Origin of the sequence: Colwellia psychrerythraea 34H (genome assembly GCF_000012325.1) — a bacterium.
Classification (GTDB): Bacteria; Pseudomonadota; Gammaproteobacteria; order Enterobacterales; family Alteromonadaceae; genus Colwellia; species Colwellia psychrerythraea_A.
This window is the reverse complement of sequence record NC_003910.7, coordinates 3,806,317-4,037,002: the sequence shown is the minus strand read 5'-3', so window position 1 is coordinate 4,037,002 and position 230,686 is coordinate 3,806,317. Positions and strand designations below refer to the sequence as shown.

The 230,686-nt window shown below is 37.9% G+C and carries 179 protein-coding genes, 4 tRNA genes, 2 other RNA genes and 2 pseudogenes (2 of these 187 running past the window's edge); 115 read left to right on the top strand and 72 right to left on the bottom strand.

Going from position 1 to position 230,686, the window contains the following annotated elements; all coding sequences use genetic code 11:
• On the bottom strand, window positions 1-348 hold the 5' end (the start) of the coding sequence (locus tag CPS_RS17305) for a DUF3726 domain-containing protein (protein ID WP_041737116.1). It extends 390 nt beyond the left edge of the window; only the first 348 of its 738 coding nucleotides appear in the window; the start codon lies at window positions 346-348; the stop codon falls past the left edge of the window.
• A 9-nt stretch (window positions 349-357) separates the two neighbouring features.
• Window positions 358-2,067 (bottom strand): hypothetical protein, encoded by a 1,710-nt coding sequence (locus CPS_RS17300; protein WP_011044615.1) that lies wholly within the window; start codon window positions 2,065-2,067, stop codon window positions 358-360.
• Window positions 2,068-2,592: 525 nt separating this feature from the next.
• On the opposite strand from CPS_RS17300, the gene CPS_RS17295 reads away from it, so the two are divergent.
• Window positions 2,593-2,775 (top strand): hypothetical protein, encoded by a 183-nt coding sequence (locus CPS_RS17295; RefSeq protein WP_011044614.1) that lies wholly within the window; start codon window positions 2,593-2,595, stop codon window positions 2,773-2,775.
• A gap of 280 nt (window positions 2,776-3,055) precedes the next feature.
• Here the strand turns inward: CPS_RS17295 and CPS_RS17290 are convergent, their stop codons facing one another.
• Window positions 3,056-4,762, bottom strand: a complete 1,707-nt coding sequence (locus tag CPS_RS17290; protein WP_011044612.1) for a methyl-accepting chemotaxis protein — start codon at window positions 4,760-4,762, stop codon at window positions 3,056-3,058.
• Window positions 4,763-5,074: 312 nt separating this feature from the next.
• On the bottom strand, window positions 5,075-5,998 hold the full coding sequence (locus CPS_RS17285) for a LysR family transcriptional regulator (RefSeq protein ID WP_011044611.1): 924 nt from the start codon (window positions 5,996-5,998) through the stop codon (window positions 5,075-5,077).
• Between the two features lie 90 nt (window positions 5,999-6,088).
• On the opposite strand from CPS_RS17285, the gene CPS_RS17280 reads away from it, so the two are divergent.
• The 4 genes from CPS_RS17280 (at window position 6,089) to CPS_RS17265 (ending at window position 10,778) form a co-directional block, all read left to right on the top strand.
• Window positions 6,089-7,531 (top strand): aldehyde dehydrogenase family protein, encoded by a 1,443-nt coding sequence (locus tag CPS_RS17280; RefSeq protein ID WP_011044610.1) that lies wholly within the window; start codon window positions 6,089-6,091, stop codon window positions 7,529-7,531.
• A gap of 14 nt (window positions 7,532-7,545) precedes the next feature.
• A complete protein-coding gene (locus CPS_RS17275) occupies window positions 7,546-8,544 on the top strand; it encodes a dipeptidase (RefSeq protein WP_011044609.1) in 999 nt (332 codons plus the stop codon).
• 142 nt (window positions 8,545-8,686) lie between these two features.
• On the top strand, window positions 8,687-10,246 hold the full coding sequence (locus CPS_RS17270) for a BCCT family transporter (RefSeq protein WP_011044608.1): 1,560 nt from the start codon (window positions 8,687-8,689) through the stop codon (window positions 10,244-10,246).
• 154 nt (window positions 10,247-10,400) lie between these two features.
• Window positions 10,401-10,778: a RidA family protein gene (locus tag CPS_RS17265; protein ID WP_011044606.1), complete on the top strand. Its 378-nt coding sequence runs from the start codon at window positions 10,401-10,403 to the stop codon at window positions 10,776-10,778.
• Between the two features lie 572 nt (window positions 10,779-11,350).
• Here the strand turns inward: CPS_RS17265 and CPS_RS17260 are convergent.
• Window positions 11,351-12,076, bottom strand: coding sequence for a sulfite exporter TauE/SafE family protein (locus tag CPS_RS17260; RefSeq protein WP_011044604.1), 726 nt, complete (start codon window positions 12,074-12,076; stop codon window positions 11,351-11,353).
• A 952-nt stretch (window positions 12,077-13,028) separates the two neighbouring features.
• Here CPS_RS17260 and CPS_RS17255 point away from each other — a divergent pair.
• The 5 genes from CPS_RS17255 (at window position 13,029) to CPS_RS17235 (ending at window position 18,361) form a co-directional block, all read left to right on the top strand.
• On the top strand, window positions 13,029-14,255 hold the full coding sequence (locus tag CPS_RS17255; protein ID WP_011044602.1) for a porin: 1,227 nt from the start codon (window positions 13,029-13,031) through the stop codon (window positions 14,253-14,255).
• A 429-nt stretch (window positions 14,256-14,684) separates the two neighbouring features.
• On the top strand, window positions 14,685-15,695 hold the full coding sequence (adhP, locus tag CPS_RS17250; protein WP_011044601.1) for an alcohol dehydrogenase AdhP: 1,011 nt from the start codon (window positions 14,685-14,687) through the stop codon (window positions 15,693-15,695).
• 295 nt (window positions 15,696-15,990) lie between these two features.
• Complete coding sequence (locus CPS_RS17245; protein ID WP_011044600.1) at window positions 15,991-16,560, top strand: RNA polymerase sigma factor; 570 nt, start codon at window positions 15,991-15,993, stop codon at window positions 16,558-16,560.
• Window positions 16,553-17,263 carry a hypothetical protein gene (locus CPS_RS17240; protein ID WP_011044599.1) on the top strand — a complete coding sequence of 237 codons (711 nt, stop codon included), beginning with the start codon at window positions 16,553-16,555 and terminating at the stop codon, window positions 17,261-17,263. Before CPS_RS17245 ends, CPS_RS17240 begins: the two co-directional genes overlap by 8 nt.
• Before the next feature lie 105 nt (window positions 17,264-17,368).
• Window positions 17,369-18,361: a hypothetical protein gene (locus CPS_RS17235; RefSeq protein WP_011044598.1), complete on the top strand. Its 993-nt coding sequence runs from the start codon at window positions 17,369-17,371 to the stop codon at window positions 18,359-18,361.
• Between the two features lie 81 nt (window positions 18,362-18,442).
• Here the strand turns inward: CPS_RS17235 and CPS_RS17230 are convergent, their stop codons facing one another.
• Window positions 18,443-18,787: a hypothetical protein gene (locus CPS_RS17230; RefSeq protein WP_011044597.1), complete on the bottom strand. Its 345-nt coding sequence runs from the start codon at window positions 18,785-18,787 to the stop codon at window positions 18,443-18,445.
• 214 nt (window positions 18,788-19,001) lie between these two features.
• Here CPS_RS17230 and CPS_RS17225 point away from each other — a divergent pair, with 214 nt between their 5' ends.
• Complete coding sequence (locus CPS_RS17225; RefSeq protein ID WP_011044596.1) at window positions 19,002-19,475, top strand: FKBP-type peptidyl-prolyl cis-trans isomerase; 474 nt, start codon at window positions 19,002-19,004, stop codon at window positions 19,473-19,475.
• Between the two features lie 207 nt (window positions 19,476-19,682).
• Here CPS_RS17225 and CPS_RS17220 read toward each other — a convergent pair whose 3' ends face one another.
• From CPS_RS17220 to CPS_RS17205, 4 genes are all read right to left on the bottom strand, one after another.
• Window positions 19,683-20,747: a porin gene (locus CPS_RS17220; RefSeq protein WP_011044595.1), complete on the bottom strand. Its 1,065-nt coding sequence runs from the start codon at window positions 20,745-20,747 to the stop codon at window positions 19,683-19,685.
• Window positions 20,748-20,838: 91 nt separating this feature from the next.
• The gene (gene gcvP / locus CPS_RS17215; protein ID WP_011044594.1) at window positions 20,839-23,709 is read right to left on the bottom strand and encodes an aminomethyl-transferring glycine dehydrogenase; all 2,871 of its coding nucleotides are present in this window, start codon (window positions 23,707-23,709) and stop codon (window positions 20,839-20,841) included.
• A 51-nt stretch (window positions 23,710-23,760) separates the two neighbouring features.
• Complete coding sequence (gene gcvH, locus CPS_RS17210; protein WP_011044593.1) at window positions 23,761-24,147, bottom strand: glycine cleavage system protein GcvH; 387 nt, start codon at window positions 24,145-24,147, stop codon at window positions 23,761-23,763.
• Between the two features lie 51 nt (window positions 24,148-24,198).
• Window positions 24,199-25,494 (bottom strand): serine hydroxymethyltransferase, encoded by a 1,296-nt coding sequence (locus CPS_RS17205; protein WP_011044592.1) that lies wholly within the window; start codon window positions 25,492-25,494, stop codon window positions 24,199-24,201.
• A 453-nt stretch (window positions 25,495-25,947) separates the two neighbouring features.
• Between CPS_RS17205 and CPS_RS17200 the strand changes: the two genes are divergently transcribed.
• The 5 genes from CPS_RS17200 to CPS_RS17180 all read left to right on the top strand — a co-directional run bounded on the left by CPS_RS17200 (window position 25,948) and on the right by CPS_RS17180 (window position 32,649).
• Window positions 25,948-26,577, top strand: a complete 630-nt coding sequence (locus CPS_RS17200) for a helix-turn-helix domain-containing protein (protein WP_011044591.1) — start codon at window positions 25,948-25,950, stop codon at window positions 26,575-26,577.
• Between the two features lie 331 nt (window positions 26,578-26,908).
• Complete coding sequence (locus CPS_RS17195) at window positions 26,909-28,291, top strand: alanine/glycine:cation symporter family protein (RefSeq protein ID WP_011044590.1); 1,383 nt, start codon at window positions 26,909-26,911, stop codon at window positions 28,289-28,291.
• Window positions 28,292-28,351: 60 nt separating this feature from the next.
• Window positions 28,352-29,479, top strand: coding sequence for a glycine cleavage system aminomethyltransferase GcvT (gene gcvT, locus CPS_RS17190; RefSeq protein ID WP_011044589.1), 1,128 nt, complete (start codon window positions 28,352-28,354; stop codon window positions 29,477-29,479).
• Between the two features lie 428 nt (window positions 29,480-29,907).
• On the top strand, window positions 29,908-30,675 hold the full coding sequence (locus CPS_RS17185; RefSeq protein WP_011044588.1) for a substrate-binding periplasmic protein: 768 nt from the start codon (window positions 29,908-29,910) through the stop codon (window positions 30,673-30,675).
• A 63-nt stretch (window positions 30,676-30,738) separates the two neighbouring features.
• The gene (locus CPS_RS17180; protein WP_011044587.1) at window positions 30,739-32,649 is read left to right on the top strand and encodes a methyl-accepting chemotaxis protein; all 1,911 of its coding nucleotides are present in this window, start codon (window positions 30,739-30,741) and stop codon (window positions 32,647-32,649) included.
• Window positions 32,650-32,874: 225 nt separating this feature from the next.
• Here the strand turns inward: CPS_RS17180 and cydB are convergent, their stop codons facing one another.
• The 4 genes from cydB to CPS_RS17160 all read right to left on the bottom strand — a co-directional run bounded on the left by cydB (window position 32,875) and on the right by CPS_RS17160 (window position 36,754).
• Entirely contained in the window at window positions 32,875-33,873 is a 999-nt protein-coding gene (cydB, locus tag CPS_RS17175; RefSeq protein ID WP_011044586.1) for a cytochrome d ubiquinol oxidase subunit II, read from the bottom strand.
• Window positions 33,866-35,239: a cytochrome ubiquinol oxidase subunit I gene (locus CPS_RS17170; protein WP_011044585.1), complete on the bottom strand. Its 1,374-nt coding sequence runs from the start codon at window positions 35,237-35,239 to the stop codon at window positions 33,866-33,868. The genes cydB and CPS_RS17170 overlap by 8 nt, the downstream gene beginning before the upstream one ends.
• Before the next feature lie 96 nt (window positions 35,240-35,335).
• Window positions 35,336-35,881: a GbsR/MarR family transcriptional regulator gene (locus CPS_RS17165; protein WP_011044584.1), complete on the bottom strand. Its 546-nt coding sequence runs from the start codon at window positions 35,879-35,881 to the stop codon at window positions 35,336-35,338.
• 315 nt (window positions 35,882-36,196) lie between these two features.
• A complete protein-coding gene (locus CPS_RS17160) occupies window positions 36,197-36,754 on the bottom strand; it encodes a phosphoribosyltransferase (RefSeq protein WP_011044582.1) in 558 nt (185 codons plus the stop codon).
• Between the two features lie 426 nt (window positions 36,755-37,180).
• Between CPS_RS17160 and CPS_RS17155 the strand changes: the two genes are divergently transcribed.
• A complete protein-coding gene (locus CPS_RS17155; protein WP_011044581.1) occupies window positions 37,181-37,861 on the top strand; it encodes an NAD(P)H-binding protein in 681 nt (226 codons plus the stop codon).
• Between the two features lie 570 nt (window positions 37,862-38,431).
• Complete coding sequence (locus CPS_RS17145) at window positions 38,432-39,556, top strand: DUF3083 family protein (RefSeq protein WP_011044579.1); 1,125 nt, start codon at window positions 38,432-38,434, stop codon at window positions 39,554-39,556.
• 373 nt (window positions 39,557-39,929) lie between these two features.
• Here the strand turns inward: CPS_RS17145 and ssrA are convergent.
• Window positions 39,930-40,279: a transfer-messenger RNA gene (ssrA, locus tag CPS_RS23040) on the bottom strand.
• 138 nt (window positions 40,280-40,417) lie between these two features.
• Entirely contained in the window at window positions 40,418-40,906 is a 489-nt protein-coding gene (gene smpB / locus CPS_RS17140) for an SsrA-binding protein SmpB (RefSeq protein ID WP_011044578.1), read from the bottom strand.
• Window positions 40,907-41,404: 498 nt separating this feature from the next.
• On the opposite strand from smpB, the gene CPS_RS17135 reads away from it, so the two are divergent.
• Together CPS_RS17135 and CPS_RS17130 are read left to right on the top strand one after the other, a co-directional pair.
• The gene (locus CPS_RS17135) at window positions 41,405-41,845 is read left to right on the top strand and encodes an SRPBCC family protein (RefSeq protein ID WP_011044577.1); all 441 of its coding nucleotides are present in this window, start codon (window positions 41,405-41,407) and stop codon (window positions 41,843-41,845) included.
• A 2-nt stretch (window positions 41,846-41,847) separates the two neighbouring features.
• The gene (locus tag CPS_RS17130; RefSeq protein ID WP_011044576.1) at window positions 41,848-42,243 is read left to right on the top strand and encodes an RnfH family protein; all 396 of its coding nucleotides are present in this window, start codon (window positions 41,848-41,850) and stop codon (window positions 42,241-42,243) included.
• 105 nt (window positions 42,244-42,348) lie between these two features.
• Here CPS_RS17130 and CPS_RS17125 read toward each other — a convergent pair whose 3' ends face one another.
• From CPS_RS17125 to nadK, 3 genes are all read right to left on the bottom strand, one after another.
• Window positions 42,349-42,783, bottom strand: coding sequence for an outer membrane protein assembly factor BamE (locus CPS_RS17125; protein WP_011044575.1), 435 nt, complete (start codon window positions 42,781-42,783; stop codon window positions 42,349-42,351).
• 193 nt (window positions 42,784-42,976) lie between these two features.
• Complete coding sequence (gene recN / locus CPS_RS17120; RefSeq protein ID WP_011044574.1) at window positions 42,977-44,662, bottom strand: DNA repair protein RecN; 1,686 nt, start codon at window positions 44,660-44,662, stop codon at window positions 42,977-42,979.
• A gap of 148 nt (window positions 44,663-44,810) precedes the next feature.
• Window positions 44,811-45,692, bottom strand: coding sequence for an NAD(+) kinase (nadK, locus tag CPS_RS17115; RefSeq protein WP_011044573.1), 882 nt, complete (start codon window positions 45,690-45,692; stop codon window positions 44,811-44,813).
• Between the two features lie 157 nt (window positions 45,693-45,849).
• On the opposite strand from nadK, the gene grpE reads away from it, so the two are divergent.
• The 4 genes from grpE to dnaJ all read left to right on the top strand — a co-directional run bounded on the left by grpE (window position 45,850) and on the right by dnaJ (window position 50,634).
• Window positions 45,850-46,479, top strand: coding sequence for a nucleotide exchange factor GrpE (grpE, locus tag CPS_RS17110; protein WP_011044572.1), 630 nt, complete (start codon window positions 45,850-45,852; stop codon window positions 46,477-46,479).
• Window positions 46,480-46,647: 168 nt separating this feature from the next.
• Window positions 46,648-47,142 carry a TlpA disulfide reductase family protein gene (locus CPS_RS17105; protein WP_011044571.1) on the top strand — a complete coding sequence of 165 codons (495 nt, stop codon included), beginning with the start codon at window positions 46,648-46,650 and terminating at the stop codon, window positions 47,140-47,142.
• Between the two features lie 217 nt (window positions 47,143-47,359).
• Entirely contained in the window at window positions 47,360-49,276 is a 1,917-nt protein-coding gene (gene dnaK / locus CPS_RS17100; RefSeq protein ID WP_011044570.1) for a molecular chaperone DnaK, read from the top strand.
• Between the two features lie 221 nt (window positions 49,277-49,497).
• Window positions 49,498-50,634 (top strand): molecular chaperone DnaJ, encoded by a 1,137-nt coding sequence (gene dnaJ / locus CPS_RS17095; RefSeq protein ID WP_011044569.1) that lies wholly within the window; start codon window positions 49,498-49,500, stop codon window positions 50,632-50,634.
• A gap of 100 nt (window positions 50,635-50,734) precedes the next feature.
• Here dnaJ and CPS_RS17090 read toward each other — a convergent pair whose 3' ends face one another.
• Window positions 50,735-51,202 carry an Lrp/AsnC family transcriptional regulator gene (locus tag CPS_RS17090; protein WP_011044568.1) on the bottom strand — a complete coding sequence of 156 codons (468 nt, stop codon included), beginning with the start codon at window positions 51,200-51,202 and terminating at the stop codon, window positions 50,735-50,737.
• A gap of 281 nt (window positions 51,203-51,483) precedes the next feature.
• Here CPS_RS17090 and CPS_RS17085 point away from each other — a divergent pair, with 281 nt between their 5' ends.
• From CPS_RS17085 to CPS_RS17045, 9 genes are all read left to right on the top strand, one after another.
• Window positions 51,484-54,276, top strand: a complete 2,793-nt coding sequence (locus tag CPS_RS17085) for a monovalent cation/H+ antiporter subunit A (protein ID WP_011044567.1) — start codon at window positions 51,484-51,486, stop codon at window positions 54,274-54,276.
• Complete coding sequence (locus CPS_RS17080; protein ID WP_011044566.1) at window positions 54,276-54,647, top strand: Na+/H+ antiporter subunit C; 372 nt, start codon at window positions 54,276-54,278, stop codon at window positions 54,645-54,647. The genes CPS_RS17085 and CPS_RS17080 overlap by 1 nt, the downstream gene beginning before the upstream one ends.
• Window positions 54,644-56,161 (top strand): monovalent cation/H+ antiporter subunit D, encoded by a 1,518-nt coding sequence (locus CPS_RS17075; protein WP_011044565.1) that lies wholly within the window; start codon window positions 54,644-54,646, stop codon window positions 56,159-56,161. Before CPS_RS17080 ends, CPS_RS17075 begins: the two co-directional genes overlap by 4 nt.
• The gene (locus CPS_RS17070) at window positions 56,161-56,697 is read left to right on the top strand and encodes a Na+/H+ antiporter subunit E (RefSeq protein ID WP_011044564.1); all 537 of its coding nucleotides are present in this window, start codon (window positions 56,161-56,163) and stop codon (window positions 56,695-56,697) included. Before CPS_RS17075 ends, CPS_RS17070 begins: the two co-directional genes overlap by 1 nt.
• Complete coding sequence (locus CPS_RS17065; RefSeq protein WP_011044563.1) at window positions 56,691-56,960, top strand: K+/H+ antiporter subunit F; 270 nt, start codon at window positions 56,691-56,693, stop codon at window positions 56,958-56,960. The genes CPS_RS17070 and CPS_RS17065 overlap by 7 nt, the downstream gene beginning before the upstream one ends.
• A gap of 10 nt (window positions 56,961-56,970) precedes the next feature.
• Window positions 56,971-57,303: a Na+/H+ antiporter subunit G gene (locus CPS_RS17060; RefSeq protein ID WP_011044562.1), complete on the top strand. Its 333-nt coding sequence runs from the start codon at window positions 56,971-56,973 to the stop codon at window positions 57,301-57,303.
• A 245-nt stretch (window positions 57,304-57,548) separates the two neighbouring features.
• The gene (locus tag CPS_RS17055; protein WP_011044561.1) at window positions 57,549-58,118 is read left to right on the top strand and encodes an elongation factor P hydroxylase; all 570 of its coding nucleotides are present in this window, start codon (window positions 57,549-57,551) and stop codon (window positions 58,116-58,118) included.
• The gene (locus CPS_RS17050) at window positions 58,105-59,268 is read left to right on the top strand and encodes an ATP-NAD kinase family protein (RefSeq protein ID WP_011044560.1); all 1,164 of its coding nucleotides are present in this window, start codon (window positions 58,105-58,107) and stop codon (window positions 59,266-59,268) included. Before CPS_RS17055 ends, CPS_RS17050 begins: the two co-directional genes overlap by 14 nt.
• Before the next feature lie 199 nt (window positions 59,269-59,467).
• On the top strand, window positions 59,468-59,764 hold the full coding sequence (locus CPS_RS17045; protein ID WP_011044559.1) for a YfcL family protein: 297 nt from the start codon (window positions 59,468-59,470) through the stop codon (window positions 59,762-59,764).
• Between the two features lie 60 nt (window positions 59,765-59,824).
• Here CPS_RS17045 and CPS_RS17040 read toward each other — a convergent pair whose 3' ends face one another.
• Window positions 59,825-60,655, bottom strand: a complete 831-nt coding sequence (locus tag CPS_RS17040; protein ID WP_011044558.1) for a type IV pili methyl-accepting chemotaxis transducer N-terminal domain-containing protein — start codon at window positions 60,653-60,655, stop codon at window positions 59,825-59,827.
• A 159-nt stretch (window positions 60,656-60,814) separates the two neighbouring features.
• Window positions 60,815-62,863 carry a bifunctional tRNA (5-methylaminomethyl-2-thiouridine)(34)-methyltransferase MnmD/FAD-dependent 5-carboxymethylaminomethyl-2-thiouridine(34) oxidoreductase MnmC gene (gene mnmC, locus CPS_RS17035; RefSeq protein ID WP_011044557.1) on the bottom strand — a complete coding sequence of 683 codons (2,049 nt, stop codon included), beginning with the start codon at window positions 62,861-62,863 and terminating at the stop codon, window positions 60,815-60,817.
• 257 nt (window positions 62,864-63,120) lie between these two features.
• Here mnmC and fabB point away from each other — a divergent pair, with 257 nt between their 5' ends.
• The 10 genes from fabB to purF all read left to right on the top strand — a co-directional run bounded on the left by fabB (window position 63,121) and on the right by purF (window position 77,093).
• Window positions 63,121-64,332, top strand: coding sequence for a beta-ketoacyl-ACP synthase I (fabB, locus tag CPS_RS17030; protein ID WP_011044556.1), 1,212 nt, complete (start codon window positions 63,121-63,123; stop codon window positions 64,330-64,332).
• A gap of 195 nt (window positions 64,333-64,527) precedes the next feature.
• Entirely contained in the window at window positions 64,528-65,709 is a 1,182-nt protein-coding gene (locus CPS_RS17025) for a 4-phosphoerythronate dehydrogenase (protein ID WP_011044555.1), read from the top strand.
• A 58-nt stretch (window positions 65,710-65,767) separates the two neighbouring features.
• On the top strand, window positions 65,768-66,787 hold the full coding sequence (locus CPS_RS17020) for an aspartate-semialdehyde dehydrogenase (RefSeq protein ID WP_011044554.1): 1,020 nt from the start codon (window positions 65,768-65,770) through the stop codon (window positions 66,785-66,787).
• Between the two features lie 383 nt (window positions 66,788-67,170).
• Window positions 67,171-70,659 carry a FimV/HubP family polar landmark protein gene (locus CPS_RS17015; protein WP_011044553.1) on the top strand — a complete coding sequence of 1,163 codons (3,489 nt, stop codon included), beginning with the start codon at window positions 67,171-67,173 and terminating at the stop codon, window positions 70,657-70,659.
• A 357-nt stretch (window positions 70,660-71,016) separates the two neighbouring features.
• Window positions 71,017-71,796 (top strand): tRNA pseudouridine(38-40) synthase TruA, encoded by a 780-nt coding sequence (truA, locus tag CPS_RS17010; RefSeq protein ID WP_011044552.1) that lies wholly within the window; start codon window positions 71,017-71,019, stop codon window positions 71,794-71,796.
• Between the two features lie 163 nt (window positions 71,797-71,959).
• Window positions 71,960-72,817, top strand: a complete 858-nt coding sequence (accD, locus tag CPS_RS17005; RefSeq protein WP_011044551.1) for an acetyl-CoA carboxylase, carboxyltransferase subunit beta — start codon at window positions 71,960-71,962, stop codon at window positions 72,815-72,817.
• 59 nt (window positions 72,818-72,876) lie between these two features.
• A complete protein-coding gene (folC, locus tag CPS_RS17000) occupies window positions 72,877-74,190 on the top strand; it encodes a bifunctional tetrahydrofolate synthase/dihydrofolate synthase (RefSeq protein ID WP_011044550.1) in 1,314 nt (437 codons plus the stop codon).
• 27 nt (window positions 74,191-74,217) lie between these two features.
• Complete coding sequence (locus tag CPS_RS16995; RefSeq protein ID WP_011044549.1) at window positions 74,218-74,832, top strand: SPOR domain-containing protein; 615 nt, start codon at window positions 74,218-74,220, stop codon at window positions 74,830-74,832.
• A gap of 90 nt (window positions 74,833-74,922) precedes the next feature.
• Window positions 74,923-75,405 (top strand): CvpA family protein, encoded by a 483-nt coding sequence (locus CPS_RS16990; RefSeq protein ID WP_011044548.1) that lies wholly within the window; start codon window positions 74,923-74,925, stop codon window positions 75,403-75,405.
• Between the two features lie 170 nt (window positions 75,406-75,575).
• Complete coding sequence (gene purF, locus CPS_RS16985; protein WP_011044547.1) at window positions 75,576-77,093, top strand: amidophosphoribosyltransferase; 1,518 nt, start codon at window positions 75,576-75,578, stop codon at window positions 77,091-77,093.
• 138 nt (window positions 77,094-77,231) lie between these two features.
• On the opposite strand, the gene CPS_RS16980 is transcribed toward purF, so the two are convergent.
• Window positions 77,232-77,831 carry a Yip1 family protein gene (locus CPS_RS16980; RefSeq protein WP_011044546.1) on the bottom strand — a complete coding sequence of 200 codons (600 nt, stop codon included), beginning with the start codon at window positions 77,829-77,831 and terminating at the stop codon, window positions 77,232-77,234.
• 216 nt (window positions 77,832-78,047) lie between these two features.
• On the bottom strand, window positions 78,048-78,263 hold the full coding sequence (locus CPS_RS16975; protein WP_238383555.1) for a hypothetical protein: 216 nt from the start codon (window positions 78,261-78,263) through the stop codon (window positions 78,048-78,050).
• Window positions 78,264-78,484: 221 nt separating this feature from the next.
• On the opposite strand from CPS_RS16975, the gene miaE reads away from it, so the two are divergent.
• Window positions 78,485-79,261, top strand: coding sequence for a tRNA isopentenyl-2-thiomethyl-A-37 hydroxylase MiaE (gene miaE / locus CPS_RS16970; protein WP_011044544.1), 777 nt, complete (start codon window positions 78,485-78,487; stop codon window positions 79,259-79,261).
• Between the two features lie 98 nt (window positions 79,262-79,359).
• Here miaE and CPS_RS16965 read toward each other — a convergent pair whose 3' ends face one another.
• Window positions 79,360-80,106 (bottom strand): UDP-2,3-diacylglucosamine diphosphatase, encoded by a 747-nt coding sequence (locus CPS_RS16965; protein WP_011044543.1) that lies wholly within the window; start codon window positions 80,104-80,106, stop codon window positions 79,360-79,362.
• A 15-nt stretch (window positions 80,107-80,121) separates the two neighbouring features.
• Complete coding sequence (locus CPS_RS16960) at window positions 80,122-80,613, bottom strand: peptidylprolyl isomerase (protein WP_011044542.1); 492 nt, start codon at window positions 80,611-80,613, stop codon at window positions 80,122-80,124.
• Window positions 80,614-80,778: 165 nt separating this feature from the next.
• On the opposite strand from CPS_RS16960, the gene cysS reads away from it, so the two are divergent.
• The gene (gene cysS / locus CPS_RS16955; protein WP_011044541.1) at window positions 80,779-82,188 is read left to right on the top strand and encodes a cysteine--tRNA ligase; all 1,410 of its coding nucleotides are present in this window, start codon (window positions 80,779-80,781) and stop codon (window positions 82,186-82,188) included.
• Between the two features lie 118 nt (window positions 82,189-82,306).
• Here the strand turns inward: cysS and folD are convergent, their stop codons facing one another.
• Complete coding sequence (gene folD / locus CPS_RS16950; RefSeq protein ID WP_011044540.1) at window positions 82,307-83,161, bottom strand: bifunctional methylenetetrahydrofolate dehydrogenase/methenyltetrahydrofolate cyclohydrolase FolD; 855 nt, start codon at window positions 83,159-83,161, stop codon at window positions 82,307-82,309.
• Window positions 83,162-83,473: 312 nt separating this feature from the next.
• On the opposite strand from folD, the gene CPS_RS16945 reads away from it, so the two are divergent.
• The 10 genes from CPS_RS16945 to CPS_RS16900 all read left to right on the top strand — a co-directional run bounded on the left by CPS_RS16945 (window position 83,474) and on the right by CPS_RS16900 (window position 93,064).
• Window positions 83,474-83,550, top strand: a tRNA-Pro gene (locus CPS_RS16945).
• Between the two features lie 44 nt (window positions 83,551-83,594).
• Window positions 83,595-83,671, top strand: a tRNA-Arg gene (locus CPS_RS16940).
• Between the two features lie 31 nt (window positions 83,672-83,702).
• Window positions 83,703-83,778 (top strand) — tRNA-His (locus CPS_RS16935).
• Window positions 83,779-83,827: 49 nt separating this feature from the next.
• Window positions 83,828-83,904 (top strand) — tRNA-Pro (locus tag CPS_RS16930).
• Window positions 83,905-84,341: 437 nt separating this feature from the next.
• The gene (gene tig / locus CPS_RS16925) at window positions 84,342-85,649 is read left to right on the top strand and encodes a trigger factor (RefSeq protein WP_011044539.1); all 1,308 of its coding nucleotides are present in this window, start codon (window positions 84,342-84,344) and stop codon (window positions 85,647-85,649) included.
• Between the two features lie 126 nt (window positions 85,650-85,775).
• Entirely contained in the window at window positions 85,776-86,423 is a 648-nt protein-coding gene (clpP, locus tag CPS_RS16920) for an ATP-dependent Clp endopeptidase proteolytic subunit ClpP (RefSeq protein WP_269801472.1), read from the top strand.
• Window positions 86,424-86,498: 75 nt separating this feature from the next.
• Window positions 86,499-87,773, top strand: coding sequence for an ATP-dependent protease ATP-binding subunit ClpX (gene clpX, locus CPS_RS16915; RefSeq protein ID WP_011044537.1), 1,275 nt, complete (start codon window positions 86,499-86,501; stop codon window positions 87,771-87,773).
• A gap of 243 nt (window positions 87,774-88,016) precedes the next feature.
• Window positions 88,017-90,365, top strand: coding sequence for an endopeptidase La (gene lon, locus CPS_RS16910; RefSeq protein WP_011044536.1), 2,349 nt, complete (start codon window positions 88,017-88,019; stop codon window positions 90,363-90,365).
• 294 nt (window positions 90,366-90,659) lie between these two features.
• A complete protein-coding gene (gene hupB, locus CPS_RS16905) occupies window positions 90,660-90,932 on the top strand; it encodes a nucleoid-associated protein HU-beta (RefSeq protein WP_011044534.1) in 273 nt (90 codons plus the stop codon).
• 215 nt (window positions 90,933-91,147) lie between these two features.
• On the top strand, window positions 91,148-93,064 hold the full coding sequence (locus CPS_RS16900) for a SurA N-terminal domain-containing protein (RefSeq protein WP_011044533.1): 1,917 nt from the start codon (window positions 91,148-91,150) through the stop codon (window positions 93,062-93,064).
• Between the two features lie 183 nt (window positions 93,065-93,247).
• On the opposite strand, the gene CPS_RS16895 is transcribed toward CPS_RS16900, so the two are convergent.
• The 6 genes from CPS_RS16895 to pspF form a co-directional block, all read right to left on the bottom strand.
• Window positions 93,248-94,024 (bottom strand): peptide ABC transporter ATP-binding protein, encoded by a 777-nt coding sequence (locus CPS_RS16895; RefSeq protein WP_011044532.1) that lies wholly within the window; start codon window positions 94,022-94,024, stop codon window positions 93,248-93,250.
• A gap of 1 nt (window position 94,025) precedes the next feature.
• A complete protein-coding gene (locus CPS_RS16890) occupies window positions 94,026-95,039 on the bottom strand; it encodes a peptide ABC transporter ATP-binding protein (RefSeq protein WP_011044531.1) in 1,014 nt (337 codons plus the stop codon).
• A gap of 94 nt (window positions 95,040-95,133) precedes the next feature.
• Window positions 95,134-96,027: an ABC transporter permease subunit gene (locus CPS_RS16885; RefSeq protein ID WP_041737114.1), complete on the bottom strand. Its 894-nt coding sequence runs from the start codon at window positions 96,025-96,027 to the stop codon at window positions 95,134-95,136.
• The gene (locus CPS_RS16880; protein ID WP_011044529.1) at window positions 96,017-97,045 is read right to left on the bottom strand and encodes an ABC transporter permease; all 1,029 of its coding nucleotides are present in this window, start codon (window positions 97,043-97,045) and stop codon (window positions 96,017-96,019) included. The genes CPS_RS16885 and CPS_RS16880 overlap by 11 nt, the downstream gene beginning before the upstream one ends.
• Before the next feature lies 1 nt (window position 97,046).
• The gene (locus tag CPS_RS16875; protein ID WP_011044528.1) at window positions 97,047-98,717 is read right to left on the bottom strand and encodes an ABC transporter substrate-binding protein; all 1,671 of its coding nucleotides are present in this window, start codon (window positions 98,715-98,717) and stop codon (window positions 97,047-97,049) included.
• Entirely contained in the window at window positions 98,707-99,825 is a 1,119-nt protein-coding gene (pspF, locus tag CPS_RS16870; protein ID WP_011044527.1) for a phage shock protein operon transcriptional activator, read from the bottom strand. Before pspF ends, CPS_RS16875 begins: the two co-directional genes overlap by 11 nt.
• Window positions 99,826-100,061: 236 nt before the next feature.
• On the opposite strand from pspF, the gene pspA reads away from it, so the two are divergent.
• The 13 genes and pseudogenes from pspA to CPS_RS16810 all read left to right on the top strand — a co-directional run bounded on the left by pspA (window position 100,062) and on the right by CPS_RS16810 (window position 115,217).
• A complete protein-coding gene (pspA, locus tag CPS_RS16865; RefSeq protein WP_011044525.1) occupies window positions 100,062-100,727 on the top strand; it encodes a phage shock protein PspA in 666 nt (221 codons plus the stop codon).
• A gap of 62 nt (window positions 100,728-100,789) precedes the next feature.
• Window positions 100,790-101,017: an envelope stress response membrane protein PspB gene (gene pspB / locus CPS_RS16860; protein ID WP_011044524.1), complete on the top strand. Its 228-nt coding sequence runs from the start codon at window positions 100,790-100,792 to the stop codon at window positions 101,015-101,017.
• Entirely contained in the window at window positions 101,014-101,466 is a 453-nt protein-coding gene (gene pspC, locus CPS_RS16855) for an envelope stress response membrane protein PspC (RefSeq protein WP_011044523.1), read from the top strand. Before pspB ends, pspC begins: the two co-directional genes overlap by 4 nt.
• Before the next feature lie 444 nt (window positions 101,467-101,910).
• A complete protein-coding gene (locus CPS_RS16850; RefSeq protein ID WP_011044522.1) occupies window positions 101,911-103,386 on the top strand; it encodes a YcjX family protein in 1,476 nt (491 codons plus the stop codon).
• Window positions 103,383-104,510 carry a YcjF family protein gene (locus CPS_RS16845; RefSeq protein WP_011044521.1) on the top strand — a complete coding sequence of 376 codons (1,128 nt, stop codon included), beginning with the start codon at window positions 103,383-103,385 and terminating at the stop codon, window positions 104,508-104,510. Before CPS_RS16850 ends, CPS_RS16845 begins: the two co-directional genes overlap by 4 nt.
• A gap of 219 nt (window positions 104,511-104,729) precedes the next feature.
• Window positions 104,730-105,548 (top strand): annotated as a pseudogene (gene phhA, locus CPS_RS16840) (phenylalanine 4-monooxygenase); the annotation flags it as partial.
• Between the two features lie 357 nt (window positions 105,549-105,905).
• Window positions 105,906-106,259: a 4a-hydroxytetrahydrobiopterin dehydratase gene (locus CPS_RS16835; RefSeq protein ID WP_011044518.1), complete on the top strand. Its 354-nt coding sequence runs from the start codon at window positions 105,906-105,908 to the stop codon at window positions 106,257-106,259.
• Window positions 106,260-106,436: 177 nt separating this feature from the next.
• Window positions 106,437-107,987 carry a transcriptional regulator TyrR gene (tyrR, locus tag CPS_RS16830; protein WP_011044517.1) on the top strand — a complete coding sequence of 517 codons (1,551 nt, stop codon included), beginning with the start codon at window positions 106,437-106,439 and terminating at the stop codon, window positions 107,985-107,987.
• 195 nt (window positions 107,988-108,182) lie between these two features.
• Complete coding sequence (locus CPS_RS16825; RefSeq protein WP_011044516.1) at window positions 108,183-109,172, top strand: fumarylacetoacetate hydrolase family protein; 990 nt, start codon at window positions 108,183-108,185, stop codon at window positions 109,170-109,172.
• Between the two features lie 160 nt (window positions 109,173-109,332).
• A complete protein-coding gene (gene maiA, locus CPS_RS16820) occupies window positions 109,333-109,971 on the top strand; it encodes a maleylacetoacetate isomerase (protein WP_011044515.1) in 639 nt (212 codons plus the stop codon).
• Between the two features lie 215 nt (window positions 109,972-110,186).
• On the top strand, window positions 110,187-111,098 hold the full coding sequence (locus CPS_RS16815; protein ID WP_138140307.1) for a DUF3014 domain-containing protein: 912 nt from the start codon (window positions 110,187-110,189) through the stop codon (window positions 111,096-111,098).
• Window positions 111,099-111,229: 131 nt separating this feature from the next.
• An RNA gene (gene ffs / locus CPS_RS23495) (signal recognition particle sRNA small type) lies at window positions 111,230-111,326 on the top strand.
• A gap of 987 nt (window positions 111,327-112,313) precedes the next feature.
• Window positions 112,314-115,217, top strand: coding sequence for a TonB-dependent receptor plug domain-containing protein (locus CPS_RS16810; protein ID WP_011044513.1), 2,904 nt, complete (start codon window positions 112,314-112,316; stop codon window positions 115,215-115,217).
• A 475-nt stretch (window positions 115,218-115,692) separates the two neighbouring features.
• On the opposite strand, the gene CPS_RS16805 is transcribed toward CPS_RS16810, so the two are convergent.
• Both CPS_RS16805 and priC read right to left on the bottom strand, forming a co-directional pair.
• On the bottom strand, window positions 115,693-115,962 hold the full coding sequence (locus CPS_RS16805) for a late competence development ComFB family protein (protein WP_011044512.1): 270 nt from the start codon (window positions 115,960-115,962) through the stop codon (window positions 115,693-115,695).
• Window positions 115,963-116,070: 108 nt separating this feature from the next.
• Window positions 116,071-116,754 (bottom strand): primosomal replication protein PriC, encoded by a 684-nt coding sequence (priC, locus tag CPS_RS22980; protein WP_011044511.1) that lies wholly within the window; start codon window positions 116,752-116,754, stop codon window positions 116,071-116,073.
• A 663-nt stretch (window positions 116,755-117,417) separates the two neighbouring features.
• On the opposite strand from priC, the gene CPS_RS16795 reads away from it, so the two are divergent.
• The 13 genes from CPS_RS16795 (at window position 117,418) to CPS_RS16735 (ending at window position 131,106) form a co-directional block, all read left to right on the top strand.
• Window positions 117,418-120,192, top strand: a complete 2,775-nt coding sequence (locus tag CPS_RS16795) for a TonB-dependent receptor plug domain-containing protein (RefSeq protein ID WP_011044510.1) — start codon at window positions 117,418-117,420, stop codon at window positions 120,190-120,192.
• 546 nt (window positions 120,193-120,738) lie between these two features.
• Window positions 120,739-121,518 carry a DUF3450 domain-containing protein gene (locus CPS_RS16790; protein WP_011044509.1) on the top strand — a complete coding sequence of 260 codons (780 nt, stop codon included), beginning with the start codon at window positions 120,739-120,741 and terminating at the stop codon, window positions 121,516-121,518.
• Entirely contained in the window at window positions 121,518-122,867 is a 1,350-nt protein-coding gene (locus tag CPS_RS16785; protein ID WP_011044508.1) for a MotA/TolQ/ExbB proton channel family protein, read from the top strand. The genes CPS_RS16790 and CPS_RS16785 overlap by 1 nt, the downstream gene beginning before the upstream one ends.
• On the top strand, window positions 122,867-123,391 hold the full coding sequence (locus tag CPS_RS16780) for a MotA/TolQ/ExbB proton channel family protein (RefSeq protein WP_011044507.1): 525 nt from the start codon (window positions 122,867-122,869) through the stop codon (window positions 123,389-123,391). The genes CPS_RS16785 and CPS_RS16780 overlap by 1 nt, the downstream gene beginning before the upstream one ends.
• Before the next feature lie 12 nt (window positions 123,392-123,403).
• Entirely contained in the window at window positions 123,404-123,805 is a 402-nt protein-coding gene (locus tag CPS_RS16775; RefSeq protein WP_011044506.1) for an ExbD/TolR family protein, read from the top strand.
• 3 nt (window positions 123,806-123,808) lie between these two features.
• Window positions 123,809-124,420, top strand: coding sequence for an energy transducer TonB (locus CPS_RS16770; RefSeq protein WP_011044505.1), 612 nt, complete (start codon window positions 123,809-123,811; stop codon window positions 124,418-124,420).
• Between the two features lie 5 nt (window positions 124,421-124,425).
• The gene (locus CPS_RS16765) at window positions 124,426-125,721 is read left to right on the top strand and encodes a tetratricopeptide repeat protein (protein WP_011044504.1); all 1,296 of its coding nucleotides are present in this window, start codon (window positions 124,426-124,428) and stop codon (window positions 125,719-125,721) included.
• Window positions 125,722-125,916: 195 nt separating this feature from the next.
• Window positions 125,917-126,342, top strand: a complete 426-nt coding sequence (locus tag CPS_RS16760; RefSeq protein ID WP_041737113.1) for an HvfA family oxazolone/thioamide-modified RiPP metallophore — start codon at window positions 125,917-125,919, stop codon at window positions 126,340-126,342.
• 211 nt (window positions 126,343-126,553) lie between these two features.
• On the top strand, window positions 126,554-127,237 hold the full coding sequence (locus CPS_RS16755; protein WP_011044502.1) for a DUF1456 family protein: 684 nt from the start codon (window positions 126,554-126,556) through the stop codon (window positions 127,235-127,237).
• A 154-nt stretch (window positions 127,238-127,391) separates the two neighbouring features.
• Window positions 127,392-127,787: a response regulator gene (locus tag CPS_RS16750; protein WP_011044500.1), complete on the top strand. Its 396-nt coding sequence runs from the start codon at window positions 127,392-127,394 to the stop codon at window positions 127,785-127,787.
• A 116-nt stretch (window positions 127,788-127,903) separates the two neighbouring features.
• Entirely contained in the window at window positions 127,904-128,449 is a 546-nt protein-coding gene (gene apt, locus CPS_RS16745) for an adenine phosphoribosyltransferase (RefSeq protein WP_011044498.1), read from the top strand.
• 29 nt (window positions 128,450-128,478) lie between these two features.
• On the top strand, window positions 128,479-130,626 hold the full coding sequence (gene dnaX / locus CPS_RS16740; RefSeq protein ID WP_011044497.1) for a DNA polymerase III subunit gamma/tau: 2,148 nt from the start codon (window positions 128,479-128,481) through the stop codon (window positions 130,624-130,626).
• Window positions 130,627-130,779: 153 nt separating this feature from the next.
• Entirely contained in the window at window positions 130,780-131,106 is a 327-nt protein-coding gene (locus CPS_RS16735) for a YbaB/EbfC family nucleoid-associated protein (protein ID WP_011044496.1), read from the top strand.
• A 301-nt stretch (window positions 131,107-131,407) separates the two neighbouring features.
• Here CPS_RS16735 and CPS_RS16730 read toward each other — a convergent pair whose 3' ends face one another.
• The 3 genes from CPS_RS16730 to bglX all read right to left on the bottom strand — a co-directional run bounded on the left by CPS_RS16730 (window position 131,408) and on the right by bglX (window position 135,908).
• On the bottom strand, window positions 131,408-131,695 hold the full coding sequence (locus CPS_RS16730; RefSeq protein WP_011044494.1) for a hypothetical protein: 288 nt from the start codon (window positions 131,693-131,695) through the stop codon (window positions 131,408-131,410).
• Window positions 131,696-131,861: 166 nt separating this feature from the next.
• Window positions 131,862-133,610: a glycoside hydrolase family 3 protein gene (locus tag CPS_RS16725; protein WP_238383554.1), complete on the bottom strand. Its 1,749-nt coding sequence runs from the start codon at window positions 133,608-133,610 to the stop codon at window positions 131,862-131,864.
• Window positions 133,611-133,685: 75 nt separating this feature from the next.
• Window positions 133,686-135,908, bottom strand: a complete 2,223-nt coding sequence (gene bglX, locus CPS_RS16720) for a beta-glucosidase BglX (protein WP_011044492.1) — start codon at window positions 135,906-135,908, stop codon at window positions 133,686-133,688.
• A 381-nt stretch (window positions 135,909-136,289) separates the two neighbouring features.
• Here bglX and CPS_RS16715 point away from each other — a divergent pair, with 381 nt between their 5' ends.
• The 6 genes from CPS_RS16715 to CPS_RS16690 all read left to right on the top strand — a co-directional run bounded on the left by CPS_RS16715 (window position 136,290) and on the right by CPS_RS16690 (window position 146,506).
• The gene (locus tag CPS_RS16715; protein ID WP_041737112.1) at window positions 136,290-137,804 is read left to right on the top strand and encodes an MFS transporter; all 1,515 of its coding nucleotides are present in this window, start codon (window positions 136,290-136,292) and stop codon (window positions 137,802-137,804) included.
• Window positions 137,805-138,536: 732 nt separating this feature from the next.
• Window positions 138,537-141,521, top strand: coding sequence for a TonB-dependent receptor (locus tag CPS_RS16710; RefSeq protein WP_011044490.1), 2,985 nt, complete (start codon window positions 138,537-138,539; stop codon window positions 141,519-141,521).
• Between the two features lie 128 nt (window positions 141,522-141,649).
• On the top strand, window positions 141,650-142,381 hold the full coding sequence (locus tag CPS_RS16705) for a SapC family protein (RefSeq protein WP_011044489.1): 732 nt from the start codon (window positions 141,650-141,652) through the stop codon (window positions 142,379-142,381).
• 9 nt (window positions 142,382-142,390) lie between these two features.
• Entirely contained in the window at window positions 142,391-143,398 is a 1,008-nt protein-coding gene (locus CPS_RS16700; protein ID WP_011044488.1) for a cupin-like domain-containing protein, read from the top strand.
• Between the two features lie 13 nt (window positions 143,399-143,411).
• A complete protein-coding gene (locus CPS_RS16695; protein WP_011044487.1) occupies window positions 143,412-144,902 on the top strand; it encodes a tryptophan halogenase family protein in 1,491 nt (496 codons plus the stop codon).
• A 272-nt stretch (window positions 144,903-145,174) separates the two neighbouring features.
• Complete coding sequence (locus tag CPS_RS16690) at window positions 145,175-146,506, top strand: glycoside-pentoside-hexuronide (GPH):cation symporter (RefSeq protein ID WP_011044485.1); 1,332 nt, start codon at window positions 145,175-145,177, stop codon at window positions 146,504-146,506.
• A gap of 666 nt (window positions 146,507-147,172) precedes the next feature.
• Here CPS_RS16690 and CPS_RS16685 read toward each other — a convergent pair.
• The 5 genes from CPS_RS16685 to CPS_RS16665 all read right to left on the bottom strand — a co-directional run bounded on the left by CPS_RS16685 (window position 147,173) and on the right by CPS_RS16665 (window position 152,452).
• Window positions 147,173-147,952: a polysaccharide deacetylase family protein gene (locus CPS_RS16685; RefSeq protein ID WP_011044482.1), complete on the bottom strand. Its 780-nt coding sequence runs from the start codon at window positions 147,950-147,952 to the stop codon at window positions 147,173-147,175.
• Between the two features lie 117 nt (window positions 147,953-148,069).
• Complete coding sequence (locus tag CPS_RS16680; RefSeq protein ID WP_011044481.1) at window positions 148,070-148,498, bottom strand: VOC family protein; 429 nt, start codon at window positions 148,496-148,498, stop codon at window positions 148,070-148,072.
• A 114-nt stretch (window positions 148,499-148,612) separates the two neighbouring features.
• On the bottom strand, window positions 148,613-149,452 hold the full coding sequence (locus tag CPS_RS16675; RefSeq protein ID WP_011044480.1) for an SDR family NAD(P)-dependent oxidoreductase: 840 nt from the start codon (window positions 149,450-149,452) through the stop codon (window positions 148,613-148,615).
• Between the two features lie 242 nt (window positions 149,453-149,694).
• On the bottom strand, window positions 149,695-150,558 hold the full coding sequence (locus CPS_RS16670) for a glycoside hydrolase family 16 protein (RefSeq protein WP_011044479.1): 864 nt from the start codon (window positions 150,556-150,558) through the stop codon (window positions 149,695-149,697).
• A gap of 76 nt (window positions 150,559-150,634) precedes the next feature.
• Complete coding sequence (locus tag CPS_RS16665) at window positions 150,635-152,452, bottom strand: glycoside hydrolase family 3 protein (protein ID WP_011044478.1); 1,818 nt, start codon at window positions 152,450-152,452, stop codon at window positions 150,635-150,637.
• Between the two features lie 901 nt (window positions 152,453-153,353).
• On the opposite strand from CPS_RS16665, the gene CPS_RS16660 reads away from it, so the two are divergent.
• The 10 genes from CPS_RS16660 (at window position 153,354) to CPS_RS16615 (ending at window position 172,200) form a co-directional block, all read left to right on the top strand.
• Window positions 153,354-154,790 (top strand): malectin domain-containing carbohydrate-binding protein, encoded by a 1,437-nt coding sequence (locus CPS_RS16660; protein WP_049757915.1) that lies wholly within the window; start codon window positions 153,354-153,356, stop codon window positions 154,788-154,790.
• A 121-nt stretch (window positions 154,791-154,911) separates the two neighbouring features.
• Window positions 154,912-158,361 (top strand): hypothetical protein, encoded by a 3,450-nt coding sequence (locus tag CPS_RS16655; RefSeq protein WP_011044475.1) that lies wholly within the window; start codon window positions 154,912-154,914, stop codon window positions 158,359-158,361.
• A 68-nt stretch (window positions 158,362-158,429) separates the two neighbouring features.
• Window positions 158,430-159,317, top strand: a complete 888-nt coding sequence (locus tag CPS_RS16650; protein WP_011044474.1) for a glycosyl hydrolase family 17 protein — start codon at window positions 158,430-158,432, stop codon at window positions 159,315-159,317.
• Entirely contained in the window at window positions 159,310-160,320 is a 1,011-nt protein-coding gene (locus CPS_RS16645) for a glycosyl hydrolase (protein WP_011044473.1), read from the top strand. Before CPS_RS16650 ends, CPS_RS16645 begins: the two co-directional genes overlap by 8 nt.
• A 207-nt stretch (window positions 160,321-160,527) precedes the next feature.
• Complete coding sequence (locus CPS_RS16640; RefSeq protein WP_011044472.1) at window positions 160,528-161,706, top strand: sensor histidine kinase; 1,179 nt, start codon at window positions 160,528-160,530, stop codon at window positions 161,704-161,706.
• 4 nt (window positions 161,707-161,710) lie between these two features.
• Window positions 161,711-162,538, top strand: a complete 828-nt coding sequence (locus CPS_RS16635) for a LytR/AlgR family response regulator transcription factor (RefSeq protein WP_011044471.1) — start codon at window positions 161,711-161,713, stop codon at window positions 162,536-162,538.
• A gap of 536 nt (window positions 162,539-163,074) precedes the next feature.
• A complete protein-coding gene (locus tag CPS_RS16630) occupies window positions 163,075-168,867 on the top strand; it encodes a carbohydrate binding domain-containing protein (protein WP_049757913.1) in 5,793 nt (1,930 codons plus the stop codon).
• Window positions 168,868-169,091: 224 nt separating this feature from the next.
• Window positions 169,092-169,871: a sugar-binding protein gene (locus CPS_RS16625; protein WP_011044468.1), complete on the top strand. Its 780-nt coding sequence runs from the start codon at window positions 169,092-169,094 to the stop codon at window positions 169,869-169,871.
• A 134-nt stretch (window positions 169,872-170,005) separates the two neighbouring features.
• Window positions 170,006-171,628 (top strand): glycoside hydrolase family 30 protein, encoded by a 1,623-nt coding sequence (locus CPS_RS16620; protein ID WP_238383553.1) that lies wholly within the window; start codon window positions 170,006-170,008, stop codon window positions 171,626-171,628.
• Window positions 171,629-171,687: 59 nt separating this feature from the next.
• Window positions 171,688-172,200: a tyrosine-protein phosphatase gene (locus tag CPS_RS16615; protein WP_011044466.1), complete on the top strand. Its 513-nt coding sequence runs from the start codon at window positions 171,688-171,690 to the stop codon at window positions 172,198-172,200.
• Between the two features lie 68 nt (window positions 172,201-172,268).
• Here the strand turns inward: CPS_RS16615 and CPS_RS16610 are convergent, their stop codons facing one another.
• Entirely contained in the window at window positions 172,269-173,633 is a 1,365-nt protein-coding gene (locus CPS_RS16610; RefSeq protein ID WP_011044465.1) for an MATE family efflux transporter, read from the bottom strand.
• A 117-nt stretch (window positions 173,634-173,750) separates the two neighbouring features.
• Here CPS_RS16610 and CPS_RS16605 point away from each other — a divergent pair, with 117 nt between their 5' ends.
• Window positions 173,751-174,668, top strand: a complete 918-nt coding sequence (locus tag CPS_RS16605; protein ID WP_011044464.1) for a helix-turn-helix domain-containing protein — start codon at window positions 173,751-173,753, stop codon at window positions 174,666-174,668.
• An 897-nt stretch (window positions 174,669-175,565) separates the two neighbouring features.
• On the opposite strand, the gene CPS_RS16600 is transcribed toward CPS_RS16605, so the two are convergent.
• From CPS_RS16600 to CPS_RS16580, 5 genes are all read right to left on the bottom strand, one after another.
• Window positions 175,566-176,558: a glucokinase gene (locus CPS_RS16600; RefSeq protein ID WP_011044463.1), complete on the bottom strand. Its 993-nt coding sequence runs from the start codon at window positions 176,556-176,558 to the stop codon at window positions 175,566-175,568.
• Between the two features lie 57 nt (window positions 176,559-176,615).
• The gene (locus tag CPS_RS16595) at window positions 176,616-177,617 is read right to left on the bottom strand and encodes a LacI family DNA-binding transcriptional regulator (protein ID WP_011044462.1); all 1,002 of its coding nucleotides are present in this window, start codon (window positions 177,615-177,617) and stop codon (window positions 176,616-176,618) included.
• Window positions 177,618-177,694: 77 nt separating this feature from the next.
• Entirely contained in the window at window positions 177,695-179,023 is a 1,329-nt protein-coding gene (locus tag CPS_RS16590) for a glycoside-pentoside-hexuronide (GPH):cation symporter (protein WP_011044461.1), read from the bottom strand.
• Window positions 179,024-179,089: 66 nt separating this feature from the next.
• Entirely contained in the window at window positions 179,090-180,625 is a 1,536-nt protein-coding gene (locus CPS_RS16585) for an MFS transporter (protein ID WP_011044460.1), read from the bottom strand.
• Window positions 180,626-180,670: 45 nt separating this feature from the next.
• A complete protein-coding gene (locus CPS_RS16580) occupies window positions 180,671-182,002 on the bottom strand; it encodes a GH1 family beta-glucosidase (RefSeq protein WP_011044459.1) in 1,332 nt (443 codons plus the stop codon).
• 277 nt (window positions 182,003-182,279) lie between these two features.
• On the opposite strand from CPS_RS16580, the gene CPS_RS16575 reads away from it, so the two are divergent.
• Together CPS_RS16575 and CPS_RS23490 are read left to right on the top strand one after the other, a co-directional pair.
• Window positions 182,280-183,548, top strand: coding sequence for a sugar MFS transporter (locus CPS_RS16575; protein ID WP_041737111.1), 1,269 nt, complete (start codon window positions 182,280-182,282; stop codon window positions 183,546-183,548).
• A gap of 169 nt (window positions 183,549-183,717) precedes the next feature.
• A pseudogene (locus CPS_RS23490) lies at window positions 183,718-184,625 on the top strand (glycoside hydrolase family 3 N-terminal domain-containing protein); the annotation flags it as partial.
• Window positions 184,626-184,737: 112 nt separating this feature from the next.
• Here the strand turns inward: CPS_RS23490 and CPS_RS16560 are convergent.
• From CPS_RS16560 to CPS_RS16545, 4 genes are all read right to left on the bottom strand, one after another.
• Window positions 184,738-185,517 (bottom strand): sugar phosphate isomerase/epimerase family protein, encoded by a 780-nt coding sequence (locus CPS_RS16560; protein ID WP_011044455.1) that lies wholly within the window; start codon window positions 185,515-185,517, stop codon window positions 184,738-184,740.
• Between the two features lie 87 nt (window positions 185,518-185,604).
• On the bottom strand, window positions 185,605-187,089 hold the full coding sequence (locus CPS_RS16555; protein ID WP_011044454.1) for a tryptophan halogenase family protein: 1,485 nt from the start codon (window positions 187,087-187,089) through the stop codon (window positions 185,605-185,607).
• Between the two features lie 30 nt (window positions 187,090-187,119).
• Window positions 187,120-188,664, bottom strand: coding sequence for a tryptophan halogenase family protein (locus CPS_RS16550; protein WP_011044453.1), 1,545 nt, complete (start codon window positions 188,662-188,664; stop codon window positions 187,120-187,122).
• A gap of 100 nt (window positions 188,665-188,764) precedes the next feature.
• On the bottom strand, window positions 188,765-191,749 hold the full coding sequence (locus CPS_RS16545) for a TonB-dependent receptor (RefSeq protein WP_041737108.1): 2,985 nt from the start codon (window positions 191,747-191,749) through the stop codon (window positions 188,765-188,767).
• Between the two features lie 438 nt (window positions 191,750-192,187).
• On the opposite strand from CPS_RS16545, the gene CPS_RS16540 reads away from it, so the two are divergent.
• The 6 genes from CPS_RS16540 to recR all read left to right on the top strand — a co-directional run bounded on the left by CPS_RS16540 (window position 192,188) and on the right by recR (window position 201,154).
• Window positions 192,188-193,591 (top strand): MFS transporter, encoded by a 1,404-nt coding sequence (locus CPS_RS16540; RefSeq protein WP_011044451.1) that lies wholly within the window; start codon window positions 192,188-192,190, stop codon window positions 193,589-193,591.
• Window positions 193,584-195,992 carry a GH36-type glycosyl hydrolase domain-containing protein gene (locus tag CPS_RS16535; protein ID WP_011044450.1) on the top strand — a complete coding sequence of 803 codons (2,409 nt, stop codon included), beginning with the start codon at window positions 193,584-193,586 and terminating at the stop codon, window positions 195,990-195,992. Before CPS_RS16540 ends, CPS_RS16535 begins: the two co-directional genes overlap by 8 nt.
• Entirely contained in the window at window positions 195,989-196,546 is a 558-nt protein-coding gene (locus CPS_RS16530; protein WP_041737107.1) for a gluconokinase, read from the top strand. Before CPS_RS16535 ends, CPS_RS16530 begins: the two co-directional genes overlap by 4 nt.
• Window positions 196,530-197,297 carry a sugar-binding protein gene (locus CPS_RS16525; RefSeq protein ID WP_041737106.1) on the top strand — a complete coding sequence of 256 codons (768 nt, stop codon included), beginning with the start codon at window positions 196,530-196,532 and terminating at the stop codon, window positions 197,295-197,297. The genes CPS_RS16530 and CPS_RS16525 overlap by 17 nt, the downstream gene beginning before the upstream one ends.
• 104 nt (window positions 197,298-197,401) lie before the next feature.
• A complete protein-coding gene (locus tag CPS_RS16520; protein ID WP_238383552.1) occupies window positions 197,402-200,059 on the top strand; it encodes a beta-glucosidase in 2,658 nt (885 codons plus the stop codon).
• A gap of 489 nt (window positions 200,060-200,548) precedes the next feature.
• The gene (gene recR / locus CPS_RS16515; protein WP_011044444.1) at window positions 200,549-201,154 is read left to right on the top strand and encodes a recombination mediator RecR; all 606 of its coding nucleotides are present in this window, start codon (window positions 200,549-200,551) and stop codon (window positions 201,152-201,154) included.
• Between the two features lie 47 nt (window positions 201,155-201,201).
• On the opposite strand, the gene CPS_RS16510 is transcribed toward recR, so the two are convergent.
• The 3 genes from CPS_RS16510 to CPS_RS16500 all read right to left on the bottom strand — a co-directional run bounded on the left by CPS_RS16510 (window position 201,202) and on the right by CPS_RS16500 (window position 203,443).
• Window positions 201,202-201,600 carry a stress response translation initiation inhibitor YciH gene (locus tag CPS_RS16510; RefSeq protein WP_337998949.1) on the bottom strand — a complete coding sequence of 133 codons (399 nt, stop codon included), beginning with the start codon at window positions 201,598-201,600 and terminating at the stop codon, window positions 201,202-201,204.
• Window positions 201,601-201,767: 167 nt separating this feature from the next.
• Window positions 201,768-202,694 carry an electron transfer flavoprotein subunit alpha/FixB family protein gene (locus tag CPS_RS16505; protein ID WP_011044442.1) on the bottom strand — a complete coding sequence of 309 codons (927 nt, stop codon included), beginning with the start codon at window positions 202,692-202,694 and terminating at the stop codon, window positions 201,768-201,770.
• On the bottom strand, window positions 202,691-203,443 hold the full coding sequence (locus CPS_RS16500) for an electron transfer flavoprotein subunit beta/FixA family protein (RefSeq protein ID WP_011044441.1): 753 nt from the start codon (window positions 203,441-203,443) through the stop codon (window positions 202,691-202,693). Before CPS_RS16500 ends, CPS_RS16505 begins: the two co-directional genes overlap by 4 nt.
• Window positions 203,444-203,705: 262 nt before the next feature.
• Here CPS_RS16500 and CPS_RS16495 point away from each other — a divergent pair, with 262 nt between their 5' ends.
• Window positions 203,706-205,367 (top strand): electron transfer flavoprotein-ubiquinone oxidoreductase, encoded by a 1,662-nt coding sequence (locus CPS_RS16495; RefSeq protein ID WP_011044440.1) that lies wholly within the window; start codon window positions 203,706-203,708, stop codon window positions 205,365-205,367.
• 205 nt (window positions 205,368-205,572) lie between these two features.
• Here the strand turns inward: CPS_RS16495 and CPS_RS16490 are convergent, their stop codons facing one another.
• The 4 genes from CPS_RS16490 to CPS_RS16475 form a co-directional block, all read right to left on the bottom strand.
• Window positions 205,573-206,373 carry a YggN family protein gene (locus tag CPS_RS16490; RefSeq protein ID WP_138140306.1) on the bottom strand — a complete coding sequence of 267 codons (801 nt, stop codon included), beginning with the start codon at window positions 206,371-206,373 and terminating at the stop codon, window positions 205,573-205,575.
• Window positions 206,374-206,378: 5 nt separating this feature from the next.
• Window positions 206,379-208,067 carry a DUF342 domain-containing protein gene (locus tag CPS_RS16485; protein WP_011044438.1) on the bottom strand — a complete coding sequence of 563 codons (1,689 nt, stop codon included), beginning with the start codon at window positions 208,065-208,067 and terminating at the stop codon, window positions 206,379-206,381.
• Between the two features lie 103 nt (window positions 208,068-208,170).
• Complete coding sequence (locus CPS_RS16480; protein WP_011044437.1) at window positions 208,171-208,497, bottom strand: hypothetical protein; 327 nt, start codon at window positions 208,495-208,497, stop codon at window positions 208,171-208,173.
• Window positions 208,498-208,653: 156 nt separating this feature from the next.
• On the bottom strand, window positions 208,654-209,952 hold the full coding sequence (locus tag CPS_RS16475) for a CinA family nicotinamide mononucleotide deamidase-related protein (RefSeq protein WP_011044436.1): 1,299 nt from the start codon (window positions 209,950-209,952) through the stop codon (window positions 208,654-208,656).
• A gap of 411 nt (window positions 209,953-210,363) precedes the next feature.
• Here CPS_RS16475 and CPS_RS16470 point away from each other — a divergent pair, with 411 nt between their 5' ends.
• Complete coding sequence (locus tag CPS_RS16470) at window positions 210,364-210,753, top strand: hypothetical protein (protein ID WP_011044435.1); 390 nt, start codon at window positions 210,364-210,366, stop codon at window positions 210,751-210,753.
• A gap of 331 nt (window positions 210,754-211,084) precedes the next feature.
• Window positions 211,085-212,005, top strand: a complete 921-nt coding sequence (gene dapA, locus CPS_RS16465) for a 4-hydroxy-tetrahydrodipicolinate synthase (RefSeq protein ID WP_011044434.1) — start codon at window positions 211,085-211,087, stop codon at window positions 212,003-212,005.
• A 48-nt stretch (window positions 212,006-212,053) separates the two neighbouring features.
• Here dapA and CPS_RS16460 read toward each other — a convergent pair whose 3' ends face one another.
• A complete protein-coding gene (locus CPS_RS16460; protein WP_011044433.1) occupies window positions 212,054-213,010 on the bottom strand; it encodes a pseudouridine synthase family protein in 957 nt (318 codons plus the stop codon).
• Window positions 213,011-213,134: 124 nt separating this feature from the next.
• Here CPS_RS16460 and CPS_RS16455 point away from each other — a divergent pair, with 124 nt between their 5' ends.
• Together CPS_RS16455 and CPS_RS16450 are read left to right on the top strand one after the other, a co-directional pair.
• Window positions 213,135-213,470, top strand: coding sequence for a ribonuclease E inhibitor RraB (locus CPS_RS16455; RefSeq protein WP_011044432.1), 336 nt, complete (start codon window positions 213,135-213,137; stop codon window positions 213,468-213,470).
• Window positions 213,471-213,576: 106 nt separating this feature from the next.
• Window positions 213,577-213,792 (top strand): hypothetical protein, encoded by a 216-nt coding sequence (locus CPS_RS16450; protein WP_011044431.1) that lies wholly within the window; start codon window positions 213,577-213,579, stop codon window positions 213,790-213,792.
• Between the two features lie 14 nt (window positions 213,793-213,806).
• Here CPS_RS16450 and CPS_RS16445 read toward each other — a convergent pair whose 3' ends face one another.
• Entirely contained in the window at window positions 213,807-214,481 is a 675-nt protein-coding gene (locus CPS_RS16445) for a nitroreductase family protein (protein ID WP_041737105.1), read from the bottom strand.
• Window positions 214,482-214,722: 241 nt separating this feature from the next.
• Window positions 214,723-218,694, bottom strand: coding sequence for a phosphoribosylformylglycinamidine synthase (gene purL / locus CPS_RS16440; protein WP_011044429.1), 3,972 nt, complete (start codon window positions 218,692-218,694; stop codon window positions 214,723-214,725).
• 201 nt (window positions 218,695-218,895) lie between these two features.
• On the opposite strand from purL, the gene mltF reads away from it, so the two are divergent.
• Together mltF and CPS_RS23950 are read left to right on the top strand one after the other, a co-directional pair.
• Window positions 218,896-220,452, top strand: a complete 1,557-nt coding sequence (mltF, locus tag CPS_RS16435) for a membrane-bound lytic murein transglycosylase MltF (protein ID WP_011044428.1) — start codon at window positions 218,896-218,898, stop codon at window positions 220,450-220,452.
• Between the two features lie 104 nt (window positions 220,453-220,556).
• Window positions 220,557-220,697, top strand: a complete 141-nt coding sequence (locus CPS_RS23950; RefSeq protein ID WP_187148278.1) for a hypothetical protein — start codon at window positions 220,557-220,559, stop codon at window positions 220,695-220,697.
• Window positions 220,698-220,932: 235 nt separating this feature from the next.
• Here the strand turns inward: CPS_RS23950 and CPS_RS16430 are convergent, their stop codons facing one another.
• The 9 genes from CPS_RS16430 to CPS_RS16390 all read right to left on the bottom strand — a co-directional run bounded on the left by CPS_RS16430 (window position 220,933) and on the right by CPS_RS16390 (window position 229,465).
• Window positions 220,933-221,673 carry a PP2C family protein-serine/threonine phosphatase gene (locus CPS_RS16430; RefSeq protein ID WP_011044425.1) on the bottom strand — a complete coding sequence of 247 codons (741 nt, stop codon included), beginning with the start codon at window positions 221,671-221,673 and terminating at the stop codon, window positions 220,933-220,935.
• 65 nt (window positions 221,674-221,738) lie between these two features.
• Window positions 221,739-224,084 (bottom strand): serine/threonine-protein kinase, encoded by a 2,346-nt coding sequence (locus CPS_RS22975; protein WP_011044424.1) that lies wholly within the window; start codon window positions 224,082-224,084, stop codon window positions 221,739-221,741.
• Window positions 224,085-224,234: 150 nt separating this feature from the next.
• Window positions 224,235-224,783 (bottom strand): tRNA adenosine(34) deaminase TadA, encoded by a 549-nt coding sequence (gene tadA / locus CPS_RS16420; RefSeq protein WP_011044423.1) that lies wholly within the window; start codon window positions 224,781-224,783, stop codon window positions 224,235-224,237.
• On the bottom strand, window positions 224,780-225,946 hold the full coding sequence (hemW, locus tag CPS_RS16415) for a radical SAM family heme chaperone HemW (protein WP_011044422.1): 1,167 nt from the start codon (window positions 225,944-225,946) through the stop codon (window positions 224,780-224,782). The genes tadA and hemW overlap by 4 nt, the downstream gene beginning before the upstream one ends.
• Window positions 225,947-225,963: 17 nt before the next feature.
• Window positions 225,964-226,584 (bottom strand): RdgB/HAM1 family non-canonical purine NTP pyrophosphatase, encoded by a 621-nt coding sequence (rdgB, locus tag CPS_RS16410; protein ID WP_198560075.1) that lies wholly within the window; start codon window positions 226,582-226,584, stop codon window positions 225,964-225,966.
• A gap of 180 nt (window positions 226,585-226,764) precedes the next feature.
• Window positions 226,765-227,205, bottom strand: a complete 441-nt coding sequence (locus CPS_RS16405; protein WP_011044420.1) for a DUF4426 domain-containing protein — start codon at window positions 227,203-227,205, stop codon at window positions 226,765-226,767.
• 86 nt (window positions 227,206-227,291) lie between these two features.
• On the bottom strand, window positions 227,292-227,837 hold the full coding sequence (locus CPS_RS16400) for a YggT family protein (protein ID WP_011044419.1): 546 nt from the start codon (window positions 227,835-227,837) through the stop codon (window positions 227,292-227,294).
• 60 nt (window positions 227,838-227,897) lie between these two features.
• Complete coding sequence (gene proC, locus CPS_RS16395; protein ID WP_011044418.1) at window positions 227,898-228,719, bottom strand: pyrroline-5-carboxylate reductase; 822 nt, start codon at window positions 228,717-228,719, stop codon at window positions 227,898-227,900.
• Window positions 228,720-228,745: 26 nt separating this feature from the next.
• Window positions 228,746-229,465, bottom strand: coding sequence for a YggS family pyridoxal phosphate-dependent enzyme (locus CPS_RS16390; protein WP_011044417.1), 720 nt, complete (start codon window positions 229,463-229,465; stop codon window positions 228,746-228,748).
• 115 nt (window positions 229,466-229,580) lie between these two features.
• Between CPS_RS16390 and CPS_RS16385 the strand changes: the two genes are divergently transcribed.
• Together CPS_RS16385 and CPS_RS16380 are read left to right on the top strand one after the other, a co-directional pair.
• Complete coding sequence (locus tag CPS_RS16385) at window positions 229,581-230,624, top strand: type IV pilus twitching motility protein PilT (RefSeq protein WP_011044416.1); 1,044 nt, start codon at window positions 229,581-229,583, stop codon at window positions 230,622-230,624.
• A 46-nt stretch (window positions 230,625-230,670) separates the two neighbouring features.
• A protein-coding gene (locus CPS_RS16380; protein WP_011044415.1) for a PilT/PilU family type 4a pilus ATPase crosses the window boundary here: on the top strand, window positions 230,671-230,686 show its start. It continues 1,112 nt past the right edge of the window; the window shows 16 of its 1,128 coding nt (coding positions 1-16); it begins with the start codon at window positions 230,671-230,673; its stop codon lies off the right edge, out of view.

Genomic DNA, 230,686 nt, shown 5'->3' with positions numbered 1-230,686 from the left:
AATAAAAATTCTGTTGTGGCAATTATGCACTGTGACTGTGGCTATACCACTTTCTAATGCTTTAGCGTGTGCTAGGTCTACCGCTGCAGCAATGCAATTAAGGGCGCTACGATGGTGAGCATCAATAATTGCTGAAGTGCTATCTTCATAAATTACATTACTTAATGGTTTGTTTTTATCTTCACCAATATAAGGCAAGGCTAATTTGAACTCACTCAAGCCATTTAAGCCATGCTTTTCTAACCAAAGCACCATGTTGGCTGCATCTTCATAATTACCGACAAAGTAATCACTTGCTTCAAAGCATCTGCGTAGAGCTGCTTTTAATTCATTCATTGAAATATTCACGGAACTCTCCTATTGCTTTGGTGCTAGTGGCATAAACCAGTCGTCATTAAATGATTGGCCAATTTCTTCTAATAGTGGCGCGCCCTGGAACATGGTATTACGTACCCATAAACGAGAACGAGGATCAAACTTACTTACACCAAAAAAAGCTAACTTGGCGCGCAATAAGTGCATCGGTAATACTTCGCGATCTAATAGATTTGCTTGGATATCACCATAAACACAGCGGTTCATGCCCTGAATGCGTCGTACAATCCCACGTAATTTTGGATGTGAAACCATAAATCGAGCCGTGGTGTCATCGGGGTTTTGCGCGATATAATCAATTAATTGGTTATAACATTTACGTACGGCATAACCGACACCCAGTGCCATTTGCTTCTTCTTACCTTCAATATCAGCAACACTGCCTAGACGAGGTTCCATTTTTTCTTCTGAACGGTACCAGTAAGTTTCTCGAGCGCCTTCTGCGTCAAAATCTATTGCTAATGCCCAGTCATAACGTTTTTCGATGATATCTCTAAGTTGTCCAGCAGGCATGAGTGGGTCAAGGTCTAAAAACTCCTCTGCACTGTGAAAATCCTCTAATTCGTCGACAAGTTCGGGGTATATTTCTAACATGCAAGACACCAACATTTCTTGGCCCTGCAACGAGCAATGTTGTTCACTGTACTCAACTAGCTCGTTCCATGAGTCAAAGCCACCTTCAATACGACTTTTCAGGCAGGCCATATCTTCAATAACCGCTTTATTATTATTGGTTTGCCATTCATCTTCGGTCTGTGTTTCAAGGGTGTGTTGTGCACTGCGGTCAATTAGTTGACTAATGGTTTCACGTACTTGATCATTAACGCTGCCTAGTGCACGAACGCGTGCTAGAGCCAGTTCACGCATTTCTATCCATTGGTTGATAAGAAGCGGATGATTGACCAAATAGGGCGCCATGCCAAGGCCCGTTGAATTACCGATGCCAAAGTAGCGTTTTATCTCAGGCTTCATTGGATTGAATGTGTCGGGTTTTTTATGACGAGCAATATGTTCGACTTGTAATAAACTAAAGTTCCGTAGCATCAGACAAACAAACATTTCACCAGCAAATGGTCGGGCAAAATCTTTATGTTTTTCTCTGACTTTTTCCCAATCAGCCATACCGAGTTTACCACTGCCATAAACTGCTGTGGTGCGATACAAATAACCTACTTCAACAATCTTAGCCACATCAGGTTGTTCACCTGCAGCAAGTTGATTGACCACATAATCAAAGTTACGTGCACTGCGGTTGGCTCGAGATAAAACAAAAACACGGGCATCTACGCGTCCGGCTTCTTGTTTAGGGACGTTTTCACGTAATTGTTCAATATAAGCTTGGTCAACCTTACCTTCAACCAGGGCCATAGTAAGGTCCCATTTGGTGGCAATAACACGGTCATTACGTTCATCTGGTGAAAGGTAATCAGAAAATAAAACAAAGCTGAACAAACCATGTGGGGCTTGGACTTCATAGACAACCGTGCCGTAGCCATCATCATCGAGATTAAAAACGGAAGGTTCAATCTTCCAGCGTTCACGAAATATTCGACGTACCAAAGTACGCATAAAACTTAGGCGACTTTGATGGTAAGCGCCAAGGCGTTCCAATTTCATCACCTGACTTGCAGGGCGAAGAGGTAAAGAATTTTCACCCCAAAGCGATGAGTGGATAGCTGCATTAGTTGTCATTTACTGATCCTCATTTGCTATACAAAATATGTTATCTGAATTGACTTCGATTTTCTTGTTGTTCTTGTTCTGGTATAGAAGCAAATTCAAGCATTAACTCGTTGAAGCTTTAATAAATCAACGCGGATATTAATGAAGTCTAAAAAATGACCTCACTGAATGTGATGTTATTTTTCGCCCATTAAGTCACTTTATACAAGGCAATAAGGTCTATCGTCTGATAAGAAAAACTTATATACCTTGTCTAGTTAATTGAATAGTATAGTTATTATTTTATTTTACTTAAAGGTAGTCATATTGTTTGTTTGAAGAATGTTAAGTTTAATGAAAAGGCAATAGCAGGAGTAGTTGGTGAATTGGTGGGCTAAAACTTCAATGAAGCTTTTTAACTTTAAATAGAGGTAATAAGTTTTTTTTATCATTGTATATTATTTATTAATTTTTATTATCGAAAAAGGCTTACTATAATCATTGCATATCCAACAGCGGTAAATATTTAACCGCATAAATTGATTGAGGTGCACAATGAATTCACTAACCCATGACGAAAGTAATTATTTAAACGCTACAGGTTTAGAGCATAAAGAAGTGGCTGTTAGCGAGAATAAACACCCGGCTAATACCAATACACAACAGCATGTAAGTAAGCATGAGCAAACATTTTGTAATGATGTTAGTACGGAAAGTTATGTGCGTGGTTACAATTGATTTAGTCATTATAAGTCAAGTGAGTATTGTGCAGTTAATCAACTTTTGACAAGTTTTCGAAAGGGCCACTACCTAATAGGAAGTTAAAGCCTTAACTAAGCAGCGTTATTGGTCTCTGCATAGGTGCTACAGGAAGGTAGGCTATTAGACATGCAGGATAAGTTATCCTCACTAATGCTTGCAGTAAACCTGTTAACTGTCGCTGAGTGGCAAATAGTTTTATAGACTTGATATGTTCAATGAGTTGGCTGTCAATTAAAAAATCAACAGCCCTTAGGTATTATTCTGTTTTAAAACGCTCAATTAATAGCTGCATTTGACTGGTAAGTTGAGTGGTATAGTCACTTTTATTGGCTGTTTCTTGAGAGCCTTTAGCTGTGCGTTCTACATGTTGATTGATGTTATCCACAGTACGACGTATTTCCTCTATGCTGGCATTTAACTCTTCAGTCGCTGCGGCTATTTGGCTATTAATATCGGTAATTTCTCCTACAGATGAGGTGATTTTAGATAGGGAATGACCTGCTTGACCGGTATTTTCTACACAATCAGTCGTACGGTTTTTACTTTGTACCATCACCTTAACAGCATCCTTAGCACCAACTTGTAGTTTCTCAATCATTTGTTGAATTTCAGACGTTGAGTCTTGTGTACGCTGAGCTAAAGTCCGAACCTCATCAGCTACCACAGCAAAACCTCGTCCTTGTTCTCCGGCCCGCGCTGCTTCAATTGCAGCATTTAAGGCCAATAAATTGGTTTGGTCGGCAATGCCACGGATAACATCTAATACCGAGCCGATATTGTTAGTATCTTGTGCAAGTTTATTGATTACTCCAGAAGCATTATCAATATCTACTTCTAATAAGTTGATATTATTATTTGCTTGGTCCACCACTTGTAAACCTTCTTTTGCTGCTTCGTCAGAAAGCTTTGCTTGTTCAAGTCCTTGCGATGCATTAACGGCAACTTCCTGCACTGCGGGAATCATTTGCTCTATAGCAATAAGTACCTGTTCAATGCCAACTTTCTGTTCGATAACTGATTGCTCGGTTAAATTTGCCGTGGTATTTAATTGTGCTGAAGAGCTAGAAATTTCACCAATTGCGCTACGTAGTTCAATCACGACTGTTTGAATATAGCTGGCAAATAGATTAAAACCTTTACCTAAAGAAGATAATTCATCCTTGCCGTGTTCATGTAAACGTTGACTTAAATCACCATCGCCGCCACCAATATTATTCATGGCATTAATGACATGTTCTAAGGGTTTAAATAGGGTGACTTTCATAAAAAACATTAGAGAAAGTAATATTATGGCGACGATTACTTGCACGATTAAACTATTGCTTAACCAAAAGTTTGCATCTTGTTGTGAACGAAGTAAATCATCTGCGGTGCGTTTATCTAACGCATTAAAAAACGCGTTTACAGGCGTCATTATTTTCTTAACATCTTGCTGATACGCATCACTGAAGACTAAACGTAAAGCAAAGTCATTGATGCTTTCATTAGGGGATTTTTGGAATGGACCTTGCGCTACTTCTCCGTTTTTAATAGTTTGCATTGCTTGCTCTTCTGTAGCAATCAAGGTGTTAGAGTAACTGTTGGCTTTTTCTAATAAAGTGAACTCGTTCGCTGAGAAATTTAACTCTTTCATGATCTTACTTTGCTTAATGCGCTGATCTGGATATAAATTATTATCAACATTATTAGGACGCTCAACCTCGCCATTACGCCAATTAACAATGAGCCAATAAGCATCCCAATATTTTTGTTCTCCAGTAGCAACAAATAATCGGCAAAGACGGGTTAAGTCTATTGAGCTTTGTCTAAATTCATCGGCGATCAAGTAAGAAAGATAACGCGTATCACTACTTAGGGTTTGATGTTTGTTTTTGTTGGTGGCTATTTTTTGTGAGGTTATTGCGGTAGCGAGTAAAATAATCATTACAATTAATATGGCAGTTAGTCTAACTTTAATAGTCATTTGATAGTCCTTTAAATAATACTATTACTCTTAACAGAAGTACTGCTAAAACTATAATGTAGCAGTAATTTTGAGAGTTGCACGTTTGTAAATGTAAAGTTTAGTGAATTGCTATCTGTTTTAACTAAGAGTTAACTGATTGTTGAGTAAGGTGACTTATCCCAAGTTGAGACTATCTAACATACCGATGAGAGTCAGTAAGGTCAAAAGCTATCCTTGCTTTTGATAGTAACGGGTATGATTGTTTCAGCAGGCGTTATTGTGAAATTTTTCCTTGTAGTAAGTCGCTGTCAGAGTGATCGTTTCCAGCACTTATTCAGGGTTAAGGTCACTAGTCTTTTTTTGGTTAGTATTTTTTAAAATGAAGTTTGCTAAGGCTTCTGCTGCTGGGGATAACGATTTGTTTTTGAGTTGAACTATGCCGATATGACGGACAATTTTAGGCGTTGTCAGTGGGATAAAACGAAGTTTGCTATTATTTTTAGGAAAAGCAAACCAGGGTAACGTGGTGATGCCAAGACCTTCTTCAAGCATAGCGATTAATGACAACATATTAGAAATAAGAAATTGCGAGTCGCTCAATAACGGCTCTGCTTCAGTATCTTCGAGCAAGCGAGAAGTCCCATTTCTGATCAGTCGTTGTTTACGTAATTCTTTCCAATGCAGTTCAGTCATTTCCGCAAAAGGGTGATCTTCACGACAAACCACACCAAGCTGATCTTCCCAAATAGGCGTAAAAGTAATATCGGCATGTTCATGTCCATGAGGCAAACTAGCGATACCAATATCTACTTGTTGTTTTTCAACCTTTCTTAAGACCGCCTCGGAGTTATCATCATAAAAACTGATATGAAGCTCTGGCACATCAGCGATAAATTTTGACAATAATTCGGGCAACATCCTACACGCAATAGAAGGTACTGAGGCGAGGCGTAAATGACCTGTTTTATGTTCACTCATCAAGGCCATATCCTGAGCAACGTTGTCATGGTGGGCAATAAGCTCTTTCGCTTTAGGTAGAAAATATTGACCAAAAGGCGTTAGTTCAGTATTTGAGGTTTTCGCATTGCGCTTTTCAAATAATATCGTACTGAGTTTATTTTCTAGATCTCGAATTGATAAAGATATTGCCGGTTGAGTTCGACAAGCTTTTTCTGCTGCCGTATGAAACCCCTTTAATTCTGCTACCCAGACGAAGTGACGTAACTGGGCTATTTTAAATTCAGGTAGTGCCATAAGGAATCCTTATCAATAGATATTTTTTATTAATTTTTATTATTAAAACATACTGCCTATAATAAATTCAATTATTTTATGGAGGTATTTATGTCTGAATCAATTTTTTGCAATTACATCAATGGCACATGGGTAGAAGGCGAAAGCTCACTTGCTAACATCAGTCCAGCGGACATCAGTGATGTTATTGGTCACTATGCACAAGCTAACCAAGAACAAGCCGAAGCTGCTTTAGATGCAGCAATAAAAGGCCAACTTGAATGGCAAGAAAGTGGCTTAGAACAACGCTATTCAGTATTGATGGCCATCGGTGATGAGCTGATTGCACGTAAAGATGAATTAGGTAAGTTGTTAGCCCGAGAAGAAGGTAAAACGTTACCTGAAGGCGCTGGCGAGATTTATCGTTCTGGTCAGTTTTTTCATTATTATGCCGCTGAAGTATTGCGTCAAATGGGTGAAACAGCTGATTCAGTTCGCCCAGGTATTGAGATTGAAACCCGCAGAGAGCCAGTTGGCGTTGTCGGTATTATTACACCGTGGAATTTCCCTGTAGCAACCGCTGCTTGGAAAATAGCACCAGCATTGGCGTTTGGTAATTCGGTTGTTTTAAAACCAGCGAATCAAGTGCCAGCGAGTGCTTGGGCATTAACTGAAATCATCTCACGTCAAGGTTTGCCTGCAGGTACGTTTAACCTGGTAATGGGCCCTGGTGCAGAAGTAGGTGATTTGTTAATTAACTCTAAAAAGATTAACGCACTAACTTTTACTGGCTCTTTAGAAACAGGTCGTAAAGTTGCAATAGCAACGGCAACAAACTTAGTAAAATGCCAATTAGAAATGGGCAGCAAAAATGCACTAATCGTACTAGATGACGCTGATTTGGATAACGCTGTTGAGTGTGCTGTTGGCGGTGCTTTCTTTGGTACAGGTCAAAAATGTACTGCTTCATCACGTTTAATCGTGACTGAAGGTATTCATGATCGTTTTGTTGACGCGGTTGTTGCAAGAATGAAGCAACTTGTTGTCGGTCATCCATTACGTGAAGGCGTTCATATTGGCGCGGTAGCAGATGCTCGTCAAATGAAGCAAAACCTTAACTACCTTGAAATAGCCAAAAAAGAAGGTGGCAAGTTAGTCAGTGGCGGTGATGTTATCACTGAAGAAACTGAGGGTTATTACTTAACGCCAGCTTTATTCACTGAAACTACCAATGCCATGACGATTAACCGTGACGAAGCTTTTGCGCCTATCGCTTGTGTGATTAAAGTGAAAGATTACGACGAAGCGTTAGCCACACTGAACGACACCAATTATGGTTTGGTTGGCGGTATTTGTACGCAATCTCTTAAATATGCAACGCACTTCAAACGCAATGCTCAAACAGGTTGTGCAATGGTTAACTTGCCAACAGCAGGTACTGATTATCACGTACCTTTTGGTGGCCGTAAAGATTCTAGTTTTGGCTCACGTGAAATGGGTAGCTACGCAAAAGAATTTTACACTATCGTAAAAACCACTTATATCCGTTCATAAATCGAGTAGTCATTATGCATAACGATCTTATTGTCATTGACGGCCTGCAGTACTCAAATTGGAACCGGGCTATTTTTCAGCAGCTTAAAGAAGGTGGTGTAACTATGGTGCATGTCACCGTTGTTTACCACGAACAAATTAGAGAAACATTATTGCGAATAGGTGAATGGAATCGCCAGTTTGAGATCCATCATGATTTGATCATGCCGGTGAAAAGCGCGGCGGATATTCGTCTTGCCAAACAATTAGGTAAGGTCGGCATCATGTTTGGTGCGCAGAACTGTTCACCCATTGAAGATGATATTGGCATGGTTGAGATCATGCGTGAACTCAACTTGATGATTATGCAGCTTACTTATAACAATCAAAGCTTATTGGCTTGTGGTTGTTATGAAGCAGAAGATAGTGGCGTTACTCGCTTTGGTAAACAAGTAATCAAGGAAATGAACCGTGTTGGTATGGTGGTAGATATGAGCCACAGTGCAGAGCGCAGTACTTTAGAGGCGATAGATATATCAGAGCGTCCTATTGTGATCTCACATGCCAACCCGAACAGTTTTCATGAAGCCAAGCGCAATAAGTCGGACACAGTGCTAAAAGCATTGGGAGAATCAGGTGGGTTATTAGGTTTTAGCCTTTACCCGTTTCATCTTAAAAATGGCCCTGATTGTAGCTTGGATGATTTTTGCGACATGGTGGCTAATACCGCAGATTTAATGGGCATTGATCATATTGGAATCGGTACAGATTTGTGTCAAGAACAACCCTTATCTGTACTTGAATGGATGCGTAATGGACGTTGGTCAAAGGAAATGGATTATGGAGAAGGCTCAAAAGCAAATGCTGATTGGCCTCGTCCGTTATCCTGGTTTCGTGATAGCCGTGACTTTCCAAATATTACAAAAGGTTTACAAAACCGAGGCTTTAGGACGGAAGATATCGCCAAAGTCATGGGCATGAACTGGTTGAACTTACTCGATGAGGGTTTAAAACCACAAGTGTTAAAGCGCTAGTTTGTATTGAGCAATACCAAATAGATTGAATGATTGATCATGTAAAGTTGATCAAAAAAGTTAGTTTGTTTGGTATGAAATCAATATAGGGATAGTGACATATAAATTATAACGATAAGAGATCTATCAGGAGACTATAATAATGAATACTTCTAAAGCTATTGCGGAAGAGAGCGAGGTTAAAATGCCTAAAATCAAATTCCTAGAAGGGGTAGATATACCCGTATTTTTGATCAGTGGTGGCGCGCTTGTGCTATTTTGTATCCTCGCATTGTACGATATCAAAATGGTGTCTAACTGGGTTAATTCAACCTTTGCAGCATCAACTAAAATCTTTGGCGCTTACTGGCAAGTACTCCTGCTCCTGACTTTTGTTATTGGGATCTTTATGGCGGTAAGTCGAACTGGTGGCGTTGTGTTAGGGGGACTAAAGTCGCCTGAGATGTCGACCTTTAAATGGATTTCTATCATCATGTGTACGCTACTTGCGGGTGGCGGTGTCTTTTGGGCTGCTGCTGAGCCAATGGCGCATTTTACTTCCCCATCTCCTTATTTTGGTGGGGAAACAGGAACAACTGAAGCGGCTTATAATGCGTTAGCACAAAGCTTTATGCATTGGGGCTTTTTAGCTTGGGCCATTCTAGGTAGTTTGACTGGCGTAGTGCTTATGTATTTGCATTATGAAAAGGGCTTACCGTTAAAACCGCGTACTTTACTTTATCCTGTTTTTGGTGACAAGGTAATGAAAGGTGCTTTTGGTACTCTGGTTGACTCTTGTTGTGTACTCGCTGTAGTGGCAGGTACGGTTGGACCTATTGGTTTCCTTGGTTTACAGGTAAGCTTTGGCTTAGAAAAACTGTTTGGTATTCCTGATACCTACGTAACACAAGTATCCATATTAGTTGGTCTTATTTGTATCTATACTATTTCTGCTGTGAGTGGTGTTACTAAAGGCATCCAACTTTTAAGTAGTATCAATATTATTTTAGCAATTTTCTTAATGGCATTTATTTTAATATTTGGCCCTACTGCTTTTATCTTTGACAGTTACTTGCACTCTTTTGGTCTTTACCTAAATAACTTTATTCCAATGGCGACTTATCGTGCAAATACTGCATGGCTTGACTGGTGGACTGTGTTCTTTTGGGGATGGTTCTTAGGTTACGGTCCGTTAATGGCGATGTTTGTTGCGCGTATCTCTCGCGGTCGTACTATCCGTCAGATGATCTTAACTATTTCAGTGGTTGCGCCGGTTATCACCTGTTTTTGGTTCACTATTGTAGGTGGCAGTGGTTTAGCGTTTGAGTTAGCGACACCAGGTGTTATTTCAGAACCTTTCACTGGTTTTAATTTACCAGCAGCATTACTGGCTATTACAGAGCAGTTGCCATTTGGTTGGATAATATCATTCTTGTTCTTGATATTAACGACTATCTTTGTAGCGACTACGGGCGATTCAATGACATTCTCAGTATCTATGGTAATGACTGGTACTGATTCACCACAGAGTTCTTTACGTGTGTTCTGGGGCGTTATGATGGGGGTTATGGCAGCTTTGCTTATCTCTATTGGCTCAGGTGGTATATCGGCATTGCAATCCTTTATTGTAGTAACGGCAGTACCTGTATCCCTGGTCTTATTACCGTCCTTATGGAATGCACCGCAAATTGCTCGCAAGATGGCTGACGAGCAAGGGTTATAAGTCAAATTAATTAATCATGGTAGGTACCTTAATTTAAGGGGGCTTATCATGATGGTTAATCCCCGCATTATGAAGACAAACGCTTCCTACGCTAATAAGCTATTTATTGTTAAAGCGTTACGTTATCGATTAAATTTAATTACAGAGTAAAATTATGAAAACACCAGTAAAAACAGAACTATTTGCTTCGAAAGCACCGTTAGAATGGGCAATTATTGCTAATAACACTTTATCAACAGCTCAGATCCCAATTAATGCAGAAGGGCAGGTAGTTGAAGGTGGTATTGAAGCGCAAGCACGTCAAACAATGGAAAACTTTAAGCACACTATTGAAGCTGCCAATTTGACTATGGACGATGTGACGCAAGTACTTATTTATGTCACTGCGCGCGACCAATTACCGGTGTTTAACAAAGTGTATGCTGAGTACTTTCAAGCACCATATCCTAACCGAGCCGCAATGATTGTTGCCGGTTTGGCACGTGAAGAAATGTTGTGTGAAGTTGTTGCTTATGCGGCAGTACCACAATAAGTATCTTTAAAAAGTGTGATTAATATTTTGAATCGCACTTAGATTAAAATAAAAAGCCGGCACTTTGCCGGTTTTTTATTATTAAAAATCGTAATACTTTGGAAGGACGTCTTCAGAGCGTCGAACTTGTTATACCTCTGTTCTGTTCTGTTCTGTTCCCTTCTATTTGGTGCTGCTTGTTTTTAACCGATTAACACTCTGTGTTCCTCAACTATTATATTGTTGCTAAATTTCTCACTTTAGTGGATACAACCCATTCAATTTTATATTGCCAGTGGCACAAGTTTGGATGGTGTTAGTGGTGTTATTAGTGGGATTGATGGTAAATAACAGTGAGCAAACGATGGGAAGCTAAGTGCAAAAGTACTCAATGCCTCAATGACCACACCTTAATATTTGTCGCACTAACATAATGAGGAACATGTTAATTTGGAGCACTTTATTTAGGAAAATGATATTCAGGGGGAGAGCTCAAACATAGTAGCCTTGATGTTAATTGATGCATCTTTTAGTCATTTATTTCATAACAATACTCTTTAGTGTTTCATTTATTAAAACCTTTAGTAAATGCTTCAATAAAGGAAGGCTTTTAGCAAAATAATGCCACAGGACGTCAGCGAAAGCGTAGCAATTAATGGTTTTAAATAACGCTGCCCTAAGTACTTATCCAAATAAAATGAAGAAGCAAACCCGACAAATAACGCAGGGATCAAAGGCAAGGTCAGTTGCAGTTGAGCATAATTTATATTGCCTGATACCAGTAACATAGCCAGAGATACCAGTGTTCCAATAAGAAAAAAAAGCCCAAGTTCTGCTCTTAACGTATTGAGATTACTATTTTGGTAAACCAACGCAATAGGGGGGCCACCGACTGACGTTGTGGTGCCCATGAGTCCTGAAAAAAATCCCGCTAATACTAAGTTTCTCGGACAATGGTGGATATCTACACGCCGATAAGTCAGGAACACTGAGAGTATTATAAGGAAGGAGAAACCGACGGAAAAAAATATTGACGGTAATAAAGCTAACAATACAATTCCCAGTACTGAACCAGGAATTCGCGCCAAAAGCGCTAGTTTTATATTGCTAAAATGTAATTGCTGCCGATAACGAATGCAATTTAACAGTGATAAAATACAACCTAATGCCAGTATAGGCGCAGGTAAGAATTCAGGATTAATGATGACTAAAATAGGTGAGGCGATAACCGCTAATCCAAAGCCTGACATACTTTGAAGAGCAGAGCCTGCTATAACTGCAATTAAAGCTACTACTAATAAGGATGGTTCAATGAGCATGGTGGTATTTTAGAGGGTAAGTATTACTGTTAGGCATGATGCAAGTATAAATCCGATAATAAAGGAAGGTATCAAAGGGACCTTCCAATCAAGAACCCTATGGAAAATCTAGTTATACCAAGTCCATTAAGTTATTTCCCACTCAGCGAGAATTAAAAGGTTTAAAGGCAAGGCATTGATTGAAGAGAATGGTTATTCAGGAGATATGCTCCTGCATTCTCTAATAAGCTGCATCCATACAGCGTCCTTATCAAAATCAATAATACAGCATTTAAGCCTTTACTTTTTATTAGGTACTCGCCCTTGGGAGCTTTTCAGAAAAGAAATAACTGCACAAATTTGTGAGATATAGAATGACTATACCAGCAAAAATCTTGTTTGTTATGACTCTTCTGACATAGCTCTGAGGTGGGAATAAATTTAATGGAATTGGTTTTAGTATTAATTATTGGATCATCGCAGTCTAATGAAAATATATTACTGGTTGATAAGTATTTTAAATTGTCTAATTAATCCACTAGTAGCTTGCCCAATAATCTGAACTGTGAGTATTTTAAAATTAGTGCTAATAGATCATCTTAAGATCCTGCTACAAATAATTCACGGACGAAATAGGGGTGCTTTAGCGGATGTTTTTGTTTGAATATAATTTATTTTTCTCATTGTTTAATTACTTATGATGTAATGATTTTGTAACTATATTGTTTAATAACAATGTGTTAATCGGTAGTTTAACGTTTGTTTTTTTTCTTGATATAAGATTCTCTTATTAAGTGATTAAGTTAATTGACTACAATGTTAGTTGATATCTCCTTAGTATTATTTTGGAAGTTAACAAGAACATATTGAAGCAGCTTTAACGCTGTTAAGCATTCTGAATATGTTCTAAGAAATAAAAATATAAAAATAATAATATAAAAACAAATGCAAATTATCTTTTGGAGAATAACAAATGAAAACATCCATCCCATTACTTGGTTTATTGTTAGCAAGCTCAACAACGGCTTGGGCGGCAACAGAAAACACTAAAATTGAGCGACTAGAACAACTTGAGAAACAAGTTGCTGAGCTTAAAAAAGAAGTTAATACCAATACAAAAACTACTACAGATTTAACGCCTAAAATCAAAATTGGCGGTGCTGTACGTTTTCAGTATAGCTATGAAGACTATGATGATGATAATAAAGATCGTGGTGGAGATTTTGATTTTGACGTCTTTCGTCTAGATGTAAACGGCAGTATTGGTGATGTTAAATTGTCAGCTCAATATCGCTGGTATCAATACATGAATGTAATTCACCACGCCGATGTAGGCTACCAGTTCAGTGATAACTGGGAAGGAAAAGTGGGTATTACTCAAGTTCCTTTTGGTAACTTAAATTATAACTCTAACAACTTCTTCTTTAGCTCTGGTTATTATGCTGGATTAGAAGATGACTATGACGCAGGTTTATCATTTACAGGTAAGTATGACAAACATGATATCCGTGTTGCCTATTTTTTAAATGACGAAAAAGGTGGTGTTGACGGTTATTCAGGTGACAAAACTCACCGCTATTCTTATGATGTAGTTGGTATCCGCGACTTTGCTGCTGGTGAAGGTATTTACAGTGCTCCTGCTCAACAAATGGGCGAGAGTAATACGATAAACTTAAGATATACTTATAATTTCTTCTCTAATACTGAAGTGGGTGTCTCATTATTATCAGGTGATCTTGAAGGTGGCTCAGGTGTTGGCTCTGTAGGTGATCACACAGCATACGCTTTTCATGTAAAAAGCAAAATTGAAAACATCGGTATTATGTTCCAAGCTTCAGAGTATGAATATGACCTAGACAACGGCTCTGATGCTGTTGCTGTAGGCGCTTGGGCATTCTATGACACAATTCCAACGGAAGCTACGGCATATAACCTTAACCTATCTTATAGCCAGTCAGTGTCTCTTGGGCCTATCACTAACCTGACTTACTATAACGATTACAACTTAATAACTGATAAATCAGCCGGATTAGACGATACAACAATGAATGCAACGGGCGTTGCAATTAGTGCTGGTGGCGTCTACGCTTATGTTGACTTTGTTATTGCTAAAAACCAGCCATTTCTCGGTGGTACTTTAGTTGGCAATGCTGATGATTGGAATAAGCGATTGAACATTAATATCGGCTATTACTTCTAAGCCGTTTCTAAGCCTAAACTTGGCACCTTCTATATTAAATAAAGTGCTTGAGGCGATGAAGGAGAAGCAGTATATGCAGCATCTGATAAAGTCGCATTAGGTTACAAACTTAATTTCTAAGACAATGTAATGTCAGTACTTTGCTATAAAAGAACTGACATTACAAAATACGCTGTAAAATATTTAAGCCATGGATGGCGACTTTAATAACCTCTGCTTTACCCCCCCCCCCCCCATAATATCGATTAACTTCATTATTTAAAACACTATATCTTCTGGATAGAAACAATACTCCTTCGCTAATCTAAATACACAATAGATAGTTAATTTTCATGCGCTTTTATTGATCTATATCCTTGTCTTATTGAGCAGGGGTTTTACAATGAATTAGAAGCTAAATCCCATCATTACTGAAAAAGGAGTTCAACTATGAAAGCAGCAGTTAATCATCAATTTAAGGGTAAACTTGAAATTGAGCAACTAGACAAGCCAACAATTTCAAGTCATGAAGTATTAGTTAAGATCCATGCCTGTGGAGTGTGCCATACCGATTTACATGCGTGTCACGGAGACTGGCCGGTAAAACCTAAAATGCCATTAGTGCCGGGCCATGAAGGCGTTGGCGAAATAGTTGAAGTAGGCGATCAGGTCAGTCATTGTAAATTAGGCGACCGCGTAGGCATTCCTTGGCTTTATAGTGCGTGTGGTCATTGTGATTACTGTTTAACAGGTGATGAAAACTTATGTTTATCGCAACAAAATGCTGGTTATTCAGTGGACGGCAGTTATGCCGAATACTGTAAAGCAGATGGCAATTATGTGGTAAAAATTCCAGATGGTATTAGTTATGTTGATGCCGCTCCCTTATTTTGCGCAGGTGTTACTACGTATAAAGCACTTAAAGTTTCTACCGCAAAACCGGGTGAATGGGTCGCTATTTTTGGTATCGGTGGTTTAGGGCATTTAGCCGTACAGTATGCCGTTGCCATGGGGTTAAATGTTATTGCGGTTGATACAGGTGAGGCCAAGTTAGACCTTGCTAAAAAATTGGGTGCTTCACTTTGTTTAGACTTTAAACGAGATGATGTTGTTGCTAAGGTCCTCGCTGAAACCGGAGGCGTTCATGCCAGTATTTGCACTGCGGTAAGTAAAAGCGGTTTTGAACAAAGCTATAAAGTTATTCGTCGCGGTGGTAAGTGTGTGTTAGTTGGCTTACCCCCTGAAGATATGCCATTACCTATTTTTGATACTGTGCTTAATGGCGTTAGTGTTGTTGGCTCTATTGTTGGCACACGTAAAGATTTGATTGAATGTTTAGACTTTGCTGCCCGCGGAAAAGTAAAAGCTATTACTATTGAAAAGTCCCTTGAAGATATTAATGATATTTTTGAAGAGATGATAAATGGTGAAATTACTGGTCGTGTGGTAATGAAGTTCTAATTTCCAAATGTTATGACTGTCAGTGTTAACAGTGAGTTATAAAGCCCTTTATCGATAATGTCGGTAAAGGGCTTTTTTATGTGCAGATTTTCATGCCACAGTCTTTATAGAGAGGTGTTTGATATCTGCAATAAAATGAACAATATAAAAAGCATGATTAAAAAAACATTAAATTTTTTCAAACTATTTTGCTAACCAACACTACTTTATAGTTGAACCCAAGTAACAATGAAGCTTATGTTGTTAACAATGGCATAATCAAAATATTACTAATAATTATAAAAAAGGAGCCTTTGTGTTTGAAAGAAGCGATGAAACGCTCATAGCGCAAGCGCTAAAAGGTAAAAAATCTGCATGGTTAACGCTGGTAAAGCGTTATGAGAAAAATCTCTATAACTACGCTTTACGCATGGTGAATAATCCAGCAGATGCCATGGATTTGATGCAAGATATTTTCATCGCATTATTTCGAAATTTATCTAAATTTCGCGGTGAATGTCCTTTTAAGAATTGGCTATTTAAAATTGCTCATTATCGTTGTCTCGAATATTACCGACGAAAACGGCCGATGCAATCACTTGATGATGTGCCAGAGCAAGAGGATGAAGAGTCAGTCTGTCTAGAGAAAAACTTACAAATTCAGCAACAAAGTAGTGCTTTGTTAGAGGCTATGCAGCATTTACCCGTTAAACAGAAATTAGTCGTTGAGTTAAAGTTTTTTCAACAATGCACTTTCGAAGATATTAGCCAGCAGTTAGGTATTTCAACCAATACAGCAAAGTCACAACTGTATAGCGCACTCGACAAATTAAAGCTGCACTTAGTCGATGATCAAATTATCAAGGTAGGGGTGGAGTATGTCTAAGCCAAAATCAACGAATGCTCAAATGAGTGAAGATGAACGAGCATTATTTAGTGAAAGTCTTGCCCATCAAGCAAGTGTTGAAGCTGAGCAAGAAGTGCCTGATTGGCATAGAGCACAAGCATTTGAACAGCATTTTGAGACGGAAAATAACAAGACTAAAGGTCACTCCATTAATTGGGGACTGTGGTTAGGTGTTCCCTCGTTATCAATGGTGTGCTCAGCAGTTGCTATCACCATTGTAATGACCTTTATGCAGGATAAAGGCTTTGATCAACAAGCATTTGATCAGCAAGTAACAGCGATGATTGATCAACAAGTTCAGCAAAAAGTAGCTGCCCAGTTAACCAGCACTTTAGCAAACAAAGACAACAGTGACATCGAAAGATTAGTAAATTTAAAATTACGTGAATTTGCGGCGGAGCAACAAGTTATTTTAGCTAATTACCGTACTGATATTAGCGAGCAACAACAAAGTAATAACCTTGCTTTGGTCGGTTACGTGATTGGCGCGTCTAGAAAAGAACGTAAAGAAGATATGAGTGACTTCATCAGCTTTTTTAATGCACAGCGGCAAGATGAACAATTAGCACAGAAAATTAAATTTAAACAACTTGAACGAGAAATTAGTTTTCAAAATATCAGCCTAGAGCAAAACGGCAAAATAGATAGCAGCACAACTCAACCCGTTAACACTAAAGGTTAGGTATAAAGTCTTGGTTTAGAAAATCATCACCAATTAGAACTAAGTTAGCTTTGGCTAACTCAGGCATATAAACAGATATCAGTACTATCTATAAAGAGGAAATTTATGAAAACATCAGCAACATTTTTACCAACGACAAATTTTCGAAGCAACGTAGCTAACCTAAAAGCAAAAGTTGCCGTGGTAAGCGCCACATTACTACTCGCGTTTAGCGCTCAAAGCGCAGATAAAAACTATGACCATTTGCACAAGCAACTATCGATTATGAATGACATTATATTGTCATCGGCCAAAGCGACACAAAACTCGCATCAATCATTGATTCGTTCAATTGATAGCGTTTATTTACAAGGGCAAGGGGCTATTTTTACAATAAATTCTGCTCATAGAGGGTCTTCGCATCGTCAGTTTTTTCAAACGGTGGCGCCATTAGAGTCACTAGCACCTTTAGCGGCATTAGAAGCATTAGCACCAGTGAGTGGTGCAGATAGAATTATAATTTCAAATGATGAAGAAATGGTTATTGATTTTGGCGATGTTGATTTTGAAGAGCATGAAGATGAAATCGAACGAGTCATTGAAGTTTTTGAGCAACAACGAGAAGGGGCTAGAGAGATACGTAGTGAGCAACGAGAAATTGCTTACGAAATGCGTGATATTGACCGACAACGTAAAGATATTGAGTATCAATTACAACGTGCTGAGAAAAAGACTCAAAATGAGTTAAAGGCTGAACTTAAAAATCTTGAAGTAAACCGTGTAGCTCTAAATAAAAATAAAATTAAGCTTGAGCAAAAAGTCACTAAATTAAATAAGCAACGAGAAGCGCAACAAATTGCTCAAACCAAAGCTAGAAAAGAACATTTTTCGGCACTGAATAATGCGCTAGTTGAAACTCTATGTTTATACGGTAATGGCTTACGAGAAGTACCGAGTAAAGAGTACGTTAGTTTCATCATTAAAGGTGCAGGTAAGCAGCAGGACCGAGGTTTCAAAGATCAAATTTTGGTGTTTAATAAAAAAGATATTAATGCATGTGCTAACAGTAAGTTGACCGCTAAAAAATTATTAGCCGCAGCAGAGCAATATCAATTTTAATTAAGTTAGCTAACCACTAGTTAACTTTAACGCCATAAATAGCCTAGATAACATCTGCTATTTATGGCTTTTTCTTTACTACTATTTCACCTTCCAGTGGGCAAGTTTTTGATTGATAAAATAAAAGCGTAATGTTTGAGTATAGGTTTTTGTTTCATCATTATTATTTGCGGCTAAAAGATATTGCTGCTGGTAAGTAAATTCATAAATCGTATTTTTCATATTGTCTGAAGCGACGACCATCTCGGGAAATTGTTTAGCAACATAATCGATATAGTCACCAATGTGTATATTAGCTAATTCATCTGCGTACTGTTTTTGGATACTGGTTAACTCAACATTAGGGTCATCTATCGTGGGGAAATCAGAGGTGCTGGTACAGCTAACCAGTAGCATTACGGTCAGCGCTATAACTATATACTTCATGTTTTTTAATCCATTAAAATCTTACCTTTAAGCTCATTAATTTAGGCTATCTTGATGTATTAAGCAATCTAATAAGGTTGACCTTAATCAATAGAAAGGCAAACAAGTTAATAAGCTAATTTGAAGCTTTTGAACTAGTAAATTAGTGAAGAATTAAGTAGCATGCATTTTTACATAAGCGACTCTACAAAGGAGTTAATAAAGGTGTTATTAAATGAGTAAATTTATATTATTAGCGATTGTTATTGCTATTGTTGTGTTCAGCTTGATGCGATCAAATAACAACAAAAAAGCGGCCCAGTTAAATGCAACTTTAGGCAGTGATTTTCTTGTGTCTAATAAGAGTGAAGAAGGGGTATTAGAAACAGCTTCTGGCTTGCAATACAAAGTGCTAACTGAAGGCAGTGGCACTGAGCACCCAAGTGCTTCTTCAAAAGTTACAGTGCATTATCACGGGACTTTACTCAATGGAAAAGTATTTGATAGCTCGGTAGATAGAGGTGAGCCAATTGGCTTTGGTTTACAGCAAGTCATCAAAGGTTGGACTGAAGGTGTTCAGTTGATGGTTGTTGGTGAAAAAACACGTTTTTATATTCCATCAAATTTAGCTTATGGCGATAGTGCGGCAGGAAAAATAGCGCCAGGTTCATTATTAATTTTTGATGTTGAATTGTTAGCGATAAACTAAGAACTATTGTTTCCGTTCTGTTTTATCACTATTTCAGCGCTCGCGTGATATCAGTGATAAAGATCAAAAAAGTCATTGTTAAATATAGCTTAACAATGACTTTTTTATTACAAAACTTATTTATTCGATATGTTACCTAGACCACATTGGTAACATATCTAACTTTCTTTAAGTTTAAACAATCCTGATAGGACTGCTTAAACTATCTTAAAAGCTATAATCGAAGTTGTAACGCATACCTACGATAAATTGATTGCTGTCTTCTTTATTACCTGCAACTTCATCATCATAGCTATTGTTTTGAACTTCAGCAAATAAGTAGAAATCTGGGCTACCGTGCCATTCTACTGTGGCATTGATGCGAGTGATTTCTTTACTAGCTACAGGTACTAAATCGTCTGAAAATATAGAATAGCCCATTTTAACTTTGTAGATTTCATTAATTTTGTATGCACCAACTAAATCAATAGTCGTTCTATCTTGACCATTACCACCACGGTCAATGTCTTGATAAGCTGCGGCAATATATAAGTCACCAAATGATTTTGAACCAGATACACCTACTGTGTTTTCATCAGTACCAGGCATGTCTCTAGTTAGGTAAGCAGCAGCTAAAGTAAAGCTATCACCAGAATATTTAAAACCACCGTTAACTAAATCACTACCTTCAATATCTGTTTCGCCTTTGAATTGACCTTCAATGCGAAATTCTAAGTTACCAAAGTTCTTTCTGTAGCTAACCATTTCTTGTTGACGGAATGGGCTAGCGTCATCATAGGCAAGTGGTGTTGATGCACGGTTGAAAATATCAACTGGGTCACCAATGATTGCGTATTGAGTTGTATCCTGTTTACCAATGGCAACACGACCAAAATCACCCTTTATACCAACATATGCTTTACGTGCATCGCCAAAACTCGCATCACCTTGAATTTGAACTTTAAACTCACCTTTTGCAAAACCAGTCATACCATTGCTTAATTTATGCTCTGCTGCGATACCGATACGTGATAATGCATCACCAACATCCCAGCTATCAGCAGAATCAGTGCTTGTTAGACCAAAAGTAGGACGTAAAGAACCGTAAAAATTAATAGAGGTATTGTCTGAAGTAGCCGCTGGCTCTTTAGACTCTTCTAATTGTGCTAAACGCGTTTGAATTTCAGTAAGCTGTTTTTTCAAGTTTTCTTCAGACGTTTCTGCATAAGAAGCAAAGGCTGGTAAAACAAGTGCTAAAGCGATTAATGATTTTTTGATTTTAAAGTTATTCATGGTTTTCCCCGTATTCATGTTGTAGTTGTAGTTATTTATTCAAGCGAATAACTTATATTAGCTAAGTTACGCGCTAGTTTATTATAGATACTTATGTATCAGTTGATTGGTAGCTCTCAATCGGAGGACAGCTACAAATTAGGTTTCGATCCCCGTAGACATTGTCAATACGGTTAGTTGTTGGCCAAAATTTTGGTTGGCTCGGACAACTACTCGGATAACAAGCGGTTAAGCGTGAATAAGCACGAGGCCAGTCACTACCGGTCAGATCGTTTAATGTGTGAGGTGCATTGACTAGTGGGTTATCGGCAAGTGTCCAAGTTCCCTCTTCAACTTTCGCTATTTCATGGCGAATCGTAATCAGTGCATCAATAAATTTATCTAATTCTTCTAAAGACTCACTCTCAGTTGGTTCAATCATCAAGGTGCCAGCGACAGGAAATGACATGGTTGGTGCATGAAAGCCAAAATCCATTAAACGTTTCGCAACATCTTCTTCACTGATACCGGAAGACTCTTTCAATGGTCTGAGGTCAATAATACATTCATGAGCAACACGTCCTTGCTTACCTCTGAATAATATAGGGTAGTGCGGGCTGAGTTTTTCCATAATGTAGTTAGCATTTAAAATAGCGAGCTCAGTGGCTGATTTTAGTCCTTCAGCGCCCATTAAAGCAATGTAGGCCCAAGAAATAGGTAAAATAGAAGCACTACCTAGTGCGGTTGCTGATACTGCGCCTACTGTATTAGTAACACTGTGCCCTGGCAAAAAGTCGGCTAAGTGTGATTTAACACCTATAGGTCCCATACCTGGGCCACCGCCGCCGTGCGGAATACAAAATGTTTTATGTAGGTTGAGATGAGAGACATCAGCGCCAATGAAACCAGGCGAAGTTAACCCTACTTGAGCATTCATATTGGCACCATCAAGATAAACTTGACCACCAGCTTCGTGAATAAGCTCGCAAATTTCTTTGATGCTTTCTTCATAAACGCCATGTGTTGAAGGATAAGTGATCATCATTGCAGAGAGTTGATCACGATGAAGGTTTATTTTTTCCTTCAAATCATCTAGGTCAACATTGCCTTCTTTATCACAATTAACCAGCACAATACGCATTGATACCATGGAAGCACTGGCAGGGTTAGTACCGTGTGCAGAGCTAGGAATTAAGCAGATATTTCGATAATCTTCACCGCGAGAGGCGTGGTAACGTTGAATGGCGATAAGTCCGGCATATTCACCTTGCGCACCAGAGTTTGGCTGTAATGAAAAAGCGTCATATCCAGTGATTTCTATTAGCATGTCGCTAAAGCTTTCAGCTAAGGTTTCATATCCTGTACATTGATCGCTTGGTGCAAAAGGGTGCATGCGTGAAAATTCAGGCCAGGTAACAGGGATCATTTGCGCGGTAGCATTGAGTTTCATTGTACAAGAGCCCAGCGGTATCATGCCGTGAGTTAATGAAAAGTCTTTATTTTCAAGACTTTTTAAATAACGCAACATACGTGTTTCACTGTGATAACTATTAAACACTGGGTGACTTAAATACTCACTAGTACGCTGACAATCTGCAGGTATGTTACAAAACTCTGCACTTAGTGTTTGTTCAATATCATCGACGTTAAAAGATTGTTCAGTAATGGCTAACCATAATGCTTCAACGTCAGCAGACGTTGTGGTTTCATCTAAACTGATACCAAGTTGATCAGGTAATAAGCGCAAATTAAGGTCTGCAGCTAATGCGCGTTGATAAATAGCATCAGTTTTTTCATTTGTTTGTAGGGTAATCGTATCGAAGAAATCATTATGGACCAGTTCAATACCTGCTTTTTGCAAACCTGCAGCGAGCACTGATGTTAAACGATTCACGCGTCGACCCATTTTTCGCAACCCTTGCGGGCCATGATATACGGCATAAAATGATGCCATATTGGCAAGTAATGCTTGCGCGGTACAAATATTCGAATTGGCTTTTTCTCGCCTAATATGTTGTTCTCGAGTTTGCATCGCCATACGTAAAGCAGGTTTACCCTTTGAGTCAATTGAAACACCAATAACTCGACCAGGGATGGTACGTTTATACTTTTCTTTAGTGGCCATGAATGCAGCATGTGGACCACCGTAACCCATTGGAACGCCAAAGCGTTGAGCACTACCTATAACAACATCCGCGCCCATTTCGCCAGGGGCTTTAAGTACGGTTAACGCCAGTAAGTCAGCGGCAACTGCAACTAAGGTTTTTTTGCTATGGGCTTGTTCTATGATTTTTTCTAAATTATGTACTTGTCCTGTTGTGCCGGGATATTGCAACAAAGCGCCAAACACATCATGATTTTCTAGTTCTGAGCAGGGGGCTACCACAACCTCAAAAGAGAAATACTTTGCTCGGGTATTGATGACGTCTAATGTTTGCGGGTGAACATCGTCACTAACAAAAAAGACATTACTTTTATTTTTACTGGCACGCTTACATAAGCTCATTGCTTCTGCAGCTGCAGTGGCTTCATCTAGCAAAGACGCATTGGATAATTCCATTGCGGTAAGATCTGTGATCATTTGTTGAAAATTAAGCAGTGCTTCTAAACGACCTTGTGAAATTTCTGGCTGATAAGGCGTATAAGCGGTATACCAGCCAGGGTTTTCGAAGACATTACGTAAAATAACGTGAGGGACATGGGTATCATAATACCCTTGTCCAATATAACTTCTGTTTACTTTGTTTTTTGACGCTATACCTTTGAGTGTAGCTAACATTTCAATTTCGCTTTGCGGTTTTGCTAATGCCATTGGCTGCAAAAGGCGAATATTATCGGGTACTGTTTTATCGATCATTTGTTCGATAGAGTCTACTTTCAGCGTGTCTAACATATGCTGTTGTTGGGTTCGATCAGGGCCATTATGTCGACTGATAAAATCTAAGTTATCATTCAGTTGTGCTAATAAATTATTGTTAGTCATGAAAGCTCCAGTATAACGTCTAGTAAATGTTAAGCATGTGCAGATATCTAATTATTCTTCGATACCGGCATTATATGCCTCATAACTGAGTAAGTTTTCTAACTGCTCAGGCTCTGAAAGCTTAACTTTTACAATCCAGCCTTCAACAAATGCCGATTGGTTAATTGACTCTGGTGAGTCTTCTAGTGCTTCATTAATTTCAATGATTTCACCCGAAACAGGCGCATATACGTCTGAAGCGGCTTTTACTGATTCTACGAGGGTAAATTGTTCGCCTGCCGTTATTTCATCGCCTTGTTCTGGTAATTCAATGAAAACAACATCACCTAGCAATTCTTGCGCGTGGTTTGAAATACCGATAGTAACAGTACCGTCGTTGTTATTTTTAACCCACTCGTGACTTGGGGCAAATTGATAATCTTTTTCTACTGTGCTCATGGTAATAATCCTATTTTTATAGTTGAACTTATTGTGGAATTAATTAGTTGCTTAGCTATATAAAGGGAATCTCAAGCACAGTTGTTGAACTTGCTGTAAAACTTTTTGTTCTGCTACGCTATTGTCCTCGGGATTTGCAACTAAACCATCAAGAACATCACCAATCCACTGTCCAATTAATTCAAACTCATCATTACCAAAACCACGGCTAGTACCTGCTGGTGTACCTAAGCGAATACCAGAAGTTACCATAGGTTTTTCTGAATCGAATGGGATACCATTTTTGTTACAGGTAATACCTGCTCGTTCTAAACTTTCTTCTGTGGTATTTCCTTTCAATCCTTTAGGACGTAAGTCAACCAGCATTAAATGGGTGTCAGTACCATCGGTAACTATGTCACAACCTCGTTGTTGCAATGTGCTAGCTAGGACTCTAGCGTTACTTAATACTTGTTTAATATAGGCACCAAAAGAAGGCTCTAGTACTTCGCCTAAAGCGACTGCTTTTGCCGCAATAACGTGCATTAATGGGCCACCTTGCAAACCAGGGAATACGGCCGAATTAATTTTCTTCGCGACATCTGGGTTGTTGGTTAAAATTAAGCCGCCACGAGGGCCTCTTAATGTTTTATGCGTTGTTGTAGTAACTACATCGGCGAAAGGGAGTGGATTTTGATGTGCACCCGCAGCGACTAAACCAGCAATATGGGCCATATCAACCATTAAGATGGCACCAACTTGATCGGCAATTTCACGGAACTTAGCAAAATCTATTTGACGAGGAATTGCTGAGCCACCAGCAATGATCATTTTTGGCTGATGTTCTATAGCCAGGGCTAATACTTGGTCATAATCGATACGCATATCATCTTTGCGCACGCCGTAATGAATAGCATTGAACCACTTGCCTGATTGGGCAGGTTTAGCGCCATGGGTTAAATGGCCGCCAGCATCAAGTGACATGCCTAAAATTGTATCGCCCGGCTTAACTAAAGCAAGCATTACTGCGCCATTAGCTTGTGCGCCTGAATGAGGTTGTACGTTAACGAAATCAGCTTTAAAAATAAGTTTGGCTCTATCAATCGCCAATGTTTCAACTAGATCAACATGCTCACAACCACCATAGTAACGACGGCCAGGGTAACCTTCAGCGTATTTATTTGTTAATACCGTGCCTTGAGCTTCCATAACTGCTTTTGAAACAATGTTCTCTGAAGCGATTAATTCTATTTGTTGATTTTGACGCGCTTCTTCAAGGTCTATAGCCACTTGAACTGCGCCATCAGTAGAAGATAGATCGCTTGAAAAAAATTGTTCTAGTTCACCAGATGTGTAAGTGTTTTTCATTGTTGTATTCCTCAATAGTTAAGCGTTATGAATATGCATTCAGTAACCTAATGATTATGTTTGATAGTCTTTATTTACAGGTTACTGCGTTTATTGCTAAACCACCCTGAGACTTTTCGTTATATTTATTTATCATATCTATGCCTGTTTGATGCATCGTAAGACTGCTTTATCAAAGGCGGAGATATTGTCGGTGCTATACCTTTTATCTATTAGTGTTCACGAATCAACTACCTTTCTAGTACTGATTTTTCTATTGATTGAATTTCGAACACGTATAAAACATAACAGGCAATATTTATAAATGCAAATAAAAGTTTCCTATAGGAAACTTTTTTTCAATAAAGTCTAGTCAATGTCGCACTATCCCCTTGATAGTTTCCTAAAAGAGTTCTGTATAGGATATTAATGTGCCACTATTGTTGAAACAAAATATTATAGCTAGGTGGTACGATGAGCGAGCAAGATAAGGTTGATAAGTATCCTTCAATGACTATTGGAGACCATGAGAACAATAAGCGAGTAGTAGAGAAAGCTACTATAGGCGTGCAGCTTAAAGCTATTCGTACTGAAAACAAATTGACGCTTGAAGAAGCAAGCAAGCGTACGGGATTGGCGCGCTCTACCTTGTCTAAGATTGAAAATGAGCAAATTTCACCAACCTTTAGTGTCATGCAAAAGTTGGCTTCAGGGCTTAATATTGAATTACCTCAGCTATTTACCAAACCCAAAGAAACGAAAGTTACTGGTAGACGAGACGTAACTTTAGGCGGGCAAGGCAGACCTCATGCCACGTTAACTTATGAGCACGAGCTGTTGTCTACACAGCTTAGAAACAAGAAGATGATGCCCTACAAGAGTAGGGTGCATGCGAGAAACTTTGAACACTTCGGAGAGTGGGTTCGTCATGAAGGTGAAGAATTCCTGCTGGTTTTAGAAGGTGAAGTTCAGCTATTGACCGAGTTTTATGAGCCTGCAGCCTTAGTGGTGGGAGATAGCGCCTATTACGATGCGACCATGGGACATCTAGTCATATCTACTAGCAAAGAGGATGCACTGATATTGTGGATTACTGCAGAATAACTCTTGCCCGCCAGATTAAGTCAATTGTCTTTAGTCTCTGCTAAAGTCAATTGAACCCCACAAAGACACATCTCGTAATGCCTTGTATTCAAAGTTATTAATGCTTTTTTTAGAACAAGTGTTTTATTTTGTAATCACTATAATTACAAAAAATAAAGCTCAACTATTCCAATTTAAAACTTGCAATTCCTCATATTTTTAGCTAGCTTGTTTCCTATTGGAAACTTTTGTTCATCTTCTTTGAAAGTCTTCGATTATTTACTAAATAATAAAATCAACACTAGGTTGATACATAAATATAAACAAAATATTACAACAGAGAGAAATTATTATGGAATTTTTAACGGGTTTAATTTCCAGTCTCAATAGCTTGGTTTGGGGCGTCCCAATGCTAGTTATGATACTTGGTGTTGGTTTATTCTTAATGGTCGGTTTACGATTTATGCCAATCCTTAAGTTAGGTACAGGCTTTAGATTACTTTGGACTGGCCGTATCCCAGATGAAGATAAAAGTGCAAAAGGTGAAATAAGCCCTTTTAATGCATTAATGACCTCACTATCTGCAACTATCGGTACTGGTAATATCGCAGGTGTTGCAACTGCTATATTCCTAGGTGGCCCAGGTGCTCTATTTTGGATGTGGTGTACTGCCTTAGTAGGTATGGCAACTAAATTCGCTGAAGCGGTACTTGCTGTACGCTATCGTGAAGTAGATGCTAACGGAAACCACATTGGTGGTCCGATGTACTACATCAAAAATGGTTTATCAAGCAGATGGGGTTGGTTAGGTGGTGCATTCGCACTCTTCGGTTCTATCGCCGCTTTTGGTATTGGTAACACAGTACAATCAAACTCAGTTGCCAATGCACTTGAAAGTAGCTTTGGTGTTCCGCCTGTTGCTACCGGTATTATCTTAATGGTACTTGTAGGTTTAGTGCTTATGGGTGGTATTAAACGTATTGGTGATGTTGCTGGTAAACTTGTTCCTCTAATGGCAATCTTCTACATCAGTTGTGGTATTGTTGTGTTGATGGTACATGCCGCTGAACTTCCTGCTGCTATCGCTCTAATTTTTGAAAGTGCATTTACAGAAACTGCTGCTGAAGGTGGATTCGCCGGTGCTGCTGTTTGGGCTGCTATTCGTTTCGGTGTGGCTCGTGGTGTATTCTCAAATGAAGCTGGTCTAGGTAGTGCTCCTATCGCTCATGCCGCGGCTAAAACTAATAACCCTGTAGCTCAAGGCCTTGTTGGCATGTTAGGTACGTTCATTGATACATTAGTTGTTTGTTCAATTACTGGTTTAGCTATTGTAGTTTCTGGTGAGTGGACATCTGGTTCAACGGGTGCTGAATTAACATCCAATGCTTTCGCCACAGCGATCCCATATGGTAACTACATTGTAGCTATTGCTCTTACTGTTTTTGCATTTACAACTATCCTAGGTTGGAGTGTATACGGTGAGAAATGTGTACAGTACTTCTTTGGTGTTAAAGCGATTATGCCTTTCCGTATTCTTTGGATTTTAGTAGTACCTGTTGGCGCTATTGGTTCATTAGAATTCATCTGGTTACTTGCTGATACAATGAACGCGTTAATGGCAATTCCTAACTTAATCGCACTAGTATTACTAAGTCCGATAGTGATTAAATTAACCCGCGAATATTTTGTTAGCGGCGGCAAAGCTCCTGCTGAAATGACAAAACAAGCAGACTAATTACCTGCTATTTCAAACTATACTTTGGACCGCCCTTTATGGGCGGTTTACGGAGATCTTATGACTGAATCAAATCAAGAACTGCTCAAAACTCCATGTTATGACCTTCATATTGAAGCTGGTGGTAAAATGGTACCATTTGCTGGTTATGATATGCCGGTACAGTACGAAATGGGCGTTAAGAAAGAGCATTTACATACACGTGCTCAAGCAGGGTTGTTCGATGTCTCTCATATGGGGCAATTAAAACTAGTTGGAAAAAATGCTGCCGCCGCATTAGAAACATTAGTGCCGGTTGATATTATCGATTTACCTCAGGGTAAACAGCGTTATGCACTATTTACCAATGATCAAGGTGGTTTGCTTGATGATTTAATGGTGAGCAACTTTGGTGACCATTTATTTGTTGTCGTCAATGCCGCCTGTAAAGCGCAAGATATTGCGCACATGCAAAAACACCTACCTGCAGATGTTGAAATAGAAATACTAGAAGGCCGCGCTTTATTGGCTTTACAGGGACCAAAAGCGGGTGAAGTATTAAAACGCTTATTACCTGAGTCTGCTGATATGGTATTCATGGATTCTCGTGTGGTAGATTTCGCTGGCGCTCAATGTATTATCGGCCGAGCTGGTTATACCGGTGAAGATGGTTTTGAAATCTCAATTCCTGGTGAACATGCAGAGCGTATTACTCGCTTAATGTTAGCTGAGGAAGAAATTGAGTGGATTGGTTTAGGTGCACGTGATTCTCTTCGTTTAGAGTCAGGTTTATGTTTATATGGCCATGATATTGACCAAACAACAACGCCAGTAGAAGCAAGTTTGTTATGGGCAATTAGCAAGATAAGACGCACTGATGGTGCACGTGCTGGTGGTTTCCCAGGCGCAGATATCATTCTTGATCAAATCGCAACAAAAGACGTTGCGCGTAAACGCATCGGTATGGTTGGTTTAGGAAAAGCCCCTGTACGAGAAGGCATCAAGTTATTCAATGCCCAAGGCGACGAAATTGGCGTAGTAACTAGTGGTACAGCAGGGCCAACTAAAGGCTCTCCTATTGCCATGGGTTATGTTCAAACTCAATATGCAGTATTAGATACGGAAATTTTTGCCGAAGTTCGTGGTAAAAAACTACCAATGCTAATTCAAAAAATGCCATTTGTTGAGCAGCGCTATTTTAGAGGCTGAAGTTAGTGATATAAGATAACGTCCACAGTTAGCCTATCTTAATTCAAGTTCTAAACAGGATTGAACGATATTCATCGTTTAATCCTGTCAATTTTTATCATCATACCTGTTAAACCAATCAAGTTTTAAGCACCTATAATATTCGTTAACTTCTCAAGCTTCAGAGCAAATAATACAGCACTGATGGCCAGTAAGAGAATAGAGATGAAATTATACTTAACTATAGGTAATCTTTGACTATACTTAATTTTTGAAATATCAATTCAATTGTTTTTACCTCGTATACTAGGATGTTTTTATAAAGCAAAGGAAGCAAATTAAAAATGACAATTGATTGTTTGGTTAGGGCACTTAATGAGCCTACAAATAACTTATACCGAATGGATCAATAAAGACGTCCGACTGGTATTACACTCAGGCAATTTTAAATGATAAAATTTTTAACTGGTTTAATACTATTATTATTCGCTTCATCAACCTTTGCGTGTACAGAAAGTAAAAGTAAGTTATTTTTATCTAAACTTCATTGGGTAACAGAAGATTATCCTCCTTATAACTATCTTGATGAATCAGGTCGTTTAGTGGGAGCTGTACCTGAAATTTTAGCTATGATCTACAATGAACTTAGCATAAAAAAAAGAGGTAATAATATCATTGTTTTACCCTGGGCTAGGTTGATAATGTATATGGAACGTTATTCTGATTATGGTGCTTTTTCTATGGTGACAACACCAGAGCGAGCAAATAAGTTTCAACTTGTGCCTCTACCTATCACTACAAAAATATCTGTTTTGGCTTTAACGTCAAATATTGACACCTTGAAAAACAAAACTTTTGATGAATTAACTATTGCTGTTGTAAGAGGAGATATCGGTCAAAAATTACTAAATATTCAAAAAAATCCAGCGAAGCAGGTTGAAACAATATCTGCTGTCAGCATGTTGGAAATGTTACTACGCAAACGTGTAGATGCCATTGCTTACTCAGAAGATGTAACGTATTACCAACTGAAAAAATTAGGGGTTGAAAAAAGTACTATTACGTCTCTTCATTTATTAAAAGATGATTCAGATGTTAACTTCGTCTTTCACAAAGATACATCAAACTGTGTCATTGAACTATTTACAAAAGAGCTTGCAACACTGAACAAAAATGGAAAATTGCAACCCGTATGGAAAAAGTACATTCAGGACTAAATTATTTTGCGTTGTCCTAAACCTGAATGTCGTTTATAAAAAAAATTAATCGAGAGTTATAATATGAAAAAAATGCTTGGATTTAGAAGTGCTCTGATTGTATCAATGAGTGGCTTAATCGTCTTTTGTTTATTAGTCTCCAATTGGATGTCTTATAATGAAATTCGAAATAATACGGTTGAAAACGTGAATGAAACATCCCAAGGCATGATTCGTTATGAAGCCGATAAAGTTGAAACATGGTTTCAGTCTAAAGCTAAATTAATTGATGAATTGGCTAATAATTATGTTAATGGCTCTTATCAAGATAATTTTGTTGGTATTGCTAAATTAGCGCAAACTGCAGGTGATGTTACTGCAATATATATTGGTTTTGATGATGGTAGAGCATATTCAACATCGGTTGGTGATGCGTGGGTTGATGGTGTTGCAAAACCTGAATTATATGACCCAACAAAGCGTCCTTGGTACAGTCAAGCTAAAGCCAGTAATGTATTGGATATAACAGCAGTTTACCCTGATGCAACTACAGGGAATGATGTTGTTTCAATTATTAAAGTGATGAATGATGGTGTCGCTTTAGCAGATATTGAACTTACTATTTTAGGTGATACTGTCAAAGGCATTAACCAGCCGGGTGCGATATCAGTTATTACTGATGAAGAAGGAAATGTACTGGCTTCGACTTCTAAGATTGTGGTCGTGGGAACACCTTTTCGTAATGCGGGCATGGCAGAGCTTGAAAGAGAAATGCTGTCACAAGATGAAATGATGAAAGACTATACCTTGAATGGTGTAGATAAAATTGCCTTTACTAAATCAATAGAGCTGGTTAATGGTAAAAAATGGTACTTGTTCGTTGGTATTGATAAATCGGTTGCTTATGCTTCTTTAGACACCGCGCTTAATCAAGCCGTGATCTCTTCTATTGTAATGATTATTATTGGAATTGCAGTACTGCTACTGGTTTTACAAGCGCTGTACCGACCTATTTTATTGCTTAAAGAAATGGTTCATGACTTGTCTAAAGGTAATGGTGACTTAACGTCTCGCTTACCTGTGAAGAATAATGATGACCTAGGTCTTATTTCTGAAAATATAAATTTATTTATTGAAAAACTACAACGACTAATGCTTGATGTTTCGCAATCGAGTACAGAAATTGACGTTAGTATAAAAAAACTTAGAGATGAAGTTGATTCAAATGGCACCATTCTCAATGCACACATGATTGAAACTGATCAAATCGTTTCCGCTATCGAAGAGATGAGTGTTACCGCAAAAGATGTTGCTCAAAATAGTAATGATACAGCAGCGTTTACGCAAACAACCAATACTCAGGCATTGAAATCTAAAGAATCGGTTGGAGAAGCCACAGCAATCGTTGCAAGGTTAGTTAACGAAGTTGAAAATACGGCTAACAGCATTTCAGAAATTGAACGAAATACCTCTGATATCAATAATGTATTGAAAGTCATTGGAGATATTGCTGATCAAACAAATTTATTAGCGTTAAATGCAGCCATTGAAGCCGCGCGAGCGGGTGAATATGGCAGAGGTTTTGCAGTGGTTGCTGATGAGGTTAGAGCTCTTGCTGCTAAGACTCAAGACAGTACAACAGAAATTGAGCATACCCTTTTACAATTGCGAGAAGGCTCTAGTTCTGCCATTTCTACCATGGGCTCAACTAAATCCACCTGTTTAGAAGTTGCTAAATCAACAGAAGTGGTTGCGGGGGATTTAGGCTCAATTAATGAATCTGTAAGCCAAATAAACGATTTAAATCTACAAATTGCTACGGCGGCGGAAGAGCAAAGTTGTGTCTCTGATGAAATAGCCCGAAATATGACGGCAATTAGTGATATGGCAAATGAACTCGTGGTAAATGGTAATAATAGTCTTGATCAAACGATAGAGTTAGCCAATGCCAATGTTAACTTGAAAGCGTTAGTTGCTCAGTTTAAATTAAGCTAACGTGACGTAAGCATTAATAGTCGTTGAGCGTACAACCAAGTAATTTTTTTGCTTGGTTGTACCTATTGTTCAAAAGTATTTTTGCTCTCAATTACTTAGCTACTTAGCTACTTAGCTATTTAGGTAATCTTACCCCTCTCTTGCTAGCCATTCTCTTATACTACTTCACTACCAGAGATACGCTGTCAGAACAGCTGCTCAATGAACGTCATTTTTAATCGTGACTTAATGATATCTCAACTCCTGCACCTTTCCCCAAAATACACGATATGAAAATACGGTATAACTGATGATCACAGGGACTACTATGATTGCTCCCCAAAGAATAAAGCTTAGTGACTCGGGCGCTGCTGCAGATTGCCAAATGGTTAACTTACCCGGCACAATGTAAGGGAAGAAGCTAAAAGCTAAGCCAAAAAAGCATAAGGCAAAAATAATGACAGCGGCAACAAACGGTCGCCAGCAACCTTTATCATTTTGAGCTGGTAAGAGTTTTAGCTGCTGTTGACTATAAACAAATAAGGCAAAGCACAGTATTGGCAAAGGTAAAATATATAAGGTTGTGGGCCAAGCAAACCATTTCGCGTAGACATCAGGGTTAATTAATGGGTTTACTGCAGAAACCGCTACTACGCCAATAAAACATAGAATCCCAGTCCTTTTGGCCCAGTTAACTGCTTGAACTTGTAACGCGCCCTCTGTTTTCATGATTAACCAACAGGCACCAATATAAGCATATGCTGCAGCGACACCAAAAGCACTCAGTAAACTAAAAACATAAGCAGCTAGTGTGTCTTCAAAGCCCATCACATACATACCAAGCATATAACCTTGGCTCATGGCAGCAAGTAATGAGCCCACCTTAAATACTTTGTTCCAGGTAGGTTTGTGGCTAAATGCCGCCTTAGCTCTAAAATCAAATGCCACGCCGCGCAATACTAAGCTAATTAATAAAACCGCGGTTGGTAAATAGAGTTCTTTAAATATATGACTATGGGCTGCAGGAAAAGCAATTAATAACAAACCAATTGCTAGTACTAGCCAAGTTTCGTTAGCATCCCAAAAAGGCCCTATTGAGGCGATCATAGTATCGCTATCATCTTTTTGTGTTAGTGGCAGCAGTATACCAACACCTAGGTCATAACCATCTAAAATGGCGTATAACAAGATAGAAAATCCCATCAGTGAAACAAAAATTACCGCCAGTGAATTAGCTTCAAACATAATTATTCTCCTTTGCTGTCATTGAGATAATCACAGGTTTAACTTTTTCGTCATCTGTTATTTCTTCAATTTCAACCGCACGATTTGCCATGGTAAATAGTGTGTGTAAATAAGCGGTCATTAACACCACATATAAAATGAGATATAGGGAGAGTGATAAAGCAACATTACCTGGTGCTATATCGGTGGCGGCATCTTTCACTGTTAAAATGCCCGTCACTAGCCAAGGCTGTCTTCCTATTTCGGTTACATACCAGCCAGCTAACGTCGCTAACCATCCCGAGAAACTCATGGCCACTAAAACTTTTAATAACCACCGTGGCAAAGGTTTATTCCGCCAAAGTTGTATGCGACCCGCCCACGAAATTATTAGCATTAACATGCCAACACCAACCATAACTCGAAAGGCATAAAATAGTGGTGCCACCGGTGGGTGATTACCTTCAAACTCATTTAAGCCTTTAATTTCTCCTTGAAGATCATGGGTTAAAATGAAACTTGCCATGTTGGGTATTGCTAGCTCGAAATGATTAGTTTTTTCCTGTTCATCTGGAATAGCGAAAAGTAATAGCGGAGCCCCTTTTTCGGTATGCCACACGCCTTCCATCGCTGCAATTTTTTGTGGCTGATGCTCAAGTGTATTTAACCCGTGCATATCACCAATAAAAATTTGTAGGGGCGTTAAAAACATTGCCACTGTTAAAGCTATTTTTAGTGTCAGTTTTGGCGCTTGTTTATCGTCACCTTTAAGTAATCTATAAGCACTGATGCCGGCGACTAGAAAGGCTGCAGTTAAGCCTGATGCAACAACCATATGCGATAATCGATAAGGAAATGATGGGTTAAAAATAATAGCCAACCAATCGACAGGAAAAGCAACACCATCGCGCATTTCATGACCTTGAGGGGTTTGCATCCAAGAGTTAAGGGCCAAAATCCAAAAGGCAGACAAGGTTGTCCCTATGGCAACAATAAGGGTCGCTAAAGTGTGTACTCTTGCTGAAACCCTATTCATACCAAATAACATAATACCGAGAAAACCAGCTTCGAGGAAAAATGCGGTTAATACTTCATAACCTAATAACGGGCCAGCAATATTCCCAACCGTTTCCATGAATTTAGGCCAGTTAGTACCAAACTGGAACGACATAGTAATGCCCGTAACGACACCAATGGCAAAAGTGATGGCGAATATTTTCACCCAAAATCGATAGGCGCGCATCCAAACCGGCTCACCAGTTTGAACAAAACGTAATTTGAAAAAAAATAGAAACCAACTTAACGCTATAGTGATTGTTGGAAAGAGAATATGAAAACTTATATTGGCGGCAAACTGAATGCGTGACAGCATTAGCGTTTCAAGCATAACGGACTCCATTAGCCCACCACTTATATGTTTATAAGTATCGGACTGTAAATTGAAAATGTTCTTTGAATGGTGACAATAAAGTTAAACGGACACTTAACTTTTATTAATTAATTTGTCTTTAAGGTTGATGACTTTACTTACCCCAGCACCTAATTTCATCAGGGTATTAAGCTTCTCTGGACTCATGCTTTGTAACTCACCAGCCCAATGGGTGACGGTCTCTAGTAAGTCATGAATTTCATGCATCTTCTCTTGTGCGTACACTTCTTTTTGATTGGCAGGCTCATCCAATAAATTATCGCGTAAGAGTGAAAGGGTAGGGTCAATTTCGCGTTTACGACGTTCTTCAAATACTCGGGTAGCCATCTCCCAAATTGTTCCTGCTGGAGAGTAATACTCTTTTCTATCTTTAGGCTTATGCTGAACTTGCACTAAACGCCATGATTGCAGTTCTTTGATTCCCATGCTGACATTGCCGCGAGATATATTAAGTGCTTCAGAAATATCTACAGCGGTTAATGGCTCTTGATGAATAATAAGCAAGCCATACATTTGACCGACAGTACGGTTAAAGCCCCAACGGCTGCCCATTTCGCCACAATGCATTACAAAGGATTCAATTTTTGAAGTAAGTATCATAATAGTGTTCTGAGGTTTCAGTAATTTCTGAAAGTTTAAACTTATATTGATATAGATCAAGTTTTAATTATATTTATTTTTGTTCAGCATCAATTTATTGAGTGATAATTAGGGAAGTCTGAAAAAAGTTACCTTGCGGGTTTTTATCATTTTCGATGATAAAGAGCGAATAAAGCAACATGATTGCAGAAATTCAAGTGATAAGGATGTATTGAAAGAAGGTGGTTATTGACCAGGGGAACTTTTATTGGCCAAAAAAAAGCATGTCATCAAGACATGCTTTTAATCATTTATCTAGAGCTAGATAAGTCGCCGTTAAACTAATAAATCCTGAATATTGGCTAAATCTTTTTTACCGTTGATGATTTCATCAGGTGTTAACCCTGATAATTCATGCGGGAAAACTAACCATTCATCAGAAGTATGAATGTAGTAATCAGGAGCAAAATCAACTCTTGAGTTTTGAGGCTTATACCAAGGACAAGCAACACGAACATCAAGAGGCATATTGTTACGCATGTTTTGCTTTAACTGTTTAATTAAGGCATCAATACTGCGACCAGAATCAAAAACATCATCAACGATTAATAAACCATCGCCTGAATTAGCATTTTCAATAATGTAATGTAGGCCGTGAACTTTGATCTCTTTACTTTGCTGGTTAATGCCGTAATAAGATGAAGTACGAACAGCAATGTGATCCGTTTCTATTTTTTTGAAATCGAAATACTCTTGAACAGCGATACCAATTGGTGCACCGCCACGCCAAATACCTACAATAAACTGAGGGCGAAAGCCATCTTCAAATACTTTAGCGGCTACACGAAAAGAATCTTCTAATAATTCTTGCGCAGTAATAAAACGTTTTTCCATTGCCGAGGAAACCTTGTTAACAAATTATAAATTAAGGACTGATTATAACCCGACAATTAAAAATAGTGTACTGCTTGAGTGCTTATAAATAACAAGGGTATCGATTATATCAAACTGAAGCGCTTTAAAAGGGAAGTACTGAGCTAGTTTTTTAAGCTGTAGGCGTAGAGGAGGATGCTCTGAACATAATTTTATTCGTGCTTAATAGTTTGTGAAAAAGGAATAAAAACTCCCGTTTATTCTTCGGGATTAAATGATATCCCAACCCTCATAAAGTTCATTAATCAATTATTAGCTAATGCATTCAAGATCCTTCAGGGTTACAAATGATCACAATGCATAACTAGACTGACTGATTTATTTTGGATGTAGTGTTATTGTTCTTTTAGGGAATTTAAGCAAATAACTATTTATTTAAGGGATATTATGCCTAACCGTTTATCAATCGTACTAGCTGGCGCGACTGGGCTCATCGGTAAATCAACTGTAGAGATAGCACTAGCCAATGATAGTGTTGAACACATCTACTCTCTATCACGTCGCCCTATAACAATAGCGCATAGCAAGCTGACTCAATGGTTGAGTCCTGATTTATCAATACCCTCTGAAGGTGATGTAACTAACTCGCCAATTATCGGTGTGATCACATTAGGAACAACTTTGAAAAAAGCAGGAAGCAAAGAAAAACTTAGAGTGATTGATGTCGATTTAGTGGTTAAAGTCGCCAAAGACATGTACTCGTTCGGGGTGAAACATATTATTGTTGTCTCTTGTTTAGGTGCCTCTGTTAGCTCTCGTTCGCACTACCTTCGTTGCAAAGGTGAAATGGAGGCAGAGTTACAACAACTTGAGTTTGAAAAAATCACATTTATGCACCCTGGCTCATTAGTCGGCTCTCGTGAAGAAACAAGAAAAGATGAGAAAGTACTTCAATGTGTTTTGAATATGGTAAGTCCTTTAATGATTGGTGTGTTGGCTGATTTTAAACCAGTAAAAGCACATGATGTCGCAGAGGCTATTATTCAGTTAGCGACTCAACGAAGTAATAATATTAGCAAACGGATAGAACACATAAGAACACCTCAAATACTTAATTTATGCATGTAATTAGATCCCACTTCATACTTTCAACAAGAAGTTGAAAGAATAACAAGCGTTGACCAAAATTGGGCTCTTTATAAAAGAAGGAGCTTTTAGTTATTGCGGCCTCTCTAATTGCTACCATGATATTTCCAGATAAGTCTGCTCTTTTGGGGTTGGCTTTGACGCCAATTTTGATCGGTCTTCCTCTCGGAATTTTAATTGCGGTACGCCTAGGCACTACCAAGCTTAAGGTCGCAGTGACCGTCTTGTTTATATCACTTTGTTGGTCAAGTTTATCTTACATTGTGACGTTAAATGGAGTAGATCAACTAGGCATATAAATGATCAGAGCGTAAGGCTATGGTTTATCTCTTGTCTTTTTTATACATGTGATCAAATTGCTTTTATTAAAGGTTATGTCACTGTGATTTTTTTTGGAGGCTTTATGTCTAGAAACTCTGATTATGAAAATATGAAATTTAAAATATATCTATAATTACTTATAGATAGTACGAAATCTTTCGTTTTTGTATGCTATAAAAGGTAATAGCATTATTTCAGATACTTAATTTACCATAAGGTTAAAAAGGAAATATGAGACGAACTTCATCAATTTTAAAAAAACATAGATCAGGGGAGCGAGTATATGTACCAAGTGACTCGCGTGATAATCAATATATTTTAGCTGAGATCCCGCTAACGGATAATTTAATAGACTTAGTCTGCGGTGGTATTGATAAAACGGCAGACAAACCCTATCAAAAATTCTATCAATCCTTGTCTCATAAAGTTTTTGATATCGTCGAGGAACATGGACTTTCACACGTAAACTTTGTTGCGAATAACCGTTTAGTTAGAGTGCGTTATAGTGGTGAACAACAAGTTTTACATACAGAACAGCAGTCATTTTTCTTTTACTGCCCTGAGCATAATAGTACTTTTAAAGGGTATTTTGATGGCGCTGTTCGCGCTAGAAAAGTTAAAATACTTTTCTTAGCCACAGGACAAGAATTAAGAGTAAACTCCGGTAAATTCCATTTTAAAGTTTCTCAAGCAATCAAAGATATCTCGAAAAAAATTGGTTTAGCTGAAAATGAAATTAAGCTGCGAGATCACCAACATTTAACCTTTGACGTTTTTGCCAAAGAAAAAGGCGATACTAACTCTATTAGCCATACCTTTAGAGAAATAGCTGACAGGTATGAAAGTCAAAACCAGAGTATTTCCAAGGATCATACTTCGATAACTTATGTAGTTGCGAGTATACCTATGGCACGTCGTTTATTAAAAGGCGCAGACATTGATTATTTGTCGGATGAACCATTTAGCAAGCTTTATCAAAAAATTGAAAGTGCTTTTAATAACTCCTGTAATGCCAATCAAATTAACCAAGCTGCGATGATAGCTAACGGTGTATCACCCTTTGTTCGTTATGATGAAGATGAGACAACAAACGTTGCCGGTGAGCTAATATCGATAGGGGTTAATCCAAACAATGCTGAAAGACGTTTTTGTGTGCATTGGGAAGCTGATCGGTTAGTTGATACCTTACGCTTTGTATTTTTTGCTGATAAAAGTGATGAAACTCACCATAATTATGGCAAGTTCGTCAATCAAGCTATTACGGCAGTAAGAGCGTTTTCTGATGAAGTAAATTGGAAAAAAGAAAGTGATGATATTATTGTTCGAGTACACCAACATATTATGTTGAATGTTTAATTCATCTCAGCTCGGAATAAGCAAGGTTACTCAATAAGTAACATAGTGCCTGCTTAAGTTGGCTCTGTTAATGAATAAATAGCTAACAAACAAAAATCCAATACAAGTGTTGGATTTTTTATTTTTAGAGCTCGAATAGTCTTAAATCAGGGGTGTTTTATGGGTATTCTTTGCTTTACCCTTTAGATAACCCCAATCAAAACCTTTTAAAATAAAGGCCTGTACGGCATATTTCAGACAATAAAAAAGAATGCCGAAGCATCCTTTTCTTTTTATTCTCTATTTTTTTATGTATTCCCATATACGCTAGGGACGTAAATGGGACATCGATAAAATATTCTTTTGCAATCTATTGATTTTCAAAAGGTTTCTTTGGTGGAGCGGGGGGGAATCGAACCCCCGTCCAAAAAGCCTACGTTCTCGGTACTACATGCTTAGTCGCTCATTTATTTAACCAATTAGACGCCAAGCGACAGGCTTCGTCATGGTGAGCTTGATACTATTTCGCGGTTCAGCCTCAAGCGTGCTTCCCTCGCTATCCTATTTGGGGTGACCATCGATCCTCTAACCAATAGGAGAGATTTCAAGGCGATGGCTAGCCTAAGCGGCTAGTGCGAACGTATCGTCGTTAGCAATTATAGTTTTGCGGCTTTTTACCAGGCAAACCGCCCCTGGGCATGCACCTTGAGTTTCATGAATCTTGTCGAATCCTAGATCCGCCCCAAAGTTTAACATTTCTACATTTTCTATTATTTTTACAATTATAGGTTCGATATACCTATGGATCGCATTATACAACGCTTAAGTTAAATAGACAACGTGGTATTTTTTAACCACTTACCTAACAAACAGCCTAACAAATTATCGATCTAAGTTTTTATTCTTCATTAAACGACCTTTATCAACAGCCCATTCTCTGTCTTTAATATCGGAACGTTTGTCGTGATCTTTCTTACCTTTACCCAAGTAAAACTCGAGTTTCACCCAACAGGCTTTCCAGTACATAGCCGTTGCAATCAAAGAGTAACCATCACGTTCAACAGCTGCAATGATTTTATCTAGCTCTCTTCGGTTAAGTAATAATTTTCTATCACGGTTTGGATCACATACAACGTGACTAGAAGCAGCATTCAGAGGAGATATTTCAGCTCCTAATAAATAAGCTTCACGGTCTTTAATATGTACGTAACAGTCAGAAATATTTACTTTGCCACTTCTAATACTCTTAATTTCCCAACCTTGTAAGCTCATTCCGCCTTCAAACTTGTCCGTTAAGCTATAGTTGTGCCTCGCTTTTTTATTTAAAGCGATAGTATTACTGTTAGAGCTTTTTGATTTTTTCTTAGCCATCTTTATCATCCATTCCTTTGCCGCAATAAGCAGCAAACGCGGTGATTATACTGAGAATAAATTTCTTTTGCATGAGAAAATCCTATTTAGGATGAAAATTTATGGATTTAGACCAAATCTATTAAGATATCTCTCACTCAGCGAGAATTAAAAGTCTTAGAGGCAAGGCATTGATTGAAGAGAATGGTTGTTCAGGATAATTGCTCCTGCATTATCTAATAAGCTTCATCCACGCAGCGTCCTTGTCGAAATTAATAACACCGCATGTAAGCCTTTACTCTTGATTAGGTACTCGCCCTTCGGGAACTCATTAGTAAACTGATAACATCACAAAATGAATGAAATATAGAATAACTATGTTTAAATAATTTTTCTTGTTTTAAGCTCACTACTGTAGTTCTGAGTTATGAATATATTTAATAGAATTGGTCTGATGCGCTTTTTGTGAGGTTTTGCTATCATGTCGGGCATTGAATGGGGGCAACATGCGGAGTAGTAATGCCAACCATAAGTCGTAGTGCTTTAGTTATGTACAGTGTTGATCAGATGTACCAGTTAATAAACGATATCCCAGCCTATCCTAAGTTCTTACCAGATTGTAATGACAGTAAGGTTATAGACCAAGATGAGCAGTCAGTAACAGCAGCGTTACTTGTCTCTAAAGGTGGGTTAAGTAAGTGGTTCACAACTAAAAACACCTTGATATCTAATGAAAAAATTCATTTGTCACTTGTTGATGGCCCTTTTAAAAAACTTGAAGGTTATTGGTTACTCACGCCTTTATCAGATGAAGCTTGTAAGGTTAGTTTAGAGTTAGAGTATGAGTTTTCTAATAAACTTGTTTCTTTGGCTTTTGGTAAAGTATTTGGCCATTTTAGTAATAGCTTAGTGCAAGTTTTTACCCAGCGAGCAAAAGAAATTTACGGAGTTAATGTGTAATTATGACTTTCGAAAACAGCGAGTTAAGTAGTCTTGATGATTCAGTGAACAATGACAGGGTAACCATAGAAGTTGTTTATGGTGTTCCACACAAACAAAAAATATTAACCTTATTGGTTGCAGAAGGTTCTACTGTAGAGCAAGCCATTCTCGATTCGGGCGTTATCACTTTATTTCCTGAAATTGACCTTAAAGTTAACAAAGTAGGTGTTTGGAATAGGGCAGTAAAACTATCTGAAGTCGTTAACGATCTCGATAGAATTGAAGTCTATCGTCCATTGATAGCTGATCCTAAGGATGTTAGAAAGCGTCGAGCGGAAAAAGCGAAATTAGAAGGGCGAGCTGATAAAACAACAGGTGGTCGTGTAAACCCTTTGAGAGTTGACGCCAATAAATAGCTCTACAAATATTTAGTTTGTAATAGGCATAAAAAAAACGGCATTCATGCCGTTTTTTTGTACCCAAGTTTTACCAAGGTAAAGAGCTCATTAACTGTTTGTTATCTATTTACCGTTAATAGTCTTACTTTTAACAACAGCCTTTGCTTCTTCATTGAGCTCAGTGTCATTTGCCGCTTCAGTTTCTACTACAGGCGCATTGAAAGGGGTATTAAAATTATCAGATACCTCAAAGTCTCCTGAAGCTGAGACTAACTTGTCATTAGAAAAGTTAATAATAAATTGCTTTTTCATATCGAAATCTTTGCTTCGGCCAGACTTCAACTTGTAGACATAATTCCAAGTATCATTATTGAAAGCATCTACAACAACAGGGCTACCCAAAATAAATTTAACCTGTTCCTTGGTCATACCTACTTGTAATTTATCAATGCTCTTTTGTTCAAGGTAATTACCTTGGGGAACATCGTAACGAAAAACCCAACTAGAACAGGCTGATAAGGTTAGGGCAGTAATAACAATGGCAACGCGAAAATACATAAAATCTATTTACCTTTAAGTAGCTCAAAAAAACAGGCTAAAAGTGTGAGCAGGGATAATACCCAAGCCCAGCACGGATTCAAAGCTATTTATTACATCAGTTAAAAAAACTCTATTTGCATCACGACAATGAAAGTAGGTAGTTCACCTGTTATCGGATCCCTTTTTACTAAAACGGTGTGTGTAAATGAGCTTAGCTGGCTAATAGCTCTTGCGCATTTGCTAAACTGTGTTGAGATATTTTATCTCCTGCAAGCAAACGAGCAATTTCTTTGACCCGATTTGATTCACTTAGTTCACTTACTTTAGTTTCAGTGAGTTCGCCATCAGTCAATTTGCTCACAAAGAGTTGTTGATGTCCCTTACATGCCACTTGGGGTAAATGGGTAACACAAATTACTTGAGTATTTTTAGATAGCTGCTTTAACTTTTTACCTACCATAGCCGCTGTTGGGCCACTAATTCCGACATCAACTTCATCAAATATTAGTGTTGGCGTGATCACTTTATCGGCCAAAATAACCTGCATAGCTAAACTGATGCGAGATAGTTCACCACCGGAGGCAACCTTATGCATAGCCTCAAGCGCTTGCCCTGGGTTAATGCTAACTTGAAAGCTAATAGTATCACTACCATTGGTATTGATAGTTTCTTTGCCATTTTCTTGTTTTTTATTATTCTCAACGGCAATAAAGAATTGTCCGTGGGGCATGTTCAGTTCTTGCATGCTTTTACTGATCAGCTTGCTCAGGCTTTTACCTGATTTTTCTCTTGATGCTGATAACAGTTCAGCGCTTTCATTATAATGAATTCTAGTCTGCTCTAATTCTTCAATAATTGTATCAATGCGGGTTTCATCATTAGATATTGAAGCGAGCTGTTGTTTTAATTCACTATGGAAGTTAACTAGATTTTCTGGTGACAGTTGGTGTTTTTTGGCCAACTGCACTGCGGTAGAGTAACGCTCTTCAATGATCGCATAATTTTGAGGGTCTAGTTCTAATTGCTGATAATAGTGCGTTAAATCGTTATTTGCTTCATCTAATTGAATTAAGGTATCTGATAATATAGTGGCTACATCAGTTAATTGATTATCAACGCGTGCGATTGAATTGATATTTTCGCTACACTCTCTAAGTGCATCTAAGATATTGAAATTATCATTTTCGGATAGGCTTTGTAATGTGCTTAGCGTTGAGTCCAATAAATCTTGCGCATTACTATGGCGTTTATAATCTTTTTCTAGTGTTGAAAACTCATCAGGTTGTAATGAAAATTCGTCCAGTTCAGTTACTTGGTACTGGATGAGTTGTTGTTCAGCTTCACGTTGTTGTTTGCTTTGCTGCAGCATTTCTAATTCTTTATTAAGCTTATTCCACTGCTGGGCATAATGTTTTACTGCACTTAACAAAGGTGTGTGGTTGGCATAATTATCAAGCAAACGACACTGTTGATTCGCTTTAACGATAAGCTGGTGATCATGTTGACCATGGATATTAATTAACAGCTGTCCAATTTCTTTTAATTGCACTAAAGGCACTTGGCTGCCATTGATATATGATTTTGAGCGGCCTTCAGCGGAGATAACACGGCGAAGAATACATTCGCTATCATGCTCAGAAACGAGTTCATGTTGTTTTAGCCAAGCGCGCGCCATTTTATTTTTCTTTATTTCAAATGTGGCGGCTAAATCAGCCTTTTTGCAGTTTGGTCTAACCACATTAGTGGTTGCTCTATCACCTAAACATAAGCCCAGCGCATCAATAGCAATTGATTTTCCCGCGCCAGTCTCACCGGTAATTGTCGTCATACCTGATTGCCAATCAATATCTAATGAACGGACAATGGCAAAATTTTGAATGTTAAGTTGCAGCAGCATAGTTAACCTTTGGCAATAAGCATGAATAAAAAACCAGTAACTGTTAATTTATACAGTAAATGGCTTTTATTCAAGTTTATTTGAAACTATTTGCTTATTTTTTGATAGTAATGCTGGCTACTACTCATAGTTAAGTAGCAACAGGAGGTTAATAAAGTTTGTTACCCCAGCTTAATTTATTTCGTAATACGTTAAAGTATTCATGATCTAATGGGTGGATTAAACGAATGCTGCACTCACTCTTTTTGATGATAACTTCGTCACCAGGCATTACCGTTAAAATAACATGACCATCACAACTCACTTGCAAGTTTTCATGGTTATCGTTGGCTAGTATCAATTTGATTTCACTATTTCCATCAACAACAATTGGTCTACTTGTTAAGGTATGAGGAAACATAGGTACGAGCGATAGTGCATTTAAGTTGGGCGTTAAAATAGGTCCACCAGCAGACATCGAATAGGCCGTTGAGCCAGTAGGTGTGGAAATAATTAACCCGTCTGAACGCTGGCTAAACATAAAGGTGCCATCAATATAAACTTCAAACTCAATCATGCTGGCAACTTTACCGGCATGGAGTACCGCTTCATTAACCGCGCTATTTGAACTTTTTAGTTTTCCGTGACGATAAACTTCAGCCTCTATAATAAAGCGTTGTTCACTACGTGACTTGCCTGATAATATTTGCTCTAAAGGTTTTATGATTTCAGAAGGAGAAAGATCGGTTAAAAAGCCTAGGTTACCGCGGTTTACACCAATGACGCCAATATCGAAACAGGCGAGTACGCGCGCTGCGCCAAGCATGTAACCATCACCACCAATAACAATGGCGAGATCTGCTTGTTCGCCAATATCAGTTAATGTGCCGGTTTTCATCTTTTTGATATCGAGAGATTGCGCTACTGAAACTTCGACAATAACTTTATACTCATTCGCTAATAAGTATTTGTGCAATGTTTGTATGGTGGCACTGGCGCCATCATGATTAGGTTTGCCAATAAGGCCAATAGTTTTATAGTGTTGAGCCATAACGGTAATTTACTTATTTTGCTAGGGTTAAGAGCAGTTTCGCTGGATTTTGCTCACTTGTAAAGTTCACTTTTTACAAAATGTTTTTAAATCAAGCTTGAATCATTTTAGAGAGTCCCCATAATGTCACCAAGAGTTATAAAATTGAGGTTTTTCCATGACAACAGAATCAACAAGTAATAAAGAAGAGTTAAGTGCTGAGCAATTAGCAGATGACATAGTACAACAAGCTGAAGAGCAGGTAGAAGATCAACATGATCATGCCCATGAAGTGATTAGTGCTGAACAAGAAAAAATTAACGAGTTAGAGCTAGCATTAGCTACAGCTCAATCTACCGTTGCGGATCAAAAAGATTCAGTTATTCGCGCTAAAGCAGAAGTAGACAACATTCGTCGTCGGGCTGCTCAAGATGTAGAAAAAGCACGTAAGTTTGCTTTAGAAAAATTTGCTGGTGAAATGCTAACAAGCGTTGATAACTTGGAGCGAGCGCTTCAAAATATTGATAAAGAAGATGAAAGTAATAAAGGTGTTATTGAAGGCGTTGAATTAACGTTACAAGGCTTAATTACTTCTTTAGATAAATTTGGTGTAAAGGCTGTTGATCCACAAGATCAACCTTTTAACCCTGAACTTCATCAAGCAATGTCAATGCAAGAAGTACCTGGAGTAGCGCCAAATACTGTTATTGCAGTAATGCAAAAAGGTTATGAGTTAAATGGTCGTTTAATTCGACCTGCGATGGTGATGGTATCTAAAGCTGCACCAACTGTTGATGCTACCGCGTAGTAAATAAATCAAACTGACAATGATTGAATAAAAAAGTAAAGAGCTTAGCTCTTTACTTTTTTTTTGCCTGAATTTTGGTCTTTTTGAAAAAAAGTTTCTATTTTTGAAATAACTTCGGGGAAACAAGGTCTTTTACAATACCATTCTTTTATTTATCCCCTGTTTATTATGAATCATATTTTTAGAACGATGTTTTTTGTTTTTGTTAGCCTTATTATTGGGGCAAGTTTTACGGTAAACGCAAATGAAACAGCTAAACCTTGGCAATTAAAAACTCAAAATGGCGAAGTGATTAGTTTAGAGCAGTATAAAAACAAGCCAGTCATTTTACATTTTTGGGCAACTTGGTGTCCTTATTGTAAAAAACTACAACCGACGTTAGTTGCCTTGCAGAAAAAATATCAAGCACAAGGTGTAGAACTCATCTCAATTAGCTTTAATGAAGACGAGGGTGCAAAGCCTCAAGATGAAATTAATCGCAGAGGTTACTCTTTTTTAACAGGAGTAATGGGGGAAGAGGTTGCTAAACTTTATGGCGTTAGAGGAACACCAACAACATTTTTCATTAATCGTAAAAATGAAATAATTTGGAAAACATCAAGTTCAGACAAAGCTGATCCTCGTTTTGATCTAGCGCTACAAGAAATAATTAAAAATAATTGATAATGTAAATTTCGAGTCAAAACTCCACTAAAGGTAATGTTCTCTAGTAACATTGCCTGTTTCCCTTCATTTTTTGCTTAAATCTTAACAAAAAGCCATTTTTTTTAAATTTATCTATTGAAAAGCATTTTGCTGACCCCACTTATTATTCAACAAACAATTTAATCAAAATTACTTTATCTATGTAGATAAAGTTAAATGAATAGGAGCTCCCAAGATGGGCAAAATTATTGGTATTGACCTAGGAACAACTAACTCATGTGTTGCTGTTTTAGATGGCGACAGTGTACGTGTTATTGAAAATGCAGAAGGCGATCGTACAACTCCTTCTATTATTGGTTATACAGCCGAAGGCGAAACATTAGTAGGTCAACCTGCTAAGCGTCAATCTGTAACTAACCCAGAAAACACTTTATATGCAATTAAACGCTTAATCGGTCGTCGTTTCGAAGATAAAGAAACACAACGTGACATCGATATTATGCCATTTGGTATTGTTAAAGCGGATAACGGTGATGCTTGGGTTCAAGTAAAAGGCGAGAAAATTGCTCCGCCACAAGTTTCAGCTGAAGTTCTTAAGAAAATGAAAAAGACTGCTGAAGACTTCTTAGGTGAAACCGTAACTGAAGCTGTTATTACTGTACCTGCTTACTTTAACGATTCACAACGCCAAGCAACGAAAGATGCTGGTCGTATTGCTGGTCTTGAAGTCAAACGTATTATCAACGAACCTACTGCTGCTGCCCTTGCTTACGGCATGGACAAACAAGAAGGTGACAAAGTTGTTGCAGTTTACGATTTAGGTGGTGGTACATTCGATATTTCAATCATTGAAATTGATGAAATGGATGGCGAACACACTTTTGAAGTATTAGCGACTAACGGTGATACTCACTTAGGTGGTGAAGATTTTGATAACCGTTTAATCAACTACCTTGTAGCTGAATTCAAAAAAGACCAAGGCATGGACTTAACGTCTGATCCTTTAGCAATGCAGCGTTTAAAAGAAGCAGCAGAAAAAGCTAAATGTGAACTTTCTTCAGCACAACAAACAGATGTAAACTTACCTTACATCACTGCTGATGGTTCAGGTCCTAAGCACATGAACATCAAAGTGACTCGTGCTAAGTTAGAATCACTAGTTGAAGATATGGTTAAAGCAACATTAGAGCCGCTTAAACAAGCGCTTAAAGATGCAGACTTATCAGTAAGCAAGATTGATGATGTTATTTTAGTTGGTGGTCAATCTCGTATGCCACTAGTTCAAAAAACTGTTACTGATTTCTTCGGTAAAGAGCCACGTAAAGATGTTAACCCTGATGAAGCAGTAGCTTCTGGTGCGGCGATTCAAGCGGGTGTTCTTTCTGGTGATGTGACTGACGTTCTTTTATTAGACGTTACACCACTATCATTAGGTATCGAAACTATGGGCGGTGTGATGACTAAGGTTATCGACAAAAACACTACTATCCCAACTAAGCAATCACAAACTTTCTCTACAGCTGATGATAACCAAGCTGCAGTAACTGTTCATGTTTGTCAGGGTGAGCGTAAGCAAGCTTCAGCAAACAAATCTTTAGGTCAATTTAACCTTGAAGGTATTGAACCAGCACAACGTGGTACACCACAAATCGAAGTAACTTTTGATATTGATGCTGATGGTATCTTGCACGTTACGGCTAAAGATAAGAATACTGGTAAAGAGCAAAAAATCACTATCAAAGCCTCTTCTGGTTTATCTGATGAAGAAGTAGAGCAGATGGTACGTGATGCAGAAGCTAACGCTGATGCTGATGCTAAATTTGAAGAGCTAGTAACTGCACGTAATCAAGCTGATGGCATGATTCACGCGACTCGCAAGCAAGTTGAAGAAGCAGGCGAAGAGTTACCAAGCGAAGATAAAGAAAAAATTGAAGCAGCATTAACTGAGCTTGAAGAAGCAGTTAAAGGTGATGATAAAGAAGTAATTGAAGCTAAAACTCAAGCACTTATGGAAGCATCAGCTAAGTTAATGGAAATTGCTCAAGCTAAAGAACAAGCTCAAAGCGCTCCTGAAGGTGCTCAAGAAGCTGACGCAGCTCCTGCAGACGATGTTGTTGATGCTGAGTTTGAAGAAGTTAAAGACGACAAGTAATTTTTGATTCGCTAAGGTTAGGTTTTATTACTTAATCTTAGCAAGCAAAAGAGTTAGACTATGTCATCAAAATAAAGCGTCGATATTTCTCGACGCTTTTTGTATGTAAAGTATTCGAACATAATTTTAACTTGGTGCTAATTTTCTTGATTTTTATTGTGTAGCTCACCAAAAAATGAAGAAAATTAGTCTCAATCAACTTGAAGTAAAGAAACCGATTTATGTCAAAACGTGATTATTATGAAACATTAGGGGTTAGCCAAGACGCCTCTGAGAAAGAAGTTAAAAAAGCCTATAAAAAATTAGCAATGAAATATCACCCAGACCGTACTCAAGGTGATAAGTCTAAAGAAGAAACGTTTAAAGAAGTTAAAGAGGCCTATGAAATCCTCAATGACGACCAAAAGCGTGCTGCTTACGACCAGTATGGTCATGCTGCTTTTGAACAAGGTGGTAACGGTGGCGGCGGCGGTGGTCATGGTGGTGGATTTGGTCAAGACTTCGGCGATATTTTTGGTGATATTTTTGGAGGCGGCGGCGGTGGTCGTGGACGTCAGCGTCAGCAACGTGGTTCAGATTTACGTTATAACGTAGATTTATCACTTGAAGATGCGGTTAAGGGTAAAAGCTTAGAAATTAAAGTACCGACGTATGTTAGCTGTGAACCTTGTGATGGCTCTGGAGCTAAGAAAGGCACTTCAGCTAAAACATGTAGCACTTGTCATGGCCACGGCCAAGTACAAATGCGTCAAGGGTTATTTGCTGTTCAGCAAACGTGTCCTACTTGTAGTGGCAAGGGTAAAGTTATTGCTGATAAGTGTACTTCATGTCGTGGTCAAGGGCGTGTGGAGAAAACGAAAACGTTATCAGTTAAAATTCCAGCGGGCGTTGATACTGGCGATAGAATTCGTTTATCAGGTGAAGGTGAAGCCGGAGAACATGGCGCACCAGCAGGCGATTTATATGTACAAGTAAATGTACGAGACCACGAAATATTTGTTCGTGATGAAAATCACTTATATTGTGAAGTGCCTATTAGCTTTGTTACTGCTGCCTTAGGTGGTGATATTGAAGTACCGACGCTTGGTGGTAAAGTTAAGCTGAAAGTGCCTAAAGAAACACAAACAGGTAAGATGTTCCGTTTGCGTGGTAAAGGCGTTAAGTCTGTACGTAGTTCTACTACCGGTGATTTGATGTGTAAAGTCGTTATTGAAACGCCTGTTAACTTATCAGGTGATCAGGCTGACTTATTACGTCAATTAGAAGAAAAAATGGCGAGTAGCAGCAAGAAACACAGTCCAAAAGAAACCGGTTTTTTTGACGGTGTTAAGAAATTTTTTGATGATCTTAAAAGCTAGTACTTATAGCTAATTAGAGCGTCAAAATAAAAATCCCGCAGTTATTGTTAAATAACGCGGGATTTTTTATGAGGCACTTTTAACAATTATGGGTTAATAGTTACTCGTCAAAATTGGGTAAAATACCACTGCGACTGTGTTCAAAGACTAATGATGTTTCTACGGTCGTCACTTCATCACGAGAAGTAATATTTTTAAAAACAAACTGACGTAAATGCTCACTATCTTTTACTGACATATGAATGTAGTAATCATAACTACCACCCATGTGGTATAAATTGAGTATCTCAGGGTGCATTAATAAATCGTCACGCAGTCCATTAACAATCTGCTCAGAATAGGGTTGTAAACGAATTGCTGCAATTGCTTCTATATTACCGCCGATAGTTTTTAAATTAACATCGATAAACGCACCTTTAATTACACCACTTAGTTTTAAGCGCTTAACACGCTCTAAACATGTAGATGGGGCAATACCTATTTTGGCTGCAAGTTCTTTATTCGTAATATCTGCATCATCATATAGTATGGTCAATACTTGTAAATCGATGCTATCGAGCTTCTTCATTTATCACCTATAAGTTTATTACTGCTTCATTAAAGTAAATACTACACTTAATGCAGGTAGTGCGACTAGTGAAATAAGTGTATTATTTGAATTATTGACGTAAATAATTAAATTATCCGAATTATTTTTAGACTTAAGTCTAAAATCTTGTGTTATGTCGTGATAAAGTCGTTACAAAATTTCACATTTATAATGTTTGCCACTGCTATGTAATTTGACATATTATGGCTACATCTCTCGATACGATTACTTCTCATTATAAAAACTATAAGGTTTACTCTATGACTTTGCTTTGGATACCCTTGCTATCCTTACTTGGCAGTATTATTTCTTCAATGACGGGTAAATTAACGCGTAATCAATCGACTGGTTTGACCATGTTAATGCCGATCATCGCATTATTAATGACGATTAGCTTAGCGCCAGCAGTTTTTTCTGGTGAAGTTATTCGTCGAACTATTTCGTGGATCCCTTTACTGGGTATAGACATCGCCTTTCGTTTAGATGGCTTAGCGCTGTTGTTTGTTTTTATGATATTAGGCATAGGCATATTAGTTATCTTTTATGCTCGTTATTACCTAAGCAGTAAAGACTCTATGCCCAAGCTTTATGCTTATCTGATGCTGTTTATGACCGCGATGCTTGGTATTGTCATGTCAAACAATATCATACAGCTGTGGTTTTTTTGGGAACTTACCAGTATTAGCTCGTTTTTGTTAATTAGTTATTGGTGGCATAAAGCTGAAGCACGTAAAGGTGCAATAATGGCCTTAGCCATAACTGGTGGTGGCGGTTTGGCATTACTCGCTGGTTTGCTTTTATTGGGTAATATCGTTGGTAGTTATAATTTAGATATTATTTTAGAGAGTAAAGACATTATTCAAGCACATGCTTGGTATGAAGTAACCTTGATATTAGTACTGCTAGGTGCTTTTACTAAGTCAGCACAATTTCCTTTTCATTTTTGGTTGCCACATGCGATGGCCGCGCCAACTCCGGTAAGTGCTTACCTGCATTCGGCCACCATGGTTAAAGCGGGTATCTTCTTATTAGCACGTTTTTATCCTGCTTTAGCTGGTACAGACCTATGGTTTATTCTTGTCAGTTTAACCGGACTAACCACCTTATTATTTGGCGCTTATGTAGCGTTATTTAAACATGATTTAAAAGGTTTATTAGCCTATTCGACCATCAGTCATTTAGGTTTAATCACATTATTATTAGGATTGGATACTCAGCTTGCAGCAGTAGCCGCTATATTCCATATAATTAATCATGCAACATTTAAAGCCTCTTTGTTTATGGCGACCGGTATTATTGACCATGAAACAGGTACGCGTGACATGCGAAAACTCAACGGTATGTGGCGATTTATGCCTTATACTGCAACGTTGGCAATGGTGGCAGCGGCGGCGATGGCTGGTGTGCCATTATTAAACGGCTTCTTATCTAAAGAAATGTTTTTTGCTGAAACGCTACATCAACAATTACTTGGGTCTATGTCTTGGCTTATTCCAGTTCTTGCTACTGTTGCAGGTGCTTTAGCGGTGGCTTATTCGGCACGCTTTATTCACGATGTTTTCTTCAATGGTGACCCGATTGATCTACCAAGACAACCCAGTGAACCGCCTCGTTATATGAGAGTGCCAATTGAGATACTGGTTGCTTTATGTTTAGTCGTGGGGATATTTCCAAATTTTATTGTTGACGATATTTTAAAAGCAGCGTCCTTTGCTGTAATCGGTGGATATGTACCTGAGTTTAAAGTTGCTCTATGGCACGGTTTTAACTTACCACTCTTGATGAGCGCCATCGCAGTAACCGGTGGTGTATTACTGTATACACAGCGCCGTTATTTATATCAATATCATGCTTCATTGCCTAATTTGGACGCTAAAAAAGCCTTCGATAGCAGCATTTATGTCGTGACAAAGTGGTGCCAACGTAAAATATGCGCCATTGAAAACGGTTCTTTACAACGCTATTTAATCTTAATGTTTGTTGTTGTCTTGTTTTTCGCTGGTTGGCCATTATTTGAAATGAGCCAGTTAGGCGGACAAAAACAACTTACTCCAATTGATGTTCATAACGCAATTGGTGCTTCATTGTTAATGATTGGTGCTATTAGTACTGTGATTTGGTATCGCACTCGTATGATATCGCTGTTGATGATTTCGGTTGTTGGTTTAATGGTGTCTGTCGCGTTTACTCGTTTCTCAGCACCTGATTTAGCATTGACCCAATTAACAGTTGAAGTAGTCACCATTGTTTTACTGATGCTGGCATTATTTTTCTTACCGCAACGCTCGCCAAAAGAGTCTAGCTCGATTCGTGTATTACGCGATTTAGGCATCTCAGCCGGTTTGGGTATCGTGGTTAGTAGTATTTGTTATGCCTTAATTACCCGTCCTCTCGAATCTATCTCTGATTTCTTTTTAGCGAATGCTAAAACAGGTGGCGGTGGAACTAACGTTGTTAATGTTATTTTGGTCGATTTTCGTGGCTTTGATACTTTAGGTGAGATCTGTGTACTAGGTATTGCAGCATTAGGTATTTCAAAACTGTTAGTCAACTTACCATTAATTATGCCAAGTCATGATAGTGAAGGGCGGCCTTGGGCGAAAGAACGCTACCCTATTTTATTAGCGAGTATTTCTCAGTCATTACTGCCGTTGGCATTAATGGTGTCGTTTTATATTTTCCTACGCGGACATAATCTGCCCGGTGGTGGATTTATCGCAGGTTTAGTGACGGCAATCGCTTTTATCTTGCAGTATATAGCGCATGGTTCAAACTGGATTGCAGAGCGCTTAACCATTAATTACCGCAAGATTATTGCATCAGGGATTATTATTGCGTTATTTACCGGGGTTGGCAGTTGGTTCTTTGGAAGACCTTTCATGACAACGTGGTTTGATTACTTTGATATTCCTTTTATTGGGGAAATAGAACTCGCTAGTGCTTTGATATTTGATGTAGGTGTTTATTTTACGGTCGTTGGTGCGACATTAATGATTTTAGCAAGTCTAGGTCAATTAACAACAAATGCGCCTAAAGAAGGGGTGAAGATTTAATGGAGTTACTTTACGCATCTTGCGTTGGGATTTTAGTGTCTTGTGGCGTATTTTTAATATTACGTTCTAGAACTTTCCCTGTTGTATTAGGGCTAACTATGCTCTCTTACGCGGTTAATTTATTCTTGTTTTCTTCAGGGCGACTTAGCCTTAATAAAGCTGCTGTACTAGGAACTAGTCCTCAATATGCTGATCCACTGCCACAAGCTTTAGTGTTAACTGCGATTGTTATTGGTTTTGCTATGACGGCCTTTGTGGTTATTTTAGCCATCAGAGGGCGAGCAGATTTAGGAAGTGATCATGTAGATGGTCTGGTGCTCGATAAGAATAGTGATAAAAATAACGATAAAAATAAAAAGGGTAAAGTATGATCCAGCATTTGACATCTTTCCCCGTATTATTGCCGATGTTGGCAGCGGTTATTTTATTAATGCCGCCCTGCGGTAAAAGTATAGCTATCAGAAGAGTTGCCTCGGTCGTATTAAGTATAATTACCTTTTTAGCATCGTTGGCTTTGTTATTAAAAGTTCAAGTTGACGGTACGCAAGTTTATGCAATCGGCGATTGGAGTGCCCCTTTTGGTATTGTTTTAGTAGCCGACCCTTTATCTACTTTGTTAGCTTGCTTAACCGCACTACTTGGTATTGTATGTGTTTTATATGCATGTGCAGGAGATGATGATAAAGGCAGTTTCTTCCATCCACTGGTACATTTTCTAGTTTTAGGGGTAAATGGCGCATTTTTAACGGGTGATGCTTTTAATCTATTTGTATTTTTTGAAGTATTGCTCATTGCCTCGTATTCATTACTAATGCACGGTGGAGATAAAAAGAATACCCGTGCGGCTTTACAATATGTGATTATGAACCTTGTTGGCTCGGCGGTTTTCTTGATTGCGCTGGGTATTCTATATGGGGTCTTAGGGACTCTGAACATGGCTGACATGGCTCAGAAAGTTGCACTTTTACAAGGTGATGATGTTTACCTAGCTAAAATAGGTGGCTTGTTGCTGTTGGTGGTTTTTGCTTTAAAAGGCGCCTTGTTACCGCTACATTTATGGCTACCGAATACTTACGCTACAGCGATGCCTATTGTCGCTGCATTATTTGCAATAATGACAAAAGTTGGCGTGTACTCAATGATGCGTGTTTATACGTTAATCTTTGGCGATGAAGCCGGTGAATTGAGTCATATGGCGCAAAGTTGGTTGTGGTGGTTAGCACTCGCTACTATTGCTATGGGTACCATAGGGGTTATAGCAAGTAAGGATTTAAGGAAATTAGCCGCCAATTTAGTGATTGTGTCGGTGGGAACCTTAGTCGCTTTAGTTGCTGTTCAAACCGTTGAGGCCAGCTCTGCAGCTATTTATTACTTAGTCCACTCAACGTTGGTCACTGCAGCACTATTCATCTTAGCTGACTTAATTGGTCGTCAAAGGGGGAACGTTGCTGATCGCATTACTGCTGGTCCTCCACTCACTCAACCAAGGCTTCTTGGTGTTTGCTTTTTGATTGCCGGTATTGCGGTGATAGGCATGCCACCATTGTCTGGTTTCATTGGTAAAGTATGGCTGCTTAAAGCTACATTAAATGCTGAATATACCTTTGTATTTTGGCCACTTTATTTACTGGCAAGTCTTGCGATTCTGATTGGTGTGTCTAAAGCAGGCAGCACTGTGTTTTGGCATCATCAAGTTCAAGCGACAGAGAATATAGGGCAAGAGCGCGTTCATCCAGCGCAGCTAGTAGCATTGATTATTCTTATTTCGGGAGCACCATTGATGAGCTTTTTTGCTGGACCTTTAAGTGAGTATGCAATTGATGCAGCTACCCAGTTACATGATTTTAATCACAACATTAAAGTTATCCTTTCAGGAGGTCAGTAATGCGGTTAGATACACGGTTTAAATGGCTACCCGCTCCAATATTGAGCATTTTACTATTTCTTGTCTGGTTATTATTAAATAACAGTGTATCGGCTGGGCATATTGTATTAGCTGTTATCTTAGCCATAGTGATTCCATTGGCGACTAGCCCATTTAGAACTAAGCAGCCATTAATTATCAAGCCAGGTTTAGCGATACGTCATCTACTGTTGGTTTTATATGACATCGTTACTGCGAATGTACAGGTTGCTATTTTGATCTTAGGTCCGACCAAAAAACTGACTCCTGGCTTCATCAAGGTGCCGTTAGACTTAACACACAGTATGCCAATTACCATTTTAGCTAGTACTGTGTCATTAACACCGGGCACAGTCAGCGCAGAGGTGCTGCCTTGGACAGAGACTTTCATCGAAGGACAGGATTCGGAACAACGATTTTTACTGATACACGTTTTAGATCTTAAAGACGAACAAGCCTTAATAAACACAATTAAGCAACGTTATGAAGCCCCTCTTATGGAGATATTTCAATGCTAGAAACTGTGATTTTAATTGTGTTCGCTATGATAGGTTTGTCATTATTACTAAATATATGGCGTTTATTGGTAGGGCCCTCTGTACCTGATAGGATACTTGCGCTAGATACTATGTATATAAATAGTATCGCATTGATTATTTTGTATGGCATGAGTATGGGCACAGCATTGTATTATGAAGCTGCACTGCTAATCGCTATGTTGGGCTTTGTTAGTACAGTGGCAGTATGTAAATACCTGCTACGCGGCGATATTATAGAATAAGGGTTAAGTTATGACTGAATGGATTATTTCAATATTATTATTAGTTGGCGGTTCTTTTGTACTCGTTGGCTCTATTGGTTTAGTGAAAATGCCTGATTTTTTTATGCGTCTTCATGGGCCAACTAAAGCGACAACACTCGGTATGGCAGCCTTGTTAACTGCTGCCATGATCTTTTTTAGCACTACGCAAGCAGGATTAAGTGTAAAAGAAATACTCATTTCTCTGTTTCTATTACTAACGGCACCGATTAGTGCCTATATGATGATTAAATCTGCCATTCATCATAAGCTTGAAAGTATAGAGAGAACCTCGGGTAAAGATAACATCGAAGATGATATTTAATCCTTTACCGTTTTTTGTTTTATCATGAGCCATTTATCGGCTCATGGCCTTTGAGAAAAACTCTAGTTCAATAGTTTTCCATTACGGATTAGATTAAGTATCTCAGGTTACTTTGTAATTAAGAGCGTGCGAATAAAACGATAAATACGACTATCAACCTGAGTAATTAATTAAGAATGGCAATGTAACAATCGCTATTTTTCGTTATAATAGCCGACAATAATTCCAGCTAATTAGCTTAGTTTATGCAGCACCACTATCAAGATCTTATTTCCCTGTTCGATGATGTCTTTTTTAAGCAATACAATACTCGTTTAATCAAAGGGGGTGATGAACCCTTGTATGCACCTGCCGATGATAACTGTACTTTCCATCAAATAATTTTTGCTCATGGTTATTACGCCAGTGCCTTTCATGAAATAGCGCATTGGTGTCAAGCGGGTGAGAAAAGACGTCTGTTAGAAGATTTTGGTTATTGGTATATTCCAGATGGTCGCAATGAGAAACAACAAAAGAAATTTGAGCAGGTTGAAGTTATTCCCCAAGCGATTGAATGGGCCTTTAATGTTGCAGCACAGAGAAAATTCCATACCTCAGCTGATAATCTCAATGGATATCAAGGTGACCTGAGTGGATTCAAAGCTAAGGTTCATCAACAAGTATTAATTTTTATCGAGAATGGCTTTCCATCTCGAGCACAGCAGTTTATTGAAGCACTAACTAACTTTTATCAAACACCTTACCCTTTAACGGCATTGCAGTTTGGTGAGAATGTAGGAAATAGTGAAAAGGAACATGAATATGAAACATTTTAAACTGGGGTTTATCATCAATCCTATTGCAGGCATCGGTGGTAGTGTTGCACTTAAGGGAAGTGACGGCATGGCAATGCACGCATTAGCCCTAGGAGCGAAACCTCAAGCAAACGCGAGGGCTACATTAGCGCTTGAGGTATTATTACCTTACAAAGATGACATCGTTATTTATACCGCCAATGATCTTATGGGTGAGCAATGCGCCCGTGATTTGGGTTTTAAAGTAGAAGTACTTTATCAAGCAAAGCAAAAGCATACCGAGAGTAACGATAGCCAATTAACGGTAGAAGCGTTATTAGAACATGGCGTGGACATTATTTTATTCGCCGGTGGTGATGGTACTGCTCGAGATATTGCTAATGTAGTGGCTAGTGATGATGATTACCAGCAAGTACCCGTTTTAGGTATACCTGCAGGTTGTAAAATTCACTCTGGTGTTTATGCTATTACGCCAAAAGCTGCAGGCCGTATTATTGAATTGATGGTTACCAAGGAATTAGTCACCTTAACTACTGGTGATGTGATGGATATAGACGAAAGTTTATTTAGACAAGGCATCGTCAAAGCAAAGCGATATAGTGAGATGAAAATTCCAAGTGAGCTGCGATACGTGCAAGCAGTTAAATCAGGCGGAAAAGAAAGTGACGAATTGGTGCTACAAGATATTGCTGCCAATGTTATTGAAGAAATGAATGAGTATGATGATCGACAGTTTATCATTGGATCTGGCTCTACCACTGCTTTTTTAATGAGTGAACTAGCCTTAGAAAATACTTTGCTAGGTGTTGATATTGTGAGTGAACAATCACTTGCTGCCTCTGATGTAACTGAAGCTGAACTCTATAAAGCTATTACAGATTATGACGGTTTAAGCAAACTTGTCATAACCCTCATTGGTGGACAGGGACATGTTTTTGGTCGCGGTAATCAGCAACTAAGTCCTCGTATTATTCGTACTATTTTAGCTCAATCCGGTGGTAGTGATAATATTACTATTCTGGCGACTAAGGCTAAATTAGAAGCTTTGAATAATAAGCCATTAATTAGTGATACTGGTGATATTGAACTCGATCAAGAGCTTTCTGGGTTTATGCCCATAACGACCGGTTATAAAGACCAAGTGCTTTATCCCCTTGCTAGTCCTCAATAATAATTAAATTATGAATCACTGTGCAGGTAAAAAGCTTCAAGACTGCGTTGCTCTCAACTCCAATAGCAAGCTATTGTAATATCGAGCAGCTTGCCCTGATTTTTATCGGTACAACTACTTCACAAACCTAAGGAAAGTGGTATAAGTCCACTTTAAGATTATGGTAAGTGATATATATTAATATCTAGGATAAAACTTTATGTCAGATAGTTCAGACAATACCTTAACGACAGTTGAGCAGTTATATAAATATTTGGATAGTTTATTTGAACAGGATATCGATAGTGATACTCTGTTTGCTAGCGGTTACTTACGTGGTTTAATTGCTTTGACAGCTACAGATTTTGGTGATGAACAACAATCACTAACGACAGAACTAATACAAGCGATTAATCATAAAATAGCGGCTGCTAAAGCAGAGTTATCTCCACAGGATAGCGTAATTGTCAGTAATTTTTGGTTGAAATTACAAGAGAAATTAGCCATTAATACCTAAATAAAAAAGCGATTAACAGTGCTGTTCATCGCTTTTATTTTTTATACGAACTAACTTACTTTATTTATTAGCTGGTTTTATCCAAGAAGCGTATTTGTTTTCACTTGTGCTAACTATCTCATAAAGTTTAGTGATGTCGTTCATTGCTTTTAACAAAGACTCGCTCACTACTTTAATCGTCTTAGGTGAAAATCTTCCTTTATCTGAACCATCAAAACGGGTTTTGTAAAAGCTCCATTGATTAGCAATATCTTGTAATGACTCTTTGATTTCTGGAGTATTCTCTCTCGATTTGATTAGTTTAGTTAAGGCTTGGTCAAATTGTCTTGCTGTTTTATGCATTTCTTGTTGAAATAATTTTTCCGTATAACCTGAGTTGCTTGCGTAATAAAGCATAGCTAAGCGCTGAGATAACATTCGTTGCCTACCAGATAAGTTAACTAAATGATCGCTATGAGATCTTGATGTAAATTCGATGCTTAACACTAATTCGTGTGCAGTTTTCAATAAAGAAGTGCTTTTCTTTACGACTCGTTCAGTGTTTTCTGTCTTAGCATTCTCTAAAGCAAACACACGAAAACCATACCATTCTCTTTTAAGTCTTTGCAGCGCAGTTTTCGATTTTTTATCTTTAATCGAACTCGTTAAGCTGAATAAGTTTTCTTCGAAAAGTGCTGCACTTTCATCTAATTCATCGGCAGCAGCATTCGCATCAATATTTTGGCTTAAGAGTATATAATTTTTAGCCATGCGTTGAGATAACATACGTTGTAAACCAGCTTGGTTAATGGCTTGTGATGTATTTAGCTGTTGGGCATCAACGGGATGAAAAGCGATGCTTAATAGCAATGCAATGATAATGATAGGCCATTGAGGCAAGCTGACTTTCATGTCTGGAACTCCTAAATATAATAAACCATTTTTTATCGACAGAAGTACCGTAAATTATTTTGCTGGTAAGGAGGTTGATTTAGCACAAGTTTTTTTGTTTATTTACGCTTTTATTTACTCCTTCTTTGATGTCTTAATTATTTAGTAGGTCGATTATACTTATGACTTTATTTTTCGTTTTATAATATCCCTGATGATAAAGCGGTTAGGACTTAAGTTGAATAACATTTGGCTATCTACAGGGTAAGGGGTATTACATAACTCTGCTGTTAAAATATCAGCAGCCAAAGGTGCGGAACACAAGCCACGGGCACCAAGCCCAAGTAGGACATAGAGGTTATCAATACACGGTGCTGCTTGGCTATATTTCCAATTTTTATCTTTGGCTAAATGAGAGTAAGTTGCTACATGTTCTTTAATATCAGGTACTGCGCCAACAAGAGGTAAGTGATCTTGTGACATACAACGTAGTCTTGCTTTACTTGATGAAATATCTTGTTCTTGCCAATCAATAGTTGACGATAACTCTGGTAAGCACTTAGTTAACATCGTTAAATTATAGTCATCATCAGCTTTGTTCGTGGTGATATTAGTATCATTTTTCTGGAACGTTGCCCCAATGCAATGGATGCCGTTATTCTCAGGGGTTAAATAACCCTTATGGCAAATAACGGTAGAAAGTTTATTTATCTTCTTATTACTCTTCATACTTGTTACTTGGCCACGAGTAGCCGTAAGCGGCAACGATTTTAGCTGTTCGATTTCAATCGCATCAGCACCTCCGCATATTACCAATACACTGGCGTTAAATTCACCTTGGTTACTCGTTAAAGACCAAGACGTGCCATTTTCATTTGAGCTGGGGTTAGCAACTTGTTGTATTTTAGTGATATGAGTGTCGGTCATTATTTTTAAACGGGTAGTTGATTTGGCCGCATTAAAAATTTGTTTGACTAAGTCTCGAGGTGACATCCAACCAGCGTTAGGCATAAAAAGACCACCATAAGGTAAATCTATATTTGCAAGTTCGCTGGCTTGCTTTGCATTGACTCCATGGATGAGCTCATTAGGCCAAGTATTCAAGCTTTCAAATGCCTGTTGTCTCTTAATCAATGCTTCCTTGTAGGATACTTCTAATAATCCACACCATTGGTGTGCGAATGAAAAACCTTGCTCGGCAATCTCTGTATATAACGCTTTAGCACGCCAGAAAGCTTGCTGGTAAAAAGAGCTTATATCATCTTCCTGTTGGTGTAATAAAGGATATAAAGCGCCAATCGCATTGCTAGACCCACCTTGCGCAAGAGAAGTATCTTTACAGTATAAAGTTACTTTTACTCCTTGCTTAGTTAATGCATAAGCAGCACAAGCAGAAGCGATACCACCCCCAATAATACTTACGTGTTGGGGTTTTGTAATAAGAGGTCTTAAATAGTAGCCTTTATTCGTTATCGGGTTACTTTGCATGACAGCAGACAGCATTTCTTTCTTTTTACCTTTCGCTAATAGTTTTTCAAGTCGAAAGCCGATATCACGCAATTGTCTTTTTACAAAGCCAGCAACAGTAAATGTGGTCAGTGTGGCTTGATCTTTAGAAAGTCTGCCAATTTGAGAGAATAAATCCTTACTCCACATGTCAGGGTTTTTTGCTGGAGTAAATCCATCTAAATACCAAGCATCGACTAAACCTTCTTTTGAACAGTTTAATGAAGAGAAACCTTGGGCGGCATCATCAAAGATAAGAGTTAACCGTACTTGGCCATTGAAAAAGGTTGTTTTAAATTCTTGACCAAACTCTTCGACAGGGCAATCAGGGTAACTATTAATGAATGTTAAGGCTAACGATTGTAGTTGCGGTAAAATAGACAAAGACTGGACTAGTTGCTCTTTTGTTAGTGGGTACTTTTCCACGCTGATGAAATGCAAAGGTGCTAGCTGGAACGATGAAACTTGTTGTGCTTTTTGGTACGCCTGTAAGGTTAATAAAAAATTTAACCCAGTGCCAAAACCTGTTTCTGCCACGGTAAATGTTTGTTTAGCAATTTGTAAACGTAATCCTATTTTATTTTTTTGAATAAAAACAAAATCACTTTGCTGATAACCTGACTCACTTTCAAAATAAATATCATCAAAGCGCTGGCAATAAGGGGTTCCATCTTTTTGGTAGGATAATTTATTGCTATTATTTGTTTTATCGAGTTTTTTCATGAAAAATTCTTTAGGTGAAGTGACAGTGTTAGAGGATAGTTCTATTCGCTTACCTTGCCTATTTTACGCGAAATATAGGTTTTGATCAGAAATAAAGGTAGATAAATTAAAATGTCATAGATATATTAGAATGGATATCATATTATAGTGTACAAGTGTACGCTGGTTTTTTGTTGTGATAAGCAACTAGTAATACCAGTTCAATCGCTATTACTTGTATAATAGCGCAAAATTTCATAATTATAGATGGTAGTTAAATGAAACGTGTCGTAATAACAGGCTTAGGTATAGTCTCAAGTATTGGTAACAATGCGGATGAAGTATTAGCCTCATTAAAAGCTGGTAAGTCAGGTATCTCTCATTCTGAAAGTTTTGCAGAGCAAGGTCTACGTAGTCAAGTTTGGGGTAAACCTGATATTGAAACTAAAGATCACATTGATCGTAAAGCCATCCGTTTCATGGGTGATGCTGCAGGTTATGCTTATATTGCTATGGATCAAGCTGTTAAAGATGCAAAATTAACTGAAGATCAAGTCTCAAATTTCCGTACTGGTATTGTTGCTGGATCTGGTGGAGCTTCATCTGAAAACATCGTTGCTTCAACTGATACGCTTCGTAACCGTGGTATTCGTCGTGTTGGTCCTTATGCCGTACCAAAAACTATGGGCAGCACAGTATCAGCTTGTTTAGCAACGCCTTTTAAAATTAAAGGCGTTAACTACTCAATTAGTTCAGCTTGTGCAACAAGTGCTCATTGTATTGGTAATGCGATGGAGCTTATTCAATTAGGCAAACAAGATATCGTTTTTGCTGGTGGTGGTGAAGAAGTTCATTGGTCACTTGCTATGATGTTTGATGGTATGGGGGCTTTATCAGCGGGTCGTAATGATACACCTGAATTAGCTTCTCGTACCTATGATGCAGACCGTGATGGTTTTGTTATTTCTGGCGGCGGCGGTATGGTTGTTGTTGAAGAATTAGAACATGCCCTTGCACGTGGCGCACATATTTACGCTGAACTTGTTGGCTATGGCGCAACCTCTGATGGTTATGACATGGTAGCTCCAAGTGGTGAAGGCGCAGTTCGTTGTATGCAACAAGCCATGCAAGGTGTTGAAGGTAAACTTGATTACTTAAATACTCACGGAACTTCTACACCGGTTGGCGATGTTAAAGAATTAGGCGCAATTCAAGAATTATTTGGTGAAGATTCACCAGCTATTAGTGCTACTAAAGCAATGACAGGTCATGCACTTGGTGCTGCTGGCGTTCACGAAGCTATTTACTCAATATTAATGATGGAAAACAACTTTGTTGCTCCTTCAATTAACATTGATAATTTAGATGAAAAAGCACAAGGCTTAGATATTGTTACTGAAAAGCGTGATGTTGAGCTAAACCTTGTTATGTCGAATAGCTTTGGTTTTGGTGGAACTAATGCCACCTTGGTAATGAAAAAATATAAATAAGCTTAAGTTCTGGAGTTAAGCTCCGACTTAATGCGCATTTTCTAACTAATAATAAACCACGCTAAATAATATTTAGCGTGGTTTTTTTATAAATAGTGACAAAATTTTAGCTCTGCTGGGTTAAATTTAGTACTTATGCTCTAAATGAGCGTATAATTGAGCACTTTAATGTCTTTAGTCAAATAGTTAGAATTTATGAAAATATATTTTGATGAAAATATGCCATTTGCCAAGGAGTTTTTTAGTGAACTCTGCCACCTTAATAACGGTATCGATGGCGAAGAGCAGGGAGAGTTAGTTCCTTTTTCAGGTCGGACGTTAACCGCAGCACAAGTTGCTGATGCAGATGTTTTATTAGTACGTTCAATTACTCAGGTTAATGAACAACTACTTCACTTGAACGATAAAATTTCTTTTGTTGGTAGTGCCACTATAGGTACTGATCATATCGACTTAAGTTATCTCGCCAAACGAAACATCACCTTCCAATCAGCGCCAGGTTGTAATGCCATTTCAGTTGCTGAGTATGTACTCAGCGCATTAGTCGTTTTAGCTGAGCGGTATTTACTCACTTTATCTTCATTAACCGTCGGTATTGTTGGCGGCGGCAATACAGGTACTCGTTTAAGTGAAAAACTCACTGCATTAGGTATTCAACATAAAATCTGTGATCCGTTACTAGCCGAAAAGCAAAAACAAGATAAAAGTCATCCCCCTACTGACCAACGACATTATGTACCCTTGGTGGATGTTTTAGCGTGTGATGTTATTTCTTTGCATGTGCCTAAAGTTGTTGGCGGTGAACATCCTACAAACAAATTGATAAATGCAGAGAACCTTGCCTTATTGCGTGAGGATCAAATATTAATCAGCGCTTGCCGTGGTGATGTTATTGATAACCACGCCTTATTAGCATTAAAAACGGCTGGTCATGGCGTAAAAATTGTACTCGATGTTTGGCAAGGAGAACCTGATGTTCTTGAAGCCTTAATTCCTTATACTGAAATAGCCACAGCACATATAGCAGGTTATAGCTTAGAAGGAAAAGCTCGTGGTAGTGAAATGCTCTATCAGGCATTATGTCAACAGTTAGCAATAACGCCTAAATATCAGTTGGCAAACTTTTTACCGTCGGCCAGTATCCCTGCAATTGAAATTAATCAAGATTTTAATCAAATATTACTAAACCAGTTAGTTAAAATGGTTTACGATGTTAGGCGGGACGATGCAATATTTCGTCAACAATTATTTGTACAAGGTTTCGACAGTTTAAGGAAAAATTATCCCGTTCGAAGGGAGTTTTCTGCTGTAACGGTCAACTTATCATCTACTACTTATAGCGATGTACCGCATCGTTTAGGTTTTAATAAAAATTAATTTAAACTATCGAGACGACTCATTTTTTTGAGAAAGTCTAATGAAGAGAGAGAGGAACATGGCACAAAAATTTGATGTATGCATACTTGGCGCAACAGGGTTAGTTGGCAAAACTATTATGGAGATTCTTGAAGAACGAAAATTTCCAATTAATAAATTATATCCCTTAGCCAGTGCTCGCTCTGCAGGTGAAATTATTGAATTTAATGGTCAGAGCATTGAAGTATTAAATGCAGATGATTTTGATTTTAGCCAAGTACAAATTGGTTTCTTTTCTGCCGGTGGTTCTACTTCAGCTAAATTTGCTCCAATAGCTGCTGAAGCTGGCTGTATTGTTATTGATAATACCTCTGAATTTCGCTATGACGCTGATATTCCTCTTGTTGTGCCTGAAGTTAATCCTGAAGCGCTGGCTGATTACCGTAATCGCAATATAATAGCTAACCCTAATTGCTCTACCATTCAAATGTTGGTAGCGTTAAAACCAATTTATGATGCTGTTGGTATTAGTCGTGTAAATGTTAGTACTTACCAATCGGTTTCTGGCGGTGGTAAAGAAGCGATGGATGAATTAGCGAAACAAACTGCTAATCTATTAAGTGGTAAGCCAGTAGAGAGTAAAAAGTTTTCACGTCAAATAGCATTTAATGTTATCCCACAAATTGATGATTTCTTAGAAAATGGTTACACCAAAGAAGAAATGAAAATGGTTTGGGAAACTAAAAAGATTTTAGGCGATGAAAACGTACTTGTTAACCCAACAGCTGTTCGTGTTCCTGTGTTTTTTGGACATGGCGAAGCCTTGCATATTGAAACGAATTCACCTATTTCAGCTGATGAAGTTAAAGATTTATTAGAGCAAGCTCCTGGTATTGTTGTTTGTCGTAATGATGAAGACTTCCCAACTCAAATTGGAGATGCGAGCGGAAAAGATGATACTTATGTTGGTCGTATTCGTGAAGATATTAGCCATAGTTGCGGCATTAATATGTGGATCGTTGCGGATAATGTTCGCAAGGGTGCGGCAACGAATAGCGTACAAATTGCTGAACTATTGGTAAAAGATCATTTAAGCTAACTTTTACTACAATAGTTAGTATATAAAAACTCGTCAATGATGGTAAATATACCGTTGTTGACGAGTTTTTTAGTTTTTAACTTTTAATTTTACTGTATCAGTCCTTTAAAAGCCCAATTGACTTTATAACAGGAATAAAGTTAATTAGTAGTATATTCCCCCTCAAAACAAAGTATAGATTTACACAAGAGTTACAATAAGAGGAGACTTATTGATTGAATTTGCTATTATCTTGTTAGTTAATGGTTTTTTGGAATAATTATTGCATTTTATCTTCCTGATAAGCTTTATCTCTTAGTCAGGTAAAGTAATGCGGTATTTTTTTGGCGCTATAAATATAATGAACAGTGCCATAACTTAAATTAGTTTATTAGGACATCCTTATGCAACATTTATTGCGCCTGTGCCTATGGCAGGCGGTTATTATTGGCATACTTACGGCTCACTTCCCCGTTAATGCAGAGGAAGAACGCGGCATTCGCATGCGAGGACCTAAAAGTAGTGATGTTTTTCCTTATGATAAATACGGCCCAATCACCTCTAAAGATACTTTATGGAACATCGCTACTCGAGTTCGCCCTGATAATCGCTTGAGCGTTTATCAAGTCATGCAGGCGTTATATCAAGAGAATCCACAAGCGTTTGTCGATAGCAACATCAATTATTTGGTTGAAGGGCAATATTTAAAAATACCATCGTTTAATAACATGATGGCAATAAATACTAACAGTGCGAAGAAAAAGTCTGAAAGTGATAGTAAAGCTTGGAAGAAAGCACAGCCAAAAACACCTAAGATACCAGTATTTATAGAGCCTAGCGTTAAGAAAAAAGACTTAGAGACGGTAAAAACTGAGATTAATGACCAATTGCAAAAAATTGATGGTCAGCAGCAGGAACGATTAGAACATATTCAAAATGATATCTCAGACTCAATTGATGGTTTACAAGCTATTTTAAAAGAAAATGATGATTTACGTCAGCAACTTACTTCCTTTAATGACAAGCTTGGCATCATGCAGGATGAGGTAGCGAAAGGTAAAGAAATCAAGCTGCAAATGGACGATATGATCAAGTTGCAGCAAGCCCTATTAGCAAAAGCTGAAGCCAGAGAAAAAGAACTTTTATTAGAGAGACAGCAGGCTGCACTTGCGGAACAAGATATCATGTCAAGCTTGTGGTTCAAAATTGCCATGGGCACTCTGCCAGCAATCCTGATACTACTTTTACTGGCTCTTTTGTTTAAACGCCGAAAACAGGCCTCGGATGAAGTTTTCTTCAACGAATTAGACAGTAAAAAACAAGAACCTGTCGCCAAAAAGGAGAGCACATCTGAAGAGTTATCACTTGATGATGAGTTAAACTTGGACGATGAGCTTGATTTATCACTTGATGGTGAGTTGAACTTGGACGATGAGCTTGATTTATCCCTTGATGATGAATTGAATTTAGACGATGAGCTTGATTTATCACTTGATGATGAATTGAATTTGGATGATGACCTGTCTATAGATTTAATAGAAAGTGATGATGACGTTATCCATTTGGATGAAGACGATAGCTTAGATGATCTTGAAGACATCCTACTAGATGATGAAAGTGACGTTGATATTCTTGATGGTGGTGAGTTGGATCAAGATGACTTAGATTCATTATTATCAGGTTTAGATGATGAAGCAGAAAATACAGAAAGTGAAGAACTTGAAGGGGGAGAGTTAAGTCAAGATGATCTAAATGATTTACTTGGTGGCTTAGACGATTTCGATGATGAAGACCTCGTACTTGAAGAATCTTCCGAAGAAAAGAACGAACCAGCAGAGGTAACGGACCCAGATGATATTGATGCGCTGCTTGATTCACTAAGTGATTCAGACAATGAGCCAGCAGAGGTAACGGACCCAGATGATATTGATGCGCTGCTTGATTCGGTAAGTGAACCAGACAATGAGACTGCAGAGGTAACAGACCCAGATGATATCGATGCGCTGCTTGATTCGGTAAGTGAATCAGTGAATGAGCCAGTTGATGTAACAGACCCAGATGATATTGATGCATTACTTGATTCTATAAATGATACCGCAGAGGTAACAGATCCAGATGATATCGATGCGCTGCTTGATTCGGTAAGTGAATCAGTGAATGAGCCAGTTGATGTAACAGACCCAGATGATATTGATGCATTACTTGATTCTATAAATGATACCGCAGAGGTAACAGATCCAGATGATATCGATGCGCTGCTTGATTCGGTAAGTGAATCAGTGGATGAGTCAGTCGATGTAACAGACCCAGATGATATCGATGCATTACTTGATTCTATAAATGATACCGCAGAGGTAACAGATCCAGATGATATTGATGCGCTGCTTGATTTAGTAAGTGAATCAGTGAATGAGCCAGTTGATGTAACAGACCCAGATGATATCGATGCATTACTTGATTCTATAAATGATACCGCAGAGGTAACAGATCCAGATGATATTGATGCGCTGCTTGATTCGGTAAATGAATCAGTGAATGAGCCAGTTGATGTAACAGACCCTGATGTTATCGATGCATTACTTGATTCTATCAATGATACCGCAGAGGTAACAGATCCAGATGATATTGATGCGCTGCTTGATTCGGTAAATGAATCAGTGAATGAGCCAGTTGATGTAACAGACCCTGATGATATCGATGCATTACTTGATTCTATCAATGATACCGCAGAGGTAACTGACCCAGATGATATTGATGCACTACTTGAATCAATGTCGGGTAATGCTCCAACACCTCAACACGTTGTAAAACAAGATTCATCAGAAGCAATGAATCCGTTGGAACTTGATGTGGGAATGGATGAAGAAAGTACTATTGATAAGGTAACTGATAGTACATTAAGTCCAGAAGACCATAAAATTCAAAATGAAAAAGCAGAGAATGAAGCTAAAATATCCGCATTTACCGCTGAATATGTAACACCATTTCTTACCGCTGACTTTACCGATATTATTGCTAAAGAAAGTGACGCTGAGTTAGCTTCAGAAACACTAATAAGTAATGAAAGTCATGAGTTGGATGATGAACTAGATATTGATGCACTTATTGCTGATACCATCAGTAAAGATGAAGCAACGAGAGACTTTCAAGAAGATAAAAGAGACGACGTTGGTGATGAGTTAACTGATTCATCAATTGATGAAACGTTCAATACTCAAATCGATGGTGGTTTTACTGAGGCTGAATTAAGTCAATTATTAGCAGATGATTCAATGGAAGATGATACTGAGCAAGCGGAAGATATTTCACCTGAGTCGATAGTTCTATCACCTGACTTTACCGATGAAGATGTGCTAGCTGGTTTGTTATCTGAAATGGCTGACGAAGAACCACTTGAAGAAGCTGATGAATTAGACGTTATAGATGAGTTAGCTAATGTTGATTTTGATGAGCTATTAGCCAATATTGAAGAGGAATCAGCGACTACGCCAACGAAACACGATGAGATTGAACTGATCTTTGAAGGTGATGACATAGGTGATGATTTAATTGATGATAGCCTTGGCGAAGAAAGTGTTCAAAACTCCCAGAAAACAGAGCCAACAGAAGATTATGTCTCTGTCGATGAGCTCATCTCTGATAGTTTAGATGAGGGTGATGCGTCAGAGCCTTATGAGAAAACCAATATTGACGTTGGTTTAGGTAAATTTTCTCAAAATGATAGTGGTGTGGATGTTGATGAAGATGGCTCAATGTCGAGTAAATTAGATTTAGCGAAAATGTATATAGAAATGAATGATGAAGAAAATGCCCAAGTAATCTTGCAAGAGGTAATCTCCAAGGGAGATAAAACTCAGCGAGCAGAGGCACAAGCATTATTAGATTCATTGTAAGGCGTTGATATATTCCCGTGACCATTCAAAATGCATATTTCAGTGGGAGAAAAAACGATTTAGGCAAGGCATTGATTGTAGGGAATGGTTGTTCCATTCTCAAAATCAATAACGATGTATAAATCGTTTTTAGCCCCATGGTAGAAGCGCTTGATCAATCCCATTTTATTGTTGCGTCAAAGAAATAGGGAATAACCCTAATTTAATTGACGCGCCTCAAACTGAAATTGCTCAAGCACTCTGAATCGAGCATTTTGAATGATTACGGGTATAAACTAACAAGCAATAGCCTAACGCTATAAAATAAAGGATAATGCGCAGCGAAAATAATCTCCTCATTAGAAAAGGTAGACTTGTATGCGTTATGCGTTAGGCATTGAGTATGATGGTAAAAACTATTGTGGCTGGCAACGCCAAAATAATGTTATCACTGTACAAGAAAAGTTAGAAAAAGCATTATCTAAAATTGCGGATGAAAAAATTGAAGTGGTTTGTGCCGGGAGAACCGATACAGGGGTTAATGCAACCAATCAAGTGATCCACTTTGACACCGAAAAAAAACGCAAAGATACCGCTTGGACGTTAGGCGTAAACACTCACTTACCTTCTGATGTAGCTGTTGCTTGGGTAAAGAAAGTTGATGATGACTTTCATGCTCGCTTTAGTGCCACAGCTAGAAATTATCGTTATATTATTTACAATAAACCCCTTCGTTCAGCAATATTGAGTCATGGTATTAGTCATTGTCATTTCGCTTTAGATGAAAATCTTATGCAACAAGGCGCTGATTATCTTCTCGGTAAACATGACTTTACCTCGTTTAGAACGGTGCATTGTCAATCTCATTCTGCGGTTCGGACTATAAAACATTGTCGGGTGACACGACAGGGTGATTATCTTGTAGTTGATATCAAAGCCAATGCTTTTTTACACCATATGGTGCGAAACGTTGTTGGTAGCTTAATGCGAGTTGGTCAATCACAAGAAACACCACACTGGATGAAAGAAGTTTTATTGGCTAAAAATCGTTGTGTTGCAGGTGTTACGGCACCACCAGAGGGGCTATATTTTGTCGATGTAGATTACCCTGAGAACTTTGAGTTACCTAAAAGCCGTTTAGGGCCATTGTTTTTATAGATAGAAAGTTTAATCAAATCACAATTATTTACTGAGCAGACCAGTTTTTTCTATATTCTATAGGTTATACTATGGTCTAATGTGCGGTTTAGAATAGAGTTTGATGGAGTGTCTCCATCAATAAACCGACAGATATTTCGTTGCAACAGGCCAAAATAAAATTATGAGCTGGATAGAAAAAATTCTCCCGAAAGCAAAAACGACTCAAAAAAGTAGCATTCCTGAAGGTGTATGGAGCAAATGTTCTTCATGTAATGCCGTGCTTTATAAAGCTGAATTAGAGCGTCAAATTTCAGTATGTCCTAAGTGTGATCACCATATGCGTATCAGTGCTCGTAAACGTATTGATAGCTTTCTTGACCATGATAATCGCATGGAGTTAGGTGAAGAGTTTGAAGCACAAGATATCTTGAAATTTAAAGATTCTAAACGATATAAAGATCGTCTTAGTGCTGCGCAAAAAAATACCGGTGAGAAAGATGCTCTCGTTGTAATGAAAGGTGAATTACACGGCATGCCAGTTGTTGTTGCTGCGTTTGAATTTGCATTCCTTGGCGGTTCAATGGCTTCTGTAGTCGGTGCTCGTTTTGTTAAGGGTGTAGAGTATTGTTTAGAGCATAATCTACCCTTTATATGTTTCTCTGCTAGTGGCGGTGCCCGTATGCAAGAAGCACTTTTCTCTTTAATGCAAATGGCAAAGACTAGTGCTGCGCTTGCTAAAATGAGTGAAAAAGGTCTTCCTTACGTTTCTGTATTAACCGATCCAACGATGGGCGGTGTATCAGCAAGTTTAGCTATGTTAGGTGACATCAATGTTGCTGAGCCAAAAGCGCTAATTGGTTTTGCTGGACCACGTGTTATTGAGCAAACCGTTAGAGAAAAATTACCTGAAGGTTTCCAACGCAGTGAATTTTTATTAGAAAAAGGCGCAATTGATATGATTATTGATCGCCGAGAAATGAAAATTACTTTAGCGCGTATGTTAGGTAAGTTTATGGGCCAAACTAGCGTTGTTTCGTAATTAGTATCAACGAATAATCGCTATTGTCTATTTAACTCAAATCACTTGTTGATGAATAAATGTCAAAATACAATTCAAGCCACTATCAAGATTTAACTAATCTCGATCAGTGGCTTTATTATTTAGAAAACTTACATAGTACTGAGATAGATCTTGGTTTATCTCGTGTTGGCAAAGTTGCAGAACGCTTAGCTATAAACTTGAATTTTGCTAAGGTTATTACTGTTGCGGGCACTAATGGTAAAGGTACCACCTGTGCTTTTATTGAAAACGCCTTACTCAATAGTAAAGAACTTGCTTCACCGCGAGGTGTTGCCGTTTACTCATCTCCTCATATTGAGCGCTTTAATGAACGTCTGCGGATAAATAAGCAAGATGTAGAAGATCAGGCCCTAATCAATGCTTTTAAACGTATTGAAGTTGCTCGAGAAGATATTTCGCTTAGTTACTATGAGTATACAACCTTAGCTGCATTACTCGTGTTAATGGAAGCTATGCCAAGCTTTATTATTCTTGAGGTTGGCCTGGGTGGTCGGTTAGATGCAACTAATATTATCGATGCTGATATAGCTGTCATCACAACAATAGATCTCGATCATCAAAGCTTTCTAGGCAATGATAGAGAAAGTATTGGTTTTGAAAAAGCAGGAATCATGCGACAAGAGCAAGACATTGTTATTGGTGATACTAATGCTCCCAAGTCAGTGATAAATCATGCTAACGAGTTACATAAAAACCAAGTTAATAGGATATTTTTACGAGACCAAGATTTTATCGTTCAAAATACTCAACCTCATTGGAACTGGAAAACTAAACAAACGCAGTTAACAGAACTAAAAGCTCCCCATATTCCACGCGACAATGTCGCAACAGCACTCATGGTATTAGAAAAGCTTAATTTGACGCTGACACCTGATTTTGTCAATGAAGTTATTGCTAAGACTAAGGTTGCAGGGCGGACTGAGTTAATCAAGCAGAAGGGCCTATGTGATGTTATTCTTGATGTCGGTCATAATCCACAAGCTACTCGTTATCTCGCTGGATATCTTAAGCAGATAAAAGAGCAAGCTAACTATCAAAATATTTATGCTGTGGTTGCTATGCTGGGCGATAAAGATATTAGTGCAAGTTTAGAATCACTAAAAGATGATATCGATTTTTGGTATACCGGTGCGTTAAGTGTGCCAAGAGCTGCTACAAAAGAAACAATGGCAAGTAAGTTAGCGTTATTTACAAATTCAGTTAATTGTTTTGACAATGTGGATGAGGCCTTTAGAATGGCGAATAAGCAGGCTAATTCGTCTGACTTAATTCTAGTCTTTGGTTCATTTTTTACTGTTTCGAAAATCAGAGCACAGTTAACTATTAGTTAGCTGAGTAGTATTAATTAGGAGTGTCTCTTGTCTACACCTTTTCAAAATCGCCTTGTCGGGACTATTATTGTTGCAGCCGTGGTTATTATTTTCTTACCAGATCTACTTGATGGAGAGAAAAAATCACACCAAGATGATTTTGAAGCTATCCCAAAGGCAGAGGTGTTTTCGGGTAAATTGACCAATAAACCATTCCCTGAAGATAAGCTCATACGACAAAAAGTGACACCCATCTCTAATGAACAAGCAATTGATGAACCTGGTATTGATAACTCTGCTTCAAAGCCAACTAAACAAGTTGATCAAGTAACAAAGAAAGTATCAAAGCCAGCAGTAAAGCCCCCAGTAAAAGTAGTTAGCAAACCAAAGAAGACGTTGCCTGAAAAAGCAGTAGCTAAAGAGGCCTGGGTTATCCATTTAGGTAGCTTTAAAAATAAAGACAATGTTGCCCAGTTATTAAAAAAATTAAAAGCTAAAGGTTATATCGCCTTCACCAAACCAATCAAAACTAAGCAAGGCACATTAACTAAGGTGATCATAGGACCGGAATTAATAAAGACCAGTATGGTTAAAAAGTTACCCGCTTTAAAAACGCTTACTGGCATCCAAGGTAAAGTTGCGTATTTTGAACCAAATAAGTAGCCGGCTTTTATAAAGTGCTAGGCATTATTTGGCTAATTCTGATAGAATGCGCGCCTCTAATTTAGATAAACTCAACGAGACATTCAAGTTATGGTTTGGATAGATTACGCCATTTTGGCCGTTATAGGCGTTTCAACACTAGTCAGTTTAATACGAGGTTTTGTAAAAGAAGCAGTATCTCTAGTTATTTGGATCAGTGCCTTCTTTATTGCCAGCACTTTTTACGCAAACCTTGCCAATCTTTTAACAAATATTTCTGATCCATTTTTGCGTAATGCCGCAGCCGTCGCCATTCTTTTCATATCAACCTTAGTGCTTGGTGCTTTGGTTAATTATCTTATTGGGCAATTGGTTAGCAAAACAGGACTATCTGGGACAGATCGTGTTTTAGGGCTTGTTTTTGGAGCACTTCGAGGTGTACTCATTATCAGTGCAGTGATATTTTTTGTTGATGCTTTTACCGGAGCAGAAAATACACAGTGGTGGAAAAGCTCAGAATTGATCCCTGAGTTTAAATTGGTAGTTGAATGGTTTTTTGAATACCTTAAAGGGTCATCAAGTTATATAACTTAGTTGTTACTAATAACGACTAAGCCCATGCGGAGTCAATCCGTATACGATAATTTATAAGATATTATTTCGATATCTTATAATTCAATATTTATTAGATGGCTCACACCATCCTAAGTTAATAATTTAGTGAAAATAAGTATTGTAAATATTTTTTTTGTGGAGAGAATTTCATGTGTGGTATTGTTGGTATTGTCGGTAAAACTCCTGTTAGTCAGCATATATATGATGGACTAACTGTACTTCAGCATCGTGGTCAAGATGCTGCTGGTATTGTAACAATTCATAATAATACTTTCAGGCTAAGAAAAGGTAATGGGTTAGTGAAAGATGTTTTTCATACCCGCCATATGCTTCGCCTACAAGGTAATATTGGTATTGGTCACATTCGCTATCCAACAGCGGGCACTTCTAGCTCTTCAGAAGCACAACCTTTTTATGCCAACTCACCTTTTGGTTTGTCATTGGCACATAATGGTAACTTAACCAACGCTGAAGAATTAAGAACATGGTTATTTGATGAAGCTCGTCGCCATGTGAACACAACTTCAGATTCTGAGGTTCTGTTAAATATCCTAGCGCATGAATTACAGCAAAGTGAAAACATTGCGCTAACACCGGAAGATATTTTCACTGCAGTTGCTAAAGTCCATAAACGTGTTCGTGGCGCATATGCTACTGTAGCGCTTATTGTTGGTCACGGTATGATTGCTTTTCGTGACCCTAACGGAATTCGTCCTTTAGTTTTTGGTAAAAGAGAAACTGAATTGGGCGTTGAGTATATGGTTGCGTCTGAATCAGTTGCGCTAGATGCATGTTCTTTTGAATTTGTACGTGATGTTGCTCCAGGTGAAACTATATTTTTCTCTGAAGATGGCCTAATTCACAGTCTGCAATGTGCTGAAAATCCTGTTTATAGCCCATGTATATTTGAATTTGTATACTTTGCTCGCCCTGATTCAACCATGGATAAAATGTCTGTTTATGCCTCTCGTGTAGAAATGGGAACTAAGTTAGGCGAGAAAATTGCCGAGGAATGGCAAGATATTGATATTGATGTTGTTATTCCTATCCCTGAAACATCTTGCGATATTGCCTTACAAATAGCAAAGCAGCTTAACTTACCTTACCGACAAGGTTTTGTTAAAAACCGATACATCGGTCGTACTTTTATTATGCCGGGTCAAGAGCAACGTAAAAAATCAGTTCGTCAAAAGCTTAACGCTATTGCAACGGAATTTAAGGGTAAAAATGTTTTACTAGTTGACGATTCTGTTGTTCGAGGCACTACCTCGGAGCAGATAATTGATATGGCGCGTGCCTCAGGTGCAAAAAATGTCTATTTTGCTTCAGCAGCACCTGAAGTAAGATTCCCTAATGTCTATGGTATAGATATGCCAAGTGCTAATGAACTCATTGCACATGGTCGTGAATTGGATGATATTTGTAGTTTAATTGGTGCAGATAAATTAATATTTCAATCTCTTGAGGACTTAATCTCTGCAGTTAGCGTTGGCAATCCAGACATCAAAACTTTTGATACTTCTGTATTTGATGGTAACTATGTCACCAATGATATCGACCAAGCATATTTAGAAAGATTAGATGCATTGCGTAATAATACGAGTAAAGAAGAATCAGACAAAAATGCTGATTCTATTATTGATATGCATAATGAAGGTGCAGAGTAGTACTTATACTTATTAGGTAACTATTGAGTTACTTATACCTGTTTCAAAATATAAAACACAAAAAAGCCTTATTTCTATTTTAGAAATAAGGCTTTTTATTTAACTATAAATTAATTCAGTTGTTATATTTTAGGTAAGTTATGCAACAAACTCAGGACCAAATCCCATAGTCCACATTACGGCGGTAAATGCCATTAAGCCAACTAACAAGACTAATCCGCAGGTCACTACTGAGCTTGAGTAGATAAAGCCTTTTTCCTCAGGGATATTCATCATAATAGGAACACCTGAATATAACAGATAGATAGAGTAAGCTACCGCAGCAATCCCCGCTAAAGCAACAAACCATAATACTGGAAATAATGCGGTAATACCTACCATAAGTAATGGTGTCGCAGTATATGCAGCAAGCTCAAGTGCTTGAACAAAGTCAGGTTTTGAGTCAAATGTTTTTGCCATCCACTGAATCAAGTAAGCTAAGGCGAATACGCCAAAAATAAGAGCGAAATACATGCTAACAGCCATGATTTGAGCACTTTCTACACTTATTTTAATTGGGTTACCTACACCAATAGTCCAGCCAATATGGGCAGCTGCATAGTAAGAACATATTGTCGGAATGAGCGCTATGGTCAAAATATGCATCAAACTATAACTTAAACTTTCATGGCGTTTTTCAATAACATGCCATTCTTCTTTAGGGTGAGCGTACAGCCCCCATATGTGATTTAGTATCATAATCAATCCTCTCGCACGTTAGTATTCGGAAAGTACTTTTTAGTCTAAAACAACAACAATAAATGATTAAGTCATTAGTACTCTTATTATTACACCCTTATTTATGCGAGATATAAGATGATTCGTCAAGTGTTGGTGGAAAAATAAACAATAAAGCTCTATAGAAAGTGTTTTTAATATTTTTATGCGATAAGGAGCTTGTTTATCTTTAGATTTCTAGCTGACTTTGACTCGTACCACTGACATAACTTCAATACTAAAGCCGGCAATAGTTTCAACTTCAGGATAATAAGTAAGGTTAATTCTTTGCCCTTGTAAACTTTGGTAAAGCTTCTTACGTTTGTATTTAAAGGGAACGTCGAGGTTATCAAGTATCAGTGTATTAATTATCCAGTCATCACATTCTCGTTGTACATGAGAAACCACTTTCATGTTTTCGCTATGCACCAGCTTATCGTGTTTTTTAACCAGTTTTTGGGCTGCATTTTTACTTGTAAGGTTTTTTTTATTATAGAAGGCATAAATTTGATCTATGTATGGTAAAAAACAGATTATGCTAGTATCTCAAGAAATAGACTTTTAAAATAGCGCAATAATTTAAATTACAATTCACTTAAAAGAATTTACTCGCTATTTAGCACTGAGATAAACAGATGACAGAAGCAGAGACGTTACTCATACCTATATTAAAATTTTTATCCTGTGAAACGCCTGATGCGTGGGTAAATAAAGCAAAGAAAAAAGAAAACTTACCGATAATTTTACGAGACCATTTAGCCTGCGAGCTTAAAGCAGGGCAAACCGCTATGTATCTCATTCGAAAATATGCCGTTGATAAAGACAGTACTAACGTATTACTTGAATGGTTTGAACCCTATGAAGATTTTTTATATCGAAAGAAGGGCGATTTAGCGTCACTTGCTAATAAAAACAATCTATCTAAAGCAATTTTACCTAAAAGCAGTAAGTCTCAGGGAACGTCGCCATTTAGCCAAAATCTTATTGATAAAATGGTGCTTTTAATAAAAGAAGAGTTACATCATTTTTATCAAGTATTAGAGATTATGGTTAAGCGAGATATTCCTTTTGATGGGATCACCGCGGGTCGTTATGCCAAAGGTATGCTAAAACATGTTAAAACTTTTGAACCTGATGCCTTGGTAGATAAGTTAATTATTGGTGCTTACATTGAGGCACGATCGTGTGAGCGATTTGCTAAGTTGGCACCGCATTTAGATGATGATTTGAATAAATTTTATGTGTCTCTACTTCGCTCAGAGGCTCGTCATTATCAAGATTATTTGACACTAGCTGGGCAAGTTGCGGGGAAGGACATTAGTGAACGGGTCGCTTACTTTGCTAACGTTGAAGCTGAGTTAATTTTATCACCCGATGAAGATTTCAAATTTCACTCTGGAACGCCAGTTTAATCTATTGGAATAGCTATAATTTTTTTAATAGTAACGGGCAACTTATGTTGTCCGTTATATTTTAGATAGGAAATAATAGTAAGGCATACAAACGTATATTAGGTTAACGATTGGTTGAGTAATTGAATAGAGTTAGCAGTTACTTTTAACCAAGCACCTTGCTCATACCAATCGCCTAAGACGATACGTTGAGCATTATCACCATTTACAGAAATTTCATGGATAGCTGGTCTGTGTGTATGACCATGAATTAACAGTTGGCTTCGATATTTTTGTAGACACTCAATTACCTCGCTTTCGGTAACATCCATGATCGCTTGTGATTTCACTGCCGTTGCAGTAGCACTTTTCTTTCTATAGTCAGCAGCTATCTTTTTGCGTATAAATAACGGTAGACTTTTAATTGCTGCTTGCCACCACCAAGAACGAGACTTTTTTCTAAACACTTGGTAGTCGACATCGCGAGTACATAAGGTATCACCATGCATAATGACTACATGTCGACCATAAAGGTCAATAGTCTCCACTTCAGGGAGAAGCTGCATACTTGCTTGTTTCGCATAACGCTTACCAATTAGAAAATCTCTATTACCATGAATGTAATAAATCATTGTCCCTGATTTGCTTAGCTTAGTGAGTGCATCAGCGATAGTTTTAAGGAAGGGACTATCATCATCATCACCAACCCAAGCTTCAAATAAGTCACCTAGGATATAAAGCTTTTCAGCTTGTACGGCATCACTTTCTAAAAATCGTAAAAAACAGGCACTGATATCAGGCCTGTTTTCGCTAAGGTGTAAATCAGCAATAAAATAAGTTATTGCTGTTTTATTATCTTCAATCATTACTGGCCGCTAAGGTTATTCAACAATCGCAGATTCAATTAAAATGTCGTCTTTTGGAACGTCACCATGACCATACATGTTGCCCGTTTCAACTAAAGCCATTTTATCGACTATATCCATACCTTCAACTACGTTACCAAAAACACAATAACCCCAACCTTGCATAGACTCACTAGTGAAATCTAAGAAGTTATTATCAGTTAGATTAATGAAGAACTGCGCAGAAGCTGAATGAGGCTCTTGAGTTCGTGCCATGGCTAAAGAGCCTAGTTTATTACTTAAGCCATTGTTTGCTTCATTCTTAATGCTTGCGCGAGTTTCTTTTTCTTCTAAGCCTGGAGCAAAGCCGCCGCCTTGTGCCATAAAACCTTTAATCACGCGATGAAAAATAGTGCCATTGTAATGTCCATCTTCAACATATTGTTGGAAATTTTTTGCTGTAACAGGAGCATTTTCAAAGTCTAATTCAATTTTAATATCGCCAAGGCTGGTTTTTAGTATGATCATAATTGTCTCTATTTAAGTTCTGATAAATTAATTGGCATAATTGTACGCTAACTTGCTATAAAGTGCATCAGTATTGATGATCCTTTAGATTTGTTCAGGTACAATCTACTCTTATTCAATCGAAACTATTCAATAAAAACTACTCAGTAGGAGTCATAAAATATCATGTTGCAGATTTACAACACGTTAAGTCGTCAAAAAGAAACCTTTACACCAATTAATGCAGGTAAAGTAGGCTTATATGTTTGTGGTTGCACGGTTTATGACTTATGCCATATAGGCCACGGTCGCACTTATATTAGCTTCGATAATATTGCTCGTTATCTTCGGTTTTCTGGCTACGATGTTAACTACGTCCGTAACATCACTGATGTTGAAGATAAGATAATCAATAGAGCCAATGAAAATAATGAAACGACTGAAGCGTTAACTGAACGAACAATTGCCGCAATGCATCAAGACTTCGATTCACTTAATATGGCTAGGCCTGATTTAGAGCCGAGAGTCACCACACATATGAATGAAATCATCGCGATGATTGAAACCTTAGTGACCAAGGAACATGCTTATGTAGCGGGTGCTAACGCAGCATCTACAGGGCAGGGTGATGTACTGTTTGATGTTTCTAGCTACAATGACTACGGTAAGCTTAGTGGGCAAAATCTGGAACAATTACAATCGGGTTCGCGCGTTGAAGTTGACCAGAATAAAAATAATCCGCTTGATTTTGTACTGTGGAAGTCAGCAAAACCGGGTGAACCAAGTTGGTCATCTCCTTGGGGAGAAGGCCGTCCGGGTTGGCATATTGAATGTTCAGCCATGAACGCTAAAGAGCTAGGTCATCATTTTGACATCCACGGTGGTGGTTCTGACTTAACTTTTCCTCATCATGAAAATGAAATAGCACAAAGCTGCTGTGCCCTTAATACTCCTTATGTTAACTACTGGATGCACACAGGTATGGTGCAAGTCGATCAAGAAAAAATGTCTAAATCCTTAGGTAATTTTTTTACGATACGTGATGTATTAGCGCAGTATGATGCTGAAACAGTAAGATTCTTCTTAACAACAGGTCACTATCGTAGTCAGTTAAATTATTCTACTGATAACTTAACGCAAGCAAGAGCGTCTGTAGAGCGTATTTATACTTCACTACGTGATGTGAACATCGAAAGTGATTATGTCATCAATAAAGACTCAAGCTTTGTTAAACAATTTTGCCAAGCAATGGATGATGACTTTAATACGCCACAAGCATTGGCGGTATTATTTGAAATATCGAAAGAGTTAAATGTGGCTAAGGCTGCAGCTAACAATGCCTTAGCGATTGATTTAGCTTCAACATTAGTTGCTCTGGGGGAGATTGTTGGTTTATTACAACTTGACCCCGCCGCTTTCTTACAAGGTGATAATGATAATGATGAAGTTGCAATAATTGAAGCACTTATTGTACAACGAAATCAAGCTCGTATTGATAAAGATTGGGCGATGGCTGACGATGCACGTGACAAACTTAATGCCATGAATATCGTTTTAGAAGATAGTGCGGGTAAAACTACGTGGCGTAAAGCTTAAAATATGGTTTAAGTACTTTTAACAAGTCATGATAATAAAAAGGGTGAGCACTAAGTGCTCACCCTTTTTATTGTTTAGCTCTAAATTTGATTAAGCTCTAAATTCTTTAATAGTGCTATTATTGAGATGATTGCTGACAAGCAATTAGCGTATTCTCAATTAGGCTTGCTACTGTCATTGGACCAACACCTCCGGGAACAGGAGTGATGAATGAAGCTCTTTCTTTAGCCGCACCGAAGTCAACGTCACCAACTAACTTGCCATTGTCTAAACGGTTAATGCCTACATCAATTACTATAGCGCCTTCTTTAATCCATTCTCCTGGTATAAAACCAGGCTTGCCAACGGCTACTACAAGAAGGTCTGCATTTCGCACTTTACCTTCTAAATCTTTAGTAAAGCGATGTGTTGTCGTTACAGTACACTTAGCTAATAACAGCTCTAAACCCATAGGTCGACCGACAATATTTGATGCACCGATAACAAGTGCATCTAAGCCTTTAGGGTCTATACCGGTTGATTCAATTAGTGTAACAATGCCTTTTGGTGTGCAAGGTCTCAAACCTGGCTGTCTTAACACTAATTTGCCAACATTTGATGGATGAAAGCCGTCAACATCTTTAAGTGGATTAATGTGTTCAATAATTAGATCAGCATTTAAATTTTTTGGTAAAGGTAGCTGTACTAGGATACCGTCTATAGAGTCATCATTATTTAATTCACTTACCAAAGCTAATAGTTCTTGCTCAGACGTAGTGTGGGGTAAATCATAAGAGCGAGAAATAAACCCAACTTCTTCACATGCTTTACGTTTACTTCCAACATAGACTTGAGAAGCAGGATCGCAACCCACTAAAATAACAGCTAAGCCAGGTACTCTTTGGCCATTACTAATACGTAAATTAACTTCTTCTTTAACTGAATCTCTAAGCTTTTTGGCAATTGCTTTGCCATCGATCAATGATGCTCTCATAACTCTACTGCTGACCTTGGTTTTAAGTGATAAAAAAAACACCGCTATTTTGCCATAAACGACACTCGTATTGTAGGTTTACTTTATTTAAAGGCTAAATGCTTTTTTATATAGATAAAATAGTAATAAAACTTGGTTTGCTTAAATAAACTACAGACATTACTGTGACTAGAAGAAGAATGCAGCTACTTGTGTTAAAAATGACCGAACAGTTATTTATTTAAAAAAAAGGTTTGACTGAAGTTAAGCAACTCGGTAATATCCGCATCCGTTGAAACGAGGCAGTTTACTGTTAGTTGAAACAGCATAAATCGGTGATTAGCGCAGCTTGGTAGCGCACTTGGTTTGGGTCCAAGGGGTCGCAAGTTCGAATCTTGCATCACCGACCACTTTTATTTTTTAGTTTAAGTGGATATGCTTTGTAGGAAAATGCGCGCCCTTAGCTCAGCTGGATAGAGCAACGCCCTTCTAAGGCGTGGGTCGTAGGTTCGAATCCTACAGGGCGCACCATACTTAGGTATGGAAAAAGAAAAGTGTTATGGTGGCTATAGCTCAGTTGGTAGAGCCCCGGATTGTGATTCCGGTTGTCGAGGGTTCAAGTCCCTTTAGCCACCCCATCTTTACTTTATTAATATCTCTTATTAATAAAATATTGAGAGAATATGTCGGTGATTAGCGCAGCTTGGTAGCGCACTTGGTTTGGGTCCAAGGGGTCGCAAGTTCGAATCTTGCATCACCGACCACTTTCTCTTCAATTAGTTATAACTTCAAAAATCTTCAGTTATTATTACAACAATCTTCATCTGCAATAAATTATCCATCTAAATCTATATTTATTTTTGCGATCTATTCTTTATTGTAAAATTTTATTTATAGCATCTTGTTTATTATGTGAAATTTTCCGTGCATAAATTCATTATCTATGTAAAACAATCCTAATAACCACTACCAAATCAAAGCTAAATTTACTCAAATGTTGTCAATGCAACTGAATAACGAAATAAATTATTCACAGGTTAAACTTACACCTTGCAACTTTTTTTTTGTCTCGCTATAATTCGTCGTCATAATTTTTGTAACAGGGCATCATATTGTCACCAATTTGGTAAGTTTTATCAAAAGTGTTGACTGTTAATTGATGCGTAAAAAGCGTAATACGCTAAGTTTTTGAGGTATTTAAATGCAAGTTTCAGTTGAGACTACACAAGGTTTGGAACGTCGTCTGACTATTTCTGTTCCGGCCGAAAAAGTAGATGTAGAAGTAAAGAATCGTCTTCGTCAAATCAGTAAAACACAGCGTATTAACGGTTTCCGTCCAGGTAAAGTACCACCGTCAGTAGTTCAAAAACGCTTCGGCAAATCAGTACGTCAAGAAGTTGCTGGTGAAATCATGCAGCGTAATTTCGTTGATGCTATTGTTGCAGAAAAAATCAATCCAGCTGGTCGTCCTTCATTTGTTGCTAAAAGCAATGAAGATGGTAAAGCATTAGAGTTTGAAGCAACTTTTGAAATTTACCCTGTAGTTGAATTAAAAGATTTAGAAAAGATCGCTATCGAACGTCCAGAAGTTGACGTGACTGATGCCGATTTAGATGAAATGTTTGTTACGCTACAAAAGCAACATCAAACATGGAAAGAAAACAAACGTAAAACTAAATCAGGCGATAAATTAACACTTGATTTCACTGGTCGTGTAGACGGTGAAGAGTTTGAAGGTGGTAAAGCCGAAGGTTTTGAATTAGAACTAGGCGCTGGTCGTATGATCCCTGGTTTTGAGAAAGAAGTTACTGGCATGAAAGCTGGTGATGAGGCAACTATCAAAGTTACTTTCCCTGAAGATTATCATGCTGAAAATCTTAAAGGTAAAGATGCTGAGTTTGATATTGTTATTCATAAAACTGAAGGTCCAATTTTACCTGAAATTGATGAAGAGTTTGCAAAACTTTTTGGCATTGAAGAAGGTGGTGTTGAAGCTTTACGTGTTGAAGTAAGTAAAAATATGGCACGTGAATTAACTCAAGCCGTTAAAGCTAAAGTTAAAACACAAGTTATTGATGGCTTATTAGCTGGACATGAAGTTGATTTACCTTCGGCACTTGTTACGCAAGAAGTTGATGTTTTACGTCAACAAGCTATGCAACGTTTCCAAGGCCAAATGGATCCTAAGAACTTACCACAATTACCTGCTGAAATGTTTACAGAGCAAGCAGAACGTCGTGTTAAAATCGGTTTGCTTTTAGGTGAAGTAATTAAAGTAAATGAACTTAAAGTTGATGAAACTAAAGTGAATGAACTAATTGCTTCTGCGGCTTCAGCTTATGAAGATCCTAAAGAAGTTATTGAATACTATGCTAACAACAACGAGCTTATGCAGCAGATGCAAAATGTTGCTTTAGAAGAGCAAGCTGTTGAGCTTTTAGTTGAAAAAGCTAAAGTTTCTGATAAAAAAGCTAGTTTCAATGAAATAATGAACCCAGAAGCTAAGTAAAGCTTACTTTTCATTAGTTTTACATTGACAACTAACTAAGCAATCGCTTAAATTTAATGGCTTGTATGGCAACATACAGGCCATTATTATTTATTAAGGGAAGGTATACTCTTGTTTAATTCTCAAATTACATCACAAAGATCATCTCAAGTTTCATCACAAAGCAGTGCGACAGGTATTGAAAGCGCGTTAGTGCCTATGGTTGTTGAACAAACAGCTAAAGGTGAACGTTCGTATGATATATACTCAAGGCTGTTAAAAGAGCGTGTAATCTTCCTTTGTGGTCAAGTTGAAGATCATATGGCTAATCTTATCATAGCGCAGTTATTATTCTTAGAATCTGAAAGCCCTGATAAAGACATATATTTATACATAAACTCACCAGGCGGTTCAGTAACTGCGGGTATGGCAATATACGATACCATGAAGTTTATCAAACCTAACATTAGCACTGTGTGTATTGGCCAAGCGGCAAGTATGGGCGCATTCCTATTGTCAGGTGGTGAAAAAGGCAAACGTTATTGTTTACCAAATGCTCGAGTCATGATTCATCAACCTTTAGGCGGTTTTCAAGGGCAAGCGTCAGATTTTGAAATTCATGCGAAAGAAATATTATTCATAAAAGACAAACTTAATAAATTAATGGCTGAACACACAGGTCAAACATTGGATAAAGTTTCTCAAGATACAGACAGAGATAATTTTTTAAGTGCAGAAGCAGCAGTTGAATATGGATTAGTTGACTCCATATTAGAACAACGTAACGATAAATAGGATTTCGGTGTATACTTAACGGTGTAGATTGAGTAATAAATGGATTTACTGGTATTAAAAGTTTAGAGGTAGGGCATGACCGATATTAAAAGTGGTGGCGATAATGGTAAATTACTTTACTGCTCATTTTGTGGCAAAAGCCAACATGAAGTACGTAAATTAATTGCTGGCCCATCAGTCTTTGTTTGTGATGAATGTGTAGAGTTATGTAATGACATTATTCGCGAAGAAATTTCTGAAATTTCGCCAAAAGAAAGTAAAGAAGCATTGCCTTCTCCTATCGAGATCCGTGAGAGCCTCGATGAATACGTTATTGGTCAAGACCATGCGAAAAAAGTTTTAGCAGTTGCTGTTTATAATCATTATAAGCGATTACGTAATGGTGATAATCATAATGGTATTGAACTTGGTAAAAGTAATATCTTGCTTATTGGGCCTACAGGTAGTGGTAAAACATTATTAGCGCAGACCCTTGCACGATTATTAGATGTTCCATTTACAATGGCAGATGCAACCACGTTAACTGAAGCTGGCTATGTTGGTGAAGACGTAGAGAACATCATTCAAAAATTATTACAGAAATGTGATTACGATGTTGAGAAAGCTCAACGTGGTATCGTTTACATTGATGAAATCGATAAGATCTCACGTAAGTCAGACAATCCATCTATAACCCGTGATGTTTCAGGTGAAGGTGTTCAACAAGCTTTGTTAAAGCTTATTGAAGGTACCGTCGCTTCTGTGCCGCCTCAAGGTGGACGCAAGCATCCGCAGCAAGAGTTTTTACAAGTAGATACGTCCAAAATACTCTTTATTTGTGGTGGAGCGTTTGCAGGTTTAGACAAAGTTGTTGAGCAGAGAAATCATACTGGTACTGGTATCGGTTTTGGCGCTGAAGTTCGTGGTAAAGATCAAGAGATATCATTGACGGATCGTTTAGCTGATGTTGAGCCACAAGATTTAGTTAAATATGGTTTGATTCCAGAATTTATTGGACGCTTACCTGTTTTAGCAACATTACGTGAACTAGATGAAGCTGCCCTTATTCAAATATTACAAGAGCCTAAAAATGCGCTAACTAAGCAATTTACGGCATTATTTGATATGGAAAATGTCGAATTGGAATTCAGAAGTGATGCGTTACATGCTATAGCCCGTAAAGCGATGGACCGAAAAACAGGTGCTCGTGGTTTACGCTCTATTGTTGAAGCTGTATTGCTTGACACCATGTATGAATTACCATCGATGGAAAATGTTAGCAAAATCGTTGTTGATGAAAATACAATCAAAGGTGAGAGCAAGCCGATTGTTATTTATGATAGTAAACAAGAACAAGCTGCTTCCGAGTAATTTCATCATATTGATGTAAAGCTTAGTTTTAATTATATTAGCCTCAAACAGTCAGTAATTATTAAGTACAATAATTACTGACTGTTTGAGGCTTTTTTGATCCTTAGATACAATTAATTACTTAATAATTAGTGAGTTTAGCGCTTTATTTATTATCTAATGTTGAAAGTTAACAGCCTAGCCCCATATAGATTCTATAGCTTTATTTTTTTCAATTAACACAATTCCCAAGAAGAGAAGCCAATGAGTAAAGAATTATCTGGTGTCGTTGAGATCCCCGTTTTAGCCTTAAGAGATGTTGTTGTTTACCCGCAAATGGTTATTCCACTTTTTGTTGGTCGTGAAAAATCAATTCGCTGTCTAGATTTAGCCATGGAAAACGATAAGCAAGTATTTCTTGTTGCACAAAAAGATGCTGCTATCGATGATCCTACTGCTGAAGACGTATACAGTACAGGTACCGTCGCCACTATTTTACAGATGCTAAAACTTCCCGATGGGACCGTAAAAGTATTGGTGGAAGGTGCCCAGCGTGCAACGATAAACAAGTTTGTTGAAACAGAAGAATACTTCAGCGCAGAAATTGAATATGTTGGTCCAACTGCTGAAGTTAATGACGATATTGAAGTATTAATTCGTTCGGCTATTTCTCAGTTTGAAGGATACGTAAAACTTAATAAAAAAATCCCACCTGAAGTACTGACTTCTGTTTCGGGCATTGATGACGCTGAGCAACTTGCTGATACGATGGCTGCTCATATGCCTTTAAAACTAGCAGACAAGCAAAAAATATTAGAAATTATTGATGTTAATGTGCGTTTAGAGCATTTGATGGCTCTAATGGAAGGTGAGATAGACTTACTGCAAATTGAAAAGAAAATTCGTACACGTGTTAAAAAGCAAATGGAAAAAAGTCAACGCGATTATTATTTGAATGAGCAAATGAAAGCCATTCAAAAAGAGCTGAATGAAGGTGAAGACACCCCCGATGAGCTTGAACAAATGGCTAAGCGTATTGAAGAAGCGCAAATGCCTGAAGAAGCTAAAGATAAAACTTTAGCTGAGTTTCAAAAGCTTAAAATGATGTCACCTATGTCTGCTGAAGCAACAGTAGTTCGTAGCTATATTGATTGCATGATAAATGTACCTTGGAAGAAGCGTAGTAAATTAAAACGTAATCTTGCGCTTGCTCAGGAAGTACTAGATAAAGATCATTATGGTTTAGATAAAGTTAAAGAGCGTATTTTAGAGTATTTAGCCGTACAGCAACGAGTAAGCCAGTTAAAAGGTCCTATTCTCTGTTTAGTTGGACCTCCAGGGGTTGGTAAAACCTCACTTGGCCAGTCAATTGCTAAATCTACCGGACGTAAATATGTTCGCATGGCCTTAGGTGGTGTTCGTGATGAAGCTGAAATTCGTGGGCATAGACGTACTTATATTGGCTCACTCCCAGGTAAACTCATTCAAAAAATATCGAAAGTAGGCGTTAAAAACCCACTTTTCTTATTGGATGAAATCGATAAAATGGCGTCTGATATGCGCGGCGATCCTGCATCAGCTTTGCTTGAGGTATTGGATCCAGAGCAAAATACGACGTTTAATGATCATTACCTTGAAGTTGATTATGATTTATCGGATGTGATGTTTGTTGCCACCTCTAATAGTATGGATATTCCAGGTCCCTTGTTAGATCGGATGGAAGTCATTCGTTTGTCAGGTTATACCGAAGATGAAAAGTTAAATATTGCGAAAAGCCACCTTCTTGACAAACAAATCGAACGTAATGGCTTAAAAGCCAAAGAAATTCAAATAGAAGATAGTGCTATTGTTGGTATTATTCGTTATTACACACGTGAAGCGGGTGTACGTAGTTTAGAGCGAGAAATATCTAAATTATGTCGTAAAGCGGTGAAGTCTATTTTACTTGATAAAAAACTAAGTAAAGTGACAATTAACCAAGAGAATCTTAATGAATTTTTAGGTGTACAACGTTTTGATTACGGTAAGGCAGATGATAAGAACCGAGTTGGCTTAGTAACTGGTTTGGCTTGGACGCAAGTGGGTGGAGAATTACTTACTATAGAAACAGCTTCTGTACCAGGTAAAGGAAAATTGACTTATACCGGTTCTCTAGGCGATGTCATGCAAGAGTCAATTCAAGCTGCGATGACCGTGGTGAGAAGTCGTACTGAGAAGCTTCGTATTAATGAAGATTTCTATGAGAAGCGTGATATTCATGTTCATGTACCTGAAGGTGCAACACCAAAAGATGGTCCTAGCGCAGGGGTTGGTATGTGTACCGCGTTAGTGTCAAGTTTAACTGGTAATCCGGTCAAAGCAGATGTTGCCATGACAGGTGAAATAACGCTTCGAGGTGAAGTATTAGCTATAGGTGGTTTGAAAGAGAAGTTACTTGCAGCACATCGCGGCGGTATAAAAACAGTCATAATACCGCATGAAAATGAACGTGATTTACAAGAAATTCCTGAAAATGTGAAAGCTGAATTGTCTATCCACCCAGTGAAATGGATAGATGAGGTATTGGCTCTAGCGCTTGAACAGCCTGTAGAACAATGGAAAGTAGAAAAATAATTTGCTTAAAGCTTGGCCTATTTTGATGATTTATATCAAAAAAGGTCAAAAAAGCTAAAAATATTGCAAAAAAAAGCAATTTTCGCTTTTCAAACGCTGAAACTATGGTAAGTTAACTACGCTTATATCGCTAGACCCCTTACTCTCTATGTTATATAGATGAATTGGTGGGAACTAGGGAGCATAATATTTTCTAAACTCAACGCTTCAAGTATTCAATCAAAATTTAATTTAGATTGAATACATTATTAAAAAGGATAGCGTTGCATAATAACAATTGAAGGGGTATACACTGTGAATAAATCTCAACTAATCGAGAAAATTGCTGCTGGTGCAGACATTTCAAAAGCTGCTGCGGGTCGTGCATTAGATTCATTTATTGGCGCTGTAACTGATGAATTAAAAGATGGCGAGCAAGTTGCTCTTGTTGGTTTTGGTACTTTCTCTGTACGTGACCGTGCTGCTCGTACTGGTCGTAACCCACAAACGGGTGCTACTATCCAAATCGCTGCTGCAAAAATTCCATCTTTCAAAGCTGGTAAAGCATTAAAAGACGCATGTAACTAGGCTCCAATTTGGGCTAAGTTATACCGCGTATTAGAAACCACCTTTTAGGTGGTTTTTTACTTTTATCTCCCAAGTAAAAATAAAAACATCATAATAAATTTGCATTTAGCTCATGTTGTGCTTCAAGCAATGCTTATCATCTGCTAAAATCGCGAGCAACTTTACTTTAAAGACACTTAAGTCTAGAACTTTTAGGCATAAAAAAAGAGAAATAAATGTTAGAAGATATTCGTGAAAAATCGCAGGGATTAACTGCCAAAATTATTCTTGGTTTGATTATCCTAACCTTCGCTGTTGCAGGTGTTGGAAGTTATACCAACTCAGTTGATACTTCAGTAGCAACGGTAAATGGTGAACCAATTAGCCAACAAGCATTTAATAAAGCTTATCAAGCACAGCGTGGTCGTATGGCGCAACAGTTTGGTGAAATGTTTGATACCTTATCAAATGATGCTAATTATATGGCTAACTTTCGTCAGGGCGTTTTAGATAACCTAATTAATGAAAAATTAATTGATCAAAACAGTGAAGCGCTTGCTATTCGTGTTTCTGATCTTCGTTTGAAAGAAACTATCCGCAAGATGCCTGAATTCCAAGTTGACGGTACTTTTGATAACAATCGCTATTTAGCCATTATTAATCAAGCTGGTTTCTTCCAATCATCAGACTTTCGTGATTATTTACGCGTTGAAATGACTCGTCGTCAGTTAAGCCAGGCATTAATTGCTACTGAGTTTAACTTGCCTTATCAAGAGAAATTACAACTTGCGTTGCAAAACCAAACGCGTGATATCCGATTCGCTACAATTTCTGCAGAGCAGTTTAAAGCAACTGTTGAATTAACGGATGAAGAAGTGAACAGCTACTACCTAGCTAATCAAGCTCGCTTTCAAAACAAAGAACAAGTTAAAGTTGACTATATCAGTTTAAATGTTGCTAACATTGCCAAAGGTATTAATGTTACTGATGAAGAAGTCGCTAAGTATTATCAAGAAAATTCAGCGAGTTTTACTGAATCTGCTCAGCGTCGAATCTCTCATATCCTTATTGAATTTAATGACGGCAATGCTGATGATGAAGCAGCGAAAATACAAGCACAAGCAGTACTAGCTCGTCTTGAACAAGGTGAAGATTTTGCCGTACTTGCCAAAGAAGTATCTAATGATACCTTTAGCGGTGAAAATGGTGGTGATCTAGAGTGGTTAGAACCAGGTGTAATGGAAGAAACTTTTGATGAAGCAGCGTTAGCCTTGGTTAATGTTGGTGATACTAGCCAATTAGTTAAAACTAGCTTTGGTTATCACGTACTGAAATTAACTGATTATAAAGAAGAAGTGGTAAAAGCTTTAATTGATGTACAGACTGAATTACGTAGTAAATTAAGTAATGATCAAGCACAAGAAAAATTCTTTACTTTACAGCAAGAAATGGCCCGTATTAGCTTTGAATTTCCTGATAGCCTAGAAGATGCTGCAGCAGAGGTAAATGTTACTATACAAACGTCTCCTTGGTTATTACGTGGTGGTAACAGTGCTCCTTTTGATCAAGCTAAAGCTGTTGAAGCCGCTTTTTCAGATATAGTTTTACAAGACAACATGAACTCTGATCTAATTGAAGTTAATGATGATGTTGCCCTTGTTCTACGCCTTAATACTTTCCAAGAAGCTAACGTTAAGCCTTTATCTGAAGTTGAAGCACAAATTAAAGATATTATAGTTAACCAAAAAGCGACTGAAAAGGCTCAACAGACAGTTGATTCATTACTCGCTGATTTTAATGCAGGCACCGATATTTCTACGCAACTAACAGCACTAAACACAAGTTTTGTTAGCAAAGAGAAAGTTGCCCGTTATAGCCCTGAAATTGACCAAAGTATTAGTCGTGCAGCCTTTGTTTTACCACACCCAGTTAGTGGTGTTATATCGGCGTCAACAGTTGCGTTGAGTAATGGTGACCTTGCTCTTATTGAAGTTACAGCAGTGGATGTGAACGACGTTGCGGCTACTCCTAACTTAGCTCAGCAACAAACTTCCCAGCTAGCGCAGTCAGCTTATCAAAGCTTTGTAAACTCATTAAAAGTGGGTGCTAAAATTACACGTAAGCAAGTTGCTGAGCCAGTAACTGCTTATTAATAATTCGTTATAGAAATTGAAGTAATGAATTGACTAATTTATAACTTCAGTAGAATTTTCGACTAAAAAAGCCAATCGTAGTAACCTGCGATTGGCTTTTTTGTGTTTTATATCTTATGGAAACTTAAGCTGATTAAATTAGTAAGCTGGAAAAATATAGCGGCTTAAAAGAAAAGTTGCAGTTTATTTTAACTTAAAGTTCTGGCTCATCATTAATTTCTGAGTCACTTTATGCTGAGGGTTACGCATTACCTCAATGGTTTTTCCTGATTCAACTACCTCACCTTGCGACATTATCATTACATCATCACTAAAGTGACGAACAATGCCTAAGTTGTGAGAAATCAATATATACGCTAATCCCATCTGCTGTTGCAAGTCGAGTAATAAGTTAATCATTTGCGAACGTAATGAAGGGTCTAACGCTGCTAAAGCTTCATCTAGGATGATAACCTGAGGTTGCAATATAATTGCTCTAGCTAGTGATATTCTTTGCTTCTGGCCACCAGAGAACATATGAGGATAAAAATTCATGTGATCTCCCAGCAGGCCAACTTTTTGTAGGGTAGTACGGATAAGCTGTTTACGCTGTTTTTCATTTAATACCGTATTAAGTATTAATGGCTCATCGAGTAACTCTTGAATGGTTAAACTAGGGTTCAAGGTCGTGCCAGAATCTTGGAATATCATCCTAATATGCTGGCATCTTTGTTTAAAATGCTGGTTCTGTAACAACTGGCCATTTAAATATATTTTCCCTGTGCTGGGCGTTTCTGCACCGACTAATATTTTTGCCAAAGTTGACTTACCTGAGCCTGTTTCGCCAACAATTGCTAGGGTCTTCTTTGCTTCAATGGCAAAAGATAACGGTGACAGGGCATTAAACTTACGTTTATGGTACCAGTGTCCTTTGAGTTTGTATGATTTTGCTATGTCCTTAACGTCTAATAAAACACTCATCTTAATTAGAACCCTTTATTTTTTTTCCTGTATCCCTAAGTAAAGGGAAATGACAACTTACTTTATGACCATGGTAATTACTCACTGTAGGGGCAGCTACACAAGTTTTTTGTGCTCTAGGGCATCGAGGCCCGAGTCTACAACCTATAGGTAAATGTTGAAGAACGGGAATACTACCAGGTAAGGTCATCAGTCGAGATTTTGTCGGTAGCTGTAAATTGGCCTTGGTACTGCTATCGACTAAAGCGCGAGTATAAGGATGCATAGGTTTATTAAATATTTGCTCAGTGCTACCAGCCTCGACAAACTGACCGCTATACATAACGGTAATGGTGTTGGTCCAATGGGTAAGGTTTTCTAAGTCATGGCTAATTAATAGGATAGACATGTTCTTTAATTGGTTTAGATTAGCAAGTAACCTAAATATTTGTCCTTGGGTTGTACTTTCCATTGCTGCAGTAGGTTCATCGGCAATTAATAGAATAGGTCTACCCGCAAGCGCAATTGCTATCATAACACGTTGACAAATTGCTTCAGTCAGTTGATGAGGGTAGCTATTAATGCATTGAACATGCTTCTTAATACCTACTTTGTGCAGTAACTTTATTACCGCTTCTTTACGTTGTTTCTTGCGTTGCCAAAAGAAGCCAGACAATTGCGAGGTATCAATGGCTTCACTTAACTGCTCACCTATCAACGTTGTGGGATCAAGGCAGCTCATCGGTTCTTGGAAGATCATCGCGATATCACGACATAATAAGGCCCTACGCTCACCTATGGATAGGCGCAATAAATCGATTCCTCGCCAATGGAATCGATCAGCATGAACATGCCACTTATCTTCTAAAACACCTATAATAGCTTGCGCTAACAGTGACTTTCCTGAGCCAGATTCTCCGACTAATCCGCGTACTTCACCTTCTTTTATCGATAAACTGACCCTATCTACTGCTAATACACGTCCGCTGGGTGTATCAAGCTCAATGGATAAATTTCGAATGTCGAGTAAATTCATAAGCTCTACTTACGCGCTCTTTTTAGGGGGATAGTTAATGTTAAAAAAGATAAATCAACATTCTCTGTTACTACCGAAATGGTTAATAATACCATTAATTTTCCTTGCGCACCTTGAGTGCATGGCGAATACCTTCACCCACTAAATTTGTCGCAACAACTGCAAATAAAATGGCTAAGCCAGGTAAGTAAACTGTCCAGGGCGCTATGTAAAAACGCTCAAGACCATTGGCTAAAATAGCGCCCCATTCAGGTAAGGGGATTTGTGCCCCTAAGCCTAAAAAGCCTAATGTCGCTATATCTAATATTGCAGCAGACTGTGCAAGAGTAGCTTGGCTCATTAAACGTTCAACAATATTAGGAAATACTGAGTAGTACAAAATACGGAAATTACTGGCCCCATCGAGACGTGATGCTAGCACATAGTCTTTTCTAAACTCTTCTTTTACCGCATACCGGGTAATGTGAATAAATTGCGGGATAAATACAATCGCTATTGCCCAGACGGTATTACTAATACCAGGCCCTAGAATAGCAACAATAATAATCGCGAGTAATAGTGAAGGAATAGATAGCACTACATCGAGAAAGTGATTCAAAAAGCTCGATTTAATACCCCTAGTTAACGCAGATAATGAACCGATAACCACGCCAATTACTAGAGAGAAAATGACGACTATAAAGCTTAAGCCAAAGGTTAGCGATGTACCGTACATTAGCCTAGATAACATATCACGGCCAAGTTCGTCAGTACCTAATAGATAACTAACATTGCCATCTGAATGCCACGCTGGTGGTAATAAAATCATGTCCAAATTACCATCTACTGGGGTGTAGGGGGCTAATATTGGCGCGAACATAGCTAATAAAATTAAAAATATGAAACAACAAAAACCAATCATGGCGACAGGCGTTTTACGAAAAATGCCCCATAATTGCATGAAAGGGGAGGGAAATACCTCCTCAAGGTATATTTTTTCACGAGCCATGATTATTACCTCGCGCTAATGGATTGAGAGCGGCATAAATAAAATCTGTTAAAATATGAACAATAAATATAAAACAAGAAAGCACTAACAAGCCACTTTGAATAGCAGTGTAATCACGCTGGTAAATACTATCTATAAGCCAACGACCAATGCCGGGCCAGCTAAAAATAACCTCAGTTACCATAGCAATAGTGACCAAATTGGCAAACTGTAAACCTACGTGGCGTATTATTTGTATTAGTGCATTTCGTATAGCGTGTCGAAATATGATCTGTTGAAAGCTTAAACCTTTAGCGCGAGCTGCTCTGATATAACTGGCGGCTAATACTTCAATCATAGATGCCCGTGATAAGCGGATGAAAATAGTTGCAGGTGCTAAGGCGATAACACAAGCGGGTAAAATCATATGGGCGCTAGCATCCCTAAATGCTTGCCATTTATAAGGACTATCGCTAAGTAAAATATCAAAAAATTGAATACCCGTGACAAACTCTATTTCAAACAGAAGACTGATTTGACCTGCTGATGGCAACCAACCAAGTCCTATTGAAAATACCAGAATTGCTAGTAGACCCAGCCAAAAAACCGGAATGGAATACCCAAGCATGGCGAGTGATAAAATGACATTGTCGCTGGTTTTATTATGCTTAATTGCTGCAATAAATCCTAAAGGAATACCCACTAACATGGCGATAAGCAAAGCGACTAGGCTTAGCTCTATGGTCGCAGGCAATAATTTTATTATTTCATTACTAATCGGTGATTGACTCGCCATAGATTGACCAAAATCACCATTAAGAATATGTGTTAAATATGCACCGTATTGATTAAATATACTTTTATCCATCTGGTAAACTTGATTCAGATGAGCTAGTTCTGTTGCTGATGCATTGATCTGGCCTGAGTGATTAATGACAGTATCACCGGGGAATAAAAAGCTTAAACTGAATGATAAAAGGGTTAATACCAACATGGTAAAAATGAATAAACTTAAGCGGCGTAAGGTAAAGGTAAGCATATTAGTTACTCGCCTTATCAGCTATCTCTGGCTGAACTTCGCTTTTAGCTTCATTATTTATCGCCTTTTTAGCCGCACTATAAAAACTGATACCGCCAAAGTTTGACAATATATCACCTTCGACATCTATTCCGCGGGCTTGAAAGCGTTTTGAATGGGCAATAGGCAATAAAGGCATTTCTTCATTAATTATTGCCATAGCTTTAGCATAATAGCTTTTTCTTTTACTCATATTCGTTGTTTTAAGCGCTTGTTGTAGTAGTTGGTCATATTCTTTATTACACCAAAATGTACGATTATTGCCGAGATCGCTCGCAGAGCAACTGAGTATCGGAGTAAAAAAATTATCAGGATCGGGATGATCTGCAGTCCAGCCGAGTAAAAAGCTTTGATGCTCACCCTGTGACAAACGACGTAAAAAGGTGCTCCATTCATAGCTAATTATCTTCACTGTTACGCCAATTTTCTTTAGGTCAGCTTGGATTAGTTTTGCCATCGTTACGGCATTTGGATTGTATGGTCTCTGCACAGGCATTGCCCATATATCCATCGTGAATCCTTGGGGATAACCAGCCACTTCTAATAAAGACTTTGCACGAACAGGATCATAACCTAATTCAGGTGTGTTTTTGTCATAAGCCCATGATGTTTCGGGTAATATAGATTTTGCCCATGCGGCTTGCCCTTGGTAGACTGTTTCAATTAATGCCTGCTTGTTAATCGCTAAACTGATGGCTTGGCGAACGATTTTATTATTGAATGGTTCTTTTTGAGTATTAAAACCAAAGTATCCGACATTTAATGAGGTAATCGACTCTAATTGTAAATCAGTTCTTTCTGCTATTTTTGCATGTGCTATAGGATAACTACTGACGTCACACTCTTTTGCTAAGAGCTTAGTCAAACGGCTGGTTTCTCTGGGCGATATATCATAAACAAGCTGTTCTATTTTTGCTTTTTCTTGCCAATATGAATCATGGCGATAGAAACGGATTAATGAACCAACACGATAATCTTTAAGCTTAAAAGGGCCGGTACCAATAGGAAATATATCAATTTCATGCTCTGAATTTTTCTCTTGGAGTATTTGTCCGTATTCTTCAGATAAAACTACTGCAAAATCAGTAGCTAAATTAGCTAAGAATGAACTATCGTTACGTTTTAGAATAAAACGAACAGTAAAGTCATTAATTTTTTCTATTTTATCAACAAGCTCTGAAAACTTTACACTTTGAAAAAAAGGATATTGATCACCAGAAACATGATGAAAAGCGTGATCTTTGTCTAAAATACGGTTAAAGCTAAATAAAACATCATCGGCATTAAGTAATCTGGTTGGGGTAAAGTAGCTTGTTTGATGAAAGCTAACATCTTGGCGTAAGTAGAAGGTTATTTTCTTACCATCACGGGTTACATGCCAAGACTTTGCTAAAGCAGGTCCTAACGTATTGCTTTTACCCTTATAAACAATCAGGCTGTTATATAGCTGCTTCGCGGTGGCATCAGACGTTGTGCCTGATGTGCTGAGTTGAGGGTTGAATGTTTCAGGAGAACCCTCAGAGCAATAGATAATACTACGCTCACTTAACGATAATTTATTACCTTCATTACAACCTGTTAAAAGGCTTACGAATGCTGCTACGGTTAACGAGAGTATCGATTTAAAGTTCATCGGTAATACTACCATCAAGCAAGTTATATTTTTTTAGATAGCCCCTTAATTGATGATATGTTAATTCGAGTGCTTCTGCGGTTTTCTTTTGATTAAATTGGCAATGAGCTAATGCTGTTTGTATTAATTCTATTTCATACTCTTGTGATAGTGTTTTTAATGACTGAGGGAATTGTTGAGTCACAACTTTCGGCGCTACTTTAGCTGTGTCGACTGCTGAAGGTTTTACTGTAACGCTATCATCAACTACATTATCACTCGTTGAAATATTATTTTTATTGAGTTCATTGACTCTATCATGAGTTTTAATTCGTTGGTTCGGTCTAAAAGGTGACTCGAACGGGTCAATGATTAGTTCATGTACGGGTAAATGTGGATTGTTACAACGATATACACTTCGCTCAACGACATTCTTTAACTCACGAATATTACCTGGCCAGTGATATTCAAGCAGGCTACGTTTAGCTTTTTCGGTAAAGCCACTAAATAATTCAAACTCAAGTTCGCGGGCCATGTTCATAGCAAAATGTTCTGCGAGCATTATTATGTCGTCTAAACGTTCTCTAAGTGGGGGGAGGGTTATAACATCAAAGGCTAAGCGGTCTAATAAATCCGCTCTAAATTGGCCTGATGCTGCTAACGTAGGTAAGTCTTCATTAGTTGCAGCGACCAAACGAACATCGCTATTAATTGTTCTTGAGCCCCCAACACGTTCAAATTCACCGTATTCAACTACGCGCAGTAACTTTTCTTGAATAAGGCCTGAGGTATTGGCAATTTCATCTAAAAAGAGTGTGCCTTTATCCGCACGTTCAAATCGTCCTTCATGACGTTTACTGGCACCAGTAAACGCGCCACTATCGTAACCAAACAATTCTGTTTCGAGTAAGTTTTCATTTAATGCGGCACAATTAAGCTTTAAATAGCTCTGTTCCCAGCGTTTCGATAGAAAGTGTAAACGTGCGGCAACAAGCTCTTTACCTGTACCTCGTTCACCAATAATAAGTACTGGTTTACTCAACGTTGCAACTTGGGATATTTGCTCGAGTACTTCTAAAAAGCTATTTGATTGGCCAAGAAGATTATCTTGTTGGTTAAAACTCGCCATAGTAAATTCAAATGTTGGTTTATTTCACTAACAAATAGTGTATTTTATTACTTGGAAGGTTGAAAGTCTTTTTTTAATAAAAAATAAATCATTTAAAAACAGTTGGTTAGGTTTGTTTTGAAAGTTGGCGTGAAACATGAATGTCTTAAAGAAGTAATTCAACGCTAAGTTAATGCTTAGTTTAAGCAAAGTAAATACAGTTTGGCATGATTTAGCCATTAGTTGAGGAAGTTGTTATGGGTATTTTTTCAAGATTCACCGACATTATTAATTCTAATATTAATAATTTATTAGATAAAGCTGAAGATCCAGCAAAAATGGTACGCTTGATCATTCAAGAGATGGAAGATACCTTAGTTGAAGTGCGTTCTAGCTCAGCAAAGACATTGGCAGATAAAAAGGAATTAGCTCGCCAAGTGAGCCGTCTTGAGCAAGATGCTGAGCAATGGCAAGCAAAAGCTGAATTGGCTTTGAGTAAAGATCGAGAAGACCTAGCTCGTGCTGCTTTAATGGAAAAGAAAAAGAGCAGTGAAAGTGCACAAGCGTTAGTCGATGAGTTAGCACATACCAATGAACATCTTAGCAAATTACAAGGTGAAATCTCGCAATTACAAGATAAGTTGAGCGATGCCAAGGTACGTCAAAAAGCTATTGTTATTCGTGAGAAATCTGCGAGCTCTCGTTTAAAAGTAAAAGAAAATATTCATAGTACTCGTGTTAATGATGCCCTAAGCCGTTTTGATCATTATGAGCGTAAAGTTGATGATATTGAAGCGGAAATTGAATCATATGATTTAGGTAGCAAGTCATTGGCAGATGAAATAGCAGGACTTGAATCAGATGAAATGGTTGATGATGAATTAGCGCAGTTGAAAGCTAAGATGAAAAACAAGCAAAAATAACATCACAACATCAAGAAAACACAAATAAAACTATCGGTAGAATAGAATAAAGGAGAAGTATTGTGGAAGAGATCATTGTCGCACCCGTCATTATTTTTATGATTATTGTTGCTCCAATATGGCTGGTTTTGCATTACCGCAGTAAAAAGCAAGTTAGCCAAGGTTTAAGCCAGGAAGAGTATATTCAATTATCAGAATTATCAGAAGTTGCAGATACCATGGCTGATAGGATTCAAACCCTCGAAGCGATTTTAGATGTGGAGACCCCAAACTGGAGAACCAAATTATGAATCGAAAAAGAGGTGAATTATATCGTAACGCCGAGCAAGGAAAGATAGCAGGGGTTTGTGCTGGCATAGCAGATTACTTCGGTTGGGAAACTTGGTTAGTTAGAATATTAGTGGTATCAGGTGTGTTGTTTGGCATGCCGTTTCTTATCTTAGGATATGTAGCGGCTTGGTTTATTCTGGATAAAGCGCCAGAGAAAGCAACGAATGCTAATCACGAACCAGGTGAAAGCCAGTATGCAAAGCGCCATCAACAAGGAAAGAAAAACGTTGATGTAAGCAATGAGTCAATCAAAGTGAAAGCTCGAATTTGGCAAGCAGGTGAACCACCTAAGCAAGCTCTCTATGATATTCGTCGTAAGTTTCGTTTGCTAGAAGGAAAAGTACAAGCGATGGAGCAATATGTTACATCAGCTGAGTATACGGTTTCTAGGGAAATTAATAAGCTGTAGATGTTAAGAAAGCTGTCAGTAGACAGCTTTTCTATTTATGAATAGTATACCCATGTTACCTCAAGATGCAGGATTCAGCTGGAATTAGAAACGCCTTTAGGCAAGGCATTGATTGAAAATAATGGTTGTTCTCTTATCGAAATCAATAACGTAGCATAAAGCGTTTCTAAACCAGCCCTACGGGGATGTCTGAGCAAATCATGCGCTTCGTTGCATCTACTTTTAAGGGAACAACCCTTAATAAAAAGAGGCGCCTCGATCATGAATCGCTCAGGCGTCCTGAAACACGCATCTTGAAGCATCATGGGTATAAGGCAATTCATTCCTTTAGCTAAGTGCTATATTTCTAATAAAAATCAATCAATCAGGTGTAATTTTAATTAAAAGACCTTATTATAAAATTACGTTCAAAGCAGATCTAAATTTATAAGTTATCAATTCGTTATGGCATTAATAAGTAAATCAACACTGAAAAAGCGTGGCTTAGATAAGCTAAAGCATAAAGCAAATGAGTTACTCAATCGCACTCTCGATCAGCATGTAACTTTGGCAGTTACTGGGTTAAGCCGTAGTGGTAAAACAGCCTTTATTACTTCACTGGTGAACCAATTAATCAATGAAGGTAATGGCACTAAACTTAGCTTTTTTGACCCTGTACATAATGGTAACTTTATTGCGGCTAAGCGTGTGCCACAAAAACACTACCATGTGCCAAGGTTTGATTATGACTCAGCAATTTCCGCTTTAACGTCAGAGCCTGCAACTTGGCCTGAACCGACTCACGGTATCAGCGAATTACGATTAGCTATTCGGTATCAGCCTAAAAATTCAATACTAAAATATGCCACGGACATGGCAACACTGACACTAGATATTACAGATTACCCAGGTGAGTGGTTACTTGATTTGCCTATGCTCAAACAAACGTATCAAGAATGGTCACAGCAAACCTATTCGTTAATGACAAGTTCTCCAAGGGCAGAGTATAGTAATAGTTTCTTAGCTAAGTTAAATGAAATAGATCCTTTTGCTTGTGCTAGTGAAGAGCTTTTATCTGAATTAGCACAAGAATATACCGCGTTATTACATACTTTTCGTCATCAACTTGGTTTGTCAGTTATCCAGCCTGGACGATTTATATTGCCTGGCGACTTAGCAGGAGCACCTATTTTAGAGTTTTTCCCTTTCCCTGGTTTAGATAAACTTGATGCTAATGACTATCAAAATGCACCCGATGATAGTTTTATTGGCATGCTGCGGTCACGGTACTTGGAATACAAAGAACAGGTTGTACGTAAATTCTATCGTGAGCACTTTCTTCGTTTCGATCGACAAATAGTACTTGCTGATTGTTTAAAGTCATTGAATAAAGGGAAAGAAAGTTTTGCCGATCTAGAGTTAGCGATGTCGATGATTTTAGAAAGTTATAATTATGGTAAGTCTGGCTTTTTTTCTCGTTTATTTTCACCAAAAATCGATAAACTACTTTTTGGTGCCACCAAAGCTGACCACGTTACTCCTGAGCAACATGGTCCATTGGTGGCATTACTAAATCAATTGATTCACCAGAATAAGCAGCATTTAAACTACGAGTCAGTACAAGTTAAAACGTTAGCTATTGCTTCTGTTAAAGCAACCCAGTCAGGTATGAGTAAACATAAAGGAATCGATGTTCCTGTCATTCAAGGTCAAAGTATAGGTCACGCTAATTTGGAAGAATCGGCAGGAATATTTGGTCAAAAAATCACTGTGTTTCCAGGCGCGGTTCCTAGTCAGTTACCTAACGATGATTATTGGCAATCGAATAGCTTTAATTTTATAGAGTTCGCACCATTAAGTGGACTTAATAAACAACAATGTTTACCACATGTACGAATGGACCAAGTCTTACAGTTTTTACTAGCAGATAAAATGATATGACCACTAAAGATAATGAAAACTTACAACAGCAGCAAATTCTTTTTAGCGAAAGTGATTCTGTCACAGAGCAAGGTAAAGGCCAGTTCAAAGACGGGGAGGCTGGTGCTACTTTCACCGAACAAGTTGTTTTTGATAACGATACCTACCTGCCTATGTCGCTTGATGAAAATGGACTCGATGAAGTAAGAAAAACTGAGCTTGACGATGAGCAACTTCATCAAGATATTGATGTTGTACAGGGCGGTAAACGTTCATGGTTGTGGCGAACAATAGGTACTTTATTTGTCATTTTACTCGCGATTGAAGCGGTTGATTTTTTTATCGTAGGATTCGAACAATCGCCAATAATTACTAGTCTTTATGCGTTGTTATTAGCTTCGTTAACCTTAGTAAGCACAAATTATCTATGGCGTGAGTTCATAGGGCTGAAACAATTTAAAAATCGTCAAAAAATGAAACAGCAAGCAACAGAGCTGTTGTTAATAGATTCAGAACAATTAACGGAGCATTCAAATAAACGAGGGAAAGATTTTTGTGAAAACATTAGCAATAACTTACCCTGCGATTTGGTTTTTGACTGCCCCAAAGAACAGCAAGTTTGGCATGATGCGTTAGCAGCTGATTATAGCTCTAGTGAATTAGTTCAACTGTACTCACGAGTGGTATTAAGTAAAGTTGATGAAAAAGCATTAAACGAAGTTGCAAAATTCTCTACCGAAGCGGTTGTTTTAATTGCGCTAAGCCCCGTCGCTTTAATAGATATGTTGATTATGTTATCGCGTAATTTACGTATGATAAATAAAATTGCAGGACTTTACGGCTTAAAATTAGGGTATTGGAGTCGTATTAAGTTAATAAAACAAGTCTTTGTTAATATGGCTTATGCTGGCGCTAGCGAGTTAGTTGCTGATTTTGGCAGTGATATGTTGGGTGCTGAATTGTTAGGTAAGTTATCTGCCCGGTTTGCCCAAGGATTGGGTGCTGGAATGCTCACTGCAAGATTAGGCGCTAAAACAATGGAGCTATGCAGACCTATACCTTTTAAAGAAAAACCAAAGTTAACACAAGTCCGTAAAAAAATTGCTCAGCAAATTAAAGCTTTAGTCAGCCCATCAAAAAAATAACAGCACAATAATATTGTGCTGTAATTAATCATGTAACCTTTCATGTACAACAAATGCCTTTGTTTGTTTTTTGACCGTTTCGTGTTGCTTTATTTTATCTCCCTAGATGTTTTAAGATGAATACAGTAACAAAACAAAAATTTAATTCGTTAACGCCTCAGCGTAAAGGCGTTAATGATAAAAATTATTATATAAAAACGATCACAACGTCGCTTAAGAAGAAAGGTAAATAACATGGCAAAAGGAACAAAGTATGTTTCGAAGGTACCTGATGAACATGGTTTCATAGAGTGGTCAACCGAAGAAAACTTAATTTGGCAAGAGCTATTCACTCGTCAAATTGCATGCATTAAAGATAAAGCGTGTGATGAATATCATGAAGGCTTAGCAAAATTAAACTTACCAACTGACCGCATACCTCAACTTGATGAGGTAAGTAAGGTCTTAAAAGTATCTACTGGTTGGGAATGTTACCCTGTGCCTGCATTAATAGGTTTTGGCGAATTCTTTAGATTACTTTCTGAAAAGAAATTTCCTGTAGCTACTTTTATACGTAGCAGGGAAGAAATGGATTACTTACAGGAACCCGATATTTTTCATGAAATATTTGGTCATTGTCCATTACTGACTAACTCTTCATTTGCAAATTACACTGAAGCTTATGGAAAAATGGGCTTGAATGCGACTAAAGAGCAACGCGTATTTTTAGCACGCTTGTATTGGTTTACTATTGAATTTGGTTTACTTGATACACCAAAAGGCCTACGTATATACGGCGGTGGGGTGCTATCTTCTCCTGGAGAAACCGATTACGCCATGAATAATACTGACGTTGACCGTAAGCCTTTTGATATATTAGATGTATTAAGAACACCTTATCGAATAGATATTATGCAGCCAATTTATTATATGTTAACCAAAGTTTCTGATTTAGATGAGATTCGAAAATTTGAAGTTGATGACATCATGGAACTGGTTGCCCAAGCAGAGGCACTCGGCTTGCACGAGGCTAAATTTCCGGTGAAAAAAGCCAGTTAATATTTCTATAAAAAAATGTAAAAAATGCCAACTCAGTGATGATTAAATAATAATTATTACTATAACCAAACTACATGAAGATGCAGGTTTTAGCTGGAATTAGAAACGTCTTTAGGCAAGGCATTGATTGAAGATAATAGTTATTCTATTGTCGAAATTAATAACGCAGCATAAAGTGTTTCAAAACCAGCCCTGTGAGGGATGTCTGAGCAAAACATGCTCTTCGTTGCCTCCTTTTTTAAGGGAATAACCCTTAATTAGATGAGGCGGCTTGATCAGGAATCGCTCAGGTGTCCTGAAACACGTACCTTTAAGTAGCTTAGGTATATAACCTAAAGAATTTATTAAGGATAAATAATGACTGTACAATCAAACAATAAATTAGCGAGCCAAGTTTGTGAAGCTTGTCATGTTGATGCGCCAAAAGTAAGTGACGAAGAACTCAAAGAGCTTATCGGATTAATTCCTGATTGGGTGCCACAAGTGCGCGATAATGTCATGATGCTTGAACGTGAATACAAGTTTAAAAATTATAAGTTAGCATGGGCGTTTGCTAATAAAGTTTCTGAGTTAGCAGAAAGTGAATTTCATCATCCGTCAATATTACTTGAATGGGGTAAAGTTACTGTCACTTGGTGGACACACTCAATTGGTGGTTTGCACAAGAATGATTTTATTTGTGCAGCAAAAACAGATCAGTTGGGTGATTAAATCATTCCAGTAGAATAACTAGCCAAATAATGCCACAACATATTATACAAAATGTAACTTGGTTAATGTTGTGCTTTATTATCGTAAAAATTAGTTTACAATAGCCCTTTCTTTAAACTCTAGATTTAAATTCTTGAGTTGAATTCTTGAGTTAAATTCTTGATTAAGGGCTATTGAATGCGTTTGGAAATTACTTGTCATGACCGTGTTGGCATGGGACAAAAAGTATTAGGTATATTTGTCGAACACGGCATTAATGTACGTGGCATTGAGTTAATGCAGCCTGGGCGTATTTTTATTAATATTCCCAGTTTAGACTTCTCTGATTTGCAAACATTTATGCCGCAATTACGCTTGCTTGAAGGAGTAGGTGATGTAAAAACTGCCCCTTACATGCCATCTGAGCGTGAAAGAAATGAACTTGCTACCTTAATTAAAACCTTTCCAGACCCCTTTATCTCAATTGACAGAAAGGGCAATATCCGAATTGTTAACACCATCGCCTCGAGTATTATTGGTGAGAGCGAAACGTCTCTAGTTGGTCAACACATTAGCTTGTGGTTGAAAGGTTTCAACTTTAATCGTTGGTTAGATGCCAATGATGTACTTGCTCAAACTCGACGGTTGAAATTCCAAGGCGATGACTTTGTCGCTGATATTATGCCAATTCACGTTGCTGATGAAGAACACAAGCAAGTACTTGCTGGCGCTGTGCTAATTTTAAAGTCTGAAGCACGACTTGGCCAGCAAATGAATGTTTTTAAACAGCCTAATGAGAATACTTTTTCAGGTATTCAAGCAAGTTCAAGCGCAATGCGAAAAGTCATTCGTGAAGCTAAACGTATGTCGTCACTCGACTCTTCAATTTTAATTATGGGTGAAACGGGTACCGGTAAAGAGTTATTAGCAAGAGCGTGTCATGGTGCTAGTGAACGCGCAGAAAATCCTTTTATGACGTTAAATTGTGCCGCATTGCCTGATGATGTTGCAGAGTCTGAATTATTTGGTGTCGGTGAAAAAGAGCAAGAGTCAAGTAAGCGTGGAATCTTTGAACTTGCCGATGGCGGTACTGTATTCCTTGATGAAATTGGCGAAATGTCAGCCAAATTACAAAGTAAATTATTGCGAGTAATTCAACACGGCAGTTTTAGACGTGTGGATTCTGAGCAAGAAGTTACGGTGAATGTACGTATCATTAGCTCTACCAACAAAGATCTACTTAATCTTGTTTCAATAGGGGATTTTAGAGAAGATCTCTATTATAGATTAAACGTATTTGGCCTCACATTACCCGCTCTTAGAGAGCGTCGTAGCGACATTTTACCACTTGCTGAGTTTTTTATTATCAAAGCCGCACAGCAAATTGGCCGTACCCATCTGAAGGTAAGCGATGACTGTCGTGATTTTATTGAACATTATCCATGGCCAGGTAATATCCGTCAGTTAGAAAATGTACTGACACGTGCTGCTTCGTTGCTGGAAGGGGATGAAATAGAAACTACACATCTACAGCTACCAGCTTATACCCGTGAACACGGTTATTTAGAACAAGAGTTCGAAGGAACACTAGATGCTGCAGTTAAAAGCTTTGAAGCAGATTTATTGCGTAAATTGTATCCAGCTTACCCAAGTACTAGACAACTCGCTAAAAAGCTTGGCCTTAGTCATACTGCAATTGCAAACAAGTTACGTGAATATGATATTAATAAAAAGACTGTGAAAATTTAATTTTAATTAATTGAGTTGGTATAACTTGGCATAAATGTGTGTGTTTTCGGCAGTTTGCTAGTGTAATAAAAGCCGTAAAGAAAATTTTCCGTATTGTTTTTACTAAGCTGCCACTATTGCTTGGTTGTCAGTGAAAAAATTCGTACCATACTTTTATGCTTTAAATGTATCGATAACTATTAGAAAGGTTTAAGAATGAAACTAGCAACACTTAAGAATAATACACGCGACGGTCAACTGGTAGTTGTTAACCGTGCTCTGGATAAAGCGGTAGTAGTTAGTCATATTGCTGCAACATTACAAGCTGCTCTTGATAATTGGAGTGAGATTTCACCAAAATTGGCTGAAGTTTATCAATCGCTAAATAATAATGAAATTACTGATACCTTAGTTTTTGAACAAGCAGCATGTGAATCACCGTTACCTAGAGCTTATCAATGGGCTGATGGTAGTGCTTATGTAAACCATGTTGAATTAGTACGTAAAGCAAGAAATGCTGAAATGCCTGCAACATTCTGGACAGATCCTCTAATGTACCAGGGCGGCTCAGACGCATTTATTGGTCCACGTGATGATATCTCAATTGCTAGCGAAGAGTATGGCATTGATTTTGAATCTGAAGTGGCTGTGATCACTGATGATGTGCCTATGGGGATATCGGTAGAGCAAGCAGCGAATCATATTAAGTTACTAATGTTGGTAAATGATGTTTCTTTGCGTAATCTTATTCCAGGTGAATTAGCGAAAGGTTTTGGCTTTTTCGCATCAAAACCTTCAAGTGCTTTTTCTCCAGTAGCAGTAACGCCTGATGAACTTGGCGATGCGTGGGATGGCAAAAAATTACACCTACCATTGACTACACATCTAAATGAAACGCTATTTGGCCAACCGAATTGCGGTGTAGACATGACATTTGATTTTCCAACGATTGTTGCCCATGCTGCAAAAACACGTCCACTTTCAACTGGTTGTGTTATTGGCTCAGGTACGATTTCAAACTATGACCGTTCAGTAGGCTCAAGCTGTTTAGCTGAAATACGTATGTTAGAGATAATTGCGGATGGTAAGCCAACTACCCCGTTTATGAGTTTTGGCGATACTGTTCGCATTGAAATGTTTGATAATGAAGGCGCAAGTATTTTTGGCTCAATTGATCAAAAAGTGGTTGAGTATAAAGCGCAGTAATTTTTAAGTTGCCGTAAGCTTATACATAGACTTTAAGTCAGCTTTTTAAAAATAATAAAAAAATGCTAATTATCAACACAGGGCTAACTATAGTAGTTAACTGGGTCAGGTAATTAGCATTTTTGTTTGTAAAGAATAATAATCATATGAAGGAAACACTATGAAACTTTATGGCTATTGGCGCTCAACAGCAGCGTATCGTGTCCGAATTGCACTGCACATGAAAGGTATTGCCTTTGAGTCAATCTCAGTACATCTTGTTAAAAATGGCGGAGAACAGCACCATAATACCTACAGTGAGCTCAACCCAAATCACTTAGTGCCAACCTTAGTTGATGGTGATTTTTCATTAAACCAATCTTTGGCTATTATTGATTACTTAGATCAAACCAACAGCGAAAACTATTTATATCCCAAAGAGGCAAAAAGTAGAGCGAAAGTACATGCTTTAGCGTTAGATATAGCTTGCGAGATTCACCCTCTCAATAACTTACGGGTGCAGCAATATTTAACTAACTCATTAAATATAACAGAAGAAGCGAAGCAGTTATGGGTTGAATACTGGATGAATGTTGGCTTTATCGCAATAGAAAAGCAATTAGCGAGCAGTGCAGGGCAGTTTTGTTTTGCCAATACCGTGAGTGTTGCTGATATTTGTTTAGTGGCGCAAGTTTATAATGCGCATCGATTTAACGTTGATATGAGCGCTTACCCGATAATTAATAAAATAGTCAAAAACTGTAATGAATTGCCTGCTTTTATTAATGCTTTACCAGAGAACCAGTCAGACGCAAAGTAATAGGGCTCAAGTCTCGTCGATACTTTAAAAATATTGATATTAAATGGCCTTCCGTAAAGAAGTCGGCTATTTTTAAGTAATACATATTTTGAAATAATAAATAATACAAAAAACCACATAAAAAACAATAAAAAAACGTTTTGATGGTTGCATCACAAGACAAAAAGCGTTGCAATAATACCTACTCAGCATTAACAAAAATAATTCGGATGGCAATGGACAATTCAGAACCTACACAACAACTAGAGCAGGGCAAGAGAGAGAGAAACTCGGGTCCACTTATTATTTTTATTGTTACTTTAATCTTAGTAGCTGTCGCTTTATGGCAATTTTCAGGCGGAAAAATTGAAAAGCGTCCTATAGATTCAAGTGAATTATTAAAACAAGAGCCAGTGATACCTGCTTCTCAGTCAACACAAAAGCAGGAAGATGATGAAGCGCTTATAGAGTTACCGGTTACAGTCGTTGTCGAAGATGTGGAGCCGATAGAACAAGAAGTGACTATCACTTTACCAAAATTAGATGAAAGTGATGATTGGTTGCAAACGAAATTACCTGATTTAACTTGGCGAAATGAATTGTTACCACTGCTGATTACGGAAGATATTATTCGCCGTTTTGTCGTTTTTACTGATAACTTTGCCCAAGGACAGCTGGCCTATGAACATAGCCTTTTTATTCAGCCTAAAGAGAAGTTCTCTGTTGATGAGCAATCAATCAATGTTGATAGCGAACAAAATGTATGGCAATGGGATAGTAAGACAAGCAAGCGTTTTGATCTATACGTTGATCTGCTCCGCTCTGTGGACAGCACAACGCTAGTTAATTGGTATATTGATATGAAGCCATTGATTGATGAGGCATACAATGAATTGGGGTATGAAGAAGATTTTACCTACACACTGCAAGATGCAATAACCAGAGTACTTGATATGGATTTGCCTAAATCAACCATGGATGTAACTCGAACCAGTGTAATGTATAAATATAAGGATCCTCAATTAGAAGCATTAGAGGATAGTGATAAACTTCTGTTGCGTATTGGCAAAGAAAATCTATTGATTATTAAGTCAGTATTATTAGAAATTAATGAAAAACTAGCTAAGCGAGTAGAAAAGAAAGATTAATTTCGATAATAAGAGTGAAAAACAATCAAGTAGTCGCTTTTTTCTAACTTCTACTTGCATCTGTTCGAATGATTAGCGATAATTTGCGCCGCTTTAAGGACAAGATGTTTTTAAAGCCTCTATGGTGACCCTTTCGGTCCCCTCGCAATGATACTCTGTGAACTCGGCCAGGTCCGGAAGGAAGCAACCGCAGCAGACGACTCATGTGCCGAGGTGTGGCTGATTGGGTTGCCACCCAATTTCTATATATCCCTCTATTCTGTTTACATCAAAAAAATTCAAAAAATACAGTAATAATTTTACTCTTCATATCAGAAAAATTCTGAGTATGATGAAAAATTCTATGTCGACTTTAATGTCAGATATGACGTTTTGGCATCGAGTTAAACCACAGATGTTACATCAACAATAAAATTAAATCGTAGTTTTGTTCAAAATTGGCCAAGATATCATTTTGTTTAATTTGTTTTACATAGTGATTATAAATATCATCTGAAGATTAGACAAAACTTCTTTAAAAAACCATTGAGCTAGTAATGCCCAATCGAGATAATAGCTTTTCTAAACTATTTAGCTCGTTTTCCGTTTTCAAAGCCCATCTATTAAATCCGCACCCTTTTCAACATATAGAAAACACCATCATTTTCAGTAGTAAATAAACTTTGTACTGCATTTAAACGTTACATTTGTAATTAAAAGTTTACGTAATATTGCTTTTTTATATTAAGTTATTGTTTTTGTTATATATATTTAACTTCTTGTTTGCCCATTAATTAATGCTGTAGCACTAATTAATGTCTTTTATAATTCATAAGCTTATGTTTTTACTATTTATTATTTTTAAAATTGATATTTGTTACTTAATTGTAACTATATTAATATTTTTTTTACAGTTGTTTCAGGTGATTAATTTTAATATCGTTTAAAATGATTTTTTATAATTAACTCATTGTAAATAATTAAGTTTTTTGTTTTTGTTTGTTGTGTTTAATTGTTTCTGATATGAGTATTAATGTATCTAAATGTTAAGGTTATTACTATTTTGTTACAAATAGTGTTGACGATTCCGCTAATCCCCGTTTACTATCTTAACTGACTGGTCAGGTCTTACGACTTGATAAGAGATAAACGAGGCAGTATAGCCTTGAGTCTTTTCGTAATAAAAACAAACAAACAAATAAACAACCAATCACCGATGTGATCCAGGGAGTAAACATGTATAACAATAGTAAAGTAGCTAAAGCAATACGACTAGCTATGATAGTGAGTGCAAGTGCAGCAGCAACAATTTCAGCGCCAGTTTTTGCAGCTGAAGCTGACGAACTTGAATCAGTAGAGCGTATTTCCGTTACTGGTTCTCGAATTAAAAGAGCTGAATTATCAACACCATCTCCGACACTCACGATTAATGCGCAAGAGTTAGTGCGCTTTGGTAACCCAGATCTTGGTAGTATGTTAGCCGAATTGCCTGCACTTGGTGCAACAAGTACTATTATTGGTAACAATAATGATGGCGCTGAAGCTGGTGTTAGCTCTGTTGATTTACGTCGTTTAGGGACTAAACGTACTTTAGTCTTAATTAATGGTAAACGTCATGTAGCCGGCTCTCCTGGTTCTTCTCAGGTTGATTTATCAACAATCCCAGCAGCTCTAATTGAACGTGTTGAAGTCATTACTGGTGGTGCTTCTGCTATCTATGGTTCAGATGCTGTTTCAGGTGTTGTAAACGTTATCTTGAAAAAAGACTTTGACGGTTTAGAGTTTAATTTGACCGGTGGTAATTCAACTGAAAGTGTTGGCAATGAAAACTATACTTTCAGTGTGTTAGGCGGTACCGATATAGCTGATGGTAGAGGTAATATTACTTTCTTCGCTGGTATTGAAGATACCACTGAAGTGATGTCTTCAGCTGTTCGTCAATGGGATAGCTGGGGATCTGTAATTAACCCTGATAATGAAGGCGAAGAAGACGGTGTTTTTGATAAGTTCCGTCGACCTAATGTCGGTTCTGAAATGATCAATGATTTCGGTGTCATGAATCCATTTAGCGGCGATCGTTTTACTTTTGATAAAAGTGGCAATAGACAAGATGCTTGTTCACGTAGTTTAGATAATAGTTTTGCTTTTGGTGAACTTGAAGCAAGTTGTGGTGATCGTGGTTTCTTCGGTGAGCAGTATGAAAACTATATTCCTGGCGTGCAACGTACTACAGTTGGTTCTACTATAAATTATGAAATTACTGAAAATATCAATTTCTTCGGTGACTTTAAATATACCAGAGCTGATATACAGCAGCAGTTTCAACCTAGCTTCCGATTCGGTAGTATTGATATCAATGTTGCAGATAACGCTTTCTTAAGTGATGAAGCAAGAGCTGAACTTGGTGGAACCGGTACTGCTTCTATGGCTAAGTTCTTTGGTGAACTTGGTAATCGCTCTTCTAATCATAATCGTGAATTGTTCCGTTTTGTTGGTGGTTTGGATGGTTTCTTCTCATTAGGAGATACTGATGTAGATTATGAGTTATTTTACATTTATGGTGAAACAAGCAACAACCGTGTAAGTGAAAACGACCTGATTCCAGGTAATTTAGCTGCGGGCATTGATTCAGTTATTGATCCAGCTACAGGACAAGCAGTTTGTCGTAGTCAACTTGAAAGTGCTCAAGATGCTGATTACAGTGATCCTGCTACGGTTGATGCTGGTAGTTGTGTTGCTTATAACCCATTTGGTTTTGCGCAATCTTCTCCTGAAGCATTAGATTGGGTTTCTGCCGATGTAACGCGTAAAGATGTTATTAAGCAAGAAGTTATTGGTGGTAGTTTAGCTGGTGATACAGGTGCATTCTTCGAGTTACCTGGTGGTGCTGTTGGTATAGCCGCTGGTTTTGAATATCGTACTGAATCATCATCAACGATTACTGATGAGTTAACTAAAAGTGGTGCAACTACTAACTCGGCAACACCCGATGAATTTGGTGAGTATGACGTAACTGAAATGTTCGTTGAAGTTAGCTTACCACTTATTTCAGGACAATTTTTAGCTGAAGAATTAACACTTGATGGTGCATACCGTTACTCTGATTATTCTCATGCAGGATCTGTTGATGCATGGAAAGTAGGTATGATGTATGCGCCTATTGCAGACTTACGCTTCCGTGGTACTTACGGTGCAGCGGTACGTGCGCCAAACATATCTGAAGCTTTTAGCCCACTATCGCCAGGTTTTGCACGTGTAAGCGATCCGTGTGATGCTGATAACATTCTTGACGATCCAGATCGTGTAAGTAACTGTGCTGCATTAGGTATTCCTGTTGGATTCGAAGCAAATGATAATGTAAGTATCGATACTTTCTCAGGTGGTAATGATGAGTTAACACCAGAAGAGTCAACTTCACTTACCATCGGTACAGTATGGACGCCTAGTTATTTAGAAAACTTCTCAATTACATTAGATTTCTACGATATTGAAATTAAAGATGCAATTATTGAAGTAGAATCACAAGATATTGCTGATAACTGTGTGGATGCAACTGGCGGTCCTGATGCTGTATATTGTGGTGCTGTAGATCGTAGTGCAACAACATATGATATTGACTTAGTTCGTTCTGGTTTCTTAAATGCTTCTGCTTATAATACTTCAGGCATTGATGTAGAAATGCGTTATAACTTTGCACTTGATAGTTTAGGTGTTCCAGGCGAGTTATATTTAAAATTATTCGTAAATAAACTGCTTGAATTAGAGCAATTTGAATTTCAAGATCGTCCTGATGAAATCAATGTTGAAGTTGGTGAAACAGGTGACCCTGAATTACAAGCAAGTTTTTCAGCGACTTATAACTTAGATGATTTATCAGTTACTTGGCAATCACGTTATATTGATCGTGTTGTAACTTATGATGTATCACCTGGTGGCGGTTCACCTGAAGATTTAGAACAAGGTTATATTCCTTCAGTTACCACCCATGATTTATCGTTTAATTACATTGTTAGCGAAAATGTTAAAGTGAATGCTGGTCTTCGTAATATTTTTGATAAATTACCGAAAGGCTGGACGAATGATCCATTGTATGATTTAGTTGGTCGTCGTGCCTATGCAGGTGTAACTGTTAACTTCTAATAGTCTTTGCAATGTATTTAGCTAGTTTTAAAGTCTAAATTTATTGCTAAAGTGAATAACGTGTCTGAATTATGGACTGTTATTCTAACTAAATAATAATCCCTAACCTCCATCAGGTTAGGGATTTTTTATGTTTAAAAATAAGTGGGTATAACAATGGCATACTTTGAAATCGAAGAACTATTTAACTGTTCACTTTTGGCTATCGATACACAATGGGTTGGATGGGTATTATGTTATGCGTGAGGAGATAAATTACTTCTAGGAAATAATCGAGGGATTTAAATTAATAAAGTATGTCATAGAAAAGGTGAGTCAGGATTATGTAACAACACTAGGACTAAGTCATTGCTCGCTTAACCGCTATAACTCACCAATAATTTCAAACTGTAGAATAAGTCAGTATATCTAACTTTGGGGGGTATTCATATGTGTCGAAGTGTGGCTGATTGGGTTGCCACCTAATTTCAGTATTCTACGTATTAATTCTATTTACATCCATAAATTCAAGGGCTTTAGCTATAGCTTTTTTCACTTTATTTTCCATCTCGAAACGTTCTGAAGGTGGTAAATAAAATGCCATGTCGACTTCATGTCGAATGTAACGAGTTGGCAGTTGATTTAAAACCACACAAGTTAAATCTGCAATAAAATCGATATCATACTTTTCATCAAACTTTGCCGAGACAAAATGTTGCATAACTAGTTTTTCATAATAGTTATGAATATCATCTGAAATTTTCATAAAACCTCTTTTTAAAAATGATTGAGCAAGTAATAGCCTATTTGAGCTTATACAAAGAGTAACCTTAGTTAAAACAAAATGCGAGTCTATAAGGTGATGATGTTGTTGCTATCTGAGTTTAGATTTCTCTGCTTGCTCAATACTTCGTTCAATTGAAGAGATAGCTTTACGACAGCGACCTAAACGCTGGTGTAGAGCAAGTACTTCCTGTGAAAGTTTTTCAGTATTTGCACTTTTAGAGCGAATTCGTTGTTGCTCGCGCTCGGTGATCATATCCCTTAATCTTCTTTCGAATTCATGATGTTCACTTAACTGTTGATATAACTGATGGCTTGTGAGTAAAACTGATTTAGCCATTTTATTATAGACATCGTTTTGCTTTAATTGAGCAGCTTTAGCCGCTTTTACTCGAACATTTTTTCTAGCGTCAAAGCTTGCTTGTGCTGCTTGATGCATAGTTTGGTTAGATTGAATGGCATTCATTAATGCTGAAATCTGTTGCTCTATTCGTTGTAGGGACGACTTTGCAAACTCAGCTTTGTTAGGGTTGTCTCCACTTAACGCATATAACCGTGAAAATTCATTCAATCGCTTTTTTACTTCTTCAACGTATATAAAAATTTTATCACTTTCAGTAGTGAATAAATGCTGGGAGAAAAGATTGTTATTTTCGATCAATCGATGAGACTTTTGTTTGCTGTTTAATTGATCCGTTTGTTTTGCTTGAACAGATATATGTTCTAGCAATGTTGATAAACGACTAATAGCAATTTCATGTCTATTTTGGGGCATATGTAGGGCAATAAAGTTATGTTAACCGTGATTATACCGTAGTTCTAAGCAAAGAAAAAACAGTAATAAGCGGATACATCAGTAGCCTAAAGTAACAATAAATGAAATTTGTCAGATAGCAAAAACTATAACTTTGTAATCATAAATGTACATAGCTATTGTTTATTTATTTTATGTCATTGTTTATTAAGAGTAAAATAAATTGGTTATATGTGCATTTTTATTTAGCATAGTGACAGGGGGAGATCTTGATACTTAATTAAGTAATTGTAATTAATGATCTTTTATGTTTGTTATGAATTTGTAAATATTTATAAGGTGTATTTTTTACATTTTTTAATAAAATAAATATTATCATTTTACTGAAATACTGAGTTTTTATTTAAATCATTTTAATTCAAAGGCTTATTGTTGTTTTGTCATGGGATTAAATGACGTTAATGTATGTCAGAATGTATGTCAGAATGTGTCCAGATGTTAAAAATATTACTATTAGGTTGCAATTGGTGTTGACGATTCCTGCAATTCCCGTTTACTATCTTAGCCGACAGATCAGGTATACAACTTGATAAAAGATTAACGAGGCAGCATAGCCTTGAGTCTTTACAAAATAAAAAACAAACAAATAAACAACCAATCACTTATGTGATCCAGGGAGTAAACATGTATAACAATAGTAAAGTAGCTAAAGCAATCCGCGTAGCGATGATGTTCGGAGCTGGTGCTGCTGCAGCCATTTCAGCACCAACTTTTGCAGCTGAAGAAGGCGTAGAAGAAGTTGAGAAAATTGAAGTAACTGGTTCTCGTATCAAACGTACTGATATGGAAGCAGCTAGCCCAGTAAGTATTTTTTCTGCAGCGGATATCGCAGCATCTGGTGTTACTTCATTAGAAGGTTTCATTAAACAAATCCCAGCAATCAACGGCGCGCAACTAGGTTCTAACGTAAACAACGCGAGTGCAGGTTTTGCTACAGCATCACTTCGTGGTTTAGGTTCAGGCCGTACATTGATTCTAATCAATGGTCGTCGCTTCAACTCTGGCGATTTGAACTCTATCCCTACCTCGTTTATCGAGCGTGTTGAAGTTGTACGTGATGGTGCTTCTACTGTATATGGTTCTGATGCTATCGCTGGTGTTATTAACTTTATCACTAAAAAAGATTTTGAAGGCCTTGAAGTTACAGCACAATATGATGTAACGGGTGAAGGCGACGGTGATACAGCTAAGTTTTCAATCGTAACAGGTGCCTCTAATGATAAAGGTAATGTTGTATTCTCTGTAGATTACACTGACCGTGAAGAAGTTACTCAAGCAGACAGAAAATACTCAGAATGTCCACTTTGGGATGATGGCGTAGGCTCTACAACATATTGTGGTGGTTCATCACATTCTGAATTTGGTCGTGTAAACTTGCCTAAAGGTTATATTATCAATGGTGAAGCAGTTGGCTCTAAAAGACCTGACGATTCAACTGTTGGTGGACGTTATGTGACGATTGATGGAGCAGGTGTTCCTTTTAGCACAGCTGATCATGGTTATAACTATGCTGCAACGAGTTACTTAGTTACTCCAGTTAAAATATTCTCTGTAAATGCTGCGTCTACTTATGAAATATCTGACTCAATCACAGCATTTGCTGAAGGTGGTTATTCAAACCGTCAATCAAGTCAACAAATGGCACCTGCAGCAACATTCTGGAGTGCTCCAGTACCCGCTGCTCACCCTGACAACATTTATGGTGTAGATGTTTCAATTAACCGTCGTATCACTGAAGGTGGTGGTCGTGGTTTTGAACAAGATACAAATGATTACCGCGTAGTTGGTGGTTTAGAAGGTGAATTTGACAATGGTTGGGGTTGGGATGTTTCATACAACTACTCTCGTTTTGTTGATACACGTGTTAACACCGGTGAATTAAACCGTCCAAATACAGAAACATTATTAGACCCAGCGTTATGTGCTGCTGATGAAGATTGTCCAGGTGTATGGAACCCGTTTGCTAAAGGGACTATGACTCCAGAACAAAGTGATTTTTCTACAGTAACGTTCTCTCCTGTACGTAAAGGTACAACAACTCAGTTTATGGCTAACTTATCTGGTGACCTTGGTGAACTTGAATTACCAGGTGGTGCTATTCAGTGGGCTGCTGGTTATGAGCGTCGTACCGAGTATTACTTAAATGAACCAGATGGTGCTGAAGCATTAGGTCAAGTATACGGTCAAGCTGGTATAAGAACGGAAGGTGATTATTCTGTAGAAGAAGTTTATGCAGAATTTAACTTCCCAATATTATCAGGCGTACCTTTTGCTGAACGTTTAACGTTTACAGCAGCGGTAAGAGCTTCTGATTATAGTAACCTTGATGATAACGCAACTAACACAAAGTTTGGTTTTGAGTGGGAACCTGTAGATGGTTTATTAACTCGTGCAACATTTGCAGAGGGCTTTAGAGCGCCAAGCATTACTGAGTTATTTGATCCTCAAGAACAATCTGCGCTTAGCTATACTGATCCTTGTTGGGATTATGGCCTAAGCTCAAATGAAACACTTAAAGCTAACTGTGCAGCAGATGGTATACCAGCAGACTTTGACTCTGATTCTCAATCAAACGCTATTGTTGGTGGTAACCCTGATTTACAAGCAGAAGAGTCAGAAAGTCTTACTGTGGGTATTGTATACTCAGGTATTGAAAACTTCTCGGTAGCTTTTGATTACTTTAATATCAAAATTGAGCAAGGTATCGGTACTTCTGGTGTAGATAATATTGCTAATGCATGTTACAACAGCGTTGGATTTTCAGACGAATTGTGTGATGATATTAAAGGTAGTAAATTCGGTCCTTTAGATACTCCTCCTCATCCTACATCACCTCGTCGTAATGTAAGTGAAGTACTTTCAGGTGTATTGGTAATTAATGATAACCTTTCAACGTTTGAAACTTCAGGTATTGATTTTGACTTTAGCTACAATATGGACCTTGCTGGTGGTACATTTACTACTACCTTAAATGGTACATATTTAATGGCTTATGACTACACGCTAACTGCTGGTAGTGAAACTATTGAAGCCGCAGGAATGGTTGCAGCTGACCAATGGGAAGGTAACCCAGCAGTATTCGCTGAATGGAGAACTAACTTAGGTTTTAACTTCGCAACAGATGACTACTCAGCTAACGTGACTTTCCGTTACCAATCTGAAGGTGATGATATTAGTGCAACAGATACTACGTTAGATACAGTAGCTGACTCTGTAGTTTATACTGATATCCAAGGTACTTATTACATCAATGATACTTACACCATCTCTGCTGGTGCACGTAACTTGTTCGATGTTAAACCTCCTTACATGTCTAACTACGATGATTCGAATACTGTAAACTATTCTTATGATTTAGCGGGTCAATATTTATATGTTAAAGCTACTGCTAGATTTTAATCTCTAGTTCGTATGATTTAACCAATAAATAGTGAAAAAATTACTAAGCCCTACTAAATAGTAGGGCTTTTTTTTTGTGATTTATTCGGTTTTTGTAAACATATCTTTATAATAATAAGTTCATAAGAACGAATGTTTTGGTCGTTTATCGAGCGTTTAACGCAAATAAATTTGACTTACTACGAAGATGTTAGTAAAACATACTTCTGCAAAATTTTTGTCCCTTAAATTATGATTTCGACTAATCTATATTTAAGTAATTTTGCTAGTATTTAAGATATATTTTTTTATTAGTCTATTACTTGCAGTAATTTGATAATGCTAAGTTATCGGCTTTCTTCTAAAGATAGTTTAATAAAAAACACATAATATCGTCTTTTAAAGTCTCACCTTGACAGCACTGCTGTCATTTGGGATTATTGATTTGTTGTATTCATAAAAATTTACATATAAAAACGACAGACTTTTATATTTGAGGTAATCAACGGATTTACAAAATTTGTTTAATTCGGATTATCAAAATTAAAATAGCAATGGTTGGGAACTATGTCCAAAGTAAGTAAGAAAAGCCTTATCGCAACAGCGATGGTTGGCGCACTGGCACTAGCGGGCAGCAATATAGCTGCTGCGGATGCACTAACAGACCTTCAAAAAGCTGAAGCGAAAATCTTCAAGCAATCTGCAAAGTCACAAGCTAAAATAAATAGCATTTACGAACAAACGCAAGACCTTCTTGCTGAATACCGTAATACTGTTGATGAAGCTGATGTATTACGTGGTTATAACGACCATGTTCAACGTATGGTTGATGATCAAAAAGCTAATGTTGTTTCATTGCAAAGACAAATTGATAGCATCGATGAGTTCAAACAAGGTGTTGTGCCATTAATGTACAAGATGATCGATACGCTTGAAACATTCATTAAATTAGATGTTCCAATGAACATTGACCGTCGTAATGCTCGTGTTGCTAATCTTCGCGCTGTAATGGATGATTCAAACGTTACAACGTCTGAGCAATTCCGTTTAGTACTTGAAGCCTATGAAATTGAAGCCGGTTACGGAACTATCTTTGACGCTTATCAAGGCGAGATTGATTTAGGCGGTCGCACACTTACTGCTGATTTCGTTCATATGGGCCGTATTGCATTTGTTGCACAATCACTAGATGCTAAGCATTCTTGGTTATGGAACAATGATACACGTGCATGGGAAGAGTTAGGCGATGAATACTTAAAGCCTGTTACAGATGCTATTCGTATGGCACGTAAACAACTTCCAATGGATTTAACTAAATTACCAGTATTTGCAGCAGGGGCAAAATAATGAAAAAAGTTATTAATTTTGTATTGCTAGCAGCGTCTTTGACGACTGGTTTTGTAGCAACAACTCAAGCAAATGAATTAGATGATTTACTAAAACAAGTTAAAGCTGACCGTGTATCAGAAGCTAAACTTGATAAAAAACGTGAAGCTGAATTTTTGTCTGCACGCGCTGATAAAACTGCTTTATTAAATAAAGCGAAAAAAGAATTATCAGATCAAAACGTACGTAACAAACGTTTAACTAAAGAATATGCTGCTAATGAAATTACGTTAGCACAAAAAGAAGTTGAATTAGATAATGCGACTGGTACTTTAGGTGAAATGTTTGGTGTTTCACGTGCTGCAGCAGCAAATGCATTTGGTCAAATTAGTACTTCAATTGTAAGTGCTGAATTTCCTAACCGTGGTGAAGCGCTTAATCGCATCGCTAACGCAAAAGAAATCCCAAGCATTTCTGATTTAGAAGAACTATGGTTTTCTTTACAAACCGAAATGACTGAATCAGGTAAAATCTCACAGTTTAGTGTTGATGTTACTAATTTAGATGGTACTAAATCTACTGAAACGATTACTCGTATCGGTACGTTTAACTTAGTATCAGCTAACGGTTACTTAACTTACAACGATGAAGTTTCTCAAGTACAGCCTTTACCTAAGCAACCTGCAGGTTACATAACTGATACGGCCTCAAACTTCTCTGGTGTAACTTCTGGTTATGCAGCTGTTTACGTGGATCCTTCACGTGGCGGTATCTTATCTCTAGAAACTCGTAAGAAAACGTTAGAAGAGTTTTTCCACGAAGGTAAAGAAGTTGGTTATGCCATCACGGTATTATTAATCTTTGGTGTTATCATTGCACTTGAACGTTTAATCGTTTTAGGTGGCATGAGCTCTAAAATTAAATCTCAAGAGAAAAATCTTGATAAGCCAAATGAAAACAACCCTCTTGGTCGTTTACTTAAAGTTTTCTATGATAACCAATCAGTAGATGCTGAAACGTTAGAGCTTAAACTTGATGAAGCTATTCTTCGTGAAACCCCTAAGGTTGACCGTGGTATTAACTTAATCAAAATGTTTGCCGCAATAGCTCCTCTAATGGGTCTATTAGGTACTGTTATTGGTATGATCATGACTTTCCAAACGATAACCTTGTTTGGTACTGGTGACCCGAAAATTATGGCTGGTAACATCTCTCTTGCTCTTGTAACTACAGCATTAGGTCTAATTTGTGCACTTCCACTTATCTTAATCCACTCAGTTGTTGCTGGTAAGAGTAAGTCAGTGTTACAAAAATTAGACGAGCAGAGCGCTGGTTTAATCGCTGCTATTGCAGAGAAGGGGTCTAAATAATGTTATTCCTGATAGAGCTTTGGGAATCTGTCAGGGGTTTTATTGCGACGGGTGGTAATGTACTTTATGTTGTTGCCTTCGCACTCTTATTGATGTGGATTTTGATGATAGAACGCTATTGGTTCTTAGCATCAGTCTACCCAACTATGAGAGATGATATCATCGCTCGTTGGGATGCACGCCGAGATACAACTTCTTGGTATGCACATCGAATTAGAGAGACTTGGATCTCCGAAGCAGACGAGTTACTTGAACAGCGAATGATTACCATTAGAACCTTAGTGGCAATGTGTCCTCTTATCGGCTTACTGGGAACAGTAACAGGTATGATTGGCGTATTTGAAGTTATGGCTGAACAAGGTACTGGTAATCCGCGTCTAATGGCCGCTGGTATATCGCAAGCAACTATCCCGACTATGGCCGGTATGGTAGCTGCATTATCAGGTGTGTTCTTTAGTTCAAGATTAGACGCTAAAGTTAAACTAGCAAAGGCTAAACTGGTTGACAGTTTACCTCACCACTAGAGAGATATATTCATGGCACGTAAACGTATTCGTGAAGACGAAGAAGCAGTAATTGATATGACACCGATGCTCGACATCGTGTTCATCATGCTGATCTTCTTCATCGTAACCACTTCTTTTGTAAAAGAAGCTGGTATTGAAGTAAATAAACCTAAAGCGGCTAATCAAACTAAGCAAAAAAATGCCAATATCTTTGTTGCAATCAAAGATAACGGTGAAATTTGGTTAGATAAAGGTCGAGTAGATATTGAGCGTGTTGGGGCAAGAATTGAGAAATTACTTGCTGAACAACCTACCGATGTTGTAATCATTCAAGCTGACAAAGATGCCAAACATGGTGTTGTTGTTAAAGTAATGGATGCAATTAAAGAGGCTGGTATAGATCGAATTTCTATCGCGGCTGCGAAGGGGTAAGATATGGTTCGCTTTTTAGTATCAATACTACTAGGCGTTGTAGTTACCTTTGGCTTATTTGCTTTTATGGCCTTTCTTGTTTCTAGCGGTGATAGAAACAAGGAAGAGCAACAAGAAAATATTATTGTAGAGGTAAATACTACTCCGCCAAAGTCTGCAGCAGAACAACGTCGACGTGTACCGCCGCCACCACCTCCGCCGCCAAAAGCTCCACCGAAGCAGCAAACACCGGAACCTGAAGCCAACAATAATACTGGTGGTTTAAACTTCAATATGCCGGGTGTTCAAATGGCAGGTGCTTCAACTGGCTTGTCAGCTCCTGGAGCTGGTATGGGACGTGATGGCGATGCTACACCGATAGTTCGTATCGAGCCTAAGTACCCGATTCAGGCTGCTCGAGATGGTAAAGAAGGTTATGTTATTCTTTCTTTTACGATTAACAAAATTGGTGGTGTTGAAGACGTTAAAGTACTTGAAGCTCAGCCTAAGCGTGTGTTTGATAAAGAAGCCAAACGTGCACTTAGAAAGTGGAAGTACAAACCTAAAGTTGTTGAGGGTAAACCTCTGAGACAACCAGGTTTAACGGTTCAACTTGACTTCAAAATGGGAGGTTAATAGTTATGTTTAATAAATTAGTGTTTAAAAATTTAAAACTTAAAAAATTATCAACTTCTCTTGTTGTTGTTGCCTCACTACTTGTTGCGCAAGCACCTTTTGCAAATTATGCAGAAGCTGCTGGTGCCGAGAAGGTTGAGAAGAAGAAGAAACGTCCTACACAATTAGTTGGCCCTCGTGTTGGTAAAAAAGTACAAAAGGCTTTTGAAGCTTATAGTGCTGATGATATCAAGGGTGCTCTAGTTATTTTGTTGGATATTGAGGCTTCAAAACCATACGACAAAGCTTATGTTTCGCGTATGGTTGCTGTTATGTATGCAACGTTAGGTGACAATGATCAAAAAACTATTGAATATCTTAAGAAAGCCTTAGAACCAGATATTCTTAATGAAGTTGATCAAAGTGAATCTTTAAAGTTATTGGGTGATATGCAGATGCAAACCAAAGACTATAAAGGCGCGCTTAAAAGTTTTTATGCCTGGATGGATTTCTCTGGTAAAGACGATGGTCCAACCTACGTCAAAATTGCAAATGCGTACTACTCATTAAAGCAATTAGATAAGGTTATTGAGCCTGCGGATAAAGCGATTGCTGCTTTTGGTGATAAACCAAATCAAAACCCATACATCTTAAAAATTACTTCTTACTATGAACGTAAAATGTATAAAGAAGCTGTAAAGGTTTTAGAAACAGTAATACAAGTTTTTCCAGAAAATAAGCAGTGGTGGACACAATTACCAATGTTTTATTTGCTGATTGAAGATTATGATAAGGCAGTTCAAACGCTGGATTTAGCTTATAAACTTGGTCACTTGGATAAAGAAAGTCAAATTAAAACATTAGCGAGTTTATACTCTCAAACTGAAGCGCCTTATAAGGCTGCCCAGTTGTTAGAAAAATACATCGCTTCTGGTTTAGTTAAACGTGATGATAAAAATATCTCTACGTTGGCTAATGCTTGGCATTCTGCACAACATATCGATAAAGCGGCAAGTTATTATGGTGAATTAGCCAAAATGACTAGTGATGCAAAGCATTATCGCAAACAAGGTATGTTGTTAAAGCAAGATGAGCAATTTTCTAAGGCAATTGTTGCTTTGAATAAAGCTATTGAACTTGGTGTTTCTAACCAAGGTCGTATTCATATGAGTATTGCAGAATCATATTTCTATTTAGAGAAGTATAAGAAGGCATACGCAGCAATTCAAAAAGCAATGAAAGATCCTAGTGCACGTAAGTCTGCAAAGGGTTGGAAAAGCTTTATTGTTGATACAGCAAGACGCAAAAACGTCACTATTTAGTTATTATTAACTAAAATAGAAGTGATTAAAAAAGCCAGTTATCTTTTTAAAATGATAACTGGCTTTTTATTGCATAATATACAAGATAGTTGAAATTTTTATTAACACTTGCAGGTCTATGTTAAAAGTCATATAACTAAATCTCAATAATAATGAGATCAATTCAAAATAAGCACAGATAAAAGGAAATAAATTATGAATATAGTTAAGAAATCATCAATTGCAGTGGTAATGAGTTTACTTGCCTTTGGCCTTTTCACTAGTAATATTGCTAAAGCAGAGTCAAATCCATTTGCTTCAGGTGAGTTAGTCACTATAGTTACTGACCATAAAGATGGAAAATGTGGCGAAGGAAAATGTGGCGAAGGTAAAATGAAAGACGCCAAAAAAGCTAAATGTGGTGAAGGAAAATGTGGCGAAGGCAAAATGAAAGACGCCAAAAAAGCTAAATGTGGTGAAGGAAAATGTGGCGAAGGCAAAATGAAAGACGCCAAAAAAGCTAAATGTGGTGAAGGAAAATGTGGCGAAGGTAAAATGAAAGACGCCAAAAAAGGTAAATGTGGTGAAGGTAAATGTGGCGAAGGTAAATCAAAAGATAAAAGTAAAAAATGTGGTGGTTAATCAACCTCTCATAAATGACTAAGATTCAAAAAACGGGCCATTGCCCGTTTTTTATTGCCTGCTAATGTCTTAATGTTTATTTATCTAACTTGAGCTAACTATTTATATTTTGACGTAGGCCTGTCCTAGGTAAGTATTTTAATAACATATAGGTTAGCCATTGCCTTAGCGTGTATAATGGCTTCATTGTGCTTATGTATTGGAAATTACCGTGAATAATAATGATGTTTTACGCAAGTTGCGTTATACCTTTAACTTTAATGATAAACAAATGGTAGCGATCTTTGCCTCTGCTGGTGAAGAAGTAAGTCGTGAGCAAGTCAGTCAGTGGCTGAAAAAAGACACCGATAGTGATTTTGTCGCCTTATTTGATACAAAATTAGCTGTATTTTTAAATGGTTTTATCAATGAAAAGCGCGGTAAAAAACCTGGACCTTTGGCGATACCTGAAAAACGTTTATCAAATAATATCATTTTGACTAAACTAAAAATTGCACTAAACCTACAAGCTGAACAAATAATTTCATTATTAGAAAGTGTTGACTTTAGAATCAGTAAGCCCGAATTGAGTGCCTTTTCACGTAAAGTTGACCATCAGCACTATCGAGAGTGTAAAGATCAAGTGTTACGAAATCTTTTACATGCTATAGATAAAACTTATCATGTTGAAAGAACGGGTAAAATAGCGAACCCTACTACATCATCAGCTCCTAAAGTAACGGCAAGTAACTCAAAACCGAGTAATAACAAAAAAGACTTCGTTAAAAAGAAAGCCAATAAAGCTGCACCGGCATCACCTTGGGTTGAAGGTGCAAGACCTAATGCAAGTAATATTTATGTTAACCCAAAGAGTACTACCGATTCCAAACGTCAAAAGCTTAAGCTGTCCAAATAAATACCGTATTGGCATCTAAACAATACGTTTGTGCTAATTTGACGTTACATTACGATCATTTTGTTACGTAATATATCTACGTTAGCCCTATATACTCAAATAATTATAGGGTAATATTCGCGCCAAATTAGCTTCGAAAATTTAAAAGTTGTATATGAATATATTAGTTGTAGATGATAATAAAACTGTTCAAGAAAAGCTTGCAGCGCTTATCATTTCACAAGGACACAATGTTGATTTAGCCATTAATGGTTTAGACGCATTAGGGAAAGCACAACAAGGAAACTATCAACTCTTTGTCATTGATCATTTAATGCCGTTGATGAATGGTGTACAACTTACTAAAAACCTAAAGGCTAATCAGTTATCCTCGTCGGTTCCTGTTTTTTTTATGACTACACAAGGTTCTCACACACTTAAGGATTTAGTTGAATTTAGCCTTTTCGATAAGATAATTGATAAACCAATTAATGAAGAACAGTTCCTTACCATTTTATCTGAATTTTCTGGTACTCACTTTGAGAGTGATACACGGCAAGCTAATTCATAATTTTGCCTGACTAACCGTTTTATCGCTATAAAAAGTAGGGAAATTGTTTTATGCTCAGCATATCTATCTATTAACTTACTTTTAGAAACCAGTACCACTGGTTTTACCTCGGTATTATGAATAAAACACAGCAACAACTACTTATCAATGCAATCCACACTATTCCAGATTACCCTGTTGAAGGCATCATGTTTCGTGATGTTACTAGTCTATTAGAAGACGCCGAAGCTTTTAAGCTTGTAATGGAGCTTTTAGAAAACAAATATAAAGGTAGAGGCTTTACTAAAATCGTTGGCACAGAAGCTCGTGGTTTCCTTTTTGGTGCGCCGTTAGCGTTAGCCTTGAATATTGGTTTTATTCCGGTCAGAAAGCCAGGGAAGCTCCCCCGTCCTACCTACTCTCAAGCTTATCAGTTAGAGTATGGTGAAGATATTCTAGAAATTCATCAAGATGCATTAACCCCTGAAGATAATGTATTGATTATTGATGATTTATTGGCGACGGGTGGTACCATTGAGGCGACAACTAAACTAATTCGCCGTCTAGGTGCACAAGTGCAAGAAGCAGGTTTTGTTATCTCTTTACCTGATTTAGGTGGAGAGGAACGTCTTGCAGAGCTAAATATTACTCCTTATTCTTTGATACAATATCAAGGTGAATAGTTTATCCAAGCATCTAAAAGTAATTTAATATGAGTTATCAAGTCCTAGCAAGAAAATGGCGCCCAAAGAACTTTCAGCAATTGATGGGGCAAGAACATGTCGTCAATGTACTTGCAAATGCTTTATCTCAAAAGCGTTTACATCATGCTTACCTTTTTACGGGTACGCGAGGTGTTGGTAAAACGACTATTGCACGGATTTTTGCTAAGAGTCTAAATTGCGAACTTGGAATAACAGATAAACCCTGTGGAAAATGTGATGCCTGTATTGATATCGACCAAGGGCGTTTCGTTGATCTTTTGGAAATAGATGCGGCTTCTAAAACGAAAGTTGATGATACCCGTGAAATTCTAGATAACGTCCAATATGCACCTAGTAGGGGCCGATTTAAGGTTTACCTGATTGATGAGGTACATATGTTATCTCGTCATAGCTTTAATGCGTTACTAAAAACGTTAGAAGAGCCACCTGAGCATGTTAAATTTATTTTAGCGACTACAGATCCTCAAAAATTACCTATTACAGTGTTGTCACGGTGTCTACAATTTCATTTAAAAGCGTTAACTGTCAAACAAATTGAAGATAAGCTTGCTGAAATACTTTCTCATGAACAAGTGAGTCACGAGCAAGGTTGTCTGACGTTATTAGCTAAAGCTGCTCGTGGCAGTATGCGAGATTCATTAAGTTTAACCGACCAGGCTATTGCTCAAGGGCAAGGTCATATTAACTTAACTAATATTCAACAGATGCTCGGTGGTATAGATCAAAACTGGGTTTACCAGTTGGTGATTACTTTACTAAAACAAGACAGCCAAGCGTTGATGACTTTATCTCAAGAGATAGCCTCTTATGCGCCAAGTTATAGCCGTTTATTTGCTGAATTAATTCAACTATTTCATCAAATAGCTCTAATGCAAATAGTTGAGCAACCTTTTGATTTACCGGCAGACTTATTGGCTTTATTGAAAAAGTTTAGTCAAGCCATGTCAGCTGAAGACGTTCAACTTTATTACCAAATAAGCCTTAATGGCCGAAAAGATTTACCGTACGCTTTTGACGAACAAGCTGCTTTTGATATGACGTTGTTGCGACTATTTGCTTTTAAACCAATGCAAAAGTCACAGCTTACCAATGAGTCTACTATAGATAATATTGAGCAAAACACAGCGATTAGCTTCGATGATGATAACTTGTCAAAAACCACTGAAACTCTTTCAAATAATGCTGACATAGCTAAAGCAGCGGTTACAGAGGCCGTTGTTGAGAGCTTTGCTGAAGTGGATATTAGTGACTCCGCTGCTGCTACGGACAATACTCAACAAACTGAGTTAAATGAGCAAATGCTTGCCATTGAGCAACAAGCTGATGAACTCAAACAGAGTGAGAATAACTCATTAAATCAAACCCCAGCGCAGCATGTGGTTTCTCAAGAAGTTAAAGCTCCACAACAAGTGCCTGTGGTAGAAAGTTATAAAGAAAAACAAAATACAGCGCCCATTGTGCCCAATGAACAAGTAGGGCAACTTAGTATCCATAGTCCGGTAGGCTCTGTGCTCGCGACTCGGAATATGCTACGTAGTCGAAAGAAAGAGTTGGAGAAGCAAACAAAAAAGTCCAGTGACGCAACTCTGCGTCAACCTAATAGGGCAGACAATAGTAAAAATAAAACTCAGGACAGTGTTAACGCTACAGTTAAGCCTCAAGTTGTATCAACTGAAAGCTTGGTCATTGCGCCAGAACCTGACTTACCGTTTCATCAAGATAGTATAGATCCCGCAAAAGTAACAAAAGCGAATCAAGTTGATAAATGGGCGCATATGATCGATTCAATGCAGCTTACCGCGCGTATTCGTCAATTAGCAATACATGCAACAATCAGTGAAAAATCTACTGATGATAATTTGATTCTTAAGCTAGATCAGGCAACTAGACATTTAAGTACTGAAATCGCTCATCAACATTTACAGAGCGCTATTTGTGAATTCTTAGCAAGACAAATCACGGTTACACTTGATATTGTGGAAGAAACGGTTGCCGACCCATATCAAATTCAAGGTCAAATTAATGATAAGCGTCTAGAGTACGCTAAGACTTTATTAAAAGAAGATGCCGTGGTGATTGCCTTGCAAGAAACTTTTCAAGCAAGTTTGAATGAAGAGAGTATTTCACCTCGCTAATGTTGAATGATAACTTTGAACGTTTCTTTTGGAACTGCCATTATTCTTTTAGAATAAATTCATTTCAAAACTTACAGTGTTTCAGGTAAAATACTTACATTGAGCATTTAAATATAATTTATAAACAGTCTACTTAGAAATATTGGAGAATAAATGATGAAAGGCGGAATGGGTAACTTAATGAAGCAAGCCCAACAAATGCAGGCTAAAATGGCTAAAGCGCAAGAAGAACTAGCGCAAATGGAAGTTGTTGGTGAAGCAGGCGCAGGTATGGTGAAAGTAACAATGACGGGTAGTCATAGTGTTCGTAAAGTTGAGCTTGATGACAGCTTAATGGAAGATGATAAAGACATGATTGAAGATTTACTAGCGGCTGCTGTAAATGATGCTGTACGTCGTGTTGAAGAGCAAAATAAAGATAAAATGGGCGCACTTACTGGCGGTATGCAATTACCACCAGGGATGAAAATGCCGTTTTAAATATAAATCCATTATATAACAGTGGTTTAATAGTTGTTTAAAGCTAAAAAGTGGAAGAGGGGACAATATTTAGTTCATTTCAAAAGCTCTTTCTAACCCAATAAAAAAGCTCGAGAGGTTCTTGAGTTTTTTTGATGGAAAATCTGTAGTAACAATCTAATTACTTTAGTTGGCCGAGTTTATTAGTTATCTGATTAATATAATCTGGTTCGTCATCGTCAATCGATTCCCCCGTATATTTTTTTATTAATCCTCTGTCTTTATACCCCATTTACTGTGCCAAAATTGTTTCCTGCCATTTTCATTGAACTTGGCTCAAAATAATAATTTCATATTGTTCAGCATCACTGAACAGTAGCTCTTTGCTTGATTTCAAGTTGACATGAATAAATTTTGCATTAAGAATAAAAAGAAATGCTGATTTCTTTGGTACATTTATTTTTTGAAATATTCTACTTGAGAGTACGCTGGGATAATAAGGTGAAATAGGCATAGCAGAGCTATTTCTTACGTAATTATAAGAAATAATGTTACCTATCTCTTTAGAGATAAGCTCTCTCCCCATTCGTTTAGCAAAAAGATCTGACATAACTCTTACTGCCAGTGTCCAGTTTTCCTTAGGTATTAAGCAGGTTGGTGGTACTTTGTGACATACTCCACAATATTAATTTACAATATCGGGATTATTGGCTTATTTTATTGGTGCTTTAGAGGTTGGCATTAAGTTGTCTCTGACAACGATCTTTTACTTGATTTTAATAATGTAATCCAAAACCTTGAGGGAATAGTGGCAAAGAGCTTGTTACGGTGTTTTTAGGCCAATCAAAGGATAGTTTACCTTGAAAATTAACATCTCCAAATATAACATCACTAATTCCTTGTCCTTCAGTACCAGGCAACCAAGCGACAACAAATGCTGCTGACTCTTCAAGTTCTGAATTAATAATTAGTGTTCTACCCGATATTAAAATGACAACGACAGGTAATCCTTTATCAGTAAGTTCTTTAATTGTTGCATAATCTTCCGAGTGTAAGCTTTGTAATTCTATCGTGCTACCATAAGGCTCTGAAACATTAATTTGACCATTTATTTGTGATCCTGCTTCTATAATAAGATTATCGTCATTTCTAATATCACCAAATCCTTCAGCGTAGGGGGTTTCACCAATGACTACAATAGCAACATCGTGATCATTTGCATTTACATGTTCAACTTGTTCTCTTAAAAACGCATTAGGTGCAATTTTTTTAATACCGTGCCATATCGATGTTGCTTGCTCAAACTCATCATTTCCTGAAACACCTTGCCAAGCTATTGTAAATCCACCACATTGATGACCAATGTTATTAGCATTTTTTCCTGTTACTAAAATACGTGCCGCTTTATCTAAAGGTAGTGTGTTTTGATGGTTTTTAAGTAAAACGAGTGATTTTCTAACGGCTTTACGTGCAACTTCTCTGTGCTCCATAGAGCCAAAGCTATTATCATTTGCCCATTTTCGTTTACTTGGTTTAGGGGCTTCAAGTAAGCCCATTGCGACTTTTACTGTAAGAATTCTACGTACAGCGTCATTAACTCTTGAAATTGATACTGTCCCTAATTCTACGTGGTTACTTAAGTATCGAATAAATTGTTTCCAGTTTTCTGAAACCAAAAACATATCAATGCCCGAATTTACGCCTTGTGCAATTGATAAGTAGAAATCGTCTGAAAGATAGTCAATGCCGTTCATGTCGGAGACGACAAAACCAGAGAACTTAAGCTGTTTTTTTAAAATATCAGTAAGTAGAAACTTATGGCCATGGCATTTGTCACCATTCCAGCTATTGAACGATGCCATGACCGTCATCACTCCCGAGTTAATCGCTGTGATGTATGGACTTATATGAGTTTTATTTAACACTTGCCACGAAATTTTGGCATCACCTTGATCAATACCGTAAGACGTTGCTCCGTCGCCAACCCAATGTTTTGCACAAGCGAGAATACCTTCGGTGTGTAGTTGATTTTGCAGTCCCGTAATAATGTTATTGACATATTTATTAGTTATATCGGGTGATTGTGAAAAACTTTCGTAAAACCGACCCCAATGCTGGTTTTTTGCAACCGCAAGATTTGGTGCAAAGGTCCAGTCAAGGCCACTGGCCAATACTTCTTTACGGGTAATGATGGCTATTTCTTTAATCAGTGCGGGATCGTTAGCAGCGCCTAAGCCGATATTATGAGGAAAAATAGTGGCTTGACAAAGGTTATTATGACCATGAATAGCATCTACCCCGAAAAGTAAGGGTATGCCATGATGACATGCATCTTTTACTGATGAGCTTTGCCAATAGCTGTCAGCCATTGTTAACCAATCTTTAAGTTTGTTTTCCCCAGGGGTAGAGCCCGCACCACACATAACTGAACCTAAATGAAACTTTTTTGCTTCTGCGGGCGTACAGCTTTGCCGTTCAGCTTGTGTCATTTGTCCAATTTTTTGTGCTAATGTCATATTTGACATTAGTTCATCCACTTTAGTTTTTACCACTAAGTTATTAAGTAATGAGTGCATATTATTTTTATATCCAGTAATTTCTCAATCTGTCACTTCAAATTCTGTTTTTAGCGTCGTGCTTGAATCCCCGCCGATCCAAACATGGAATAGTCCGGCTTCGGGTTTATATTCCATTTGTTGGTTATAAAACGCAAGTTCATCAGTGTGTAGTTTAAATGTGACTACCATGCTTTCACCTTTTCCTAAAGTGATTCGTTGAAAACCCTTAAGCTCTTTTATAGGGCGAGTTACATTACCAACAATATCTCTAATATAGAGTTGAACTACCTCTTCTGCATTATAATTACCAACATTGTTAATCGTTGCACTTACTTCAACAGCGCCCCCCATAGGAATCACTTTATTATTTAATTTGATCTTTGTATAACAAAATTGACTATAGGATAGGCCAAAGCCAAAAGGAAATAATGGAGAGAAATGAGTATCTAAATAGGTTGCAGTCATACCAAAGGAAGTTTGTGGCGCTCTCATTTTAATATTATCTATATTAATAAATTTTTCATCAATGGGGGGTCTGCCAGAATTTTTTTGTGCATAATAAAGTGGAATTTGACCAACCGTTCGAGGAAAGGTAACCGGTAATTTTCCTGACGGACTTTCTACCCCAAACAATAAATCAGTGATAGCAGGACCTGCCATTGTTCCTGGGTGCCATGCAAACAAAATGGCATCTACTTTTGAAATGATTTTTTCCAAAGTAATGGGCCTTCCAGCCATTATCACCAAAATAATAGGTGTCCCCGTTGCGTGGATTACATTAATCAGTTGTTCCTGAGCACCGGGTAAATCGATGCTCGACCGACAATGAGCTTCTCCCGATAAAATAGCTTCTTCACCTAAAAACATCAACGCTATATCTGCATTTATTGCTGTATCAATCGCTTCAGCGAAACCGTCGTGATGGTTGCAACGCGTGGTTTCCATCCCTACAGCATAGTTTATATTAAATGCGTTTCTGGCTACTTCTTTTAATGCATTCAAACACGTATGGCTTTGGTTTTCTTTACCATCAAAAGCCCACGTGCCCATTTGTTCATAACCATCATCTGCAAGAGGCCCTATTACCGCAAGGGTATTAATTGTCGATTTAGCTATGGGTAATATTTGATTATCATTTTTTAACAAGACACAACTTTTTATTACTGCTTCTTTAGCAATGCTTAGATGGTCTGTATTTAAACTATTTGATGGTTGATTTGGGGATGTAATGGCAGATTCAAAAAGCCCTAAGTTAAATTTCAGTGTGAGTATTCGTTTTACAACACTGTCAATTTTATCTAGGGAGATAACGTTATTATTCATTAAATGCTTCATGTGTTTCAAGTAACAATCACTGGCCATTTCCATGTCGATCCCCGCAGTACATGCTTTACCTGCAGCGTCATAATCATCGAAGGCAAATCCATGTATGACTAACTGTGGAACGGCTTCCCAATCACTGACTACAGGGCCAGAATAGTTCCATTCGTCGCGGAGTACAGTCGTTAAAAGCCAGCTATTTCCTGTGACTGGTACACCATTTAAATCGCTGAAAGATGCCATAAATGTGGCAACTCCGGATTCGGCTATCGCTTTAAATGGGGGGAGATAAACGTTGCGTAGCTCGTTTTCTGGAATATTAGTTGTGTTGTAATCTTTTCCACCTTCACTTGCTCCGTAGCCTGCAAAATGTTTAGCACAAGCAGCAATTGAATTTGTGTCTGATAAACTGTCACCCTGAAACCCTTTTACCATTGAGTTTGCAAGGGTCTTACATAAATATGGGTCTTCTCCTAGACTTTCAGCAATTCTCCCCCAACGAGGATCTCGAGCAATATCGATCATGGGTGCAAAGGTCCAGTTTATACCACTATTTGAAGACTCTATTGCAGCAATCTTAGCGCACCGTTCAACAATTTTTGGCGACCATGTTGCGGCTTGAGCAAGTGGTATGGGAAAAATGGTGTTAAAGCCATGAATCACATCTCGACCAATTAATAATGGTATGCCTAGTCGTGATTCTTGTATAGCAATCCGTTGTAACTCGTTAATTGTGTCAAGGTCCACTTCATTAAGAATAGAACCTACATGTCCAGCTATGACCGCCTTGCGCAAGTTTTTTGACACAATACATCCATCTCCAGAAAGTTGACTCATTTGGCCAATTTTCTCTTCGATAGTCATTCTCGATAGCAGTGTAACTACTTCAGATTCTACATCCGAAAAATTTAACTCATGAACTTGTTGACACGATTTTGATAGCATTTACTTCCCTTAAATTTATTTGTTGGATTGCGTTGTTACGGATGAAAATATTATTCCGTATGTAAGTATGTTAGGAGAAGCTATATACCTACATTATTACTAATAATTCAGGATACAAGTTAAATACGACAAGGTGGACTTATCAGTAGATTATCTGGACTTTAAAAAGATTTTTTAGGGATAGTGGCGTTACGTTTCTAGGTGTTCATATTTGTATTAAATAGCATTATTGACCATTTCACCGTTTTTTGAAGGTCATCTCATCGTTTTAGTATTGAGTATTTTTCTTATCTATATAATGTGTTTTTTGTTCAATTATGCTCGGAGAACAAGGTGTAATTTTAGCATAGCACTCATAAAAATTAATATTGGAATAAAAATATGGCCCATACTGTAGAAACAAGTGATAGAGATAAGATTCCGTTTGTTCAAAAATTCATATATGGCTTAGGGGCATTTGTTAATAATTTATTGGGTGCTGCGATTGGCGGTATGCTTATTGTCTTGAATCTTGGTTTAGGGATGAACCCTGTTTTGGTAGGTCTTATTGGTGCCTTGCCTAGATTAACTGATGCTATAACAGATCCTTTAATGGGCTATATTTCTGACCACACTAAATCAAAATGGGGTCGTCGCAGGCCTTATATTTTCTTTGGCGCTATAGCAGCTGCAGTCATTTTTGCTTTACTGTGGCAACTTCCCCGAGATCAAAGTGAAAATTTTTATTTTTGGTTCTTTTTGATTGGTTCAATCATTTTTTATTTAGCTTATACCGTATTTGCAACACCTTGGGTAGCTTTGGGATATGAGTTAACGCCTGATTATCATGAACGAACTAGGCTCATGGCGGTACAAAATTTCATGGGACAAATGGCTTGGTTAGTGGCTCCTTGGTTCCTATGGTTTATGCAAAATGATATGTTATTTGAAGATATGATTGAAGGAGCAGGGTGGTTAGCTATTATTATTGGCGTTTTTACTGTCTGTGTTGGGATTTTACCCGCTATATTTTTGAAAGAACGTTCAAAACATCAAGAAGAAAAAACAAACAAAGAAAGTTTGAATGTCAGCTCAAGTGATAAAAATGAAGCTAACGAAGAATTCCCAGCTGGCTTCAAGGACTTTATCAAGGGCTTTTTAACAACCATTAAATTTAAGCCATTTCTTTATTTATGCGCTGCAACCTTTCTAGTATTTAACGGTTTTATGTTGGTCTCTTCGTTTCAAACTTACGTCATTATTTATTATGTTTTTGGTGGTGATCAATCATTAGGTGCTGAATTTGCTGGCTGGGCTGGAACGGTGTCAGCAATATCAACATTTTGTGTTATTTTTCTTGTCACTAAACTATCTACCATAATGGGAAAACGTAATGCCTTCTTTTTCTCGACAGGTGTTTCTATTATTGGTTATGCACTTAAATGGGTTTGCTATACACCAGAAAGTCCGATGTTGTTGTTAATCCCTTCAATTTTTATTGCTTTTGGTCTAGGTGGATTGTTCACCTTAATGGGATCTATGGTTGCAGATGTATGTGATCTTGATGAATTGAATACTAAACAAAGACGAGAGGGAATGTTTGGCTCAATTTATTGGTGGGTTGTAAAACTCGGAATGGCTGTAGCACTCGCTGCAGGTGGTTTTCTACTCAATGCGACAGGATTTGATGTTGCATTAGCAGGCCAACAGTCAGCAGACACTATTTTCTTCATGCGTTTATGCGACGTGATTATCCCGATAATAACCTCGTTAATCGCTATTTGGATGATAATGGCTTATCCATTAACTGAAGATAAAGCGCGTGAAGTGCGAGAAGCTCTAGAAGCTCGACGTGGAAAAATGACCGTCGATGATGACGAACCTATACAGAACGTTGAATTAAATCCTTCATCGTAAAGCTTCTTATATAATGCATACTCAAAGTCACTTGGGTATGCAGTTATAACAATCACACTAACTATACCCGTTACCAATCAAAGTGCAGGATTTCAGTGGGAATTAAAATGACTTTAGGCAAGGAAGATAATTTAAGCATAGTCATTCTATGCTTTGATTATTTAACGACGTATAAAGTTATTTTAAGCCCATCATAGAAGCGCTTGAGCAACATGCATCTTGAATGGTAACGGGTATATGTATTCATTTCTACTTGTTCAATAGAACAATCACTGTGTTATCTCTACTGAAACACTCATAAACTCTGTCCCCATAATACATTCAAAATGTATTGAAAAGCTTAAGCGTAAACTTAATACCCCCTAAGTTTACAGCGAAAACATTCCATCTAACCTCAATATTATTCACCATAGTACTAACATTGGCACGATCCTAAAAAGTATTACCAAAGATAATCAATGACTTTTTAAATTTAACGACAGGGATAAATATGGGGCTTAATAGATGTAAATGCCCTTTTTTTAACTAGTCCACTTTACCTTGTAAAAGGGGGCGTTTGAGCGTAAAGGCATAGGTTTTCTATTTTGAAAGAGTAGTATCATATTTGGGCAATATGTACGATTTATTGTATTAATGACTATTATTTTATTAAAAATAGTGTCAGCTCAGAGAACACATTCGTTTACGCATAAATTATAAGGTGTTGAATAAATAGCATCAAGGGGAACTAATATGATCCAGAAAACATTTACTAAAACAAGAATTGCAACGAGCTTGTCACTGATACTTGGAGCAACTGCTTTACCTGCACTATCAGCAGAAGAAGTAAGTTTAAAAGATAAAGAAAATGTTGAAGTAATAGCTGTCACAGGTATCCGCAGTAGCTTAGTCAAAGCGATGGATATCAAACGTAGCGCACAAGGTGTTGTTGATGCTATATCATCAGAGGATATGGGTAAATTTCCTGATTCTAACTTAGCTGAATCATTACAGCGCATCTCTGGTGTATCGATTGACAGATCTAACGGTGAAGGCTCTAAAGTTACTGTTCGTGGTTTAGGTCCAGACTTCAACTTAGTCACTTTAAATGGCCGTCAAATGCCTTCGTCTAACCTTGAATCTACCGTCATTAGTAACTCTCGTTCATTTGATTTTGCTAATCTTGCTTCTGAAGCTGTCAGCGGTGTAGAAGTTTATAAAACTGCTAAAGCAGAAGTGTCAAGTGGCGGTATCGGTGCAACTATCAACATTTTGACAGCAAGACCACTTAATACACCAGGACAAAAAGCGTCTCTTGGGGTCAAAGCTGTGATGGACCAGTCAACTGACGAAGGTGATAGCGTCACCCCTGAAATTTCAGGTCTTTATAGTAATACTTTTGCCGATGATACCATTGGTTTTGGTATTTCATTTAGTCACCAAGAAAGAAATGGTGCAACTAAAGAGGCTGTTGTTCCGCAATGGCATACTCAAGCCATTGCCCCCGTTGACGGCTGGAATGGCGGTATCAATAATACGGACTGGGAAGATGGTGATACATTCAACCGTCCACAACAATTTCGTTACAACTTTACCGAATTTGATCGCACCAGAGATAATGGACAACTTGTTTTTCAATATGCTCCAAGTGACCGCATCACTATTACTGCTGATTATACTTTTTCAGAACAAACGGTTGAGTCTACATCAAACGGCATTGGTGCTTGGTTTTGGGAAGGTGAAACTATTGATGGCAGCTTAAATGAATTTACAACAGGCACAAACCACTCTCCTGTTGTTTGGCATTCAGGCGCAGGTCCTGATTTATCATTCTCTACGTCATCAGATGCTTCAATAAATAAAAATGAATCAATTGGTTTAAATCTAGAATGGCAAGCTACTGATAACCTAAGATTTGAACTTGATTATCACGACTCTTCAGCAAAATCGAAAGCAGATAGCCCTTACGGTAATAGCTCAACTATGGAGTATGCCGTTAACTCTCGTCAGAGTACCACGATTGATTTTAGGCCTGACTTCCCTGTAATGTCTATTTCACAATTGGACGGTTTAACAGGCAGTCCCGCTGAATTAATTACAACAGGTAGTTCTTTAAGAAACAGCCAATTTGAAAATGATTTGTCTCAAATTCAGTTAAGAGGGCAATACGTTTTTGATGAGGGTGTTATCACGAGTGTAGATTTTGGTATCTCAAAAACTGAGAATGATATTAGAGCTTCGATTATGACTGCTCAGCGAGATACTTGGGGCGGTGAAGGCAGTGTAGATGATGTTACCGATAGTTTGTTTACGCCGGGTAGCAGCTCCTCTCAATTAGATAACTTACCAAGTACAGGGACTAACGCAGCAGGAGAAACAATTGACCTTTTTGACTTGTTTTACAATTTTAGTTTTGTCGATGCATCGAATGAAGTAGCTTCTTATGCTGCGCCAGCTAATAGTAATAACGAAGTTTCACCTGGTATTTGGCCATGCGCAGATCGTTTTTGTGTGAATGATCAATGGACAACTGATGAACTTATATCAGAAGAATATACTGCTATTTATGCTCAAATAAATATGGAATTTGAAATTGCAGATATGCCCTTAGATATATCTGCGGGTTTCCGTTATGAAGAAACTGATGTTAAAGCAAGCGCAATGGTACCTGCATACACAGGTGTGGATTGGGTTTCTAACAATGAATTTGCAACAGTTGATACTGGAGAAAGCGCCTTTACTAACTTTGATGGCGATTATAATAACTTTTTACCTAACCTTGATATCAGTTTAGAGATTGATGATGATTGGGTAGCAAGAGCCTCATTCGGTAAAACACTTTCAAGACCTACCTACAATAATATTCGAGGTGGTGTTGGTATTGGTGAAATCAGACAAGGTTTTGCGACAGCTAGCAGTGGTGATCCGGGCTTAATTCCTTTTGAGTCTGTCAATGTTGATTTATCATTAGAATGGTACTTTGACGAAGGAAGTTATGCGTCTGTAGGTTATTTTAGAAAAGATATAGAAAACTTCATTGGCACAACGAAAAATAAAAGTGAATTATTCGGCCTTAGAAGTCCTACAAGTGGACCTCGCTTTGATGAAGCTATGGCTGCCGTAGGTAGTAGTGACAATACTGCCATTAGACAATATATTTTTGATAACTATCCAGAGTCAAGCACCATAACCGGCGTAGACGCAAGCGGAACCACAACAGGGCAAATACACTCTGTTGCCGAAGATGAACTAATTCAGTTTGATGTCACGGTGCCATTTAATGAGCGTGATGCTACTATCGACGGTTTTGAAATAGCTTTCCAACATGCACTTGAAAGTGGCTTTGGTATACAAGCCAACTTAACTTTCGTAGATAGTGATGCTGAATATGACCCAACCGTTTTTGACAGTCAATTTGCCCTTCCTGGCTTAAGTGATACTGCCAACTTAGTCGCATTTTACGATAAAAATGGCATACAAGTTCGTATCGCTTATAACTGGCGTGATGAATTCTTAGTGAAAACAGACAACAACCTTAATAACCCGCGCATCAATGAGTCATACTCACAAATTGATATCAATGCGAGTTATAACATCAATGAAGACTTAGTTGTGTTTTTTGAAGGAATTAACATAACGGATGAAACTCAACGTATGTATAGCCGTAGCAGAAACGAACTGTTAAATGCTATTCAATCAGGTCCTCGTTACAATATCGGCGCTCGCTATACTTTCTAACGACGTCTTTATAATTTAAAAAACCGCCATTGGGCGGTTTTTTATCAATTAAAACTAAATATGTCTATGCTTTAATGTATATAGATAATTGTTTATGCGTAATATTTCAAATAAAAAAGAGATAAATTATGTCAAATCATCAAATGTTGAATAATGAACAACATAGAAACTTAAAGGTTGATACACAAAGAAGCTCTGAGTTAGGCGATAATATAATGCTTACACTTACCTTTCCTAATGAGTTTTATGATATTCAAGCTTATTATCCTATTGTTTTTCATAAAGATGAAGCAACAGAAAAATTTCAATCATACGCACTACTTGGCTTGGAAAAGAAAGAAAATTTATTTTTAACTAATGGCGATTGGGATTGTGGTTACCTTCCTCATACAATTAAGGCACAACCTTTCTTAATTGGTTTTCAGAACCAAGAAATAAATGGCAATGTACAAAAACAAAGAGTTATCCACCTTGATGTCGATAGTCCTAGAATTAATAAAGAACGAGGTGAGAGCATATTCACAGAGTTTGGTCAAAACACTCCTTTTATAGAGCATATAGGCGACGTTTTGGGAGAGATAGATAAAGGTTTTGCAGAGAGTCAAGATTTTCTAAACTTCTTAAATGAGTATAACTTACTAGAAAAATTTGTTTTTGATATAGAACTTAACGATAAAAGTCATAATAGATTATCTGGATTCTATACTATCAATGAAGAATCATTAAATAACTTAACATCTCAACAGCTGGCTGAATTAAGTCAGAAAGGCTTTTTAAAACCACTCTATATGGCAATAGCATCACTTCTAAATATGGGTGATTTAATCAAAAGAAAAAACAAGTTATTACAAACAACGTAGAGAAATAAAATGTTAGGAACTCTTAAAAAAATTGCCAGTGTAGAGGGTATATCTGCTTGTGATGTTCCTTCTTTTATAATCGAATCAAAACAGCCACTTATTTTAAAGGGCTTTATTAAAGATTGGCCCATGGTTAAAAAAGGGCAAGAATCTGAAACCGCATTACAACGTTATCTTTTGAAATATGCTAGTGGCCAAGATTTAGTCGTTGGTTGCGGAACACCTGATATTGACGGGCGCATATTCTATAACAAAGCACTCACAGCGCTTAACTGCAAAGCCTATAAAATGTCATTAGCAGACTTGTTTGGACAAATAAATAAGTCCCAAGGTGATACACCTCCTTCTCTTTATTATATGGGTACAACACCTGTAGATGCATACTTCCCCAACTTAAGAAAAGAAAACAATATTCATATAGCAGGTAAATCACCCGCTATGAATATGTGGATGGGCAATGAAAGTACAATACCTGCCCATTACGATGTACCTAATAATATAGCCTGTAATATCTATGGCAAAAGACGTTTTACGTTATTCCCACCAGAACAAATTGAAAACCTTTATATTGGCCCACTTGATTTCACCCCTGCGGGACAATCAATAAGCCTAGTTGACTTTAAAAAATCCGATTTTATTAAATACCCTAAGTTCAAACAAGCATTAGCACATGCCCAAGTTGGGGAATTAGAAGCGGGTGATGCACTATTTTTACCCAGTATGTGGTGGCACCATGTTGAAGGTTTAGCACATTTTAATTTGTTAACCACATTTTGGTGGTCATCCACCGACCATCTTACTGATGAGTCTGGTAACGCTTTGCTTTATGCCGTTATGGCGCTTAGGAACTTGCCAAAAGATAAAAAAGATATTTGGTTCAATTTATTCAAACATTATATTTTTGAAGCGACGCCATTAGATCACATTCCAGAACATGCAAAAGGGATGCTCAATCCTCAAAGTGAAAAAGCATTACGAAAGTTTAAAGATTACCTAATTAAACGTTTACGCTATTAGTAAGGAATTACAAATGAATAATCTATCAGAAGTAAAAAATGTTGTTATTGCTGGCGGAGGAACCGCTGGCTGGATGGCTGCAACAGCATTAGCAAAACTTATTGGTAATAACTTAAATATTACCTTAGTTGAGTCCGATGAAATATCAACGGTTGGTGTTGGCGAAGCAACAATTCCCCCTCTGTTAACATTTCATAAAATGTTAAAGATTAATGAAGCTGAATTTATGAGTAGTGTAAACGCAACATTTAAACTAGGCATCAATTTTGAAAATTGGAAAGATAACGATAGCGAATATTTTCACTCTTTTGGCACTACTGGTAGGGATTGTTGGGCAACAACATTTTTACAATTTTACAATCGAAGTAAAAAAGAAGGCTATCAGGCAAAGTATGAAGAATATTGCTTAGAACTCCAAGCTGGACTAAATGAAAAATTCGCTCACCTGCCAAATAGTGGCTTGAAATACGCTTACCATATGGATGCAACATTATACGCAAAATTTTTACGTAAACTATCTGAAAAAAATGGCGTAAAAAGAATAGAAGGTAAAATAGAGCAAGTAAATATCGATGAGAAATCAGGTTTTATAAAATCTCTTACCTTGCTTTCAGGCGTAACTATAGAAGGTGATTTATTCATTGACTGTACGGGCTTTAGAGGTGTACTGATTGAGCAAGCTTTACATACAGGCTACGATGATTGGTCACACTGGCTGCCATGTGATCGCGCTGTTGCAGTGCAAACAGAAAGTACTGAAGAGCCTAAACCTTATACGCGTTCTATTGCCCATGAATCTGGATGGCAATGGAAGATTCCATTACAAAATAGAACAGGAAACGGCCTCGTCTATTGTAGTAAATATTTGAATGATGAAAACGCTGAGAAACTGTTGCTTGAAAATGTTGAAGGTAAAACATTAAAGAAACCTTTATTTATTAAATTTACCCCCGGCCAGCGCCGAAAACATTGGAATAAAAACTGTGTAGCCTTAGGTTTATCAAGCGGTTTCATTGAGCCTTTAGAGTCTACCAGTATACATTTAATTCAACGAGGTATTATTAGACTGATGCAAATGTTCCCTAAAATGGGGATAACTGACTCAGTAATAAATGAATATAATTATCAATCTGAAGAAGAAATTCGATACATTAGAGATTTTATCATTTTGCATTACCATGTTACCAATAGAAACGATTCAACTTTTTGGCGTTATTGTAGCAAAATGGATGTTCCAAGTTCATTGAGTCATCGTATTGAATTATTTAAAGAACATGGTTATGTCTTTAAAGCACCATGGGATTTATTTGCTGAGAATTCTTGGGTTCAAGTCATGTTAGGGCAAGGTTTGTCCCCACAAAATCACCATCCAATAGCTGATATGATGTCAACGAATGAACAAGACATGTTTTTAAATGGTATTAAAAATTCGATAGAGCAAACGGTCAAATCACTACCTACGCATAAACAATACTTAGATCAATATTGTAATTCTAAAGCCTAATTGATGTGTTGATGAACACTGAGACCTGCGCTACTTCAAGATGCCTGTTTCAGTATTTAAGCAGTATTGCTGAAAAATAGAGCAACAACAGCTTGATGCTTAATCTCTTCCAGTGTCAGGGCTAACAGTGACAATAATGATAAAAAGACAACAGTATTTTCAGCTTTACCTTTCATGGTAAATAACCGAAAAAAGTATGATGGTAATATCACCCAAGTATTGAATTCATTAATTCAACTATCATCATACCAAAGAATTAGAAGTGAGATTTTATGTTAACAATACGAGAAAAAATTGCCTATGGCTTAGGTGATACTGCCAGTAATATCATTTTTCAAACAGTGATGATGTTTTTGCTGATATTTTATACCGATGTCGTTGGTCTTTCTCCCGCGCTGGTGGGTACTTTATTTTTAGTGGTTCGACTTTTTGATGCGATTACTGACCCCTTAATGGGGGCTATGGCAGATAGAACTAAAACCCGATGGGGACAGTTTAGGCCTTATATTTTATGGTTAGCGGTGCCTTTTGGCATAATCTCAGTCATGGCATTTACTACACCGGATTTTTCCTATAATGGAAAAGTTGTTTATGCCTTTGCCACCTACACTTTACTTATGATTGCGTATACGGCGATTAATATCCCGTATTCTGCATTAGGCGGTGTATTAACAGCAGAGCCTTCTGAGCGTGTTTCTGTGCAATCTTATCGCTTTGTTTTAGGCATGTTAGGCGGGCTTATTGTCGCAGCCAGTACACTTCCGTTAGTTGAGTGGTTTGGTGAAGGTGATAAAGCCAAAGGTTATCAATTAACCATGATGGCGATGAGTCTTTTAGGTGTGGTGTTATTTTTATTATGCTTTAGTGGCACTAATGAAAGGGTCTCCACGCCTGCAGAGCAAAAAACGTCATTTTTTGATGACTTAAGATCACTTTGGAAAAATGACCAGTGGCGAATCTTATGCTTAGCCGGTCTCTTTTTATTAACGGGACAAGTATTAAGAGCGACTTTAGCTATTTATTATGTGAAATATGTTCTTAATCTCGAACAGTATATAACTTTGTTTATTACACTCGGAATGATTGGTAGTATTTTAGGGTGTGCTTTGGCTCAACCCCTGGCCAAAAAAGTTTGTAAGATCAAAGCGTATATAACGCTTCAATTAATCGCAGCATTCATATGTGTCATCAGTTATTTTGTCCCTAAAGAATATGACATCATGGCCTTTGCATTGTTTTTCCTTTGGAGTTTCTTTTTACAAATGGCGACACCATTGTTATGGGCCAAAATGGCCGATACCATTGACTATGGCCACTGGAAAACTGGTGTTCGTATTACGGGAATGGTTTATTCTGCCGTGGTGTTTTTTATTAAGCTGGGTGTCGCTTTTGGTGGCGCTTTTGCCGGTTGGTTGCTTGCTTATTATGGCTACCAAGCCGATGTTGAACAGACGGAGGCGACTCAGCAAGGGATCTTATTGTCCTTTACTGTTTATCCTGCAATTGGCTCAATTCTAGTAGCTTTAGTGATGCGTTGGTATGTTCTTGATAATAAAAGGGTAGAGCAGATTCATGGTGAGCTCAATGAAGCACAACAAGCGTAATATATACCCGTTACCAATCAAAGTGCAGGATTTCAATGGGAATTAAAAGGACTTTAGGCAAGGAAGATAATTTAAGCATAGTCATTCTATGGTTTGATTATTTAACGACGTATAAAGTGATTTTAAGTCCATCATAGAAGCGCTTGAGCAACATCACTTCATCGTTGCTGTGATTTATAATGGCGCTACATGGATGGTGTTATTAGAGAATGCAGACGGTACAGGAAGTACCTTATTAGATAATGCAGGAGCAATTATCCTGAGCATATTCTCCTGAATAACCATTATTTCATCACAGCGCCTTGAATTGAAATTGCTTAAGCACTTTGAAACATGCATCTTGAATGGTAATGGGTATATAGCTACTATTTATAAGGTTTAAACTTGCAGACGTATCAATAGCTATATTTTCATGAGTGTTAGTAATCAAGTTAATTATACCGAGGAAATGGCTACAAACTGGGTGTTATAAAATGTTAGCAAGAGTGGCTGGAAGATATTGACTATATACTTAAGCCTCAATTAATTAATTGAGGCTTGGTCTCGACCCGTTAATTGAATTCATTATGTTGATTGGTTTTTGTATCGATAATGACTTTTGTTGCACTTAAAACTTGATATTAAGAGGGGGGAAATTTCGCGAGTCTGCATACATTCATGGAATAATTATTCCATGTTACCTACATATTTCATCAAATTTATATATGAATCTACATAATAGGCATCCCGATTATTCGCTAAGAAAGTTAATAACGCGGCATGAGCCTCTGATGAAACAGATAAATAATCTCCCCCCACACCATGAAAAATAATATTAACTAATAATATTTCAGCAGGGATATTTTTAATATAATCAATTAGTTCCTTTCCTGTTGAATTTGTTGGATCCCATATAAGAGAAAACCTTTTGTCAGCCCCGTGACCTTTAATCGCAGTAAAAAGATGATTTACTTTACTGAGGTACTCTTCACCACCGACGAGTAAATCACCACAGGGAACGGTATAAGTACGTTCGGTTTTACCATCAATAGCTTTAAGAAAGGTATTAGCAATTGTCAGTTCCTCAACCATTTGTGAGGCGCTGTAATTATCAAGGTCATGATGTTCTTGAACCCACTCCCTATTTGGTAGTGAGGCACTGCATGGATGATAGATACTATGATTGCCTAGTTCATGGCCATTTTTTGCTGCTGCTCTCCATTCCCCCATTCGTGCATTCATCACAGGGGAGTTTGGAATGACATAAAAGGATGCTTTTAGATTATATTTATCCAGCTCAGGAATCACATTGTCCAATTGGCTGTTTAGGGCATCATCATAGGAAAGACTTACAGCTAATTTATTCCCTTTAGGCCAAGTGAAATCATTATTTTTAGCATGAGAGTTACTAGATACTGAAAATAGTAATGCTAAAAGTAGAAAGGTAGTTTTTATCTTAAAAATCATTTGAATTTCGCTCCAAAACGTAAATATTATAGTGCAGGTTTTTTAGTCGTTGTAGTCTCTACTTAGTGCTATAAAGTTGATTAGTTTTTGTATTGATGACGTCCAGTTTTTAGATCATTATTTTATGATTAGACTTCCATCTTCATTGAACTCCCAACAATCACCAAATGCTATCTCCCATAAATATCCATCTGGATCTGAAAAGTAACCACTATAGCCACCCCAAAAAACATTTTGAGCTGGTTTTTCGATATTGCCACCAGCAGTCTTGGCTAATTCCAATATAGAATCGACCTCTACTTTAGATCGAGTATTGTGAGCAAATGTAACACCTGAAAATCCTGAAGGATTTGAATTAAGACTAGGAAATACATCTTCTGCTAGTTTATCTAAAGGGTATAAAGCTAAACATACACCACTAGTTTTAAAAAAAATAATACCATCTTCAGGGTTTCTCGATGATGGAAACCCAAGAGTTGTATAAAAATCAAAAGACTTTTTTAGGTTTTTTACACCTAACGTGATGATGCTGATACGTGGTTCCATGACTCAATTCTCTTTTAATAACTTAAACTATATAAGCTTTAATATTTCATTAAAGTACGGATTTACTACTATTTTTCAGTGACTTATTAATCCGGTTAAGTCCAAATCTAAACACTAAACATCTTGTGCCGTTAAAGGGCGTGGTTGCTCTCCATTGATGTCAGTGAAACCATATTCTTGGGCAAGCTTTGCGGCAACCAATACCCGTCCCGATTTTTTCATGATATCAGTATCGCTAGCAAGTGCTACAACTGCCCGTCCAATAAATTGTGGTGATTCAGAATTGGATAAATCTAAATGCTTTGCGGCTTTCATTACCGACTCAGTACGTACAAGGCCAGGATACAGAGAAACAGCAGCAATATTATGTTCTCGTAACTCTTCTGCCATACACGCTACCATATGATCGGAGGCGGCTTTAGCAGTACCGTATGCTACTCCTTTGTCATTACGTTGAGCGGCGAAAAATGAAAGAGTAATTATAAGGGAATCTTCTTGCTGCATTAATAGCGGTACAGCAAGTACGCTGGATATATAATTGGCTCGAACTCCAGAGTGAAACATAGCGTCCCAACGTGAAATTGGTACAGTCCAAAATCCATTTTCATGCCAGAACTCGGTACCATCAGTATAATGTTCGTAACCACCCCAAACATTATTAACCAGAATATTCAGTCGCTTATTCTCTGCATTAATACGATTAAACGCGGCTTCCACTTCAGAATCAATGCTATGGTCACATTGAATAGCCACACATTCTCCCCCTAATTTAATGACCTCTTCAACTGTCTGGTGGATTGTTCCGGACAGGCATGAAGCAGATTTCCCTTCCTCGACAGTTCTTCCCGTAATATAGACTTTCGCGCCTGCTTCGCCCAAGCTAAGCGCAATACCTTTTCCAATACCACGGCTTGCTCCAGTAACAAGTGCAACCTTACCGAATAGAGGTTTCATTCAAATTCCTGAAAATTAATCCTTTTGAATAGTCGGATATTACTAAAACAGAGGTCTCAAAAAGACAGTGCCAATAGCCGAGCTAAAAGGAGGGGTGATATGGATACAAACAGACATCAACACATGTTCAGTGCCATTGGAATATAGGTAATAGCAACCGGCCATAAACAAGGCGATTCACCTGTAAATGATCAAGGGATGCGATAAAGGTATCCCTGTACATGGTTAATGAAAAGCTACTATTAATACCAGGCTTCGTGCTTCACCCAATCGACTTCCATAACCCAGTTAGCTGTCATGGCTGAATCATTGATCTTGGCAAAATTCAAGATGGCGAAGAAGGGCTCAGCAAGTTTATCTGCTTCACCAGGGAGTCGATATACTTCAACTTCATCTAGGCGGAAAATAACATCATCGCCAACCCATTCCACTGAATAATCATGGTATTCGTCTAGCTTGGCTTCTTGTACCAACATCAGGGCTTGCCAATCACCGTCTCCACACTTGCCATTACTTTTAATGGCTCGTGCTGCATAATGATCTGGGCCGCCATCACTGTGATGCTCAAAAATATCAATTTCACCCGAGCCGACCATAGGCCAACACACGTTTTCATCAGGCTGTTGTACGGGGGGCTCATTATTTTGAGCACCGAGGAGCCACCAAGCAGGGAACATGCCGGATTGACCACTGTTTTCGACTTTTAAGCGAGCGGTCCATTTGCCTTTAACAAATTCCTTAAGATTTTTAGAAGCTATACGACCTGCAACATATTGGGTATCCGGATGTTGTTTGCCATGTTTGTCAAAATTATCACAACTGCGTTTCTCGCCAGTATCGATAACTTTCAGCTTGATGCTGCCATTGCTCACTTCACGCGTGCCAAACTGGTTGTCTGGAACATAACATTGGGTCTCATTATTAACCCATATGCGCTGATCTTGCCAGTTGTCGGGGTTGAACGTATCGAAACCATCGAAAAAATCAACGTGCCAATTGCTCACTGTGCTTTGTTGTTTTGTTGACTCGTTAGTTGTTACTTCGCCAGAGCATGCAATCAATAGTAATGCTGATGCAAGTGGGATCAGGGGTAAAGTAGACTTCATATATTCTCCAAGAGTTTAAATTGTTATATTCTGTTAAATTGGTTATTTCTGGTTAAGTAAAGGCGTTTTACCGACGTTAATAATCTTGTAAACCATAGCCAAATTTAAATAAAGCATGTTCTGCGTTCGGTGCCAGTGGTATATCGGTCACGGCAACCGGCCATGAATAAGGTGACTTACCTGTTGGTTTGAAGCCATTGGTGGCAAACAAGAAATCGGCAACACCAGCACCTTCAGAGCCGGGTAACCAAGCTGCTATAAACGCATCACTCTTGTCTAAATCTTCGCTAATCGCCAAGACCCGACCTGAAATAAGTATCACAATGACTTTTTTACCGAGATTTTTGCAGCCAGTAATGAGTTTTTTGTGGGCATCACTTAGCCATAACTCATCACTATCGCCAAGAGCCTCGGCATAAGGGGCTTCTCCGACAACCACAATGGCTTTGCTTGCAGGCATATCCGGATAGCAGCCATGTTCAGCATATTCAACCTGTGTTCCTTGCGCTTTGATACCGTCAAAAATGGTCGTTGCCCCGCGATAACTTTCTGCTTGTCCCTGCCAGTGAATAGACCAACCACCACTTTGCAGACCACTGTTGTTACCATGGCTACCAATCACGGCAATCGAATCAGATGAGCTTAGTGGCAATGCATCATTGTCGCTTTTCAACAGCACCAATGATTCTCGCACCGCTTGTCGGGCAACCGCTCGATGGGCAGGGGAACCAACACTTTCGGCGAATTCTTTTTTGGCAAAGGGATCTGAAAACAGGCCAAGGTTAAATTTCATGGTTAAAATTCTGCGCACGGCATCATCAATGCGGCTCATTGGGACAGTTTGATCAAAGACCGATGCTTTAAGTTTTGCCATGAACTCATTGTGATTGCCCGGTTGCATGGCTATATCAATACCAGCGTTGATAACGGTATGGGGATCTCCAAAGCGCAATCCGCCATTCCAGTCGCTAACAACAACGCCTTCAAAGCCCAGTTCACCTTTTAATACATCGGTGACTAAGTGAGTATGTTGATGCATATTATGGCCATTATAAGAGTTAAACCCAACCATGATAGACGCAACGCCCTCGTTAACGGCCGCGGTGTATGGGGGTAAATAGTGTTCGCGCATGACTTGGTCAGTCATTATCGCATTTCCGCCTTCAACCCCGCCGTCAGTGGCGCCGTCACCGATAAAATGTTTTGCGGTGGCTGCTACCGTATCACGGTGGGCAAGGCTCGTTCCTTGATGTCCCTGAACAGACGCGATAACGGCCGCTGTGGTTAAATCTCTGTCTTCAGTATATCCCTCATAGACCCGGCCCCAATGCTCATGTTGCGGCATGGCAATGCAGGGAGAGAATGTCCAGTTAAATCCCGTTCCGGCTACTTCTAGTGCTGTGATTTGAGCGGCCTGCTTGATCAGGTTCAGGTTTCTGGTGGCAGCCATACCAATGTTATGAGGAAAAATTACCGCACCCTCAAAGGTATTTTGACCATGAACGGCATCGACTGCAATCAGTAGCGGAATACCCAGACGGGTTTGCAATGCACTCGCTTGAAATTCATTAAATTTATTGACCCAGTCCATGGCATTGGGCCCTGGTGTGGGGCCTTCAGTATGAATGATAGAGCCGATAGCTTTATCACGGATGGTTTCAGGAGACACATTATTGTGCCAAACCGACTGAGTCATTTGGCCAATTTTTTCGTCCAGAACCATCGCCAGTAACAGCGCATCAATCATCTGTTCCTGATTTTTGTATTGGCACAAATCAAACTGCTGTGTTCCCCATTTACAGATCACATTTACGTCGACTTTAGTATTGTTTGTCCCAAAAGTTGTGCATCCAAAGATCACTAAGGATAAAATTAATAACCACAATGTTTTCATCTCAGTCCTTTTTTATACTCTTCTTTACAGAACTTTGTTCTGGTTTCATTTTGTAAGATCAATGTAGACTAATCCAACTTACTTAATACTTTTTGTGGTGTTCTATCTACATTAAATAATCCCCAATGCTTTTCTACACCCTTTAAATTATCCGGCTTTCCCTTCCATGGTTCATCAAATTCCTCGAAAAAGAAGAAAGTGGTGTTGCTTGATTTAGCTCATTGTTTAATTTCATCAAAGTACTGTTTTTAATTTGCTTCGCTGGCGTGTTCACCAAATTCATTTGCACTAAGTGCCCAACCTCCTTCAGTAATGCTAAGCAGCTTGGCTAAAGCGTTTTACGGCGAGAGCTGTAGAATTATCATCAACCCTATAATTAATAGCGATATTAAATTTTTATTTAGTAAAAATGTTAGCTGTTTTTTTTTTATAAAACGGATTAAGTTTCATCAGTTTTTTTCATATAAATTAAATGTTAGACCTAGGCTAAGGGAATATCGACAATAGGTAACATATTGTTTAAATATTGAGCGCTGTTGGCCCTGCTATATATCAGCATTAATAAATAACACTAATAATTATAATTTCAGGGTTGGTGAAATAATAATAGTTAAAAGCGGTCAAGCGGACTATCTGGAGGATGAAACGAACTACTGGCCCTGTTCTTATCTTATATTTCAATTGTATGGGTCAAAGGACTATTTTACTGGCTTCATAGGAGTAATTTCTTAGATATATATTCTCGCTGAAAATAACTATTTGTCGTATTTACCGCACCCTCAGTCCGTTTTAACTCGTTTTGATTGTCATTATTTCAGGCTACTTTATTGTTGAATGTAATTATTTAATACCAAATAACAAATGTATTGTTTATTTACACTTGTTTAAGGTTTGAGAACAAATGAAAAAAAATTTAAACATTAATCGCTTGAAAAGCACTTTGCTTTCAATGTCAGCCATCCTAGTTTTATGTGCATGCACTTCGGAGGAAAGTATAAAAACCATCCCAGCAACTAAACAGTCTTCTCAGCTATCCACTGAAAATGCAGTTAAAGAAAAATCGAACTCTCATGCTTTTAATCGCAATATTGTCTGGGCCGTTAATATCGGTGGAGAGCAGTATCAAGGTTCTGATGGGATCACATATCAAACTGACAGCTTAGTGTTAGGAGACAATAAAGGCACTATATTTGAGGCAATTAAAGGATCGCAAGATAGTGCTCTGTTTCAAAGCTATCGTTTTGGCGATTTAACCATACAACAGCCAGTAGAAAATGGCAGCTACGAAGTTACTTTTAAATTTGCAGAGCCAGAAAACCCTGCTATTGGAGAGCGCGTTTTTGATGTGTACGCTCAGGGGCAGTTAGTTATTGATGAGCTTGATATAAAACTGGCACGCGATGGTAAAAATAACTCTGAGCTGGTACGTGCTGTTCATGATGTCACCGTCACTGATGGATTGCTTAATATTGAACTAAAGGCATCTAAAGGGCAGGCTATTCTAAATGCGCTCGTAGTACGTAAAACCACCACCACATCAGTTGACATACAAACCTCAAATGATTGGGAGTTAGTTTGGAACGATGAGTTCGACTATGAAGGTAAACCGGATCCAAACAAATGGAGCTATGACATCTGGCCTGCTGGTAAGGTAAATGATGAAGACCAAACGTACACTGACCTTCTTGAAAACGTTCAGGTTAAAGATGGAAACCTTATTATTACCGCTCACAAAGAAGACTATGGTAATGCTAAATACACGTCGGGCAGAATTCATTCCCAAGGAAAAGGTGATTTATTATATGGGCGTGTTGAAGTAAGAGCCAAACTACCTAAAGGGCAAGGCACATGGTCTGCTATTTGGATGTTACCTAGTGATCCCTTTAAGTACGAAACAACTTGCTCACAAGATGAAGACTGGCAAGGAAATTCAACTTGTGATGCTTGGCCTAATTCTGGTGAAATTGACATCATGGAACATGTTGGTTACGACATGCAAACAATTCATGGCACTGTACATAATAAGGCATATTATTGGGTTAATTCGGAACAAAGAAAAGCAAGTTTTGAAGGTGAAACTGTTGACCAAGCTTTTCATGTTTACTCCATAGAATGGACACCAGAACATATTATTGTGTTCTTTGATGAAACCCCATATTTCTTTTATTCAAACGAGTCAACTGGTTGGGAGGCTTGGCCCTTTGATCACCCTTACCACGTTATTCTCAATCTAGCGATTGGTGGTTCGTGGGGTACGGCTGGGGGACCAATTGATGACAGTATTTTTCCTGTATCAATGGAAGTCGACTACGTGAGAGTTTTTAAACCATTACCTTGAAAGAATTAACTTTGAATCCATTAACAAAATAACGAGTAGATACAGACGTAAGAATAAAACTGTACTGACTAATTTAAATATTTAAGTAGCACATAGGCCGCTAGTTAAGGTAGGAATTAACATGAAAAATTGTAAAACAGATAACAATCAAACAACCGGTGAATTCATTATGTTAGATGATGAGCGATATTACGCCATCAATAATGTTAACAACATGGCACCCTTTTTTATCAGTGTCATTTCAAATAGTGATCATTGGTTATTTGTATCATCAACGGGTGGATTAACTGCCGGAAGAGTTTCTCCAGAAACAGCATTATTTCCGTATATCACAGTAGATAGAATACATGAAAGTGATCTTCATACGGGTTGTAAAACGCTATTACGTGTTGATCACAAAGGCGAGATTGTAAATTGGGAACCCTTTAACCGAGAACATGACAATCGTTATAAAATCACGCGTAATTTATATAAAAACTTATTGGGCAATAAGCTTTGTTTTGAAGAAATAAATAATGATCTTCAGCTTAAATATAAATACACATGGGCGACAAGTGAAGAGTATGGTTTTGTTCGTCAATGTGAATTGGTGAACTTATCAGACAAGCCTGCAAATGTTGAACTTATTGATGGTTTTCAAAATATCCTACCTGCAGGCACGCCACGTTTTACGCAAACTAATTCAAGTAATTTAGTTGATGCATATAAGTGGACTGAATTGGATGAAAGTTCAGGATTGGCATTTTTTACTGTTTACTCAGGTATTACTGATAGAGCAGAGCCTTGTGAGTCATTAAAAACAAATACGGTATTTTGTTCAGGTTTAGAGCAGTCAAAAATATTACTGTCGTCTGAACAGCTAGCTAATTTTCGCACAGGAATGCCAATAAAACAGGAAACACATAAACGTGGTATTCGTGGCGCATTCTTAGTGAATTCAACTATAACACTAGAGCCGCTTAAGAATAAAACTTGGCAATTTGTTGCTAATGTTGAACAAAGTCAAAGCCAAGCGACAGAACTGCGTAGTCAACTATCTAGTACCTCAACATTGGAAAATAACATACTTTCGTCTATTGCGCAGGGCTCTGATGGCTTAGCCCGCATTATGGCAACAGCAGATGGCTTTCAAGTCACTGCAGAAGAAAATGTTTCTGTACACCATTACGCTAACGTGCAGTTTAATGTGTTGCGTGGTGGTGCTTTTGATGAACATTATCAAATATCGTCAAAAGATTTCTCAAGTACCGTTAACTTGTTTAATAGTGATGTTTATTTACGTCACCAAGAGTTTTTTAGATGTTTGCCCGAAAGCATCAATATAGAGCAATTACTTACACTGGTTAAGCAACAAGAAGATCAACAGCTTGAACGTCTTTGTTATGAATATCTGCCGATATTTTTTGGTCGAAGACATGGAGACCCAAGTCGTCCATGGAACCAATTTGCCATTAAACTAAAAGATGACAACAACAATAGTTTGTTGACCTATCAAGGTAATTGGCGAGACATTTTTCAAAATTGGGAAGCGTTAACATTCAGCTACCCTAAGTTTATTGAAAATGTGATAGCCAAATTCGTTAACGCTTCCACCATTGATGGCTATAACCCTTACCGTATTACTAAAGAGGGAATTGACTGGGAAGTTGAAGAGCCAGATGACCCGTGGAGTTATATCGGTTATTGGGGTGATCATCAGATCATTTATTTACAAAAAATGTTGGAACTTTCAAAAGCGTTTCATCCAGATAAACTGAGCGAATTGTTACGTCAACCACTGTTTAGTTACGCTAATGTGCCCTATAGAATAAAACCATTTGATGCCTTAGTTAAAAATGCTAAAAGCACCGTTACTTATGATGAAGAGTTAGCTGAACGAATTGAAAAACGTGTTAGCAAAATAGGTGCTGATGGTAAATTGATGCTCGACTCAAGTGGTGAAGTTTATCAAGTTAACTTGCTTGAAAAGTTAATGGTACCACTACTTTGTAAGTTGGGTAATTTAGTGATAGACGGAGGCATTTGGTTAAATACCCAAAGACCTGAATGGAATGATGCCAATAATGCCTTAGTGGGTCAGGGGGTATCTGTCGTGACTTTATATTATTTACGCAGATATGTTTGTTTCTTGCAAAAGCTATTAGCGAAAGAGTCAGAATCGACCATTATTTCTAAAGAAGTAAACGATTGGATCGTTGAAACGGCCAATGCATTGAAGAAAGTGCGTCCGTTATTAAATAATGCACCAATAAGTGCTGATGAACGTTATCAATGTGCATCTGAACTAGGGCAGGCATCAAGTCGATACCGCGAAACAATTTATAGTCAAGAAGCATTCTCTGGAAAAATGTTGCAACCAATTGAGCAAATTAAGTCAATGCTTGAAGATGCGTTGGCTGCAATTGAGCATACTATTCACACCAATGAGCGTGAAGATGGCCTTTATAATGCCTATAACTTACTTGCCTTTGAACAGGAAAGTTTAACTATTGATGATCTTTATCCTATGTTAGAAGGGCAAGTGGCAGCGTTAAGTTCCGGAGCATTTAGCTCAGAGAAAGTTATCTCTGTAGTAGAGGCATTGTTTAAAAGCGATGTTTATCGTAAAGACCAAGATACCTTTATGCTATATCCAGACAGAAAGTTACCTAGCTTTTTGCAAAAAAACTGTGTTGATACTAATAAAGTTCAAACAAATCCATTGTTAAAGCAAATGCTTAGAGAGCAGGATGAACGCATCATTTTGCAAGATAGTGATGGCGTATATCGCTTTAATGCAGACTTAACCAATGGTGATGATTTAATGACACAGTTAGATGCGCTGTCTGGTGTTTATGGCGATCTAGTTGAAATGTCGAGATCTCCCTTAGTCGCTATTTATGAAGAAGTTTTTAATCATCAGGAGTTTACTGGGCGTTCTGGTGGCATGTTTGGTTTTGAAGGTTTAGGTTGTATTTATTGGCATATGGTCGCTAAGTTATTACTAGCGGTAGAAGAAAACTTTTTCACTGCGGTAGATAATGGTGAAGATGAAGGTACTTGCAGCCATTTAGGTAAGTTGTATTACCGAGTGCGTGAAGGATTAGGCTTTAATAAAACACCGAGTGAATATGGTGCATTCCCTGCGGACCCTTATTCTCATACCCCAAAACATGCAGGCGCTCAACAACCAGGGATGACTGGACAAGTTAAAGAAGAAATCCTTGCCCGTTTTGGCGAGTTGGGGATTAGGGTCAAAGCAGGCACAGTTCAATTTCAAACTAATTTACTACGCCCATGTGAGTTTGTTAAAGAAGTAACCCCATTTACTTATTTGGATGTTGATGATAATTGGCAAGAAATTACAGTACCTGAATCGGGGTTAGCCTTTACTTGGTGTCAGGTTCCCATTGTTTATCAAGTCAGTGATCGTGAAGAGTCAACATTGACGATTACATGGGAAGATGGGAGACAGCAAATCTTAAATCAATTGACGTTACCAGAGAAAGAAAGCTCAAACTTGTTCTTACGCAATGGTCATATTCGTCAAATTTCACTTAACCTAAATTCAACTCAGCTCTTCTCTGAATGAGATTGCTGAGTAAATAATACTAATAAAACGTTATTTGAATAATAAAACGAAATTTTTTGGAGTACAAAATGTCGAGTAAATACAATAAGTATATGTCATTGGCAGGTGTGAATTTTTCAAACTTGTCAGTTGATGAATTGCGAGCTTTAGCAAGCAATATTTTAACTGAGAAAATTCATGGCATATCTTTTAGTCCCTATGTTGAAGGACAAGGACCGGGTACACAAATTGAAGCGGAACAAATATCTGAGCGTTTAAACATAATTAAGCCCAATATAAATTGGGTACGCTCTTTTTCTTGTACAGAAGGTAATGAAAAAATCCCCGCTATTTCAAAAGCCAATGGCCTTAATACTATGGTAGGTGTTTGGTTAGATAGCGATCTAGAAAACAATGAAAAAGAGCTCGCTAATGCCATTTGTGCTGCAACAGAAGGACATGTAGATATTTTGGCGGTAGGCAATGAAGTACTACTGCGTGGTGATTTATCGGAAGAGCAATTGTTGGACTATATCAATCGCGCCAAACAAGCCTTGCCGAATGTTGAAGTGGGTTATGTTGATGCTTACTTTGAATTTGAAGATTACCCACGGATAGCCGATGCCTGTGATGTTATTTTAGCCAATTGTTACCCATTCTGGGAAGGCTGCTCAGCGGATTATGCGTTACTTTATATGAAAGATATGTATCGACGTGCCGTGAAAGCAGGTAAGGGCAAAAGAGTCATTATCACCGAAACCGGTTGGCCTAATGTTGGTACTGCTGAAAGAGGTGCAGAGCCATCGTATGAAAATGCCTTGAAGTATTTTATAAATACTTACTTATGGGCGGAAGAAGATGGTATCGAAATTTTCTATTTTTCATCATTTGATGAAACATGGAAAGTCGCTGATGAAGGCGATGTAGGTGCTTATTGGGGACTTTGGGATAAAGACGGGAAAATGAAATATGTTTAAGAAACACAGTGATAAAGTAGCAACAATTAGTTCAATGAATTTAAGCCATGCCAATGCTATTTGTTATTCTGGCTATCGTGAGGGACAAAATCCAAGAGAGGGCATTTATCCAACGTATGACGAAGTTAAGGAAGACTTACTTATACTAGCAAGCAATTGGAATTACCTTCGTATTTACGATTGTGGACCACATGCTGAAATTGTTTTAGATGTTATTCGTATAGAAGCATTACATTTCAAAGTAATGCTCGGTGTTGATATGGCTGCTGAAATGAGTAACCCTCATTGTCCATGGGGTGCTGAATTTAGCGAAGAAACTCTTAGTGCTAACCGACAGAATAACTGTAATGAAATACATAAAATGATCGAGTTATCATTAAAGTATGATGACATTGTTTTCTCAGTATCTGTCGGTAATGAAGCTAGTGTTGAATGGACCGATCATATGGTGCCAGTAGATAGACTAGTGAATTATGTTCGTCAAATCAAAAAAGAAATTAAACAACCTGTTACTTTTTGCGAAAACTACGTTCCATGGACGTACAAATTGGAGCCTTTGGTTGCTGAATTAGATTTTATTTCCATTCATACTTATCCTGCATGGGAATTTAGAACGATGGAAGATGCGCTCGAATATACCAAACAAAATTATTATAGTGTGGCAAATCATTACCCTGATAAGCCAGTGATTATTACTGAAGCGGGTTGGACAACGGCATCAAATGGCAGGGGTATAGAACCGTGGAATGCTAACGAAGACTTACAGGCTCATTATTATGAACAATTGCTTGCATGGACAACACAAGAGAAAATATTAACGTTTGTCTTTGAAGCTTTTGATGAACCATGGAAGGGCTCGTCAGATCCACTAGAGCCAGAAAAACATTGGGGATTGTTTTATGTTGATCGCACACCTAAGTTAGTCATGAAAGACATATTCCCCAGAAAAACAACTCATGCAGATACAATCGTTAATATTAATACAAAGGATGAAGTGGCCTAATTTCATTTAGCGGTGTAGCTTATTTAATAACCCTCGTTTTTTAAACGGGGGTTATTGCTTTTATAGACTAAGATAATGACTTAATGGTATTTATTATTTTTTACTGTTTGCGTTAAGGTGGGTCATACATGCGACGGATAGGAATTTTACGATCGATCCGGTTGATAATAAGTTGTAACATAATAAGTTGAAACGCCAGGAGACACTATGTCCGAACATTTTTTACAACAAAAATACAACTCTATATCAGAAAATCCTATCTACCTATTTTGGTTTTTACAGTTCTGTTTTTGGTCTTTTGTTTCTTTAATCAGTCTAGTTTCCTTAACACTTTGGTATGTTCAAATAGATGTTGCACACCTAAATCACACCTTTTTACAATCTTTTGTTGGTGTAGTATTCTCACTGCCCTTGTATTGGGCTTTTATGAGGTGTTGGAATACCTCCATTTTTATACGTGTATTCGTTAGTATTACTTCGGTATTATTGATTTCTTTTATCTGGACAGTTATTAGAGTAGAACTCTACATAAGACTGACGGGCACTGATGAAATTTGGACTCAATTTGGCGGTTGGTATTTTAGTAGTATCTTTATTTATTTTTGTTGGACAGGTTTTTTCCATGGCATCCGCTATTATCAATTATTGCAATTTGAGCATGAAATCATGCTTAAAAAAGAAGCTGAAGCAAAAACAGAACAATTAAAAAGGTTAAGTGCTCAGACCGTTGCAAGAGATGCCAAAATCAAAATGCTTAGGTATCAGTTAAATCCACATTTTCTTTGTAATACATTGAATGCAATTAATTCCTTGATTGAATGTGAGCTTCCAGAAAAAGCACAGCTGATGACGGTTCAGTTGAGTAAATTCTTACGTTATTCACTAGATAATGACCCTGATACTAAAATAGCGTTAGAATTTGAATTAAAAGCATTAGAACTTTATTTAGAAATAGAAAAAACTCGCTTTGGAGAGCGACTACAACTTGATTTTCAAATATCAGAAGCAGCAAAAGCCGCGTTCATTCCTAGTTTATTACTGCAACCTCTTATTGAAAATTCGATGAAACATGTTATTGCACAAAATGAAGAAGGTGGAGTCATAAGTTTATCGGCTGATGTAATTGATAATATGTTGGTACTAGAATTAAGTGATACAGGGTCAGCAAAACGAGTTGATATAAATAAAATTAAGAGCAAAACAGGCCGAGGTGTTGGACTGCGTAATATCGATGAACGCCTTAAAGCGTTGTATACCGATAATTATGTATATAACCTTAATGTTAGACCTTCTGGTGGTTTAAAAACTACCATTAAATTACCACTAGATAGTCAGGGTGAACCTGATATAGTTAATCAAGCATATAATTCAATGAAGGTTTGTTAGGTTTATGCATAAATTAAGAACAATAATAGTTGATGATGAGCCATTGGCACTTAATTTATTACGTGCCAAATTAAATAAAGTTCCTGAAATCGAAATAATTGCTGAGTGTAAGAACGGTAGAGAAGCAATTGAGAAGACAATGGACTTGGCACCCGATCTGATCTTTTTGGATATCCAAATGCCGGGTGTTGACGGTTTTGGTGTTATTAAAAAACTCCAATCAGATATTGTACCCTTGGTCATTTTTACAACGGCCTTTGAGCAATACGCATTAGATGCTTTTGATGTGCATGCTGTTGACTATATTCTTAAGCCAATAGATGAAGAACGAATTACTCGGGCAGTTAGTCGAGCGATTGTCCGCTTTGAAACCGAAGAAGAAACTGAGCATAAATCAAGAATTATTGGTGCAATAGATACCATTAATGAAAGAGAAAATAGTGCTAGTTCAAGCCAAAGCTCACAAGGGCAAAGTTCATTAGGCCAAAACAAGGGTAACCTTGAGCATAAAATAATCATTAAAGATAGAGATGATATTACTTTGCTAAAACAGGCTGATATTGAGTGGGTTGACGCCGCAGGTGATTATTGCTGTGTTCACGCTCAAGGTGTTACTCATATTAAGCGAAGTACGCTAAAAAACTTGTTAGATGATTTAGATCCATCAATATTTAAACGAGTTCACCGTTCAACAATAGTAAATCTTAACTATATTCAAAAAGTTATACCTCATACCAAAGGCGAATATTTTCTAAAGCTTGGAGAGTATGATCAAGTCAAAGTTAGTCGAAACTACCGAGACGTGATCAAGGACTTTTTATCTGACTGGTAGCGGAATATCCCTATATTTCGCAATCGATGACAGTTATTAAATTGAATTATGACCCGGTAATTCAACTTATGCATCTAGCTTTTACCGCTTGTCCTTAAACTGTCATACCCATATTCACCTTACTCCTTATAAAAAGTAATCATTACTGCGGTTAATTATTTCATAAATTGTGAATATTTGAAATTTGAGCCTCACTGTATCCTTTAATTGATGTCATCAATTTCCCATTCATCGCTGCTAAAGTCCATGTTGGCGCATTGTCATTTTAACTTATCCGATTCGTCTTTGACAAAGTCCATGTTAGCGCATTGTCGTTGTTTAATTAATCACCTAATAAGATGATTAATTGTCGTCTATATTTCAGGATTTATTGTCTTTACTTGATTGATTTTAATAGGCGAACAGAAAACCAGTACTGTGAAAAAATACGATTAGTACGGTCATGTTCAAAAACATTCAAATTATTCCGATAACGTTGAATGTCTATTTATCAATTATAAAGCTGGAATGCACTAACAAAAATATTGAGGTAAATGATGAATAAAATAATAAAAAGTTTAGCGTTAGTGGGGATGTTTGCGGTAGCACCACAATCGCTTGCAATGCCCAATACCGTTGGTTCTGTTCAAAGTAATATCGGTACGGATAATACTCAAAAAATAAGCAGCGTTGATAAAAAAAATGAAAAAATAATCAAGAAAGCTAATAAACAGATTCGAAGATCAGAAAAAGAAATAAATAAACTAGAAAAGATGATCGTTAAAGAAGAAGGGAAAATTGCTAAGTATGAAGAAAAGATCGAGAAACAAGAAGAAAAAATAGCCAAGGCAAAAGGTAAAAATAAAGAAAATAAAATAGCGAAAGCTATGAATGAAATTGAAAAATCAAATAGAAAAATTGAAAGGTCTATTGAGAAAATTACTCAAGCATTGAGTAAAATAGAAAGTGAAAAAGAAAAAATTTCTGTTGCTAAAGCTATAATTGAAGACTTAAATACTCCCGTTCTACAAGACAGCGACAATGATGGTGTCGTAGATGATTTTGATTCTTGTCCAAATACTTTTGCTGAAACGTTAGTCGATGCTAATGGTTGCTCACTTGGACAATTAGATAGTGATAATGACGGCGTAAATGATGACATTGATCAGTGTCCAGATACTGCTGTAGATGCTGTAGTTGATACCAATGGCTGTCTTTCAATTCCACCTACAAGCGATAATGGTCTTCCAATTATCAATTTTGAGGTAGGTGGTACCGGCGAAAGCTTTTCTTGGAACGTATTTGAAAATGTTGATAACCCCGCAGTACAATTTGTTACTAATCCAGAATCTTCAGGTGTAAATTCTTCTACAACAGTCGCTATGTTTACCGCGAGAGTCGATGGTGCTCCATGGGCAGGTGCTGAAACGGCACACGGTAATATTGGACCAATTACGCTAGATGCCACTAACAGCATCATAAAAATAATGGTGTATAAAACCGTTATCAGTGATGTTGGACTTAAACTGGCCATTGCCAATGGCGGTGCTCAACCAGAAATTAAAGTGGCTAATACTTTAATCAATGAATGGGAAGAATTAACCTTTGATTTTTCAGGTAACATCGGTTTATTTGAGTCTATTAATGTAGATCAAATCATCGTCTTCCCAGATTTTAATTTGGCGGGTAGAGCACAAGAGAATGTGGTTTATTTTGACAACATTACTTTTAACGGTAATGGTGCTGATACAGGTGGCGGTGATACCGGTACGGGTGGTGATGGCGACACTAGCGGTACTATTGAAACTATCACTTTTGAAGCTAGTGGCACAGGCACGGCTTATAGCTGGAATGTTTTTGAAAACCTCGACAACCCAGCAGTAGAAATTGTCACTAACCCTGATGCAACGGGTACAAACACATCAACCAGCGTAGCTAAATTTATCGCTAGACAAGGAAGTGCTCCTTGGGCAGGTGCTGAATCAGCACATGGCGATTTCGGACCATTAACGTTAGATGCTTCAAACAGCATTGTAAAAATTATGGTTTATAAAACAGTCATCAGTGATGTCGGACTTAAATTTTCTATCGCTAGTGGCGGTGCACAAGGTGAAATTAAAGTAGCGAATACCTTAGTTAACCAATGGGAAGAATTAACCTTTGATTTCTCAGGTAACATAGGTGCAGTCGAAAGCATTAATATTGACCAAATCATCGTATTCCCTGATTTTGACTTTGCTCGTAGTCAAGAGAATGTGGTTTATTTTGATAATATTAGCTTTTCAGACGGCACAGGCGGTGGTGACACTGGTACTGGCGGTGGCGATAATGGCACAGGCGGTGGTGACACGGGTACTGATGGCGGCGATACTGGCACTGAAGGTGAGTTATTAACGAACAGCTCTTTTGACAACGGTACTGAAGGTTGGAGTGGAGGAACTGTTATTGTTGAAGGTGATAATAATATCTTTACTGCAGATGTTGCTGCACCAGGTAACCCTTGGGATGTTAACTTAAGCCAAGTAATGACACTCGTTCCAGATGCAACTTATGTTTTAAGTTTTAAGGCAAAAGCATCAGTGGCACGTACTATTATTGCAGGACTTGGTCTAGCGCACGACCCATGGACTAATACCACTGAAACAGCAACATTATCTACACAATGGCAGAGTTTCACTTACACTTTGACCACATCAGGTTTTGGTGATGATAACAGTCGCGCACTGTTTGATATGGGTAGCGAAGCTGGTACGGTTTATCTAGATGATATCAGTGTAATCCTACAAAATTCTGATGGTGGCGACACTGGCACTGATGGAACCGCGCCAAGTGAAGATTGGTCGATGGTATGGAACGATGAATTTGATGGTAGCGACATTGACTTAAGCAAATGGGAACATGAAGTTAACTGTAGTGGTGGTGGTAATAACGAGAAACAATGTTATACCAGCAACCCTGAAAATTCATTTGTAGAAAATGGTGCTTTAAAAATTGTTGCTAAACCAGAATCTGGTCAAGCATTACCTTATAGTTCAGCACGTTTACGTACTAAATATAAAGGTGACTGGAAATATGGCCGAGTTGAAGTAAGAGCTAAACCTCCACGTGGTCAAGGTTCGTTCCCGGCAATATGGATGTTACCAACTGAAGACGTTTATGGTGGTTGGCCGCATTCGGGGGAAATTGATATTTTTGAATCCGTTAACTTGAAAACCATTAATAATCAAGGTATTGAAGAGGCAGGAGTACATGGTAATCTTTGGTATGGTCGTAGCTGGCCAAATCAATCAAACAGTGGTGCTCACTTTAGTTTACCTGGAGAAGCAAACCCTGCTGACGGCTTCCATATTTATGCAATAGAATGGGAAGAAGGCGAAATTCGCTGGTATGTCGATGGTTACTTATATCAAACACAATTAAGGTCACAAGTGAATATTGACAGTGACGGCGATGCTAATGGTTTATTACACCGTGGTTGGTTTGCTGACTATGAGAATGAATTCCATTGGGATAACTCGCCATTCAACCAAGACTTCCATTTGATATTAAACTTTGCCGTGGGGGGAAGTTGGTCTGAAAATGTTAATAATGGCGGTATCGATGCCTCAGCCTTTAATGCTGACAATGCTTTTGAGTTTGATTACGTTCGCGTTTATGAGTGTTCAGTTGACCCTATAACTGGTCAAGGTTGTGCAAGTGTTCGTGATGGTTATTTAGATCCTATTAGCGAGGGTGGTTCATTAGTTGATGGTGATGCACCAACACCAATAAAACCTTCAACAGGTGAAGCAATTGATCTCGTTGTATTTGATAATGCTAATAATGAAAGTTGGCCTGCATGGAGCAGTAATGAAGAAACAACATTTGCTGTTGTTACCGATGATGTCGACCATGACCAAGTGGTTGAATTTTCAATGGGAGCAGCACCGGCTGTCGTTGGTTTTAATACCTCTCAAGCGGATATTCCAGTAGCGTATGACGGTTCACCGATGTTAAATAACGGTTGGTTGGAATTTGACATGAAATTGGTGACGCCACCAAATAATGCCAATGCCAACTGGAATTTGAAAGTTGAACAAGGTGGTACAACGACTGAAGCGCTTATTCAAATATCTACACCCACCGCAGAATGGCAGCATTATGCAATATCACTAAACGATTTAAGTAATGCTGGTTTAGAGCTAAACGGTATTGACGTTATCATGATTTTTCCAGATTGGGCTCAAGGTGAAGGTGCTGTCTTTAGAGTAGATAATATCACTATTTTGCAAGGTGAAAACACTGGCGGCGATAGCGGCTCTGGTGGAGACACAGGTGACGGAGATTCTGGTCCAGTTGCAGGTGAAGAAATTCTAAGCAATGGTTCTTTTGATAATGGCACTGAAGGTTGGATAGGCGCTGTTGCTGTTAATACCGAAGGTGATAATACTTTCTATCAAGCGGATATTGCAGTAGCAGGTAACCCATGGGATGTTAACTTAAGTCAAATAATGACTTTAATTCCCGGTGAAACTTATGTTTTATCGTTTAAAGCAAAAGCATCTATAGCGCGGAGTATGATTGCCGGTCTTGGTCTTAATTCAGACCCATGGACAAATGTTACGGAAACCGTAGCATTAACGACGGAGTGGCAAACCTATAACTATGTGTTCACTATTGCAGGTTTTGGTGATGATAACAGCCGGGTGTTGTTTGATTTAGGCGCTGAAGCAGGTTCAGTTTATATTGATGATGTTAGTGTTTCTATTCAAGCTAATACCGACGGAAATACTGGTGGTGGAGATACTGGAGGTCAAGTAGTTGACGATGAGTTTGTTATTATTTCTTCTACGGATGACACTGATGTTAGCCTTACCCCAGATACTATTGGTGAATGGAGCACTGGCACGGTAATTCAAGCTGATGTTACTTTTGATGGCTTAATGGGGTGGGAGCTTACTTCTAGTGCTAACTCACCAGAACAAGGTAACTGGGGCACTGTATTAGCTTTCCAAAACGGTATTTTGGGTGACTTTAGTTTATTCAACCGTGTTGAATTAACACTAGCGACTAGTGGCGGTTATGATGGTGGCTTTAAAGTGGCGATATCAGCTAACGGAGTTAGTAAAGAAATTAGCCTGCCTCTAGATCAAAGTATTGCAACTTGGCAAACAATTTCAATTGATGCTGCTGATATCCCATTGAACTTATCATCAATTGATTGGATTGCCGTCTATGGTATTGGTGGCCAAACAGGCGTTTCAACTATTAATGTGACTGACTTCTCGCTTATTAAAAATGAAGCCATTGCCTTTGATAGTGAAACGAATGATGACTTTGTCTTTATTTCATCCGATGCAGATATCACCAGCGACTTAATTGTTGATGATGACAACAATAGTGCTGCTGGCAACATTATCTTTGGTGAGTGGAGCACAGGTACGGCAATAAGCGAAATTAACTATTCAGGTTTAGATGCTATTCAACTTACCGCTGGTGGTGGTTGGGGTGCAGTACTTGCCCTACAAGGTGATATTTCTGATGGCGTAAATGTTGATAACTATGATGTTGATATGGCTAATTATACTAACATTAAGTTTAAAGTCGCTTCACAAGGGACTTTCGAGCGTTATGCGTTATCTATTGTTTCTAAAGTCGGTGCAAATGAAACTGCTCAAGAAGTTAGCTTTAGCTTAGCAAATCCCGCTGATTGGAATAGCATTGATATAGATTTAGCACAGTACGGTGTTAATTTATCAACTGTAAATCAAATGGCAGTGTTTGGGGTTTATGCAGGCGGCTCTGCTAGTCAAAAAATCTATATCACCGATATGGTGCTTTATGACACTGGTAAAGTTACGCCAGCAAAAGAAAGCTCAGATGATAAATTTGTATTCTTCTCATCTAGCGGCGAGAGTTCAGATATGATCTTTGATGGAGATGACTCAGCGCATAATGGCAATACCACTATTAGCGAATGGTCAACTGGCACCACGCTAACATCTGATGTTGTTTACAATGGCTTAAATGCTTTTGAATTAACAAAAGGTGCAGGTTGGGGCGCGGTACTTGCGTTAATGGGAGATACTTATGGAGGTGTGCAAGAGTACAAATTAGATGTGGCTAAATATAGCACCATTAATTTCAAAATTGCTGCTCAAGGTGCCTTCTCTGCTTATTTTATCGATTTTATTGTTGATGGTGCAGAATTCAAAGTACCGGTTACGGTTAATAGTAACTGGACAGAGGTAAGCATCAATGTGGCTGATATACCACTTAACTTATCTAAAATTACACAAATAGCGATATTTGGTGAAGGTGGTGGTGTAGGTAATAAAATTTACATTACTGATTTAAATATTTCAAAATAAATAGCTAATTTATTAACTTCCTAGCCCTACTTACCTTTTGGTCAGTAGGGCTTTTTTATGTCTATACACATAACTACCTGCATACTTTCCAACTTACCGCAGCATTAATCCGCTTTAGCGTAATACAGTTGTCTTGTTGAAATCATCATTAGATGATGAATCATCAGGTTGTTAATTTCAGGGATTGTCTTGGGGATGAACTTCCACTAAAAGAGAGAATAATAATGACAAAAATAAAAGTTCTAAATGTTAGTTTAACAACACTTTTTATGTTGTTTGTTTTTCAGGCTCACAGTGCATATTCCAAAGAGTCTCATGCTCCTGAACGAACAGAATATTTTGCTCCTTACGCAGGAAAAGCGATTAAAGTTGATGGGATCGCTGACGAAAGTATATGGCAATCAGCTAAATGGCAAAACTTAGACCAACGTTGGTTAGGTCCAGAGTTTTCAAAAGAAGACTTTCAAGGCCGCTACAAAGTTGTTTGGAGCAAATCCAAGTTATATATTTTGACTGAAATTGTGGATGATATTTTAATTGATACCCATCGTGACCCATTAACTCAGTATTGGGATGATGACACGTTAGAGATATTTTTAGACGAAGATTTCTCTGGCGGTGATCATCAGTATAACCATAATGCTTTTGCCTACCATATGTCTTTGGACAATCAAGCGATAGATATAGGGACAAATAAACTTGCTCAAAGTTATTCACACCATGTTGAAAGCCGTTGGTTACAGCAGGGTAACAAGCTGTTCTGGGAGCTAGGCATTGAGATCTATCAAGATAATTACCAGGACGTTCTACAAGGAAAGGACGATAACAATAAAGCTATTGAGTTATTTGCAGGTAAAGTCATGGGCTTAATGGTTGCTTATTGCGATAACGATGGCAGCGAACTAAGAGAAAATTTTATTGGCTCTGAATCAGCCGCAGGTAAATCGCCTGACCGTGGTTGGAAAGATGCGGGCATGTTTGGCAAGTTAATTCTATCCAAGTAGATAGGTTAACTAAATTACCCATTAATAAATCTTTAAATAGTGGAAAGTGAGTCATGAAAAACAAAGCGATACTCATCGGGCTCATATCTTCTATAACGTTGACTGGCTGTATGTTTCAAGATCAAGGATCTCAAGTGAATAACAAGACGAAAGAAATTAGTTATCATTTATCAACAACAAGTGAAATTCTGTTAACGAGTGAGGCGGGTGCTAAAGTTTCACCACAGCCAAACTTGACCTTTCAACAAGGTAAAGCTCAAGGCAAAGTGATTACCATTAGACCTGATATTATTAAACAGAACATATTGGGTATTGGTACTTCTTTTACCGAATCTTCTGCTTTTGTTCTTGCGCATTTAAGCAAAGAAAAAAGAGCAGAAGTCATGGAAAATATTTATGGTGAAAAAGGGGCTAATTTTTCCATTGCTCGAACTCATATTGGCGCGACAGACTTTGCTGTGGATGGTAAGTATTCTTATGCACCAGTTAAAGATGATGTAGCACTCTCGTCTTTTAGTATCGCTGTTGATCAAGATGGTTTTAAACAGCAAGACCATGCAGGTATTAAAGATGAGCAATTCGATTTATTGCCAATGATCAAACAAGCCTATGAAATTAAAAGTAAACAAAGTGATAAAGATTTAAGAATAGTAGCATCAGCATGGACAGCACCACCATGGATGAAAGACATTGAAGACTATTATATTAAACCTACAGCGAAAAATAACCATCAGGGAACAGGTGGGGAATTAAAGCAGCAATATAGAGCAACGTATGCTGATTACCTTATTAAATACCTTGATGCCTATAAAAAAGAAGGCATTGATATTTGGGGACTAACTCCGGTAAATGAACCTCATGGTAATAGTGGTCAGTGGGAAAGTATGCATTTCACGCCTAAAACACAAAGTGCTTTTATTAAAGATCATTTGGGACCAAAATTAAAAGTAAGTGCTCATGAGCAGGTAAAATTACTCATTTATGATCAAAATCGTGATGAAATGGAGCATTGGACAGATGAAATATTAGCGGATAAAGAAACGGCTCAGTATGTTTATGGTACGGCGGTTCATTGGTATGAAAGTACAAATAAGGTTAACGAAGAAGTCTTTGACCGCGTTCATAATAAATTCCCCGAGTTTTCGATTATTCACACAGAAGGCACCATTGATGATTTAGGTAAAGATGCACCAGAAGGTATTTTAGATCCCATCCGATTTAAAGAGTCTAACTGGTTTAATAATGATAACTTTTGGTGGAATGAAAATGCGACCGATTGGGCATATACCGCGACATGGGCACCAAAGCCAGAAGAACACCCAATTTATACACCAGTGCATCGTTATGCCCGAAACATTATTGTGAGTTTAGATCACTGGCTTGAAGGCTGGATTGATTGGAACATTGTACTCGATAGTAATGGTGGACCTAATCATGTTGGAAACTTCTGTGGTGCACCGATTATGATAGATACTGAAACGGGAGAGGTGTATTACACGCCAATTTATCATGTACTGGCTCAGTTTAGTCGAACGATCCGCCCTGGCGATAAAGCATTGCAAGTAGAAACTCAATTAGCTGGGCTAGATAGTGATGCATTGCATGCAAGTGCGGCCATGAGTAAAAGCAATTTAGTTAGTACACAATTGTTAAACACAACCAAAGCAGCTATTAACTTTTCACTACAAATTGGTGATCAATTTGTAGAAGTGTCAATTCCTGCTAATTCTGTTCAAACAATTCAAGCTCAATTATAAGTGCTTATATACAAGAGCATACTAAATGCTCTTGTATATATTAAATGTGAGAAAATTTAATGAATATACATCCCTTCGAAACCTTAGCACTGTCAAATGGGGCAAAGCTATTATTTACACCTTGCCCCGGAACTAAAGCTGTTAACCTTGAGCAGTCAATACTGCAACTCAAGCAACAGGGCGTATCTATGTTGCTTACCCTAATGTTTGATAAAGAAATGCTAGAAAATAATGCCATTAAGCTGCCACTGCTTTGCCATAAATATAAGATCCAGTGGCTACAACTCCCCATTATTGATGATGAAGCCCCGCAAGAGGCGTTTCATCAAGAGTGGCAAAAGAAGAAAGATCGAATCCTGAATGAGATTAAGAATAAAGGGGTGGTAGCTGTACATTGCAAGGGGGGGACAGGACGAACAGGCACTGTTATTTCTTTATTACTATTACAACTTGGCTGGTCAGCAGATAAAATTAAACAAGAAGTACAATTAATAAAACCCAAAGCATTAAGAATTCAAAAGCAAATTAACTATTTAAATAGTCAGTTGAAAAACTCGGCAGATAAGTTTTGATTACTATTAAAAAGGTTTTTAATAGTAAAGGACAGTAACCGCGTTAAGTTAATTAAGCGTAGTGCCAACTACGCCATACTTTCAGCGGTTAGGTTTTTTAACCAGTGCCTAGTTTTCATTCTGAAAATAAACATAACTGCTTTAATTATTTCCTCAGAGTAAGCGATGAGAGCGACCCAATACAGGGGTAACATAAAGTAGAATGCTGCCATAAATGTTAATGGTATGCTTATTATCCACATCCCCGATATATCTATGAACATACAATACTTATTATCACCTCCAGCACGCAATATCCCCATAGCAATAGTCATGTTGAATACTTTTAAACAGGTTCCAAAGCAAATCAATACCAAAATTTCTTGGGATAATGTGATTGTTTCTGATGATAAATTACTGAATGGCATAAAGACCAAATATTGATATTGGAGTAATATTAACGCAAGTAAAAAGGTAATGATTGGCGCACTGATAGCGTAGTTCTTGGCTAAAGACCATGCATTTGAAAACTCATTTTTACCTAAACGCTGACCAACTAAAATTGCGCACGCGGAAGCGAAGCCGAAAAAGAACGAAACGAGTAAACCTTCGATAGGGGCTAATAGACTCATGACAGCAAGCTCTTGTGTACCAATTCGTCCATATATCAGTTGATATACAAAAGTGCCTAAAGACCAAACGCCAAAGCTCAACATCATTGGCCAAACTAAGGTAAGTAATTTAGTCCACGCTTGTTTGTTATAAAAATCAGCACAAAAGAACGTTGTTGGAAAAATACTGTGCTTAACTTTTGCTAAGTAAGTAAGTATTAATAAAGCATGAAGTGCTCGAGCAAGCAGTGTGGCTAAAGCAGCCCCAATGACACCCATTGGCTCTATACCTAAGCCACCTTTGATTAACCAATAGTTTAAAATAATATTAGTAATAATGGCGATGATACTAATAAACATAGGGAAAATTACTTGTCCAAGTCCCCTTAAGGCATTTTCAAATATCATCACAACGACAACAAAAATCAAACTAGGCATTGTTAACCACAAATAGCTGGTCCCTGTGTTTATAACGCTGGGATCTGTTGTGGCAATACCCATTATATTGCCAGCGAATAAGAAGGTAATCAGTAATATAGGCAGTAATATTCCGGCAGCAATGACAAGCGTTTTAACAATTATTTGTCTAATCACACCTATTTGCCCTGCACCAAAGTGCTGCGCAGATAAAGTGCCAACACCAGAGGCAAGTCCCGCTAAGATTATTAAAAAAACAAATTGAATTCGGTTACCAAGCCCAACAGAAGCGACGGCAGTATCACCTAAGTGGCCCACCATCATAATGTCGCTCATACCTAGCATGGTGACCAATATGCTCTGTAAAGAGATAGGCCAAGCTAATTTAATACTTTGCTTTAATGATGAAGGTTCATTATTACTCATTGGTTTTAGTCATTATAGTTTACTAGAATATTGCATAGAATTATAAAATATAGTGATAAAATAAACATAAGTGAAATTGTCATGTATCATGTTTAAAACTATCCTTTTGGTAATTTTATGTGGCAAGATATTTTAAATATTCATCCTGATTGTATAGAGGATTTCATTAATTTTGATAAATTACCAGGCCAAGCAGCTAGTCTTATAGCCTTTGCAGGAATGTCGTATTTACAAACAGAGTATAAAATTGGAAAAACAGGTAAAGGAAATATTTGTTTAAATAATGAAAATAACAGCGGGCATGTTCATTACTTAATTTCTACTCATGCAGGAGAGGGAAAGATCAAGCTTGGTAATAACGAATATTTAGTTAAACCCGGTAGTATTGTTTTACTGCCAGCAGGAACTCCTTTTTTGTATGAACTTTCGGGTGAATATTGGGAAATGTGTTGGTTGTTATTGCATGATTGCTCTGAATATAAGTTTGTTCATCAACTACATCCTTCAGTTTATTCCAGTATAAATGCGGAACGACTGTATCAAACAATGTCACTTATTAGAGAATTCCAACACGGTGAAAGTATTTATCAGTCAGATATTATATTGCGCTTAGTAGAAGTCTTAGTTTATCAAATTGCGCAAACACTGAATATGGGGCAACAACTAACAAAGCAACAACAAAAGTTTCACTCCCTAATACGACGTGTAAATAAGCAATTACAACTGTCTTGGACTGTTAAGCAATTAGCTGCAGAAATGCATATGTCTGAGCCGCATTTTTTTCGTTTATGTAAGAAAGAAATGGGAATGACACCAATCAAATTATTAACTCACACTCGCTTAGAATATGCTTGCTACTTACTTCGTTATACCCAATATAATTTAGACCAAATAGCTGACACAGTAGGCTATGGCGATAGTGCAAGCTTTGCTCACCGTTTTAAGAAAGACTATGGTTTAAGCCCTGGTCGCTGGCGTAAGGAACAGATTAATAATTTTCAATCTAATGACATTGAAAATGGTGAGAAAAGATAATTTTTATGTATAACAATCATTACTATAAGAGCTCTTAAGTTCTATCTCGTAAAGGGAAATGTCATTAACTTAAGGTAAAAAATGCCCTTATAAGTGGGTAGAAAGTTAGGTAATTGTTAAATCAAACTCTGCTGCGGTACCTGTTAGTTCAACGCAATAATCCTGACTACTAGTTTAGCTGTCTTGGCGAGATCCATACATAGAGGGTCCCAACTTGGAATTTGAATTTGTTTCATATTATATACTCCACTTAGTTGTTTATTGTGAGCCACTTTTCATCAGACTGATGGTTTTCAACCAGCCCTTCAATTATTGCCATACCGTGTACGCCGTCATTTATACCCGGATAATCGAATGTATGAGGACTCGCATCTTTACCTTGTTGATAGGCTCTTACCGCTTGTGAAGAGTTATGTTATATATCAGCGAAGCGTCTAAATATTCTTCAGGGTGTTCCATAGGCGTGCGAATATTAGCTAGTGGTAATGAGGTATGATTACCACCCGTTCTTAGTATTTGTATTGGCTCCTTTAACCATTTTAGTATCACGCTTTTAGGTTCTTGTTGTTGCCATTCTACGCGGTATTTTTCACCATAAATACGAATCGTTAAGTTATTCTCTTCGCCAGTAGCAACTTGATTTAAATAGTTTGAGCCGTTTTTTTAGGGGACAAATAGGGGGGCATTTGCAGATTAATAATGATGAAATTTGAATACCAATAATACTTTTTACGTCAATGAAAACGAGATCTAATGATAGTTAATAACAAATAATCAAGGTACCTTCATTTGGGATGAAAATGCCGTTTTAAGTCGCTTTGACAATCGAGTCTTTGTAATAAAAAAGCTCAAGTAATCTTGAGCTTTTTATTTTTATAGTTCAACTGCTTACTTGAACTATGGGAAAACTTGATTAAGGTAAGCAGCCGCACCGAGTAATCCTGGTTGGCTTTCGGTAATGATGTAAGTAGGTATCTGCTCGTTTAAATGAGACATACGTCCTTTAGTTTCAAACCTTGCTCTAAACTCACTGTTTTTCAGATAATCGATAAACCTAGGCACTATGCCACCCGCTATGTACACGCCACCAAAAGAGCCCGTGGTTAATGCTAAGTTACCCGAAAAGCTTCCTAAAATTTTGCAAAATTGTGACAACGCTTGTTGGCATATAGGACAAGTTCCAGCTATTGCTTGAGTACTAATTTCTTTAGCGGATAACTTACTTTGCTCAGCGTTTGTCGCTTCTTGATTATTGATTATTACTAATGCTTGGTATATTTGTTCTAATCCATAGCCAGAAAGTAACTGTTCATAAGAGAGTCGTTTTTTAGTTGTTTTTAATTGTTGAAATATTTTTACATCAAGTTCATCTACCGGTGCAAAATCGGTATGTCCCCCTTCGCCACCTAAACAGTACCAGTGATTGTTAATGTTTACTAAATTAGCAACACCGAGACCAGTTCCTGGGCCACATACCGCAATAGGCTGTTTATTTTCGGCTTCGCCGTGGCCAATTTTTACTTTTTGCTTATCACTCAATAACGGAATAGCCATTGCAATAGCAGTATAATCATTTATTAGCGTTAAACTATGTAATTTAAGCTCTTCCTTAAGCTGTTTTTGTGAAAACTTCCAGGGCAAGTTTGTCATTGAGATTGAGTCTGTATCAACAGGACAAGCTATAGCTAAACAAGCATTAACTTGGGAGTTAAGTAAGCCATTTTCCTTTAAATAATGATAAATCACATTACTTAAATGTGGAAAGTCCTTGCATTGATAAGTCTTAATTTCGTTGATATTATTGTCTTTATCAGTGATTGCTAGTCTGATATTGGTACCACCAATATCAGCCACTAAATTAATTACTTGAGTATCTTGTGAATTTTTCATTTTTTGTGTTACTTCTCTTTCAAATGTATTTATTTTTTAACTGTAATGACCGTAGCGCTAAGTTTTGGAAATAATGGAATCTCTAGTGATAAGTGTCGGCTCAAAGAAGTGAGTAATAGAGATATTCTTTTGTTGATAAATATTTTTTAACACCAATTTCGCAGTCATATGCCCCATCGAATTTACCGGATTGTCTATCGTCGTTAGTTTGGGATAGGTATGGCGTGCAAAAATGATATTATCAAAGCCTATTATGGATAGATCTCTAGGTAGAGAAAGTCCTTGCTCTCGGGCATAAGTTATCGCGCCTGAAGCCATTTCATCATTGGCACAAATTAATGCACTAAATCCTTTATTACTCTCATTGAAGTATTTTAAACCGTCGCTACCGCCTTTTTCTTTGAAGTCACCTTCAAAATATAAGGTGTCATTAAAAGAAATATTATTTTCTGCTAATGCTCGTTTATGACCTACTAATCTGTCTTTTGAATCGGCTTTAAATTGTGGTCCACCGATATAAGCAATAGCAGAGTGACCTAATTCTATTACTGATTGGGTGGCAAGATATCCACCTAATTCATTATTTAAGCTAATACAATTTTCACTGATCTCATCGACGTACCGACTCATTAAATAAACTGGTGTGTGGCCTTTACACAAATCAATGAGGTATTCATCGCTAACCGCTTCTACATGCAAAATAATAGCATCGCAATTTCGGCTAATTAAAAACTCGATACCGTCTTTCTCTTTATCTTCTTCACTGTGCCCAGTGGTAATAATGACATGTTTGCCCGCCGCTCTTAATTCGGACTCTATGCCAGCCATCATTTGGCCAAAGAATGGACCATGTAATTCTGACACTAAAATTCCCACACTATTGGTTCTGTTTGATGCTAATGATTGCGCAATAGAATTAGGACGGTAACCAAGCTCTGCCATCGCATCCATAACTTTTTGGCGTGTTTTATCGCTAACTTGTGGGCTTTTATTTATCACACGAGAAACGGTTGCTAAAGAGACTCTAGCAAGTTTTGAAACTTCGTATATTGTCGCCATGTTATTCCTAGGTTGTGCAATTAAATTGTAAATAATTTGAGTAGTAACGGCAAAATTCTAGCATATTCGTCAATAAGTTACTTAGTCTCCGTGCTTAATTCTACCTGTATTTGAACGACTCTTTGTTCGGTTAAGGTATATTTTCGCATTACCCAAGCTACAGCAAATGAACCTAATGCAGGTAAAACGGTAAATGATAATAATAAACCTTGCTTGGTAGCCTCACTCTGTTCTAAATCAGCTTGGTAACCGTAAAAAGTTAATAACCATCCAGCAAGTGCACCACCAATAGCAATACCCATTTTGATAAAAAATATTACGCCAGAATAAACAAGGCCTGTTACCCTAATACCTGTTTTTTTATGACCATAGTCAATGGTATCTGCCATTTTTGCCCACAGTAGTGGTGAAGCCATATCAAGAAAAAACTTCCAAGAAATAAAGGCGACAAACGCAAGAATAATTTGGTTGGGGGAAATAAGAAAACTCGCTAGGCATATAACTGCGGATAAACTTTGCAGTGCTATATAGGCTTTTATTTTACATACACGTTTAGCGAGCGGCTGTGCTACCGCGCAACCTATCATACTTGCCACTACGCCTAGTGTTAAAAATGACGTGATTAAATCTTCGCGCCCGAGAAAGTACTTAACATAATAAACAGCAAGGGTAAGGCGTAAAACTTGCCCCGTGAGTAAATAAAAAGAAGCAATACATAATATGCGCCATTGGTCATTCTTCCATAATGATTGCAGATTTTCTTTCATCGATGAGTCTTGGTTTTCTGGTGGTTTTACTCGTTCTTTTGTTCCTAAGAAACATAACAAAAACAAGACGACGCCTAAGCTGCTCATTGCGACCATTGTATATTGGTAGCCTTTTGCAGTATCGCCTTGGCCAAACCATTCCACCATTGGCATAGTTGCGCCTGCAACAATGACGCCGCCTAACATACCAAATACAAAACGATATGATTGTACCGTGACTCGCTCTTTTGCATCAGCAGTAATAACACCACCTAAACCACAATAAGGAATATTGATTGCCGTATAAGCAATCATAAGAAGGGTATAAGTGACAAAAGCATAGATAACTTTATTATTACCGGTTAAGTCGGGTGTGGTGAAAGCTAATATACTGATCAAAGCAAAAGGTAGCGCTAACCACAGCAGATAAGGACGGAACTGTCCCCACTTAGTGCGGGTTTTATCGGCTAAGTTGCCCATGATTGGATCGGTAACCGCATCGATTAGTCGTACGAATAAAAACATAGTACCAACCACAGCAGGAGATAAACCAACAACGTCAGTGTAAAACAGTAATAAGAACATCATTACCGTTTGAAAGATTATATTACTGGCAGTATCACCTAAACCATAAGCAATTTTTTCTCTTACACTAATCATTAATATCCCACTTTTTTATCATCTAAATTTGTTCATGTAAGCTTAAAATAAAACTATTGAAAATTATTAAGCTGCAGCTAAAGGTGTTCTACGTAGGATTAATTCATTACCAATTTGTTGATTTTGCTTACAAGTTAGCGGGTAAAAAATCATTAAGGCAGCGCCAGCAAAGGCAAAGGAAGCTGGAATCCAGCTCATTAATAATTGCATGCCAGGCAGTGACGATGCGATAGTTGATTTGTCCATGCCATCATAGCCATAGCCAGCAAGCACAACCAATACTAGTGCACCAGCAAAACCACCGCCGGTTTTTTGCACGAACGTTCCAGCAGAATAAATGAGGCCGGTTGCACGGCGACCATTTTTCCATTCAGAGTAATCCGCTGAATCACCTAGCATGGTAAAGAATAATGTTGGCATTATGGCTGCAAAAAATTCAGCACTACAACCTAAAGCAAAAATAGCACTAACATTGCCCTTAGGTACCCAATAAAAAGCAGTAGTAAGCAAACCACTTAGCAGAAGTGAGACAATAAATAATTGTCGTTTACCTAATTTTTTTGATAAATAACTTGTTGATAATGCGCCTAATATAGAAACGAGTAATAAGGCAATAAAGTATTTCCCTGCCATGAGTTCATCACCCACTTGGTATTTGAAATAGTAGGCAATAGTGCCGTATTTAATGCCATTAAACATCATAGTTAGAAAACCAATGCCGAGTAATATTAACCAAGGTTTATTGGTAAGTAAGTCCACCATATCTCTTTGAGTACCACCTAAGTTTTTAGGTGTTTTTTTGATTAACCTCTTAATGAGAATTAACATGGAGCCCATGATAATAACAAAAAATATGCCGCTATAAATATCACGGTAATAGAAGAATAATGTCATCGCTAATAGTGGTAGAACAATAAAAGGTAGGTTTTTACTTAAATCGAGCAAGTCAGATTTTAAATTACTTGATTCATCAGTGTTTGGCGTAACACGTTCTTTGGTACTCGCAAAAGTAATTAACATTAAGGCTATCAAAATTGCGGCAAATAAGTACATGCTATATTGATAACCTATGGCATCATTACCCTCACCAAAATAGGCAACTAAGTCAGGTAGAAAACCCATTACAAGCAAACCACCTGCAAAGGCACCAGCAAAACGAAAGCCAGATAAACTAGTACGCTCTGTATCACTTGGCGTCATCACGCCCATTAACGCCGAATAAGGTACGTTGTTTACTGTGTATGCAAGCGTCAAACCGATATAGGTTACATAAGCATAAATAAGTTTGTTGCTATAACTTAAGTCAGGAGTAGTGAAACTTAGTACCATAAACAAGGCTAAAAAAGGTGTTGACCATAATATCCAAGGGCGAAACTTTCCCCAACGAGTATTGGTTCTATCGCCAATCATACCCATTATTATGTCGGTTACACCATCTGATAAACGTACCACCAAAAATAGCATGGCGGCAGCGGCAGCGGTTAAACCAAAAGTATCAGTATAAAATACGGCTAAGTAAGCTAAAGCACCGCGCCAAACTAAATTAGCTGCAGCATCGCCCATGGCGTAACCTACTTTTTCATAAAAGGGGAGTTTAGTCATTTGGTTTCCTATCATTTAACTGCAATTCTTAGCTAATACATTCAGTTATCTATTCGTTATTAACGCTTTATAAGCAAATCCGCTAGCTTTAATTGTTCTTACTTGTGTTTCATAATCGACATAAACAATGCCAAAGCGTTTCAAATAACCTTCAGCCCATTCAAAGTTGTCCATTAAACTCCAGGCAAAATAACCATCAACTTTTACACCCTGTTCAATAGCGTCATTAACGGCATTTAAGTGTTGTTGATAATAATCTACTCTATCTTGATCATTTACTACACCATCGATAATCTTGTCAGCCATTGCCGCACCGTTCTCAGTGATATAGACAGGGGGGAGTCTGTATTTTTCATTAAGAGAAACTAAGAGTTCGGTAAAGGCTTTGGGATATATTTCCCAACCAATATCTGTACGAGGTTCTGGGGGATCTATTTGTAAGAAGTGCTCATCAACATCGGCGCGATAAATCGCTCGTGTATAGAAATTGACACCTAAATAATCCATAGAATGAGCAATGATTGCCATATCCCCCTCATGAATATCAGGTTGATGGGCAGCTGGCAGTGTCGATAAGATTTCTGGATACTTGCCATCAAACAATGGCTTTATATACCATTGATTAAAATAATCATCTGCAAAGGCTGCAGCATTTATGTCAGCTAAAGATTCCGATTCAGGATAACAAGGCGTAAAGTTAAGTACGATACCATTTAACGTATTAGGACTATTTTTAGCTAATACTTCCATTGCTAAGCCATGAGCAAGTAATAAATGGTGCGCTGCTTTTTTGCCAAATTCTTTTCCGATTATACCCGGTGCATGAGTACCTACTTCATATCCTAAAAAGGCACTACAAAAAGGTTCATTTAGTGTTGCGTAAGCATGAACACGATTACCAAAAACCTTTGAAATTAAATTAGCGTAATTTCTGAATTCATATGCGGTTTCTCGATTTAACCAGCCACCTTTATCTTCAAGATGCTGTGGCAAATCCCAATGATATAGTGTAACAAATGCTTTAATACGTTTGGACTTTAGCGTATCTAAAATGTTCATATAGTAAGCGACACCTTCTTGGTTTAGCTCACCTGACTCTGTTATTACGCGTGGCCATGAAATAGATAACCGATAGGCATCAACACCTATTGAATCAATTAATTCAATATCGTCTTGCCAACGATTGAAATGATCACAAGCCATTTCACCATTTGACCCATCAGCAATTGTATTTGGTGTGTCACAAAAAGTGTCCCAAATACAGGGAAGTCTTGATGCTTTTCCACCTTCAATTTGAAATGAAGCGGTTGCTACACCGTATACAAAATCTTTTGAAAGCATTTTAGATTGAGTGGGTAGAGTCAGTTTGACAGTCATTAACTAAATACCTATTTCTTAAGCCAATTAATTTTGGCAATTATCTTTTTTTTATGTGAGCGCTTACAAAAAAGGTTGATAAATGTATCTGGATGCTCTTTAATATGGATGTAAGCGCTTACATTTAGGTTAGAGCTTTATAAGACTTAGGTCAACCATTTTCATGGTATTTCAATTTAAATTTATTTAAAGTATTGAAATATAACGGTTTATTTATATTTTATTAGTCAGTGACAAGTTAAGTAATAACAACAAAGTAATTTAAGAAGAGGGAATTATGGCAACGCATTCAAATTCAGGTACTTTTAATCAGGTGAACGATATGCCAGACAATAAAAATTTTGCATTCGCTCTAACGTCATTAACGTCGTTATTTTTTATGTGGGGGTTTATAACGTGTCTAAATGATATTTTAATTCCGCATTTGAAAGGCGTTTTTGATTTATCTTATAGTCAGGCTATGTTGGTACAATTTTGCTTTTTTGGTGCATATTTCCTTTTTTCATTACCCGCAGGCGCAATCGTGAAAAAGCTGGGTTATCAAAAAGGTATTGTTTTAGGGCTGCTCATCGCTGCTATTGGTTGCTTATTTTTCTATCCTGCTGCATCTATGCATAGTTATCCCGTTTTCTTGATGGCTTTATTTATATTGGCTAGTGGTATTACCTTACTTCAAGTATCAGCTAACCCATATGTAAGTATGTTAGGTGATGCTAAAACTGCATCATCTCGTTTGACCATGACACAAGCGTTTAACGCTTTAGGCACAACAGTAGCACCATTTTTTGGCGCCTTTCTAATTTTAAATGAAGCAGCTGATGCCCTGTCGCCCCAAACGTCAGCAGAATCAGTTCAAATGCCTTATGTTTTTCTAGCAGCTATGTTATTAGTTCTGGCTGCCGTTTTTGCTTGGTTAAAATTACCCAATTTATCCTTGGTCGAAGAAGACGCTCAAAAAGATGAACAAGAGGATAGTGGCAGTGCATGGCAATATCGTCACTTGGTACTCGGTGCTGTTGGTATCTTCGTCTATGTTGGTGCTGAAGTTGCTATTGGTAGCTTTTTGGTCAGCTTTTTTGCCGAGCCTTCGATTGCTGGTTTAGAAGAATACCAAGCAGCAAAGTATATTGCTTATTATTGGGGAGGAGCTATGGTAGGACGTTTTATTGGTGCTGCTGTTATGCAAAAAGTTGCTGCGGGTAGAGCACTATTTTTTAACGCAACGCTCGCCGTTATATTGATTTTAGTTGCTGTATTCTCTTCAGGTACACTTGCCATGGTGGCAATTTTGCTTGTTGGTTTATGTAATTCAATTATGTTTCCGACAATTTTTAGTTTAGCCATTCAAGGCTTAGGTAAGCATACCAGTCAAGGTTCGGGTATCTTATGTTTAGCAATTGTTGGCGGTGCAATTATTCCTCTTTTTCAAGGTGTTTTAGCAGACAATATTGGTGTACAACCTGCCTTTTTATTACCTATATTCTGCTATTTTTTTATTGCTTATTACGGTCTATCAGGCAGTAAAGTAAAAGCGATTGCCAACTAATAAATTGTTATCTATTTAACCTTTTGATTAAAAATTCAAAATTCAAAATTAGAAATTAAAATAAACAAGAAACAACATAATGAAAAAAAGATAAAAAATAGTCCAGGTGCCAGCATACTTTGCATGGCTATGGCATCTTTATTTGTTGGTTGGTTGGTTGGTTGGTTAGTTGGCTGGCTGTAATGGAAATAAACAAAAACAAGTAACGGACATAAAGCAGGATAAAACAGCTGGGTCATCACAAGTCTCAATAGCTTCATCTAACATTGATATCTGGCCGACACTTGATATAGCCGTTAAAACTGATGCTGATAATGAAGGAAAATAGTCTCGCTATTAAGCACAATGACGCTTGAGCAAAAAGTAGCATAAATGATCCAACCCGAAATACGAGATATCACGGTTGAAGATATGCGTAAATATGGCTTTGGGTCTTATTTAAATGGCGGTGGCGCTTTTCCTAATAATGATAAACATGCCACGCATGATGATTGGGTCAACCTAGCTGAGACCATGTATCAAACATCAATCGATGATTCTTTAGATGGTAATCGAATTTCTACTGTGTGGGGCAGAGATGCAGTGCACGGACATAAGAATGTTATTGGTGCTACTTTGTTCCTTCATAATATTGCTTTAGGGGCGATCAAGGTAATACTCTCTCATCGGAGCAAGAATTACTTGATGTACATGGCCAAGGTTATGTAGGTGGTTTAACCGCGGGCGCTCAATCTGTGATGGCTTCATTCAACAGTTGGCATGGTAAAAAATCATGGCTATAAATATTTATTAACGGATTTTTTAAAAGATAAATGGGTTTTGACGGTTTTGTTGTTGGTGACTGGAATGGTCATGGACAAATGAAAGGCTGTTCAAATGAAAGTTGTCCACAAGCGATAAATGCAGCTTTAAATATTTTTATGGTACCTATGGATACTTGGAAAATACTTTATGAAAGTACTCTTGCACAAGTTAACAGTGGTGAAATTGCACAAACGCGTATTGATGATACCGTTAGCAGAATTTTGCGTGTTAAATTCAGAACCGGCCTTTTTTGAAAAGCCAGGTCCGTTAAATATAGACTTTACTGATGTTTATATTCGACCTAATAGCCTTGAACAAGCTAATATTTCTTGTCAATAACGCAATAAATTGTAGCTAACAAAATAAAAATTAACCGGTAGGTTTATTAAAGTTTATCGATATATTGCTCTAATCCATTTTTAGACAAGGCAACTGCTGCTAAAGAACTCATGCCATTGGGGTATACATCTTGCTCAACAACTATCCATTTTGTCCCGCCAACATTTATATTAGCCTTTAACAGCCTCAGCCAATCAATTGTATCTCGACCAATAATAGGTTGTTTACCTTTAACTCCTTCGGGAATACATACTCTATAATGCGTGGTAAAGCTTCTATTAGGGTACTTATAAACATACTCTACGGCATCTTTACCTGCATATGTTGTCCAACCTACGTCCTGTTGTAATACGACGGAATCCTTAGTATTCATGGCTAGATAGTCCCAGTAAGTAGTGCCTTTAAAGTTATCAAATTCGTGTTCATGATTATGAAAACCGGTTTTTATATTATAAGGATCTAGCTTTGTATCAAGTTGATTGAGTAATTTTACCACCTCTTCTATACCTTGCGGATGCCAAGATCTGTCATCCAAACCAATGATCAAGGTATCAACTTGCAATTGATGATAAAAATCTACAGTTTTTTGAAAGTTGTCTTGATCCAATTGTTCAAAAGATACGTGAGCGCCGCTGGCTTTTAGGTCAATTGAATCTAAAAAGAGTTTTAATGCTTTGGCATCATTCGCATATGAGCCTAATTCACCGGCGAACTCAACACCGTCAAAACCCATGTTAGATAACGTCTTAAGTGTGCCATTAAAGTCTTGGTTAATGGCATCTTTGACAGACCAAAGTTGCACACTGAGTTTAGGTGTTTTTTTCATAGACTTCTCAACTGTGTGAGTGTTGATATTAACTAGCAAAAACTATTAACAATACAATGCTAGTCGCTTGTACATAAGCAGTATTTTTTAATAGTCTGATTTACAATAACTTTGTATAAATTCTGTGTGACTAGGTAATTGTTCAACAGCATTAGTTATCGATGCTTTCAGGTTACTCATGAAGTTCTCCAGCTCTTTATCATTCATTATTTCAGCTATTTTGTGGTACTGCGTTGGCATAATGCCTTGGCCGAGCATTACTTGGGTCCAAGAGTCTACGCGGAAAATATCGCCATCATCTAAAAAGACACGACCTGTATCTTTAAATAATTGCATTTTATGCACTAGGGAAGGGGGGATTTCCATATTCTTACAATGTAACCAAAAATTACTATCTTCACGCTGAGTTGCTTTGTAATGTAGTATGATAAAGTCACGAACGGCGTTTAATTCTGAATCGAGTTTGTTATTGTATTCATTAATAGCTGATTGATGGATGCCATCAAAAGGAAATAAACGTAATAAGCGGATAATTCCAGACATAATTAAATGAATACTTGTTGACTCAAGAGGTTCGATAAAACCACTTGATAAACCTAAAGCTACACAGTTTTTATTCCAACCCTTTCGACGGCGGCCGGTGTTAAATTTTATGATTCGTGGCTCTGTAAGTAACTCCCCTTCGATGTTTGCTGTTAACGTACTTATCGCTTCTTCATCTGAGCAATATTTACTACAAAAAACCAGGCCATTACCAACACGATTTTGTAATGGTATTCTCCATTGCCAGCCACTTTTCCGGGCTATTGAACGTGTGTAAGGTAAAGGTGCTGCAACCGCTTTGGTTTGCACTGCTACCGCTCTATCACAGGGTAACCAGTGTGACCAATCATCAAATCCAGTGTGAAGAGCTTGTTCAATTAAAAGCCCCTGAAAACCAGTACAATCTATAAAAAAGTCACCTTCAATGACTTGTCCTGAAGCTAGTGTAAGTGAGTTTATTTCGCCTGTTTTATTACCTTTATTTACCTGTTGAATTTTTCCTTCGACACGAGTTACGCCCAGTTTTTTACTAAATTCTTGTAAATATTTTGCGTAGCGTGTGGCATCAAGGTGATACGCATAATTAATCGGCGTGTTCTTTGATAAAGCAAACTTATTTGCTTTCGCTGCTTGTAACTCATAACAATAATCACCAAAGTCGGCTTTAATACCCTTGCGAAGACCATGTAACCAAAAATGATGGAATTCACCTGCCCAACATTCTTTACCTGTGACGCCAAAGGAGTGAATGTAATGATCACCTTGTTGTCCCCAGTTTTCAAATCCTATACCGAGTTTAAAAGTGGCATGCGTGGCTCGCATAACTTCTTGCTCATTAATACCGAGTAATTTATGGAATGTTTTTATCGGAGGTATGGTGGCTTCACCTACGCCTACTGAGGCAATGTCATCTGACTCAACTAAGGTGATATTTAAGTTCTTCCCTAGTAGTTTTGAAAAAGCTGCTGCCGCCATCCAACCAGCGGTGCCGCCACCAGCAATAACAATATTTTCAATTTTATCTTTCATAATAACTACCTTTCACTGATGTTTATCTTATTACTTCTCTTTTAACTTATTGAGTAACTCTCTATTAGTGGGCAAACCCGTAAGATATTTATCTATTTTTTTTTGTGTCTCTGCAATCGTTTTTTCCGCTAGGGGATTAGCCTCAAATTTTCTTGGGTTAGCGCGTTGCTCTGTTTCAAACCCCATACCATAGAGTACATATTGATAACTTGCTGAAGGAAATACTTCTTCATTTTGAACAAAATCATAACGGCTTGGAGGTTGATATTGCCATAATTTTATCAGCTCCTGAAGTTCTTCACTAATGCTGTTAGGTTGTTGGTTATCTCTCCAGTAGTGTGAATCAGTGCGTTTACTTAAAATGTAATGTAATTTTAAAAAATCGATAATACGCTGCCAGCGATAGTTAAACCTCTCATTGAATCGCTTAGCAATAATATCCATATGGGCACGCGTCACGGGTAACTCTTCACTGACCATAGTTGATGATAATTCAACCATGGCTAAGGCAGAAGCTTCAAGAGGCTCAAGAAACCCTGCAGACATTCCTATGGCAACACAGTTTTTATGCCAAAACTTTTCTCTATGACCGGGTTCAAAAATTAATTTTTTGGGCTTGAGTAAATTAGCTTGCTCTTCGCCAACGGAATTGATTAGATATTGTCTTAATGATTTTTCAGCCTCTGCATCGCTGATATACTGACTCGAGTAGGTGTAACCAACACCTCGTCGTGTCTGTAAACCAATATCCCAAATCCAGCCAGCACTTTGTGCTGTTGATAACGTGGCTGAATTTATTGGGTTTACTTGATCAGGGTAGGGAACTTGTACAGCAAGGGCGGAATCATTAAATAAAATGTGCTGTTTATTGATAAAGCCAATATTAAAATGCTTTCCCAGCAGCAATGATGCGCTACCGGTACAATCAATAAATAAATCACCGGCTATATGACCATGTTCTTTGGTACTTATGGCGTTAATATCACCATTGTCTGCAGAAATAATACCGTCCATATGATCAACAATATGCTGAACATTTAATTTCTGAGTACAGTGTTTATGTAGAAGTGAGGCAAATTTCTTTGCATCAAGGTGATAGCCATAATTGGTAACTGCAGCGTAACTTGGTGTTGCCAGTTGTTTAGGTGCGAGACCTGCTTGGCAAACATGGCTTTGAATATTAACCGCATCACCAAAAGCTTGCTCTGAATGGTTAGCTTGCCATGCGGCATGTAAATCTATGTGGCCATAACCATCAGGTGTCATAAAGGGATGATAGTAAGAGTCGGTGTCATCACCGGTTGTCCAACCTATAAACTTTGACCCCTGTTTAAATGAGGCATCACATTGTTGCAAAAACTCTTTTTCATCTATGCCAATTTTTTCTAAAGTATTACGCATTGAGGGCCAAGTGCCTTCTCCAACACCGATACTATTAACCTCAGGTGATTCAATCAAAATAACTTCTATACTACTCGCTGCATCGACGCAATGCTCTGCTGCGAGGCTTCCGGCGGTAATCCAACCCGCGGATCCTCCACCAACAATAACAATTTTTTTAATAGCTTTGCCCATGTTAGTTCCTGCCGAATAGTAATAATATTATAAAGTGTCATGCAATAAATGCCGTGCAAGTGCACGGCATTTATAAGCATAGTCTACTCTCTACTTTGAATTAGAAAGTATAACGACCACCTAAAGCATAACGTGCTTCTTGCTCTGATAAATTCCACAATTGTGCTGTGGTACGACCGTGAGTTCGAGTATCTTCACCAGTAATATTAATACCTTCGAAGAAGACAGATAGCTGTTCAGTAACTTGATAAGCCACATTAAAGTCTACCTGTGCGTATTCTTCTGTATAACCAGGCTCATTTATATATTGAGCTTGTGTATTTAAGAACTTGTCTCGCCAGTTATAAGCAATACGTGCTTGGAAGTCATCGTTTTCATACATTAGTATTAAGTTAGCTGTATCACTTAAACCCACTAGGGCAAACTGAGTTACTGAGGGGTCACCGTTGTTATCAAAACCTACATCACCATTAACAGTGGTGTAGTTCGCTTGAAAACCAAAACCTGTTTCGCCAAAAAAGTGTTGAACAGCAAACTCAAAACCATCGATTTTAGCTTCTTTATTGTTTACAAACTTAGTTACCGTAAAGTCCATTAAGGGATCTTCACCGTTAGGTAAAACATCATATTGAACTTCAAAATCTTCAGCTGGCATCGAATAGAAATCAACATTATTTTCGGTTGCAGCAACCATAGCAAATAAGTTGGTATCAGTTATTTCTTCACCTAATGCAGTTAACGCTAAAGCGGCCGCTTGAGCACGAGGGCCTGCAGTTGCATCACGTAAACCGTATACATTTTCTTCAACAGGTTGACGACCAGCGAAGTTATTAACACGCTTTTCATAATAACCAATCGATACATAACTCGTCTCTGCAAAGTACCATTCAGCAGATAAATCGATATTATTTGACTCTAATGGTAATAAACCAGGGTTACCATTAGAAGCCGTACCTAGTTGAACACCTGGCAAGCTAGTTGGGCCGGTCGGTCCGCTAACATCAGAAGCGGCTGCACTTAATTGATCATAAGTAGGTCGAGCAATAGTTTTACTGAAAGAGAACCGCGCTACAACATTATCAACAACTTCGATGTCAAAATCAAAACTTGGTAATGCATGGTCATAACTTGCATCGGCAGAGAAGTCTTGCATTCCATTACCGAAACGTACGTTAAAGTCATTATTACCCTCCCATGCAACGGCATTAGGTAGTGCTACATTAGCTGAAGAAGTGACGTCAGTACTTTCAAGACGTAGACCAGCAGATATGTTATATGGACGACCGCCTAACTCACCTGAAAGGTCCAGTTGAAAAAATGCGGCGGTAATATCTTCTTTAATAGTACGGTTAGTTGCGGACGCTCCATTGGCTACAAAATCAAAGCCATATTCGCCAGCAGCCCAAGCACCAATTTGTGAAGCACTACCAGTGAAACCTTGATTGAAGGCACCATTTTTATCAAAATCATTAATTTCTTTGGTGAAGTTAACAGGAGTTAAGAAATCAGCAGGTAACTCGCCAGGGTTTTCAACACCCCAGTTACCCATAGTGTGCCGTGTTAAGCTTTGTACAGAATGACTCTCCATAGAACGAGACTCAACACCAAATTCGATACTGCCTTCCTCGAACTCATAAGCACCAATCAGGCGAAATTCATTAATATCGGTTTTTTGAGATGCATAGTTCATATCAAGAATTGATGTACCGACATCATCTTGATCAAGTATGCCGTTACAATTTAAACCTCTTCTTGGGTCACAATCGTCAAAATCGACTCGCATAGTAGGGTAGTCATTACTAAAATCAACACCTTGACCAGCAGAAATGTTTGCACCTAACCCTGCATTAACCCAACTACCATATTCTGCATCAGGAGAGCTATCAGCTGTTGAGCTATGACCATCAAAAGTGATGTTAAAATAGTCATTAACGTCGTAACTAATGTTTAAACCAATTGAATCATTTTCATTTACTTGGTTTAGCTCTTGTTGCGCTAAACCTAAATCACGTGGGGGTTGATCACCACGATCTTCATTATAATCGATTGGAGTGGCTGTCGTTTCATCGTCAAAACCTAAACTAGATTTGTAGGTGTCCATCCAAATAGATTGTTCAGCGCGTGCCTGAAAAGTATCCTGTTTTGAATAGGTGTAATCAAGCGTTGCAGTTAAAGATTCGACAGGTCTGAACTGTAAGGTAAGTTGAGCATTAGTACGCTCACGTTCTTGGTCGGTAATAAAGTAGCGTAAATCTGATGGCATTGAATAAAGTTGACCAATATCAGGTGCATTGTTTAATTGAATATCATCAGCTGCTTGTGGGATTGTGCCATCGAAGGCACCGGTTCGCCATTGATTAACAAATGCACCAGAGGTAGAACTATGTCGTTCTTGTGTATTAACTGTTAATGAGGCGCCAAACATCTCATCATCATCAGTCCAGCTGAATAAACCGGATAACTCAGGTGTAACATCATCACCTACACGGTTACTTGTATCCATGAGTGCTTTTGCACCAACACTAACATGCATGCCCGGGTTATCTAAGGGTTTGCCTGTTACTATGTCAATAACTGCGCCAATACCACCAGTAGCTATGTTAGCTTTACCTGTTTTATAGACAGAAACAGATTTAACAGCATCAGATGCTAAATTTGAGAATTCAAAGGCTCGTGAATTTGCGACACCACCACCAGCAGGTAAGCCAGATGCTGGCATTGTACGGCCATTGAGGGTAACCATATTAAAGTCGGGACCAAAACCACGTACGGTTACTTTACTACCTTCACCATTAGTACGATCAATTGATACACCCGTAATGCGTTGTAAAGATTCTGCTAAATTGGTATCAGGAAATTTACCAATATCCTCAGCTGAGATAGCATCAACGACACCAGAAGCATCACGCTTAATTCTTGTCGATTCTTTAATACTTGAAAGCATGCCAGTTACGGCAATGATTTCAATTTCATCACTGTCTTTCAAGCTTGCTTCTTCTGCTGATATTGCTGGCAGTGCTGTTACTCCAAGTATCAGTGATAAACTTGTCGCTATTCTTGTCTTAGTGAATATTTTCTTACTCATGTTACATCCCCAGTCGAGTGGACCATATTATATTATAATTATGTGTTGGTGTAAGCGCTTACATAATGATACAAAAAAATAAAACAAACCAGTATTTTTTAACAAGTTACAAATTAAAGTAAAATGTAAGCGCTTACATAAAGGTAAGTTAATAATAAAAATTGGTCAATAAATATTTCAATTTAAATTAAAGTTTATACACTAAACGAAGGTTTTACATACAATCGCATTTTTAATTTTTTATATTAAAACTGTTACTAAACAAATCTTTATTCATTACTTTTTATCTTTAGACAAAATTCACATTGAAAAAATTATAAATAACAGTATATTTGTAAGCGCTTACATTTAATTGTGAAATGGTTAAAAACTAAATGTAATACGTTTTTTGTGCCTTAAAGAATCAATGTGAATTTTTTCAATAACAGCGAACCTATAATGATAAAAAAAATAAAACAGCATCAACTTAACTTAGGCGAGAAAATGGGTTACGCCTGTGGTGATATCGCCTCAAATTTTTATTGGCGGGTCTTTGATGTATTCCTGTTTATCTTTTATACCGATGTATTTGGCCTTTCTCCGGCTGCTGTCGGTACTATGATGCTGGTTACCCGGCTTATAGATGCCTTCTCTGATCCACTGATGGGCGCAATAGCTGATCGCACTAAAACAAAATTTGGTAAATTCAGACCCTATTTACTTTGGGGAATTATCCCTATGGTGGCCGCAGGCGTACTTACTTTCACCGTACCCGATGTCAGTGATGGTAATAAGTTAATTTGGGCTTACGGCACTTACATCTTTATGATGTTGGCTTACACCTTCATTAATGTGCCCTATGGCGCTTTATTGGGTGTTATCACCCCTGATAGCCAACAAAGAACTACGTTAACAAGCTTTCGTTTTATTGGTGCGTTTTCAGGAGGAAGTCTCGTTGCTTATATGACGCCTGAATTGGTCAATTATTTGGGGCAGGGCAATGAAGCCTTAGGTTGGCAGTATACTATGTTGGTTTATGGTTTAATTGCAGCGGTACTTTTTGTAATTACCTTCTTATCCACTACTGAGCGTGTTTCCCCGCCGGCAGAGCAAAAAACACCGGTATTGCAGGATTTAAAAGACTTAACGCAGAATAAACCTTGGAAAGTCTTGTTTGTTTTAGCCCTTATTATCATGATGACCATTTCATTAAGAGGTAGCACGGGCACTTTTTATTTTAAATATTACGTTGAACGTCCTGACTTAATTGGCAGCTTTGCCATGGCTTATATGATTGCGTTAGCCATTGGTGCAGCATCCACGCCCCTATTAACCAAGTTTGTTGATAAACGTCGCTTGTTGATGATATTGATGACTATTGTTGCGCTACTTTCGATCATTTTCTATTTTGTACCAAACGACAGTATTACCTTGATGTACGTTTTACAAATAATGATTGGTTTAGCATTGGGACCAAAATCACCGTTAGTTTTTTCTATGTATGCCGATACGGCGGATTACTCGCAGTGGCGAACAGGAAGACGGGCAACCGCGATGATTTTTTCAGCGGCAGCATTTGCTCAAAAGCTTGGCGGTGCCTTGGCTGGGGCTATGATTGGTTGGTTACTCGCCTCTATGGGGTATGTGGCTAATCAAGTACAAACGGGTGTCTCCCAAGAGGGAATTGTGTTGTTGATGACTTTGATCCCGGCAATTTTTGCTGCTATTGCCGTACCGTTAATCTACTTTTATCCGTTAGGTGATCAACAATTAGAAAAAATTCAGCAGGAATTATTAGCTCAACAAGACAAATCTAATACTGATGATGGTCAGCCAGCTATAACAGGAGCTGTTAATGTCTAAATTACCTTTATTCAGTATTGATACTGCAGTTGATGGCTTGAGCAATATAAAGCTTACCAGTCCAACGACGTTACCTAATGCAACCGGGTTTTTATGGAACCGCGCCATGGTTATGCAAGTGAATTGTCGGGGTTATGTCAATTCACAGTTTATGCAGCCAGAGCCTGCTAAATACTCTTACGCGCCGAACATGGAAGCTAAAAGCTTTATTCAACCAGAGCATAGTTATTTCAGTCATCACCCTGGGCGATTTTTTTACCTTAAGGATGAAGACAGTGGTGAGATCATTTCACTGCCTTACGAGCCGATGCGCGTTCAACTTGATAAGTTTTCTTTCGAGTTAGGCAATAGTGATATTATTTGGTCAATTGAACACCATGGTTTGAAGATAACCATTAAAGTTAATTTAACAGAGGATGATTTAGTTGAATGCTGGTTTTTTTCGGTAACCAATTTAACGGATACCGTTAGAAATATTAGTCTCTATCCGTATTTCTCTATTGGTTATATGTCATGGATGAATCAATCGGCTTGTTATAACGAAGCGTTAAATGCCATTGTTGCTGAGTCTGTTACGCCCTATCAAAAAGTGGCGGATTACTTTACTAATAAGCAGTTAAAAGATAAAACCTTTTTTTTGAGTGATACCATTCCTACGGCGTGGCATGCCAATCAAAAAGACTTTGAAGGGGAAGGTGGCCTGCATCAACCGAGTGCATTACAGGCTGCGCTATTAGAAAATGTTGAAGCGCGTTATGAAACCCCAGTTGCTGTTATGCAGTTTCAACAGACGTTATTACCTAGTGAACAGAAAAACTATCAATTTCTCTTTGGACCCGCAAAAAATGAGTTAGAAATAGCTGATATTAAAGAAAAGTATCTGGGTCATCAGCAACGAAATAAAGCAGAACAATCCTATCGAGATTATATTGCTAAAGGCAAAGCATGTTTAAGCATTAATAGTGGTAATGACGGCTTTGATGATTTTTTTAATCACTGGTTACCAAGACAGATGTTTTATCATGGTGAGGTTAACCGATTAAGCACGGACCCTCAAACGAGAAACTATATCCAAGATAATATGGGCATGGCTTTTATTAATCCAGAGCGAACTCGTCAAGCTTATATCTTAGCGGTTTCCCAACAAACCATTAATGGTGCTATGCCAGAGGGGGTGTTGTTACATGCAGATGCGAAACTTAAATATATTAATCAAGTACCGCATGCGGACCATGGTGTTTGGTTGCCGATATGCCTGTCAGTTTATTTAAACGAAACGGCTGATGTCAGCTTACTCAGTGAAATGATTACTTTTGCTGATTCAGAAGAGAAGCAATCTTTTGCTCGTCATATAGAGTTAGCATTGGATTATCTGATTAATGCTAGCGATCATCGCGGTTTGAGTTTTATTGAGCAAGGTGATTGGTGCGATCCAATGAATATGGTTGGTTATAAAGGCAAGGGCGTTTCTACTTGGTTATCTTTAGCAACAGCCTATGCACTAAACACTTGGTGCGAACTTTGTGAAGAATACGACATTTCCATTAGCCGACAAAAATATAATGAATATCGTTTTGCAGCCAAAGCCATTAATAGCTCAGTAAATAAGCACTTATGGCATGGTCAATGGTTCGCTCGTGGTATTACCGATGATGGCCGTGTTTTTGGTACTGATGAGGATGTTGAAGGAAAAATATTTCTTAACCCTCAAAGTTGGGCCATGCTCAGCGGGGCCTCAAATGAGTTTCAGCAAGTCGAGATGATTACGGCTATCGCTAAGCAGTTAATTTCACCGCAAGGCGTAATGATGCTGGCGCCAAGTTATACCAGTATGGTGGAAGATATTGGTCGTATTACGCAAAAACATCCAGGGGTGTCTGAAAATGGCTCCGTTTATAATCACGCGGCAATATTTTATATTTACGCGCTTTATCAAGCCGGGCACAATAATTTAGCGTTTGAAATGCTCAGTAAAATGTTGCCATCCCTTGATAATGCTGAAGTAACCGGGCAGTTACCTATCTATGTACCTAACTATTATCGCGGGGCTTATCACCAGTTTCCGAAAAAAGCAGGTCGTTCGAGTCATTTATTTAATACCGGTACCACATCTTGGTTATATCGTTGTTTAGTGGAGGAGTTGTGTGGCTTAAAGGGCTGTGCTCGCGGTTTACACCTAGCGCCGAAAATGCCAGTAACCTTGCCAAATTTATCTGGTCAGCGGCTGTTTAGGGGAGCAATGGTAAATTTTGATATTGAGCAAACCAGCGATATTAGCATCATGGAAGTATTACTCGATAAGCAAGTCATCGTTGGCAATATATTAACTGGCTTACAGGCAGGACAACATTATCAGTTACAAGTGAGGGTTCCCATGACCAATGAGGATGACGTTAAATGACAAAGTCCTCACAGCCGTTGCCGTATTTGTTTATTGTTATGGGCGTTAGCGGCACGGGTAAGTCAAGCTTAGCCAAACAAATCTCCGATGAATTTTCATTGGTTTTTATTGATGCAGATGACTTTCACAGCGCTGAAGCTAAAAAGCATATGGCAGCAAATAAACCTTTAACAGATGAAATGAGATCTCCTTGGTTATCAAGTATCACTGATCACTTAGTTTTGCTTTCACAGCAAGGTCAGTCGATTGCGCTTGCTTACTCAGGGTTAAAATCGGTCCACCGAAACTTATTTAGAGACTTGCCTTTTTATTGCCATTTCTTCTATCTGATTGCTAATAAGAATGTTATTGCGAACCGAATTTCTCAGCGTAAAAATCATTTCTTTTCATCCGATCTTCTTGATAGCCAATTTGAGGCAATGGAACCACCCTTGTTAAGTGAACTAGACGTTAGCACTATCAACATAGAACGACCTTTTGTATTGGTTGCTGATGAAATTAATAAGCTCACCAAGCAAATCACTAGGAAAAAGAATAATGCAAAAATATGTTAGTTGTTTTACACCGTTGAAGTTTATCACCGCAATATTAGTGGCAATCTCACTTAATGTGTCTGCCCTTGAAGCGCTCAAATCATCAGAAAAAATGCTGATTGATGGATTAGCTGATGAGGCCAGTTGGCAGCTAGCTAAATGGCAGCCAATAGATAAGCTTATTCTGGGCATGCAACCCAGTGCTGAGGATTTTTCTGGGCAATTTAAAATTATGTGGGATGAAAAGCAATTATATTTACTGGTAGAAATCACCGATGATATTTTATTCGATCAACATGCCGACCCACGACATTTATATTGGGATGATGATTGCTTAGAAATTTTTCTAGATGAAGATGCTTCCGGCGGAAATCATCAGTTTAATTTTAATGCCTTTGCATACCATATAGCGCTTGATAATCAGGCTGTAGATATTGGCGAGAAGAACGCCGCTGGCTCAGATAACTTTGTGTTATTAAATGATCATATTACCAGTGTGTGGCGACGTAACGAAAGTGCACCAAATAAAGTTATTTGGGAAGTGGCTGTGCGAGTTTATGACGATAGTTTTACTATGGCGATTAAAAACCCAGTGGCAGTGACATTATTTGAGGGTAAAAAATTGGGTTTCATGCTGGCTTACTGTGATAACGATGGCAGTAAAGAACGGGAACATTTTATCGGTTCAATAGATATCAAAGCAGTAAATGGTAGTAAAAATTTAGGTTATATCACCGCTGACGTATTTCAAAAGCTGACCCTAATAAGGTAATTAAATTTCTTACTGAAAACTCTACAGATATTCCGGTAATAACAAAACAGAGGCGCTTACATTTAATTGTGTGCCCAAAATTAACAAGTTGAAAAGGTTAGGTAATGAACAATACATTTATGACAAAAAAGCTGAAAAACAAGTTAAAAAATACCCTGTTGGTTTCTGTAATACTCACGCTTAGTGCTGGCCTTACTGCGTGTGTTAATGACAATAAAACCTTAATTACAAAGCAGGATGTTGCAGCGCCGGAGGATCGTTTAGTGACAGTAGAGCAAGATGTGGAAACGCTCCTGTCAAAAATGACGCTGCCAGAAAAAGTATCTTTGGCGCATGCCAGTGGTAAATTCCACGTGAATGCAATTGAGCGTGTCGGCATTCCTGAAATGTGGTTGTCTGATGGGCCTCATGGGGTGCGTCATCAAATTGAGCGTCATACTTGGGCATCGGCTGGTTGGACAGATGATCATGCCACTTATTTGCCTCACCTTACCTCTGTTGCGGCCAGTTGGGATGTTGAAATGGCCCACTTACACGGTCAAGTCTTGGGCGCTGAAGCACGCGACAGAAAAAAAGATTTTATTCTAGGTCCGGGCGTTAATTTAGCGCGTTTGCCTTTATATGGCAGAAATTTTGAGTATATGGGGGAAGATCCTATCTTAGCGGCAAAGTTGGTAGTACCTCAGATTAAAGCTATTCAAGCAAATGATGTGGCCGCTACTGTTAAACATTATGCGTTAAACACGCAGGAGTTAAATAGAGTCGGCGTCAATGCTAAGCCAGATGAGCGTACCTTAAGAGAAGTTTATTTACCTGCCTTTGAAGCTGCGGTTAAAGAGGGCGGCGTGCTTGGCATGATGGGTTCATATAATCAATACTATGGCACTAATGCTAATCAGAGTAAGCATTTAGTGATGGATATTTTAAAAGGCGAGTGGGGTTATCAAGGGGTATTACTTACCGACTGGCATGTTGATATTAATACCTATGATGCTGCTGTTAATGGTTTAGATTTAGAAATGGGTACAGATGTTGCTGATTATCAAGATTACTTTTTGGCGAAGCCTTTTTTAGCAATGATCCAAGCAGGAAAAATTCCTGAATCAGTGGCAGATGAAAAGGCTAGACGTATTTTAAGAGTGCAACATACCATAGGTATGTATGACGATAATCGTTCTCCTGGGGCAAGGAATACTAAAGCGCATCAAGCTGCGGCACGTAAGATTGCTACCGAAGGTGTGGTGTTATTAAAAAATGAAGTTGTCGGCTCTAAAACGGTATTACCGTTAGATAAAAAACAAGTCAAAAATATTTTAGTGCTTGGTCCTAATGCAGATAAAAAACACGGCACGGGTGGCGGTTCATCAGAAGTTAAATCTTTGTATGAAATCACGCCACTAGAAGGTTTAAAAGCAAAGTTTGGTGAAAATGTAAATATTACCGTGATGCGAGCACGTAGTAGTGAACTGTCTGCAATTGCCAGTGATTATGTTGTGAGTCGTCACTGGACTGGAACGCCAGCCTGGAATATAGCTTACTTTAATGAATCAGCAAGGGTGAATTTACAGGAGCAATCTTGGATAGTTGATTCTAACTTTACGGCCAAAAATTCAGCCAATACTCAGTTCATTACGATGACGGCAACAATCAAACCTTTAAGCACAGGTTCACATCAATTGAACGTTGAAACATTAGGTGATTTTCAATTAAAAATAAATGACCAAATTGTCATTACTCATCAAGTTGATGATACTGATTCAACATCATCAACATCATCGACTAATGAAAGTAAAGTTACCGAGTTGTCGCATGATATAGAGTTAACGGCGGGTGAAAGCTACTCGTTTGAAATTGAATATGATGGTAGTGAACATTTTACTTTAGGTTGGAATGCGCCAGGTGAATTATTCAGTAGTGAGGCCGAGTATATTGCTGCTGCTAAAGCTGCCGATGTTGTGATCTATTTTGGTGGCTTGAGTCACGGTGACGACAGAGAGTCAATTGATCGCGTGGATATGAAGCTACCTAACTCGCAAGATGAAATTATTAGTAAGTTGATTGCAGCCAATAAAAAAACAGTCATATTCCTTGTCGCTGGCTCAGCCGTTGAAATGCCTTGGGCAAAACAAGCCAACGCGATTGTTTGGGGTTGGTATGGCGGGATGGAAGCGGGCCATGCGTTTGCTGATATCTTAACAGGTGATGTTAACCCGAGTGGTAAAATGCCGATTACCTTACCAGCTCATTTGGAAGACACCGCACCCATTGCGCTTAATGATTATAATGCTAAAGAAAGTTTATATAGTGAAGGAGTCTTTATTGGCTATCGCTGGTTTGAACAACAACAGATCAAACCAACCTTTACCTTTGGTCATGGTCTTTCATATACCCAGTTTACGTTAACTAACGTTAACTTATCAGCATCAACGATAGTGGCTGATGAAAGTATTACTGTGACTGTGGAGGTTAAGAATACTGGTGTTGTCGCTGGTGCTGAGGTGGTGCAGTTATACCTACACGATAAAAAGGCTAGTGTCTCAAGACCGATAAAAGAGTTAAAAGGGTTTGCCAAAGTTTATTTAGCGCCAGGAGAAAGTAAGCGAGTTAGTATTTCCTTAAATAAACGTGACTTATCTTTTTGGGATGTTCACACCAATGACTGGTTGGCTGAAGTGGGGGAATTTGAAGTACTGTTGGGAACTTCACTTGATAACATTCGCCAAAAAGCGACTTTTACTTACCAAAATAAATATGAGCAATAGTTACTGGTGTTATAGCAAATGGATTCATGGTTCTAAAGACTGGACTAGCTAAGTATTAGCTAGTCATACCAATTTGATTAAACTTCTTCCCAACTCAGAGCTATGTTAAATGTTCAATAAGAAGGCAAATTTGTTTAGATCTAGTTATTCTAAATCAAATAAATTTAATGATGTTAATAGGCATTGAACAAACTCCCAAAGGGCGAGTTTAAAAGGCTTATATGCTGCGTTATTGACTTTGACAAGGGAATAACCATTCTCTTCAATCAATGTCTTGCCTCTAAGCCTTTTAATTCTCGCTGAGTGGGAAAGAACTTAATCAACTTGGTATCATTAAATGATGTGTATATATTTCAAGAAGTCACTACTATTTACCGGTTAAGTTGATTAAAATTAGCCATTAAATAGTGGTGAATCATTAATTTTTGTTTGTGTTTGCGAATAAATTTTCAGATTCACGTATTACAATATAAAATTAAATGGTTAGTTATGAAATTTAGTCCACTGGTTCAAGAGTTAATTGATTCATTAAAATGTTTACCTGGCGTTGGCGCAAAATCAGCGCAGCGCATGGCATTTCAGTTACTTGAACGTAATCGTCGTGGTGGTAGTAAGCTTGCCAATACCTTAGCGAAAGCCATGACTGATATTGGTCATTGTCAGCAGTGTCGAAACTTTACTGAAGAAGCACTATGTGAAATATGCCAAAGCCCAAAGCGACAACTTTCAACTACTTTGTGTATTGTAGAAACGCCGGGTGACGTTATTGCTATTGAACAAACAGGTGAGTTCTTTGGGAAGTATTTTGTCTTGATGGGGCATTTATCTCCTATTGATGGCATAGGACCAGATGATCTAGGCTTAGATATATTAGCGAAGCAATTTGCTACAGGTCAGTTTAGTGAAGTTATTTTGGCAACTAATCCGACGGTGGAAGGGGAGGCAACAGCACACTTTATTGCTGAGTTGGCTCAGCAACATCAAGTGAATATCTCTAGAATTGCCCACGGAGTCCCTGTTGGGGGGGAATTAGAATATGTAGATGGCAATACACTCTCACATGCTTTATCTGGCAGAAAAAGCTATCAGATCTAACACCTTTATTCAGACATCTATTGATATAGCTTACGTTAAGGAAAGCGTTAACCGCCGGTAAATTTAACTTTAAATCCGGCCTTTTCGAGTACTTGCTGTATAACGTCGCGTTTGTCGCCTTGAACTTCAATGGTTTCATCAACGACGGAGCCACCGCTACCGCAAGTTTTTTTAAGTTTCTTTGCTAACTCTTTTAATGCTTTATTATCTAAGCCTAAGCCACTAATAACAATAACGCCTTTGCCTTTTCGGCCTTTAGTTTCGCGCCTTACCCTGGCATAACCATCACTTGGCGTAATGCTTTTTTCTTTTTGTTGGTTGATGCGACCTGATCCTGTTGAGTAGACTAATGAGTCATCACTCACGGGTGTAGGTTTATCCTGCTCAATTGGCGCTTTACCAAATGCAGCAGCTAAATCACTTAAACTCGATAAATTATTTTTCATAAATCACTCAATATTCTTAAATTTCACTATTAACTAAACTTACTTCACAAATTTTAGACAAAATAAAACCACGTCTTATTTCCATAAGCGTGGTTTTATTATATCAATATTACTTTGTGCTTAGTACTGTTTAAAGGACTGCTTGAAAGTAATGACTAATGTTTGAGTTATAACTTGCTTTCTAACTCTGGTAACGCATCAAATAAGTCAGCAACAATACCATAATCAGCGACTTGAAAGATTGGTGCTTCAGGATCTTTATTGATAGCAACAATAACTTTTGAATCTTTCATACCCGCTAAATGCTGAATAGCACCACTAATACCTACCGCAATATATAAGTCTGGAGCAACAATTTTACCTGTTTGTCCAACTTGCATATCATTAGGAACAAAGCCTGCATCAACAGCAGCACGTGATGCGCCAATAGCCGCGCCTAGTTTGTCGGCAATACCATCAAGTAATTTAAAGTTATCGCCATTTTGCATGCCACGACCACCAGAAATAATAACGCCTGCTGCGCCTAAGTCAGGTCGCTCAGATACGGTTAATTCGTCGCTTACATGGCTTGAGATACCTGCATCAGTTACCGTATCAAGATTAACTACTTCAGCAGTACCATCTGTCGCAACGGCATCAAAGCCAGTAGTACGAACAGTGATAACCTTTTTGTTATCTAAGCTTTGTACTGTTGCAATAGCATTACCTGCATAAATAGGACGAACAAAAGTATCACTACTCTCAACGTCAATAATGTCAGAAATTTGAGACACATCTAACAAAGCAGCAACTCTAGGCATAAAATTTTTGCCGGTAGTTAGCGCTGTTGCTAAAATATGTTCATAGTCAGCGGCTAACTCAGTAACTAACAAACTAACATTTTCAGCAAGTTGATGTTCATAAGCGGCATTGTCACAAACTAAAACTTTGCTTACGCCATTTACTTTTGAGGCAGCTTCAACAACATTTTGGCAATTAAAACCAGCAACTAGTAATGTTATATCACCACCAATTTTTTGTGCTGCGCCAACTGTTTTTAGAGTTTCAGCTTTTAACGAGCTGTTATCGTGTTCAGCAATTACTAAAATACTCATGAGATCACCTTGGCTTCATTTTTTAATTTTTCAACTAATTCATCAATGCTTTCTACTACAATACCTGCTTGACGCTGTGCAGGAGGAGTAACTTTTAATAATTTAGTACGAGCTGTTAAATCAATGCCAAAATCTGCTGCAGGTTTCACTGCTAATGGTTTACGTTTAGCTTTCATAATATTAGGTAATGAAGCGTAACGAGGTTCATTTAAACGTAAATCTGTGGTCACAATAGCAGGTAAGTTAAGCGCAACAGTTTGTAAACCGCCATCTACTTCACGGGTAACATTAACTTTTTCGCCTTCAACTTTTACAACTGAAGCAAATGTGCCTTGTGGCATACCTGTTAAAGCAGCAAGCATTTGACCTGTTTGGTTATTATCACTATCAATAGATTGCTTACCTAAAATTATAAGTTGCGGTTGTTCTTCTTCAACAACTTTTTGTAATAATTTAGCAATATTTAGTGCGTCTAAGCTTTCATCAGTGTCAATTTGTATGGCGCGATCTGCACCTAAAGCTAATGCAGTACGCAACTGCTCTTGACAAGATTTATTACCGACAGAAATTGCAATTACTTCTGTTGCTATACCCGCTTCTTTTAAACGAACAGCTTCTTCAACGGCAATTTCACAAAAGGGGTTTATAGCCATTTTTGTATTGGCAAGATCTACATTTGATTGATCGGGTTTTACCCGAACTTTGACGTTATAGTCAATAACACGTTTTATCGGAACTAATACTTTCATCGTAGCCTCTGAAAAGGGTTGTTAATTTAAAAATAAATAATAGTTAAAAGATACTCTTGCTTTACGTCAACGTCAACGTAAACTTGGTTAAAACTTTTAAACTAAGATACAATCTAACGAAATGCTTTAACAGTGTCTTGCTTGGACATCTGTTGTAGGATACTATCAAACACTTGTTTGAATATCAAACGCACGTTTGAAATTTAGTATAGACTTTTAAGATATAAATTAAAATATAAATATAATCACACTGGGAGATCTTATGGAACGCGAATCGATGGAATTTGACGTAGTCATTGTTGGAGCAGGGCCCGCAGGTCTATCAACTGCTTGTCGATTAATGCAATTAGCACAAGAAAAACAGCAAGAATTAATGGTTTGTGTTGTTGAAAAGGGATCTGAAGTTGGAGCCCACATTCTTTCGGGTGCTGTGTTTGAACCAAGATCTTTGAATGAACTATTTCCGGATTGGCAAGAACGAAATGCGCCATTAACGACTAAAGTTACCGGCGATGATATTTATCTATTGAATAATGAAAATTCAGGTATCAAATTACCTAATTTTTCTGTGCCTAAAACTATGCACAATGACGGAAATTACATTGTTAGTATGGGCAATGTTTGTCGTTGGTTAGCTGAACAAGCTGAACAGCTAGGTGTTGAAATTTTCCCTGGTTTCCCGGCACAAAGTGTTATTTATAATGACGATGGTAGTGTCGGTGGTGTTATCACTGGCGACATGGGTTTAGATGCTGAAGGCAAAGAAAAAGATTCGTTCATGCCGGGTATGGAATTACGCGCTAAATACACGGTTTTTGCTGAAGGCTGTCGAGGTCATTTGGGTAAAGAGTTAATCGAAAAATTCAACCTTGATGAGCAAAGTTCTCCACAACATTATGGTTTAGGTTTTAAAGAAATTTGGGATATTGACCCAGCAAAACATCAGCCAGGACTTGTTGTACATACAGCCGGTTGGCCATTAGATAAAAAGACTAATGGTGGTGGTTACCTATATCATGCCGAAAACAACCAAGTTTTTGTTGGTTTAATTATCGACTTAAATTATAGCAACCCGCATTTAAGTCCTTTTGATGAATTCCAACGTTACAAACATCATCCTAAGATTAGTCAGTACCTTGAAGGTGGTAAACGTGTTTCCTATGGCGCTCGAGCTATGGCCAAAGGCGGTTTTAATTCTTTACCTAAAATGACGATGCCAGGAGCATTATTAGTAGGTTGTGATGCTGGTACTATTAACTTTGCGAAAATTAAAGGTAATCACACAGCGATGAAGTCTGGCATGATTGCCGCTGAAGCTATTGCTCAAGCATTGATTGTTGGAGAAGCTATCGCAGAAGAAGGTAAGCAAGATTTAACTCAATTTACGCAGTTATATAAAGACTCTTGGTTATATGAAGAGTTATACAATACCCGTAACTTCGGTCCAGCTATGCATAAGTTTGGTACCATGTTGGGCGGCGCGTACAATACGTTAGACCAAAACTTTTTTGCTGGTAAATTACCGTTTAATTTTAAAGATGATAGTGTAGATTATGCTCAATTAAAGCCGGCTGCCGATATGCCAGTTATTAATTATAGTAAGCCAGATAATAAATTAAGCTTTGATAAACTCTCTTCAGTTTTTTTGTCAAATACTAACCATGAAGAAGAGCAGCCTTGTCATTTAAAACTTAAAGATGCAGATATTCCTATCAGAGTTAATTTAACTAAATACAATGAACCTGCACAGCTTTACTGTCCTGCTGGTGTGTATGAGGTTGAAAAAACTGAAGAGGGCGACAAGTTTGTCATCAATGCTCAAAACTGTATTCACTGTAAAACATGTGATATTAAAGATCCAAGTCAAAATATTACTTGGGTTACACCTGAGGGCACTGGTGGTCCAAACTACCCGAACATGTAATATTCGCTAATCAACTGATTATAAAAGCCCAATGTACCTTACTAAGTATCTTGGGCTTTTTGCTGCTAAGATTTGATAAATCAGAAGTGCACTATTTGAGAAGTTATAGTCGCTATAAAATAAAACAACCTGTGTAAGGGAATCCTTACTTATAAAGGTTGTTATGAGTTAAATTGTGTCGATGTGAGGGGATAAATATATCGAGCTAGTTCGATGATTCGATTAGGTTATACTCTTTTAATGCTGGTATGGCTTGGTGAAGTTTTGTTTCTAGTTGATCTAGGTAAGTCAGTTGTTGACAAAAGTTTTCTGCTTTTATATCTAATGCTTTAGCTCTTTCTGCGACTTCTAACTCCAAACCTTTACTGAGTGTTGTTAAGCGTTTATCAAAAGTGGTTATACGTGTTTCACCATCGAATTCATTGCTATTATCATTAGCTAAAATTGATTGGCCAACCGCTTCTAATATTGTACCGATAGATGTTGAAATCATTGCTTCAATTTCTTGTTCAAACTCCCCAGTAAACATTTCATCCAAGTTATTTAAATCTTGTGGGGCTATATAATAATTATTAGCACTTTGATTAAATCGCGCTCGAATTCGCCATTTTAGTTCTTCAAATTTGGCCTGTACTTTTTGTTGTGAAGCGCTATTTTCACCTGTTAAGCCGGCAACTACTTCGTTTACTGCTTTTAAGCCGATATCAACGCCTTCAATAGCAATAGATACAATTTCAGGTACTTGTTGACGAATGCCAACACTAAAGCTAGTCAGCAATTGCTGTTGCTCACTAGATAAGGCGATCTCTCTACCTTTAATGAACAGTTGTGTGGCATTATTTATTTGTACTTGGGTTTTCGCTTTATCGACAATCCGGATATGTTTAGGGTCAATGATGACCCCATAATTAAGGTTGATAGAGCATTGTTGAGCGTATGCTTGCTGGCTGAACGGTATAAGTGCTAGCGCAAAGAAACTGGATTTAAGTACAGATTTGTTAGCCATAGCCATTATGTATTCACTATTGGATCAATCAGTATTTTTCGCTCTCGATATCTCATTTTGCTTGGACCATATTCACGACGAGATCTGTCATTATAGTCGCCAACAATTAACTCTACGCCATGATAAAGCTTCTCCGTTGCTTCAACATAAATACTGACTATATATCCTTGAAAACTGTCTTCGAGGATTAGCTTTTCGTTAAGTATTTCACCCATTTGATTAGCATGATATTGATAGGTTGGTACAATTTTAGCTACTAATTCTGGCCTGGCTTTTTCTTTTGGTAATTTTTTTAATTTATTGATTGCTACTTTCAATTCGTTTGTTTTATCAGACTCTATTTTAAGTCGCTCTTCTAATTGGTGAATTTCATCTTTAAACTTGAGTATTTTATGCTCAAAATTAATAATGGTATTACTACCCGCTGTTGCGCCAATAATACCTGCATGAACCGATGTCCCTGCTTTGGTGTAGCCACCAATTAGTTTTCCGTTAGCTTGCTCATTTTTTCCTATCCATAATCGGCCACTTATATCTAAAATGCTGTGCAGTAATTGATTTTCAATACGAACATCTTGGTAACAAGTAATTTGGGCATATTGCCCATACTTTGCATAGATACTGCCTTTTGCACTGATATTGACACTCATGGTGATATTGGTAATATGTTTTTTTTCAACATCATGTTTTCGGCCAATAATCCCACCAGATATAGTGATGTCACCACCGGCTTCAAGGGTTGCTGACTCAACAAAACCACCTACCGTAATATCACCTGAAGCAGTTACTTTCATACCTTCAGTAACATCACCATCAATAATAACACTACCGGTAAAGTTGATATTACCGGTGGCAACAGTGACATTTTTAATTTTATAAATCTCATCAACTTCCATACCATTATTAATAAGTTTAGGTAAGCCAACTTTTTCAGAAACCAGAATATTAGTATTTTGAGGACTTATGTTTGTTCCTTCTCCCGCGACGAGTTCAACATCATTACCAGGCTCTGGTGATAGAGGGGTAGCAGTAACAGTATAGCCTTGCTTCCCTTGGGTTAAAGGCACTTTTTTTGCAATAGCATCACCTATATTTACACAGATAATATCGCCTAAGTCTCGCATGTCGACACTACCATCTTCTCGTTTTTTAGGCTTTAAAATTCTGGCTTGGGCACTTTCAACTAAAGGCTGTATTAGGGCATCTTTGCCATTAACTGCGATTTTCCCGGTAGCAATTTGCATATCAATCTGGCTATTGGGAATTTGTTTTGCAGCAAGTTGTGCAAGTTGAATTAAATGCTCTTTACTAAAGCCTTTTTTTACACCTGCCTCTTGTGCGGCGTTTAATATCGCTTTTGCAGAAAGATGTTTACCACCTTGAGCGCTAGTAATTTCAGCGGTAGCCCCCATCTCATCGGATTCTATAGTGATACTAATTTTCGCATCAACCCGTTCGAGTACTTGATAGCGAATTGTTCTGCCTACTTTTTTATCTTGTAGGGGTTTTAAAACATCATTTAACTCAGCAACAGCATTTTTAATATTACCGTTATTAATGCGAAGTTTTGCAAATTCTGATGCATCAATTAATTCTTTGATACTCAAGGTGGATATAGTGTCACCACCTTTGATTGGCTCTAAGACTAAATCTATATTATTTTTTTTATTACAGATTAAACTGGCTTTGGTCATTGCGCGGGCTCCCCCAAACCGTTAAGTACTGCTGAGCCAAATAACGGTTAGGTGCTGTTCTTTTACTATATAATTATTATGAGTATGTAGTTTATGGACTTTGTTACATATAATGATTTTGATGAATTTTAATGAAGCTGCTAGTACCTTCTTTAGAGTAATCTATTTTATATTCAATGCCATCAAGTGCCTGAACAAACAAAAGTGTTTTTTCTTCACCAAATAATTCTGAGGACGAAATATCCACAATATCTTGGTAAGCCTTCTTAGCAATAGAGCGTTTTGCAGGTATTTCACCCTTATATATGCCTATACCGCGGTGGCTAATAATAACAATGGACTTATCACCATTGATTATAAGTAAATCGAACTTTTTTACTTTGTGAATAACGGTATTTCGACCACTGGTTATAAAATTTCTCTCTATCAAAATAGGCTCCTGAAATTAATCTATCATTTCTATTTGTTATTAGTCTTAATATATAAATTTTTACTAAACTAAGCAATGGATAAGCAGGCTTCTATCCGGCTATACATTATTCTAGTTCATCAATTTGTTAACTTTTTGTCTATCCTTGTTGACACTTCACTGATCGGTAAAGGCGCGCTCTGCTATATAGTTAGGAATCGACGTTATGTTTTGTTGATAACGGCGGAGTAAATCTAAGCCAATGGCCGCTACAAACTCTTGAAATTTAACTCTTTTGTAAGGTAGAAGTAAACATTGAGTTTTGATGTTATCAATGCTACCCCAAGCAAGCCACACGGTACCTACCGGTTTTTCTTCAGTTCCGCCGTTTGGACCTGCGACACCTGATACTGCAATAGTAAGATCTGCAGTAGATTTTATCAATGAACCTTTTGCCATAGCAACAACCACCTGCTCACTCACAGCACCATATTGCTCAAACAGCTTCGCGGGGACATCAAGCATGGCTGTTTTCATTTTGTTACTGTAGGTCACATAACCTGCTTCAAAGTTCATGGATGAACCGCTAATCTCGGTTAACTTACTAGCAATCAAGCCACCAGTACATGACTCTGCGGTGGTGACCTTTAAATTATGTTGTTGTAATTGATGAAGAAGATGTTCTGCAAGCGATTTGGGTTTGTCTTGAATTTCAGAGATTAAATGATCTCCAAGAACGTCGGCTAGTTTGTTGTGCCATATTGGCTTCAACGCTAAACCTTTTTTAGTATTTGTGGTGAGTTTAACTTCAAGTAACGGCATTCCTGCGCGAAAGCCCAAATCAATTGCTGTTGGCCATTGGGGGAGTTGTTCATTAATTATTTTTTGCAAACTAGATTCGCCAAGGCCAAAAACCTGTAAGCGCGTAACGTCAGTGATCAAATCGCTTGGTAAGTCTGCAGAGATAGCAGGTACTATTTGCTTTATAAGCATTGTTTCTAGCTCATGAGGAACGCCCGGTGTGCAGTAAATATCACAATGATTAAAACGTACGTAAAAACCAACAGCACTACCATTTTTATTCGCTATTATTTGGCAACTTTTAGGTAATATAGCTTGTTTCAAGTTAGGGCCATTTAACTCCGCGCCCCGTTGGTGACACCAGTTGGTTAAATGAGTAAGCGCCTGTGGGTGTTGGCTTAATTCGTCTTCAATGGCTAGTGCTAAAGCTTGTGCGGTTAAATCGTCCACTGTTGGTCCTAAGCCACCGTTGATAATTAATATATCACTGGTACTAGCCATGTAAGTTATCTCATTAACAAGGAGCGCTAAATCATCAGCTACCGTCACCTTACGGTTGACCCCAAGTCCAATGTCTTTCAGTACTTGTGCCATCATAGCTGAGTTACTGTCAACAATATCACCTGTCATCAACTCATTGCCTGTTAATAATAACTGTACTTTTGGGGCCGACATAGTTCATTTTCCTAAATGGTTTAATTGCTGATAAATTTAAACCTTTTTTAGTTAAACTTATATCTAATTTTTCTGTGAGGATCATGAAAGTGTCAAATGGATTAAGTTATTGTATAACGAGTAAGTGCAGCAACAAGTGTTGAACGAGATAAGAATTGAAATAAGCTAAACATAGAGACATAACATTTAATTAATTTCAGGATATTTCAGTTTGTTATTGAGTTCCCTAAATGAAACTTGTCTAATAAGAAAATACAGTGTTATCTACTTTGACAATATAATAACTTTTCACAACACCACTTTTTACATTAAAATAGTCACAAACTTGTTGATAAGAACTGTGGTTTTTAGATGGTTAAGTAATAACTTAATCTTTTAGTTCCACATTGCAAAATATTAGGAAAACACATAGTGAGTAAATCTAGTTATCCCCGAGCCTTGCTCTTTGGACGCTGGTATCGAAATGATATTGATGAGCATGGCAATGAAACCGTTGAATATGCTCAACTTAGTAGCGATGGTAGTTTTGAGTTTACCTTTATAACACTTGATAAAAAAGGGAATGTTATTGAACAAATCACTGAGTTGGGTGATTGGGGACTCGTGGCAGACATTCATTTTACACTCACTAAGAATGAACTTATTAATGAAGAACTCTATGCTGCTGATTTAAATAATGATGATAATTATCAAGCATATAAGGTATTATCATTAGACCATCAGATATTCCATTACCAGCATAGGTTAACGAATGATGAATATATCATGAGACGGGTTGTTGATAACCCCGGTCATTGCTAGAATGTTCGACAAGAATTTACTGATTTATACCAATCGGACTCATTTATTGGTCACTTAGCGAGAATTAAAAGGCTTATTAGGCAAGGCATTGATTGAAGAGAATGGTTATTCCTTTGTCAAAATTAATAACGCCGCATATAAAGCTTTTAAACTCGCCCTTCGGGAGCGTATTAGCAAACTGATAACATCACAAAATTAATGAAATATAGAATAACTATGTTTACATTATTTTACTTGTTATAAGCTCGCTACTAACACTCTAAGTTGTACAATAAACGAATCCGTTTGGTATTACCCTATTGAAGTTAAATAAAAGAATTAGAGATAGTTAATGAAACGATTAAAAGCAGCAAGTTTAATGACCGCAATAAAAACTCCTTACACAGATAAAGGAGAGGTTTGTTTAAAAACTTATGATTTCTTGATAGAACAACAAATTTCTGCTGGTGTAGACGGCATAATTGTTGGCGGTACTACCGGTGAAGGGCATTTACTTAGCTGGGAAGAGCATTTAATGCTAATTGCTCATTGTGTAAATAACTTTGGTGATAAATTAATTATTGTTGGTAATACTGGCAGTAATAATACCCGCGAAGCAATAAAAGCCACTGAAAATGGGTTTGCTATGGGTATGGATGCCGCTCTACAAATTAATCCTTACTATGGTCGTACTTCAATTAGAGGTGTTAGCGAGCACTTTAAACGTGTTCTTGATATAGGCCCTGCCTTTATCTATAACGTGCCAGGAAGAACAGGACAAGATTTAACACCAGAAATTATCGAACCGTTATCAACGCATAAAAACTTTATTGGTGTGAAAGAATGTTCTGGTAACGATCGCATTGCCTATTATGAAAAACGAGGTATTTCTTGTTGGTCAGGTAACGATGATGAATGTTATGTAGGACGTCATGTGCACGGTTCTCATGGCGTTATTTCTGTTGCTTCTAATATCATTCCTGGTTTTATGCGCCAATTAATGGATAAAGATAATGTAGAAGAATCAGCTAAGCTTAATGATAAATTGCAGGGGTTAATGAAATGGCTATTTTGTGAGCCTAATCCTATTGCCATTAACACCGCCATGATCATGACTGATGCTGTTCCTAATAACTTCCGCTTACCTTACATCGCGCTTACGAAGGAGCAACGTGAGGTTGGTCTTGAATTATTAAAAGCGATAGAAACAAAAGACTTGGTTGGTGACAGCTTGTCTTTACTTGAAGACAGTGATTTTAACTACTGTATTTAGTCGCTATACCCTAGTAAGTTAGGTATACGTATAAAGTTAAAGCCTCAGTCATAACTGGGGCTTTAATGTTTCTGGCAATTCAAATAAACGTTTTTGTTCGATTAATGCTTTGTCATTTTCGGGCGAAATTTCGGTGGCTAGAGGGCAAACAAAGCGTAAGCTTACTGCGCACAATTGCAAATTACGCTGTTCATCTTTATCAGCTATTCCATGTAATCTATCTCCAACTACGGGCATTGCAATACTTGCAGCATGTAGTCGTATTTGATGCTTTCTGCCGCTATCAATTTTAACCTTAATTAATGATTGGTCTGTCATTTCATCATAGGCCAAACAAGTAAAAGTACTTCGTGCTTTTTTACCATCAACGTCACTATCAATAATGTCTGGTTGGGCTCTTTTGCGGTGATCACCATGGACAATAATTTGGTAATGCTTTTCAAGTTGATGATGCTCAAACATATGAGACAACGCCCTTGCTGCGCTTTTACTATGAGCAACAATAATTAAGCCAGTTGCCGCTCTATCTAATCGATGCACAATAAAGGCAGGGCGTTCGTTCGGTAAGTTTTGCTGAGCGAAACGAGCGATGGTGCAATGATCACTCCATTTAGAGCCTTGTGACAACATACCGTAGGGCTTATACCAGACACTGTAATCAATTAAATCGGCAATTAACAATGCTTGTGGAACAGGTGATGAGAGCACTTCACTATTAAAATAAAAGTGCAGTTCATCGCCTTTTACTAACTGCTTCTTAATGCGGCGTAGTCGCTGTGTTTGTTTTTTATTTTTAGCAGGCGTTAACCATAATGCGCCTTTAGTTATTGCCTGTTTTAGCTGCGCTTTTGACAAAGAAATATTTTGCTCATAACCATAGTTTTCTAATAATGCAATGGCAGTAGTATTAACTTGTTCGTCAATTTTAATATGCCATTCAAACTTTTCATGGTTTTGAGTCGGGTTTTGACCTTGGGTGTCTGAACACTTGTTATCTACGGGCATATTTCAAATGAGTAACGTGGGCTTTGCACTTATTTTACTAGGTTTATTCACTTAGCAAAGCTAAAATATCCAAATGAGGATAATAATCCTAAATAATATTAAATATAAATAAATGAGAATAACTATGACACGTGATTTAGCGCTTTACCCTGAAGATGAAATTGGCAATACCCTTTGGCAGATGCAAGAAAGTGGTGAAGATTTACTTAGTGAGCGTGAAATAGAATTCTCAATATTATTTCCCAATCAGGAGCTCGCGCTTAAGTTCGGCCAGTTATTATTAGAAAATAACCAAAAACTGTCTTTTACACCATCAGAAGCACATCCAGATTTACCCTGGGAAATTACCGCTTACCCACAAATGCCGGTGAGCTATGAAAATATTACCAGTTATCAAGAGTTGTTAGAATCAAGCGCTGCACCTTTAAAAGGGCAGTTTGATGGTGTTTACTTTGTTTAGAGTCAACGACTCTAAAGAGGTTAAAGCCACTACCTTTTCGTTTAGTAACTTTATTCAAGTTAAATAAATAGGTTGTTGGCTTCATTATGTATAAGTTTGGAAGGTTATGAATATAGATCTTAAACAGTTCGCAGCGTTACAAAAGGCGAGTAAAGAGTCATTCTTTGAGCAAAAAAAGTTGCTTAAGCAAGTCATGTCAGGAAGAACAGTCCCGTGTAGTACTTGCAAGCAACCATTAAAACTTTATACGCCAGAGCAAGGTGAACTTACTGGCATTCGTTGCGCAAAAGGTTGCACTGATATTGCGTTAGATTTTGCTTAGCTGAGTATCAGGCATTATAAAAAAGTTGCTATATCTTCCAAGCCCTTTTTAACTTGTGCATGAGCAGGTACGGTAGCATCATCGGCAGGATAGCCAGCAATGAGTAACATATAAACACGCTCATTATCGCCACGTTGGCAAACCTTATTTAAAAAAGACATCGGCTTAGGTGTATGCGTTAAAGTAGCTAAACCGGCATTATGCAGTGCGGTAATCAATACTCCAGTGGCGATACCCACTGATTCATGGACGTAATAATTAGTGTGTTTATCTTCTTCACATACGCCGCCCTTTTTTTGACTAAAAATAGCTATTAACCAAGGTGCATGCTCTAAATAAGGTTTATTAGCATCGGTACCTAAGTCTTTTAAAGCATCAAGCCATTCTTTACCTGCTCGGCCCTCATAAAAACCACGTTCGTGAAATTCTGCTTGCTCTCTGATCTGTTTTTTAATCTCTATAGAATTAACCGCAACAAAGTGCCAAGGTTGATGGTTAGCGCCACTAGGGGCTGTTCCAGCAGTTTTTAAGCAGTTCTCAATAACTTGTTTATCGACTGCTCTATCACTGAAGCTACGAATAGAATGACGGCGTTTAACCAGATCATAGAAACTTTGCGATCTACTTAGCATTTCAGCTTCTGGGTATTCAATGAAATCATCAAGGGGAGAGCAGTCATGTTGTTGCATACGTTAGATGGCCTTTATTGTTTTTATTTTATGAGTCCGATTGGTCTTAATCGCTTACGGTAACAATATTTTAGCCAGGAACAAAAGGCAATAAAAAACCGGAAATCTCTTATTAGAAATTTCCGGCTATATTTTATTGTTTATCTTGCAGCTAGTTAGTCCAAATCAAAGGAAAAAGCACGGAGCTGACGAATGTCAGTGAGTACTTTTGACAAATGATTTGGGCTTAATAGCAAAAAGATTAACCAATGAAAGCACGCGCGTTACGGAACATGCGCACCCAAGGTGAATCTTCACCCCAGCTATCTGGATGCCAAGAGTTAGCAACCGTTCTAAATACACGCTCAGGATGAGGCATCATAATAGTTACACGACCATCAGTGGTTGTTAATGAGGTTATACCATCAACAGAGCCATTCGGGTTAGCTGGGTAAGTTTCTGTAACGTCACCGTAGTTATTTACATAACGCATTGATACCGTACCTGAGTTGTTTGCAGCATCAATAGCAGCATCAGAGCTAAACTCGGCATGACCTTCACCGTGTGAAACAGCGATAGGCATACGTGAACCTTCCATGCCTTTAAACAACACTGAAGGACTCTCTTGAATTTCAACTAATGAGAAGCGTGCTTCAAAACGCTCAGATTTGTTTTGTACAAAGTGAGGCCAATGTTCTGAGCCTGGGATAATGTCTTTTAAGTTAGACAACATCTGACAACCGTTACAAACACCTAAGGTGAAAGTATCTTCACGCTCAAAGAATGTTTTAAACATAGTGCGTGCGTTAGCATTAAATAAGATTGATTTTGCCCAACCTTCACCAGCACCTAATACATCACCGTATGAGAAACCACCACAAGCTACTAAACCGTTAAAGTCTGCTAAATCAGCGCGGCCAGATAAAATGTCAGACATATGCACGTCGATTGCAACAAAGCCTGCTCTATCAAAAGCGGCTGCCATTTCAACATGTGAGTTAACACCTTGCTCACGTAAAATAGCAACACGTGGGTTAGTTATGTCGTTTGCAGAGTTTTCTGCATCTTTAACAGCATCTCTAATAATAAGGTCGGCAACAATATCTTCGTTGATATCAAAGGTTAATTCAGTGTTTAAACCTGGATCTTCAGTATCAAATTTAACATCATGCTCTTGCTGTGCACATTCTGGGTTATCACGAAGCGACTGCATTCTGTAAGTCGTTTGTGCCCAAACGGTACGATAATATGTACGAGAGTTTTCTAGAACCACTTCACCATCACGGCTAAAGCGAATAGTATCTTCGTTATTAAGGCGACCAATATCAGTACAGTTCTCTAAAATGCCGTGCTGAGCTAAAATAGCGTGAATGGCATCAACATCGCTTTCACGAATTTGAATTACACCACCAAGCTCTTCATTAAATAAAGTGGCTAAATCATCGTTTGCACCGTTTGATAACTTGCTGATGTCAATATCAACACCGGTATGACCAGCAAAAGCCATTTCAGTAACGGTAGTGAATAAACCACCATCAGAAATATCATGATAAGCAATAACCTTTTCAGCGCGAACAAGTGTTTGCATCGCATTGAAGAAACCTTTTAAGACTTCTGCATCGTCAACATCAGGAGTTTCACTACCAAGTTGTTTATAAACTTGTGCTAAACATGAACCACCTAAACGTTTTTTACCTTTTGACAAGTCGATAGCAACAAGGCGAGTGTCACCTTTATCAGTTCTTAGCTCAGGTGTAACTGTTTTACGGATATCTTCAACAACACCAAAAGCAGTAATAACTAAAGAAAGAGGAGAGGTTACAGATTTTTGTTCGCCATTTTCTTCCCATTGGGTTTTCATCGACATAGAGTCTTTACCCACTGGAATAGTTAAACCAAGGGCTGGACAAAGCTCTTCACCAATCGCTTTAACTGCTTCATAAAGACCAGCATCTTCGCCTGGGTGACCTGCTGGAGACATCCAGTTAGCTGAAAGCTTAATACGGTTTAAATCACCAATATCAGTACCAGCAATATTCGTTAGTGATTCAGCTACGGCTAAACGAGCAGAAGCGCCAAAGTTTAGTAAAGCAACGGGAGTACGTTCACCTAAAGACATTGCTTCGCCGTGGTATGAATCAAGTGCTGAGGCAGTGACACCACAGTCAGCAACAGGAACCTGCCAAGGACCAACCATTTGATCTCGATTAACCATACCGGTTACCGAGCGATCGCCAATGGTAATTAAGAACGTTTTTTCAGCTACGGTTGGTAAGCTTAAAATTCTGTCAGCAGCATCAGCTAATGTCACTGTACTAAGATCTAATGAATCACCAGCCGCCGTTGCTGTTTTAACGTCTTTATATATTTTAGGTGTTTTACCTAGTAATACGTCAAGAGGTAAATCAATTGGCGTATTTAATTTTTCATTGTCGCTAAAATGTGAATCAGTAACGGTTAAGTGTTCTTCTTCTGTAGCACGGCCAACAACTGAATAAGGCGCACGTTCACGTTGACATATTTGTTCAAAAGTTGCTAAATTTTTGTCAGATACCGCAATAACATAACGTTCTTGAGACTCGTTACACCAGATTTCATGAGGCGCCATGCTACGCTCGTCATTTGGTACGTTACGAAGTTCAAAAATACCACCACGGCCGCCATCAGCAACTAACTCAGGGAAAGCATTTGATAAACCGCCCGCGCCAACATCATGAATGAAAGCTATTGGGTTCTCTTCGCCTAGCTGCCAACATTTATCGATAACTTCTTGGCAACGACGTTCCATCTCAGGATTTTCACGTTGAACAGAAGCAAAATCTAAACTTTCAGCTGATTGACCAGATGCCATTGATGAAGCAGCACCGCCACCTAAACCAATGTTCATGGCAGGGCCACCTAAAGCAATAAGGTTAGCGCCAACGATGATTTCACGTTTTTGTACATGTTCATCACGAATGTTGCCTAAACCACCCGCAAGCATAATTGGTTTGTGGTAACCACGTACTTCTTTACCGTTAAACGAGTTAACTTCTTCTTCATAGGTACGGAAGTAACCTAAAATAGCAGGACGACCAAATTCATTGTTAAATGCTGCCCCGCCTAATGGGCCTTCAATCATGATATCAAAAGCAGTAACAATACGGCTTGGTTTGCCAAAATCAGTTTCCCAAGGTTGTACAAAGTCAGGAATACGTAAGTTAGATACAGAAAAGCCTACTAAACCAGCTTTAGGTTTTGAACCAATACCGGTTGCGCCTTCATCACGAATCTCACCACCGGAGCCTGTTGCAGCACCTGGGTAAGGTGAAATTGCCGTTGGATGGTTATGGGTTTCAACCTTCATTAATATTTGAATGTCTTCATGGTTATAACCATAAACATTTGTTTCAGGATTAGGGAAGAAACGACCACCCTTATTGCCAACCATTACTGCAGCATTATCTTTGTAAGCACTAAGAACATAATCAGGATTGATTTCATGAGTATTACGGATCATTTTAAACAAAGATTTTTCTTGTTTAACGCCGTCAATAGTCCATTCTGCGTTGAAAATTTTATGGCGACAGTGCTCAGAGTTTGCTTGTGCAAACATATAAAGCTCAATGTCGTGAGGGTTGCGACCTAATTTGGTGAAGTTTTCGAATAAATAATTAACTTCGTCTTCTGCTAAGGCGAGACCTAATTCAATATTGGCTTGAACTAACGCATTTTTTCCGCCGCTTTCAATATCAATTGCCGTTAGCTCGCCTGGTTCACTGCTTGCGAATAAGGTGCTTGCCTGGGCGAAGTCATTAAAAATACTTTCCATCATACGGTCGTGTAATAGCGTGTTTAACTGTGCTTCTTGACTGGTGCTTAATTGTGCATCATTTTCTAATGTCACGTAATAAGCAATACCACGCTCTAAACGCTCCACTTTAGCTAAACCACAATTGTGCGCTATATCGGTAGATTTTGATGACCAAGGAGAAATAGTGCCTGGACGAGGAGTCACTAATAAAAACAAACCAGCAGGTTGATGTTCTTCAATTGTTGGGCCGTAAGTAAGTAATTGCTGTAAAACTTTCTCTTCACTTGTGCTTAATTCTTCATTAAGTTTAGTGAAATGGGCAAATTCAGCATAAATATCATTTACTGGCAGTTGTAACTGTTCACATTGAGCTAATAGTTTTTTAACTCTGAAGTCAGATAGTGCTGGAGCGCCACGAAGGTTTTTAATCAACATCGTCATAGGGTAATCACCAAGTTTTATGTAAGGTTTGGATTGGCTTCTATATGCTAAATTTGCATAGTAAATGCTAATCGAAAATTTCGCGCGTATTATAGTTGAAAATAAGGCTTTTGTTAACGGAAAAAGTCAAGTAATAACTTAACACTAGTGTCAGGTAAAAAGTACTTGGCTAATAGAACAATACACGACACAATTGAGACCATGACTAAATATTTATCTTTTTCAATAAAAACTAAGCTCACTAGTAAGTTAGTGACTAAGTTTACCTCGTTGCTCTTGGTTATTTTCACCACAGTACTATTAAGTGCTTGTGATAAAGAAAATGATTCTTCAAGTTTATCTCGAATTTTGGCTAGAGGTTATATCAATGTAGGCACAATTTTTGGCCCAACAAATTATTACACTACAGCTAATGGCTTTGCTGGTTTTGAATATGAGTTAGCAAAACAGTATGCAGATTCACTTAATGTTGAATTACGCATTGTCCCAACGTATAGCCTTGATGAACTTTTTATTAAATTAAATACCGGAGAGGTAGATTTACTTGCTTCGGGATTATCAATTACGGATAAACGCTTACAACGTTTTAGGTTTGCGCCTAGCTATGAAACCATTAGTCAAAAGTTAGTGTTTAAACAAGGCAATGTTAGACCTAGGAAAGTGGCTGATTTAACAGGTACGCTGATGGTTACTTCAGGGTCAAGTTACGTAGAAAATCTTGAAAAGTTAAAACAAACAAATAGCGAATTAGCTTGGCAAGAATCAACGGAGTTTGATAGTGAAGAACTACTGAGAAAGGTTTTAAGCGGCGAGATAGATTATACCATTATTGATAGTAATAATTTAGCGATTAACCGTCGTTATTACCCTGAGATAAGTATTGGCTTTAGTATTAATGAACCTGAGCCGTTAGCTTGGATGGTAAGTGAAAATAGCCACGATGATATCTTAGCAAGCTTGGTTGAGTTTTTTGGCACCGTTCATCACGATGGCACTTTGCTGGCGCTGGATGATAAATACTATGGTCATATTGAACAGTTTAATTATGTGGAAACGAGAACCTTTATTAAAGCGGTGGCTGGAACCTTACCTGAGTATCAACCGCTGTTTGAGAAGTATGCGCAAGAGCTCGATTGGCGTTTATTAGCCGCTATTAGCTATCAAGAGTCACACTGGAACCCAACAGCACGTTCATACACGGGAGTTCGCGGTATGATGATGTTGACATTAGCAACAGCGAAACAAATGGGTATAAAAAGCCGTTTAGACACTGAGCAAAGCATTCAAGGGGGGGCAAAGTACTTTAAACGTATGATTGCCATGATGCCTGATAGAATTCCGACGCCAGATCGAATTTGGTTTGCGCTAGCTTCTTATAATATTGGTTTTGGTCACTTAAATGATGCGAGAATTATCACCCAACGCCAAGGTGGTGATCCAGACCGTTGGGTTGAAGTGAAAAGTCGATTGCCATTATTACAACAGAAAAAATATTACAAGAACACTAAACACGGTTATGCTCGCGGTGAGGAGCCAGTTCAATACGTCGATAATATTCGTCGATATTACGATACCTTAAGTTGGCTAGATGAAAAAGCCAAAGAGCAAGCAATTGCATTACAGCTAGCACAAGAGAAGTCACAAGCTTTATTATTAAATGACATTGTAAATGACTCAGTCAATGAATCGACTTCAGAGGAAAATGCTACTGAAAGTATTTTAAAAGAGGAAGAGGTAACAGCTGAAACGGCTCAATAAATCGCAGTTTCCCTGCTATACTTTTCATTGTCGATGTCATAAAACTGTCATGATAGCAGGCTATAGTTATCTGACTATTTAACAGCCAATTGGAAATAATTAACATGAAAAGACCATTAAAAAGTAATCAACGTAGAAAACAGTTAAACCGCCAGCATCATAAAATGATCTCACGTAGACAGTCTCATTTTAACCAAGCAATAACTGAATTACATGAATCACCAGTCAGTAACCCAGCAAACTAGAGAAAAACTTAAAGCAAAGAGTACTTAATCAACCTTAGTTGATAGCTATTCCATCAGATGGAATTAGCTAAAGCTTGTGGTAGGTATTTATCAATATTGATTTTTCGCCAGATTGAATATCATCGCTATTTAAACACCTGATAAGTAAAACATCTTCGAACAACTGCCTTTATTATTGATGACATCATCACCACTTAGGTTAAATAAACCAAATAAATGCCTAATTAATCTATATTCAATTGTTCAAATAGATCAAACCTACCGTGAGATTATCTCTACTATTTTGGGCTATAGCTTGCTCAACCATATCATCACATACGTTTTTTTCAGTAGAGAATTCAGATAAGTAGTGATTGATTTCTCGATCAGTTAAATAATCGTGTAAGCCATCGGTCGAAAGCATAATAGTATCACCACTCTCTATCGCAATAGTTGCAGTATCGACAGATATTTTTTCTCGAACACCTATTGCTTGTGAAAGTAAGTTTTTAGTCTTAGCACTCTTTGCTGTTTCAGCGCTGATCGCACCTTTATTGACTAATTCTTGTAGCATGGAGTGATCAATGGTTTCTTGTACTAAGTTTTTATTTTTTAATGTGTATGCTCGAGAGTCACCAACCCAACCAAGGTGGCATTTATTATTTTCGATAACCATTAATACGCCTGTCGTCCCCATTCCTTGCTGCCCTACTGTGTTTTTGGCTTGCTTAAAAATACTCAAGTTAGCGGCATTAAGTTGCTCTGTAATCCATGTCAGCCAATTAGCTTGTTTAGTTATGGATACTTTACCCCAGGCATATTTGATATGGTCGACTAACATGGCGCTAGCAATTTCACCGGCATTGTGGCCGCCCATACCGTCAGCAATTAGCATCCAAACAACATCTAGCTCTTTATGAATGCCGTAACTAATAGCATCTTCGTTATTGTCTCGAATCGAGCCCTGATGACAAAGGGATTTAATGTGATAATTCATAGGGGTTAACTGTTTACCTTTACCTTATTATGCAAGCGTGGATGTTTAATCTATTCGTAAGCAAGTTAGTTTGCTGTGATCTTAAAATCACGTTTAAGTGCATTGGTTAATGCCAATTTAAATTCTGACATTGATTGGAAACGCTTATCAATATCTTTATGCATGGCTTTACTACAAATACGCATCGCACTTGTTGGCAAATTAGTATTGCGTTGATTAACGGCAATAGCCTTCGCTTTAGTTATTTGATAGGCCACCGTTGCTATGGACTCTCCTTCAAAAGGTAAGTGGCCACAAAGCAATTGATAAAAAGTCACGCCTAAGCTGAAAATGTCGCTGCGACCATCCACTTTTAAGCCTAATATTTGTTCTGGAGACATATAATAGGGGCTACCCATAATGATACCTGTTCGGGTATTACTGTTATCACTGACATAAGCTATTCCAAAATCAGTAACCGTAACTTTGAGCAAATCGTCATCATAAATAATATTAGCGGGTTTGATATCACGGTGAACAACATTTTGATTATGGGCATATTCTAGCGCATCAGTTATCTGAATCAATAACTGATAAACCAATGGCGTAGGGAGTATTTTGTCCGCTTGGGTAAATAATGATAATGGCGCGCCTGTGAGTAAATCCATAGCGATGTAACCTAGGTGATTATCTTCACCTACGTCATAAATCGTGACTATATTGGCATGGCTTAAACCACCTGCTGTTTGCGCTTCTCTGAAGAAACGCGCTTTAGCTTCACCAAATTCAGGCGAATCAATGTCATCACTTAATTGTAATGTTTTTATAGCTACATGACGGTTGATTTTAGGATCAACGCCTTGATAAACGATGCCCATCGCACCTTTTCCTAAAACCCCTTCGACTTGGTAGCGGCCAAAATTTTCAACCCTAGTTTGATGAGTTGTCGAGATAGTATTTGTTACTGGGTTATCAACGATAACTAATGTTTGTTTAATATCATTCCCAGATACGGGTGAAGGTTTATTTATCGGTGGAAATTGATTATGACTCGCTGCATTGGTATTTTCTTCTGGTAAAAAGCTGCTGTGTTTTACTTGAGGAGATTTCACTCGTTTGTTAGTTAGTAGGCTTTTTAGCTTAGCTCTTATCTTGGACTTCACTTTGGACTCAACAGTGGAATTAGGCGGTACTAAAAATTCGTTAGTCTCTTTATAAGGCGTTTTTTGGGAATTAAGTGCAGCTAAAAATAGCTTATATTCTTTTTGATAAGCAAGAAGTAATAGCCATGTCCCCATTATCGAGATTATTATCGGGGGAACTTCAAGCCATTGTCCTTGATTGAAAAAGACATATTGTAAAATGAAAAGCAATACGACGTAACTAAGTACACTGATCGATTGCTGCTTTAAGGATAATTGACCTATGAACCAGGTTAGGGAAATGCCTAGTAGCAAGAGCAGCCAAGCAAATAAAATAATAACCAGACTCTGATAAACATAATCTTCTTGAAGCAATTTACCAAGTAATGTTTTGAGTACTTTATCCTGAGAGTAGTTATTATCGGTAATGAAGATGACTTTGTAGTTAGGCCTAGAGTTAGTGTTAGCGCTTGAAGAGTATTGTTGAATAAACTGGCTTACAGAGCTTAACTTAGGTAAAACAGTCTCCGATCTTTCTTGACGTTCTTGATTTATTTGATTAACCCTGGGTAAGTTCTCTGAAATAAATACCTCACCAAAAAAACCCAAAGGATATTTTTTAGGAGCTAAAGTATTCACCTGCGTGAGTAAACTCAATTGCCAATCTTGTTTGATGGATAGTTCGGTATTTGAACTTAGCTGTTTTATTATTTCGCCTGGTAAAGTGAGATATAACATCCCATCTTTTCGCCATATCAACGGAAAAGTTTGTCGTTTACTTTGCAAGAAAGGTGAAAAAATAAAGTACTTTGAACTCAACAATTCAGTGTCAATTTTTGACGAAAAGCGAAACCAATTAAGTAATGGTGAAAAATGCATTGTTGCCTGAGACTTTAATGGTGATGCAGAGCTAACTTGGCTTGAGCCAATAACAATCTTACTGTTACGGGGTTTTGAGGATAGGTAAGCCTCAAGTTTATTCATAAAACTGCTTGATTGTTGACCTAACAGGGTTATCTGACTATTGGGGTAATACGACAAAAGAGTTGTTACTGATTTTATATCTTGTCCATTGAACTCGGAATGTAACGTTAAAATGTCATTAGCATTTAAGGTCGGTTTTTTATCTGATAAAACAGGAGATGATTCAAGTTGGCTTAGCCATTGAATATTTAATAGATTTATCTGGTTTAGGCCGCCGATAGAAGCATACCAAAAGGAAAATCCCCAGAATAATAAAAGTAGATAAAACCAACCCGTATGATAGATGGGCAGAAAACGTTTGATCATGTGTAGTGATAACCTTTAGCTATTTCTTAGTATTATTATTATTTTGCTGTTGTTATGCCTCTATTAATACCTGAAAGCGTGTGGCATATCAAATTTTAGCTGACAAGTTAGCAAAATGGCTCATTAACATTACAATGTAATTTATTGAGATTACAGCGAGCTATCTTTAGCGGCTTTTTTGGCTAGTTTTTTTTCTTTTCTACGTCGTTTAAAAAATGCAGATAACAACTGGCTGCACTCTTCTTCTAGGATATTTGAGCATACTTCTAATTGGTGATTTAACTGTGGGTTATTTACTAAATTAAAAGCACTGCCTGCGGCACCTGTTTTCAGATCGCTACAAGCATAAACTAAGCGATTGATTCGACTATGCACTAACAGACCAGCACACATAGGGCAGGGCTCGAGAGTTACGTACAAAGTGCAGTCAAGCAAGCGATAGTTATTAAGAAACTCTCCTGCCTGTCTGATGGCATTCATTTCAGCATGACTTGATGGGTCGTTAAGCATGATTGATTGGTTAAAACCTTCACCGATGATTTTACCTTGATGCACTACCACGGCGCCAACAGGAATTTCATCATGTTGCTCAGCTTGTTGCGCTAGTTCAAAGGCCCTTCGCATAAACGTTAAATCAAGTCGCTCTTGGTCTTCTATACTTTGCGTCAATGGTGAGTGTACTGAGGATTGCTCTGTCACAAGAATATCTCCAGTAAATCATTTAAATATCGTTGTCCTAGCTGAGTTACCAGCCAATATTCTTCATTGTCTATCACTTCACAGGTCATGAGGTTTTTTTGTTGAGCTTCTTTAAGCAAAGGTAATACTACCTTTATATTAAGCCCTGTGCTTGTTTGGAACTGCTCAATGCTAAAAGCGCTGTGCAGTCTTAGCTGATTCATCATGAACTCAAAAGGACGTTCACTTTCATCAACTTCAGATAATTTATCTAAGAAATCACGATTATCATCTAAATAGCCTTTAGGGTGTTTTACTTTAATGGTACGCATTATTTTCTGGCTTCGACTATCAGTGATTTTTCCATGGGCACCACAGCCAATGCCAAGGTAATCACCATATTGCCAATAATTTAAATTATGCTGACATTGATAGCCTAGCTTAGCGTATGCAGAAATCTCATACTGCTGATAACCCGCTTCATTGAGTAACTTAACGCCCTGGTCCTGAATCTCCCATAAAATATCATCAACAGGTAACTTAGGCGGTTTAGAGTGAAAAATAGTATTGGGTTCAATCGTTAATTGATACCAAGAAATATGATTCGGATTTAGGCTGATAGCCGTTTTTAGATCATCAAGGGCATTATCTAACGATTGATTGGGTAAGCCATGCATTAGATCTAAATTAAAACTGCTGACACCACTTTCTGTAGCCAATTTTGCTGCTATTTTAGCTTGGTTACTATCATGAATACGGCCAAGCTTAATTAATTTATCAGAGGCAAAGCTCTGTACGCCGATAGAGAGTCTATTAACACCGGCCTTGAAAAAGCCTATAAATTTATCTGCTTCAACAGTGCCAGGATTTGCTTCTAAAGTGATTTCTATATCTGCTTTATGGTCAAAACGATTGAGTACTTGTTCTAGCAAGTCTTTAATAGACGCAGCAGAAAATAAACTCGGCGTACCACCACCAATGAATATCGAATGTAAGGAGCGAGTGCTTAACCCAAAACGTGCAATATCTGCGTCTAAATCTCTGATCAGCGCTGCGACATAATCTTGCTCAGGGATAGCACTTTTAACGGCATGTGAATTAAAGTCACAATAAGGGCATTTTTCCACACACCATGGAATATGAATATAAAGTGATAAGGGCTGATTTTCTAACAGTTCTAACATAAGTAAAGGACTCGAACTTACTTTGATGAGGTAGCTAGCGCTAGTTTTTCAACTAACTTAGCTAATGCTTGACCACGGTGACTTAGTTTATTTTTCACTTCGCGTGATAGCTGCGCGGAAGACATTTGTAAATCGTGTTGCCAAAAAACAGGATCATAGCCAAAGCCTTGCTCACCTTGCTTAGTTCTAGAGATAGTTCCTTCCCATATACCATGACAGATAAGTGGTGTTGGGTCATTCTCATGTTTCATATAAACCAAAACACAGTGGAAACGCGCAGTGCGTAATTCGTCGGGAGTAGTGGCTAACGCAGTTAAGAGTTTGTTGGTATTGTCATCATCAGTGACCTCACCTTCAGTGATATCTGCCGCGTATCTAGCCGAATAAACACCAGGAGCACCATTTAGTGCATCAACTTCCAAACCAGAATCATCAGCAATAGCGGGTAAACCAGTGATCTTTGCTGCATGGCGCGCTTTAATAATGGCATTTTCTACAAAGGTGCTGCCAGTTTCGGCAACTTCAGGAACATCAAACTCACTCTGCGGTACTATTTCTATTGATTGCTCAGCCAGTAAATGGGCTAATTCTTTAACTTTACCTTGATTTCCTGTGGCTAATACAACTTTTGACATGATGGGTACCTGTGGCTATTTTGAGTTTTATTGATGGGGCTTATACCAATTTAATAAACTTGGTATTAATCGCGCTATTCTATCCTAGAATTGGATGTTTCGCTAAAGTTAACAGCAAAAAAAAGAGCTTTTAAAAGCTCTTTTAATCTGAATATATGTTAATAATTAAACTATGTCAGACTATTAATCCACGTAGAAAGTTTGCGAGAATTTTAATTGCTGTTTTTCTTTGCCATCATTAATCATGATATCAAAATGAATTGTCTCTTCATTGCTATAGTTAACCTGTGCAAGGTAATAAATAGCGCCACCTTCTTTGACTTCTTTAAACGCTAAATCTTTAAATTGGCCTAGATTGTTTTTGGCTTTACCCGTAATACTAACCGTTTTCGATGGTGTGTTTTTCTGGGTATTATCTAATACTGAAATATTGATTAAACCATTATATCGACTACGCGTAATGCCATAGACTTTAGCTATTTCAGGCGTAAAAAAAGTTGAACCAATAGCCATATAATGCACATTCATATTGCCTAGTTTTTTCATGTTTTCAGCACTAACATTGCTCATCAAAAACAAGCTAAGGCTAAAGGCAATAAGTAATTTGATGATTGACGTTTTCATGTGGTGCTCCAAAGAAATATAGAGGAATCGGTACTGTTCTATTACATATCTTTAGTATAGAACAGACCAAAAAAAATACTATTGTTTTACAACGCACCCCAGTAAGGTAATGAGTTTGAAAGTAAGATATTGATGACATTCATCAGCAAAAAGGCCAGCAACATTGATAAATCTAAACCACCCATATTTGGTATTATTTTGCGAATAGGATTTAAAAAAGGTTCAGTCAATTGGCTAAGCACCATTAACGTTGAATTATAACCTTGAACAACCCAACTCATGATCGCCATAATAATCATGATAACAAAAAGTAGAAATCCAGCTTGTTTTAATAACACTAATAAACCGATATAAAAAGCTAACACCCCTAAACTCTCACCGGATAAAGCGGCGAGGGAAACAAACTTCAGCGTTGCTACTACATAAGCAATGAGTATTGTTGCTAAGTCAAAACCACCTAAGCCTGGAATAACTCGACGCAGTGGTATCACTAATGGATTACTTACTTTGACAATAAACTGACTTAATGGATTATAAAAGTCAGCTTTAACCCATTGTAGCCATACACGCATGATTAAAATCATTAACAAGGCGTCGAAGGCGAATCTAAGCAAATAAATAATTGCTTCCATTTTTTTTCCTCTACTTAATTTTGGTTACTTTGAATTCGTTAGAATTAGTTTAATACGTTTTTATTTAGCCATTTCTACAGCACGAGCAATTGCAGCATTCATGGCATTTTTAACTATTTCTTCTATACCATCAGCCTTAAAACGTTCTATTGCGGCATGTGTTGTACCGCCTTTTGAGGTGACATTAGCGCGCAACTCACTGATAGGGGCGCTGTTGTGAGCGACCATTTGGGCAGCACCAAGCGCGGTCTGTTGCACTAGCATACGGCTTTCTTCTGCAGAAAAACCATACTGCTTTGCTTGCTGTTCCATCGCTTCCATAAATAAGAAATAGTAGGCTGGAGCAGAACCAGCAACAGCGATAATATTATTAATCTTATCTTCTGTGTCGAGCCAAATACTTTTGCCAACCGCGTTAGTAATTTTTTCTGCATTAGCCTTTTGCTCTACCGCCACTTCTTTTGAAGCAAATAGACCACTCATGCCTAAACCAAGTTGAGAAGGGGTATTTGGCATGACACGGACTACAGGAGCAAGGTTTAAAGTGTCGTCTTTTGATAACGCTGATTGAATTTGTGCAACGGTAGTACCTGCGGCAACAGAAATGAATAGTTTTCCTGCTATATCGATTGCTTGGCTTATTTGAAAACAAACATCAGTGATAAAGTGTGGTTTAACACAAAGCACAATAACATCGGCGAACTCACTGGCTTTGATATTATCGTTTGTTTGTAACACTCCAAACTCTGTCGCTAAATTGAGTCTCTTAGTTTCAGAAGGGTTGGCTACTATAATGTCTTGGGGAGTGATACCAGAATTAACTAAACCAATAATTATGGCACGTGCCATATTGCCGGCACCTATAAAGGCTATTTTATTCATAAAAGGGATTCCTAAACGATTAATGGTTAAATTTTATTTTCTCTGGCGCCAAAAATGGCGGTGCCAATTCTCACCATGGTTGAACCGTGGGCTACAGCGTTATCTAAATCATTAGACATGCCAAGAGAGAGAGTATCAACGCTGGGATATTGCTTTTTAAGTTGGGTAAACAATTGCTGCATTTGCTCATAACAGGCTTTAGGGGCATTTTTTTCAGGAACAGCCATTAAGCCTCTTAGGGTGAGTTTATCACAACTATCAACAATTTTAGCAAGAGAAAAAACCTGCTCAATACTTATACCTGACTTTGACTCTTCATTGCTAATATTGACTTGTAAACAAATGTTTAGCGGAGTATCGTGACAATTATCATCCGTGAGATGTTGATTAAGACGCAAGGCTATTTTTTCTCTGTCAACACTATGAACCCAAGAGAAGTTACTGGCAATTTGTTTTGTTTTATTTGATTGGATAGGACCAATAAAGTGCCAAACTATCTCAGGTAAATTTGCTAACTCTGCTATTTTCTCTACTGCTTCTTGCAGGTAGTTTTCACCAAAATCGTGTTGACCAGCCAGGTACGCTTGTTCAACAAGTGAAGTTGGCTTAGTTTTACTCACGGCTAGTAGCGATACTGGAGATGATTGTTTTGATAATTCTGCAAGGGGAGTTAATCGACCACTTTGTTGACAAGCTTGCTGAATTTGCGCTTTAACTTTATTAAGATTATCTTTTACATTTATCATATTAAATATTGAGCTATGTTAACTTATCTTATTTTCTGGTTAGTATAACCTATTAAATTATTACCGATAAAAGATAATATTATTATTTTTTATCACTTTATAAAAAGAGGCTTTTATGGATATTACCGAACTACTCGCATTTAGTGTGGAGCATAACGCATCAGATTTACATTTATCAACAGGTACACCGCCCGCTATTCGTGTTGATGGTGACGTACGTAAACTGAATATTCCAGCCTTTGATGGCAAAGATGTTAATGCGTTAGTTTATGACATTATGAATGATCGTCAACGTAAAGAATATGAAGAAAACTTGGAAGTCGATTTCTCATTTGAAGTACCAAACTTAGCACGTTTCAGGGTTAATGCTTTTAATCAAAATAGAGGCCCCGCAGCCGTATTTCGTACAATCCCGAGTAAAATCCTTTCACTTGATGATTTAGGGTGTCCTGAAATATTTCGTGAAATATCAGATACACCACGTGGCTTGGTGTTAGTTACTGGGCCTACCGGCTCAGGAAAATCAACCACGTTAGCTGCGATGGTTGATTATATTAATGATCATAAACACGATCATATTCTCACCATTGAAGATCCAATAGAATTTGTACATGAAAATAAAAAGTGTCTTATTAATCAGCGTGAAGTTCACCGCGATACGTTAAGCTTTTCAGCTGCATTACGTTCAGCCTTGCGTGAAGATCCAGATGTGATCTTAGTCGGTGAAATGCGAGATTTAGAAACGATTCGCTTAGCTATGACAGCAGCAGAAACAGGCCATTTAGTCTTTGGCACCTTGCATACAACCTCAGCACCAAAAACTATTGACCGTATTATTGATGTATTTCCAGGCGAAGAAAAATCTATGGTTCGCTCAATGCTGTCAGAGTCACTTCGCGCGGTAATTTCACAATGCCTAATTAAAAGAGTCGGTGGTGGTCGTGTTGCTGCTCATGAAATTATGATTGGGGTTCCCGCTATTCGAAACCTTATTCGTGAAGATAAAATTGCCCAAATGTACTCAGCGATTCAAACAGGTATGCAACATGGCATGCAGACTATGGATCAATGTCTACAGGGCCTTGTTAACAGAGGCATGATTACTAAACAAGATGCGATGGAAAAAGCAGTTGATAAAAATCAATTTTCAGGCTTTTAACATGGTGTTTTGTAAATGTAGAACTGACAGGAATAGAGGGTAATAAATGAATCTTCATGAAT

Coding starts and splice junctions, on each gene's coding strand:
- CPS_RS17300 (WP_011044615.1), bottom strand. CDS start 2,067: ATGACAACTAATGCAGCTATCCACTCATCGCTTTGGGGTGAAAATTCT.
- CPS_RS17295 (WP_011044614.1), top strand. CDS start 2,593: ATGAATTCACTAACCCATGACGAAAGTAATTATTTAAACGCTACAGGT.
- CPS_RS17290 (WP_011044612.1), bottom strand. CDS start 4,762: ATGACTATTAAAGTTAGACTAACTGCCATATTAATTGTAATGATTATT.
- CPS_RS17285 (WP_011044611.1), bottom strand. CDS start 5,998: ATGGCACTACCTGAATTTAAAATAGCCCAGTTACGTCACTTCGTCTGG.
- CPS_RS17280 (WP_011044610.1), top strand. CDS start 6,089: ATGTCTGAATCAATTTTTTGCAATTACATCAATGGCACATGGGTAGAA.
- CPS_RS17275 (WP_011044609.1), top strand. CDS start 7,546: ATGCATAACGATCTTATTGTCATTGACGGCCTGCAGTACTCAAATTGG.
- CPS_RS17270 (WP_011044608.1), top strand. CDS start 8,687: ATGAATACTTCTAAAGCTATTGCGGAAGAGAGCGAGGTTAAAATGCCT.
- CPS_RS17265 (WP_011044606.1), top strand. CDS start 10,401: ATGAAAACACCAGTAAAAACAGAACTATTTGCTTCGAAAGCACCGTTA.
- CPS_RS17260 (WP_011044604.1), bottom strand. CDS start 12,076: ATGCTCATTGAACCATCCTTATTAGTAGTAGCTTTAATTGCAGTTATA.
- CPS_RS17255 (WP_011044602.1), top strand. CDS start 13,029: ATGAAAACATCCATCCCATTACTTGGTTTATTGTTAGCAAGCTCAACA.
- adhP (WP_011044601.1), top strand. CDS start 14,685: ATGAAAGCAGCAGTTAATCATCAATTTAAGGGTAAACTTGAAATTGAG.
- CPS_RS17240 (WP_011044599.1), top strand. CDS start 16,553: ATGTCTAAGCCAAAATCAACGAATGCTCAAATGAGTGAAGATGAACGA.
- CPS_RS17235 (WP_011044598.1), top strand. CDS start 17,369: ATGAAAACATCAGCAACATTTTTACCAACGACAAATTTTCGAAGCAAC.
- CPS_RS17230 (WP_011044597.1), bottom strand. CDS start 18,787: ATGAAGTATATAGTTATAGCGCTGACCGTAATGCTACTGGTTAGCTGT.
- CPS_RS17225 (WP_011044596.1), top strand. CDS start 19,002: ATGAGTAAATTTATATTATTAGCGATTGTTATTGCTATTGTTGTGTTC.
- CPS_RS17220 (WP_011044595.1), bottom strand. CDS start 20,747: ATGAATAACTTTAAAATCAAAAAATCATTAATCGCTTTAGCACTTGTT.
- gcvP (WP_011044594.1), bottom strand. CDS start 23,709: ATGACTAACAATAATTTATTAGCACAACTGAATGATAACTTAGATTTT.
- gcvH (WP_011044593.1), bottom strand. CDS start 24,147: ATGAGCACAGTAGAAAAAGATTATCAATTTGCCCCAAGTCACGAGTGG.
- CPS_RS17205 (WP_011044592.1), bottom strand. CDS start 25,494: ATGAAAAACACTTACACATCTGGTGAACTAGAACAATTTTTTTCAAGC.
- CPS_RS17200 (WP_011044591.1), top strand. CDS start 25,948: ATGAGCGAGCAAGATAAGGTTGATAAGTATCCTTCAATGACTATTGGA.
- CPS_RS17195 (WP_011044590.1), top strand. CDS start 26,909: ATGGAATTTTTAACGGGTTTAATTTCCAGTCTCAATAGCTTGGTTTGG.
- gcvT (WP_011044589.1), top strand. CDS start 28,352: ATGACTGAATCAAATCAAGAACTGCTCAAAACTCCATGTTATGACCTT.
- CPS_RS17185 (WP_011044588.1), top strand. CDS start 29,908: ATGATAAAATTTTTAACTGGTTTAATACTATTATTATTCGCTTCATCA.
- CPS_RS17180 (WP_011044587.1), top strand. CDS start 30,739: ATGAAAAAAATGCTTGGATTTAGAAGTGCTCTGATTGTATCAATGAGT.
- cydB (WP_011044586.1), bottom strand. CDS start 33,873: ATGTTTGAAGCTAATTCACTGGCGGTAATTTTTGTTTCACTGATGGGA.
- CPS_RS17170 (WP_011044585.1), bottom strand. CDS start 35,239: ATGCTTGAAACGCTAATGCTGTCACGCATTCAGTTTGCCGCCAATATA.
- CPS_RS17165 (WP_011044584.1), bottom strand. CDS start 35,881: ATGATACTTACTTCAAAAATTGAATCCTTTGTAATGCATTGTGGCGAA.
- CPS_RS17160 (WP_011044582.1), bottom strand. CDS start 36,754: ATGGAAAAACGTTTTATTACTGCGCAAGAATTATTAGAAGATTCTTTT.
- CPS_RS17155 (WP_011044581.1), top strand. CDS start 37,181: ATGCCTAACCGTTTATCAATCGTACTAGCTGGCGCGACTGGGCTCATC.
- CPS_RS17145 (WP_011044579.1), top strand. CDS start 38,432: ATGAGACGAACTTCATCAATTTTAAAAAAACATAGATCAGGGGAGCGA.
- smpB (WP_011044578.1), bottom strand. CDS start 40,906: ATGGCTAAGAAAAAATCAAAAAGCTCTAACAGTAATACTATCGCTTTA.
- CPS_RS17135 (WP_011044577.1), top strand. CDS start 41,405: ATGCCAACCATAAGTCGTAGTGCTTTAGTTATGTACAGTGTTGATCAG.
- CPS_RS17130 (WP_011044576.1), top strand. CDS start 41,848: ATGACTTTCGAAAACAGCGAGTTAAGTAGTCTTGATGATTCAGTGAAC.
- CPS_RS17125 (WP_011044575.1), bottom strand. CDS start 42,783: ATGTATTTTCGCGTTGCCATTGTTATTACTGCCCTAACCTTATCAGCC.
- recN (WP_011044574.1), bottom strand. CDS start 44,662: ATGCTGCTGCAACTTAACATTCAAAATTTTGCCATTGTCCGTTCATTA.
- nadK (WP_011044573.1), bottom strand. CDS start 45,692: ATGGCTCAACACTATAAAACTATTGGCCTTATTGGCAAACCTAATCAT.
- grpE (WP_011044572.1), top strand. CDS start 45,850: ATGACAACAGAATCAACAAGTAATAAAGAAGAGTTAAGTGCTGAGCAA.
- CPS_RS17105 (WP_011044571.1), top strand. CDS start 46,648: ATGAATCATATTTTTAGAACGATGTTTTTTGTTTTTGTTAGCCTTATT.
- dnaK (WP_011044570.1), top strand. CDS start 47,360: ATGGGCAAAATTATTGGTATTGACCTAGGAACAACTAACTCATGTGTT.
- dnaJ (WP_011044569.1), top strand. CDS start 49,498: ATGTCAAAACGTGATTATTATGAAACATTAGGGGTTAGCCAAGACGCC.
- CPS_RS17090 (WP_011044568.1), bottom strand. CDS start 51,202: ATGAAGAAGCTCGATAGCATCGATTTACAAGTATTGACCATACTATAT.
- CPS_RS17085 (WP_011044567.1), top strand. CDS start 51,484: ATGACTTTGCTTTGGATACCCTTGCTATCCTTACTTGGCAGTATTATT.
- CPS_RS17080 (WP_011044566.1), top strand. CDS start 54,276: ATGGAGTTACTTTACGCATCTTGCGTTGGGATTTTAGTGTCTTGTGGC.
- CPS_RS17075 (WP_011044565.1), top strand. CDS start 54,644: ATGATCCAGCATTTGACATCTTTCCCCGTATTATTGCCGATGTTGGCA.
- CPS_RS17070 (WP_011044564.1), top strand. CDS start 56,161: ATGCGGTTAGATACACGGTTTAAATGGCTACCCGCTCCAATATTGAGC.
- CPS_RS17065 (WP_011044563.1), top strand. CDS start 56,691: ATGCTAGAAACTGTGATTTTAATTGTGTTCGCTATGATAGGTTTGTCA.
- CPS_RS17060 (WP_011044562.1), top strand. CDS start 56,971: ATGACTGAATGGATTATTTCAATATTATTATTAGTTGGCGGTTCTTTT.
- CPS_RS17055 (WP_011044561.1), top strand. CDS start 57,549: ATGCAGCACCACTATCAAGATCTTATTTCCCTGTTCGATGATGTCTTT.
- CPS_RS17050 (WP_011044560.1), top strand. CDS start 58,105: ATGAAACATTTTAAACTGGGGTTTATCATCAATCCTATTGCAGGCATC.
- CPS_RS17045 (WP_011044559.1), top strand. CDS start 59,468: ATGTCAGATAGTTCAGACAATACCTTAACGACAGTTGAGCAGTTATAT.
- CPS_RS17040 (WP_011044558.1), bottom strand. CDS start 60,655: ATGAAAGTCAGCTTGCCTCAATGGCCTATCATTATCATTGCATTGCTA.
- mnmC (WP_011044557.1), bottom strand. CDS start 62,863: ATGAAAAAACTCGATAAAACAAATAATAGCAATAAATTATCCTACCAA.
- fabB (WP_011044556.1), top strand. CDS start 63,121: ATGAAACGTGTCGTAATAACAGGCTTAGGTATAGTCTCAAGTATTGGT.
- CPS_RS17025 (WP_011044555.1), top strand. CDS start 64,528: ATGAAAATATATTTTGATGAAAATATGCCATTTGCCAAGGAGTTTTTT.
- CPS_RS17020 (WP_011044554.1), top strand. CDS start 65,768: ATGGCACAAAAATTTGATGTATGCATACTTGGCGCAACAGGGTTAGTT.
- CPS_RS17015 (WP_011044553.1), top strand. CDS start 67,171: ATGCAACATTTATTGCGCCTGTGCCTATGGCAGGCGGTTATTATTGGC.
- truA (WP_011044552.1), top strand. CDS start 71,017: ATGCGTTATGCGTTAGGCATTGAGTATGATGGTAAAAACTATTGTGGC.
- accD (WP_011044551.1), top strand. CDS start 71,960: ATGAGCTGGATAGAAAAAATTCTCCCGAAAGCAAAAACGACTCAAAAA.
- folC (WP_011044550.1), top strand. CDS start 72,877: ATGTCAAAATACAATTCAAGCCACTATCAAGATTTAACTAATCTCGAT.
- CPS_RS16990 (WP_011044548.1), top strand. CDS start 74,923: ATGGTTTGGATAGATTACGCCATTTTGGCCGTTATAGGCGTTTCAACA.
- purF (WP_011044547.1), top strand. CDS start 75,576: ATGTGTGGTATTGTTGGTATTGTCGGTAAAACTCCTGTTAGTCAGCAT.
- CPS_RS16980 (WP_011044546.1), bottom strand. CDS start 77,831: ATGATACTAAATCACATATGGGGGCTGTACGCTCACCCTAAAGAAGAA.
- CPS_RS16975 (WP_238383555.1), bottom strand. CDS start 78,263: ATGAAAGTGGTTTCTCATGTACAACGAGAATGTGATGACTGGATAATT.
- miaE (WP_011044544.1), top strand. CDS start 78,485: ATGACAGAAGCAGAGACGTTACTCATACCTATATTAAAATTTTTATCC.
- CPS_RS16965 (WP_011044543.1), bottom strand. CDS start 80,106: ATGATTGAAGATAATAAAACAGCAATAACTTATTTTATTGCTGATTTA.
- CPS_RS16960 (WP_011044542.1), bottom strand. CDS start 80,613: ATGATCATACTAAAAACCAGCCTTGGCGATATTAAAATTGAATTAGAC.
- cysS (WP_011044541.1), top strand. CDS start 80,779: ATGTTGCAGATTTACAACACGTTAAGTCGTCAAAAAGAAACCTTTACA.
- folD (WP_011044540.1), bottom strand. CDS start 83,161: ATGAGAGCATCATTGATCGATGGCAAAGCAATTGCCAAAAAGCTTAGA.
- tig (WP_011044539.1), top strand. CDS start 84,342: ATGCAAGTTTCAGTTGAGACTACACAAGGTTTGGAACGTCGTCTGACT.
- clpX (WP_011044537.1), top strand. CDS start 86,499: ATGACCGATATTAAAAGTGGTGGCGATAATGGTAAATTACTTTACTGC.
- lon (WP_011044536.1), top strand. CDS start 88,017: ATGAGTAAAGAATTATCTGGTGTCGTTGAGATCCCCGTTTTAGCCTTA.
- CPS_RS16900 (WP_011044533.1), top strand. CDS start 91,148: ATGTTAGAAGATATTCGTGAAAAATCGCAGGGATTAACTGCCAAAATT.
- CPS_RS16895 (WP_011044532.1), bottom strand. CDS start 94,024: ATGAGTGTTTTATTAGACGTTAAGGACATAGCAAAATCATACAAACTC.
- CPS_RS16890 (WP_011044531.1), bottom strand. CDS start 95,039: ATGAATTTACTCGACATTCGAAATTTATCCATTGAGCTTGATACACCC.
- CPS_RS16885 (WP_041737114.1), bottom strand. CDS start 96,027: ATGGCTCGTGAAAAAATATACCTTGAGGAGGTATTTCCCTCCCCTTTC.
- CPS_RS16880 (WP_011044529.1), bottom strand. CDS start 97,045: ATGCTTACCTTTACCTTACGCCGCTTAAGTTTATTCATTTTTACCATG.
- CPS_RS16875 (WP_011044528.1), bottom strand. CDS start 98,717: ATGAACTTTAAATCGATACTCTCGTTAACCGTAGCAGCATTCGTAAGC.
- pspF (WP_011044527.1), bottom strand. CDS start 99,825: ATGGCGAGTTTTAACCAACAAGATAATCTTCTTGGCCAATCAAATAGC.
- pspA (WP_011044525.1), top strand. CDS start 100,062: ATGGGTATTTTTTCAAGATTCACCGACATTATTAATTCTAATATTAAT.
- pspC (WP_011044523.1), top strand. CDS start 101,014: ATGAATCGAAAAAGAGGTGAATTATATCGTAACGCCGAGCAAGGAAAG.
- CPS_RS16850 (WP_011044522.1), top strand. CDS start 101,911: ATGGCATTAATAAGTAAATCAACACTGAAAAAGCGTGGCTTAGATAAG.
- CPS_RS16845 (WP_011044521.1), top strand. CDS start 103,383: ATGACCACTAAAGATAATGAAAACTTACAACAGCAGCAAATTCTTTTT.
- CPS_RS16835 (WP_011044518.1), top strand. CDS start 105,906: ATGACTGTACAATCAAACAATAAATTAGCGAGCCAAGTTTGTGAAGCT.
- tyrR (WP_011044517.1), top strand. CDS start 106,437: ATGCGTTTGGAAATTACTTGTCATGACCGTGTTGGCATGGGACAAAAA.
- CPS_RS16825 (WP_011044516.1), top strand. CDS start 108,183: ATGAAACTAGCAACACTTAAGAATAATACACGCGACGGTCAACTGGTA.
- maiA (WP_011044515.1), top strand. CDS start 109,333: ATGAAACTTTATGGCTATTGGCGCTCAACAGCAGCGTATCGTGTCCGA.
- CPS_RS16815 (WP_138140307.1), top strand. CDS start 110,187: ATGGACAATTCAGAACCTACACAACAACTAGAGCAGGGCAAGAGAGAG.
- CPS_RS16810 (WP_011044513.1), top strand. CDS start 112,314: ATGTATAACAATAGTAAAGTAGCTAAAGCAATACGACTAGCTATGATA.
- CPS_RS16805 (WP_011044512.1), bottom strand. CDS start 115,962: ATGAAAATTTCAGATGATATTCATAACTATTATGAAAAACTAGTTATG.
- priC (WP_011044511.1), bottom strand. CDS start 116,754: ATGCCCCAAAATAGACATGAAATTGCTATTAGTCGTTTATCAACATTG.
- CPS_RS16795 (WP_011044510.1), top strand. CDS start 117,418: ATGTATAACAATAGTAAAGTAGCTAAAGCAATCCGCGTAGCGATGATG.
- CPS_RS16790 (WP_011044509.1), top strand. CDS start 120,739: ATGTCCAAAGTAAGTAAGAAAAGCCTTATCGCAACAGCGATGGTTGGC.
- CPS_RS16785 (WP_011044508.1), top strand. CDS start 121,518: ATGAAAAAAGTTATTAATTTTGTATTGCTAGCAGCGTCTTTGACGACT.
- CPS_RS16780 (WP_011044507.1), top strand. CDS start 122,867: ATGTTATTCCTGATAGAGCTTTGGGAATCTGTCAGGGGTTTTATTGCG.
- CPS_RS16775 (WP_011044506.1), top strand. CDS start 123,404: ATGGCACGTAAACGTATTCGTGAAGACGAAGAAGCAGTAATTGATATG.
- CPS_RS16770 (WP_011044505.1), top strand. CDS start 123,809: ATGGTTCGCTTTTTAGTATCAATACTACTAGGCGTTGTAGTTACCTTT.
- CPS_RS16765 (WP_011044504.1), top strand. CDS start 124,426: ATGTTTAATAAATTAGTGTTTAAAAATTTAAAACTTAAAAAATTATCA.
- CPS_RS16760 (WP_041737113.1), top strand. CDS start 125,917: ATGAATATAGTTAAGAAATCATCAATTGCAGTGGTAATGAGTTTACTT.
- CPS_RS16750 (WP_011044500.1), top strand. CDS start 127,392: ATGAATATATTAGTTGTAGATGATAATAAAACTGTTCAAGAAAAGCTT.
- apt (WP_011044498.1), top strand. CDS start 127,904: ATGAATAAAACACAGCAACAACTACTTATCAATGCAATCCACACTATT.
- dnaX (WP_011044497.1), top strand. CDS start 128,479: ATGAGTTATCAAGTCCTAGCAAGAAAATGGCGCCCAAAGAACTTTCAG.
- CPS_RS16735 (WP_011044496.1), top strand. CDS start 130,780: ATGATGAAAGGCGGAATGGGTAACTTAATGAAGCAAGCCCAACAAATG.
- CPS_RS16730 (WP_011044494.1), bottom strand. CDS start 131,695: ATGTCAGATCTTTTTGCTAAACGAATGGGGAGAGAGCTTATCTCTAAA.
- CPS_RS16725 (WP_238383554.1), bottom strand. CDS start 133,610: ATGTCAAATATGACATTAGCACAAAAAATTGGACAAATGACACAAGCT.
- bglX (WP_011044492.1), bottom strand. CDS start 135,908: ATGCTATCAAAATCGTGTCAACAAGTTCATGAGTTAAATTTTTCGGAT.
- CPS_RS16715 (WP_041737112.1), top strand. CDS start 136,290: ATGGCCCATACTGTAGAAACAAGTGATAGAGATAAGATTCCGTTTGTT.
- CPS_RS16710 (WP_011044490.1), top strand. CDS start 138,537: ATGATCCAGAAAACATTTACTAAAACAAGAATTGCAACGAGCTTGTCA.
- CPS_RS16705 (WP_011044489.1), top strand. CDS start 141,650: ATGTCAAATCATCAAATGTTGAATAATGAACAACATAGAAACTTAAAG.
- CPS_RS16700 (WP_011044488.1), top strand. CDS start 142,391: ATGTTAGGAACTCTTAAAAAAATTGCCAGTGTAGAGGGTATATCTGCT.
- CPS_RS16695 (WP_011044487.1), top strand. CDS start 143,412: ATGAATAATCTATCAGAAGTAAAAAATGTTGTTATTGCTGGCGGAGGA.
- CPS_RS16690 (WP_011044485.1), top strand. CDS start 145,175: ATGTTAACAATACGAGAAAAAATTGCCTATGGCTTAGGTGATACTGCC.
- CPS_RS16685 (WP_011044482.1), bottom strand. CDS start 147,952: ATGATTTTTAAGATAAAAACTACCTTTCTACTTTTAGCATTACTATTT.
- CPS_RS16680 (WP_011044481.1), bottom strand. CDS start 148,498: ATGGAACCACGTATCAGCATCATCACGTTAGGTGTAAAAAACCTAAAA.
- CPS_RS16675 (WP_011044480.1), bottom strand. CDS start 149,452: ATGAAACCTCTATTCGGTAAGGTTGCACTTGTTACTGGAGCAAGCCGT.
- CPS_RS16670 (WP_011044479.1), bottom strand. CDS start 150,558: ATGAAGTCTACTTTACCCCTGATCCCACTTGCATCAGCATTACTATTG.
- CPS_RS16665 (WP_011044478.1), bottom strand. CDS start 152,452: ATGAAAACATTGTGGTTATTAATTTTATCCTTAGTGATCTTTGGATGC.
- CPS_RS16660 (WP_049757915.1), top strand. CDS start 153,354: ATGAAAAAAAATTTAAACATTAATCGCTTGAAAAGCACTTTGCTTTCA.
- CPS_RS16655 (WP_011044475.1), top strand. CDS start 154,912: ATGAAAAATTGTAAAACAGATAACAATCAAACAACCGGTGAATTCATT.
- CPS_RS16650 (WP_011044474.1), top strand. CDS start 158,430: ATGTCGAGTAAATACAATAAGTATATGTCATTGGCAGGTGTGAATTTT.
- CPS_RS16645 (WP_011044473.1), top strand. CDS start 159,310: ATGTTTAAGAAACACAGTGATAAAGTAGCAACAATTAGTTCAATGAAT.
- CPS_RS16640 (WP_011044472.1), top strand. CDS start 160,528: ATGTCCGAACATTTTTTACAACAAAAATACAACTCTATATCAGAAAAT.
- CPS_RS16635 (WP_011044471.1), top strand. CDS start 161,711: ATGCATAAATTAAGAACAATAATAGTTGATGATGAGCCATTGGCACTT.
- CPS_RS16630 (WP_049757913.1), top strand. CDS start 163,075: ATGAATAAAATAATAAAAAGTTTAGCGTTAGTGGGGATGTTTGCGGTA.
- CPS_RS16625 (WP_011044468.1), top strand. CDS start 169,092: ATGACAAAAATAAAAGTTCTAAATGTTAGTTTAACAACACTTTTTATG.
- CPS_RS16615 (WP_011044466.1), top strand. CDS start 171,688: ATGAATATACATCCCTTCGAAACCTTAGCACTGTCAAATGGGGCAAAG.
- CPS_RS16610 (WP_011044465.1), bottom strand. CDS start 173,633: ATGAGTAATAATGAACCTTCATCATTAAAGCAAAGTATTAAATTAGCT.
- CPS_RS16605 (WP_011044464.1), top strand. CDS start 173,751: ATGTGGCAAGATATTTTAAATATTCATCCTGATTGTATAGAGGATTTC.
- CPS_RS16600 (WP_011044463.1), bottom strand. CDS start 176,558: ATGAAAAATTCACAAGATACTCAAGTAATTAATTTAGTGGCTGATATT.
- CPS_RS16595 (WP_011044462.1), bottom strand. CDS start 177,617: ATGGCGACAATATACGAAGTTTCAAAACTTGCTAGAGTCTCTTTAGCA.
- CPS_RS16590 (WP_011044461.1), bottom strand. CDS start 179,023: ATGATTAGTGTAAGAGAAAAAATTGCTTATGGTTTAGGTGATACTGCC.
- CPS_RS16585 (WP_011044460.1), bottom strand. CDS start 180,625: ATGACTAAACTCCCCTTTTATGAAAAAGTAGGTTACGCCATGGGCGAT.
- CPS_RS16580 (WP_011044459.1), bottom strand. CDS start 182,002: ATGACTGTCAAACTGACTCTACCCACTCAATCTAAAATGCTTTCAAAA.
- CPS_RS16575 (WP_041737111.1), top strand. CDS start 182,280: ATGGCAACGCATTCAAATTCAGGTACTTTTAATCAGGTGAACGATATG.
- CPS_RS16560 (WP_011044455.1), bottom strand. CDS start 185,517: ATGAAAAAAACACCTAAACTCAGTGTGCAACTTTGGTCTGTCAAAGAT.
- CPS_RS16555 (WP_011044454.1), bottom strand. CDS start 187,089: ATGAAAGATAAAATTGAAAATATTGTTATTGCTGGTGGCGGCACCGCT.
- CPS_RS16550 (WP_011044453.1), bottom strand. CDS start 188,664: ATGGGCAAAGCTATTAAAAAAATTGTTATTGTTGGTGGAGGATCCGCG.
- CPS_RS16545 (WP_041737108.1), bottom strand. CDS start 191,749: ATGAGTAAGAAAATATTCACTAAGACAAGAATAGCGACAAGTTTATCA.
- CPS_RS16540 (WP_011044451.1), top strand. CDS start 192,188: ATGATAAAAAAAATAAAACAGCATCAACTTAACTTAGGCGAGAAAATG.
- CPS_RS16535 (WP_011044450.1), top strand. CDS start 193,584: ATGTCTAAATTACCTTTATTCAGTATTGATACTGCAGTTGATGGCTTG.
- CPS_RS16530 (WP_041737107.1), top strand. CDS start 195,989: ATGACAAAGTCCTCACAGCCGTTGCCGTATTTGTTTATTGTTATGGGC.
- CPS_RS16525 (WP_041737106.1), top strand. CDS start 196,530: ATGCAAAAATATGTTAGTTGTTTTACACCGTTGAAGTTTATCACCGCA.
- CPS_RS16520 (WP_238383552.1), top strand. CDS start 197,402: ATGAACAATACATTTATGACAAAAAAGCTGAAAAACAAGTTAAAAAAT.
- recR (WP_011044444.1), top strand. CDS start 200,549: ATGAAATTTAGTCCACTGGTTCAAGAGTTAATTGATTCATTAAAATGT.
- CPS_RS16510 (WP_337998949.1), bottom strand. CDS start 201,600: ATGAAAAATAATTTATCGAGTTTAAGTGATTTAGCTGCTGCATTTGGT.
- CPS_RS16505 (WP_011044442.1), bottom strand. CDS start 202,694: ATGAGTATTTTAGTAATTGCTGAACACGATAACAGCTCGTTAAAAGCT.
- CPS_RS16500 (WP_011044441.1), bottom strand. CDS start 203,443: ATGAAAGTATTAGTTCCGATAAAACGTGTTATTGACTATAACGTCAAA.
- CPS_RS16495 (WP_011044440.1), top strand. CDS start 203,706: ATGGAACGCGAATCGATGGAATTTGACGTAGTCATTGTTGGAGCAGGG.
- CPS_RS16490 (WP_138140306.1), bottom strand. CDS start 206,373: ATGGCTAACAAATCTGTACTTAAATCCAGTTTCTTTGCGCTAGCACTT.
- CPS_RS16485 (WP_011044438.1), bottom strand. CDS start 208,067: ATGACCAAAGCCAGTTTAATCTGTAATAAAAAAAATAATATAGATTTA.
- CPS_RS16475 (WP_011044436.1), bottom strand. CDS start 209,952: ATGTCGGCCCCAAAAGTACAGTTATTATTAACAGGCAATGAGTTGATG.
- dapA (WP_011044434.1), top strand. CDS start 211,085: ATGAAACGATTAAAAGCAGCAAGTTTAATGACCGCAATAAAAACTCCT.
- CPS_RS16460 (WP_011044433.1), bottom strand. CDS start 213,010: ATGCCCGTAGATAACAAGTGTTCAGACACCCAAGGTCAAAACCCGACT.
- CPS_RS16455 (WP_011044432.1), top strand. CDS start 213,135: ATGACACGTGATTTAGCGCTTTACCCTGAAGATGAAATTGGCAATACC.
- CPS_RS16450 (WP_011044431.1), top strand. CDS start 213,577: ATGAATATAGATCTTAAACAGTTCGCAGCGTTACAAAAGGCGAGTAAA.
- CPS_RS16445 (WP_041737105.1), bottom strand. CDS start 214,481: ATGCAACAACATGACTGCTCTCCCCTTGATGATTTCATTGAATACCCA.
- purL (WP_011044429.1), bottom strand. CDS start 218,694: ATGACGATGTTGATTAAAAACCTTCGTGGCGCTCCAGCACTATCTGAC.
- mltF (WP_011044428.1), top strand. CDS start 218,896: ATGACTAAATATTTATCTTTTTCAATAAAAACTAAGCTCACTAGTAAG.
- CPS_RS23950 (WP_187148278.1), top strand. CDS start 220,557: ATGAAAAGACCATTAAAAAGTAATCAACGTAGAAAACAGTTAAACCGC.
- CPS_RS16430 (WP_011044425.1), bottom strand. CDS start 221,673: ATGAATTATCACATTAAATCCCTTTGTCATCAGGGCTCGATTCGAGAC.
- CPS_RS22975 (WP_011044424.1), bottom strand. CDS start 224,084: ATGATCAAACGTTTTCTGCCCATCTATCATACGGGTTGGTTTTATCTA.
- hemW (WP_011044422.1), bottom strand. CDS start 225,946: ATGTTAGAACTGTTAGAAAATCAGCCCTTATCACTTTATATTCATATT.
- CPS_RS16405 (WP_011044420.1), bottom strand. CDS start 227,205: ATGAAAACGTCAATCATCAAATTACTTATTGCCTTTAGCCTTAGCTTG.
- CPS_RS16400 (WP_011044419.1), bottom strand. CDS start 227,837: ATGGAAGCAATTATTTATTTGCTTAGATTCGCCTTCGACGCCTTGTTA.
- proC (WP_011044418.1), bottom strand. CDS start 228,719: ATGAATAAAATAGCCTTTATAGGTGCCGGCAATATGGCACGTGCCATA.
- CPS_RS16390 (WP_011044417.1), bottom strand. CDS start 229,465: ATGATAAATGTAAAAGATAATCTTAATAAAGTTAAAGCGCAAATTCAG.
- CPS_RS16385 (WP_011044416.1), top strand. CDS start 229,581: ATGGATATTACCGAACTACTCGCATTTAGTGTGGAGCATAACGCATCA.